Annotated in this window: 173 protein-coding genes, 1 tRNA gene and 4 pseudogenes (1 of these 178 cut by a window edge); 81 read left to right on the plus strand and 97 right to left on the minus strand. The window is 73.6% G+C overall.

The annotated features are described in order from the left end of the window. The 4 genes from JK359_RS10935 to JK359_RS10950 all read right to left on the minus strand — a co-directional run. On the minus strand, positions 1-4,041 hold the start of the coding sequence (locus JK359_RS10935; protein ID WP_201834398.1) for a type I polyketide synthase. 11,418 nt of this gene lie to the left of the window's left edge; 4,041 of the gene's 15,459 nt are visible here — the first part of the coding sequence; it begins with the start codon at positions 4,039-4,041; the stop codon falls past the left edge of the window. 67 nt (positions 4,042-4,108) lie between these two features. After that, positions 4,109-8,863 carry a type I polyketide synthase gene (locus JK359_RS10940; RefSeq protein ID WP_201834400.1) on the minus strand — a complete coding sequence of 1,585 codons (4,755 nt, stop codon included), beginning with the start codon at positions 8,861-8,863 and terminating at the stop codon, positions 4,109-4,111. After that, positions 8,863-14,379, minus strand: coding sequence for a type I polyketide synthase (locus tag JK359_RS40105; protein ID WP_201834402.1), 5,517 nt, complete (start codon positions 14,377-14,379; stop codon positions 8,863-8,865). The genes JK359_RS10940 and JK359_RS40105 overlap by 1 nt, the downstream gene beginning before the upstream one ends. A 582-nt stretch (positions 14,380-14,961) precedes the next feature. After that, on the minus strand, positions 14,962-15,900 hold the full coding sequence (locus JK359_RS10950) for a LysR family transcriptional regulator (protein WP_201834404.1): 939 nt from the start codon (positions 15,898-15,900) through the stop codon (positions 14,962-14,964). Between the two features lie 145 nt (positions 15,901-16,045). Here JK359_RS10950 and JK359_RS10955 point away from each other — a divergent pair, with 145 nt between their 5' ends. Together JK359_RS10955 and JK359_RS38935 are read left to right on the plus strand one after the other, a co-directional pair. After that, the gene (locus JK359_RS10955; RefSeq protein WP_201834406.1) at positions 16,046-16,990 is read left to right on the plus strand and encodes a DMT family transporter; all 945 of its coding nucleotides are present in this window, start codon (positions 16,046-16,048) and stop codon (positions 16,988-16,990) included. A 37-nt stretch (positions 16,991-17,027) separates the two neighbouring features. Then, positions 17,028-17,126 (plus strand): annotated as a pseudogene (locus JK359_RS38935) (maleylpyruvate isomerase N-terminal domain-containing protein); the annotation flags it as partial. Positions 17,127-17,210: 84 nt separating this feature from the next. On the opposite strand, the gene JK359_RS10960 reads toward JK359_RS38935, so the two are convergent. Further along, positions 17,211-17,558, minus strand: a complete 348-nt coding sequence (locus JK359_RS10960; protein ID WP_201834408.1) for an ArsR/SmtB family transcription factor — start codon at positions 17,556-17,558, stop codon at positions 17,211-17,213. 158 nt (positions 17,559-17,716) lie between these two features. Here JK359_RS10960 and JK359_RS10965 point away from each other — a divergent pair, with 158 nt between their 5' ends. Continuing rightward, positions 17,717-18,694 carry a quinone oxidoreductase family protein gene (locus JK359_RS10965; RefSeq protein ID WP_201834738.1) on the plus strand — a complete coding sequence of 326 codons (978 nt, stop codon included), beginning with the start codon at positions 17,717-17,719 and terminating at the stop codon, positions 18,692-18,694. A 187-nt stretch (positions 18,695-18,881) separates the two neighbouring features. Continuing rightward, positions 18,882-19,223, plus strand: coding sequence for a hypothetical protein (locus JK359_RS10970; RefSeq protein ID WP_236677616.1), 342 nt, complete (start codon positions 18,882-18,884; stop codon positions 19,221-19,223). 32 nt (positions 19,224-19,255) lie between these two features. Here JK359_RS10970 and JK359_RS10975 read toward each other — a convergent pair whose 3' ends face one another. Further along, positions 19,256-20,152, minus strand: a complete 897-nt coding sequence (locus JK359_RS10975) for an NAD(P)-dependent oxidoreductase (protein ID WP_201834412.1) — start codon at positions 20,150-20,152, stop codon at positions 19,256-19,258. A 331-nt stretch (positions 20,153-20,483) separates the two neighbouring features. Beyond that, complete coding sequence (locus tag JK359_RS10980; protein WP_201834414.1) at positions 20,484-21,722, minus strand: CPBP family glutamic-type intramembrane protease; 1,239 nt, start codon at positions 21,720-21,722, stop codon at positions 20,484-20,486. Positions 21,723-21,902: 180 nt separating this feature from the next. Here JK359_RS10980 and JK359_RS10985 point away from each other — a divergent pair, with 180 nt between their 5' ends. The 3 genes and pseudogenes from JK359_RS10985 to JK359_RS10995 all read left to right on the plus strand — a co-directional run bounded on the left by JK359_RS10985 (position 21,903) and on the right by JK359_RS10995 (position 25,743). Beyond that, positions 21,903-24,254, plus strand: a complete 2,352-nt coding sequence (locus JK359_RS10985; RefSeq protein WP_201834416.1) for a histidine kinase — start codon at positions 21,903-21,905, stop codon at positions 24,252-24,254. Positions 24,255-24,259: 5 nt separating this feature from the next. Next, positions 24,260-24,910: a response regulator gene (locus JK359_RS10990; RefSeq protein ID WP_504739952.1), complete on the plus strand. Its 651-nt coding sequence runs from the start codon at positions 24,260-24,262 to the stop codon at positions 24,908-24,910. Between the two features lie 82 nt (positions 24,911-24,992). Beyond that, positions 24,993-25,743 (plus strand): annotated as a pseudogene (locus JK359_RS10995) (SDR family NAD(P)-dependent oxidoreductase). A 21-nt stretch (positions 25,744-25,764) separates the two neighbouring features. Here the strand turns inward: JK359_RS10995 and JK359_RS11000 are convergent. The 4 genes from JK359_RS11000 to JK359_RS11015 all read right to left on the minus strand — a co-directional run bounded on the left by JK359_RS11000 (position 25,765) and on the right by JK359_RS11015 (position 29,525). Beyond that, the gene (locus JK359_RS11000) at positions 25,765-26,829 is read right to left on the minus strand and encodes a YihY/virulence factor BrkB family protein (RefSeq protein ID WP_201834420.1); all 1,065 of its coding nucleotides are present in this window, start codon (positions 26,827-26,829) and stop codon (positions 25,765-25,767) included. A gap of 103 nt (positions 26,830-26,932) precedes the next feature. Continuing rightward, positions 26,933-27,586, minus strand: a complete 654-nt coding sequence (locus JK359_RS11005; protein WP_307788055.1) for an Rv1733c family protein — start codon at positions 27,584-27,586, stop codon at positions 26,933-26,935. 146 nt (positions 27,587-27,732) lie between these two features. Next, a complete protein-coding gene (locus tag JK359_RS11010) occupies positions 27,733-28,491 on the minus strand; it encodes a TIGR03943 family putative permease subunit (RefSeq protein WP_201834422.1) in 759 nt (252 codons plus the stop codon). After that, positions 28,488-29,525: a permease gene (locus JK359_RS11015; protein WP_372445389.1), complete on the minus strand. Its 1,038-nt coding sequence runs from the start codon at positions 29,523-29,525 to the stop codon at positions 28,488-28,490. The genes JK359_RS11010 and JK359_RS11015 overlap by 4 nt, the downstream gene beginning before the upstream one ends. A 194-nt stretch (positions 29,526-29,719) precedes the next feature. On the opposite strand from JK359_RS11015, the gene JK359_RS11020 reads away from it, so the two are divergent. The 4 genes from JK359_RS11020 (at position 29,720) to JK359_RS11035 (ending at position 32,712) form a co-directional block, all read left to right on the plus strand. Next, positions 29,720-30,523 carry a serine hydrolase gene (locus JK359_RS11020; RefSeq protein WP_201834424.1) on the plus strand — a complete coding sequence of 268 codons (804 nt, stop codon included), beginning with the start codon at positions 29,720-29,722 and terminating at the stop codon, positions 30,521-30,523. A 250-nt stretch (positions 30,524-30,773) separates the two neighbouring features. Continuing rightward, positions 30,774-31,004 carry a response regulator transcription factor gene (locus JK359_RS11025; RefSeq protein WP_201834425.1) on the plus strand — a complete coding sequence of 77 codons (231 nt, stop codon included), beginning with the start codon at positions 30,774-30,776 and terminating at the stop codon, positions 31,002-31,004. Positions 31,005-31,103: 99 nt separating this feature from the next. Next, positions 31,104-32,174 (plus strand): hypothetical protein, encoded by a 1,071-nt coding sequence (locus tag JK359_RS11030; RefSeq protein ID WP_201834426.1) that lies wholly within the window; start codon positions 31,104-31,106, stop codon positions 32,172-32,174. 124 nt (positions 32,175-32,298) lie between these two features. Beyond that, a complete protein-coding gene (locus JK359_RS11035) occupies positions 32,299-32,712 on the plus strand; it encodes an SRPBCC family protein (protein WP_201834427.1) in 414 nt (137 codons plus the stop codon). Between the two features lie 44 nt (positions 32,713-32,756). Here the strand turns inward: JK359_RS11035 and JK359_RS11040 are convergent, their stop codons facing one another. Further along, the gene (locus JK359_RS11040; RefSeq protein ID WP_236677617.1) at positions 32,757-34,349 is read right to left on the minus strand and encodes a hypothetical protein; all 1,593 of its coding nucleotides are present in this window, start codon (positions 34,347-34,349) and stop codon (positions 32,757-32,759) included. Positions 34,350-34,557: 208 nt separating this feature from the next. Here JK359_RS11040 and JK359_RS11045 point away from each other — a divergent pair, with 208 nt between their 5' ends. The 11 genes and pseudogenes from JK359_RS11045 (at position 34,558) to hypA (ending at position 43,594) form a co-directional block, all read left to right on the plus strand. Further along, the gene (locus tag JK359_RS11045; protein ID WP_201834428.1) at positions 34,558-35,679 is read left to right on the plus strand and encodes an aromatic acid exporter family protein; all 1,122 of its coding nucleotides are present in this window, start codon (positions 34,558-34,560) and stop codon (positions 35,677-35,679) included. Positions 35,680-36,119: 440 nt separating this feature from the next. Beyond that, a pseudogene (locus JK359_RS40360) lies at positions 36,120-36,326 on the plus strand (serine/threonine-protein phosphatase); the annotation flags it as partial. 335 nt (positions 36,327-36,661) lie between these two features. After that, positions 36,662-37,030 (plus strand): PP2C family protein-serine/threonine phosphatase, encoded by a 369-nt coding sequence (locus JK359_RS40365; RefSeq protein ID WP_372445390.1) that lies wholly within the window; start codon positions 36,662-36,664, stop codon positions 37,028-37,030. An 84-nt stretch (positions 37,031-37,114) separates the two neighbouring features. Further along, positions 37,115-38,692 carry a hypothetical protein gene (locus JK359_RS11060; protein WP_236677618.1) on the plus strand — a complete coding sequence of 526 codons (1,578 nt, stop codon included), beginning with the start codon at positions 37,115-37,117 and terminating at the stop codon, positions 38,690-38,692. Next, positions 38,689-39,777: an NADH-quinone oxidoreductase subunit B family protein gene (locus JK359_RS11070; protein ID WP_201834432.1), complete on the plus strand. Its 1,089-nt coding sequence runs from the start codon at positions 38,689-38,691 to the stop codon at positions 39,775-39,777. Before JK359_RS11060 ends, JK359_RS11070 begins: the two co-directional genes overlap by 4 nt. 76 nt (positions 39,778-39,853) lie before the next feature. Continuing rightward, positions 39,854-41,650, plus strand: coding sequence for a nickel-dependent hydrogenase large subunit (locus tag JK359_RS11075; protein WP_201834433.1), 1,797 nt, complete (start codon positions 39,854-39,856; stop codon positions 41,648-41,650). Then, on the plus strand, positions 41,643-42,197 hold the full coding sequence (locus JK359_RS11080; RefSeq protein ID WP_201834435.1) for a NifU-related iron-sulfur-binding protein: 555 nt from the start codon (positions 41,643-41,645) through the stop codon (positions 42,195-42,197). Before JK359_RS11075 ends, JK359_RS11080 begins: the two co-directional genes overlap by 8 nt. Then, positions 42,194-42,790 carry a DUF5947 family protein gene (locus tag JK359_RS11085; RefSeq protein ID WP_201834437.1) on the plus strand — a complete coding sequence of 199 codons (597 nt, stop codon included), beginning with the start codon at positions 42,194-42,196 and terminating at the stop codon, positions 42,788-42,790. The genes JK359_RS11080 and JK359_RS11085 overlap by 4 nt, the downstream gene beginning before the upstream one ends. Before the next feature lie 21 nt (positions 42,791-42,811). Then, positions 42,812-43,018, plus strand: coding sequence for a hypothetical protein (locus tag JK359_RS11090; RefSeq protein WP_201834439.1), 207 nt, complete (start codon positions 42,812-42,814; stop codon positions 43,016-43,018). Positions 43,019-43,038: 20 nt separating this feature from the next. Then, entirely contained in the window at positions 43,039-43,230 is a 192-nt protein-coding gene (locus JK359_RS11095; RefSeq protein WP_236677684.1) for a hypothetical protein, read from the plus strand. 7 nt (positions 43,231-43,237) lie between these two features. Beyond that, on the plus strand, positions 43,238-43,594 hold the full coding sequence (gene hypA / locus JK359_RS11100; protein ID WP_201834441.1) for a hydrogenase maturation nickel metallochaperone HypA: 357 nt from the start codon (positions 43,238-43,240) through the stop codon (positions 43,592-43,594). A 72-nt stretch (positions 43,595-43,666) separates the two neighbouring features. Here the strand turns inward: hypA and hypE are convergent, their stop codons facing one another. The 12 genes from hypE to JK359_RS11160 form a co-directional block, all read right to left on the minus strand. Beyond that, positions 43,667-44,746 carry a hydrogenase expression/formation protein HypE gene (gene hypE / locus JK359_RS11105; protein ID WP_307788056.1) on the minus strand — a complete coding sequence of 360 codons (1,080 nt, stop codon included), beginning with the start codon at positions 44,744-44,746 and terminating at the stop codon, positions 43,667-43,669. Continuing rightward, positions 44,739-45,881 (minus strand): hydrogenase formation protein HypD, encoded by a 1,143-nt coding sequence (hypD, locus tag JK359_RS11110; RefSeq protein ID WP_201834443.1) that lies wholly within the window; start codon positions 45,879-45,881, stop codon positions 44,739-44,741. Before hypD ends, hypE begins: the two co-directional genes overlap by 8 nt. After that, positions 45,878-46,168, minus strand: coding sequence for a HypC/HybG/HupF family hydrogenase formation chaperone (locus JK359_RS11115; protein WP_201834444.1), 291 nt, complete (start codon positions 46,166-46,168; stop codon positions 45,878-45,880). The genes hypD and JK359_RS11115 overlap by 4 nt, the downstream gene beginning before the upstream one ends. 3 nt (positions 46,169-46,171) lie before the next feature. After that, positions 46,172-48,601, minus strand: coding sequence for a carbamoyltransferase HypF (gene hypF, locus JK359_RS11120; RefSeq protein ID WP_201834446.1), 2,430 nt, complete (start codon positions 48,599-48,601; stop codon positions 46,172-46,174). Continuing rightward, on the minus strand, positions 48,598-49,326 hold the full coding sequence (hypB, locus tag JK359_RS11125; protein WP_201834448.1) for a hydrogenase nickel incorporation protein HypB: 729 nt from the start codon (positions 49,324-49,326) through the stop codon (positions 48,598-48,600). Before hypB ends, hypF begins: the two co-directional genes overlap by 4 nt. A gap of 58 nt (positions 49,327-49,384) precedes the next feature. Continuing rightward, complete coding sequence (locus JK359_RS11130) at positions 49,385-49,966, minus strand: hydrogenase maturation protease (RefSeq protein WP_201834450.1); 582 nt, start codon at positions 49,964-49,966, stop codon at positions 49,385-49,387. After that, positions 49,963-51,672 carry a hydrogenase maturation protein gene (locus JK359_RS11135; RefSeq protein ID WP_201834452.1) on the minus strand — a complete coding sequence of 570 codons (1,710 nt, stop codon included), beginning with the start codon at positions 51,670-51,672 and terminating at the stop codon, positions 49,963-49,965. The genes JK359_RS11130 and JK359_RS11135 overlap by 4 nt, the downstream gene beginning before the upstream one ends. Before the next feature lie 66 nt (positions 51,673-51,738). After that, on the minus strand, positions 51,739-52,107 hold the full coding sequence (locus JK359_RS11140) for a hypothetical protein (protein WP_201834454.1): 369 nt from the start codon (positions 52,105-52,107) through the stop codon (positions 51,739-51,741). A 72-nt stretch (positions 52,108-52,179) separates the two neighbouring features. After that, a complete protein-coding gene (locus JK359_RS11145; protein ID WP_201834455.1) occupies positions 52,180-52,707 on the minus strand; it encodes a hypothetical protein in 528 nt (175 codons plus the stop codon). Between the two features lie 152 nt (positions 52,708-52,859). Beyond that, positions 52,860-53,291 (minus strand): nuclear transport factor 2 family protein, encoded by a 432-nt coding sequence (locus JK359_RS11150; RefSeq protein ID WP_201834457.1) that lies wholly within the window; start codon positions 53,289-53,291, stop codon positions 52,860-52,862. A gap of 139 nt (positions 53,292-53,430) precedes the next feature. Continuing rightward, a complete protein-coding gene (locus JK359_RS11155) occupies positions 53,431-54,666 on the minus strand; it encodes a PP2C family protein-serine/threonine phosphatase (RefSeq protein ID WP_201834459.1) in 1,236 nt (411 codons plus the stop codon). 329 nt (positions 54,667-54,995) lie between these two features. Continuing rightward, positions 54,996-56,297 (minus strand): FAD-dependent oxidoreductase, encoded by a 1,302-nt coding sequence (locus tag JK359_RS11160; protein ID WP_201834461.1) that lies wholly within the window; start codon positions 56,295-56,297, stop codon positions 54,996-54,998. Positions 56,298-56,583: 286 nt separating this feature from the next. Here JK359_RS11160 and JK359_RS11165 point away from each other — a divergent pair, with 286 nt between their 5' ends. The 5 genes from JK359_RS11165 to JK359_RS11185 all read left to right on the plus strand — a co-directional run bounded on the left by JK359_RS11165 (position 56,584) and on the right by JK359_RS11185 (position 61,360). Next, entirely contained in the window at positions 56,584-57,075 is a 492-nt protein-coding gene (locus JK359_RS11165; protein WP_201834463.1) for a DUF1360 domain-containing protein, read from the plus strand. A 173-nt stretch (positions 57,076-57,248) separates the two neighbouring features. Further along, positions 57,249-57,683, plus strand: coding sequence for a DUF2267 domain-containing protein (locus tag JK359_RS11170; protein ID WP_201834465.1), 435 nt, complete (start codon positions 57,249-57,251; stop codon positions 57,681-57,683). 312 nt (positions 57,684-57,995) lie between these two features. Further along, the gene (locus JK359_RS11175; RefSeq protein ID WP_201834467.1) at positions 57,996-58,457 is read left to right on the plus strand and encodes an ANTAR domain-containing protein; all 462 of its coding nucleotides are present in this window, start codon (positions 57,996-57,998) and stop codon (positions 58,455-58,457) included. A 304-nt stretch (positions 58,458-58,761) separates the two neighbouring features. Beyond that, a complete protein-coding gene (locus tag JK359_RS11180; RefSeq protein WP_372445395.1) occupies positions 58,762-59,931 on the plus strand; it encodes an AI-2E family transporter in 1,170 nt (389 codons plus the stop codon). A 325-nt stretch (positions 59,932-60,256) separates the two neighbouring features. Then, positions 60,257-61,360: an FUSC family protein gene (locus tag JK359_RS11185; RefSeq protein ID WP_236677691.1), complete on the plus strand. Its 1,104-nt coding sequence runs from the start codon at positions 60,257-60,259 to the stop codon at positions 61,358-61,360. A 12-nt stretch (positions 61,361-61,372) separates the two neighbouring features. Here the strand turns inward: JK359_RS11185 and JK359_RS11190 are convergent, their stop codons facing one another. From JK359_RS11190 to JK359_RS11220, 7 genes are all read right to left on the minus strand, one after another. Beyond that, entirely contained in the window at positions 61,373-62,035 is a 663-nt protein-coding gene (locus JK359_RS11190; RefSeq protein WP_201834473.1) for a hypothetical protein, read from the minus strand. A gap of 57 nt (positions 62,036-62,092) precedes the next feature. Next, on the minus strand, positions 62,093-62,602 hold the full coding sequence (locus JK359_RS11195) for a molybdenum cofactor biosysynthesis protein (protein ID WP_201834475.1): 510 nt from the start codon (positions 62,600-62,602) through the stop codon (positions 62,093-62,095). 10 nt (positions 62,603-62,612) lie between these two features. Beyond that, the gene (locus tag JK359_RS11200; protein WP_201834477.1) at positions 62,613-63,560 is read right to left on the minus strand and encodes a hypothetical protein; all 948 of its coding nucleotides are present in this window, start codon (positions 63,558-63,560) and stop codon (positions 62,613-62,615) included. A gap of 438 nt (positions 63,561-63,998) precedes the next feature. Next, positions 63,999-65,174 carry a DUF2306 domain-containing protein gene (locus JK359_RS11205; protein ID WP_307788058.1) on the minus strand — a complete coding sequence of 392 codons (1,176 nt, stop codon included), beginning with the start codon at positions 65,172-65,174 and terminating at the stop codon, positions 63,999-64,001. Positions 65,175-65,326: 152 nt separating this feature from the next. Next, complete coding sequence (locus JK359_RS11210) at positions 65,327-65,857, minus strand: PadR family transcriptional regulator (RefSeq protein WP_201834481.1); 531 nt, start codon at positions 65,855-65,857, stop codon at positions 65,327-65,329. Positions 65,858-65,900: 43 nt separating this feature from the next. Continuing rightward, positions 65,901-67,076: a PP2C family protein-serine/threonine phosphatase gene (locus tag JK359_RS11215; RefSeq protein ID WP_201834483.1), complete on the minus strand. Its 1,176-nt coding sequence runs from the start codon at positions 67,074-67,076 to the stop codon at positions 65,901-65,903. A gap of 153 nt (positions 67,077-67,229) precedes the next feature. After that, positions 67,230-68,057 carry an alpha/beta fold hydrolase gene (locus JK359_RS11220; protein WP_201834485.1) on the minus strand — a complete coding sequence of 276 codons (828 nt, stop codon included), beginning with the start codon at positions 68,055-68,057 and terminating at the stop codon, positions 67,230-67,232. Between the two features lie 57 nt (positions 68,058-68,114). On the opposite strand from JK359_RS11220, the gene JK359_RS11225 reads away from it, so the two are divergent. Continuing rightward, positions 68,115-68,609 (plus strand): MarR family winged helix-turn-helix transcriptional regulator, encoded by a 495-nt coding sequence (locus tag JK359_RS11225; RefSeq protein ID WP_201834487.1) that lies wholly within the window; start codon positions 68,115-68,117, stop codon positions 68,607-68,609. A gap of 17 nt (positions 68,610-68,626) precedes the next feature. Here the strand turns inward: JK359_RS11225 and JK359_RS11230 are convergent, their stop codons facing one another. The 12 genes from JK359_RS11230 to JK359_RS11285 all read right to left on the minus strand — a co-directional run bounded on the left by JK359_RS11230 (position 68,627) and on the right by JK359_RS11285 (position 83,906). Next, entirely contained in the window at positions 68,627-69,460 is an 834-nt protein-coding gene (locus JK359_RS11230; RefSeq protein WP_201834489.1) for a lysozyme, read from the minus strand. Positions 69,461-69,545: 85 nt separating this feature from the next. After that, on the minus strand, positions 69,546-71,408 hold the full coding sequence (locus tag JK359_RS11235) for a M1 family aminopeptidase (RefSeq protein ID WP_201834490.1): 1,863 nt from the start codon (positions 71,406-71,408) through the stop codon (positions 69,546-69,548). A 268-nt stretch (positions 71,409-71,676) separates the two neighbouring features. Further along, a complete protein-coding gene (locus JK359_RS11240; RefSeq protein WP_201834492.1) occupies positions 71,677-72,333 on the minus strand; it encodes a maltokinase N-terminal cap-like domain-containing protein in 657 nt (218 codons plus the stop codon). A 39-nt stretch (positions 72,334-72,372) separates the two neighbouring features. Further along, the gene (locus tag JK359_RS11245; RefSeq protein ID WP_201834494.1) at positions 72,373-73,044 is read right to left on the minus strand and encodes a spherulation-specific family 4 protein; all 672 of its coding nucleotides are present in this window, start codon (positions 73,042-73,044) and stop codon (positions 72,373-72,375) included. Then, positions 73,041-73,940, minus strand: coding sequence for an NAD-dependent epimerase/dehydratase family protein (locus tag JK359_RS11250; protein WP_201834496.1), 900 nt, complete (start codon positions 73,938-73,940; stop codon positions 73,041-73,043). The genes JK359_RS11245 and JK359_RS11250 overlap by 4 nt, the downstream gene beginning before the upstream one ends. Positions 73,941-73,947: 7 nt before the next feature. Then, entirely contained in the window at positions 73,948-74,661 is a 714-nt protein-coding gene (locus JK359_RS11255) for a nucleotidyltransferase family protein (protein ID WP_201834497.1), read from the minus strand. A gap of 39 nt (positions 74,662-74,700) precedes the next feature. After that, positions 74,701-75,702 carry a GDP-mannose 4,6-dehydratase gene (locus JK359_RS11260; protein WP_201834499.1) on the minus strand — a complete coding sequence of 334 codons (1,002 nt, stop codon included), beginning with the start codon at positions 75,700-75,702 and terminating at the stop codon, positions 74,701-74,703. 44 nt (positions 75,703-75,746) lie between these two features. Next, on the minus strand, positions 75,747-77,141 hold the full coding sequence (locus JK359_RS11265) for a hypothetical protein (RefSeq protein WP_201834501.1): 1,395 nt from the start codon (positions 77,139-77,141) through the stop codon (positions 75,747-75,749). After that, positions 77,138-78,649, minus strand: coding sequence for a GT4 family glycosyltransferase PelF (pelF, locus tag JK359_RS11270; RefSeq protein ID WP_201834503.1), 1,512 nt, complete (start codon positions 78,647-78,649; stop codon positions 77,138-77,140). The genes JK359_RS11265 and pelF overlap by 4 nt, the downstream gene beginning before the upstream one ends. Positions 78,650-78,792: 143 nt before the next feature. Beyond that, positions 78,793-80,922, minus strand: a complete 2,130-nt coding sequence (locus JK359_RS11275) for a hypothetical protein (RefSeq protein WP_201834505.1) — start codon at positions 80,920-80,922, stop codon at positions 78,793-78,795. Between the two features lie 397 nt (positions 80,923-81,319). Beyond that, the gene (locus tag JK359_RS11280) at positions 81,320-81,844 is read right to left on the minus strand and encodes a hypothetical protein (RefSeq protein WP_201834507.1); all 525 of its coding nucleotides are present in this window, start codon (positions 81,842-81,844) and stop codon (positions 81,320-81,322) included. Between the two features lie 445 nt (positions 81,845-82,289). Then, positions 82,290-83,906, minus strand: a complete 1,617-nt coding sequence (locus JK359_RS11285) for an adenosine deaminase family protein (protein ID WP_201834509.1) — start codon at positions 83,904-83,906, stop codon at positions 82,290-82,292. A 251-nt stretch (positions 83,907-84,157) separates the two neighbouring features. On the opposite strand from JK359_RS11285, the gene JK359_RS11290 reads away from it, so the two are divergent. Further along, positions 84,158-84,460: a DUF5133 domain-containing protein gene (locus JK359_RS11290; RefSeq protein ID WP_201834511.1), complete on the plus strand. Its 303-nt coding sequence runs from the start codon at positions 84,158-84,160 to the stop codon at positions 84,458-84,460. A gap of 166 nt (positions 84,461-84,626) precedes the next feature. Beyond that, a complete protein-coding gene (locus tag JK359_RS11295) occupies positions 84,627-85,550 on the plus strand; it encodes an SGNH/GDSL hydrolase family protein (RefSeq protein ID WP_201834513.1) in 924 nt (307 codons plus the stop codon). Positions 85,551-85,663: 113 nt separating this feature from the next. Here the strand turns inward: JK359_RS11295 and pgm are convergent, their stop codons facing one another. The 3 genes from pgm to JK359_RS11310 form a co-directional block, all read right to left on the minus strand. Further along, positions 85,664-87,304, minus strand: a complete 1,641-nt coding sequence (pgm, locus tag JK359_RS11300; RefSeq protein ID WP_201834515.1) for a phosphoglucomutase (alpha-D-glucose-1,6-bisphosphate-dependent) — start codon at positions 87,302-87,304, stop codon at positions 85,664-85,666. A 110-nt stretch (positions 87,305-87,414) separates the two neighbouring features. Further along, entirely contained in the window at positions 87,415-88,254 is an 840-nt protein-coding gene (locus JK359_RS11305; protein WP_201834516.1) for a chitosanase, read from the minus strand. Between the two features lie 149 nt (positions 88,255-88,403). Next, entirely contained in the window at positions 88,404-89,948 is a 1,545-nt protein-coding gene (locus JK359_RS11310) for an MFS transporter (protein WP_201834518.1), read from the minus strand. Between the two features lie 177 nt (positions 89,949-90,125). Between JK359_RS11310 and mgrA the strand changes: the two genes are divergently transcribed. The 3 genes from mgrA (at position 90,126) to sph (ending at position 92,595) form a co-directional block, all read left to right on the plus strand. After that, entirely contained in the window at positions 90,126-91,169 is a 1,044-nt protein-coding gene (gene mgrA, locus JK359_RS11315) for an L-glyceraldehyde 3-phosphate reductase (RefSeq protein WP_201834748.1), read from the plus strand. 124 nt (positions 91,170-91,293) lie between these two features. Beyond that, positions 91,294-91,473 (plus strand): hypothetical protein, encoded by a 180-nt coding sequence (locus JK359_RS11320; RefSeq protein ID WP_201834520.1) that lies wholly within the window; start codon positions 91,294-91,296, stop codon positions 91,471-91,473. Positions 91,474-91,569: 96 nt separating this feature from the next. Further along, complete coding sequence (sph, locus tag JK359_RS11325; protein WP_201834522.1) at positions 91,570-92,595, plus strand: sphingomyelin phosphodiesterase; 1,026 nt, start codon at positions 91,570-91,572, stop codon at positions 92,593-92,595. Between the two features lie 63 nt (positions 92,596-92,658). Here sph and JK359_RS11330 read toward each other — a convergent pair whose 3' ends face one another. After that, positions 92,659-92,829: a DUF5670 family protein gene (locus JK359_RS11330; protein WP_201834524.1), complete on the minus strand. Its 171-nt coding sequence runs from the start codon at positions 92,827-92,829 to the stop codon at positions 92,659-92,661. 157 nt (positions 92,830-92,986) lie between these two features. On the opposite strand from JK359_RS11330, the gene JK359_RS11335 reads away from it, so the two are divergent. Together JK359_RS11335 and JK359_RS11340 are read left to right on the plus strand one after the other, a co-directional pair. Further along, positions 92,987-93,160, plus strand: coding sequence for a CsbD family protein (locus JK359_RS11335; protein ID WP_201834526.1), 174 nt, complete (start codon positions 92,987-92,989; stop codon positions 93,158-93,160). Between the two features lie 316 nt (positions 93,161-93,476). Beyond that, the gene (locus tag JK359_RS11340) at positions 93,477-93,926 is read left to right on the plus strand and encodes an ATP-binding protein (protein WP_201834528.1); all 450 of its coding nucleotides are present in this window, start codon (positions 93,477-93,479) and stop codon (positions 93,924-93,926) included. Positions 93,927-93,931: 5 nt separating this feature from the next. On the opposite strand, the gene JK359_RS11345 is transcribed toward JK359_RS11340, so the two are convergent. From JK359_RS11345 to JK359_RS11355, 3 genes are all read right to left on the minus strand, one after another. After that, a complete protein-coding gene (locus tag JK359_RS11345; protein WP_236677700.1) occupies positions 93,932-96,277 on the minus strand; it encodes a SpoIIE family protein phosphatase in 2,346 nt (781 codons plus the stop codon). Between the two features lie 166 nt (positions 96,278-96,443). Then, a complete protein-coding gene (locus JK359_RS11350; protein WP_201834530.1) occupies positions 96,444-100,427 on the minus strand; it encodes a HAMP domain-containing protein in 3,984 nt (1,327 codons plus the stop codon). Between the two features lie 224 nt (positions 100,428-100,651). Next, on the minus strand, positions 100,652-102,478 hold the full coding sequence (locus tag JK359_RS11355; RefSeq protein WP_307788061.1) for a thiamine pyrophosphate-binding protein: 1,827 nt from the start codon (positions 102,476-102,478) through the stop codon (positions 100,652-100,654). A gap of 235 nt (positions 102,479-102,713) precedes the next feature. Here JK359_RS11355 and qcrB point away from each other — a divergent pair, with 235 nt between their 5' ends. From qcrB to nrfD, 3 genes are all read left to right on the plus strand, one after another. Next, a complete protein-coding gene (qcrB, locus tag JK359_RS11365) occupies positions 102,714-104,303 on the plus strand; it encodes a cytochrome bc1 complex cytochrome b subunit (RefSeq protein WP_201834532.1) in 1,590 nt (529 codons plus the stop codon). A 14-nt stretch (positions 104,304-104,317) separates the two neighbouring features. Continuing rightward, on the plus strand, positions 104,318-105,334 hold the full coding sequence (locus JK359_RS11370) for a 4Fe-4S dicluster domain-containing protein (RefSeq protein ID WP_201834534.1): 1,017 nt from the start codon (positions 104,318-104,320) through the stop codon (positions 105,332-105,334). Positions 105,335-105,426: 92 nt separating this feature from the next. Next, positions 105,427-106,461: an NrfD/PsrC family molybdoenzyme membrane anchor subunit gene (gene nrfD / locus JK359_RS11375; protein ID WP_201834536.1), complete on the plus strand. Its 1,035-nt coding sequence runs from the start codon at positions 105,427-105,429 to the stop codon at positions 106,459-106,461. A 253-nt stretch (positions 106,462-106,714) separates the two neighbouring features. Here nrfD and JK359_RS11380 read toward each other — a convergent pair whose 3' ends face one another. The 5 genes from JK359_RS11380 to JK359_RS11400 are packed head-to-tail and all read right to left on the minus strand — an operon-like array spanning position 106,715 to position 110,647. Continuing rightward, positions 106,715-107,491, minus strand: coding sequence for a haloacid dehalogenase type II (locus tag JK359_RS11380; RefSeq protein ID WP_307788063.1), 777 nt, complete (start codon positions 107,489-107,491; stop codon positions 106,715-106,717). After that, positions 107,472-107,993, minus strand: coding sequence for a hypothetical protein (locus JK359_RS38945; protein ID WP_236677619.1), 522 nt, complete (start codon positions 107,991-107,993; stop codon positions 107,472-107,474). Before JK359_RS38945 ends, JK359_RS11380 begins: the two co-directional genes overlap by 20 nt. A 7-nt stretch (positions 107,994-108,000) precedes the next feature. After that, a complete protein-coding gene (locus JK359_RS11390; protein ID WP_201834538.1) occupies positions 108,001-108,360 on the minus strand; it encodes a hypothetical protein in 360 nt (119 codons plus the stop codon). Beyond that, a complete protein-coding gene (locus JK359_RS11395) occupies positions 108,357-110,024 on the minus strand; it encodes a cytochrome c oxidase subunit I (protein ID WP_201834540.1) in 1,668 nt (555 codons plus the stop codon). Before JK359_RS11395 ends, JK359_RS11390 begins: the two co-directional genes overlap by 4 nt. Then, positions 110,021-110,647 carry a cytochrome c oxidase subunit II gene (locus tag JK359_RS11400; RefSeq protein ID WP_201834542.1) on the minus strand — a complete coding sequence of 209 codons (627 nt, stop codon included), beginning with the start codon at positions 110,645-110,647 and terminating at the stop codon, positions 110,021-110,023. The genes JK359_RS11395 and JK359_RS11400 overlap by 4 nt, the downstream gene beginning before the upstream one ends. Positions 110,648-111,079: 432 nt before the next feature. Between JK359_RS11400 and fdh the strand changes: the two genes are divergently transcribed. Beyond that, positions 111,080-114,340, plus strand: coding sequence for a formate dehydrogenase (fdh, locus tag JK359_RS11410; RefSeq protein WP_307788064.1), 3,261 nt, complete (start codon positions 111,080-111,082; stop codon positions 114,338-114,340). Positions 114,341-114,402: 62 nt separating this feature from the next. On the opposite strand, the gene selD is transcribed toward fdh, so the two are convergent. Beyond that, entirely contained in the window at positions 114,403-115,416 is a 1,014-nt protein-coding gene (gene selD / locus JK359_RS11415; protein ID WP_201834546.1) for a selenide, water dikinase SelD, read from the minus strand. A gap of 37 nt (positions 115,417-115,453) precedes the next feature. On the opposite strand from selD, the gene JK359_RS11420 reads away from it, so the two are divergent. Further along, positions 115,454-115,546: transfer RNA gene (locus tag JK359_RS11420), tRNA-Sec, on the plus strand. A gap of 83 nt (positions 115,547-115,629) precedes the next feature. On the opposite strand, the pseudogene JK359_RS11425 reads toward JK359_RS11420, so the two are convergent. Further along, positions 115,630-117,318 (minus strand): annotated as a pseudogene (locus tag JK359_RS11425) (GTP-binding protein); the annotation flags it as partial. Then, positions 117,318-119,000, minus strand: coding sequence for an L-seryl-tRNA(Sec) selenium transferase (gene selA, locus JK359_RS11430; RefSeq protein WP_372445391.1), 1,683 nt, complete (start codon positions 118,998-119,000; stop codon positions 117,318-117,320). The gene selA and the pseudogene JK359_RS11425, both read right to left, overlap by 1 nt. Before the next feature lie 136 nt (positions 119,001-119,136). Between selA and JK359_RS11435 the strand changes: the two genes are divergently transcribed. Beyond that, on the plus strand, positions 119,137-119,502 hold the full coding sequence (locus JK359_RS11435; protein ID WP_236677620.1) for a hypothetical protein: 366 nt from the start codon (positions 119,137-119,139) through the stop codon (positions 119,500-119,502). Between the two features lie 207 nt (positions 119,503-119,709). Here JK359_RS11435 and JK359_RS11440 read toward each other — a convergent pair whose 3' ends face one another. From JK359_RS11440 to JK359_RS11450, 3 genes are all read right to left on the minus strand, one after another. After that, on the minus strand, positions 119,710-120,726 hold the full coding sequence (locus JK359_RS11440; RefSeq protein WP_201834762.1) for an MASE1 domain-containing protein: 1,017 nt from the start codon (positions 120,724-120,726) through the stop codon (positions 119,710-119,712). Positions 120,727-120,831: 105 nt separating this feature from the next. Next, positions 120,832-121,662: a PP2C family protein-serine/threonine phosphatase gene (locus tag JK359_RS11445; RefSeq protein ID WP_201834548.1), complete on the minus strand. Its 831-nt coding sequence runs from the start codon at positions 121,660-121,662 to the stop codon at positions 120,832-120,834. 110 nt (positions 121,663-121,772) lie between these two features. After that, on the minus strand, positions 121,773-122,093 hold the full coding sequence (locus JK359_RS11450) for a hypothetical protein (protein WP_201834550.1): 321 nt from the start codon (positions 122,091-122,093) through the stop codon (positions 121,773-121,775). A gap of 205 nt (positions 122,094-122,298) precedes the next feature. On the opposite strand from JK359_RS11450, the gene JK359_RS11455 reads away from it, so the two are divergent. Then, a complete protein-coding gene (locus tag JK359_RS11455; RefSeq protein WP_201834552.1) occupies positions 122,299-122,613 on the plus strand; it encodes a hypothetical protein in 315 nt (104 codons plus the stop codon). Positions 122,614-122,783: 170 nt separating this feature from the next. On the opposite strand, the gene JK359_RS11460 is transcribed toward JK359_RS11455, so the two are convergent. Then, positions 122,784-123,476, minus strand: a complete 693-nt coding sequence (locus JK359_RS11460) for an alpha/beta fold hydrolase (RefSeq protein WP_201834554.1) — start codon at positions 123,474-123,476, stop codon at positions 122,784-122,786. Positions 123,477-123,627: 151 nt separating this feature from the next. Here JK359_RS11460 and JK359_RS11465 point away from each other — a divergent pair, with 151 nt between their 5' ends. After that, the gene (locus JK359_RS11465; RefSeq protein ID WP_201834556.1) at positions 123,628-125,073 is read left to right on the plus strand and encodes a glyceraldehyde-3-phosphate dehydrogenase; all 1,446 of its coding nucleotides are present in this window, start codon (positions 123,628-123,630) and stop codon (positions 125,071-125,073) included. Between the two features lie 73 nt (positions 125,074-125,146). On the opposite strand, the gene JK359_RS11470 is transcribed toward JK359_RS11465, so the two are convergent. The 5 genes from JK359_RS11470 to JK359_RS11490 form a co-directional block, all read right to left on the minus strand. Next, a complete protein-coding gene (locus tag JK359_RS11470; RefSeq protein ID WP_201834558.1) occupies positions 125,147-127,096 on the minus strand; it encodes a collagenase in 1,950 nt (649 codons plus the stop codon). Positions 127,097-127,274: 178 nt separating this feature from the next. After that, a complete protein-coding gene (locus JK359_RS11475; protein WP_201834560.1) occupies positions 127,275-128,228 on the minus strand; it encodes a LysR family transcriptional regulator in 954 nt (317 codons plus the stop codon). A 321-nt stretch (positions 128,229-128,549) separates the two neighbouring features. Beyond that, the gene (locus JK359_RS40110) at positions 128,550-129,302 is read right to left on the minus strand and encodes a hypothetical protein (protein WP_201834562.1); all 753 of its coding nucleotides are present in this window, start codon (positions 129,300-129,302) and stop codon (positions 128,550-128,552) included. Beyond that, positions 129,299-129,616, minus strand: a complete 318-nt coding sequence (locus JK359_RS11485) for a PadR family transcriptional regulator (RefSeq protein ID WP_201834564.1) — start codon at positions 129,614-129,616, stop codon at positions 129,299-129,301. The genes JK359_RS40110 and JK359_RS11485 overlap by 4 nt, the downstream gene beginning before the upstream one ends. An 82-nt stretch (positions 129,617-129,698) precedes the next feature. Then, positions 129,699-130,586 (minus strand): NAD(P)-dependent oxidoreductase, encoded by an 888-nt coding sequence (locus JK359_RS11490; protein ID WP_201834566.1) that lies wholly within the window; start codon positions 130,584-130,586, stop codon positions 129,699-129,701. Positions 130,587-130,668: 82 nt separating this feature from the next. On the opposite strand from JK359_RS11490, the gene JK359_RS11495 reads away from it, so the two are divergent. The 3 genes from JK359_RS11495 to JK359_RS11505 all read left to right on the plus strand — a co-directional run bounded on the left by JK359_RS11495 (position 130,669) and on the right by JK359_RS11505 (position 133,015). After that, the gene (locus tag JK359_RS11495; protein ID WP_201834568.1) at positions 130,669-131,019 is read left to right on the plus strand and encodes a winged helix-turn-helix transcriptional regulator; all 351 of its coding nucleotides are present in this window, start codon (positions 130,669-130,671) and stop codon (positions 131,017-131,019) included. A 213-nt stretch (positions 131,020-131,232) separates the two neighbouring features. After that, on the plus strand, positions 131,233-131,805 hold the full coding sequence (locus JK359_RS11500; protein ID WP_201834570.1) for a TetR/AcrR family transcriptional regulator: 573 nt from the start codon (positions 131,233-131,235) through the stop codon (positions 131,803-131,805). 43 nt (positions 131,806-131,848) lie between these two features. Next, entirely contained in the window at positions 131,849-133,015 is a 1,167-nt protein-coding gene (locus JK359_RS11505; protein WP_201834572.1) for a GDSL-type esterase/lipase family protein, read from the plus strand. A 14-nt stretch (positions 133,016-133,029) separates the two neighbouring features. On the opposite strand, the gene JK359_RS11510 is transcribed toward JK359_RS11505, so the two are convergent. Together JK359_RS11510 and JK359_RS11515 are read right to left on the minus strand one after the other, a co-directional pair. Beyond that, on the minus strand, positions 133,030-133,713 hold the full coding sequence (locus JK359_RS11510) for a class F sortase (RefSeq protein ID WP_201834574.1): 684 nt from the start codon (positions 133,711-133,713) through the stop codon (positions 133,030-133,032). A gap of 139 nt (positions 133,714-133,852) precedes the next feature. Then, on the minus strand, positions 133,853-134,473 hold the full coding sequence (locus JK359_RS11515) for a hypothetical protein (protein ID WP_201834764.1): 621 nt from the start codon (positions 134,471-134,473) through the stop codon (positions 133,853-133,855). A gap of 276 nt (positions 134,474-134,749) precedes the next feature. Between JK359_RS11515 and JK359_RS11520 the strand changes: the two genes are divergently transcribed. Next, a complete protein-coding gene (locus JK359_RS11520; protein ID WP_201834576.1) occupies positions 134,750-135,739 on the plus strand; it encodes a Vgb family protein in 990 nt (329 codons plus the stop codon). Positions 135,740-135,829: 90 nt separating this feature from the next. Then, positions 135,830-136,681, plus strand: coding sequence for an SCO6745 family protein (locus tag JK359_RS11525; protein WP_236677622.1), 852 nt, complete (start codon positions 135,830-135,832; stop codon positions 136,679-136,681). Between the two features lie 82 nt (positions 136,682-136,763). On the opposite strand, the gene JK359_RS11530 is transcribed toward JK359_RS11525, so the two are convergent. Both JK359_RS11530 and JK359_RS11535 read right to left on the minus strand, forming a co-directional pair. After that, complete coding sequence (locus tag JK359_RS11530; protein WP_201834580.1) at positions 136,764-137,975, minus strand: cytochrome P450; 1,212 nt, start codon at positions 137,973-137,975, stop codon at positions 136,764-136,766. Then, the gene (locus tag JK359_RS11535; RefSeq protein WP_307788066.1) at positions 137,972-138,679 is read right to left on the minus strand and encodes a cyclodityrosine synthase; all 708 of its coding nucleotides are present in this window, start codon (positions 138,677-138,679) and stop codon (positions 137,972-137,974) included. The genes JK359_RS11530 and JK359_RS11535 overlap by 4 nt, the downstream gene beginning before the upstream one ends. 217 nt (positions 138,680-138,896) lie before the next feature. Here JK359_RS11535 and JK359_RS11540 point away from each other — a divergent pair, with 217 nt between their 5' ends. From JK359_RS11540 to JK359_RS11555, 4 genes are all read left to right on the plus strand, one after another. Beyond that, on the plus strand, positions 138,897-139,733 hold the full coding sequence (locus tag JK359_RS11540; protein WP_201834768.1) for a fructosamine kinase family protein: 837 nt from the start codon (positions 138,897-138,899) through the stop codon (positions 139,731-139,733). A gap of 314 nt (positions 139,734-140,047) precedes the next feature. Beyond that, a complete protein-coding gene (gene tgmA, locus JK359_RS11545; protein ID WP_201834581.1) occupies positions 140,048-140,239 on the plus strand; it encodes a putative ATP-grasp-modified RiPP in 192 nt (63 codons plus the stop codon). An 18-nt stretch (positions 140,240-140,257) separates the two neighbouring features. After that, a complete protein-coding gene (gene tgmB, locus JK359_RS11550) occupies positions 140,258-141,241 on the plus strand; it encodes an ATP-grasp ribosomal peptide maturase (RefSeq protein WP_201834582.1) in 984 nt (327 codons plus the stop codon). A 35-nt stretch (positions 141,242-141,276) separates the two neighbouring features. Next, positions 141,277-142,173 (plus strand): Gfo/Idh/MocA family protein, encoded by an 897-nt coding sequence (locus JK359_RS11555; protein ID WP_201834583.1) that lies wholly within the window; start codon positions 141,277-141,279, stop codon positions 142,171-142,173. A gap of 146 nt (positions 142,174-142,319) precedes the next feature. Here JK359_RS11555 and JK359_RS11560 read toward each other — a convergent pair whose 3' ends face one another. Beyond that, positions 142,320-143,228, minus strand: a complete 909-nt coding sequence (locus JK359_RS11560; RefSeq protein ID WP_201834584.1) for a GNAT family N-acetyltransferase — start codon at positions 143,226-143,228, stop codon at positions 142,320-142,322. Between the two features lie 227 nt (positions 143,229-143,455). Between JK359_RS11560 and JK359_RS11565 the strand changes: the two genes are divergently transcribed. Then, positions 143,456-144,565, plus strand: a complete 1,110-nt coding sequence (locus JK359_RS11565; RefSeq protein WP_201834585.1) for a PP2C family protein-serine/threonine phosphatase — start codon at positions 143,456-143,458, stop codon at positions 144,563-144,565. A 30-nt stretch (positions 144,566-144,595) separates the two neighbouring features. On the opposite strand, the gene JK359_RS11570 is transcribed toward JK359_RS11565, so the two are convergent. Both JK359_RS11570 and JK359_RS11575 read right to left on the minus strand, forming a co-directional pair. Then, on the minus strand, positions 144,596-145,036 hold the full coding sequence (locus tag JK359_RS11570) for an Lrp/AsnC family transcriptional regulator (protein ID WP_201834586.1): 441 nt from the start codon (positions 145,034-145,036) through the stop codon (positions 144,596-144,598). A 13-nt stretch (positions 145,037-145,049) separates the two neighbouring features. Further along, positions 145,050-146,399, minus strand: coding sequence for a transaminase (locus JK359_RS11575; RefSeq protein WP_201834587.1), 1,350 nt, complete (start codon positions 146,397-146,399; stop codon positions 145,050-145,052). Positions 146,400-146,739: 340 nt separating this feature from the next. Between JK359_RS11575 and JK359_RS11580 the strand changes: the two genes are divergently transcribed. Further along, entirely contained in the window at positions 146,740-147,207 is a 468-nt protein-coding gene (locus JK359_RS11580; protein ID WP_201834588.1) for a hypothetical protein, read from the plus strand. Positions 147,208-147,211: 4 nt separating this feature from the next. Here JK359_RS11580 and JK359_RS11585 read toward each other — a convergent pair whose 3' ends face one another. Next, positions 147,212-147,469, minus strand: coding sequence for a hypothetical protein (locus tag JK359_RS11585; protein ID WP_201834782.1), 258 nt, complete (start codon positions 147,467-147,469; stop codon positions 147,212-147,214). Between the two features lie 353 nt (positions 147,470-147,822). Between JK359_RS11585 and JK359_RS11590 the strand changes: the two genes are divergently transcribed. Then, positions 147,823-149,064: a serine hydrolase domain-containing protein gene (locus JK359_RS11590; protein ID WP_201834590.1), complete on the plus strand. Its 1,242-nt coding sequence runs from the start codon at positions 147,823-147,825 to the stop codon at positions 149,062-149,064. A 100-nt stretch (positions 149,065-149,164) separates the two neighbouring features. Here the strand turns inward: JK359_RS11590 and JK359_RS11595 are convergent, their stop codons facing one another. Continuing rightward, a complete protein-coding gene (locus JK359_RS11595) occupies positions 149,165-150,349 on the minus strand; it encodes an RNA polymerase sigma factor (protein ID WP_201834770.1) in 1,185 nt (394 codons plus the stop codon). 8 nt (positions 150,350-150,357) lie between these two features. Then, positions 150,358-150,765, minus strand: coding sequence for a YciI family protein (locus JK359_RS11600; protein ID WP_201834592.1), 408 nt, complete (start codon positions 150,763-150,765; stop codon positions 150,358-150,360). Between the two features lie 288 nt (positions 150,766-151,053). On the opposite strand from JK359_RS11600, the gene JK359_RS11605 reads away from it, so the two are divergent. The 3 genes from JK359_RS11605 to JK359_RS11615 all read left to right on the plus strand — a co-directional run bounded on the left by JK359_RS11605 (position 151,054) and on the right by JK359_RS11615 (position 153,894). After that, positions 151,054-151,674: an L-threonylcarbamoyladenylate synthase gene (locus JK359_RS11605; protein ID WP_201834594.1), complete on the plus strand. Its 621-nt coding sequence runs from the start codon at positions 151,054-151,056 to the stop codon at positions 151,672-151,674. 114 nt (positions 151,675-151,788) lie between these two features. Further along, positions 151,789-152,544: a dienelactone hydrolase family protein gene (locus tag JK359_RS11610; protein ID WP_201834596.1), complete on the plus strand. Its 756-nt coding sequence runs from the start codon at positions 151,789-151,791 to the stop codon at positions 152,542-152,544. Between the two features lie 150 nt (positions 152,545-152,694). Next, positions 152,695-153,894: a glycoside hydrolase family 64 protein gene (locus JK359_RS11615; RefSeq protein WP_201834598.1), complete on the plus strand. Its 1,200-nt coding sequence runs from the start codon at positions 152,695-152,697 to the stop codon at positions 153,892-153,894. Between the two features lie 58 nt (positions 153,895-153,952). On the opposite strand, the gene JK359_RS11620 is transcribed toward JK359_RS11615, so the two are convergent. Then, positions 153,953-156,355: a M4 family metallopeptidase gene (locus tag JK359_RS11620; protein ID WP_201834600.1), complete on the minus strand. Its 2,403-nt coding sequence runs from the start codon at positions 156,353-156,355 to the stop codon at positions 153,953-153,955. A gap of 347 nt (positions 156,356-156,702) precedes the next feature. On the opposite strand from JK359_RS11620, the gene JK359_RS11625 reads away from it, so the two are divergent. The 3 genes from JK359_RS11625 to JK359_RS11635 all read left to right on the plus strand — a co-directional run bounded on the left by JK359_RS11625 (position 156,703) and on the right by JK359_RS11635 (position 160,346). Further along, positions 156,703-157,518, plus strand: coding sequence for an SAM-dependent methyltransferase (locus JK359_RS11625; RefSeq protein WP_201834602.1), 816 nt, complete (start codon positions 156,703-156,705; stop codon positions 157,516-157,518). A gap of 181 nt (positions 157,519-157,699) precedes the next feature. Continuing rightward, the gene (locus JK359_RS11630; protein ID WP_201834604.1) at positions 157,700-159,217 is read left to right on the plus strand and encodes a metallophosphoesterase family protein; all 1,518 of its coding nucleotides are present in this window, start codon (positions 157,700-157,702) and stop codon (positions 159,215-159,217) included. A gap of 91 nt (positions 159,218-159,308) precedes the next feature. Then, positions 159,309-160,346: an LLM class flavin-dependent oxidoreductase gene (locus JK359_RS11635; protein ID WP_201834606.1), complete on the plus strand. Its 1,038-nt coding sequence runs from the start codon at positions 159,309-159,311 to the stop codon at positions 160,344-160,346. Between the two features lie 93 nt (positions 160,347-160,439). Here JK359_RS11635 and JK359_RS11640 read toward each other — a convergent pair whose 3' ends face one another. Further along, complete coding sequence (locus tag JK359_RS11640; RefSeq protein ID WP_201834772.1) at positions 160,440-161,414, minus strand: TauD/TfdA dioxygenase family protein; 975 nt, start codon at positions 161,412-161,414, stop codon at positions 160,440-160,442. Between the two features lie 519 nt (positions 161,415-161,933). Between JK359_RS11640 and JK359_RS11645 the strand changes: the two genes are divergently transcribed. The 3 genes from JK359_RS11645 (at position 161,934) to JK359_RS11655 (ending at position 163,953) form a co-directional block, all read left to right on the plus strand. Further along, a complete protein-coding gene (locus JK359_RS11645) occupies positions 161,934-162,878 on the plus strand; it encodes a YoaK family protein (RefSeq protein ID WP_201834608.1) in 945 nt (314 codons plus the stop codon). Further along, on the plus strand, positions 162,875-163,006 hold the full coding sequence (locus JK359_RS39830; protein WP_269138985.1) for a hypothetical protein: 132 nt from the start codon (positions 162,875-162,877) through the stop codon (positions 163,004-163,006). Before JK359_RS11645 ends, JK359_RS39830 begins: the two co-directional genes overlap by 4 nt. A gap of 335 nt (positions 163,007-163,341) precedes the next feature. Then, a complete protein-coding gene (locus JK359_RS11655; protein WP_201834609.1) occupies positions 163,342-163,953 on the plus strand; it encodes a DNA polymerase ligase N-terminal domain-containing protein in 612 nt (203 codons plus the stop codon). 50 nt (positions 163,954-164,003) lie between these two features. Here JK359_RS11655 and JK359_RS11660 read toward each other — a convergent pair whose 3' ends face one another. From JK359_RS11660 to JK359_RS11675, 4 genes are all read right to left on the minus strand, one after another. Beyond that, positions 164,004-166,334 carry an ATP-binding SpoIIE family protein phosphatase gene (locus JK359_RS11660; RefSeq protein WP_201834611.1) on the minus strand — a complete coding sequence of 777 codons (2,331 nt, stop codon included), beginning with the start codon at positions 166,332-166,334 and terminating at the stop codon, positions 164,004-164,006. Positions 166,335-166,388: 54 nt separating this feature from the next. Beyond that, positions 166,389-166,856 (minus strand): peroxiredoxin, encoded by a 468-nt coding sequence (locus JK359_RS11665; RefSeq protein ID WP_201834613.1) that lies wholly within the window; start codon positions 166,854-166,856, stop codon positions 166,389-166,391. Between the two features lie 128 nt (positions 166,857-166,984). After that, entirely contained in the window at positions 166,985-167,365 is a 381-nt protein-coding gene (locus JK359_RS11670) for a DoxX family protein (RefSeq protein ID WP_201834615.1), read from the minus strand. Positions 167,366-167,530: 165 nt separating this feature from the next. Beyond that, entirely contained in the window at positions 167,531-168,388 is an 858-nt protein-coding gene (locus JK359_RS11675; protein ID WP_201834617.1) for a LysR family transcriptional regulator, read from the minus strand. A gap of 152 nt (positions 168,389-168,540) precedes the next feature. Between JK359_RS11675 and JK359_RS11680 the strand changes: the two genes are divergently transcribed. Next, entirely contained in the window at positions 168,541-169,353 is an 813-nt protein-coding gene (locus JK359_RS11680) for an EamA family transporter (protein ID WP_372445396.1), read from the plus strand. Positions 169,354-169,469: 116 nt separating this feature from the next. Here the strand turns inward: JK359_RS11680 and JK359_RS11685 are convergent, their stop codons facing one another. Continuing rightward, positions 169,470-170,501, minus strand: a complete 1,032-nt coding sequence (locus JK359_RS11685) for a magnesium transporter CorA family protein (protein ID WP_236677625.1) — start codon at positions 170,499-170,501, stop codon at positions 169,470-169,472. 236 nt (positions 170,502-170,737) lie between these two features. Between JK359_RS11685 and JK359_RS11690 the strand changes: the two genes are divergently transcribed. Beyond that, positions 170,738-171,187: a spore-associated protein gene (locus JK359_RS11690; RefSeq protein ID WP_201834618.1), complete on the plus strand. Its 450-nt coding sequence runs from the start codon at positions 170,738-170,740 to the stop codon at positions 171,185-171,187. Between the two features lie 196 nt (positions 171,188-171,383). On the opposite strand, the gene rox is transcribed toward JK359_RS11690, so the two are convergent. Continuing rightward, positions 171,384-172,823 carry a rifampin monooxygenase gene (rox, locus tag JK359_RS11695; protein ID WP_201834620.1) on the minus strand — a complete coding sequence of 480 codons (1,440 nt, stop codon included), beginning with the start codon at positions 172,821-172,823 and terminating at the stop codon, positions 171,384-171,386. A 549-nt stretch (positions 172,824-173,372) separates the two neighbouring features. On the opposite strand from rox, the gene lpdA reads away from it, so the two are divergent. The 3 genes from lpdA (at position 173,373) to JK359_RS11710 (ending at position 176,873) form a co-directional block, all read left to right on the plus strand. Further along, the gene (lpdA, locus tag JK359_RS11700) at positions 173,373-174,773 is read left to right on the plus strand and encodes a dihydrolipoyl dehydrogenase (RefSeq protein ID WP_201834622.1); all 1,401 of its coding nucleotides are present in this window, start codon (positions 173,373-173,375) and stop codon (positions 174,771-174,773) included. Between the two features lie 94 nt (positions 174,774-174,867). After that, complete coding sequence (locus tag JK359_RS11705; protein ID WP_201834778.1) at positions 174,868-175,848, plus strand: ATP-dependent DNA ligase; 981 nt, start codon at positions 174,868-174,870, stop codon at positions 175,846-175,848. 248 nt (positions 175,849-176,096) lie between these two features. Then, entirely contained in the window at positions 176,097-176,873 is a 777-nt protein-coding gene (locus tag JK359_RS11710; RefSeq protein WP_307788069.1) for an NPP1 family protein, read from the plus strand. Between the two features lie 43 nt (positions 176,874-176,916). Here JK359_RS11710 and JK359_RS11715 read toward each other — a convergent pair whose 3' ends face one another. From JK359_RS11715 to JK359_RS11750, 8 genes are read right to left on the minus strand one after another with little or no spacing between them, the layout of a single operon-like run. After that, entirely contained in the window at positions 176,917-177,531 is a 615-nt protein-coding gene (locus JK359_RS11715) for a TetR/AcrR family transcriptional regulator (protein WP_307788070.1), read from the minus strand. A gap of 47 nt (positions 177,532-177,578) precedes the next feature. Continuing rightward, entirely contained in the window at positions 177,579-178,481 is a 903-nt protein-coding gene (locus JK359_RS11720) for a 3-hydroxybutyryl-CoA dehydrogenase (RefSeq protein WP_201834626.1), read from the minus strand. Positions 178,482-178,515: 34 nt separating this feature from the next. Further along, on the minus strand, positions 178,516-179,688 hold the full coding sequence (locus JK359_RS11725; RefSeq protein ID WP_201834628.1) for an acyl-CoA dehydrogenase family protein: 1,173 nt from the start codon (positions 179,686-179,688) through the stop codon (positions 178,516-178,518). Positions 179,689-179,732: 44 nt separating this feature from the next. After that, positions 179,733-180,905: an acyl-CoA dehydrogenase family protein gene (locus JK359_RS11730; RefSeq protein ID WP_201834630.1), complete on the minus strand. Its 1,173-nt coding sequence runs from the start codon at positions 180,903-180,905 to the stop codon at positions 179,733-179,735. 40 nt (positions 180,906-180,945) lie between these two features. Beyond that, positions 180,946-183,000, minus strand: coding sequence for an acetate--CoA ligase family protein (locus tag JK359_RS11735; protein WP_201834632.1), 2,055 nt, complete (start codon positions 182,998-183,000; stop codon positions 180,946-180,948). Between the two features lies 1 nt (position 183,001). Continuing rightward, positions 183,002-183,193 (minus strand): ferredoxin, encoded by a 192-nt coding sequence (locus tag JK359_RS11740; protein ID WP_201834634.1) that lies wholly within the window; start codon positions 183,191-183,193, stop codon positions 183,002-183,004. A gap of 51 nt (positions 183,194-183,244) precedes the next feature. Then, positions 183,245-184,516, minus strand: a complete 1,272-nt coding sequence (locus tag JK359_RS11745) for an NADH-ubiquinone oxidoreductase-F iron-sulfur binding region domain-containing protein (protein ID WP_201834636.1) — start codon at positions 184,514-184,516, stop codon at positions 183,245-183,247. Further along, positions 184,513-184,950, minus strand: coding sequence for a hypothetical protein (locus JK359_RS11750; RefSeq protein ID WP_201834638.1), 438 nt, complete (start codon positions 184,948-184,950; stop codon positions 184,513-184,515). The genes JK359_RS11745 and JK359_RS11750 overlap by 4 nt, the downstream gene beginning before the upstream one ends. A gap of 345 nt (positions 184,951-185,295) precedes the next feature. Here JK359_RS11750 and JK359_RS11755 point away from each other — a divergent pair, with 345 nt between their 5' ends. The 8 genes from JK359_RS11755 (at position 185,296) to hemC (ending at position 194,484) form a co-directional block, all read left to right on the plus strand. Continuing rightward, positions 185,296-186,543, plus strand: a complete 1,248-nt coding sequence (locus JK359_RS11755; protein ID WP_236677626.1) for an aromatic ring-hydroxylating oxygenase subunit alpha — start codon at positions 185,296-185,298, stop codon at positions 186,541-186,543. A 198-nt stretch (positions 186,544-186,741) separates the two neighbouring features. Continuing rightward, positions 186,742-187,869 carry a polyamine ABC transporter substrate-binding protein gene (locus JK359_RS11760; protein WP_201834640.1) on the plus strand — a complete coding sequence of 376 codons (1,128 nt, stop codon included), beginning with the start codon at positions 186,742-186,744 and terminating at the stop codon, positions 187,867-187,869. Positions 187,870-187,872: 3 nt separating this feature from the next. Next, on the plus strand, positions 187,873-188,772 hold the full coding sequence (locus tag JK359_RS11765) for an ABC transporter permease (RefSeq protein ID WP_201834642.1): 900 nt from the start codon (positions 187,873-187,875) through the stop codon (positions 188,770-188,772). After that, entirely contained in the window at positions 188,769-189,650 is an 882-nt protein-coding gene (locus JK359_RS11770) for an ABC transporter permease (protein WP_201834644.1), read from the plus strand. The genes JK359_RS11765 and JK359_RS11770 overlap by 4 nt, the downstream gene beginning before the upstream one ends. 4 nt (positions 189,651-189,654) lie before the next feature. Continuing rightward, positions 189,655-190,734 carry an ABC transporter ATP-binding protein gene (locus tag JK359_RS11775; RefSeq protein ID WP_201834646.1) on the plus strand — a complete coding sequence of 360 codons (1,080 nt, stop codon included), beginning with the start codon at positions 189,655-189,657 and terminating at the stop codon, positions 190,732-190,734. Between the two features lie 28 nt (positions 190,735-190,762). Then, positions 190,763-192,082, plus strand: coding sequence for a flavin monoamine oxidase family protein (locus tag JK359_RS11780; protein ID WP_201834648.1), 1,320 nt, complete (start codon positions 190,763-190,765; stop codon positions 192,080-192,082). After that, positions 192,075-193,508, plus strand: a complete 1,434-nt coding sequence (locus JK359_RS11785) for an aminobutyraldehyde dehydrogenase (protein ID WP_201834650.1) — start codon at positions 192,075-192,077, stop codon at positions 193,506-193,508. The genes JK359_RS11780 and JK359_RS11785 overlap by 8 nt, the downstream gene beginning before the upstream one ends. Positions 193,509-193,548: 40 nt before the next feature. After that, positions 193,549-194,484, plus strand: coding sequence for a hydroxymethylbilane synthase (gene hemC / locus JK359_RS11790; protein ID WP_201834652.1), 936 nt, complete (start codon positions 193,549-193,551; stop codon positions 194,482-194,484). Between the two features lie 122 nt (positions 194,485-194,606). Here the strand turns inward: hemC and JK359_RS11795 are convergent, their stop codons facing one another. Continuing rightward, positions 194,607-195,131, minus strand: a complete 525-nt coding sequence (locus JK359_RS11795) for a hypothetical protein (protein WP_201834654.1) — start codon at positions 195,129-195,131, stop codon at positions 194,607-194,609. A 424-nt stretch (positions 195,132-195,555) separates the two neighbouring features. On the opposite strand from JK359_RS11795, the gene JK359_RS11800 reads away from it, so the two are divergent. Next, positions 195,556-196,347, plus strand: a complete 792-nt coding sequence (locus JK359_RS11800) for an RNA polymerase sigma factor SigF (protein WP_201834656.1) — start codon at positions 195,556-195,558, stop codon at positions 196,345-196,347. Between the two features lie 91 nt (positions 196,348-196,438). On the opposite strand, the gene JK359_RS11805 is transcribed toward JK359_RS11800, so the two are convergent. Then, positions 196,439-196,753, minus strand: coding sequence for an ANTAR domain-containing protein (locus JK359_RS11805; RefSeq protein ID WP_201834658.1), 315 nt, complete (start codon positions 196,751-196,753; stop codon positions 196,439-196,441). A 127-nt stretch (positions 196,754-196,880) separates the two neighbouring features. On the opposite strand from JK359_RS11805, the gene JK359_RS11810 reads away from it, so the two are divergent. Further along, on the plus strand, positions 196,881-197,690 hold the full coding sequence (locus tag JK359_RS11810) for a VOC family protein (protein WP_201834660.1): 810 nt from the start codon (positions 196,881-196,883) through the stop codon (positions 197,688-197,690). A gap of 321 nt (positions 197,691-198,011) precedes the next feature. Here the strand turns inward: JK359_RS11810 and glgX are convergent, their stop codons facing one another. Beyond that, entirely contained in the window at positions 198,012-200,156 is a 2,145-nt protein-coding gene (glgX, locus tag JK359_RS11815; protein ID WP_201834662.1) for a glycogen debranching protein GlgX, read from the minus strand. Continuing rightward, positions 200,153-200,665, minus strand: coding sequence for a pep a2 (locus JK359_RS11820; RefSeq protein ID WP_201834664.1), 513 nt, complete (start codon positions 200,663-200,665; stop codon positions 200,153-200,155). The genes glgX and JK359_RS11820 overlap by 4 nt, the downstream gene beginning before the upstream one ends. 304 nt (positions 200,666-200,969) lie before the next feature. On the opposite strand from JK359_RS11820, the gene JK359_RS11825 reads away from it, so the two are divergent. Continuing rightward, positions 200,970-201,269: a DUF5133 domain-containing protein gene (locus JK359_RS11825; RefSeq protein ID WP_201834666.1), complete on the plus strand. Its 300-nt coding sequence runs from the start codon at positions 200,970-200,972 to the stop codon at positions 201,267-201,269. A 109-nt stretch (positions 201,270-201,378) separates the two neighbouring features. Further along, positions 201,379-202,018: maltotransferase domain-containing protein (locus tag JK359_RS11830; protein ID WP_201834668.1), on the plus strand; the 640-nt coding region annotated here is incomplete at its 3' end.

Consider the following 202,018-nt stretch of genomic DNA (forward strand, 5'->3'; position numbering starts at 1 on the left):
GGTCAGCAGGACGGTGCCCTCGGGATCGAAGGCCGGCTCCGGTGCCTGTGCGGGGAGTTCGGCGCGCACCAGGCGGGCGGCGCGTGCGGCGCCGGAGCGCAGCGCGATCTGTGGTTCCCCGGTGGCGAGTACGGCCGGGAGTACGGCGGCGGCGTCCGCGCCGGGTTCGGCGTCGAGCAGCACGAACCGGTCCGGGTTCTCCGACTGCGCGGACCGCACCAGACCCCACACGGCGGCGCCCGCCAGATCGCGGACGTCCTCCCCCGCGGCACTCACCGCGCCCTGTGTGACGACGACCAGCGGGCGGGGGTCGTCGTCCTGGAGGGCGGCGAGCGCGCTGTGCAGGGCCTCCCGCACCGCGGTGGCGTCCGTGCCCGGTGCGCTGTGCAGCACCCGGTGGCCGGTGTCCGGGGCGTCGGCGTCCAGGGGCAGCGGCTGCCAGTCCAGCGTGAACAGGGCGTCGGCGCTGGTGTCCCGCGCGGCACGCAGGTTGGTGAGGGGCCGGGAGGCGAGCGAGGTGACCGTGGCGACGGGCGTGCCGGTGGCGTCGGCCAGGTCGACGGCGACGGCGTGCGGGCCCGCGGGCACCAGCCGGGCCCGCAGCACGGAGGCGCCGACCGCGTGCAGGGTGACGCCCTCGAAGGCGAAGGGCAGCCGGGCGGTGTCGTCGGCGGATCCGTCGCCGAGCAGGGCCAGGGAGTGCAGGGCCGCGTCGAAGGCGGCGGGGTGCAGGCCGAAGCGGGGCGCGTCGGCGGCGGGCCGCTCGGGCAGCCGTACCTCGGCGAACACCTCGTCGCCGCGCCGCCAGGCGGCCGTCAGGGCCTGGAAGACGGGTCCGTACTCCAGTCCGGCGGCGGCGTGCCGCTCGTACAGGCCGGTGGTGTCGAGGGGTTCGGCGTCCTCGGGGGGCCAGTCGTCCAGGCGGGTGCCCGGGGTGTCGGTGCCTGCGGCGAGGAGGCCGGAGGCGTGCAGGGTCCAGGGCTCGTCGGCGGGCAGGCTCTCGGCGCGGGCGTACACGTGCAGCGTGCGGGTGCCGGACGGGTCGGGGGCGCCGACGGCGACCTGGACGCGCGTGCCGTCGTCCGGTGGCAGCACCAGCGGTGCCTCCAGGGCGAGTTCCTCCAGGCGGGCGCAGCCGACCTGGTCGCCGGCGCGGACGGCCAGCTCGACCATGGCGGTGCCCGGGACGACGACTCGGCCGCCGACGACGTGGTCCGCGAGCCAGGCGTGGGTGCGCACCGAGAGCCGGCCGGTGAGCACGGCGCCGTCGGAGCCGGCCAGCACGGTGGCCGCGCCGAGCAGCGGGTGGTCGGCGGAGTCCAGGCCGGCGGAGCCGACGTCTCCGACCGGTGCGGCCGTCTCGGGCCAGAACCGGTCGCGCTGGAAGGCGGTGGTCGGCAGGTCGACGGTGCGGGCCCCGGTGAACAGCGCCGTCCAGTCCACGGCGGCCCCGCCCGCGTACAGCTGGGCCAGGGCGGTGAGCAGGGTCTCGGTCTCGTCGCGCTCGCGGCGGGTGGCGGCGGCCAGTACGGCGTCGGTGTCCGTGCCGTCGGCGGCCAGGCATTCGCGGGCCATGGCCGTCAGGACGGCGTCCGGGCCGAGTTCGAGGAAGCGGGTGACGCCCGCGGCGGCGAGGGAGCGTATCCCGTCGTGGAAACGGACGGCTTCGCGCACGTGCCGCACCCAGTAGTCGGGGGTGGCGATGTCGTGGGTGGCGAGGGCGCCGGTGACGTTGGAGACGACCGGGACGGTGGCCCGGTGGAAGGTCAGGGACTCCAGGACCGACCGGAACCCGGCCAGCATCGGTTCCATGAGCGGGGAGTGGAAGGCGTGGGAGACCGTCAGCCGGCGGCTCTTGCCGAAGCGGGCGGCCACCGCCTCGGCCTCGGCGGCGTCACCGGAGATGACCACGGAGCCGGGGCCGTTGACGGCGGCGATGCCGACCCGCTCGGTGAGCAGCGGGCGGACCTCGTCCTCGGTGGCGCGTACGGCGATCATCGCGCCGCCCTCGGGCAGGGCCTGCATGAGCCGGCCGCGCGCGGCCACCAGTGTGGTCGCGTCCTTCAGGTCGAGGACGCCCGCGACGTGGGCGGCGGCGATCTCGCCGACGGAGTGGCCGGCCAGGTAGTCCGGCCTGACGCCCCAGGACTCCACGAGCCGGTACAGGGCGACCTCGAAGGCGAACAGCGCGGTCTGGGTGCGGGCCGTCCGGTCCAGCGGCCCTGGGTCGTCACCGAGGACGAGGGCGCGCAGCTCGCCGTCGCCGGAGAGCGCGCAGATCTCGTCGAAGGTGCGGGCGAACACCGGGAAGTGCGCGTGGAGTTCCCGGCCCATGCCGGCGCGCTGGGAGCCCTGTCCGGTGAACAGGAACGCGGTCTGTCCCTTGCGGACGCGGCCCGAGGCGGCACCCGGTCCGCCTTCGGCGACCCCGGTCATGGCGGTGAGGAGCGCGGCGCGGTCGGTGCCGAGGACCACGGCCCGGTACTGGTGGGCGGTGCGGGTGGCCGCCAGCGAGTGCGCCACGTCCACCGGGTCCAGCTCGCCCGCGGCGGCGGCCAGGCGGGCGGCCTGCTCGCGCAGGGCGTGCCCGGTCCGGCCGGAGACCACCCATGGCACCAGCGGCGGCGCCGTACGGGGGCCGGGTTCGGCCGGTTCCCCGGCCGGGGCCTCCTCGAGGATGGTGTGTGCGTTGGTGCCGCTGGCGCCGAAGGAGGAGACCGCGGCCCGGCGGGGCCGGCCGGGGTCGGTCCAGGGCCGGTTGCCGGTCAGCAGGCGGACCTGGCCCTGGCCCCAGTCGACCTTGGAGGACGGCTCGTCGGCGAACAGCGTCTTGGGCAGGACCCGGTGCCGGATCGCCATGACCGCCTTGATGATGCCGGCGACACCGGCCGCGGCCTGGGTGTGCCCGATGTTGGACTTGACCGATCCGAGCCACAGCGGGGTGTCGGCGGGCCGGTCCTGTCCGTAGGTGGCGAGCAGCGCCTGGGCCTCGATCGGGTCGCCGAGGGTGGTGCCGGTGCCGTGTGCCTCCAGCAGGTCCACGTCGGCCGGGCCGAGGTGCGCGGCGGCCAGTGCGGCCCGGATGACGCGCTGCTGGGACGGCCCGTTCGGCGCGGTCAGGCCGTTGGAGGCGCCGTCCTGGTTGACGGCGGAGCCACGGACGACGGCCAGCACCTCGTGCCCGTTGCGGCGCGCGTCGGAGAGCCGCTCGAGCACGAGCATGCCGGCGCCCTCGCTCCAGCCGGTGCCGTCCGCCGCGTCCGCGAAGGATTTGCAGCGGCCGTCCAGGGCGAGGCCCCGTTGCCGGGAGAAGGCGATGAAGTTGCCCGGCGTGGACATCACGGTCGCGCCGCCCGCCAGGGCGAGGGTGCATTCCTTGTCGCGCAGCGCCTGTACGGCCAGGTGCACCGCGACGAGCGCCGAGGAGCAGGCGGTGTCGATGGTGACGGCGGGGCCCTCCAGGCCCAGGGTGTAGGAGATGCGGCCGGACAGCACGGCGGCCAGCACGCCGGTGCCGAGCGCCGTCTCGCTGTCCTGTGTCCGCGCCAGCAGGTCCTTGTAGTCCTGGCCGTTGGTACCGGCGAACACCCCGATCCGGGCGCCGTGCGCCGAGTCGGGGGCGATCCGGGCCCGTTCCAGGGCCTCCCACGACACCTCCAGCAGCAGTCGCTGCTGGGGGTCCATCGCGACCGCCTCGCGGGGGCTGATGCCGAAGAAGTCCGGTTCGAAGCCGGCCGCGTCGGCGAGGAACCCGCCCTTCTTGAGGTAGGTCCGGCCGGTGGCGTCCGGGTCCGGGTCGTACAGCCCCTCGACGTCCCAGCCTCGGTCGTCGGGGAAGTCACCGATGGCGTCGGTGCCGTCGTGGACGAGCCGCCAGAACTCCTCCGGGGTGCTGACGCCGCCGGGGAAGCGGCAGCTCATCCCGACGATGGCGATGGGTTCCCGGTCCTGGGTCTCCACCTCACGCAGCCGCTGGCGGGTCTGGGCCAGATCGGTGGAGACCCGCTTGAGGTAGGAGAGCAGCTTTTCGTCGTTGGTCATCGGGTGTCGCCACTCCTGTGCGAAGAGGTGGGCTGCGGTGCGGCCGGGGTGTCGTGGGAGGGTGGGGTCACGCCGAGCCGAGTTCGTTGTCGATGAAGGCGAAGACGTCGTCGGCGGAGGCGTCCTCCAGCCGTCCGGCGACGGTGCCGGCGTCCTGGCCGAGGGTCTTGTTCAGGTCGCCGAGCAGCGTCTGCAGGCGGGTGGTGATCCGGCCCTGCTCGAGATCCTCGGCGGTGAGGTCGCCGAGCCGGGCCGCGACCCGTTCGAGTTCGGCGACGACCGAGTCCACGGAGGTGTCGGCGCCCGCGAGTTCGGTGCCCAGGTGCTTGGCGAGGGCGGCGGGGGTGGCGTAGTCGAAGATGAGCGTGGCCGGCAGCGGTACCCCGGCGGCGCCGCTGATCCGGTTGCGCAGGTCGACGGAGGTGAGCGAGTCGAAGCCTAGGTCTCGGAAGGCGGTGGTGGGCTCGACCGCGTCGGCACCGCCGTAGCCGAGGACCGCCGCGGCCTGGCCGCACACCAACTCCTGGAGGGCACGGTCGCGTTCGCCGCCGGTGAGACCGGCGAGCTTCTCGGCGAACCCGTCGGCCGTGCCCTGCTCGGCGCCGCCGCCCGTGCCGCGCCGTGCCTCGGGCAGCGAGGACAGCAGGGCGCTGGGCCGGCTCGACGTGAACGCGGGCACGAACACCGACCAGTCGACGTCGGCGACGGTGACGGTGGTGTCGCCGCCGTCCAGGGCGCGGTGCAGTGCGGTGAGGGCGCGGCCGGGGTCGAGGAGGGACATGCCCATCGCGCGGGCGGCCGAGCGGACGGTGCCGTGCGCGGCCATGCCGTCGCCGCCCCACGGTCCCCAGGCCACCGAGGTGGCGGGCAGTCCGGCCGCGCGCCGGTGCTCGGCGAGGGCGTCGAGGTAGGCGTTGGCGGCGGCGTAGTTGGCCTGTCCGGCACCGCCGACGGTGGCGGTCAGGGAGGAGAACAGCACGAACGCCGACAGGTCGCGGTTCGCGGTCAGTTCGTGCAGGTGGCGGGCGGATTCGGCCTTGGCCGCGAGGACGCCGGCGAACCGGTCGGGGGTGAGGGCGTCCAGGACGCCGTCGTCGAGGACGCCGGCCAGGTGCAGCACGGCCGTGAGGGGGTGCTCGTCCGGTACGGAGTCCAGCAGCGCGGCCAGCGCCCGGCGGTCGGAGACGTCGCAGGCGGCGAGGGTCACCGCGGTGCCGTGGCCGGTGAGTTCGCGGACGAGGCCGGCGGCGCCGGGCGCGTCGGTGCCGCGGCGGGAGGCCAGCAGCAGGTGATCGGCACCTTCGGCGGCGAGCCACCGGGCGACGGCCGCGCCGACCGCGCCGGTGGCGCCGGTGACCAGTACGGTGCCGGACGGCTTCCAGGGGGTGCCGGGCCGGGCCGGGGCGTGCTCCAGGCGCCGGCCGTAGGCGCCCGACTCGCGGACGACGACCTGGTCCTCGCCGCCGGCGTCGCCGAGCAGCGCGGCCAGCCGGGCGACGGTCTGCGGGCCGATCTCGGCGGGCAGGTCGACCAGTCCGCCCCACCGGTCGGGGTGTTCCAGGGCGGCGACCCGGCCGAGGCCCCACACCCGGGCCTGGGCGAAACCGGTGACGGCGGCGGCGGGCCCGTGGGCGACGGCGTCGCGCGTGGCGCACCACAGGGGGGCGGTGATCCCGGCGTCCCCGAGGGCCTGCACGAGGGCGGCGGTGGCGGTCGGTTCGGTGACGGGCGCCAGCAGGGACAGCACACCGTCGACGCCGCCCCGGCCGGCGAGCAGCCCGGCCAGCTCCGCGCGGTCGGCGGTGTCCGCCACGGTGAGGGTGTCGACGGTGAGGCCGCGGTCGCCGAGCCCGGTCAGGACGGCGGCCGTCCAGGGGTCGTCGCCGGCGGGGACCACGGCCAGCCAGTGGCCGCCGAGTGCCGGGGTGGCGGCGGGGGCCAGCGGCTCCCAGGCGACGCGGTGACGCCAGCCGTCCACGGCGGCGTTGGCCTGCCGCTGCTCGTGCCAGGCGGCCAGGGCCGGTACGACGGCGGCGACGGACGTCTCGTCGGCGACCCCGAGGGTGGCGGCGACGGCGGGCACGTCCTGGTCGCGGACCAGTTCCCAGAACGGATCGGCCGCGTCACCGCCCGCACGGGCCGCCGCGGAGCGCTCGGCCTGCAGGATGGGGGCGTCCTCCCAGTGCCGGTCGCGGCGGAACGGGTAGGTGGGCAGGTCGACCTTGCGCCCTCCGGCGAACACGGCCGCCCAGTCGGGTCCGGAGCCGGTCAGGTGCAGCCGGCAGAGGGCGTCGACGAGGGCGGCGTCCTCGGCCCGGTCGCGGCGCTGGGCGCCGATGACGTCGGGTACGACGTCCTGCGCCATGTTGGTGAGCACCGAGTCGGGGCCGACCTCGAGGAAGCGGGTGGCGCCCTCGGCGGCCAGCGCGGTGACGCCGTCGTGGAAGCGGACGGCCCGGCGGACGTGCCGCACCCAGTAGTCGGGGGAGGTGAGTTCGCCGTCCGGGCGGCCGGTGACGTTGGAGACGACCGGCAGGGCGGGCTCGTGGAAGGTGAGGCCCGCCAGGACCTCGCGGAACGCGTCGAGCATGGGGTCCATGCGGTGGGAGTGGAAGGCGTGCGAGACCTTCAGCCGGGTGGACTTCTCCACCTGCGCGGCGACGGCGAGCACGGCCTCCTCGTCGCCGGAGACGACCACCGAGCGCGGGCCGTTGACGGCCGCGATGTCGACGCCGTCGGTGAGCAGCGGCGTGACCTCGGCCTCGGAGGCCAGCAGCGACACCATCGCGCCGTCGGCCGGCAGCTCCTGCATCAGCCGGCCGCGGGCGGCGACCAGAGCGACCGCGTCCTTCAGGTCCAGGACGCCGGCGACGTGCGCGGCGACGATCTCGCCGATGGAGTGCCCGGCGAGCAGGTCCGGGCGGATGCCCCAGTGCTCCAGCAGGCGGTACAGGGCGGTTTCGAAGGCGAACAGGGCCGCCTGTGTGTAGACGGTCCGGTGCAGCGGGGACGCGGCCGGGTCGGCGGGCTCCTCGAACATCACCTCGCGCAGCGGCCGGTCCAGGTGGGCGTCGAAGGCGGCGCAGATCTCGTCCAGGGCGGCGGCGAAGACCGGGAAGGCGGCGTGCAGGGTGCGGCCCATGCCGGGGCGCTGGGAGCCCTGGCCGGAGAACAGCATGGCGAGCCGGCCGGGTTCGGGGGCCGCCACGGCGGCCCGGCTGCCGTCGGCGACGGCCCGCAGACCGGCCAGCAGTTCGTCCCGGTCACGGCCGGTGACCGCGGCCCGGTGCGGGAAGACGGCACGCGTGGTGGCCAGCGAGTGGCCGACGTCGTACGGGTCGAGGCCGGCGGCGACGGCGAGCAGCCGTTCCGCCTGCCGCTGGACGGCGTCGGCGCCCTTGCCGGAGAGGACCCACGGGACGACGGGCAGCGCGGCGCGCTGCGGGGCGGGGCCCCCGGTCTCGGCGGGCGGTGCCTGCTCCAGGATGGTGTGCGCGTTGGTGCCGGAGATCCCGAAGGAGGACACGCCGGCCCGCCGGGGGCGTCCCCCGGGGGTGTCCCAGGTCTGCGGTTCGGTGAGCAGGCGGATGTCGCCCGCGTTCCAGTCGACGGCGGTGGAGGGCCGCTGGACGTGGAGGGTGCGGGGCAGGATGCCGTGGCGCATGGCCATGACCATCTTGATGACGGCGCCGACGCCGGCGGCGGCCTGCGGGTGGCCCATGTTGGACTTGATGGAGCCGAGCCAGACCGGCCGGTTCTCGGGCCGGTCCTGCCCGTAGGCGGCGATGACGGCCTGGGCCTCGATGGGGTCGCCGAGCGTGGTGCCGGTGCCGTGCGCCTCGACCGCGTCGATGTGGTGCGGGGCGAGCTGCGCGTCGGCGAGGGCCTGCTGGATCACGCGGATCTGGGCGGGACCGCTGGGCGCGGTGAGGCCGTTGGAGGCGCCGTCCTGGTTGACGGCGGAGCCGCGGACGACGGCGAGCACCTCGTGGCCGTTGCGCAGGGCGTCGGACAGGCGCTCCACCAGCAGCATGCCCGCGCCCTCGGCCCAGGCGGCGCCCGCGGCGTCGTCGGAGAAGGAGTGACAGCGGCCGTCGGGGGACAGCGCGCGCCGCTCGCTGAACTCGATGAACATCTCGGGGCTGGCCATGACGGCGGCGCCGCCCGCCAGCGCCAGGGAGCACTCGCCCTTGCGCAGCGACTGGATCGCCGAGTGCAGCGCCACCAGGGAGGAGGAGCAGGCGGTGTCCATGGTGACCGCCGGGCCCTCCAGGCCCAGGGTGTAGGCGATCCGGCCGGAGACGATGCTGCCGGAGATGGTGCCGCCGGTGTAGTCGTGGTGCATCAGACCGACGAAGACGCCGGTCGGGGTGCCCTTCATGGTGGTGGGGTCGATGCCGGCCCGTTCGAAGGCCTCCCAGGTGACCTCCAGCAGGAGCCGCTGCTGCGGGTCGGTGCCCGGCGCGTCCTTGGGGCTGATGCCGAAGAAGGCCGGGTCGCACTCGGCCGCGTCGTGCAGGAAGCCGCCGTGGCGGACGTAGGACTTGCCGGGGGCGCCGGGCTCGGGGTCGTAGATGGCCTCGACGTCCCAGCCGCGGTCGGTGGGGAACTCGGTGACGACGTCGATGCCCTCGTCGACGATCCGCCACAGGTCTTCCGGGGTGCGTACGCCGCCGGGGTAGCGGCAGCCCATGCCGATGACGGCGACGGGCTCGCGGTCCTGCTCCTCCAGCTCCCGTACGCGGCGGCGGCTGCGCTCCAGCTCGGTCGTGGCCCGCTTGAGGTAGTCGCGGAGCTTGCCGGCCGTGGCCGAGTCTTCCATCACTGGGCTCCCAGTTCGTTGTCGATCCTGGCGAAGAGTTCGTCGTCGCTGGCCTCGCCGAAGTCCTCCGGCGGCACGGCCGCGCCGTGGCGTCCGTGGGTGTCCTGCCAGGTGCGCAGCAGCGCTTCGAGACGCGCGGTGACGCGGGCGTGGCTGCCGTCCTGGTCGGGCAGGCCGTGCAGCGCGGTGTCCAGGCGGTCCAGCTCGGCCAGCGCGGACCGGGTGAGGTCGGCAGGGCCGGGCACGAGCGCGGTCTTGAGGTGGGTGGCGAGGGTGAGGGGGCTCGGCTGGTCGAAGACCAGCGTCGCGGGCAGCGTGAGACCGGTGGCGCCGGCGAGGAGGTTGCGCAGTTCGACGGCGGCGAGCGAGTCGAAGCCCATCTCCTGGAAGGCGCGTCCCGGGTCCACCGATTCGGGCGAGGGGTGGCCGAGCACACCGGCGACGTGCGTGCGGACCAGTTCGAGCAGGGCGCGGTCCCGTTCGGTGTCCGGCAGCGGCGCCAGCCGCTCGCGCCAGGATCCGGCGGAGGTGCCCGGGGCCTGGTCGGCGCTGCGCCGGCGGGCGGGCCGCACCAGGCCGCGCAGCAGCGCGGGTACGCCGTCCGGCCGGGCGCGCACCGCGGCGGCGTCCAGTCGCACGGGCACCAGTACGGCGTCCTCGGCGCCGAGTCCGGCGTCGAACGTGCGCAGCCCCTGGGCGGGGGTCAGCGGCGGCAGGCCGAGCCGGCGCAGTCGTTCCAGGTCGGCGGCGTCGATGCCGGCGCTCATGCCGCCGGAGCCGGACCACAGGCCGTAGGCGAGGGAGACGGCGGGCAGGCCGAGCGCGCGGCGGTGGGCGGCGAGGCCGTCCAGGAACGTGTTGGCGGCGGCGTAGTTGGCCTGGCCGCCGCCGACCAGCAGACCCGCGGTGGAGGACAGCAGGACGAACGCCGACAGGTCCTTGTCGCGGGTCAGTTCGTGCAGGTTCCAGGCGGCGTCCACCTTGGGCCGCAGGACGCGGTCGACCTTGTCCGCGTCGAGGGAGGCCAGCACGCCGTTGTCGACGACGCCGGCGGCGTGCACCACGGCCCGCACGTCGTGCCCGGCGAGCAGCGCGGCCAGGCCGGCGCGGTCGGCGGCGTCGCAGCGGGCGAGGATCGCCTCGGCGCCCGACGCGGCCAGTTCGTCGCGCAGGCCGGTGGCGCCGGGGGCGTCCGCGCCGCGCCGGCCGGCCAGCAGCAGGCGGCGTACGCCGTGCTCGGCGACCAGGTGCCGGGCGATCAGGGCGCCCAGACCGCCGGTGCCGCCGGTGATCAGGACGGTGCCGTCCGGGTCCCAGGCGGGCGGGCCGCCGGGCTTGGCGCGGGCGAGCCGCGGCACCCGTACCTCGCCGTCCCGGACCGCGACTTCCGGTTCGCCGGTGGCGAGGGCGGTCGCGAGGGCGGCGGCCGGGGTGGCGCTGCCGTCGCTGTCGATCAGCAGGAACCGGCCGGGGTGCTCGGCCTGGGCGGCACGGACGAGCCCGTGGAGGGCGGTGTGGGTGAGGTCGCCGCTGCGCAGGAGCACGGCGAGCCGGCGGCCGGCGCAGTGCTCGTCGGCCGGCCAGGCGCGCAGCGTGTCCAGGGTGGCGTTCACCCGCTCCCGTACCAGGGCGGGAAGGTCCGGCGCGGGATCCGGCGCGGCCGGTACGGCCAGGACGACCAGGTCGGGTACCGGGCCCGTGGCGGTGAGGGCGGCCGGATCCGTGTACCGGGGGGCGCCGAGCCCGGCGTCGTCGTCGCCGCACACGGCGAGCGCGGGCAGGTCGGAGGCCGCCGGGCCGGGCGCCGGGACGAGGTCGATCCGGTGGAGCGGGTCGTCACCGTCCCCGGCGAGCTGGTCGGCGGAGACCGGGCGGGCCACGAGGCTGCGCACGGTCGCGACGGGGGCGCCTGCGGCGTCGGCGAGGGTGAGGGTGACGGTCTCGGGGCCGGACGGGGCCAGGTGCAGGCGGAGGGTGTCGGTGCCGGCCGTGTGCAGGGTGACACCTCCCCAGGCGAACGGCAGCACGGCCTGACCGCCGGGCAGGTCCAGCAGGTTGACGTGCAAGGCGGCGTCGAGGAGCGCCGGGTGCACACCGAAGGCGGCGGCGGTCGCACGGGCGCTCTCGGGCAGGGCCGCCTCGGCGAACAGCTCGTCCCCGCGGCGCCACATGGCGCGCAGCCCCTGGAAGGCTCCGCCGTAGCCGTAGCCGGTGCGGGCCAGGCCGGGGTAGAGGCCGTCCAGGTCGACGGGTTCGGCGTCGGCGGGCGGCCAGTCGGTCAGGCCGGCGGGGTCCCCGGCGTTCGTACGGGTCACGACACCGGCGGCGTTGCGGGTCCACGGGGCGTCGGGGGTGTCGGCGCGGCGGGACCAGACGGTCAGCTCCCGTCGCCCGTCCCGCTCGCCGCCGACGGCGGCCTGGACGGCCAGGGCGCCTTGCTCGGGCAGGATCAGCGGGGCGTGCAGCGTGAGTTCCTCGATGGTGTCGCAGCCGGCACGCTCCGCCGCCTGCAGGGCCATCTCGACGAAGCCGGTGCCGGGCAGCAGGACGGTTCCGTGCACGGCGTGGTCGGCGAGCCACGGGTGGGAGGTCAGGGAGAGCCGTCCGGTGAGGACCGCTCCCCCGGTGTCGGGGAGGTCGGTCGCGGCGGTCAGCAGCGGGTGACCGGTGGCGCTCTGGCCGAGGCCGTCGGCGTCGCCGCTGCCGCCCGCGCCGGCCTCCAGCCAGAGGCGTTCACGCTGGAAGGCGTAGGTGGGCAGGGCGGTCGTCCGGGCGCCGTGCGGGGCGAAGAACGCGGCCCAGTCCACGGCGGCGCCGGCCGCGTGCAGCCGGGCCACGGCCGTGACCAGGTCGCGTTCCTCGTCGCCCTCGCGGCGCAGCCCGGCGACGGTCACGCTGTCCCCGGGCAGGGAGTCCCCGGCCAGCGCGGTGAGGGCCGCGTCCGGGCCGACTTCGAGGTACGCCCGGACGCCCAGGCCGTGCAGGACGTTCAGGGCTGGGGCGAAGCGGACGGGCCGTCGCACGTGCTCGACCCAGTAGCTCGCCGTGGCCAGTTGCCCGGGATCGGCGAGGGCGCCGGTGAGTGTGGAGACGACCGGGATGCGTGCGGACTCGAAGGAGCACGCGGCGGCGGCCTCGGCGAAGTCGGCCAGCATCGGCTCCATCAGCGGCGAGTGGAAGGCGTGCGAGACCTTCAGCCGCTTGCTCTTGCCGAAGCGGGCGGCGAGGGCGTCGACCGCGTCGGCGGCGCCCGAGACGACCACCGACCGGGGCCCGTTGACGGCGGCGAGGCCGACCCGCTCGTCCAGGTGGGGGGCGACCTCCTCCTCGGTGGCCCGGAGTGCGGCCATGGCGCCGCCAGGGGGCAGGGCGGCCATCAGGGTGCCACGCGCCACGACGAGGCGGACCGCGTCCGGCAGCGACAGCACGCCGGCGACATGGGCGGCGGCCAGTTCACCGACGGAGTGCCCGGCGAGGTAGTCGGGGGTCGTCCCCCAGGACTCCAGCAGGCGGTACAGGGCCACTTCGGTGGCGAAGAGCGCGGTCTGCGCGTAGTCGGTGCGGGTCAGCAGCTCGGCGTCCCTGTCGATCACCTCGGCGAGCGGACGCTCCAGGCTCCGGTCGGCGAGCGCGCACACCGCGTCGAACGCCTCGGCGTAGACCGGGAAGGCGCGGTGCAGGGCCCGGCCCATGCCGAGCCGTTGTGCTCCCTGCCCGGTGAACAGGAAGGCCGTCTTGCCCCCGGCCCGGGTGAGCGGGGTCGCGGCGGTGAGCCGGTCGAGCAGTTCGCCGGTGGTCCGGCCGACGGCCACGGCGCGGTGCTCGAAGAGGGCGCGGGTGGTGGCCAGTGACAGGCCGATGTCGGCCGGGCGGGCGCCGGGGTGCGCGTCGAGGTGGGCGCGCAGACGCGCGATCTGCCCGGCGAGGGCCCGCGGGCTACGACCGGACACCGTCCAGGGCACGTAACCCCTGTCCGTCACCGACGCGTCGTCCTCGTTCCCCCCGCTCTTCCCGTTCTCCCTGCTCTCCCTGCTCTCCCTGCTCTCCCCGCTCTTCTCGTCCTCCCTGCTCGCCCTGCTCGCCCCGTTGTTCTCGTTCTCCCCGTTCCCCTCGTCGTCCCCGTCCTCCGCCGCGGGCGCCTGTTCCAGGACGACGTGGGCGTTGGTGCCGCTGATGCCGAAAGAGGAGACGGCGGCGCGGCGGGGCCGTGCCGCGTCGGGCCACGGGCGCCGCTCCAGGGCCAGTTCGACGGCTCCCGCGCTCCAGTCGACCTGTTCGGTGGGGGCGTCGACGTGCAGGGTGGGCGGGACCTCGCCGTGCTGCATGGCCAGCACCATCTTGATGACGCCGGCGACGCCCGCGGCGGCCTGGGTGTGCCCGAGGTTGGACTTGACGGAGCCCAGCAGCAACGGCCGGTCGGCGGGGCGTTCCCTCCCGTACGTCCCGAGGAGCGCCTGGGCCTCGATGGGGTCGCCGAGCGCGGTGCCGGTGCCGTGCGCCTCGACCACGTCGACGTCGGCGGCGGTGAGCCCGGCGCCGGCCAGCGCCTGCCGGACGACCCGCTGCTGGGAGGGGCCGTTGGGCGCGGTGAGACGGCTGCTGGCACCGTCGGAGTTGACCGCGCTGCCCCGGATGACGGCGAGCACCGGACGGCCGGCTCGCCGGGCGTCGGCGAGCCGTTCGAGGAGCAGCATGCCGGCGCCCTCGCCCCAGCCGGTGCCGTCGGCCGCCGCCGCGAACGCCTTGCAGCGCCCGTCCGGTGCGAGCCCGCGCTGCCGGCTGAAGTCGACGAACGTCTCCGGTGTGGACATCACGGTGACACCGCCGGCCAGGGCGAGCGAGCACTCGCCCGACTGCAGGGCCCGCACCGCCCAGTGCAGGGCGACCAGCGAGGAGGAGCAGGCGGTGTCGACGGTGACGGCCGGGCCTTCGAGACCGAAGGTGTAGGCGACGCGTCCGGAGGCGATGCTGGCGGCGCTTCCGTTGGCGAGGTAGCCGTCGAGGCCGTCGGGTACGGAGGTGAGGCGGGTGGCGTAGTCGTTGTACATCACGCCGGCGAACACGCCGGTCCGGCTGCCGCGCAGGGAGGCCGGGACGATGCCGGCCCGCTCGAAGGCCTCGTGGGAGGTCTCCAGGAGCAGCCGCTGCTGCGGGTCCATGGCGAGGGCCTCGCGGCGGCCGATGCCGAAGAAGTCGGGGTCGAAGTCGGCGGCGTCGTGCAGGAATCCACCGGTGCGGGCGTAGGTCCTGCCGGGCCGCGCCGGGTCGGGGTCGTAGAGGGCGTCCACGTCCCAGCCGCGGTCGGCGGGGAACTCCGACACGGCGTCGGTGCCCGAGGCGACCAGCTCCCACAGTTCCTCGGGGGTGGTGACGCCGCCCGGGTAGCGGCACCCGATGCCGACGACGGCGACCGGGCCGTGGGCGCGTTGCTCGTTCTCGCGCAGCCGTCGCCGCGCCTCCCGCAGGTCCGCGGTCGTCCGCCTGAGATAGTCGAGCAGTTGCTCTTCGTTGGTCACCAGCGCGCCATCCGATCGAGATCGACGTGAGGGCCTCGGTCGTGCGGACAGCCACCGGACGGTTTCCGGTCCGCTTCCCCTCCGCTGTCGGAGGCTAGGCAGGGCGCGATGACGCAGGACACCCCTACAGCCCCCAGGGGCCCCCGGCAGGGGTTAAGGGGTCCTGGTGCGGGGGCCGCGTGTGGCACGGTGGAGCAAGGCGTGACGCCGCGCGCTCAGCGTGGGCCGCCGCCGCGAGGAGGCGCGGCCGGCCGGGAAGCGGACGCGGCTCCCGCGGTCAAGACGCCCCGTCCCGATCCCGTGGTGTGGGGCGACCCGGCGGACGGCCCGCTCGGCCACGGCGAGGTCACGGGTTTCGCCGACCGCGGCCATCACCATGGCCCGGATGGCCTGTTCGGCCCGTACGAGGCGGACGGCCTCCGGCAGGAGGCCGCGCGCCTGGCCGCGGACCCGGTGCTGCGCGCCGGCGAGCGCCCCGAAGCAGTAGTCGCCCGCCGTCGCGGCGCCGACGACAGGGGCAGGACCGACGGCCCTGCCCGGGGTCCCCGCGTTGATGGCAACCGGACACGGCGCCGCGCGGGGTCAGGGCGGGCCGGCGGTCCAGCCCTCCGCCGCGTCCCTCAGCAGCGAAGTGAGGTGGTGGATGTCGGGCCTGCGGGCGGTGCCGGAGCGGCTCACGGTGAAGACCGTCCTGCTGACCGGCACGACCAGCGGATGCAGACTGACGCCGTCCGAGCCTTCGGGGACGGCGAGCCGGGGAGCCAGCGCGACGCCGGCGCCTGCGGCCACGAGTGCCGTCAGGACGGCGAAGTCGCTGCTGCGCACCCGGATGTCGGGGACGAAGCCCGCCGCTCCGCAGGTGCGCTGGATCATCTCGTAGCAGGAGGTCTCCGGCCCGGGCGTCAGCCACGGGTCACGGGCGAGATCGGCGAGGTCGGCCGGCTTCCCGGGAGCCAGTCCCAGCCGCTCCGCACGACCGGGGTGCAGGACGGCCACGACGGGGTCCTCCATGAGGACCTCCTGTTCGCTGCCGGAGGGGAAGTTCCGTGGCAGCACCGTGTAGCCGTGCACGACGGCCGCGTCGGCCTCCCGCTTGCGCAGTGCTTCCAGCGCCTCCTCGGGCTCCAGCACGGCGAGGTGGATCGTGAGCGGGGGCGCCGGGTCCTCGCGTGCCGGGCCGAGCGCCCGGTACACGGCCGGCAGCAGCGTGCGAGCCGCCGAGGCGAACGCGGCCACCCGCACCTGTCCGCGCCGGCCCCCGCGCAGGGCGGCGAGGTCGGACTCCGCCGCGGCAAGGTCGCCGAGGACCACTTCCGCGTGCACCACCAGCAATTCCCCGGCCGCGGTCAGGCGCAGCGTGCGCCCGTGCCTCTCCACGACGGGCAGCCCGGCCTCCCGCTCCAGCACGGCGAGCTGCTGGGAGACGGCGGGGGCGGTCAGATGCAGCGCCTCGGCGGCAGCGGCCACGGTGCCGTAGGTGGCCAGGTACTGCAGGATCCGGAGCCTGCGCACATCAAGCATTACTCCAGCTTAGGTTTCCTCCGGTCACAATCAAGGTGGCCTTTTCCTTAGTACTGTCAGGACCCACGATTATTAAGATCCATTGTTGTAAGCGCCAATAAAAGCTAACTGGACCTTTCGCTTTTGCTCTGGGCATCGTGGAGGGGTGCAGACAAGGTTCGTTTCCCCCTACTTCCTGTCCCCCCGTTTCCTGGCTCTGGCCGGCACGGTCGTGCTGTGGGCGTCCGCGTTCCCGGCGATCCGGGTGGCCGTCGACGGGCTCGGTCTGGCGGCCCTCTCGCTCCTGCGGCTGGCCATCGCCGCCGTCGCCCTGGTCGCCGTGGCGCCGTTCGCCCGGGTGCGGATGCCGCGCCGAAGGGACCTGCCGCAGATCGCCCTGTGCGGCCTCACCGGCATGACGGCCTACCAGGTCCTGCTGAACTGGGGTGAGATCCATGTCGAGGCCGGCACCGCGAGCCTCCTGATCGCCGTCGCCCCCGTGTTCAGCATCCTCCTCGGCAGTGCCTTCCTGACCGAGCCCCTCACACGGAACGTCGTGGCGGGCAGCGTCATCGCCCTCGCGGGAACCGCCGTCGTCACCCTGGCCGGCGGAGTGTCCGGCTTCACGGCCGCCTCCCTGGTCGTCCTGGCCGCGGCTGTCGTGCAGGGCGTCTACCACACCGCGTCGAAGCCGCTGCTCCGGCGGTACACCGGCCTGGAGGTCGCCACCTACGCCATGGCAGCCGGGACCGTGTTCGCGCTGCCGCTCGCCCCGGCGACCTTCCGCACCGTGGGCGACGCCCCGGCGGGCGCACTGCTCGCGGTCGCCTTCCTGGGTCTGCTGCCTTCCGCCCTGGGCTTCGTGATCTGGGGCTACGCCGTCGCGCGACTGCCGCTGGCCGCGTCCACCGCCGCCCTGTACCTGGTGCCGCCCGTGGCGCTGCTGGTGGCGTTCGTCTGGCTCGGCGAGGTGCCGCACGCGGTCGAACTGCTCGGCGGTGCCGTCGTCGTGGCCGGCGTGGTCCTGATCAACCACCGCAGGCGCCGCCCGCCCGCGGGCACCGGCGCGCACGCCCACCGGGACGCGGACCTGACGTCCGTACATCCATAACCCGCCCTCCGACTTCCTGGGCTCGTGGCCGGACCAGGACGTCCTGCGGGTCGGCACGGGACGACGCGCCCCGACCGACGCCGAGCGGGCCGGACTGGGCCGACTCGCCGCAAGGCTCCCACTCGTCCCCGGTTGAGCCGTCCGGCGGTTGTGCGCGCCGCGCGGTGCGGTGGAGGGGCCGGCTCGGCGCCCGCGCCGCGACCGCACCGGCAGTCCGTGCTCAGCCGGTGTCGCCGTCGGCCCGCAGCAGGAGGTCGAGCAGCCCCGGGAAGCGGGCGTCGAACTCCTCGCGGCGCAGGCGGTTCACCCGCCGGGCACCCTCGTCACGCTGCTCGACCAGGCCCGCACCGCGCAGGACCGCGAAGTGGTGGCTGAGCGCCGCCTTGCCGACCGGTACGTCGAAACTGCCGCAGCTGCGCGTCCAGTCGGCGGAGCCGGCCAGCTCACGGATCAGCTGGAGGCGCACCGGGTCGGCGACGGCGGACAGCGCGGTCAGGACGGACACCTGCGCGGGGTCCGTGTGGACCGGCGCCGCGCGGTGACCGCCGTGCTCGGCCTGCTTCGGCATGACCCTCTCCTCGTCCTGCCCGGGCCCGGCGGGATCGCCCCGCAGCGCTCCGGTCGCTTGCCAAGTGTTCGATGGGCATCATACAGTTCATGGTGTTCGCTTTTCATTGAACACTCCGGCTCAGTCCCGGACACACTGCGGAAGGGCGCGTGCTGCTGATGCGTGCGGTCGAGTTCCACGAGTACGGCGGTCCCGAGGTGCTGAAGGTCGTGACGGCCGAGGTCCCCGAGCCCGGTCCTGGGCAGGTGACCATCGACGTGGCCTACACGGGCGTGAACTTCGCGGATCTCAAGGCGCGCGCCGAGGGGTACCGGGTGACGGCGCTGCCCTTCCGGCCGGGCCTGGAGGTCTCCGGACGGATCCGGGCCGTCGGCACGGGGGGCGAGGAGCTGCGACCGGGGCAGGAGGTGGTCGCGCTCGTCGACAGCGGCGCCTACGCGGAGGTGGTGCTCGCCGGTGCGGCCACCGTCTTCCCCGTTCCCGAAGGCCTGGACCTGCGCACGGCCGCCGCGCTGCCCACCGTCCTGCCCACGGCCCACGCCCTGCTCCACGAGGTGGGCCGGCTGCGCGCGGGCGAGACCGTCCTGGTGCACGGCGCGGCCGGCGGAGTCGGCACGGTCACCGGGCAGCTGGCCCGGGCTGCGGGCGCCGGTGCCGTGTACGGCGTGGTCTCCTCACCGGACAAGGCCGACTACGTCCGCCGGCACGGTTACGACGAGGTGTTCACCACGGACTCCTTCGCCGACGACGCCCGCCGCGCCACCGGCGGCCGGGGCGTCGACCTGGTGCTGGACCCGATCGGCGGCGAGACCCTCCGCCGCGGCCTCGACGCACTGGCCGTCTTCGGACGCCTGGTGTCCTTCGGCAACGCGAGCGCGGCCGAACCGTGGCACGTCGGACAGCCCGAGCTGTACCCGCAGGGCCGCTCCGTCGCGGGCTTCTCGATCCTGACCCTCGCCGGGACGGCACCCGAGGCGCTGCGCTCGCTCGCCGAGCGCGCCTTCCGCACCGCCGCCGACGGCACCGTACGTCTCCCGGTGACCGCGGAGTTCCCGCTGACGGAGGCGGCCGCGGCACACCGCCTGCTGGGCGGGCGCACCTCCACGGGCAAGCTGCTCCTGCGGACCGCCGGCTGACGGCCGTACGGCACGACAGCGGGTCCCTCCGGAGGCCGAGGGCACCCGCCGGCGGCCGGAGCGTCCTCCGAGCGCGGGCGTCGGGAACCGGGCGCAGGGCGTTGGTAGTCTCCGCCTCTGCGACGACGGGAGACGACCGATGGTGGAAGCGGGGCCGCCGAGCCCTCCGAGACCCTGGTCCAGAGGAATGCTGTCCGGGGTCCTCGCCGGGGGCCTGGCGTCGGTGGCCTCCACCGCCACCATCGGGAGGGTCTGGGCGGCGTGCGACATCGGCGCCGGCGCGGGGGCCGACAGCGCGACCCTGCTCTTCCTCGCCCCTGTCATATGGGTCGCCGCAGCCGTGCCGTGGGTCGTCCTGCACGGCACTCTGGGACGACGTCACCCCAGGGCGGCGCTCACCGCGGGGCTCGCCTTCACCGTGTGGTTCACGTGGTTCCTGGTGACATGGCTCGGCATGGCGGACTCCTACCCCGCCCCGGTGTGCCCGGGCAACGTCCCGCCCTGGTGGCCCGGTTTCATCCCCGTGTAGCGCCTCGTACCGCCCCGGAACTGCCCTCGTGCTCAGGCGGAGGGCGGGCCGGCGGGGCCGAAACTGGCGAAGTAGGCGGCTGCCATGTCCTCGTCGGCGTGGCCCTGCGCGGCGGCACGTTCCAGGCGCTCCGCACTGGCGGCGGCCACGTCCAGGCGCACCCCGTACCGCTCGGCCGCCCGGACGATGAGCCGGGCGTCCTTGGCGGCCGTGTCCACCGCGAACTGCGCCGGGGACAGCCGGTCCTCGAGGATCAGTCCCGACTTGGCGCGCAGGTACGCCATGTCCAGCGCGCCGCCGTCGATCACGTCGAAGAAGTTCTGCGGGTCGACGCCGAGCGCCCGGGCCAGGGCCAGGACCTCTCCGGTCGCCGCGGTGGCCGCGATGACCCAGCTGTTGGCGACGAGCTTCAGGCGGGTCGCGGTGCCGGCCGCGCCGTCCTCGCCGGTCCACACGGTCCGGTCACCGACCGCCTCGAACACCGGACGCACGGTGTCACGGTGCTCGCCCGGCCCCGCGGCCAGCACGACGAGCCGGCCGGCCTCGGCGGGCTGGCGGGTGCCCAGCACCGGCGCGTCGAAGAACACCAGGCCGTGCTCGCGGGCGAACGCGGCCAGGTCTTCGAGGCCTTCGAGGCCGGCCGTCGTGGACTGCACCCAGACGGCGCCGACGCGCAGCGCGGGGGCGGCCTCGCGCATCACGTCCAGGGCGGCCGGACCGTCGTAGAGCATGGTGAGCACGACGTCCGCGCCCTCGACGGCCTCGGCGGGCGTGCCCGCGACGTGCGCGCCGTCGGCGGCGAGCGGTTCGGCCTTGGCGCGGGTGCGGTTCCAGGCGCGTACGGAGTGTCCGGCCCGCAGGAGGTTGCGGGCCATCGCGGCGCCCATGATGCCGGTGCCCAGGACGCTCACGGTGAGTCTGTCGGTCATGACGTCAACTTCCTGACGGGTGCGGGGGCTCGGGGGCCGGGCGTGCCCCGCGGGACGCGGGGCACACCGCTGGTGGAACGGCACCGGCCGGCGGTCCGGTCGGAGCGGCGTCGGGCCCGGCCGGCCGGCACCGGCTGGTGGTGTTCGGATCTCGGGTTCGCCGGCGGGCCGCCCGGCCCGCGTCCCCCGAGGGAATGCGGACCGTCCACCGGGAAAGATCTTCCACCCGTCGGGCGTGCGAAACGTCGTGGCGCTCCTCCGCCGTGCCGTCGCACGAGCGCCCCGGACATCCTCGGAACCCGCTCGCACCGACGTCGTGGACGTCGACGGCTCACGTACGGCCCGCGCCGTCGTCCGCCTCGCCCGGCGACGTCGCCGGAAGGTCCGAACCGGACTCGGGCCGCTCGGGCCGGACCGGCGGAACGGAGGTGGCCGGGCCGGGCTGTCCCGCCGGGAAAACGGCGACGACCGCACCGTGCCCCGGCACCTCGCCCCCGGCTCCCTGCCCCAAGTGACCGGCCCACACCGGCCCGACGCCCGCACCCGGCCCCGGCCGGCCGGCCCACACGGGCGGTACGGGTGCGCCGGCTGCCGGGTGTCCCGGCCACGGCGGCGGCACGGGGTGGCCGTAGGCGTACGGATACGGCCAGGCGGTGGCCGTCGGCTTCGGTGCCGGGGCCGTCCGCTCCAGCCGGCGGCGGCGCAGCCACCACGTCACGGCCGCCGTGTACAGCAGGATGCTCAGCACGTCGAGCACGACCACCTGCCAGGGCGCGTCGGCCGCGGTCTCGTCGCTCGCCAGCCCGTCGACGACGGCGGCCGAGACGCCGAAGGCGAAGAGGTTGTTGACCGTGTGCAGTGCGATGGACGCCTCGAGTCCGCCCGTCCGCCAGGTGAGCCAGCCCGCGCACGCCCCGAACACCACCAGATCGGCGAAGCCCCAGGGCGTACCCCAGCCGTGGGCGGCGGCGAACAGAACGGCCTGGGGCAGGAGCGCGGCCCACGGCGAGCGCAGGAACGCCCCGGCGGTCTGGGTCAGCCAGCCACGGAAGACGTACTCCTCGGCGGCGGCCTGGAACGGCACCAGCACCAGCAGCATGGCGACGGCCCGCCCGAAGGCCGGCCAGCCCACCCACTGGCTCTGCGGCTCGCCGTCCCCGGGCAGCAGGAACATGCCGCCCATCGCCAGGGCCACGATCGGCAGTGCGGTCAGCACGCACAGCGTCAGCCAGCGCCATCGAAGCCGCCCGGTCACGGAGGAGACCGAGCCGGCCGGACGCCCGCCGGTCCACCGCACGACCAGCAGCACGACCGGTATCCCCAGCGCGAGGCTGAGCAGGTCCAGGGCGGTGTCCGGGGCGGGGCCGAACTCCGGCCAGCCGTCGGCGTCCTGCGAGTACCCCAGCGCGGCGCCCAGGGCCGCGCAGACGATCATGAAGAGGACCAGGGTCACCACGTACCCCACCGCCACGACCAGGGTGCCGAGCAGCGGGCGCCACCACCGGTACTGCGGTGCGAGGCGGGCCAGACGGTGGTACGGGAGCTGCTCGTCGAGCGGTGGCTGTGTCATGCCGTCAGCCTGCCCAACGACGCCCCCGCACGCCATCCGCCCCCGGCATGAGCGGTGTCTCTACCTCTGGTTGGGGCGTCTGCCTCGCCGGCCGGGCCGCCCTCTGTCTCCGGTGGGGGACGGATCTCGCCCCCGGGGCCGGTGCCTGCCGTCCGGGCCGGCTCTAGGCTCGTCGGCGACATGGAGACGATACGCAACTGGCTGCTGCCCCTGCTGCTGGTGGCCGCGCAGGGCATCCTGCTGTGGCCCGGGTTGGGCCCGGACGGCACACCCGGCGGGGCTGCCCTCGCCGGCGTACTGTGCGCGCTGGCCGTCGAGACGGTCGCGCTGGGGCGGCGCCGGACGGCCCCCGTGCGGGTGCTGGCCGCGACCCTGGCCGCCGTGGTCCTCGGCGGACTCGCCTGGCAGGACGGCTATGTCGGCCTGGGACCGCTGATCGCGCTGTACTCCGTCGCGGTCCGCTGCCCGCTGCCGGTGACGGTGCGGGCGCTCGCCGCCACCGTGGGCGTCGAGTGGCTGCTGGCCGCCGTGCAGGAGGGCCTGCGCGCCTCGCTGCTGTCCCTCATGCTGATCAGCCTCGGCACGTACCTGCTGTGCGCGGGGCTCGGTGAGGCGCGGCGGCAGTGGCTGGCGGGCCGGCTCTCGGCGACCCGGCGGCTGGCCGGCGCGGAGCACGCCCGGCGGCTGGCGGGCGACCAGGAGCGCCGCCGGCTGGCCCGGGAGCTGCACGACGTGAGTGCCCATCACCTCACGTCGGTCGTGGTGACCGTGGACGCCGCGCGCCGGCTCGGCGACTCCAGGCCCGCCCTGGCCGCCGAGGCCCTGTCGTTCGCGGAGCGCACGGGTACCGAGACCCTGACGGCGTTGCAACGGCTCGTCGGACTGCTGCGGGACGCCGACCGGCCCGACCACCGGCCGATGAGCGGCCGGATCGAGGAACTGGTGGCGGGCTTCGGCCGGTTGGGCCGGCCGGTGACCGCGCGGCTCCCGGACGACCTGGCCGGTCCGTCGGCCGAGGCGATCCAGGGGATCGTCCGTGAGGCCCTGACGAACGCGTTGCGGTACGCGCCCGGCGCCGCCGCCGAGGTGCTGGTGCGGCGGGTGAACGGGCTGCTCGAACTGACCGTGGAGAACGCGCCGCCGCGCAGCGCGCCGCAGGGTGCCGGTGGTCTCGGCGCGGGACGCGGGGTGACGGGGATGCGGGAACGGGCCGCGGCGGCCGGTGGCGAGCTGACCGCCGGGCCCACGCCGGAGGGCGGCTGGCGGGTCCGTGCGACGCTGCCGGACGGGGCCGAGCCGCAGCGGCAGCTGGAGGACGCCTGGCGGCGTGACGTCCTGCGGGAGCAGCGGTTCGCCGATCCCGCGCTGGCGTCGGCCGCGTGGGTCCTGCCGCTGTCGTGCGCGCTGGCCGTCGCCGAGGACTGGTCGCCCGGTGCCCGGCACGCCGCGCTGCCTGCGCTGCTCGCCGTGACCGCGCTGCTGGCGGTGCACGCGCTGCCGCTGGTGTGGCGCAGGCGTGCCCCGTGGTCCGTGTTCCTCGCGGTCATGGCGACGGCCTGGCTGGGGCCGTCGGCCGTCGTCGCGCTGCGGCTGCCGTCCCAGGTGGCGGAGTTCCTCCTGTGCGGGACGCTGGTGGAGGTCCTGGCGGTGTATGCGGTCGCCGCGTACGGGCAGGGGCCCGGGCGCACATGGCCCGCGCCGGCCGTGAGCGCGCTCGGGGCGGCCTGTGCCGTGACGGCGGTGGCGTGCGCCGACGGCTCGGTGGGGGGCGAGCCGGCGGGCCCGGCCGACTTCGTCCTGCTGCCCTTCTTCCTCTGCGCCCTGCTGGCCCCGCTGTTCGCCGCCGTCTGGGGTGCCGGTCTGCTCGTGCGGCGCCGCCGGCTGCGGGCCCTGGCCTACGACGAGTTCGCGTGGGCCAGCTCGATGTGGCAGGCGGGCCGGGCGGCCGAGGCCGAGCGGCAGCGGCTGGCCGCCTCGTTGCGCGATGCGGTGCTGGAGCGGACCCGGGCGCTCGTCGGCGCGGCCCGGCGAGGTGACCTGGACGAGGTGGCCGGCGCGGCCAGGGGGGCGCTGGGCGCGATGCGCGAGATGCTGCACGGCCTCGGTCACGGCGAGGACGAGGGCCCCGCCGGCCGGCTCAGTCCCTCGCCGACCGCCGCCGACCTCGAAACGCTGTGCCGGACGCTGTGTTCCGCCGGCCGGGACGTACGGCTGCGGGGGCTGGCCGAGGCGGCCCGGGATCTGCCGCCGTCCGTGCAGGTCTCGGTGTACCGGATCGTCGAGGCCGCGCTCGGTGCGGGCGACCTCGGGCCGGCGCGGGTGACCCTGCGGCGGCGCCGCGGCACCCTGCGGATCACGGTGACGGGGGTGCGGCTGGCCGTCGCGGGTCCGGTCGCCGAGCGCCTGCGGGTGCAGGTTGCCGCGGGTGAGGGCCGGATCCTGTGCGAGCCGGCCGGTACCCTACGGGTGTCGTTGCCGGCCGGAGCCGTTCCGGCTCCCGTCCAGGAGGTGTCCCCGTCGCCGTACGCGTGATCGTCGTGGACGACCAGGCCGTGGTCCGGGCCGGGTTCGCCGCCATCGTGGACGCCGAACCCGATCTGACCGTGGTGGCCGAGGCCGGTGACGGGGCGACGGCGGTGTCCCTCGCCGCCGCGGAGGGGGCCGACCTCGTCCTGATGGACATCCGGATGCCGGGGATGGACGGACTCACCGCGACCCGGCTGATCACCGCCGTCGAGGGCGGGCCACGGGTACTGGTGCTCACCACCTTCGACCTGGACGAGTACGTGTACGAGGCGCTGCGCGCCGGCGCCTCGGGGTTCCTGCTGAAGGACGCGCTGCCCGAGGAACTGCTGTCCGCGATCCGGGTCGTGGCAGCCGGCGAAGGCATCCTGGCGCCCGCCGTGACCCGCCGGCTCATCGACGCCTTCGCCCGCGGCGCCCCGCCCCCGCCCCCGGCGTCCGGAGTGCTCGAGCAGCTGACGCTGCGGGAGCGGGAAGTGCTGCTGAAGATCGCCTCGGGGCTGACCAATGCCGAGATCGGCGCCGAACTCGGCGTCACCACGGGCACGGTCAAGAGTCATGTGAACGCCCTGCTGTCCAAACTCGGCCTGCGTGACCGGGTCCAGGTGACGATCCTCGCCTACGAGAGCGGACTCGTCAGCCCGGGCGGGGCCGGCCGGCCCTGACCGCGCGCCGTCCGCCGCGGCCGCGCAGGACGGTGTCCGTTCACCGCCGGTGATACCCCCGGCGTTCGGGTGGGATGGAGTCATGACTTCACGAGCGGCCCTGCAGGGCAAGAAGGTACTGGTCACCGGCGGCAGCCGGGGCATCGGCGCGGCGACGGCACGGCGACTGGCCCGGGAAGGCGCCGACATCGCTCTGACCTATGTGAACGGCAAGGACGCGGCCGAGGAGGTGGTGCGGGACGTCGAGGTCCTCGGGGCGGCGGGCGGTGGCCCTGCGCGCGGACTGCGCGGACGCGGCGCAGGCGGCGGGCGCGGCGCACCGCGCGGCGGAGGCGCTGGGCGGACTGGACGTGCTGGTGAACAACGCGGCCGTCGGCGTGATGGAACCGCTGGAGAACCTGTCCCTCGACGACGTCGACCGGGTCCTGTCCGTGAACGTGCGCGGGGCGTTCCTGGCCGCGCAGTCGGCCGCCGCCCTCATGGGGGCCGGCGGGCGGATCGTCACCGTCGGCAGCTGCATCACCTCACGCGTGCCGGGCCCCGGGGCCACGTTGTACGCGATGAGCAAGTCGGCCGTGGTCGGGCTGACGACGGCGCTGGCCCGGGAGCTGGCCGGGCGTGGCATCACGGCGAACGTCGTGCATCCGGGCCCGACCGACACCGACATGAACCCGGCGGACGGCCCGTACGCGGCCCACCAGGCGGCCATGACCGCCCTGGGCCGCTACGGCACGGCCGAGGAAGTGGCGTCCATGGTGGCGTTCCTGGCCGGCCCGGACGCCGCGTACGTGACGGGCGCGGAGTTCTCGGTGGACGGCGGGTACGGGGCCTGACGGGAGCGGGGGCGTACGCCGTCAGGTCTCGTCCAGGCGGCGTACGTCCTCCTCGTCCCACTTCCTGGTGTCGCGGGGCCGGGTGTAGGGCTCGGCCCGCGGCGGGTGGCCGCCGGCGATGGCCCGCTGTCGTACGGTCTCCGCGTCGAACTCCAGGCCGAGCAGGATGGCCAGATTGGTGATCCACAGCCAGACCAGGAAGACGATGACGCCGGCCATGGTGCCGTACGTCTTGTTGTAGGAGGCGAAGTTGGCGACGTAGAAGGCGAATCCTGCGGAGGCGGCCATCCAGATGAGCAGGGCGAGGAAGCTGCCGGGGGTGAGCCAGGTGAAGCCCTTGACCTTGGCGTTGGGGGTCGCCCAGTACAGGATCGCGATCATCAGGGTGACGAGCAGGACCAGCACCGGCCATTTCGCGACCGACCAGACGGTGAGCGCCGTGTCGCCGATCCCGAGCGCCTGTCCGGCGCGGCGGGCGAGGCCGCCGGTGAAGACGACGATGAGCGCGCTGGCCACGGCGAGCACCATGAGGACGACCGTGACGCCGACGCGTACCGGGAGCAGCTTCCACACCGGGCGGCCCTCGGGCATGTCGTAGACGGCGTTGGCGGCGCGCATGAACGCGGCCACGTAGCCGGACGCCGACCACACGGCCAGCACGATGCCGACGAGTGCCACGACCGAGCCGGTGCCGGCGCCGTTCTGCAACTGTTCCACGGCCCGGGTGACGATGTCGCGGGCGGGACCGGGGGCGAGGTCCTTGAGGTTGGCGAGGACCCGGTCGGTGACGGACCTGCCCGCGACGGCCAGCAGGGAGACCAGCACCAGCAGGGCGGGGAAGAGGGACAGGACGGCGTAGTAGGTGAGTGCCGCGGCCCGGTCGGTCAGTTCGTCGTCCTGGAACTCGCGCAGGGAGCCCTTGAACGCCGCCGCCCAGGCGTGCCGGGGAAGTTTCGCGGGATTGTCCGGGGCCCGTCGCTCGACGTCCTGGTCGGGCCCAGCCTCGTCCGGCGCCGGGATCCGCGGCGCCGGGGTGTCGTCGCCGGTCTGCGGGCGGTGTCGCCTTGGTACGTGCAGCTTCGCCATATCCGGCGGGTATCCCGCCTGGGCCAGCTCAAGCCCCGTCGGAGCCCGGCCGCTTCTCCGGGACGACCGCCGGGGGGCCGGTCGTGGGCGGGGTGCGGTGTGCTCAGCCCCTGCCTCCGCTGAGGTTTCCCCAGCGGGGGCCGATCTGCTTCCACTCCTCGTCCCACTCGGCCATGCGCCGCCGGATGAGCCGGCCCCGGACCACCCAGCCCGCGGCCCAGATCATCGCGCCGGCCGACGGGGCGACCAGGACGCCGGTGAGGGCCGCCTGCAGGTCGGCCGCCGAACCGGTCACGGGCGCGGCCACCACCCGGTCCGCCTGGTTCGTCCACACCGTCACATGGCTGCCGGCCGGGGCGCCGGGGACGACCTTCGCCCGGTCGGTGTGCACCGAGCCGTCGGGGTCAGTCCAGCGCACTCCGGCCCACACGCGCCCGTCGTCGTAGCCGGTCCCGGCGGCCGGGGGGCCGGCCGCGTCGTCGGTGAGTACGGCGGACACGGCCTGTACCTCGGACTGCCGCGCGGCGAACGCCGACTGGGAGGTGTGGGCCGCGAGCAGGCCCGCGAAAGCCCCGCCGGCCAGGACGAGCACCCAGGTGAGGAGGACGACCCAGGCCTCCACGGCGTCACTGTGCCGCCGGAGCGGGTTGCGTCGCCACCGCCACAGCCGCACCCGGTTGACCGTCGCAGGAGGTGTCCGCGTCATGGTCACCGCCTCCTCTCGTGCGGTCTCGTGGACCCGGCCGCCGAGCGTCACGACACCATCCTGCACCTCAACCCGGAGCACGGCGTCTTCTGCGTCATGGAGACGGTCGCTGACACGGTCACGGAGATGGTTGCGGAGACGTCGCGGAGAGGTGCGGGGACCACCGCGCACCCGCTCGGCGGTGGCTCGGCCGCAGGTCAGGAGGGCCGCAGCGGCAGATCGTCGGTGAAGGCGTTCACCGGCCGGGCGACGGGCCGGGCCTCCTCGACGTCGAGCGCCGCCTCCGCGGTGGCCGTGCCGAGGGTGCCCCGCGCGTGCCAGGTCCCGGTCACCTCCAGCCAGGTGTCGGCGGGGGGCACCTCGGTGCCGTACATGCGCACCTTGACCGTCTGGGAGTCGGCCGCACAGCACGAGAAGATGATGCGGGTCAGGTACCAGCCGTCGTCGTCGCCGGCCGGGGTGACGAAGCCCGTCAGCCGGACGGTACGGCTCCGGACGGCCCGGCTGCGGTCCTGCTGGACGCGCTTGGTGAAGTCCGTGAGGGTCAGCGGCAGGGGTGAGGTGGCGGGGAGCGGGGCGAACCCGCTCTGTACGGCGACCGGCTTGCTGCCGGCGCGGGCCGCGGTGTACGCGCCGAGTGCGGGCGGGGCGTAGAAGACCAGGCTGACCGCCGGGAGGAACAGCAGCCAGGCGATGCGCGGGGTGCCGGTGTGGTCGTGGCCGTGATCGTGTCCGGCTCCGGGCGGTGGCTCGTGGTGGTCGTGCGGCGCGCGGTCCCGTCCGCCCCTGCCGGCCGCTCCCGCGAGGGCGAGCAGCAGCAGGACCGCGCCGGAGGCGATCAGCAGCGGACGCAGTCCGGCCTTGACGTAGCGCAGGTAGGTGTCGGTCAGCAGGGTCGCGTGCAGCAGGCCGGCCCCGGTCAGCGCCAGGAGCAGGGTCTGGACGGGGCGTTTCACAGCAGGGCGCCTCCGATCAGCACGCTCGCGACGACCGCCACGACGGTGGTCGCCGCGGAGAACCGCCAGGCGAAGGCCCGGCCGAAGGTCCCCGCCTGCAGGGCGATCAGTTTGAGGTCGACCATCGGGCCGACCACCAGGAACGCGAGCCGGGCGGTCGGCGAGAAACCGGTCAGGGACGCCGCGACGAAGGCGTCCGCCTCGGAGCAGACGGCGAGCAGGACGGCGAGGCCGGCGAGGAAGAGCACCGACAGCCAGGGCGAGCCGGAGAAGGTGTCGAGGACGGAGCGCGGCATGGTGACGTTGAAGGTGGCGGCGGCCATGGCGCCGAGCACGAGGAAGCCGCCGGCGTGCAGGAAGTCGTGCTGGAAGCCGAGCCGGAACTCGGTCCGGCGGCTGTGACCGTGCCGGTGGCCGGTGTGCCGGTGGCGCAGCAGGGGCCGCAGCCACTTGTCCTTGCCGAGCCAGAGCCACAGCCAGCCCATCACGGCCGCCGTGGCGAGGGAGGCCAGCAGCCGGGCGGCGACCATCGCCGGGCTGCCCGGGAAGGCCACCGCGGTGGCGGTGAGCACGACGGGGTTGATCGCCGGGGCGGAGAGCAGGAAGGCGAAGGCGGCGGACGGCGGGACGCCCCGGCGGATCAGGCTGCTCGCGACGGGGACGGAGGCGCATTCGCAGCCCGGCAGCACCGCTCCGGCGACGCCGGCGACGGGCACGGCGAGAGCGGGCCGCTTCGGCAGCACCCGGGTGAAGAGGTCGGCCGGCACGAAGGCGTTGATGGCGCCGGACAGGGCCGTACCGAGGAGCAGGAAGGGGAGCGCCTGGACGGTGATCGCCAGGCTCACCGTGCGCCAGGCCTGCACGGCCGGCTCGTTCAGCCACCGGGTGCCCGCCAGGAGGAGCACGGCCGTGGCTGCGGCGGCGAGCGCGAGGGCTGTGCCGAGCGGCCACGGCCGCATGCGGCGCACCGGCGGTCCGACGGGTACGACCGCCACGCCCTCCGGCACACCAACCAGTTCATCCGTTTTTTCCATCGTCACTCCGGATGTCGGTGTCCGGCCGACGATAAGCGAGGAGATCTCCCCCGCCGCGCGTACACGCCGCCGCGCACGCGACCGGGGCAACCGGATCCGCCCTTCGGTGGCTCTTCTCACAATCCGCGCCGGAGGGGGGTCCGAGTGACGGCCGCCACGTCGCCGGGCGCACATTTTGTCTACGTTCGTGACCCATGCCGTCCCACCTCTCCCCCACCGCACGCGCCGCCGCCGGCACCCTCCTGGCCTCGGCAGCCCTCCTGCTCTCCGCGGGCCTGGCGCATCCGGCGCCCGCGGCGGCCGCCCCCGTTCCCGCGCCGGGCGCGGCGCACGCCACGGCGGCCGTGCTGGACCTGGACGGCGGCGGCCGGACGCCCGTGATCCACGGCGAGGACAGGACGTACGACACCGCCAGCATCGTCAAGGTCGACATCCTCGCGGCGCTGCTGCTCCGGGCGCAGGACGCGGGCCGGCCGCTCACCGCCGAGGAGCGGAAGCGGGCCGAGCCGATGATCCGGCGCAGCGACAACGCGGCCGCCAACGCCCTGTGGCGGGAGATCGGCCGGGCCCCGGGGCTGGCCAAGGCCAACAAGCGCCTGGGCCTGACCTCGACGACGGGCGGCCCCGGCGCCAAGTGGGGGCTGACACGGACGACCGCCGGCGATCAGATACGGCTGCTGCGGGCCGTGTTCGACACGCGCGGCACGGAGCCGGCCGCGCTCGACGCCGAGTCCCGCGCGTACATCCGCGGCCTCATGAGCCATGTCGCCCCCGAGCAGACCTGGGGCGTCCCCGCGGCCGGCGCCAAGGGCTCCCCGCGCGTGCTGAAGAACGGCTGGCTGCAGCGCAACACCACGGGCCTGTGGGACGTCAACAGCATCGGCGAGGTCACCGTCAAGGGGCACCGGTGCCTGGTCGCGGTCCTGTCGAACGGCAGCGCGTCCATGAGCGACGGCGTGTCCCTCGTGGAACGCACAGCACGGGCAGCCGCCGAATAGCGCTGCCCGGCCCTGGCAGCCGGGGCCCGCGCAGGCCAGGGCGCCGCGCCCGGCCGGGATCCGGGCGGCCTCGCCGCTGCCGCCCTGGTCCAAACCACCGTATATGTGGTTCAAACCAATCCCCGCCCCCTGTGACACGCCTGTGACAGGGGGCGGACAGCGTCATGAAATCCGGCGCGGAGTCTGGAGGAACAAGGGCAAACCGCCCTAATCGGACAACTCCCCCAGCCGCTCCGCCGGAGGAACCACCATGAGCGCCACTCTCGCCCCGTCGCCCGTCGAAGCCCCCGCCCCCGCGCTGGCTCCGCGTGAGCGGGAGACGCTCCGGCACATCGCCGCGGGCCGCACGTACCTCCAGACGGCCCGGCACATGGGACTGTCCACCCACACCGTGGACGCCTACCTGCGCCGCATCCGCGCCAAGTTCAACATCACCAACACGGCCGAGCTGACCCGTATGGCCATCGCCCTGGGCCTGTGACCACCGGAACGCCGCCCGCACCGCCGGTCCCGGCACGCCGCGCCCTCGGCGCCCGGCCCGGACGGCCCGTGCACCCGGGGAAGGTGGCAGGATGCCCGGATGGATCTGATCCTGCGCGCTGCCGGAAGCCTGCTGGGAACCGAGCTGTCCGACCCGGCCGACCTGGGAGGAAGCCGCCGTAGCACGGTCCTGCGCTGCCGCACCGCGGACGGCGGCACCGTGATCGTGAAGGCGTACGGGAGGGAGCCGGAAGGACTGCGGTCCTTCACCGCCGAGGCCGCCGGACTCTCCCTCGGGACGGCCGGACCGGCCCTGCTCGGCGTGGATCTGCGGACGCCGCTGCTGGTGATGGAGGACCTGGGAGACGCACCGTCACTGGCGGACGTCCTGCTCGGCGACGACCCGAAGGCCGCCACGGACGGACTGCTGGCCTGGGCCCGCGGACTCGGGCGCCTGGCCGCCCGGTCGGTGTCGGGGCGGGCCGAGTTCACCCGGCTGTCGGCCCGGTTCCACCAGGGCGTGCCGTCCCGGGCGGACGACCCGTGGATCGAGCGGAGAGCCGCCGGCCTGCTCCGCCTGCTGGACGAAGCGGGCATCGCCGTTCCGCCGGGCCTGGCCGACGAGCTGGCTTCGATCGGCGCGGTGGGCGACGACCGGTACCCCGCCTTCACTCCCGGGGACACCTGCCCCGACAACAACCTGCTCACCGCTGACGGATTGCGCCTCATCGATTTCGAAGCGGCGAACTACCAGTCGGTCTTCCTGACGGCGGCCTACTGCCGGATGCCGTTCTCCACCTGCTGGTGCGTCTTCCGGCTGCCGGCGGCGCCGGCGCGGGACATCGAGCGGACCTACCGCACGGAGGTCACGGCCGTCTATCCGGAGCTGGCCGAGGACGCGGTGTGGGAGGCCGGGATCCGCCGGGCCATCGCGGTCTGGACGGTCCACATGACCGTCTCCCTGCTGCCCCTCGCCGGGACGGACCGGCCGCTGCACCGGACCCGGCGGCCGGTCCCGACGGTTCGGCAACTCCTGCGCCACCGCTGGGAGATGGCGAGCACGCTGACGCAGTTCCCGGCGTTCGCCCGGACCATGGAGCTGCTGCTGCACGGGCCGGCCCGCGACTGGCAGGCGCCCCCGCTGCCGCTGTACCCGGCCTTCCACGGCTGAGGCACCCCGGCGCACGGCGCGATCCGGCCCCGGCGGAATGGTGCGAGCGGGGCTTTTCGGTCGCCGCGTACGGGGCACGCGGCCGGGGTACGACTTCCGACCGGACCGGAGGGGCGGTACCGCCATGACCGAGTACGAACGTTCCCGCATGATGCCGGCTCAGCCCGAGCACGTCTTCGACCAGGCGGCCAACGTCGCCCAGCTCGACGCCTGGCTTCCGGACGCCCTGCACGTGGACGCGGAGGACCTGCCAGCCGTGACCGTGCACGAGGACCGCTCGGGCGAGGACATGCCCGCCCTGCTGCGGTCCCGGCCGGAGCAGATGCGCCTGGAATGGGGCACCCGGGAGCGGGGCGCCTACACCGGCTGGCTCCAGGTCGCCGGCATCGGCAGCGGCGCCAGCGAGGTGACCGTGCACCTGTCGTTCTTCGACGACGGCCACGACCCCGGCGAGCAGGCGGTGCAGGACGCCCTGGACGGCAGCCTGCGGCGGCTGGAGGAGCAGGTCCGGATGCGGATCGACAACCCGGCCGGCTGACGCGCCGGCCGCTGCGCCGATGCCGGCCGTCGCCCGGCCACGGGTCAGTACCCGGAGCCGAGTTGCCGGGTGGTGTAGGCGCACTCCGTGTAGATGTAGCCGGACCTGAGCTTGGCGGTGTCCGAGGCCGGCGTCGCGGTGCTGCCGTTCGGCTTGTGGACGAAGTACGTGGTGCCGACGGGCAGGCTGATGGTGCGCTGCGGATAGCGCCTGCCGCTGTCGTGGCAGGGCTTGAAGCCGGTGAACAGCGTGTCGGCGAGCGTGTACGCCTTGCAGCCGCCGCAGCCCTTGAGGGTGAAGCTGCCCGTGACCGGGCCGGTGTACAGGACCGTGATGTCGTCCGGGCTGTCGTTCTTGACGGTGACGGAGATACTGCCGCCGGATGCCGTGGTGGGCAGTTTCCTGCCGGCCGCGGGCAGGGTGCGGGCGACCTCGGCGGCTATGGCGATCTTCTGGGCACGGGCCCGGTTCCGGTCGTGCTCGTGGTCGGCCGCGAACTGCTGCATGGTCTTCTGCGCCGCGTCGAAGTCGCCGTCCTTGTACTGGTCCACGCCACAGGCGTAGGTGCCCGAGTCGCCGCTGCGCCCGGCCCGGGCCGCCGACCGCGCCAGCCCCTCGTCCGCGTCACCGGCCGACTCGGACAGGTCGCCGATCCGGGTGCCGAGGGTGTGCAACTGCTCGACGGCCGCGCAGGGTTCGTCGCCGTCGACGGCCTTCTCGGCCTTCTTCACCGCCCCGTCGACGGCGGGCACCACCTTGGCCGCCGCGTCCGACCGCGGGAAGGTGTCGAGCAGGTCGCCGAAGCGGGTCACCCAGCCGGCCCCGCCGGTCGCGAGGTCCTGTGCGCCGCACTCGTACAGGGCGGTCGCGAGCCGGTCGTCGGGCCAGTGGGCCAGGGCCCCGAGCTGCTCCCGCGGCATCGTGCGGGGCACGGTACGCAGATACTCGAGGGGCTGCACGGCACCGCAGTAGTCCCGGTGGCCGTAGGCGGCACCCACCGTCGTGTAGTAGGTCCGCAGGCTCGCGGGGACCCGGCCGGCGGCACGGGAGCCGGCGTGGTCTGCGGCGATGTCCCGGTAGACCTCCAGGGCCGTCCGGTAGTCGTCCTCCGCGGCACGGAACGACCGCCGACCGCTCGTTGCCACCAGGTCGTCGGCCTGCTCCAGGCGGTCCAGGAGCGCCTGCTCGACCGCTTCGTCGTGGGCGTCCTCGTACCAGAGGGCACCCCCGGCCGGCACGGCGAGCAGCAGCACGCCCAGCAGTAGCGCGAGGGGCGCCCTGCCGGGCCCGGCCAGGCGGGTGCGCAGGCCGGTGAGGGCGCCGTGGACGGCCGCCGCCAGCAGCAGGACGGCGTAGCCGGCGAGCGCGGCGCCGGGGACTCCGTCGGCGTCCGCGGGGAGCGCGAGGAGCAGCAGGACGCCGGTCGCCGCCCAGCAGACGGCCATCGGGAGCCATCTGCGCAGGAGGGCGTAGCCGAGGCCCAGACCGCTCAGGTTGAGCAGGGCGACCGCGGCGGCCCGCCAGGCGTCCGGCGGCGCCGGCGGCGGGGCCGACGGCATCGGCGGCGGAGTGGGCGGCAGGGGCGGGGCCGGCGGCCCGCCGAACCCCTGACCCGGACCGTACGGACCTCCGGACATGACGGCTCCCCCCGGTCAACAGCGCCTGCATGTCTGCGAGTTCGCAGTGTACGGGCGCGGGCACGGGCCCGACAGGGGTTCGAACACCCGTATCCCTACACATTCTTTATTTGCCTCATGCCCCATTTGTCCGATTATCCTGGGCCGCTGTGCCGGGGCCCGGCCGAGCGGGCCCGCGGAAACCGTTCAGGAGAGGAGGCGGAGACGCATGCGCGTCGTACGGTGGTCCGCCCTTCGGTCGCGGATCGGACCCACCGACTGCGCGGAGGCGGCGCGGGCGACCGTGGCCGCCGGGCTGACCTGGCAGACCTGCACGACCCTGCTGCACACCCCCGACCCGTACGCGGGCGCCGTCGCGGCCCTGCTCATCGTCGAGACGACGGTCGTGCGCACGGCGTCCGCAGCCCTGCGGTACGGCTCGGGATGCCTGTTCGGCCTCCTCGTCGCCGTGCCCGGCGCGCTGTACGTCCAGCCCGCCATGGCAGGCCTGGCGCTGGTCGTGCTCGCCTCCGTGCTGCTGGCGCGGCGCGAGTTCCTCGGGCACTACGGGCTGCACGTGCCGACCACGGCCCTGATCACCTTCGCCCTGGTGCGCGGCCGCCACCCCGGCGAGCTGGCCTCCCACCTCGCGGAGATCGTGCTGGGCATCGCCTTCGGCCTCGCGTGCAGCGCGCTGCTGTTCCCGGCCGTGCGCGTCCGGTCCGCCGAGCGTGCCCTGGAGGAGCTGCGGGGGCTGGTCGCCCGGTACCTGGACGGCCTCGCCGACGCGGTGGTCCGGCACGAACCGCCCCGGGAGGTGCTCGGCACCGACTGGGAGCAGGATCTCGACACGGCACTGGAGCGCGCCCGCACCGAGGTGGACGAGGCGCACGAGAGCATGCGGTGGAACGTACGGCCCACCGCCCGGCGCCGCCACTGGCACCTGGACCGCCGGGTGCTGCGGACCCTGTCCGACGTGGCGCGGCAGCTGACCGCCACCGGCCGGCTCCTCGACGCGCAGCCCGCGGCAGCCGGCGCCGGCCCCGCCTTCGCCCAGCCCTACGCGCGGCTGCTGCGCACGACCGCCCTGTGCGCCTACGCGTGCCGGGGCGGCCGGCCGCACCCCGCGCTGCCCGCCGCGCGGCAGGCCCTGACCCGCCTCGGCGCCACCGCCTGCGACCGGCAGGCCGCCACCGCCGAGGGCGGGCGCCTGATCCGCCCCCTGGAATCGGCCCTGAGCTGCCTGTCCGCACCGGCTCCCGCACCGCCCGTCCGCACCCGGCGGCTTACCGGGGCCCCCGCCCGTGCCCGGCGGCTCTCCCGGGCCCTACACCCCCGCCTGCGACGATGACCTTGCACCGCACAGAATCCCGGCACGCCGCCCGCCCGCCCGCCGCACCTCGCCGCGCGGCTCCGGACGTCCGTCGCCGCCTCGCCGGCTCCCGCCTGCTGCCGCGGGCGGCCCCGGTACTCCTCATGGCGGTCGTGGCCGTCACCGATCTGCTCACCCCCGACTGGCTCCATGTGTCACCCGTGATGGCCGCCGTGCCCGTCCTGGCCTCGGTACTGCTGACGCCGTGGGCCACCGTGGCCCTCGGGTGTGCCGCACTGGCCGTGACCGCCCTGCTGCAGGCCGACGCGGGGCAGTACGGGCATCCGGACTCGGACGTCGTCCTGTTCACCCTGTTCACGGTCGGGCTGACCTCGTTCGCCGCCTGCTCCCTGCGCCGGGGCAGGGAACGCCGGCTCCAGCGGATCCGTTCCGTCGCGGAGACGGCACAGCGGGCCCTGATGCATCCCCTGCCCGGCCGGATCGGTTCGCTGGCCCTGCACGGTGTGTATCTGCCGGCCGAGTCGGAGGCGAGGATCGGCGGTGACTTCTACGAGGCCCTCGCGACGCCGTACGGCATCCGGATCCTCGTCGGCGACGTACGCGGCAAGGGCCTGCCGGCCGTCGGGGCCTCCGCGGCCCTGCTCGGCGCGTTCCGCGAACTCGCCCATCAGGAAGCGTCGTTGACGAGGGTCGCCGAGCGCCTCGACGAACGTGCCCGGCGGCAGATCGCCGCCGTGGACGCCTCACCGGACGGCGACCGTCCGGACGCCCGGGAGCCGTCGGCCCTCTCCGGCGACCGTCCGGACGGCCGGGAGCCGCCGCTCCTGTCCGGTGACCACCCGAACGGCGGGAGATCGTCGCCCCTGTCCGATGACCACCCGGACGGCCGTGGGTCCCCGGCCCTGTTCACGGAGCGGTTCGCTACCGCCCTGCTGGTGGAGTTCCCGCCCGGCGAACCGGTGGCCCGCCTCGTGCACTGCGGCCACCCCGAGCCGTCCTCGTGCACGCCGGCCGGGTACGGTGCCTGCCGCCCGAGCCGCCGGGTGCGCCGCTCGGCCTCGGCGACCTGCTGGACGTCGCGCCGGCCGCCCAGACCGTACCGTTCGGCCCGGGCGACCGTCTGCTGCTGTACACGGACGGCTTCATCGAGGCCCGCGACCCGCGGGGCCGCTTCCTCGATCTGCCCGCCCACGTCGAGGCACACGCAGCCCGCCCCCTGGAGGCACTGGTGAGCGGCCTGCGCCGCGACCTCGTACGCCACGTGCACGGCGACCTCGGCGACGATGCGGCGCTGGTGGCGCTGGAACGACTGCCCGAGCACCCCGGAAAGGCCGAAGGACCGGGCGGCCTCCCCTGTCCGGCGCAATAACGGTGCGCCGGACGGGCGCGCGGCCGTGACGGGTGTGACCGTGGGGGAAAGGACCCACGGACGTCGACGGCGAGGAGAGCGGGCATGGCGAACGGAACCGGCGAGGGCTGTGCGCAGCTGAGTGCCGTGGCGGACGCCGTGCTCTACGAGGGGTACCTGCTGTATCCCTACCGCCGGTCCTCGGCGAAGAACCGGGTCCGCTGGCAGTTCGGGGTGCTGCTGCCCCGCAACTGGGTGGAGCGCGACGAGCCGGTGGTGCCCGGCATCTCCGGCTCCGCGGACTCCTGGTACCAGCAGACCGAGTGTCTGCTGCGGGTCCGCGACTCCGGCGCGGTCGTCCGGGTGCGGGTGCGGTACCTGCAGATGCAGCACAAGCAGGTGGAGGCGGCCGACGGGAGCGGCGGGCATCGCCCGGTCGAGTCCCTGCGGACCGGCGACGGGGCGACCCATCTGTCCTTCGAGGAGGCGGTGCCCCGCGAGACGGAGCTGGTGCTGCCCCTGGCGGACCTGCTGCGGGGCGGCCGGACCACCGCCGTCGGGGCGCCCGCCGGGACCGAGTACGAGCCGCTGCCGGCGGGAGCGGGCAGGACGGTTCGCCGGCGCCGGCAGGTACGGGCCGGGACGACCGTCGAGGCCGAGCCGCTGGCACCGGAGCTGTACCGGCTGCGGGTGCGCACCGAGAACACCGCCGAGGCCCCGGACCCGGCGGCTCCGCGCGGTGCGGTGCTGGGGCAGGCGCTGCTCGCCACGCACACCCTGCTCGCCGGCGACGGGGTCGAGTTCGTGTCGCTGATCGATCCGCCCGCCGCCCTCGCGCAGCACGCCCGCGGCTGCCGCAACGCCTTCACGTTCCCCGTGCTCGGCGGCGCACCCGCACAGGCCGCCGCCGGGGACGGGGCGACCGGCACGATGCTGCTCTCGGCGCCGATCATCCTGCCCGACCATCCGCAGGTGGCACCGGAGAGCCCGGGCGACCTGCACGACGCCGCGGAGATCGACGAGATCCTGACGCTGCGCACGATGCTGCTGACCGACGAGGAGAAGGCCGAGGCGCGGGCCACCGATCCACGGGCCGCGCAGATCCTCGACCGGGTGGACACCATGCCGCAGGAGGTCTTCGCCCGGCTGCACGGCACCATCCGGTCCCTGACCCCGGCGCTGACCACTGCCGACGCACGGCCCTCCTGGTGGCAGGAGGGCGGCGACGACGGGCTGTCACCGGCGACGGACACCGTGCTGGTGGACGGCGTGCCGGTGGGCGGCGGCAGCCGCGTGCGGCTGTGCCCGCGCGGCCGGGGTGCCGACGCCCAGGACATGTTCCTGGACGGGCGGACCGCTGAGGTCGCCGCGGTCTTCCACGACGTGGACGGCAGCGTCCACCTGGCCGTCACCGTGGACGACGACCCTGCCGCCGAACTGCACGGCTGGTACGGCCGGTTCCACTACTTCCGGCCCGACGAGGTGACACCGCTCGGCCCACCCGAGGTGACACCGCTCGACCGGGCCGACGACGCGGCTCCGCTCGGCCGGGCCGACGACGGTGTGCCGCCCCGTCCCCGGGCGGACGCCCCCGAAGACCCCCCAGCCCCGACCCTCGCGGCCCCCTCGGCCGCGGCCTACGACCGACTCCGAGACCGGCTGCAACGGAGGCCGCAGACATGACCACACAGAGCGGTACCACCGAGGTACGCGGCGAGCCCAGCAGGGCCGAGGCCCGCGACGGGTTCGACGAGATCACCATCCTCTGGATCTCCGAGGGCATGAGCTGTGACGGCGACACCGTCTCGCTCACCGCCGCCGGCCAGCCCTCCATCGAGGACGTCGTGCTCGGCCTCATCCCGGGCCTGCCGAAGGTGAACCTCGTCAACAAGGTGCTGTCACCGAGCCTGGGCGGCGAGGACTTCCTGGCCCCCTACCGGGCCGCGGCCCGGGGCGAGCTGGAGCCGTTCATCCTCGTCATCGAGGGCTCGATCCCGAACCAGAACATCATCGAGGGCGACGGCTACTGGACGTCCTTCGGCAACGACCCGGAGACCGGTCAGCCGCAGACCCTCAACGACTGGATCGACCAACTGGCGCCCAAGGCCTGGGCGGTGGTCGCCGCCGGCACCTGCGCGACGTTCGGCGGCATCCACGCCATGGCCGGCAACCCGACCGGCTGCATGGGCCTCGCGGACTACCTGGGCTGGGACTTCAAGGCCCGCTCGGGCCTGCCGGTGGTGAACGTGCCCGGCTGCCCGATCCAGCCGGAGAACTTCATGGAGACCCTGATCTGGGTGCTCCAGCACGCGGCCGGTGCCGCTCCCCCGCCTCCGCTGGACCACATGCTGCGTCCGCAGTGGCTGTTCGGCAAGACCGTCCACGAGGGCTGCGACCGCGCCGCCTACTACGAGCAGGGCGACTTCGGGAAGGACTACAACTCCCCCAAGTGCCAGGTGAAGGTGGGCTGCTGGGGCCCGGTCGTCAACTGCAACGTGCCCAAGCGCGGCTGGATGGCCGGCATCGGCGGCTGCCCGAACGTCGGCGGCATCTGCATCGGCTGCACGATGCCGAGCTTCCCCGACGCCTTCATGCCCTTCATGGACGAGCCTCCGGGCGGCACGCTGTCGGCGATGGTGATCAGGCCCTACGGCGCCGTCATCCGCCGGCTGCGCGGCCTGACCAACGACATGGTGAACCACGAGCCCAAGTGGCGCCACAACAAGCGCAAGCTGACCAGCGGTTACGACCCGCACTGGCGCGCATGACACCGCCGCCGGCCGCACCCGTCCCGCACTCCGCCACCGACCCGCAGAACCCGAACAGCGAGGGGCAGTACCGCAGATGACCACCACCGAGTCGTCCCGGCAGTCAGGACGCAAACCCGCCCAGATCGTGGACATGTCCTGGGATCCGATCACCCGGATCATCGGCAACCTGGGGATCTACACCAAGATCGACTTCGCCAACCGGGAAGTCGTGGAGTGCCACAGCACCTCGTCACTGTTCCGCGGCTATTCGGTGTTCATGAAGGGCAAGGACCCGCGTGACGCCGGGTTCATCACCTCGCGGATCTGCGGCATCTGCGGCGACAACCACACCACCTGCTCCAACTACGCCCAGCAGATGGCGTACGGCGTGAAGCCGCCGAAGCTGGCCGAGCACATCACCAACCTGGGCGAGGCGGCGGAGTACATCTTCGACCACACGATCTTCCAGGACAACCTGGTCTTCGTGGACTTCTGCGAGGCGATGGTCAAGGCCACCAACCCCGGTGTCCTGGCCCGCGCCGAGCGCACCGACGCGCCCCGCGGGGACGTGCACGGCTACCGGACCATCGCCGAGATCATGAAGGCGTTCAACCCGTTCGAGGGCGAGGTCTACAAGGAGGCGCTGAAGGTCAGCCGGATCACCCGGGAGATGTTCTGCCTGATGGAGGGGCGGCACGTGCACCCCTCCACGCTGTACCCGGGCGGGGTCGGCACGATGCCGCAGCCCAACACCTTCACCGACTACCTCAGCCGCCTGATGCGGGTCATCGACTTCATCAAGAAGGCGGTGGCGATGAACGACGACGTCTTCGACTTCTTCTACGAGGCGCTGCCGGGCTACGAGGAGGTCGGCAAGCGCCGCATCATGCTGGGCTGCTGGGGCGCATTCCAGAACCCGGACGTGGTCGACTACCGCTACGCGACGATGAACGAGTGGGGCCGGGCGATGTACGTCACCCCGGGCATCATCGTGGACGGCAAGCTCGTCACCAACAACCTCGTCGACATCAACCTCGGCCTGCGCATCATGCTGGGCAGCTCGTTCTACGAGGACTGGGTCAACGAGGAGCCGTTCGTCACCCACGACCCGCTGGGCAACCCCGTCGACATGCGCCACCCGTGGAACCAGACCACGGTGCCGGTGCCGCAGAAGCGGGACTTCGAGGGCAACTACAGCTGGGTGATGAGCCCGCGCTGGTACCACCCGGACACCGGGGAGCACCTGGCCCTGGACACCGGCGGCGGACCGCTGGCCCGGCTGTGGTCGACCGCGCTGAGCGGCCTCGTCGACACGCCGTACGTCAAGACGACGGGCGGCAGCATCCGCATCACCCTGCCCAAGGGGGAGAAGCTCCCGGAGACGACCCTGGAGTGGCGCATCCCGAAGTGGAGCAACACCCTCGAACGGGACCGCGCCCGGCCGTACTTCATCGCCTACGCCGCCGCCATGGCCCTGCAGTTCCTGGAGGAGGCCATGGGCATGCTCAGGAGCGGTGACACGAAGGTGTACGAGAACTTCGAGGTGCCGGACGAGTCGATCGGCTGCGGCTTCCACGAGGCGGTGCGCGGTGTCCTCTCGCACCACCTGGTGATCCGGGACAAGAAGATCGCCAACTACCACCCGTACCCGCCGACCCCGTGGAACGCCAGTCCCCGCGACATCTACGGCACCCCCGGACCGTACGAGGACGCCGTCCAGGGCCAGCCGATCTTCGAGGAGAACGGGCCCGACGACTTCAAGGGCGTCGACATCATGCGCACCGTCCGGAGCTTCGACCCCTGCCTGCCGTGCGGTGTCCACATGTACATGGGCAAGGGCAAGACGCTGACGACCGTGCACTCGCCGACCTACGGAGCCAACCATGGCTGACGCCGCCGTACGGCTCCCGGACCCGGCGGTGGAGGCGCGGCTCGCCCGTCTCGACGAGGTGCTGGCCGCGCTGGAGACCGCTCCCGGGCCCGCGCTGGAGGCGGTACGGCTGCTGACCGAGGTGTACGGCGAAGCCCTCGCCCGGGTCCTGGACCGTGCGGACGCGGCGCTGCGCGCGCAACTGGCCGGCGACGAACTGCTCGCGCACCTGCTGGTTTTGCACGACATCCACCCCGAGTCCGCGGAGGACCGGGCCGCCCGTGCGGTGGAGAAGCTGCGGCCGGCGGTGCGTGAGCGCGGCGGTGACCTGGAGTGGGCCGGCGTCGACGGCCGGGTGGCCCGGGTGCGGCTGAGCAGCGGCGGCGGGTGCGGTTCCGGGTGCGGCGGCGGCTCGGCCGACGTGGTCGAGGCCGTGCGGGCGGCCGTGCTCGCGGTCGCCCCGGAGCTGGAGTCCGTCGAGCCGGTCACCGAGGAGCGCAAGGCGGCCCCGGCGTTCGTACCCCTGAGCACCATCAAGCGCCGCGCCGTGCCCCAGGAGGCACGGTGACCGTGGACGGAGCACTCGCCCGGGTGATCCGCTCCGCCGCCGACCGGGCGGCGCGGGCCGGGACCGAGACCTGCGAGCTGTGCGCCGCCCGCGTGGCGGAGGACCATCCCCACCTGTACGACACCGGGCCCGCCGAGGTGCGGTGCGTGTGCGGCCCCTGCTCGGTGCTGTTCGCCGACGACGGGGCGGGCGAGGGCCGTTACCGGCTCGTGCCCCGGCGCCGGCTGCGCCTGCCGCCGGTGGACACCGGGGTGCTGGGTGTGCCGGTGGGGCTCGTGTTCTTCGTGCCGCGCTCCGACGGCACGGTCACCGCGCAGGGGCCGAGCCCGGCCGGGGCCATGCGGTGGGAGGTGGACGCGGCGGCCTGGCAGCGGCTGGCCGCCACGGTCCCGCAGCTCGCCGCCATGGCCCCGGATGTGGAGGCGCTGCTGGTGAACACCGTGCGGGGCCTCGACGAGCACTGGATCGTGCCGGTCGACGACTGCTACCGGATGATCGCCCTGGTCCGCCGCGAGTGGCGGGGCCTCTCCGGTGGCGGCCGGGTCTGGTCGGCCGTAGAACAGTTCTTCAGGGGGCTGACCGAGCGGTCGTGACGACCCGGAAGGAGATCCGACATGGGCAGCATCCGAGTGGGCCGGCCCCAGGCCAAGCCCGACACGCCCAGCCACGTGCGCGGACTGCACCAGGGCAACAGGGGCCCGTACAAGCACCAGACCGGACACCACAAGGACGGCAGCTCCGACGCGCGCCGCTCCACCGGTATCCACTGGAAACGGCATGACGCCCTGATCAAGGACATGCCGAACATCTCACCGGGATGAGAGGGCAGGAAGTGACCGCGATGCACATCGTCATGAGAAGGCGCAGGGCCAGGCGGGCCGGGATGTCCGGACGCCGGCTGCTCATGGCCCAGGCCGCCCTCGTCGGCAGCCTGGCCACGGCGCTGCTCGTCAAGGAGTTCCCGGGGATCGTGCGCGAGCTGCGGATCTACCGGATGACCGGTGGGCTGCGCGCCGGCCACCGGTATCCGTGAGGCCGGCGTGCACGAACTGTCGATCGCGACCGCGATCGTGGAACAGGCCGGTGAGATCGCCCGGGCCGACGGCGCCGACGGAGTCTCGTCGGTGACCGTCCGGGTCGGCGAGCTGGCGGGTGTGGTGCCGGACGCGCTGCACTTCGCCTTCGAGGTGGTCCGCGACGGCACGGCGCTCGCCGGGGCGCGGCTGGTCGTGGAGCAGGTGACCGCCCTGGCCTGGTGCACCGGGTGCGCCGAGGAGTTCGCGGTCGGCATGCCGCCGTTCTTCTGGTGCCCGCGCTGCGACCGGCCCTCGCAGGAGCTGCGCAGCGGGCGGGAGTTGGAGATCACAGGGGTCGAACCGGCCGCGGCCCCGGCTTGATGCCCCCCGCTCGATGCCCTGGGCCCCGTCTGACGGCGGGGGCCCAGGGCATCGGGCGGCTCGGGGGACGGCTCAGCAGATGCGGGGCAGTTGCTCGCCCAGCGGCAGGTCCAGCACCCGGGTGCCGCCGAGGCCGGTGGCGACGACGACCATGCCCGGGTGGTCCGCGACGCATTCCCCGATCAGCGTGGCACCCGCGCCCTGCGGATGTGCCCGCATGGCCGCGAGGACGGCCTCGGCGTGCTGCGGGGGCACGAAGGCGACGAGCCGGCCCTCGTTCGCGACGTAGAGGGGGTCGAGACCGAGGAAGCCACAGGCGTTCGCGACCTCCTCGGGAACGGGCAAGGCCCGCTCCCGCAGCAGTACCCCCGTGCCGGAGGCGCGGGCGATCTCGTTCAGGGACGCGCCGAGGCCGCCCCGGGTGGGGTCGCGCAGCACGTGGATGTCCCGGGTGACGGCCAGCATGGCCGCCACCAGGTCCGCCAGGGGCGCGGTGTCGGAGGTGATCCCGACGCCGAACTCCAGGCCCTCCCGCACGCTCAGGACGGCCACGCCGTGCAGGCCGATGGGGCCGCTGACGATGACCGCGTCGCCCGGCCGGGCACGCTGCGGGCGGATGTCGACTCCTTCGGGGACGAGACCGACGCCGGCCGTGGTGACGTAGACGCCGTCGCCGTGCCCGGACTCGACCACCTTGGTGTCGCCGGTGGCCACGGTGACGCCCGCCGCCTCGGCCGCGGCGCCGAGGGCGCGTGCCACGCGGTCCACGACGGCCAGTTCCACGCCCTCCTCCAGGATGAAGGCGGTGGACAGGAACGCGGGCCGGGCCCCGCTCATCGCCAGGTCGTTGACGGTGCCGTTGACGGCGAGGTCGCCGAGACTGCCGCCGGGGAAGAACAGCGGGCGTACGACGTAGGAGTCGGTGGAGAAGGCCAGCCGGGCGCCGCCGAGGTGGAGCACGGCGGAGTCGGTGAGGGCCGCCAGGGTGGCGTTGCCGTAGGCGGGCGCGAAGACCTGCTCGACCAGTTCCGCCGACAGGGCGCCGCCCCCGCCGTGGCCCAGGACCACGACGGGCTGGTCGCGCAGGGGGGCGGGGCAGGTCCAGTTCGCCGGGTCGACGGGGGCCGCGTCCGGAGTGAAGAGGTCAGCCAACGGGGTTCATCTCCTCCTGCGGGATCCGGGATCCCTGGGCTGCCGGGGCGTTCATCCGGCGGTACAGGTAGTAGGCGGCGCAGGCACCCTCGCTGGAGACCATCGTGGCCCCGAGCGGGGTGCGCGGGGTGCAGGACGTGCCGAACGCCCCGCACTCGGTGGGTTTGATCAGTCCCTGCAGGACCTCGCCGGCCCGGCACACGGCGGGTTCCTCGGTGCGGATCCCGGTGACGTCGAAGCGGTGTTCGGCGTCGTACGCGCGGAAGGCGTCGGTCAGCCGCCAGCCGCTGGCCGGGATGCGGCCGATGCCGCGCCAGTTGCGGTCGGTGACCTCGAAGACCTCCTCGATCATGCGCACGGCGGCCGGGTTGCCCTGGTCGCGTACGGCGCGGGTGTAGGCGTTCTCCACCCGGTGCTCGCCGCGCTCGAGCTGGTGGACGGCACGGCGGATGCCTTCGAGGATGTCGAGCGGTTCGAAGCCGGTGACGACGACCGGGACGCGGTGCTTCTCGGCGAGGTCCGGGTACTCGGCGGTGCCCATCACGCTGCACACGTGCCCCGCGGCGAGGAAACCCTGCACCCGGCAGGCGGGGGCCGTCATGATGGCCTCGATCGCCGGCGGGACCCGGACGTGGGAGACCAGCAGGCTGAAGTTGTCCACGCCGAGGCGCCGGGCCTGGTGGACGGCCATGGCGTTGGCCGGGGCGGTCGTCTCGAAGCCGATGGCGAAGAAGACCACCTGCCTGCCGGGGTGCTTGCGGGCCAGGTCCAGCGCGTCCAGCGGCGAGTAGACGACCCGTACGTCGCCGCCCTCGCCCTTGACCCGGAACAGGTCCCGGTCGGTGCCGGGCACGCGCAGCATGTCCCCGAAGGAACAGAAGATCACGTCGGGGCGGGCGGCGATCGCCAGGGCCTTGTCGATGACGTCGAGCGGCGTCACACACACCGGGCAGCCCGGTCCGTGGATCAACTCCACCTGTTCAGGCAGGAGCTGGTCGATGCCGTGGCGGATGATGGAGTGCGTCTGGCCGCCGCAGACCTCCATCAGGGCCCAGGGCCGGGTGGCCGTGGCCCGGATCTCGTCCAGCAGCCGGCGGGCCAGCTCGGGGTCGTTGAACTCGTCGATGTACTTCACCGGACCTCACTCCCGCTCTCCTGCCGCTCCGCCTGCTCCCAGGCGTCGCCGAACTCCTCCTCCAGCAACCCCAGCTGCCCGAACAGCTCCAGGGACGCCCGTGCCGACTGCTCGTCCAGGCGCTGCAGGGCGAAGCCGACGTGCACGATGACGTACTCCCCCACCCGGACGTCGGGCAGGTATTCCAGACAGGCCTGTTTGCGCACGCCGCCGAAGTCGATCAGCCCGGTGAGGGGGTCGGCACGATGGTCGATGGACACGACCTTGCCGGGCACTGCCAGACACATGGGTCACTCCGTCTCGTCGTTGACTGCTGTTCCCGCGACCATCAGCTGGCCGAGTGCCAGACCGCCGTCGTTCGGGGGTACTTCGCCGTGCCGCAGGACCGTGAAGCCGGCCGTGCCGAGCAGCGCGGCGGTCTCCTCCTCCAGCAGCGTGTTGGCGAAGACGCCGCCGGTGAGGGCGACGGTGGTCAGGCCGGTCTCCGCCCGGGCCCGGCGGCAGAGGTGCGCCACCGCGCGGGCCATGGCCCGGTGGAAGCGGGCGGCCACGACGGGGACGGGGGTGCGGCGGGCCCGGTCGTGCAGGAGTGCGCGGAGGGTGGGCGCCGGGTTCATCTCCCAGCCGCCCGCCGGCCCCCATCCGCCCGCCGGGCTGCGCCCGCCGGGCTGCCGGCGGCCCGGGAGCGGTCCCCGGCGGCCGGGGGACCTGGCGAGGGCGACCGGGTACGCCATCCTGTCCGCGTCCCTGGCCTCCAGTGCCGCCGCCTCCAGCTCCATCGCCGCCTGCGCCTCGTACCCGGTGCGCTGGCACAGCCCCGCGAGGGACGACACCGCGTCGAAGAGCCGGCCCATGCTGGAGGTCGGCACGCAGGCCACCTGGCGCGTCAGCTGCTGCCGCAGCACGGAGAGTTCGGTCGTCGTGCACGCCCTGACGCTCGGCAGGTCCGGTTCCCACGGCAGTCCCGCCGCCCACAGCCGGGCCAGGGCCAGCCGGCAGGGGTTGGCCACGCCCGCGTCGCCGCCGGGCAACGGGGCGGGGGCCAGGCGGGCGTAGCGCCGGTAGCCGGTGTAGTCGGCGAGCAGGACCTCGCCGCCCCACACCGTGCCGTCGTCGCCGTATCCGGTGCCGTCGAAGGCGACGCCGATCACCGGGGTGGTGCCGTCGAGGCCGTGTTCGGCCATGGCCGCGGCGATGTGCGCGTGGTGGTGCTGGACCAGCCGCGGGGGGTGCGGGCCGAGCCGGGCGGCGCGCCCGTGGGCCCAGCGCGTCGAGTGGTAGCCGGGGTGCCGGTCGGCGGCGACCAGGGCCGGGGTGACGTGGGTGAGGCGGGTGAGGTGCCGTTCGGCACGCTCGGCGGCCTCGACGGCGGCCAGGTCACCCATGTCGCCGATGTGCGGACCGAACCAGGCGTGGTCGTCCTCCCCCAGGCACGGGGCGTTCTTCAGGTCGCCGCCGACGGCGAGCGTGGGGCGGACCGGCAGCGGGAGGCGCAGGGGGCGCGGGACGTAGCCGCGGGAGCGCCGCAGGACCTGTTCGGTGCCGTCGGGGCGGACGCGCAGCAGGGAGTCGTCGCACGGGGAGGCGATGGGCCGGTCGTGGGCGAGCCAGGCGTCGGCGAGTCCGGCCAGCCGGATCAGCGCCTCGCCGTCATCGGTGACGATGGGCTCGCCCGAGCGGTTTCCGCTGGTCATCACCAGCATCCTGGGGCCGGGGGGATCGCCGGGCAGGCCGAACAGCAGGGTGTGCACGGGGGTGTAGGGCAGCAGTACGCCCAGGTGCGGGCTGCCCGGGCAGACCTCGTCGGCCGGGCCGGGGCCGGCCGCGGGGGTGCGCCGGCGCAGCAGGACGATGGGGCGGCGGGTGCTGGTGAGCGCGGCCCGTTCGGCGGCGGAGAGCACCGCGATGCGCTCCGCCGTGGCGAGGTCGGCGCACATCACCGCGAAGGCCTTGCCGCCGCGCTCCTTGCGGCGGCGCAGGGTGGCGACGGCGCGGGCGTCCGTGGCGTCGCAGGCCAGGTGGTAGCCGCCGACGCCCTTCACGGCGACGATCCGCCCGGCGGCGAGGAGCGCCCGGGCCGTGGCGAGCGCCTCCGCGTCCCGGGCCGGCCGGACGCCGAGGCCGTCGGCCGGGACCAGGGTGAGGCGCGGGCCGCAGTCGGGGCAGGCGACGGGCTGGGCGTGGAAGCGGCGGTCGGCCGGGTCGCCGTACTCGCGGGCGCAGGCGGGGCACATCGGGAAGCCGGCCATGGTGGTGGCCGGCCGGTCGTACGGCATGCCGGTGGCGATGGTGAAGCGGGGGCCGCAGTGGGTGCAGGTGACGAACGGGTGCCGGTGCCGGCGGTCGCCGGGGTCGGCGAGTTCGCGCAGGCAGTCGGTACAGGTGGCGGTGTCGGGGGGCAGCTGGGTGCGTCCGGGGGTGTGCTCGCTGGGCCGGATGGCGAAGGGGCCGGTGGCGCCGGTGGCGGCGATGTCCTCGCAGCCGACGCCGGTGACGGTGGCCAGCGGGGGCGGCTGCTCGGTCAGCCGGCCGGCGAACCGGTCCACCTCCTCGGCGGGCCCCTCCACCTCGATGAGGACGCCGTCCGCGGTGTTGCCGACGAACCCGGCCAGCGCCAGGCCGGCGGCCAGGCGGTGCACGTAGGGCCGGAAGCCGACCCCCTGCACCGTGCCGCGCACGGTGATCCGGCGGCGGACCGGGCCGGTGGCGGGCGCGGTCACGAGGCGGGGGCGGAGAGGGTGTCGTGGTGATGGCCGTGCGGGTGCGGGGCGAGCGGCGGACGGTGCAGGGTGAGTCCGTCGCGGGCGGCGAGGGCGCGGTCGAGCAGGGTGCCGACGCCGGCGCCGGTCCGGGCGCAGGACCGTACGATCTCCACGCCCGGGTTGACCCGGTGCACGTACTCGTGGAAGAGGCTCTCGTCGAAGCCGGCCGGACCGGCGAGGTCCGTCTTGGTGATCACGACCAGGTGGGCGGAGCCGAACGCGGTCGGGTACTTCAGCGGCTTGTCCTCGCCCTCGGTGACCGCCATCAGCACGATCCGCAGGGTTTCCCCGAGGTCGTACGCCGCCGGGCAGACCAGGTTGCCGACGTTCTCCACGAACAGCACGGAGGTGTCCGGGGGCAGCCAGTCGGTCAGCCGGGCGCGGACCTGGCGCGCCTCCAGATGGCACAGGCCGTCGGTGAGCAGCTGCTTCACGGGCAGGCCGGACCGGGCCAGCCGGACGGCGTCGTTCTCGGTCGCCAGGTCCGCGGTCAGCGCGGCGGCCGGCACGCCCCGCTCCCGTGCGCGGGCCAGCACCCGGCCGAGCAGTTCGGTCTTGCCGCTGCCGGGGCTGGACAGCAGGTTGACCATGCTCATGCCCTGCTGGGCGAGGTCGGCGCGCAGGGCGGCGGCCAGGCCGTCGTTCTTCGCCAGGACGGCCTGCTGGACGTCGGACCGGCACATGGGCGCAGCTCCTCTGGGTCGGCGGCGGAGCCCGGGCCGCGTCCCGCGGCCCGGGGTGTCACCGATCTTCGGCCGCGCCGGTCGTCAGGCCGGGCAGCGCAGCCGCACGTGGCTGTGCGGATTCCACCGGGCGGCCCAACGCCGGTGCCGGCGCGGCCGGATCCGCCAGCAGGACCGGGACGAGCGTGTGCAGCGCGTCCACGGCCCGCTCGACGGCCTCCTGCACCGGTGCGCTGAGACCGGGCAGCAGTTCGTCCTCGCGCTCCGGCAGCACTCCGGGCTCGCAGGCCAGGACGAGGACGCGGGGCAGGGGCTCGTCGCCCAGGTGTGCGGCCAGTGCCAGCACTTTCACCGGGTCCATGCCGTGCGCCTCGGGCGGGGCGGTGCCGTCGGGAGGCCCGGCTTCGAGCAGGGTGAGGGTGCCGGGGAGCCGGCCGCGCGGCGCGGCGTCGACGAGGACCGCGGTGGCGTAGCCGCCCAGCAGGTCGTAGGCGAGGTCGAAGCCCCGGATGCCGTAGTCGTGGACGCGCACCTCGGTCGGCAGCGGGCGGTCTTCCAGGGCGCGGATCACTTCGGGGCCGAAGGAGTCGTCGCCGAGGAAGATGTTGCCGATGCCCGCCACCAGCAGCCGCGGCGTCACCGGGCGTCACCGGCGGGTGCGGTGAGGGGCCGGGTGGAGCCGGCCGGGGTCTTGCGGACGAAGGCCGCGCGCAGGGCGTGGTAGGAGGCGTCGGGGTCGAAGAAGAGGGCGTGCATGCGGTCCAGTTCGGCCTGCCGGTACGCGCTGAGGGGGCGTCGCCGTTCGTCTGCCGCGCGGGCGGCCGCCTTGGCTTCGATCCGCCGGTCCAGGCCGGGCGCGGCGGCGAGTCCGGCCGCCAGCCGTTCCACCTCGGCCGCGAACTCCTGCGGGGGCGCCGGCACGAGCCGGTCCACGAGGCCGAGCCGTTCGGCGGAGGCGGCGCTGACCGGCAGCGCCTCGGTGGTCAGCCGGTGGGCGTGGTCCGGGCCGACGCGGCGGGGCAGGGTGTAGGTCCAGAACTCCGAGCCGTACAGGCCCATGCGCCGGTAGTGCGGGTTGAGGACGGCGCCGGTGCGGCACCAGACCTGGTCGGCGGCGAGGGCGAGCATGGCGCCGCCGGCCGCCGCGTTGCCGGCGAGGGCGGCCACCACGAGCCGGTCGGTGGTGCGCAGCACGGCCTCCACGAGGTCGTCGATGGCGTTGAGGTTGGTCCAGGACTCCTGGGCCGGGTCGGGAGCCGCTTCGATCACGTTGAGGTGGATGCCGTTGGAGAAGAAGTCGCGCATCCCGCCGAGGACGAGGACACGGGTGGGCCGGGTGAGGGCGTGCTCGTAGGCGGCGAGCAGCCGGCGGCACTGGCCGGTGCTCATCGCGCCTCCCGGGAAGGCGAAGGTGAGGAAGCCGACGTCGCCGTGCTGCCGGTAGCGGATGTCGGTCCAGGTGCGCCGGCCGGGCGGGAGTTCCAGCGGGGCGGGGTCGTCCGGGAGGGTGAGGCCGGGCTGGTGGGCGGCGAGCACCGAGGTGGCCGGCCGGCGGAAGGGCGCCGGGTCGCCGGAGTTCTTGCGGGGCCGCAGTTCCGGGATCCAGACCGCGCCGTCCCGGGTGGCCCGGCAGACGGCGCCCGCTCGTTGGGCCAGCAGAGCGCCGGGCCGGCCGTGCAGCCGGTCCTCGGGGTGACCGCCGTGCAGGAAGACCTCGAGTCCGAGGAGTTCGTCGAGGACGCCCGGCTGTGAGTCGGCGCCGCGCAGCTTGCGCAGGACCGTCTCGGTGTCGTCGTGGTCCCAGTCGATCCGCCGCCGTTCCTGGCGGAAGAAGTCGCGCCAGACGACGGTGACCGACTCGTCGGTCTGCGCGAGGGGCTTGTGAGAGCCTTCGGCGAAGCGGCGTACGGCCGTCAGGACGGCGGTGACGGCGGCGTCGGAGGCCTCGTTGCGGTAGAGGTCGCTCTTGCCGGCGGGTGGCACGGGGAACGGCTCGGCCGCCCAGATCGCGCCCGCGTCCATCGCCGCCTCGGCCTGGAGCACGGTCACGCCCCAGTGCGGGGCCTGTCCGGCGATGGCCCAGTCCAGTGAGGAGGGGCCGCGGTCACCGGGCGGCCCGGGGTGGACGATCAGGCAGGTGTGCTGCTGCCACACGTCGTCCGGCACGGCCGTTCTGAGCATCGGTGCGACGATCAGGTCCGGCCGCAGCTCGTGCACGGCCGCGCGGACCGGGTCGGGGCCGTGCGTGGCGAGTACGACGTCCACCTGGTGCCCGTGGTCGGACAGTTCCGCGTACAGGCGCTGGGAGAGGCTGTTGAACGCACTGGCGACGAGCAGAATGTTCATGACATGGCATCGTCGTCCTCGTACGGGGTGCCGTGAAGAACCTCCGCGGCGTTTCGCCCGCCTCGGTCAGGTCTCTTCCTCCATCCGGATCGCATTGCGCAGATCGTCGAAGGCCCGGGACCGCTCGTCCTTGTGCGCCTCCAGCAGGGCCGCGGCGATCGCGTCGAGCTTGCGCTGGATGGCGTGCTCGGCGCGCATCTCGGCGTTCTTCAGCAGGGCCAGCAGGAGCAGGGTGACCGCCGTCATGGACTCGCCCGCGAGCAGCAGCAGTTCCAGGTCCAGGTGGGCGACGTGGGCACCGAGGAAGAAGCCGACGAGCAGCAGGCAGAACAGGAAGAACAGCGGCGAGCTGGTGAAGTTGGAGGCGTACTCGGCGAACTGCTCGAACCGGCCGCGGTGGGCACCACCGCGGTGGACGGGGTTCTTGAAGGTCATGGCCCAGCCTTTCCCCGCGGCGGGCGGACGCCCCCGGCCGTACCCACGGCCAGGCGTACGGCGTCGGCGGTGTCAGGCCGCCAGGGGACGTTCGGGGGCGAGGCGGTCGAGGAGCTGGCCGTGGTGGAGTTCGGCCACCGGGGCCAGCAGGTCGGGGTGGCGGAGCAGGGCCGCGGCACGGCGGTCGCCGGCGTCCGGGGTGAGCAGGCGCCGGAACTCGGCCGCCGTCGCCGTGGTGTGCTCGCCCTCGGTGAGTGCGGCGACGGCCGTCCCGGCCAGCTCGGCGTCGGTGAGCAGTACGGCGGCCCAGCTGGCCACGACCTCGTCGACCCAGGTGCGCCAGGCCCATTCCTCGGCCGGGTGGCCGTCGGTCGTCTCGGCGCCGGTGATCCAGTCCAGGCGGGCCGCGCCGCCCGGGCCGGCCATGCTGACCAGGGCCGCGTCGATGTCGGTGGGGTACCGCAGCGCGGCGGCGACCGTGACGGCCTGCCGGGCCTGCGCCTCGCACAGCGCCAAGGCCAGCGCGCCGCCGCTCGGCGGGTAGGCGACGGTGAGCCAGCGTGCCGTCGCGGCTATCAGGGGGGACAGATCAGTGAGCACAGCCGGGCCGTCCGAGGTGCGCTGGGGAACAGGGGATGCACGCCACGGTAGCCCGGGGCGGGGCACGGCCGGGAGGGGGTGCGAAACAGGTCATATGTGACGTGACCCACCCACGGGGTCGGCGGTCACCGGATCAGCGCCGTCCGGCCGCGTCAGTTCCCCCACCGTGGCGCGAAGTAGTCGCGCAGCCGGGCGATCTTCCCGTCGCGGACGCGGAAGATCTGCACCAGCGAGATCGTCTCGTCCGTCCCGGTCCCGGTCCCGTCGCCGTCTCCGGCTGCGTCGAAGACCGCGTCGGTCTCGACGGTGAACACGTCGGGATCGGCGGTGGTGTGCAGGACGTAACCGGACTTCTGCGCATTGGGCGCCCTGGTGTCCCGTGCGTTGCGCTCGCAGTACGCGGCCATGGCCCTGCGGATCTCCTCGCGCCCCTCCATCCGCTGCGGCAGGGCGGCGCCCGCGGGCAGGAGCGGCGCCTCGAGGACGCCGCCCTCGGTGAAGTTCTCGGCGAGGGCGTCGGCGTCGCGGGTCAGGATTCCGGCGTGGACGTGGCTCTGGAAGATCTCCTGCGGTGATCTGGACACGACGGCCTCCCGAGGCACGGTCACAAGGCACGGTCACGCGGGAACACCACTTCACCACGGCGGCGCGGTACCGGTGGCGGTTTCGCCGAACGGCGGGGTGGCAGGCCTCCTCCGGGCGGGCGCGGGAGCGGGCCGGTGCTCAGTCCTGCGTGCGGCGGTCGCGGATCCGGGCGGCCAGTACGGCGACGTCGTCCTCCGCCTGCTGGACGTCCAGCCGGGCGACCACCGTGTCGAGGACCTGCTCCACGCCGGAAGCGGTCCCGAAGCCGACGCCGGTCAGCCTGTCCAGGGACTGGTCGATGTCCTCGCCACGGTGTTCGACGAGTCCGTCGGTGAACAGCATCAGCGTCTGGCCGGGGGCCAGCCGGTAGGTGGCCGGCTCGTAGCCGCCCAGTCCGGTGCCGAGGGGCGGGCCGACCGGCACGGGCAGCAGCGAGGCACGCCCCTCGCCGTCGATCACGACCGGCGGCAGGTGGCCGGCGCTCGCCAGCGTGACCTGGCCGCGGTTGGGGTCGAGCCGGGCCAGGAGACAGGTGGCGGGCCTGCGGTCCGGCTCCCCGGACGCCATCTCGTCGAGCTGGCGCAGCACCCGGTGCGGGGGCAGGTCGGCGGAGGCGATGTACCGCAGGGACGAGCGGTAGGCCGTCATGTCGACGGCGGCTTCCAGGCCGTGCCCCATGACGTCACCGACGACCAGCAGCGTACGGCCGAAGTGCAGCCGGACGGTCTCGCACCAGTCACCGCCGACCAGCGAACTCTGTCCGACGGGCAGATAGCGGATGGCCACGTCCAGGTTCGGGTGCGGCCGGCCCGGTTCGGCGAGCAGGGCCCGCTGCAGCTTGCCGACGATGCTGCTCACCGCGTCGTGCTCACGGGCGTGCCGGATGTGGGAGGCGGCTCGTTCGGCGAGGAACGCCATGTGGTCCGCCTCGGCGCGGGTGAACGGCGCCTCGGCGCGGGCGCACACCAGCGTGCCGTAGGAGTGGCTGCCGGTGACCAGCGGCACGGACAGCGCGGTCCGGCCGCCGCCGGGGCTCCAGGAGACGGCCCCGCCCTCGGCCGGCTCCCCGGACCCGCACACCACGACCCCGGCCTGCCCGGCTTCGGGGAGCAGACACGGGTTGCCGCTGACGGCCTCGTACCCCGAGCCCACCGCGCGACCGGCGGGCAGTACCGCCGCCGCGCCGCCCGCCTGTGCCACCGCCGCACGGGTCAGCTCCAGGCAGGTCGTGCCCTCGTCGAGCGTCGTACCGATCGCCGACGCCGCCGCGCGCAGCTCGGCCACGCCCACGGGCTTGCGGAGGTCCGGGGCGGATATGCCGCCGCCGGCGGTGTCCACCGCCGGCGGTCGAAAGGGCTGGTGCCAATTCGCCACGTCCCCACCATAAACGGTGACCGCCGACTACCTCACCATGCTCACGTCAAGCCCGTCCGCCTGGGGCAGGACGCCGGTGCGTGCGCACCCCGACCGCCTCCCGGCCGGCCGCCCGCACCCGCTCCGCGGTCTCCGCGGCCGTCAGACCGTCCCGCTGGGCCTGCGCGAACTCGTCCTCGGCCGTGCCGGCGCGTGGTGCCGGGCACAGGACCGCCGGCGCTCCGGTGCGGCCGGCCGTACCGGCCGCCTCCAAAGGACCGCCGCCGTGCCGGAGGCCCAGGAAGGACGGCCGTCCACCGGAGGCCCCGGACCCCCGCCGCACCAGGGGTTCAGGAGGGGCCGGCTGCCGTACCGGACGCCTTGCGAGGGCCGGCCCTGCCGGGCGTGTCCGGTGCCCGGCGCCGGACCGCCCCGGCCGGGGGTCGCTCCCGGAGCGCGCCGTACGCGACGAAGTACGCGGGAAGCCTGCGCAGCCAGGGTGAACCCGCGACCAGGCCCGCCGCCCGGCGGGCCCGCTCCGCGCTGCCGAGGGGCGGCCGGCCCCGCAGGACCGGGGCGATGAAGCGAGCGTGGGCGGCCCGCTGGAGCGCCTGCGTGGCGACCGTGGTGGGACGGCGGCGGCGCTGCACCCGGCGCACGTCGCGCAGCCGCACGGTCTCGCGGCCCAGCGGCCCGGCCAGGCACCGTGCGGTGGCCACGGCGTCCTGCACCGCGAGGTTGATCCCGATGCCGAAGACCGGGGACATGGCGTGCGCGGCGTCGCCGATGCACAGCAGACCGGGGCGGTGCCAGCGGCGCAGGCGGTCCAGGTGCACGTCGAGGAGCTTGACGTCGTCCCACGAGCGCAGCGCGGGCATGCGGCCGGCGATCCAGGGGACGGCGCAGGCGAAGGCCGTGCGGAAGGCGTCCAGGCCGGCGGCGCGGCGCTCGGCGTCGGTGCCCTTGGGGATGAGCGCGGCGCACTGCCAGTAGTCGCCCCGGTCGATCATCGCCGTCAGGAAGCCGTCGCCGGCGCCGCCGTAGAGCCCGGACGGGTCGCCTTCGTGCCGGGGCAGGCGGAACCACCAGGCGTCCATCGGGCAGGCGAAGCGGTGCAGGGCCAGTTCCGGCCGGGAGCGGGCCAGTGAGCCGCGTCCGTCGCAGGCGACGGTGAGGACGGCGCGCAGCTCGCCGGTGCGGCCGTCGGCGGTGCGGTAGCGCACCCCGGCGACCCGGCCCGACTCGACCAGGAAGGAGGTCGCTTCCGTGTTCATCCGGAGCCGGAAGCACGGCTCGCGGCGGGCCTCGTCGGCGAGCAGGTCCAGCAGGTCCCACTGGGGCACCATCGCCACGTAGTCGTAGGGGCCGCGCAGCACGGAGAGGTCCGCGACGGTGACCGGGGAGCGGCCGGCGCCCAGCGGCAGCTGGATGGTGCGGACCCTGCGCTGCGGCAGCCGGGCGAAGCGCTCGGCCAGCCCCAGGTCGTCCAGCAGGGCCAGGGTGGACGGGTGGACCGTGTCGCCGCGGAAGTCCCGCAGGAAGTCGGCGTGTTTCTCCAGGACCGTCACCGCGATCCCGGCCCGGGCCAGCAGCAGGGCGAGCACCATGCCCGCCGGGCCGCCCCCCACGACACAGCATGTGGTCTTTTCCATGGCGGTCCGCCTTCTCGGCGAGAGCGTAAATTCATCAGGCGATGAATAGTGTACTCCTTCGGGCTGCCCGCATCACGTGTCCGTTTCGGGCTGCCCCGGATCCCGTGTCCGAGCGGCGGTTTCAGGCGCGGGGTGCCCACGCGGCGGCGATGTGCGCGTCCGCGGCGCGTGCGGGCTCGGACGGTCGGTGCGACAGCCGGTGCGGCGTGTCGCCGCCGTCCAGGAGGGAACTCGTCGGGCGCCCGGCACAGGGCCGAGCACGCACCGGGGAGGTCTGGGAGGTCTCATGACGACGGATGCCGCACGCTACGACGACCGGGGCGACGTACCGCTCGGGGGCTACGCCGCGCTCGCCTCCGTCTTCGCGGCGGGCGCGGGCGGCTTCGCGCTGCTCGCCCGGCGGCGCGGCGTGAGGCTGCCCCGCGAAGTGCCGCCCTGGGACGTGGTGCTGCTGGGGGCGGCGACCTACAAGGCGTCGCGGCTGCTGGCCAAGGACAAGATCACCAGCTTCCTCCGGGCGCCGTTCACGCACCGCGCGGAGGACGGCGAGGCGAGCGAGGTCACGGACGAACCCCGGGGCACCGGGCTCCGGCTGGCGGTCGGCGATCTGGTCTCCTGCCCGTTCTGCATCGCCGCCTGGGCCGCCGGGGCCCTCATGTGCTCCTACGCGGCGGCACCCCGGTTCACCCGGCTGGTGTCCGGCGGGTTCGGCGCGCTCACCGTGGCGGACTGGCTGCAGTACGCCTGGACGCTGACCCAGCAGCAGGCCGAGAACTGAACCGCTCGGGTGCCTGGCCGCGCCTGGGCTGCACGGGTTACCGGCGGGGCTGCACGGGTCACTGGCGCGGGGCTGGCGCCGGTGACCGGGCGCGGGGGCGGGGTACTCGGTGGCAGCCCCCAGGTTCGCGGGGACGGGTGAACCGTCAGCACTTCGCGGAAGGGACCGGCCTCATGCGGCACGACGAGATGATCGGAAAGGTGCAGGCCCTGGCCCAGCTGCCGGACCGGGGCACCGCCGAGCGGGCCGCGCACGCGGTCGTGTGCACGCTGTCCGAACGGCTTCCGGCCGGGCTGGCCCGGCACGTGGCCGCACAGCTGCCGCCCGACATGGCCGCGGCCATGCGGGAGGCGGCCGACGCGTCCGGCTCGCCGGACTCCGGAACCGCGGGCGAACGGTTCGGGCTCACCGCCTTCGCCGGGCGCATCGCCGCCCGGGCCGGCACCAATGAGGACCGGGCGTTGCGGGACGCCGCCGCCGTACTGGAGGTGCTGGATGCCGCGCTCGCCCCGGAACTGACCGAACGGATGGCCCTGGCTCTGCCGTCGGACATCCGCGAGCTGCTGCCGGTGGGCCGCGCGACCGGGGAGAACGAGGGAGCCGGCTGATCTTGGGCCACACCGAGGGACCGGCCGAGCAGGGGCGAGGAGTTTCCCAGGCGCGCCGCGCCGGACTGCTTGCGACCGGGGCAGGCCAGGCGTGACCGGGGCGGCCCGACATGACCGACAGCGGCCCAGGCGCGAACCCGGGCGGGCAGGCGTAACCGGGGGCGGCCCAGGCCTGACTCAGGGCAGGGCGAGCACGCATGGCCCGGGACGGGGCGAGCGCGCATGGCTCAGGGCTAGTGGGTTCACTTCGTGTGCGTGCGCTCACCGTGGGCAGGCGTACTGCTGAAGCCCCCCACTCCGAAAAGGTGCTCCATGGCCTTCTTCGCCCTCTCCCGGCAGGAACCGCTGACCCTGCTCTCGGCCACCGACCTGGCGGCGCAGAGCGACCGGTTGCAGCAGGAGAACGATCAGTTGCAACGGGCCGTGTCCTCGCACGCCGTGATCGACCAGGCCATCGGTGCCGTCGTCGTCCTCGGGCGGCTGGCCCCGGAAGAGGCCTGGCGTGCGCTCCGGGACGTCTCGCAGCGGACGAACGTCAAACTGCGGACGGTCGCCGAGCACGTCCTGGCCTACGCCCAGGGCGGGCCGCTTCCCGAGCCCGTGCGGGCCGAGCTGGCCAAGGCGATCGCCCGCTACCGCCGGTACCGCGGGACGCCCGCCGCGCTCAGTGACGGCCTGCCCGCGCCCGACGGCGGTGACGGTGGCGACGGGTCGCCGGGGGCCGCAGCACCCAGCGGTCCTCGACCTGGTCGAGCCCGTACAGCACGGCGCTGAGCACCGGAAGCAGCAACAGCGCGATGATGATCACTGGAGGCTCCCCCCTCCTTGCCGAGGACGTCCGCCGAGTGCCCACGTCGTGGCGCGTCCACCCGCGCCGCCGGTGAAGGTTCTGTGACCCCTCGCAAACCCTTCGCAGACCCCTCGCAGAGCTCCGGCAGACACCTCGCACCGGCACGGCGGTCGGCGGTCGAGTCACATGCGGGTGACTTCGGCGCGCTCCTTCGCCGCCCTGCGCTTACGGTGCAGTGAAGGTGACCGGTCGTCAGCCGGTCCCGGTCGAGAGGAGACCGGATCGGTGGTGGGCGAGGCACGGCGGCGGGTGGCCGAGCGGGGCGGAGGACGCCGGGCCGGGGGCACGGTGCTGGGCAGCCGGCCCTCGTACTCCGTGCGGCCGGCTGCCCTGTCCCGCCCCGAACGGGTGCCGCCGGCCGAGTGGACGGTGCCCTGGCTGCGGACCGCCGCCGCCTACGCCTGGCGGCTGATCCTCGTCGGCGTCGCCGTCTACGGCGTCTTCAGCGTCCTCGGCAGCTTCCAGCTGATCGCCGTGGCCCTGTTCCTCGCCCTGGTCATGACGTCCGTACTGCGCCCCTGCACCGATCTGATCGCCCGGTTCCTGCCGCGTCCGCTGAGCGTGGCCGTGACGCTGTTGGGCAGTGTGCTGCTGGTGCTGGCCCTGCTGGCCCTGGTGGGCAGCGCGGTGGCGGGCGAGTGGGACCGGCTGGTGGGGGACTTCCGCGGCGGTGTCCACCGGATCCAGGACTGGCTGCAACGGCCGCCGTTCCGGATGAGCGCCGACCGGCTCTCCGCCCTCCAGGACCAGTTGACGCGCTATGTCACCTCCCACCGGTCGGCGCTGCTCAGCAGCGCGGTCAGCGAGTTCGGACGGGTGGTCGAGCTGGTCACGGGCGGTGCGCTCGCGCTGTTCGCCTCGGTGTTCTTCATCCACTCCGGCGAGCGGCTGTGGGGCTGGATGCGTGACCAGCTGCTGCCGAGCGGCGCCCGTCCGGCCTGGGACCGGGCGGGGCGGGCGGCCTGGCAGTCCTTCGCCGGGTACACGCGCGGCATCATCATCGTGGCCGCCACCAACGCCGTGCTGGTCGGCATCGCCCTGCTCGTGCTGCGGGTGCCGCTCGCGCTGCCGCTGGCCCTGCTGGAGTTCTTCGCGGCGTTCGTGCCGCTGGTGGGCTCGCCGGTGGCACTCGGCGTCGCCACGGTCGTCGCACTCGCCGGCCGCGGGCCGCTCACGGCGGTGGCGGTACTGGTGCTCATCGTCGTCATCGGCCAGTTGGAAGGGCATGTGCTGCATCCGCTGGTGATGAGCTGGGCGGTGCGGCTGCACCCGCTGGTGGTGGCCGTGTCCGTGATCGCGGGCAGCATCGTCGCGGGGGTGATCGGCGCCGTCGTGGCGGTTCCCCTGGTCTCGGTGGTCTGGGCGGTGCTGCGCGCCCTGCGCACGGTCCCGCCGTGACGGGATTCCCTCGCCGTCGCCGGGTGCGGGCCCGTGGGGGCCGTTCGCGCAGTTCCCCGCGCCCCTGGGCAGGCCGGCGCGAACCCACCCGGGGGCGCGGGGAACTGCGCGGCCGGCCACCATGCACCCGCAGGCGGAAACGCAGGGAGACGCGCACCCACCGAAGGGGCGCGGGGAACTGCGCGGCCGGCCACCATGCACCCGCACCCGGCAGCGGTGGGGTGCTCCCACGGCTCTCACTGCCGTTGGCATGACGTCGTGGCATGGTGGCACCCGGGGCGCCGTGCGTGGGATACGAGTGACCTGGCAGGACGTACGGCGTGATCTGACCGCCGCGGGGGACGCGGCGCGCCGCGCCTGGGCGGGGCCGGGCCGGGAACGGGACCTGGCCGTTCAGGCGGTGAAGGGCGCGCTGGCCGCGTGGGTGGCCTGGGCGGTGGCGGGCTGGTGGCTGCACGCCCCCGTCGCCTTCGTCGCCCCCTGGGTGGCGTTGGTGCTGGTCGAGTCGACCGTGTACCGGTCGGTCGCGCACGGCCTGCAACAGCTCGCGGCGATCGCGGCCGGCACGGTGACGGCCACCGCGGTCGGACTGCTGTTGCACGACACGGTGGCCGCGATGGCCGTCGTCCTCCCGTCGGCGATGCTGCTGGGTCAGTGGCGGCGGCTGGGCAGCCAGGGCATCTACGCGGCCACCGGCGCCCTGTTCGTCCTCACCGACGACTCCGTCACCGTCGCCACCTCCGCGGCCCGGCTCGGCGAGGCCCTGTTCGGCGCGGTGGTCGGCATCACGGTCAACGCGCTGGTCCGCCCCCCGCTGTATCTGCGCGACACCCGGGCCGTACTGCGGGACGCGGCGAGGGAGGCGCACGACATCCTGCGGGCCGTGGCAGACGGGCTGGCCGAGGACGGCTGGGACGCCGAGCAGGCCGGTGCCTGGCACGAGCGGGCCCTGCGGCTGCACCGGCTGGTGGAACAGGCGCGCTCGACCGTCGACTGGGGCCGGGAGAGCCTGCGCGGCAACCTGCGCGGCCGGACCGGCGCCCCGCCGCTGCCCGGCAAGGGGTACGACGACGCGCTCGTGGTCCTCGACTACGCGGCCGTGCACACCGCCGGGGTGACCCGCACGGTGCGGGAGGCCGCCGCCGGGGACCGCCCGGCTCGCCGCCCCGACCCCGGACTCGCCCGGCGGTACGCGGAGTTCCTGTCCCAGACCGCACGTGCGCTGCGGTACTACAGCCAGAGCCGGTTCGGCGACGAGTGCGACGACGACCTGCGGGAGGCCGTGGCCCAGCTCCGCGACACCCTCGCGGACCTGCGCCGGGATCTGGTCCGCTCGACGACGGACGATCCCGACGAGTTCGCCACGTACGGCGCGCTGCTGGCCCAGGCCCACCGGCTGGCCGACCAGCTGGCCGCCTCGGGCGCGTGAGCAAGCCGGCGGTCAGTCGACGGTGGCGCCGGCGAGGACGGCTTCCACGTCCTCGGTGACCGCCGGGTCCACCGCGCCGGTCGTGAGCCCGAGCAGGAAGGAGGTGCGCTCGCCGTCGACGGTCACCACGGTCAACTGCAGGCGGGCGGTGCCTTCGTCGCTCTTGATCCGTAGCACGGCCGTGTGCGCCGGCCGGCCGTCGACCACGGTGTCGTGCGAGTCCTCCAGGGCAGCGGGCCGGTCGGGGAAGAAGAACTCGGCGTTGGAGCGGGCGACGGCCTCCGTCGTCCGGCCGAGGTCGGCGCGGGGCACCACCTGTCCCGCGCGGCCGGCCAGGACGGTGGCGCCGGTGTCGGCGGTCGCGCCGGCCTGGACACTGCTGATCTGTGAGGAGAACGCGCCGATCAGGTCCTTGTCCTTGGCCGCGTCGTGCTTCCAGCCGTCCGGGATGCCGTAGGAGAGTCCGGCACGGGCGTCCGTGACCCGGGGCCGGCCCGCGAGCGGCCCGGAGTCCCCGTCGCGCGTCCACCGGACGGCCACGGCCGCGGCCACGACGACCAGCAGCGCCACGAGGCCGGCGATCAGCCACCGTCGCCGGCCCGGCGCGGGCCGCGGCGGCCCGGCAGGGAACAGAGGGGTCGGCTGTGTCGTCGGGGAGGGCGTCGGCGTCGTCATGCCCTCAGCTTTCCCGGTCCACGGGGGCGGCGCCTGAGTCGTCGTACTCTGGCGTACTCAGGCGCTCGGTGCGGTGTCGCCGGGCTCCCGTACGCCGAAGAGGGCCGGGCCCACGGTGAGGACGCCGTTGGTCAGCGGCCGGCAGCGCACTCCCCCGCCGCCGCGCAGCGCGCGCTGGGCACCGGGCCCGAGGGTGGTGTCCATCCATGCGCAGGGCCGGGCGGCCCGGCGGACCTCCAGTTCCACCGGACCGGAACCGCAGTCGAGGAAGACCGTCGAGCCGATGAAGGCGTCGATGTCGATCCCGCGCAGCAGGACGTTGCGCCGGGTGCGGAGCAGGTCGGCCGGGTACGGCGCCGGCAGCCGCTCCGCCGCCATGAGGGTGATCGACGCGTTGCGGTGGGCGGGCTGGTTGAAGTACCGGTCGCCGACGATGCCCAGGCCCGCCCGTATCTCGGCCGTCGTCACCAGTTCCCCGGGCGGCAGTTCGGGCAGACCGCCGCCTGGGCGGCCGGCGAGCCGGTGCACCGGGGAGACCAGCAGCTGGAGGATTTCGACGTGCGGCACGCGGTCGAGCCTAACCGGGGCTGCCCGTCGCCTCGCCGCCGGTGGTGCCCCGTACCAGGAGGTGGCCGCTCGCACCGGCCGCCAGCAGACCGGCCACCATGACGATCAGGCTGAGCCCGGGGCCGGAGGACCAGTCGACGTGGGAGGCCCGGGCTGCCAGGACGAGTGCCATGGCCAGGGCCGTGCCGGGCAGGGACAGCAGGGCCGGCCGGGTGCGGCCGAGGTCGTCCTCGGCGAGGGAACCCAGGACGCCCACGCCCAGGGCGAGCGCCCAGACCCCCAGGGCCTGGGCGTCGGCGCGGCTGGTGTGCCAGGGGACGAAGTCCGCCCAGAAGCCGGGCCGGACGAGCAGTCCGGTGCCGATGCCGAGCCAGGAGGAGCCGAGCACCGCGAGCGGCGGCTTGGTCCAGCCCGGCAGCGGAGTGGTGCGCGGCGCGGGCGGCCCCGGCCGGGTGAAGACCTGTCCGGCCAGGCAGACGGCCGCCGCCACGCACAGCAGGCCCAGGGTGACCAGCCAGCCGAGGCTGAACAGCACGGAGACGATCGGGCCTCCGTCGGCGATGTACAGCCGGTGCGCGTTGAGCAGGCTGACCGCGAACAGTCCGGCCAGCACCACGGCCAGCGGCAGCACCAGGGTGCGGGCCTCCTGCCAGGTGGCGGACCGGGCGAGCGCGAGCAGCGCCGGAGCGGTCCCGAGCATGGCGGCCCCGAGCAGCCCGGGGCTGAGCGGCTCCGGCGACGGCCATGCACCGAGGACGTGCCCGGTCAGCGCGACGACCGTGAGGACCCCGCCGACGAGCAGATTCACGACGGCGACCGCGACGGCCAGCAGAGCCACCCCGGCCGAGAGCGGACGGCCCGGCGGCAGCGCGGGGACACCGGACGGGGCCGCCGCGCCACGCCCTCGCCGGGCCACGGAGGTGTCGAGCCCGGCCACGGAGGCGTCGGACCGTGCCACGGAGGCATCGGACCGTGCCACGGAGGCATCGGTTCGAGCCACGCGGTCATCGGTCTCGGCGGCACGGGCGCCGGGCCGGGCCGCAGCGGAATCGGGCGGTGCCGCGGACATGGGATCCGGTGCGGCGGGGTCGGTCGGGTGGGCCATGACGGGTTCCGTTTCCGGGAGATCAGGGGGCGGGTCGGTGGGTCCGGCCATCAGACGGACGACCGGCGGACGGGCCGAAGGGCCCGACGATCCGCCGGGTGCCCGGCCGAGGCGCCGGGGACCGGCTGTGGAGCGCCACCGCATGCCGGTCACAGCACCGGGCGCGTCGGCAACGGGTGCCCGGCCGAAGTGCCGGGGACCGGCTGTGGGGGGCCACCGCATGCCGGTCACGACGCCGGGGGCGTCGGTCCGGGCGGCAGAGGCCGGCTGTGGGCGCCCGCCACACTCCCGTCACGGCACCGCAGTGGGCGCCGGTGTCGAGGGCGACGGGGCCGGCACGGTGCGCCGGAGGACTTCGCGGGCGTACATCAGGCGCAGGCTCACCACGAGCGTCGCGCCGAACGCCGTCATGCCGCAGCCGATGGCGACGCCGGCGGTCAGCGCCGTGAACCGGTCCAGCGCCAGGCTGTGCTGGAAGAGTGCCACCGCAGCGGCGGACAGCGCGGGCGCCAGGCAGAGGCCGGTGAGATGGATGCGCCACTCCTCTCGCGCCCAGAGCCGGCCCGTACGTCCGGCGCGCCGTGCGCCGAGCGCCATGACCACGTAGGACACGGCGTAGGGAAGCAGATAGCCGGCCAGCAGCCTGCGCCCGGCCGCGCCGTACCCGGAGAGGTCACGGACGATCCACACCAGCGCGGCCGCTCCGGCCAGGTGGGCCGCGGCGGTCACGGGCAGCGGGGCCCAGGAGCGGCCGAGTCCCTCGACGGTGTCCCGGGGGTCACGGGCGCGGGAGGCGAGCAGCGCCCCGAACACGACCAGCGAGCCCAGGTGCATGATCGCCACCCGGTTGACCTCCGTCATCGGCAGCCCGGGCAGCACCGTGGGCAGGGCGCCCCACTCCAGGCGCAGCAGCGGGGCGGTGAGGAGGTAGCCGTAGCACAGGAGCATCCAGCGCTGGTGCAGGTCGGGATGGCCGCCGATGGCGGCGAGGATGCCGAAGGTGACGCTCAGGACGGTGCCGGCGAGGATCGTGGCCAGGACGATCCAGAATGCGGCGCCGCTGAAGGCGTCCCGGGGCGCGGTGCGGGCCAGGTAGGCGCCCGCGCCGGCCATGGAGACGTAGACGGTGACGGCGAACAGGACGCCGAGGGCGCGGTGCAGGGGTGCGCGGCGGCGCGCGGCCGTCAGCAGCTGGGCCGGCCCGAGCAGCATGAGCAGTCCGCCGAGGACGGAGTGCACGAGCAGCGGGAGCAGGCTGTGCCGGTACGGGGCGACGCGGGTCGCCAGCGCGTCGGCGACGTACCGCGGTGAGACGAGGTGCGCCAGCAGCCACTTCCCCGGCGCCGGGGCGCCCGGACGGGCGTACGACCACAGTTCGGTCATCGCGAAGGGCGCGTACCAGAGGCACACGACCGTCACGGTCACCGCCGCTGCCCGGCGCCACCCGCTGCTCGTCGACGGACGCACGGCGACCCCCTGTCCACGGCGGTTCGGCCCGCCCTCGTCCCGGTACCCTCGTCTCGGCACCCTCGGCTCGGAATCCTCGTCCCCGAGCCCACGCATAGTCTCTTCTGGACCATCGAGGCGTTACCGACGGTAGGGCCGACCGGGCGGACAGGTCAACGGTCCTGTGCGCGTTGGTCCCTGCGGCGGACCCACTCCCAGAACTCGGTCATCATCCGCTCGTACCGGATGCCGAACTCCAGCGCCTCGCGCTGCCCGGGGGTCAGCAACTCGCCGATGTCCTCCGCCAGTTCCTCGTGCCGCCCCAAGGTCCGCCGGTGTTCGGCGAGTTGACCGGGGGCGAGCGTCTCGGGCCGGGCGCCGAACCAGAGTTTCAGGATGCCGCGCTCCCGGGCCTCGACGGGGACGAACCCGGGGTCGGCGAGCCAGTCGCGCAGAACGCGCCGGCCTCGGTCGGTCAGGGCCAGCACCCGGCGGCCCCGCCCGCTCTCCTGCCGCACCTGGGCCAGGAGTCCGGCCGCGAGCAGCCGGTCGCACTGGGCGTACACCTGCGCGTGCGGCACCGACCAGAACGGGGCGACGGTACGGCCGGCCTCGGTCTTCACGTCGTAGGGGCTGGCCTCGCCCAGTTCGCCGATGATGCCGAGGACCAGGAAGGAGGAGGTGGTCAGCCGAGCGTCTGCCATGGGCCGACCGTACCGCGCACGGGACGCGGACCGGGCAGGGTGCTCAACGCGCGGGTTTCCACTCGAACATGACGATCGTGGCGTCGTCGCGCAGGCGGCTGTCCTGGGAGTCCAGGAGCGAGTGGATCAGGCGCCTGAGCGTCTCCGGCGCGATCTCTCCGGTGGCGCTCGCGCGGATGACGTAGTCGGCGAAGCGTTCCAGGCCGAGCAGTCGCCCGTCGGCCATCCGCGCCTCGATGACACCGTCGGTGTAGAGCAGTACCCGGTCCCCCGGCCGGAGCCGGGTCTCGTGCACCCGGCGGTCACGCCCGGAGAGCAGGGACCGCAGTCCCATGGGCGGGTCCGCCTCGCGGGCCAGCGCGTCGGCGACCAGCCGCTGGTCGCGGATCAGCAGGGGGGCCGGATGGCCGCAGTTGCTCCACTGCAGGACGCCGGTGGCGAAGTCGAGCTGGGCGATGATGCCGGTGCAGAACTGGTCCGGCAGCCATCGGGTGAGCGCCTCGTCGACGCCGTCCACGAGCGTGCGCAGGCCGGCGTCGGTGCGCCGGGCGTTGCGACAGGCGGCCAGGGCCACCGCGCTGGTGAGCCCGGAGAGCAGGTTGTGCCCCATGGCGTCCAGGACGACGGTGTGCAGGGCGGTGGCGGTCAGGGAGTGGTCGAAGGCGTCGCCGCCGATGTCGTAGGCGGGTTCGAGGACGGCGGTGGAGACGACGTCGCTGTTGCCGATGGTGCGCGGCGGCAGGAAGGCCCGCAGCATCTCTGCGGGCAGGTGCATCTCCTCGGTGCGGGTCCGCCGCACGAAGGAGTCCATGTACGTGCGCTTGGAGGTGATCATCATCGCGAGGAGCGCGGCGAGGGCGCGGCCCTGGCGCAGCGACTCGGCGCTGATCACCTGCGCGTGCACGGCGAGCGCGCCGAGCCGCTCGGCGCCGTCCAGCAGCGGGAACCAGGCCGTCATCCCGTCCCGTTCGGACTCCTCCACGCGCAGGGACTGGGTGCGGTAGCACCAGCCGGCGAGCGAGGCGTCGATGAGGAGGGTGGGGGCCACGTCGGTCAGCGGCACGAGGTGACGCTGCTGCAGGTCGGCGAGGTAGACCACCGCGTGCCGCAGGCCCAGCAGCCGCACGCACCGGGCGACGGCGTCCGAGAGGTCGACGGTGCACAGACCGGGATCGGCGAGGAACTCCTGCAGCGGCGCACTGCTCGCTTCTGCCGTCACCTCTCCACCCCCACCCGGGTCCGGTCGTCCTGCCAGCAGTCTCACACCGCTGCCCGCGCCGCGCAGGACGGGTTCGGCCGCACGAGGAACCCGGGCCGAGGCACCATCGTCGAGCCACTCGGGTGAGCCGGCCGGGGCCGCGGCACGCGCCGGCTACGCCAGCTTCTCCAGGAAGGCGGCCAGTTCCGCGTTGAAGCGGGCCGGGTCCTCCATGTTCGGGTAGTGGGCGGTGTCCGGGACGCCGACGGTACGGCCGTCCTGGACCAGGCCGGCCAGGCGGGCGGCCATGGCGAGGTGGTCCGGGGAGTCCAGGTCGCCGTTGACGGCGAGGAAGGGCACCTCGATGCCCGGCACGCGCTCCCAGGTCCCGGTGACGGGCACGTGGTGGTCGGGCTCGCCGGGGCTGTGCTTGCGCAGGGTGCCCAGGCCCGTCTCCCGCAGCAGGGCCACCACTTCGGGGTCGACATCGGCCACGTCCCGGTGCGGACCGGCGGCCCAGCGTACGTACGCGTCGGCCCAGCCTGCCAGGTCGCCGGCGGCCAGCGCCTGTTGCTGGGCGCCCGCGACCTGAAGGACCCACGGGTTCTCGAAAACGGGTTCGCTGGTGCCGGAACCGCTGACGACGACCGCGCGGACCAGCTCGGGGTACTCCAGGGCGCAGTCGACGGCTATGCCGCCGCCCATGCACAGCCCGACCAGCACGGCGGGAGCGGCGTCGAGGCCCCGGAGCAGCGTGGCGAGGTCGTCGACCTGCCGGAAGGGGCGGGTCGCGTTGTCGGAGGCGCCGTGGCCGCGGGCGTCCCAGGCGATGACCCGGTGGCTCGGCGCGAAGGCCCGGATCTGCTCCGCCCACATGCGGTGGTCGGTGAAGCCGCCGTGCAGGAGGACGAGGGGCGCACCGGAGCCGGCCTCCCGGTAGGCGAGGCAGCCGTCGGCGGTCTGCAGCGAACGGACGGGAAGGGATGCCAAGTCGAAATTCATGACAACCAAGGTGTCATCATTCTGGAAAGTTGGCAACCAAGGTGTCATCCTTGTCCCATGAACGACGACCGCACCGCCCACGCGCCCGACTCCGCCGGACCGTCCCGGGACCAGCTGGCCGAACGCCTCACCGAGGTCTTCGACCTGGTCGGGCCGCTCTACCGGCGGGTGCAGCGCAAGGTGGAGGAGGCCGCGCCCATCGAGGGGCTGTCCGTCGGCGTGCGCGCGGTGCTCGATCTGCTGCGCGCCCGGGGGCCGATGACGGTTCCGCAGATGGGCCGGGCGCAGGCGCTCAGCCGGCAGTTCGTCCAGCGCATGGTGAACGACGCGGCACGGCAGGGACTGGTGGAGAGCATCGCGAACCCGGCACACCGCCGGTCCTCGCTCATCCGGCTCACCGACCCGGGCCGGGCCACGATCGCAGCCGTGCGGGCCCGCGAGCAGGAACTGCTGCGGCAGGTGGACGGCGATCTGAGCATCGCGGACGTGGAGACCTGCCTGCGCGTGCTCAGTGCGATGCACGCACTGTTCGCCGATGTCGACGTGGACTGAGCGCGCCGCGCGGACGGTCAGCCGGTGGCCAGACTCTTCAGCTGGTCCGCGGAGCCGTTGAAGCTGTCGTGGTCGCCGACCGTCTTGCCCGTCGAGGTGTACTGCCACATCGTGTGCACCGTCCAGCCCGCCGGCAAGGTGCCCACGGTCGAGGCGTAGCGTGCGATCCACAGCGGATTGGTCGTGCCGAACCCGGCGTAGTTGCCGGTGCATTCGGTCCACCAGCTGGTCGCGGTGTAGATGACCGCGTCACGGCCGGTACGGGACTTGTAACGGTTCAGGAAGTCACGGATCCAGCTCACCATGGCGCTCGTGGACTTGCCGTAGCAGGCGTCACCGTACGGGTTCCACTCGATGTCGAGGGCGCCGGGCAGGGTCTTGCCGTCCTTGGACCAGCCGCCGCCGTGATCCACGAAGTAGTCGGCCTGGGCGGCGCCGCCCGCCGTGTCCGGTGTGGCGAAGTGGTAGGCGCCACGGGTCATGCCGACGTCGTACGAACCGTCGTACTGCTGGGCGAAGTAGGGGTTGGTGTAGGACGTCCCCTCGGTGGCCTTGGTGTACGCCCATCTGGTGCCGCTGCCCCACAGCGTCTGCCAGTCGACGTCGAGCTGGTGGCTGGAGACGTCCACCCCCTCGAGCTGGGAGGCGCGGCCGGCCGGGGGCGGGGTCCCGGAGGATCCGTCGTGGGCGAGGACGCCGATACCCATGTAGGCGCTGCCCCGTACGGGGATGTCCCCGGCCGGCTCGGGCACGGCCGGGGAACTGGTCAGGAGGAGGCCGGTCAGGGCGCCCACGACGCACAGGAGGGACCGGCCGCGGAGAGAGCATATGAGGCTTCGCACGGGTTCCATCTGACCCGGTGTCGGGTCGTCCCGCACTCCGGGTGCCGCCCGAGGAGGCCATCCGCGGCCGGTCCGTGGGCCATGCGGGTGCTCGTCAGCCCTCGATGCGGTGCTGGGTCCAGAAGGAGGTGAGGTCGGTGGTCGTGGCGGCCTGGGCCGCCGCCTTGAACTCGGCCGTGGTGGACACGCCGTACCAGTGCGCGGTCGCGTAGTCCTTCAGCAGCTTGGCCATGGCGGTGTCCCCGAGGACGCGCCGCAGGTCGTGCAGGGCGCACTTGCCGTAGCCGTAGACGACGGTGGAGTACCGGGAGGAGTGCGCGTCCCAGTACGCCATCGGGTTGGTGAGCTTCTCGGCGCTGGAGGACCAGGAGACGCCGCTCCAGCAGTTGGTTCCGGTCTTGCCCTGGGCGAGGTCGGTGGCGTAGTCCGTGAACGACTCGTCCAGCCAGGGACTTGCGTACTCGTCGTCGCCGACGATGCCGTACCACCACTGGTGGGCGATCTCGTGGGTGAGCGCGGTGGTGCTGACCACGTCGAGGACGAAGCCCGGGTACTCCATTCCGCCGAACCAGTAGTTGTTGTCGATGACGGCGTCCAGCTCGCCGTACGGGTAGGCGCCGAACCGGCCGGCGTGGGCGTCGACCGCGGACTTGGCGGTGCTGAGCATCGACTGGGCGCTGGAGGAACTGATGCCGGAGACGGAGTAGACGTTCACCGGGACACCGGCGGCCGAGGTGCCGGAGATCTTGGTGAAGGGTCCGGCGGCCCAGGCGAAGTCGCGGACCTTGGCGGCGGTGGCGGTGGTGACGGTACGGCCGCTGGAGCCGGGCGTGTCGGTGGAGGTGCCGGTGGCCGGGACCAGCAGGCTGCTGGGGTGGTCGAGGGTGACCTTGAAGTCGGCGGCCAGGGAGTAGAAGGACTCGCCGTTGTTCGTGTACGGGTCCAGGTGCCAGCCGGCGCCGTCACGGACGGCGAGGACGGGCAGTGCGTTGCCGATGAAGCTGTAGGCGCCGTCGTGGCCGAAGCGGTCGGCGCCGCTGGGCACGGTGATGCCGAGGTCGAAGCCGATGGTGGCGCTCTGGCCCTGGGCCAGCGGACTCGGCAGGTCGATCTTCAGCGCGGTGCAGGCGACGGAGAGGGCGCCGGCGGTGCCGCCGGTGACGTTGCTGACCCTGATCGGCATCGCGTCGCAGGTGCCGTGGTAGTTGTCCCACAGTCTCAGGTACACCTCGCCGAGCGCGGTGGCGGAGGCGTTGGTGAAGGTCACGCTCTCGTGCCCGGTCCAGCCGGTGCCGCTGCCGTCACTGCTCAGGTCGACCGTGTACGAGGGTGCCGAGGGGGTGCGGACGGAGTCGGTGGGCGGCGGGGTGGTGCCGCCGGAGGTGTCGAGGGCTATGTCGTCCAGGACGAAGCTGGTCCGGAGGCTGGAGTCCTCGGTCCCGGTGAAGGAGAGGGTGACGGTCTGGCCGGCGAACGAGGACACGTCGAGGGACTTCTGGAGGTAGCCGGTGTTCTTGTCCAGGTTCGAGTAGGTGGCCAGGGTCGTGCTGCCGATCTTGGCCGTGAGCTTGTCGTAGGCGATGGACGAGGTCGTCTCGGTGGTGTCGATGTGCAGCCAGAAGGTGAGGGTGGCCGTGCTGCAGCCGGACGGGATCGTCACGCTCTGGGTGAGGGTGTCGGTGTGGGTGCTGCCGACGCCGTCCAGCCAGGCGTAGGAACTGCCGCCGTGGGCGGTCTGTCCGGACCGGCTGGTGATCACGGTGGACGAGGAGGCGGTCCAGGGTGATGTCCCGCTCTCGAAGCCGCCGTTGGTGACCACCTGGGCCGGAGTGCAGGCGGCGGCCACGGGTGCCGTGGCGGGCCGGGCGGCGGCGGGGGTGCCGGGCAGGACGAGGGCGGCCAGCGCGGCGACGGTGACCGCACCGGCGCCGAGGGCCTTGTGGGGAGTCGATCTCACACGCTACTCCTTTGGCGGCGGCCGGGGTCCCGGCCTGCTCGATGGCCGCGCCGGGCCGGCTGGGGTGTGCCGGCGGCGGCCGTGGACGGTGCTTGCGCGATCGCTGTGCTGGGGAGCGGGCCGCCCCGTGGGGCCGGGACGGCGACTGCCGAAAGGGTGACAGATTTGACCGGTTCATGCCAGACCGATTCCGGGGGTGCGTCCCGGGACGGTTCCTCGTCCCGGGGCATCGCGAACGCCGCCCGGCGTCGGCCGGGCGGCGCCGGCGTCAGGCGGAGCGCAGCGTCATGAAGACGGCCCGCAGCCGGGTGCCGTCGGGTCCCGCCCAGCCGCCCGCGACATGGCCGACCGCTCCCGGGGCGGGCAACGGCTGCCGGCCGGCGACCGGTTGCAGCACGCGGTGCACGTACAGGGTCGTGCCGTGGGGCGTGACGAGCCGGGTGCCGTCCCCGTCGTCGGCCGCCGCGGGGAGGGAACCACCGACGGCGAAGGGGGACCCGCCGTAGGAGCGGGTCACCTCATGGTCGGGGGTGTCGCTGATGCTCTGGGCCATGGCCTGGGCCCGGCCCTGGACCAGCGACAGCAGTTCGGCGACCAGGACCGGGTCCTGGCAGCCGTCGTACACCCAGCGCGTGCCGAGCACCCCGTGCTCCGTCGTGCCGACGAGGGCCTGCTCGGCCCCCTCCAGCGGCGTCCCGCGATAGGTGAGCGGCACCAGGTAGGCCGTCCGCTCGGGGCCCGAGGTGTCGGTGGCCACCATGAACTCGATGCCGACCTCGCCCTCGGGGTCGTCCAGCCGGAACCCGCCGGACTTCTCGAGGACGGGGGCGTCCGCGCCCCCGCGGTACCAGGGCCGGGCCGGCAGCCACTCGGTGAGCAGTTCGAGCTTGGTGGGCTTGAGGGTGGTGTGGTGGATGACGGCCATGCGGTCGTTGCCTCCTGTCGGTGCGGACGCTGACCCGGCTCAGCCTTCCACACCCTCCTCACCGGTCAGCGCCGGGCTCAACCCGGCCCACGGATTGGGCGGTTCGCCCGTCACCGGCCCGCACACGGCCGCGCCCCGCTCGTGTGCCGTGCGCACGGCGAGCGGGACGAGCACCTCCGGGACGCCGTAGACGAGGTGGCAGAACCGGTCCGCCGGGTGGCGGGCGGTCCAGGCCGGGCGGGTGAACGCCGAGACGTACGTCGACCAGTGCCCCTCGAACGTCACCGTCAGGTCGGCGAGCCGGGCGTACCCGGGGTCCGGGTGAACGCCGGGGTTGAGGACGACCGTTCCGGCGCCGAGCCGCCGCAGGTCCCGGACCAGGCGGCGGCAGGCGGGCAGGCCCTGCGCGGTGGCGGTGACCCGGTCCAGGAAGCAGCCGTCGGCCGCGTACCACTCCTGGTGCCGGCGCATCTCCTCGGCGATGCGGGCCCGGTCCCGGACGCCGTAGTCGGTGTCGACGTAGCCGAGCAGCCGGGCCCCGGCCGTGCGCAGGGCCCGGGCCGCCGCGGTGAACGCGGGATCGGGAGCGGTGCCGGGCCCGTTCGCCGGGTTCAGGACGACCCCGTAGGTGCGCTCCGTCGCCCCGATCAGCCGGTGCCAGGCACCCGGGTCCTCGGCCGGATGCACGTACAGCGGCACCAGCAGGCTCACGGCACCTGCTCCGTGGCGGCCGCCCAGAGCGCGGCGAGGGCCTCGTCCAGGCTGTGGGCCGGGCGCCACCCCAGTGCCCGGGCCGCCGCGGAGACGTCCGAGCACTGCCACGAGACCTGCGCGGAACGCGCCGAACCCGCGGTGCCCTCGTCGAGCCGGCCGCGGAACCCCGCCAGCCGGGCCAGTCCGTGCGCCAGCTCCCGGACCGGCAGGGCCGTTCCGCTGCTGATGTTGAGGACCGGGGGCAGCGGCGCGGGGACGGTGACGGCGTACTCGACCGCGCGGGCGACATCGCGTACGTCGACGAAGTCGCGGTGCGCGGAGAGGTCCCCGAGGCGCAGCACCGCCGCGGGGTCCTGGCCGGCCGTGGCGAGCAGCGCGGCCAGCCGGCCGGGCAGGCTCGCGACGGGTGCGCCGGGGCCGACCGGGTTGCCGACCCGGAGCACGACCGCGTCCAGGGCTGCCGAGGTGACCGCGACCGTGCCCGCCAGCTTGGTGGCGCCGTAAGGGGTGACCGGGCCCGCGGGCGCCGACTCGGGGACCGGCACGTCCCGGATGCCCGGCCCGTACTCGGCGGCCGAGCCGAGGTGCACCAGGCGGGCCGTGGGTGCCGCCTCGCGCAGCGCCGTGCACAGGACGGCGGGGCCGCGGGCGTTGACCTCGGCCAGGGTCACGGTGTCGCCGCCGGTGGCGCCCGCGCAGTTGACGACGGCGTCGGGGGCGGCCGCCGCCAGTGTGTTCGCGAGCCGGTCCGGCCGGTCGGCGGCCAGGTCGACGGCGAACTCGGCGGATGCGTCACGGCCGGCGGCGAGGACGTGCGCGCCCGGGAGGGCGCGCAGCCGCTCCGCCACATGGCGGCCCAGGTATCCGGTGCCGCCGAGGACGAGAATGCGCATGTGGTACTCAGGCTCCCTTGAGCAGCAGGGACTTGCGGGTGGTGAACTCGGCGTTGGCACGGTCGTAGTCGTCGGGGCGGCCGATGTCCAGCCAGTAGCCGTCGAACTCGTAGGCGTGCGGCGGGTTCTGGCTGCCCAGCAGGTCGAGGACCAGCTCGTCGAAGCCGAGCGGCAGACCCGGCGTGTATCCGTCCAGGGTCGAGCGGCTGAGGCCGTAGACGCCCATGGAGACGCGGTAGTCCATGCTGGGCTTCTCGGTGAACGCGACGACCTTGCTCTCGGCGGTGGTGAGGACGCCGAAGTCGATGTGCACCTTGCGGGCGTAGGTCGCGATGGTGAGCGGGGCGCCCGAGGCACGGTGCTGGTGCAGCACGTCGGCGTAGTCGAGGTCGGTGAGTATGTCTCCGTTCATCACCAGGAAGGTCTCGGGCAGCCGGTCTCTGAGGCCCAGCAGCGGGCCCATGGTGCCCAGTGGGCTCTCCTCGGTGGCGTAGTCGACGCTCATCCCCCACTGGGAGCCGTCGCCGACGTAGGCGCGGATGATCTCACCGAGGTGTCCGATGGCGATGGTGCAGCGGGTGAAGCCCGCGGCCGACAGCTGGCGCAGCACGATCTCCAGGATGGCGTGCTGGTCGCCGATCGGGACGAGCGGCTTGGGCAGTGCGGTGGTGTAGGGCCGCAGCCGGACGCCCTTGCCTCCCGCCAGGATCACTGCATGCATGGGGCTCCTCCTTCGTCGATGGGGGCCGGGTCGGACGGGTCAGATGTTGTAGATGCCGGTCTTGTAGCGGGCCAGGTTCGCCGGGTCGCGGAAGAACTCCACGGTGTGCTCGAGGCCTTGCTCCAGGCTGTGGGCCGGCTGCCAGCCGGTGGCCGCGGCGAGCCGGCCGGCGTCGGCGACGAGCCGCATGACCTCGGAGGCCGCGGGGCGGATCCGGGCGGAGTCCTCGCGGACGTCGAGGGCGGTGTCCATGACCTTGCCGATCAGCGCGACCAGGTCGCCGACCGAGATCTCGCCGCCGGTGCCGGCGTTGAAGGTGCGTCCGACGACCTGCTCGGCGGGCGCGGAGCCGACGGCGAGGAAGGCCTGCGCGGTGTCCTTGACGAAGGTGAAGTCACGGGTGGGCCGCAGATCGCCGAGCGTGATGGTCCGCTCCCCCGCCGCGACCTGGCCGATGACGGTGGGGATGACCGCGCGCATCGACTGGCGCGGCCCGAAGGTGTTGAACGGCCGGAGGGTGACCACCGGCGTGCCGAAGCTGGCGTGGTAGCTGTCCGCGAGCCGGTCGCCGCCGGCCTTGGAAGCGGCGTACGGGGACTGGGTGTTGATGGGGTGGTCCTCGGTGATGGGCACGGTCTGCGCCGTGCCGTAGGTCTCGCTGGTGGAGGTGTGCACCAGCCGGGGCGTGCCCAGCGCCCGCACGGCCTCCAGCACGTTGAGGGTGCCGGTGACGTTGGTCTCCACGTAGCTGTGCGGGGCCTGGTAGGAGTACGGGATCGCGATCAGGGCGGCCAGGTGGTAGGCGACGTCGGCGCCTTCGAGCAGGCCGCGCACCGAGCCGGGGTCGCGGACGTCGCCCAGCACGATCTCCACCTGGTCCAGGACGTCCGGGGCGAGGGTCTCCAGCCAGCCGTAGGAGGAGAAGGAGTTGTACTGGGCCATGGCTCTGACGCGGTGTCCGCGGGCGACGAGGGCTTCGGTGAGGTGGGAGCCGATGAAGCCCTCGGCTCCGGTGACGGCGGCGAGCGGTGCGGAGGTCAACTCGTGGTCCTTCCGGTCGGTTGCGCAGGTGTGAGCGGTGTGGGTCAGGCGTGCCGGGCGGGCCGGCCGAGCAGGTGCAGGACGCAGGCCACCAGGGCCGCCACGGCGGCGGCGCAGCTCAGCGGCAGGGCGGCGGGACCGGGGGGCAGGCGGAGCAGCACGGCCGCGCCGGACGCTCCGGCGGCGGCCAGGCAGATCAGGGCCGGTGGCCAGGCCGTTCCGAACGCCTGCAGGAGCAGCGCGGTCCACAGGGTGGCCGCGAGCAGCAGCAGGGGTGCCGGTGCGGCGCCGGTCAGCAGGGCGGCGGGCAGCAGCGGCAGGAGGTAGACGAGCAGGCAGCCGCCGAGGACTGCGGCGGAGCGCAGCAGGAATCCGAGCGGTGTGGCGGTGGCCCGCAGCGCGGCGACGGACAGGCCCCGGTAGCGGTACAGCAGCCACTCGGCGGGACCCATGCTGACGGTCAGCACGATCACCGCGTACGGCTCCCGCCGCCCTTCCAGCAGCACGAGCACGGCCGCGGCCAGCCCGAACAGCCCGTAGGGCAGGGACCACACGAGCCGGGGGCGGGCGCCGGCGGACGCGGCCGGCGTGGCCAGGGCCCCGCGCAGCACGTGGCCGGTCACGGCGAGGGTGGCCGACAGCGCCAGCAGCGCCGTCCCGGTGCGCAGCGCGGGACCGGGTTCCCACCAGGGCAGTACGCCGGCGCCCGCGACGAGCGGGGTGAGCGCGGCCAGCAGCAGCCGTTCCCTGGCCAGCACGAGCAGGACGCCGGCCGCCGCGAGGTACAGGGACTGGGCCGCCGTCGCCAGGAGCACCGGGCCGCGGCCGGCGAAGGGCGCGGCGACGGCGGTGGCGAGGGCCGCGCCCAGGGGTGCGCCGAGGAGCAGGGTCCGGGCGGCCTCCCGGCGGCCGGCCGTCATCCGCAGGTGGGCGCGGTGGCCGAGCGCCTGGCCCCAGGCCCAGGAGCAGATGCCCGCGGTGATCAGGGCGGCGGCGTGCCGGCCGGGGTGCCACAGGGGTGCGGTGAGCAGATAGGCGAGGCCCGGCAGGGCGAACAGCACGCCGCGCAGCAGGCAGCGGAGGGTGTCCGGGCGCCACGGGTCGGCCGCCGGCGCCGGCTCGGGAAAGGTCCGGGGGACCTGCTCGTAGAGGGCGGTGGCCAGCGAGAAGAGGCTGGGGTGGCCGTACCACTCCTTGATCTGGTCGGCCGTCAGGCCCTCGGCCTCCAGCAGGGCGGCCACTTCGTAGGGGTGGACGGCGGGTCCGATGCGGTCGGCGAGGTCGGCGGCGAGCCGGCTCACCGCCTCCGGGTCGGGGCGGTGGCCGGGCAGCCGCAGGGCCAGGGTGTGGTCGTCGCGGCGGGCGGGTGCGCCGGCGAGCCGCAGGGCGAGGGTGTCCTGTTCGCTGCCGCCCGGCTCGAGCGCCATGGGTCCGCTCATCCGGCCAGGCTCCCCGCGGCGACCCGCAGACCCTGCCCGTGCACGGCCGGCGTGACGAACGGCCGGGCGTGTGCGGGCAGTTCGAGGTAGATGGAGCGGAAGGTGTCGATGGTCTGGCGCAGGGTGAACTGCTCGATCACCCGCAGCCGGGCCGCCTCCCCCATGCGTCCGCGCCGTTCGGGGTCGCCGAGCAGTTCCAGTGCCGCGGCCGCCATCCGTCCGGGGTCGCGGGGCGGGACGACGAGCCCGGTGTCGCCGACGGCCTCGCGCACCCCGCCCACGTCGGTGGAGACGGTGGCCCGGCCGCAGGACATGGCCTCGATGAGGGTGAACGGGAAGCCCTCGCTGATGCTGGAGAGCATCACGACGTTCCCGGCCGCGTAGGCGTCCTTGATGTCGTCGACCCGGCCCTCGAAGGTGACGGCGTCGGCGTGGCCGAGTTCGGCGGCGAGGGCCTCGCAGCGTTCCCGGTACGCCTCTCCGCCGCGCGGTGTGCCGCCGAAGAGCCGCAGTCTGGCCTCGGGTATCTCCTTGCGGACCAGGGCGAAGGCGCGGATCAGCGTCTCCAGGTCCTTGATGGGGTCGACGCGTCCGGCCCAGCTGAGCGTGGGCGTGCCGGGCTCGGGTCCGGCGGGCGGGAAGGCGGCCGGGTCCACGCCGTTGTAGACGGTGCGGATGGCCTCCGGGTCGGCGCCGCCCTCCTCCTCCCAGAGCCGGTTGTAGCGGTTGCCGGGGGTGATCAGCGCGGCCCGGCGGTACGTCTCCTCGGCCAGCAGCCGGAAGAAACCGAGGACGACAGCCTTCACGGGCCAGCGGTAGGGGGCGGTGCGATAGCCGAGATACCGTTCGCGCAGGTAGACGCCGTGCTCGGTGAGGAGCAGCGGCACTTCGTAGCGGTCCAGTCCGGCGAGGCCGGGCAGCACGGCCACTCCGCCGCTGACGGCGTGGGCGACGCCGTGCCGGGGCGGGGGCGCGGCGAGCGGGCGCAGGGCGTGTTCCAGCAGGGCGGTGGCGGTGACCGCGTCGTGCAGGGTGGGCCGGGCCTCCCGGACGGGCAGTCCCGGGCGGTTCCACACGGCGGCGAGGATGGCGATGGCCCGGTCGCCGCGCAGGAACGGGCTCAGCGTGCCGTCGGCGGCGGCGCGCGCCATCGTGTACAGCGCCGGCGGGAACTGGTCCTCGGCGTGCGGGTCGAGCAGCGCGGTCAGGAAGCGTTCGTAGGCGGCGGCGAGCTGGTTGCGGGCCCGGCCCCGGGGCGGCCGGCCCTGCGGCGCGGTCCCCCACATGGGGACGGAGAGCACGTCGTGGACGTGGGGGGGCAGGTCCCAGACGACGGGTTCGCGTCCGGTGCCGGTGACGGCGATGACGTCGAAGTCGAGGTCGGGCATGCCCTGGACGAGTTGGTCGCACCAGACGCTGACGCCGCCATGGCTGTGCGGATAGGTGCCTTCGGTGAGCAGGGTGACGTGCGCCGCGCCGGAGCGGCGCGTGCCGTGCTGAACGTGCATCGATGGGGCTCCACGGCCGAGGTGTGGGGTGGTGGTGCGGGTGCCGGGCGTCGGTGGACGGCCGGGACCCGGGCCCGTCCGGCCGGCTCCCGTCGCGGCAGTGCGCGGGAGTCGCCGGACCGGCCCTCGGGTCGGTGCGCCGGTCAGCTGTCCGGGGTGTACGGCACCTGCTCGGTCACACCTGCGGGGACCTTGGTGCGCGGGGCCGGGCGGGTGGCGGCTGCGGTGGTGCCCGGGGTGGCGGCCGGTGCGGCGGCGGAGGACGGCAGGGTGAAGGTCAGCGCGCTGCCGTCGGAGGCGGTCCAGCCGGAGGCGGCGCCCGCGTAGGCGGTGCCGAAGGCGGCGGCGTCACGGGTGGTGCCGGTGGGCAGGGTCGCCGGTACGGCGGTGCCGTCCGGGCCCTGCACGGTGACGGTGCCGCCGATGCGGTAGGCGGTCACCTGGCCGGCCTGGACGGCGGTCTTCCAGGCGGCGCGGCGCTGGAGTTCGACGCCGATGTCCTTCATCCGCAGGTTCACCACGGGGGTGTTGTCCGCGAAGAGGGCGTCGTAGCCGTCCAGAACGCCGTCGAGGACGGGGTAGGCGATGCGCTCCTCGGCGAGGTTGGACTGGTGGATGAAGTGCGGCTTGGGGTCGTTGGCCAGCACGTGTCCGAGGGCGATACGGGTCTCCAGCGGCACGATGTAGTCGCCGTAGCCGCTGCCGGCGTTCAGCGGGGCGGGCAGGCAGGTGGTGGTCGCGGGGTTGTCCTCGCAGATGCCGCTGCCGCCCTGGGCGCGGCTGGTGTAGAGCCAGTTGTACTCGTCGACCTGCTCGGCGGCCCTGCCCGCGTTGTAGAAGACGTTCATCGGGTAGCGGGCGACGGTGGTGGCGGGGCCGACCTGGCGCTGCACGGGGTCGCGGGAGTTGTCCGAGGCGAGCCAGCCGATGGAGTTGTCGCCGAGGGCGAGCGCCAGGTTGGGGTTGTCGGCGGGCTGCTGCGGGAGGAGTTTGAGACCGGAGTGCTCGCCGGTGACCAGTTCGTCGTTCTGGAGGGGGAGTCCGGCGGCCTGGCCCCAGGCGCGGTTGGCGGCGATCTCCTGGTCGAGCGTGCTGCGGCTGACCCACTTGGTGCTGCCGTCGGCGTTGGCCGAGCAGGTCCACGGCACGACGGTGACGTTCTGCTCGCAGCCCAGGAAGGCGTGCGTGTAGGTGTGGTTGACCCAGCGGAACTGGTTCCGGTCGGCGATCAGTTTGTCGGCGAGCTGGTCGACGCCGTTGTTGTCCTCGCGCTGGTCGACGCTGCCGGCGCCGTTGTAGACCAGGTCGAGGGTGAAGTGGCGGCTGTTCTGCCAGGCGGTGGCGTGGTCGACGTCCGCGGCGGTCATGCGGATCGGGTGGGGCGTGCCGGCCCCGTTGGTGCAGTCGACGTCGCCGGGCGTGCAGTTGAGCTGGGTGTCCCAGCGGTCGTCGGCGGCGAAGACGTCGTCCACGTGGACGGCGAAGTAGTTGCGGGAGGCGCCGAGGTGCACTCCGCCGGTCATCCACTCGACGATGCCGCGGGCCAGCAGCCGGAACTGCTGCTGGTACTGGTTGTAGACGAAGGTGACGACCAGTTCGCGCCGTCCGTCGTGCCGGTACTCGCCGACGAGGGAGCCCTGCCTGCCGGTGCCCGGGGCGGGGGCCTGCACGTACGGGGTGAAGTCGGCGCCGGGGGCGGGGGTGGACAGGTAGGCGTAGCTCTCGCCGACGGTGGGCGAGTTGTCCTCGAACGGCACCGTGCCGTCCAGGTAGCCGAAGGGTCCGGCCTTGCCGGCGGCGGTGACCTGGGCCTGGACGCCGTCGATGCTGCCCGAGTAACCACCGGAGGTGGGGACCTGCAGGCCGGCCTGCGGGCGGGCGTAGGTGTAGGCGTCGACCTGCGGGACGGCGTACGTCTTCTCGTAGGCGACGAGCGCGGCCATCTCGGGGTTGCCGGCGGCGAACGGGTTGTCGTTGGGCAGGACGACGGCCTGGAACCTGGCGCGCGGCCGGCCGTCGACGGTGTCGGCGAGGAATCCGGCGTCGATGGCGGGCCGGTCGGAGCGTGTGAGGTCGACCTTCGTGTACGGCGTTCCGGCGGCGTCGAGTTCGGCGGCGATGGCGTCGGTGGCCGGACCACCGTCGCTCACCACCAGGACTCTGAGGTCGATGCGCGGTGCGGTGGTGTCGGCCTCGGCCGGGCCGGCCTGCAGGCCGAGCGCGGCGATCAGCGCGCCCACCGTGAGCGCGGTGGTGCGTATGGTCCGCTTCATGCGGTGAAGTCCCCTCCCCGGGCAGGGGTGAGCACGGCTCCATGGAGCGGACGCACCCCCTCGCGTGACGCCGGCGTCCCCCTCAGAAGCCGGTCGTCGACGCTTCCGTCGCGTCACATGGTGATGTCTCTGTGTAGCTTTTGTGGTCGTCTTACGAAACCTGACGGAAAAGTGCAGGTGTCCAACGGCGTCCCGAGGCAACCGGATAGGCCGTTTTACCGTCGCCGCCGCGCGGGGGCCGCGGTGGACAGGCGGCTCGGGTCGGCCGTTTCGCCCTGGTACGACGCACCGGCGGGCCGTGGTGGCCCGCCGGGCGACGTGTCGTGGTCCGTTCCGCGCGGGTTGTCCGGCCAGGCGGCCGAATCCAGTCACCCGATCGCCGGAACCGGGGAGTCCGTCAGGCGCAGAGCACGCGCGTCTCGGGCGTGTAGACAGGTCCGCCGCTGGTGTTGGTGCTGTCGCTGAACTCGGCGTAGTAGTACGAGTAGAAGCCGATGTTGCCGTTGCAGCCCGAGTCGGCCGCGACCTGGAGGGTCAGCGTGACGGTACGGCTCTGGCCGGGCGGGATGGTGGCGCCGTAGTTGCCGCCGAGGTTGCTCGGGCCGGTGCCGGAACAGGGGGTGCTGCCGCTCACGGTGGCCAGGCTGCAGCCGGTGAAGCTGTACTTCAGGTCCGGGCGCTGGGTGGTCAGCCAGGTCGGGTCGATGGTCTGGTACACGAACCAGATGTCGTAGGTCTTGTTGTTGGTGATCGTCATCGACAGCTTCACGGTGCCGCCGGGGGTGGTGGTTGCGGTGTCGGTGGCGAAGGTGAGGCCGGCCGGCGCGGGGTCGGCGCTGGCGCTGGGCGCGAGGCCGAAGACGGCGAGGAGGAAGGCGAGGACGGCGGTGAGCCCGAGGCGTCTCAGCAGAGTTGATCGCATGGCCCGGGAGGCTAGGCACGCCCGCACCGCGGCGTCTGCACCGCCGCATCGGGCACGGACCCGGAACGGCCGAAAGTGATCGTCACGTGAAGAAGATGCGGAGAGAGCGTGACGACCCGTCACTCACTGTGTTCACGCACGCCGGACGGTGGTGACGGGAGGGGCGAGGGGGCCGGTGCGGAAGGGTGGTGCCGTCGACGGCATTGGCGCGGAAGAGACGCCCGGCGACGGACGGAATCAGGGAGACCGGTTGTGGCGAGGGCTCCGTTCCGGCCAGATCGCGGTTTCCGGCCGGGGCGTGGGGGCGTGGCCGCGGGCCCGCCGGCGTACCCGGGGCACCTTCGTGGTCCCGGGCAGCCGCCCCGGGCGTTCCGGCTAACAGCATGCGTACGGCCGGCGCCCGGACGGGCCGTGGGGCGGCCGTCCCGGCACCGGTCGGGTGCGGTCAGCGCGACGCGCGGGCGTGCGCCTGCTCGAAGGCGGCGAAGGCGGCCTCCTGACGCCATTCGAGACGGGCCCTGGCGCTCTCCGCGAGGAGGTGCCGGCAGGCCGCGCCGCGCACGGGCAGGCCGGGGCGTTCGCCTCGGCAGGCGGCGACCGGGTGGTAGCCGGCGGCGGTGGGGTTGCCCTGCCACAGGCTCGGGCCGGTCAGGAAGCCGTACTCCAGGGAGGCGCGGGCCAGGTCCTTCAGCTCGGGGTACCTGAGGCCGTAGGTGTCGGCGGCGTACCGGTACTCGTGGCTGATGTCGATGCGGGACACCCCGGGGTCGTCCGTGGCCAGGACGACCGGGACACCGTAGCGGCGGTAGGTGCCGAAGGGGTGGTCGGCGCCCTTGACCCCGAGGATCTGGGCGTTGCTGGAGAAGGGCACCTCCACGGCCACCTCGCGGTCCGCCATGGTGCGTGCGGTGCGCTGCCAGTCGTCCTCGTGGACGAGGTCGACGCCGTGTCCCACGCGATCGGTGCGGGCGGCGTCCACGGCCTCGGCGATGTGGAACCTGAGGTCCTCGGGCTTGACCAGCCCGGGCCACAGCTCGCCGGCGTGCAGGGTGACACGGGCCCGCGGGTACTGGGTGCGCAGGTGGGCGACCATGCGCATCTGGAGGCTGTAGTTGCGCAGGGAGCTGTCCCAGTCTTCCGGTTGGACGAGGTTCACGCCCACGAACCGCGGGTCTGCCTCGGCCAGCCGCATGCCGAGGGCGAGCTGGGTGAAGACCCGCTCCGGCGAACTGCCCCGGGAGGCCTGGGAGATCCAGCGTACGGTGAGGTCACAGGCGGGCCGGGCGTGCGGGGTGCCGCAGTGCTCGGCGGCACGGAACTCGGCGTCGCCGTCGTCCGCCTCCTCACGGGCCTCGGCCACCAGCTTGTCCAGCTTGCCGTCCGCGACCAGCTTCCGGTGCAGGGCGGCGAGGTCGTCGTCCCAGCCGACCTGGGCGGCGAGCTTCTTCGCGCTGTCGGAGGCGGGGGTGACCATCGTCTCCAGGTAGAACTGGTTGTTGCGGACGACGGTGTCGGCGACCTCGGCGAGCAGCTTGCCCCGGTGGCGCCAGGTCACCTCGCCGAACTTGTCGAAGGTGTCGAAGAAGTGGTCGTGGCCGTTCCGGTCGGGCGGGAAGTCCTCCATGGACCAGGCGCGGATCACCGCGTCACGGAAGGCGCGGTCGGTGCGCGCGTCGGCGGCCGGGCGGGTGCCCGGGCCGCAGGGCGCCGGGACGGCGGCCAGCCTCGCGGTGTCGATGCACAGCCCGTCCTCGGCCGCCAGCTCGATCAGGTACTCCGTGGACACCGCGCCGGAGAGATGGTTGTGCAGGTCTCCGCCCTTGGGCAGCTGCCGGAAGAATTCACGCAGGGCCGCGGGCCGGTCGCGCAGCGAGCGGAGGTGGGCGTCCGTGCGCGCCTCCGCCGCCGTGACCTGCCGGGGCGGCGGCGCGGCGGGCCGGTCGTCGGGGTGGGCCGGCTGGGCGGCGGCGGGCAGGGCGGACAGCAGGGACAGGACACTGAGGGTGCCGAGCACGGCCGGAACGACCCGGCGGCTCACGGCACTTCGACGTTGCAGAGTCACAGGGGCATGATCACGGAAAGATCACGGCGACATGCCCCGATGGGGCGGATCCCCGCCGGAGAGCACCCGACCGGGTGACGGGCCGGCACACCGTCGCCGGCCCCGGCCGCCGGCGCCGTCCCGCCCGGCCCCGCCGCACGTCCTGCCCTGCGGGGTGCGCGGTCGAGGAAACGGCCGGGGCATGTGTGGCGTCCGCGCGGGTATTCGCGCTGCGACTTCGCACATCGGCGTCACATCAGGGAGGCGGACGCATGCTCATGGCTCACCCCGCGGTACTGGAAGACCTCATCGCGCAGTACGAGGCCCTCACTCTGCTCGGTGCCGAGGAGAGCACCCCGCAGGCCCGGCAGCGGCTCGCGGACATCTCGTACACGCTGTGCGTGGCCACCGGCACCCGGGACGTCGACATGGCTCTGATCGCCGCCCGCCACCGCCTCTCCGGTGCCCGGCCGGAGGACGACTCCCTGCTCCAGACGTCCGTGCTCCAGGCGCCCGCACCGCAGGCGTCCACGCTTCGGGCGCCGGCCCCGGCGGAGCGGACGTCAGCGGTCTGAAGCACCCCGGTCCGCGCGGCAGTTGGGCGCGGCCTCCCCCTGAACTCGTTGCTTCCCGCTTCTGGTCGGCGAGACCTACCGGACGGTATACAGGCCCAGTCCGACGCGCGAGGGCCGCTCTCCGGTGCCGTCACCGCGCGACGCAGCGGCCTCAGGGGGAGGACCCATGGCGAACGACAGGCGTCCGGCGGGCGGGGTGAGCGGCCGGCGGCCGAGTGCCGTGCTGGGGATGGTGCTGGGCGGGTGGGCCCTGGTCGCAGCCGGCACGGCACCGGCCACGGCACACCCGGACGGGCACGGGCACGGCCGTGAGACCTCCTACGTCGCCCTCGGCGACTCCTACACCTCGGGCCCCGGCATCCCGGCGCAGGTGGACGCCGGCTGTGCCCGCTCGGACCACAACTACCCCTCGCTCGTGGCCGCCCGGGGGCAGGTGACCGGGTTCACCGACGTCAGCTGCGGCGGGGCCACCACGGCCGAGATGTGGCAGCCGCAGGGCGGCAACGGACCCCAGCTCGACGCCCTCGGCCGGGACACGGACCTGGTCACGGTGCAGATCGGCGGAAACGACGTCGGTTTCGGCTCCGTCATCGGCACCTGCGCCCGCCTCGCTGCCCAGGACCCGTCGGGCAACCCCTGCGAACGCTCCTACAAGGCCTCCGGCTACGACCGGCTGGCCCTGGCCGTCGCACGGACGGCGCCGAAGGTCGACCGGGTGCTGCGGGCCGTGCACGCCCGCGCACCGCACGCCCGGGTGGTCGTCGTCGGCTATCCGGACCTGCTGCCGGACGACGGCAGCGGCTGCTTCCCGCAAGTCCCGTTCGCGGCCGGCGACTTCCCCTACCTCCGCGACACCGAGAAGCGGCTGAACCTGATGCTGCGCCTGGTGGCCGCCGTGAACCGCGCCGAGTACGTCGACACCTACGGCCCCACGGTCGGCCACGACATGTGCAAGGCGCCCGCGGACCGCTGGATCGAGCCGCTCCAGCCGGCCTCCCCCGCGGCCCCGGCACACCCCAACGCCAAGGGAGAAGCAGCGATGGCGCAGGCCGTGGCGGCCCGGCTGGACCGGGGCCACAGCCGCGACTGACCCACGGACGGACCCCGCTGAACCGCGTCCGCCGCTGAACCGCGTCCGTGGCTGAACCGTGGCAGTGGACGGATCACGGGTCGGCCCCCTCCCGGGGCCGACCCGTGATCCGGTCAGCCGCCGAGCGCTCCCAGTACCACCGCCTGGGCCTCCTCCTGCACCCGGGAGAGGTGGTCCCGGCCGAGGAAGGACTCGGCGTACACCTTGTAGACGTCCTCGGTGCCCGAAGGCCGGGCGGCGAACCAGGCATTCTCGGTGGTGACCTTGATCCCGCCGATCGCGGCGCCGTTGCCGGGCGCCTCGGTGAGGACGGCCGTGACCGCCTCGCCGGCCAGCGTGTCCGCGCTGACCTGCGCCGGTGACAACTTGGCGAGCAGCGCCTTCTGTTCGCGGGTGGCGGGCGCGTCGATGCGGGCGTAGGCGGGTGCGCCGAAGCGTGCGGTCAGGTCCGCGTAGTGCTCCGAGGGGGTCTTGTCGGTGACGGCCGTGATCTCGGAGGCGAGGAGGGCCAGGATGATGCCGTCCTTGTCGGTGGTCCACACCGAGCCGTCGCGGCGCAGGAAGGAGGCGCCGGCCGACTCCTCGCCGCCGAACCCGAGGTCGCCGCTGACGAGTCCGTCCACGAACCACTTGAACCCGACCGGTACCTCGACCAGCCGGCGGCCGAGATCGGCGGCGACCCGGTCGATCATCGTGGAGGAGACGAGGGTCTTGCCGATGCCGGCGGCGTCCGGCCACTGCTCGCGGTGCCGGTAGAGGTAGGAGATGGCGACCGCGAGGTAGTGGTTGGGGTTCATCAGGCCCGCGTCCGGGGTCACGATGCCGTGCCGGTCGGCGTCGGCGTCGTTGCCGGTGGCGATGCTGAACCGGTCGCGCTGCTCGATGAGGGAGGCCATGGCGTACGGCGAGGAGCAGTCCATGCGGATCTGGCCGTCCCAGTCCAGCGTCATGAAGCGCCAGGTGGGGTCGGTGTGCGGGTTGACCACCGTCAGGTCGATGCCGTGCTGTTCGGCGATCCGGCCCCAGTAGGCGACCGAGGCACCGCCGAGCGGGTCGGCACCGATCCGCACGCCGGCCGCGCGCACGGCCTCCAGGTCCAGCACGCTCGGCAGGTCGCCGACGTAGGCGCCGAGGAAGTCGTACCGCCGCGTGGTGTCGGCGGCGAGTGCGCGGACGTACGGCAGCCGGCGCACCTCCTTCAGGCCGCCCGTGATGATCTGGTTGGCGCGGTCCTGGATCCAGGAGGTCGCGTCGGAGGCCGCCGGGCCGCCGCTCGGCGGGTTGTACTTGAAGCCGCCGTCGGCGGGGGGATTGTGCGACGGGGTGACCACGACGCCGTCGGCGAGGCCGGAGGCGCGGTCCCGGTTGTGGGCGAGGATCGCGTGCGAGACGGCGGGGGTGGGCGTGTAGCCGTCCTCGCTGTCGATGAGCACGGTCACGTCGTTGGCGGCGAACACCTCCAGCGCGGTGACCCTGGCGGGCTCCGAGAGGGCGTGGGTGTCGGCCCCCAGGAAGAGCGGGCCGTCGGTGCCCTGGGCCGCGCGGTACTCGCAGATGGCCTGGCTGGTGGCGGCGATGTGGTCCTCGGTGAACGCGGTCGCCAGGGACGAACCCCGGTGGCCCGAGGTGCCGAACGCCACCCGCTGTGCGGGGTCGGAAGGGTCCGGGTGCAGCGCGTAGTACGCGGTGACCAGCCGGGCCACGTCGACAAGGTCCTCGGGACCGGCCGGCCGGCCGGCTCGCTCGTGCGGCATGAGTCCGTTCCTCCGCATCGGTGGGATCGTTCGCTCACCGCCCATTTTCCCTCGTCAGGGGCGCACCGTGCGAGTGCGCCCCACCAGCGGGGCGCACCGCGCGGTGCGATTCAGCCGATGTGGTAGCCGTCCCCGTACACCTTCCAGTCGAGCGGGGTGTTCAGGTCGAGGTTGCCCTTGCGCAGGAAGACCCGCTGCTCGGTGTCGACGCGGCTGGTGTCGCTGTGCGCCTCCTCCTGCTTCATGGCCCACACCCGGGCGTCCAGGAAGGCGTTGAGGTACGTCGTCTCGTCGCCGCCCTGGACCGGCGGCTTGGCGGTGCGCAGGGCGCGCCTGCGTATGTTGCGGAAGCTGGTCGGGTCGTCGCCGTCGCCGTGCATGACGAGGGCGTCGTAGTAGGCGAACTGACCGAGGGCGCGCAGGCCGTCGGTCTTGCCCCGGGCGACCGCGGGGTTGAAGTAGACGCGGTCGCGCTCGTCGTTCTGCGCCTGCTGGAACGCCGTGTCCTGGGCTGCCTTGCGCCAGTCCCTGGGGTAGTTCGGGTCGAGGCCCGCGTGCGAGTCCGTGCCGTTCACCTTGCGCAGGGCGGGCAGGTACGCGGCGAGGACGTTGCCGGGCCTGCGGTCGCTGTAGAGCTGGACGAGGTCGAGCATGTCGCCGGTGCCGGAGCAGAACCCGATGATGCCGGCGGTGTAGCCGCGCCCGTCGCCGATGTCCTCGATGTACTTGTACTGGGCCTTCCAGTCGAGCGAGGAGTTCTCCGCGCTCGACACCAGCTTCATGGCGATCTCCTTCTTCGCAGGGTCGTCCAGCCCCGGCGCGGCCGCGCGGGCCCCGTCGGCGGACGAGACGCCGAGCAGGGCGCCGGAGGCGACCGCGCCGAGCGCGGCCACGACGGTGCGCCGGGAGAGCCGGGCGACGGAAGGTGTTGCGCGGTCCGTGTGCACCACAGGGACTCCAAGGGGAAGTGGGGGGTGGGGAGTTGGTCCGTACCGATACTGGTAGGAAAGTTTCCTATCAAATGCCGGAGGGCCCGGTAACCCGGTATGCGAGAAGTTCGTACGATCGAACAACCCTGGGTTCCCCCCTCCCCCGTGGCTCAGCCGCGCCGGGCCCTGTCCCCCTCACGAGTGAAGGCGTACAGCTCCTTCGACGTGGAGATCAGCTCACGCAGTTCCTCCTGCGAACCGACCATCGGCTGCGAGCCCTTCAGCGGGACCTGGGCACTCTCGGGCAGGAACCTGACGGTGAGCAGGCCGATGGCCCCGGCCAGCATGAGGTAGTAGGCGGGCATCAGGTCGTCGCCGGTCAGGTCGACCAGTGCGGCGGTGACCAGCGGCGTGGTACCGCCGAACGCGGCGACCGCGACGTTGAAGCCGATGCCCATGGCCGCGTAGCGCACAGCCGTGGGGAACAGCGCGGGCAGGGTGGCCGCGCTGGGTGCCGCGAAGCAGGCCAGCAGGGTGGACAGGAGCAGCACCCCGAGGATCGGCGGCCACGTGCCGTGCGCCTTGATCAACAAGAAGGCCGGCACGGCGAGCACGATCATCGCCGCCGCGGCGACGGCGTACAGCGGCCGCCTGCCCACCCGGTCGCTGAGCCGGCCGAGGAAGGTGATCAGCACGACGATCCACAGCATGCCGACGAGCACCAGGACGTCCGCGGAGCCGCTGGAGCGGTGCAGGGTCTCGGTCTGATAGGTCGGCAGGTAGCCGGTCACCATGTAGTTGGTGACGTTGTAGAGCAGCACCAGGCCCATGCAGACCAGCAGCGGCCGCCAGTGATGGCGGACGATGTCCTTGAACTCGCTGCCCGCCGACTCCTGCGCCAGGGCCTTCTCGTGGTCGTCGAGTTGCTGCCGGAAGGCCGGGGACTCCTCCAGCTTCAGCCGCATGTAGAGGCCGATCACCCCGAGCGGTCCGGCGACCAGGAACGGGATGCGCCAGCCCCAGGAGAGCATCTGCCCGTCCGTCAGGGCCAGGTTCAGCGCGGTGACCAGGGCCGAGCCGAGGGCGTAGCCGGCGAAGGTGCCGAAGTCGAGCCAGCTGGAGAGGAAGCCGCGCCGGCGGTCCGGGGAGTACTCGGCGACGAAGGTGGTGGCCCCGCCGTACTCGCCGCCAGTGGAGAACCCCTGGACCATGCGGGCCAGCAGGAGCAGCACCGGCGCGGCGATGCCGAGGGTGGCGTAGCCGGGGATGACGCCGATGGCGAAGGTGCCCGCCGCCATCATGATCATGGTGGTGGCGAGCACCTTCTGCCGGCCGATCCGGTCGCCGAGCGGCCCGAAGACGAGCCCGCCGAGGGGCCGTACGACGAAGGCGGCGGCGAACGTCGCGAACGAGGAGATCACCTGGGCGGCCGGGGAGGCGCCCGGGAAGAAGACCTTGCCGATGGTCGCGGCGAGGTAGCTGTAGACGCCGAAGTCGAACCATTCCATGCAGTTGCCGAGCGCGGAGGCACCGACGGCCCGGCGGAGCAGCGGGGGTTCGACGACCTGGACGTCGTCCGCACGGAAGGCCCCTCGGTTGCGGACCAGTCTGCCGGCCAGTTCCTCGCGGACCTGGCGCGGCAGCCGCGCCACGGCCCCGGGGGCCCGAGGCCCGCCGGGCGCCCGCCGCTCTCCGCCGGTCGTCGCATCGCTCACGAGCGCCTCCCTCTCCCGCTCTCTTGATCACCGCCTGCCCCGTCGGCCGATTCAGAAACGGAACCGATCAATCCCATCGGGGACGCCGGTTGGACTTGGGCAGCGCCAGGACGCAGGGTGGACGAGCCCGTGCGCACGTGCAGGGGCACCTACTACGGCACCACCGGAGAACACCCGATGACGTACGTCGCGGACCCCGCTCGTTACGACGGCACCATGCGCTACCGGCGCACCGGCCGTTCCGGACTGGACCTGCCGGTCCTGTCCCTGGGCTACTGGCACAATTTCGGCGACGACCGCCCGTTCGAGACACAGCGCGAGATCGCACTGCGCGCCTTCGACCTCGGCATCACCCACCACGACCTGGCCAACAACTACGGTCCGCCGTACGGCGCCGCCGAGAGCAACTTCGGCCGGCTGCTGCGCCGGGACCTGGCGCCGTACCGGGACGAGCTGGTGATCTCCACCAAGGCCGGCTGGGACATGTGGCCGGGCCCCTACGGGCAGGGCGGCGGCTCCCGCAAGTACCTGCTGGCCTCGCTGGACCAGTCGCTCAGCCGGATGGGCGTCGACTACGTGGACATCTTCTACTCGCACCGGCTGGACGCGAGCACGCCGCTGGAGGAGACCATGGGCGCGCTCGACACCGCCGTCCGCCAGGGCAAGGCGCTGTACGTCGGCATCTCCTCCTACGATGCCGAGCGCACCCGGCAGGCCGCCGCGATCCTGCGCGGCCTCGGCACGCCGCTGCTGATCCACCAGCCGTCGTACAGCATGCTCAACCGCTGGATCGAGACCGACGGCCTGCTGGACGCGGCCGCCGAGGAGGGCTTCGGGGTCATCGGGTTCACGGCGCTCGCCCAGGGGCTGCTCACGGGCCGCTACCTGGAGGGCGTCCCGCAGGACTCGCGGGCCGCGCGGGGGACGTCCCTGGACGCCGCCTGGCTGACGGAGGACATGCGGGACCGGCTGCGGGCCCTGAACGGCATCGCGGCCCGGCGCGGCCAGACGCTGGCCCAGCTGGCCCTGGCCTGGGCCCTGCGAGACGAACGGGTCACGTCCCTGGTGATCGGCGCCTCGCGGGTGGAGCAGCTGGAGCAGAACGTGGCCGCGCTGGAGAACCTGGCCTTCAGCGACGAGGAGCTGGCCGAGATCGACGCGTTCGCGACCGACGGCGGTGTGGACCTGTGGCGGGAGGCCCGGCTCGGCAATCTCGGCTGACCCCTCCAAATGTGACCTGCGTCACAGACGTATGGAAAAAGTAGGACATAATGGAGTGCATCCGGACAGCGTTGTCATCCCTGCCCTCGCGACACGCCCGCGATTTCGAGGAGCCGCTCACCGTATGACCTACGGAGCCCACCGCACCCCTGTCCTGCCTCCCCACCCCGATCTCGGTCTCGCCCGCGACTGCGAGCTGTGCCTCGGCTGGGGAACCGTCGTCACGCGCGACGGCGACCACGAGCTGTGCCGCGCGTGCCAGCCCGACGGCCACGGCGACAGCACGGCCGCCGCAGGCGCATAACCCTCCCCCGGCGGCACAGCGGATCCCCCGGTTCCTCCGCTGTGCGCCATCTGATGCGCTCCTGGGTGTTACCTATGAGTAATCCCTGATGGTTTGATGTGCGGCGCCACTCAGCCCCTTCATCCACAGGGAGAACCAGTGACGTCCTTCGCACCGCGCCGCGCCCTCGCCGCGGCCGTGCTCGCCCTCGCCCTGCCCGCGGCGGCGCTCGCCGGTCCGGGACCGGCGGCAGCCGCCGAGCCGGCTCCGGCACTCCGGGTCCTGACGTACAACGTCTTCCTCATGAGCAAGAACCTGTACCCCAACTGGGGCCAGGACCGCCGGGCCGCGGAGATACCGGAGGCGTCCTTCTTCCAGGGCAACGACGTGGTGGTCCTCCAGGAGGCGTTCGACAACTCCTCGTCGGACGCGCTGAAGAGCAAGGCGGCGGCCCAGTACCCGTACCAGACCCCGGTGGTGGGCCGCAGCCGTGACGGCTGGGACGCGACCGGCGGCTCGTACTCGTCGGCCACGCCCGAGGACGGCGGCGTCACGGTGCTGAGCAAGTGGCCGATCCTGCGCAAGGAGCAGTACGTCTACAAGGACGCCTGCGGCGCCGACTGGTGGTCCGACAAGGGCTTCGCCTATGTGGTGCTGAACGTCAACGGCACCAGGGTGCACGTCGTCGGCACGCACGCGCAGTCCACCGACCCCGGGTGCGGCGCGGGTGAGGCGGCGCAGACGAGGGCCCGTCAGTTCCGGGCGATCGATGCCTTCCTGGACGCCAAGAACATCCCCGCGAACGAGGAGGTGCTCGTCGCGGGCGACCTGAACGTCGACTCGCGCAGCGCCGAGTACGCGGCCATGCTCGCCGACGCCGGCCTCGTCGGGGCCGACGCCCGCACCGGGCACCCCTACTCCTTCGACACGCAGGAGAACTCCATCGCCCGCTACCGCTACCCGGACGATCCGCGCGAGGACCTGGACTACGTCCTCGCCCGGTCCGGCAACGCCCGGCCGGCCGGGTGGCGCAACGAGGTCGTCAAGGAGCAGTCGGCGCCCTGGACGGTGACCAGCTGGGGGACGTCGTACACCTACACGAACCTCTCGGACCACTACCCGCTGCGGGCCTTCACGGGTTGAGCCGGCACACGGCGGCGGGCCCCGGCTCCGGCCGGGGCCCGCCGCCGTGCAGGGATCCGCCGCCTACCAGCGGTACCAGCGGCCCCGTCGGCCCCCGGTCCCGGCCGGGCGGACGACGAAGCCCAGCAGCCACAGCACGAGCACGATGACCGCGATCCACCACAGCGCCTTCAGCGCGAAGCCCGCGCCGAAAAGAATCAGTGCCAGGAGCAGAACCAGCAGCAAAGGGACCATGTTTATCCACCTCCGCTCCGGCGGGTTCCCGGAAATCCCTCGGTCAGGCCCCTTCTTTTTTCCCGGATCCCGGATTCGGACGACTGGTTTGGACGGCGGCGAAGCGGAAATCCGAATGTGGACCAGAGACCGCGTCGAGATTGGGATGTGACACGCGATGGCTGGCAGCAAGAAGGCGAAGGGCAAGGCCGAGCAGGCCAAGGGCAAGGCCAAGGAGGCCGTCGGCCGGGCGGTCGGGAACGAGCGCTTGGAGGCCGAGGGCCGGATGGAAGGCGCCCGCGGAGACGCCCGGCAGGCGAAGGAGAAGACCAAGGACGTCTTCAAGCACTGAGGCGTGCTCCGAATCGGATGCGGAACGGGTCCGGAAATCCAGCGGAAGCGGATTTCCGGACCCGTTCCGCTGTGTTCCGGGCCCGTTCGGCTGTGTTCCGGGCCCGTTCGGCCGTGTCCCCGGAGTTGCGGACCGGCCGGACCGGGCGGCCGGCTCCGGCCGCCGCGTCACCCCTCACCAGCCGTTCGTGTGCATCCGGAGGATTCCTTGCGGACGTCCCCTTGACGGGCCCCGGAGCGGGTAGCCGAGCAGGGACGGCAGGACCTCCCTGTGCACACGAAGGGACCCTCATCCCGGAGGAAAAGGGCAACGAGGTATGGACATCCCGCTCAGGACGCACGCGATCACGCAGGCCCGCCCCGCGCACCTGCGCTACAGCCGCACCTGGGACGCCGGCGTATCCAGCATCGCGGAGGCGAGGGACGCCGTCGGCGCCCTGCTCGCCCGCGCACGGCCCGCCCCCGGTCGGCGCTCGGTGCAGGATGCCCAGCTCGTGGTGAGTGAACTCGTGACCAACGCGGCCAAACACGCGCCCGGCCCCTGCGCCCTGCGCCTGGAGCTGCCGCCCGGCGCCGGCACGCTGCTCATCACCGTCACGGACACCTCCCGGCAGGCACCGCGGCGACGCACGCCCGATCCCGGGCGCATCGGCGGCCACGGGCTGCTCCTCGTGTCGATGCTGTCGCGCGAGCTGGAGGTGACCTGGCTGCCGCGCGGCAAGCGGGTCACCGCCACGGTGCCGCTCGCCCCCGCGGCAGCCTGCTGACCGGGTCAGGTGACCCTGATGCCGACGATGCAGGTGTCGTCGTCGGTGTCCGACCTGCTGTAGGTCAGCAGCCGGTCCAATTGCTGGTCCAGGGTGGTCGTCACCGCGCCCGCCGTCTCCACCAGGTGCGACACGGACTCCTCCACCGAGCGGTCCCGGCGCTCGATCAGGCCGTCGGTGTACATCAGCAGGGTGTCCCCCTCGGCCAGCTGCAGCTCCGTCTCCTCGTAGCGTGCCTCGGGTACGGCGCCGAGCAGCATCCCCGTGGCCGGCGGCAGCGCGGTGGCCTGCGTCTCGCGCACGAGGACCGGCGGCAGATGACCCGCCCGCGCCCAGCGCAGGGTGCGCCGCTCGCCGTCGTACAGGCCGCACACGGCGGTGGCCGTGATCCCTCCGGTCAGGTGGTGGGCGACGATGTTCAGCCAGGCCAGCAGCTGCGCCGGGCCCGCCCCGGTCACGGCGAGGCCGCGCAGCGCGTTGCGCAGGACGACCATGCTGGTCGCCGCCTCGATGCCGTGCCCGGCGACGTCACCGACGCACAGCAGGACCAGTCCGGAGGGCAGCACGACGGCGTCGTACCAGTCGCCGCCGACCAGGTGTTCGGTCTCGGCGGGCCGGTAGCGCACCGCCACCCGGAGACCGGGCACCTGCAGCGGGGCCTGCGCAGGCGGCATGATGGCGTGCTGGAGCTGGAGGGTCAGCCGGTTGCGCTCCAGGGCCTGCTGCTCGGTGTGCGCCAGCTGGTCCCGGGTGGCGGCGAGGGCGACCTCGGTCCAGTGCTGGGCGGAGATGTCCTGGTAGGCGCCGCGGACGCCGAGCAGCTGGCCGTCGGTGTCCAGGACCGGCTCGGCCACCACCCGCATGTGCCGGGTCACGCCGTCCGGGCGCAGCAGCCGGAACGCGGCGGAGGCGGGCCTGCGGTGGTGCAGCAGGGTGCGCAGGAAGCGGCCGAGCGTGACGGCGTCGTCGGGGTGGGCGTGGGCCGGCAGGTCCTGCAGGGCGGCCGGGGGGCTGGTGGGAGGGCGGCCGTACAGGCTGAACATCTGCCCGTTCCAGGTGATCTCGCCGGTGAGCAGGTTCTCCTCGAAGCCGCCGATCCGGCCGAGCCGCTGGGCGTGCTGGAGCAGGCTGGCCAGCCGGGCCGCCTCGTCCTCGATGCGCCAGATCAGCAGCACGCCGGCACCGTGCCGGGTGATGCTGATGTCGGCGACGGCGGCGAGCGGCACCTGGTCGACCAGCGCGGTGAGCCGCATACGGCGGGCGCGGAACGGCTCGCCGGTGGCGTGGACCCGCTCCACCCGCTGGAACAGCTCGCTGTTGCCGGCGGCCATGGGGTACGCCTCCAGCAGCAGGGCGCCGCCCACGACGGCCCGGGGCCGGCCCGCCGGGTCGAGGAAGCGGCTGTTGACGTGCTGGATGCGGAAGTCGACCAGCCGGCCGGCGTCGTCCAGGTGCGGCACCAGCACCAGGGCGGGGTCGTGCAGCCCGTCCGCCAGGTCCATCAGCTCCACCACGTCGGGCAGCAGCCGGGGTTCCGGCCCGGTGCCCGGCGGTGACGCGAAGGTCTCCAGGGTGTGCGCGCACAGCTCGGCGAGGGCCTCCACCTGCCGGACGACCGGGCGCGGCAACGGGTCCTCGGGCTTGGGCCAGGCGATCTCCAGGACGCCGTGGACACGGCCGCCCGCGCCCGCCGGTACGGCGATCCGCGCGCCGTCGGCGTACTGCCGCCGGCCGATGGTGGGCAGCCCGGACCCGGCGAGCGAGGACAGCCACTGCCCGTCGGCCCGGTTCAGACCGCTGCGGGCCACCGTGGCCACGTCGGGCGGGACGTACCGCCAGCGGGCCGCCTCACCGGGCGGGAAACCGGCGCTCCCGGCCAGGGTGAGCGATCCGTCCGAGCCGGCCGCCCAGATGGCCACGGCGACCGCGCCCAGCGGGCGCAGCGCATGGTCGAGCAGCGAGTCGGCCATCGCCTGGGTGTCGTGGGCGGCGAGGACCCCGCTCTCGGCGGCGCGCAGCCGCACGGCGGCGGACTCCCGGACGGGCGCCTCCCGGTCCGCGGTGACGGACAGGAAGGCTTCCGTGACCTCCGAGACCCGGTCCCGGGCGGCCTGGTTGATGACCTCCACCGCGAACTCCAGCGGGGTCACCTGCGCCTGCTCGGTCAGCTCGGCGAGCTGGCGGGCGGCCTGGGCGGGCCCGCAGCCGAGGCGTTCGACCAGGATGCCCTTGGCCAGTTCGACCAGGGCCCGGCCCTCGGCCTCGGCCTGCGCCGCCCGTACCTCCCGGCGCAGCCGCTCGACGGTGGCGGCGAGCCGGCCGACCGGCGAGCCCGCGGGGACGTCGGGCATCGCCACGTCCGCGTCCGGGAGCGGGACCGGAATGCCGTCGGCCGGGTCCGCGCCCGGAAGCCGGACGGGGACGCCGTCCGTCATGTCCGGGGCGGCGGGGGGTTCGTGCATGTTCACCTGGTCCGTGTTCCTCGTCCGGTGGGCGGGCGGGCGTCGTGCGCCGTCCTCATGCGGGGAGCCAGCGTCGGACGCAAGCGATGAGGTCATGGGTGTCCACCGGTTTCGTCACGTAGTCGCTGGCGCCGGAGGCGAGGCTCTTCTCCCGGTCGCCGTGCATGGCCTTGGCGGTCACGGCGATCACCGGCAGATCGGCGTACTGCGGCATCTTGCGGATCTCCGCGGTGGCCGCGTATCCGTCCATCTCGGGCATCATCACGTCCATCAGGACGAGTTCCACGCCCGGGTTGCGCACCAGGGTCTCGATGCCCTTGCGGCCGTTCTCCGCGTGCAGGACGCGGAAGCCGTGCAGTTCGAGGATGCCGCTGAGCGCGAACAGGTTGCGGGCGTCGTCGTCCACGACGAGGACGGTCCGGCCACGGGTGTGCTCGTCGGGTGACTGGGGTGCCGCGCGCAGGGGCTCCTCGTTGCGGACGAGGGTGAGCACCTCTCCGGGCTCCTCGGCGGACAGGTGCAGCGCGATCCGCTCGCGCAGTTCGTCCAGGCTGAACAGGTGCTCGAGCCGGCCGTCCGCACCGTCGACGAGCTGATCGGTGCGCTGGGAGCCGTGCACCAGGACCGGGACGCCGGCGAGGGCGGAGTCACCGCGCAGGGCGTCGAGGAAGCGGGCGGACTCGCCGTCCGGCATGCCCAGTTCGACGACGACGCAGTGGCACGGTTCCGCAGCGAGGGCGCCCGCCGCCTCCTGGGCGCCGACGGCGGTGATGATGTCGACGGGCATGTCGCTGTCGTCGGCGCGGCCGTGCGCGAGGTCTCCGACCACGCTCTCGGCGACGAGCGTGAGCAGGCCGCGCGGTCGCTCCTCCACCACGAGCAGGCGGCGCGCGCGCTGCCGCTTCGCGGTGACGAGCGGTGCCCCCGCCGGCTCGTGCCCGCCGGTGCCGTCCGCCGGCAGCTGCTCGGCCGGCTTGGGCGCGGAACGGCCGGTGCGCAGGACCTCCTCGAAGTCGGGCCGCGCCACGGGCAGGAAGAGGGTGAAGGTGCTGCCCTTGCCGGGGACGCTGTCGACGGTGACGGCGCCGCCGAGGAGGTGGGCGATCTCCCGGGTGATGGACAGGCCGAGCCCGGTACCGCCGTACTTGCGGCTGGTCGTGCCGTCCGCCTGCTGGAACGCCCCGAAGATGGACTCCAGTTGCTGCTCCGGGATGCCGATCCCGGTGTCCTGGACGCGGAACGCGACGATCGCGCCGCCGCGCAGCACGCTCTCGGGGACCTCGTCGTCGGCCGCGGGCTCGACCCGCAGCTCGACTCCGCCCTGCTCGGTGAACTTCACCGCGTTGGACAGCAGGTTGCGCAGGATCTGCCGGAGCCGGGAGTCGTCGGTGAGCAGGTCGGCCGGGGCCCCGGCCGCCGTGGTGACGGCGAAGTCCAGGCTCTTCTGCGAGGTCATCGGCCGGAAGGTGGCCTCCACGTACTCGATCAGCTGCCGCAGCGAAACCCGCTCAGGTGTGACGTCCATCTTGCCGGCCTCGACCTTGGACAGGTCCAGGATGTCGTTGATCAGCTGGAGCAGGTCGGAGCCGGCGGAGTGGATGATGCCCGCGTACTCGACCTGCTTCGGGGTCAGGTTGCGGGAGGGATTCTGGGCCAGCAGCTGGGCGAGGATGAGCAGGCTGTTCAGCGGGGTGCGCAGCTCGTGGCTCATGTTGGCGAGGAACTCGGACTTGTACTTGGAGGCGAGCGACAGCTGGCGGGCGCGGGCCTCCAGTTCCTGCCTGGCCTGCTCGATCTGCAGGTTCTTCGCCTCGATGTCCCGGTTCTGGTCGGCCAGCAGCGAGGCCTTCTCCTCCAGTTCGGCGTTGGAGCGCTGGAGTTCCTCCTGCCGGGCCTGCAACTCGGCGGACCGGGACTGCAGTTCACTGGTCAGCCGCTGCGACTCCTGGAGCAGTTCGTCGGTGCGGGCGTTGGCGACGATGGTGTTGACGTTGATGCCGATGGTGTCGACGAGCTGCTGGAGGAAGTCCCGCTGGACCGGCGTGAACCGGGTGACCGAGGCCAGTTCGATGACGCCGAGGACCTGCTCCTCGAAGACGATGGGCAGCAGCAGCAGCGCGGTGGGCTCCACCTGGCCCAGACCGGAGGAGATGGTGACGTACCCGGGCGGCAGCTCGTCCACGGCGATGGTGCGGCGGCTGCGCGCGGCCTGGCCGACCAGGGAGCGGCCGAACGGGATGCGGGCGGGCCGGGTGTCCTCCTCGGGCCGTCCGTAGGAACCGACGAGCCGCAGCTCGGGCCCGGACGCGTCGTCCTCGGCGAGGTAGAAGGCGCCGTACTGCGCCGAGACCTGCGGCACCAGCTCGTCCATGATGAGTTCGGCGACGACGGGCAGGTCGCGGTGGCCCTGCATCAGGCCGGAGATCCGGGCGAGGTTGGTCTTCAGCCAGTCCTGTTCCTGGTTGGCCCGGGTGGTCTCGCGCAGGGACCCCACCATGGAGTTGATGTTGTCCTTGAGGTCGGCGACCTCACCGGAGGCGTCGACGGTGATGGACCGGGTCAGGTCGCCCTCGGCGACCGCGCTGGCCACGTCGGCGATGGCGCGGACCTGCCGGGTGAGGTTGCCGGCGAGTTCGTTGACGTTCTCGGTGAGCCGCTTCCAGGTGCCCGAGACGCCCTCGACCTCGGCCTGGCCGCCGAGCCGGCCCTCGGTGCCGACCTCACGGGCGACGCGGGTGACCTCGTCGGCGAACGCGGACAGCTGGTCCACCATCGTGTTGATGGTGGTCTTCAGCTCGAGGATCTCGCCACGGGCGTCGACGTCGATCTTCTTCGACAGGTCGCCCTTGGCCACGGCCGTCGTCACCAGCGCGATGTTGCGCACCTGGCCGGTGAGGTTGTTGGCCATGGAGTTGACGTTGTCGGTGAGGTCCTTCCAGGTGCCGGCGACGTTGGGCACGTGTGCCTGACCGCCGAGCCGGCCCTCGGTGCCCACCTCGCGGGCCACCCGGGTCACCTCGTCCGCGAACGCCGACAGCGTGTCGACCATGGTGTTGATGACGTCGGCGAGCGCGGCGACCTCGCCCTTGGCCTCGACGGTGATCTTCTGCGAGAGGTCGCCCCTGGCCACGGCGGTGGCGACCTGGGCGATGGAGCGGACCTGGCCGGTGAGGTTGGACGCCATCACGTTGACGTTGTCGGTGAGGTCCTTCCAGGTGCCGGCGACCCCCCGCACCTGCGCCTGACCGCCGAGCCGGCCCTCGGTGCCCACCTCGCGGGCCACCCGGGTCACCTCGTCCGCGAACGCCGACAGCTGGTCCACCATCGTGTTCATGGTGTTCTTCAGCTCGAGGATCTCGCCGCGCGCGTCCACGGTGATCTTCTGGGAGAGGTCGCCCTGCGCCACCGCGGTGGCCACCTGGGCGACGTTGCGCACCTGCGCGGTCAGGTTCCCGGCCATGAAGTTCACCGAGTCGGTCAGGTCGCGCCAGGTGCCCTTGACGCCCTTGACGTCCGCCTGGCCGCCGAGCCGGCCCTCGGTGCCGACCTCACGGGCCACCCGGGTCACCTCGTCCGCGAACGCCGACAGCTGGTCCACCATCGTGTTGATGGTGCTCTTCAGCTCCAGGATCTCGCCGCGCGCGGGCACGTCGATCTTCTGGGACAGGTCGCCCCTGGCCACGGCCGTGGCGACCTGTGCGATGTCGCGGACCTGAGTGGTGAGGTTGCCGGCCATCGCGTTGACGGAGTCGGTCAGGTCGGCCCAGGTCCCGGAGACGCCCGGCACCTGCGCCTGACCGCCGAGGGTTCCCTCGGTGCCCACCTCGCGGGCCACCCGGGTGACTTCGGAGGTGAACACGGACAGCTGGTCGACCATGCCGTTGAAGACGGTCGCGATGTCGCCCATGAGTCCGGTGGAGTCGTCGGGCAACCGGGTCCCGAAGTCTCCGTCGCGCACCGCGGTCAGTCCCGCGAGCAGCATTCTGAGTTCGTGGTCACCCGGGACGGCCTCGGTCGTCCCGGTCGCCTTGCCGGCCATGCGCACCCTCGATCCACTCCCCAGAGCCCTGTGCCAAGGCTCGGAACCGTGGCCGGGAGCACGCTGCGGCCCGGCCGTTGGTGTGTGCATTTCCGCAGTTCACGGATTTGCATGATGAGAAAAATACGTCGCAGGCTAACCCACCGTCGGGGGCTCGGACAAAGGATCCGGCCAACCCGCGGAGATCACCTGCTTCCCCCTCCCGGAAGGGGTGTGAGGTGGCGTCAGCCGGGTACACGCAGCAGTTTGGCCAGGGTTGTGCGGTGAGGATTCCGGCCGGGACCGCGCGCCGCGCCCGCTCCGGCCGCCCAGTCCGGCGGGATCTCGCCGTCGACCACGAACTCGAGCACCACCGGTCCGCGCCCGGCGAGCACGTCGGCCCAGACGGAGGCGACGTGCCGCGGCCGGTCGCAGCGGACGGCGGGCAGCCCGGCCAGGCGGGCCAGCTCGGCGTACGGCAGGGCGGGGACCTCGGCGGAGAGCGGGATGAGCGGGTCGCCCGCGGCGGCGCGGCGCTGCCAGGTGAGCCGGTTCAGGTCGCCGTTGTTGAGGACGCAGAACACCAGCGGCGGCAGCTCGGCCAGCCGGTCCAGATGGCGACGGACGGTGACGAGTTCGTTCAGGCCGCCGCTCTGGAAGGCGCCGTCGCCGACGAGGGCGATCACCGGCCGGTCGGGGGCCGCGAACCGGGCGGCCACGGCGTAGGGGACGGCCGCGCCGGGCATGCCCAGACGGCCCGAGAGCAGGGAGCGCATGCCGCCCCGCAGCCGCAGGTGGCGGGTCCACCAGTCCAGGGCGGTGCCCGAGTCGGTGACGACGACGGCCCGGTCGGGCAGCCGTTCCGACAGCTCCGCGACGACCGACCGCGGGTTCACGGACGTGCCGAACCAGCGGTTCGCCTTGTTCTCCCCCTCCTCCCGCCACTCGCGCACCAGCCGTTCGACCCGGGTGCGCCAGGCGCGGTCCGTGGTCCGGTGCAGGAGCGGGAGCAGCGCTTCCAGGCAGGCCGGGACATCACCGTTCACCCGGACCGCCGGGACCTCGCCGCGCAGGGGGCAGTCGGCCGGCTCCCGGTCCACCGTGACGATCCGGCACCCGGACGGGTCGGGCAGCAGGGCGGGGTCCAGGTCCTCGGCGCCGGCCAGCAGGAGCGTGTCGCACTCGCGCAGCAGGGTCGCGGCGGCCTCGCTGCCGAGCGGGCCCACGACGCCGGTGAGACAGGGCAGGTCGTCGGGCAGCGCGTCCCGGGCGAGGGCGGTGGTGGCGAGACCGGCGCCCAGCAGCTGCGTGACGCCCAGCGCGGGTCCGGCGGCCGGCCGGCCCGCGTTGCCGAGGACGACCGCGGGCCGGCCGGCCCCGTCGAGCGCTCCGGCGGCACGGCGTACCTCGGCCGCGCCCGGCCGCCGGGGCGCGGGGGCCAGGTCCAGGGCCGCGGCACCGCCCGCCCCGAGGGGCTGTACGGGCGCGCCGGCGGCCGGGACCGGACGGAATCGCGATGCGACGGCGGCCGGGACCGGGCCGGAGCGGGACGCGACGGCGTCCGCGCCGGACAGCTGTGCGGGGGCGTCGGCCGCGAGGACCCGGCGGTGCACGACGAGGCTCGCCACGCCGCGGTCGGCCAGCGCGGCCCGCACGGCCCGGTCCAGGGCGTCGCCGATCAGTTCCGGCCCGGACACCTCCTCGCAGTACACGCAGACCTCGGCGAGGTGACGCATGGTCCGGCTGCCGTCGCCCCCGCGCGCCGGGTCGGCACCTACGAGGGCAAGGACCGGCGTCCGGTCGCCGGCCGCGTCGTACAGCCCGCCGAGCAGCCGCAGCAGGCCCGCACCGGGCGGGGCGAGACAACAGCCGGGGCGGCCGGTGAGCTTGGCCTCGGCGCAGGCCATGAGGGCGGCCGGCTCCTCGCCGCGGGCCTGCACGAACCCGGGGGCCGCCGGGCCGCCGCGCAGGGCGCGGACGAGCGGGTCGACCGCCAGTCCCGGTGTGCCGTACACCCGGTCGACGCCCAGGTTCCGCAGCCGGGCGGCGACCACTTCGGACACGTTCCCCACGGCGACCTCCTCGGGCGGCGCTCACCCGTCCGGAGCACCGGGTAGCCCCGCCCCGACCGCGCAAACGAGCGCAGGCATCCGCTCGTCCTCCGCGAGGAGCCGTTTCGGGCGCGCGCGGCGGGGGCACCCGTGCCACGCTCGGAGCGGAGCACCGAGAGTGAGGGATCCAGCACGCGGAAGGCGGGCACCAGTGGCGGTGTCGCAGGAACGGCCGTCGTCGGGGCGTGGTGAACGCGTGGTGACGGCCCTCGGCCAGCGGTTCCCGGTCGCCTCGACGGGCAGGGAGTTCCTGCGCAAGGCGTTCCCGGACCACTGGTCGTTCCTGCTGGGCGAGCTGGCGCTGTACAGCCTGCTGGTGCTGGTGCTGACGGGCGTCTGGCTGACGTTCTTCTTCCATCCGGACATGGCCGAACGGCCGTACACCGGCTCGTACCTTCCGCTGCGCGGCACCCTGACCACCGAGGCGTACGCGTCGGTGCTGCACATCAGCTTCGACGTGCGCGGCGGTCTGCTGGTCAGGCAGGTGCACCACTGGGCGTCCCTGGTGTTCGTCGCTGCGATCGGGGTGCACCTGCTGCGGATCTTCTTCACCGGCGCGTTCCGGCGGCCCAGGGAGGTCAACTGGACGGTGGGCGTGACGCTGTTCCTGCTGGCCCTGCTGGAGGGCTTCTGCGGCTACTCGCTCCCGGACGACCTGCTCTCCGGCACCGGTCTGCGCACCGCGCAGGGCATCGTGCTGTCGATCCCGGTGGTGGGCACGTATCTGTCGTTCTTCGTGTTCGGCGGCCAGTTCCCGGGGCACGACATCGTCTCCCGGCTGTACGTGACGCACATCCTGCTCGTCCCCGGGCTCCTGCTGGCCCTGGTCGCCGTGCACCTGACGTACATCGTGGTGCACAAGCACACCCAGTGGCCGCTGCCCGGGCACACCAACCGGAACGCGGTCGGCAAGCCCCTGGTGCCGCAGTACACGGCGAAGTCCGCGGGCCTGTTCTTCGTGCTGGCGGGCGTGCTGACGCTGATGGGCGCGCTGTTCCAGATCAACCCGGTGTGGGCGTTCGGGCCGTACCGCGCCGACCAGGTGTCCCTGGACTCGCAGCCCGACTGGTACGTGGGCTATCTGGAGGGCGCACAGCGGCTGATGCCGGCCGCGGAGACGGACGTCGCCGGGCACACGGTCGCCTGGGACGTGCTCCTGCCCGGTGTCATGCTGCCCGCGGTGCTGTTCATGGTCCTCTACGGCTATCCGTTCTTCGAGCGGTGGATCACCGGCCCGCGGCAGGAGCAGCACCTGTGCGACCGGCCGCGCAACCAGCCCACCCGGACGGCGCTCGGCGCGGCGGCCGTCTCGGCGTACGGGGTGCTGCTGACGGCGGGCGGACAGGACGTGCTGGCCTTCCGGTTCGACCTGCCGGTGGAGCTGTTCACCCGTGGCTTGCGCACCGCGCTGTTCGTGGTGCCCTTCCTGACGTACCACGCCACCAAGCGGGCGTGTCTCGGCCTGCAGGCGGCCGACCGGCGCCGGCTGCTGGACGGGGAGGCGACCGGGGAGGTACGGCGCACGGCGGGCGGCGGGTACGAGGAGGCGCACAGGCTGCTGAGCCGCGAGGAGGCCCACCGCATCCTGGTGCGCGACACGCCCCGGCCGCGGGCCGAGGGCACGGAGGCCTGGCGCTGGTTCCACCGGCACCGGCTGCGCAACGCCCTCAGCCGCTGGTACTTCGCCCGGAGCGTGGAGATGCCGGTCGGCGATTGGCAGCGGCGCCGGGTGGAGTCCGTGCGGGCCGCACCGGGTGAGCCGCCCGGGAGGGCCGAGGAGTCGTGAGCGAGGAGAGCGGTATGAGCAGCGACGACACGGACCGCCGCAACCAGTGGTACGGCCCGCAGCCGGACGTGGCCGGTGCGGCCGGCTACCCGGACGCCCCGCCCCGCGTGGGCTTCTTCACCGACACCTCGGTCTGCATCGGCTGCAAGGCCTGTGAGGTGGCCTGCAAGGAGTGGAACGCCATCCCGGAGGACGGCCTCGAACTGACCGGGATGTCCTACGACAACACGCAGGGGCTCGGCGCTGACACCTGGCGTCACGTGGCCTTCGTGGAACAGCGCAAGCCGTTCGGCGGGCAGGAGCCGGGGGTCGCGCACGACGACGTCGACGTGTTCGCGGCCGCGGCCCGGCTCGGCACCGACGCGGCGTCACCGGGCCCCGGCGCCACGGCTCCCCCGCCGGGCGGGGCACCCGCGGGCGCTCCGGCCGGGCAGATCTCCCCGCTCTCCCCCGACGGCCGCACCGAACTGCGCTGGCTGATGTCCTCGGACGTGTGCAAGCACTGCACGCACGCGGCCTGCCTCGACGTCTGCCCCACGGGCGCGCTGTTCCGGACCGAGTTCGGCACGGTCGTCGTCCAGGAGGACGTCTGCAACGGCTGCGGCTACTGCGTGCCGGCCTGCCCGTACGGCGTCATCGACCAGCGCAAGGACGACGGCCGGGTGTGGAAGTGCACCCTGTGCTACGACCGGCTCGGCACCGGCATGGAACCCGCCTGCGCCAAGGCCTGCCCGACGGACTCCATCCAGTTCGGGCCGCTGGATGAGCTGAGGGAGCGGGCGGGGGCGAGGGTGGCGCAGCTGCGTGCGGCCGGTGTGCCCGACGCCCGTCTCTACGGCGACAGCCCGGACGACGGGGTCGGCGGCGCCGGCGCGTTCTTCCTGCTGCTGGACGATCCGGAGGTGTACGGGCTGCCCCCGGACCCGGTGGTCACCACCCGGGACCTGCCCGGCATGTGGCGGCAGGCGGCGCTGGCCGCCGTCTCCCTGGCCGTGCTCGCGGCGGGCAGCTTCGCACGGAGGCCGCGGTGAGCACCGGACGTACAGCGACGGGGGACACGATGAGCACCGGACGTACAGCGACGGGGCGCGTTGAGCACCGGACGTGATCCGAGGAGGACGTGATGAGCGAGTCGGACGTCACCCGTGACGGGATCGAGGGCGCGCGGCCCGGCCGGGAGGCACGGACCGGCGAGCGTGCGGGCCGCCGGAGGCGCGGGCGGGGCCGCGGACGCGGCCGCGGGGAGCAGCCGATGGTGCCGGACGCCGAGTTCTCCTCGTACTACGGCAAGCCCGTGCTCAACAAGCCGACGTGGAAGCCGCTGGACATCGCCGGCTACCTGTACCTCGGCGGGCTGGCCGGGGCGTCCTCGCTGCTGGCGGCCGGGGGGCAGGTCACCGGGCGGCCGTGGCTCGCGGTGTCGGCGAAGCTCGGCGCGGCCGGGGCGGTCTCGCTGTCGCTGGTGGCGCTCGTCCACGACCTGGGCCGGCCGGCCCGGTTCCTGAACATGCTCCGGGTGTTCAAGCCCACCTCCCCCATGAGCGTGGGCTCGTGGCTGCTCGCCGGGTACGCGCCGCTGGCGCTGACCGCCGCGGCCACCGAGGTGGCGGGCCGGTACCGGCTGCTGGGCTCGGCCGCCACGGCGGGCTCCGCGGTCCTCGGGCCGGCGGTGGCCACGTACACCGCGGTGCTGCTCTCGGACACGGCGGTGCCGTCCTGGCACGAGGGCCACCGGCAGCTGCCGTTCGTCTTCGCGGGCTCCGCCGCGACCGCCGCGTCCGGGCTCGCCCTCGCCGCGGCCCCGGCCGCCGAGGCGGGGCCCGCCCGCCGGATGGCGGTGCTGGGCGCCGCGCTGGAACTGGGCGCGTTCCAGGCCATGAAGCGGCGCATGGGGCTGTCCGCGGAGCCCTTCGAGCAGGGCGGGCCGCGCGTGTTGCTGCGGGCAGCGGAGGCGCTCACCGCGGGTGGCGCGGCACTGTCCGTCTTCTCCGCCCGGCACCGTGGCGTGGCCCTGACGGCCGGCGCCGCGCTCCTCACCGGGTCGGCGGCCCTGCGCTTCGGCGTGTTCCACGCGGGCGTGGCCTCGGCCGAGGACCCCCGGTACACGGTGGTTCCCCAACGGGAAAGGCTCGCCACCCGCGGCCCCGAAACACCCTGAGCGGAACACGGGCGGCACCCGCCACCCGGCACCGGCACCGCCACCCGGCACCGGCACCGCCACCCGGCACCGCCACCCGGCACCGGCTCCCGGCTCCCGGCTCCCGGGCCGCGGACGGGTGGGCGCGGGTCCCGGTGTCGCCCCGCGAACCGGTGCCGGGGTCAGCCCGGAACGGGGCCGGTGTCGCCCCGCGAACCGGTGCCGGAGTCAGCCCGGAGCGGGCCCGGTGTCGCCCCGCGAACCGGTGCCGGGGTCAGCCCGGAGCGGGTCGCCAGATGCCCTGGCCCGAGTCGTCATGGTTCTCGCCGTCGTCGTTCTCGCCCTCGTCGACGAGGCGCTGCTGGGCGCCGAGGCGGGTGGCCAGGTCGCCCACGCCCGTGGCCTCGAGGGCGGCGGGGAGTTGCGTGGCCGGGTAGGGCCGGGGTGTGCGCCGTAGCCACGCGGTGGCGAGACCCGCGCGGGCGGCGCCGTCGATGTCCCAGGGGTGCACCGACACCAGCGCCGCCTCGTCGGGTGGCACGCCCACGGCGTCCAGGGCGTGCGCGTAGGCCTCCCGGGCGGGCTTCCAGCGGCCCGCGGCCTCCACATCGAGGTGGACCTCGAAGCAGTCGGTCAGACCGGCCCGGTCGAGGACCGCCCGGGTGGTGCCGGCGGAGCCGTTGGTCAGGGTGACCAGGCGGAAGCCGGCGGCGGTGAGGGCCCGTACACCGCCCGGTACGTCCGGGTGCAGGGGCAGCGTGGGCAGCGCGGCCAGGACGTGGTCCGCGGCCTGCTCGGGGTCGCCGACGCCCGGTGTGCCCGCCGCCAGGGTGCGCAGGCCGTCCCGGGCGACGGCGGCGAAGGCCGCCCGGCCGCCGGCCAGCGTGAGGGCGACCCCGTCCCGCAGCACCCCGGCGAACCAGGCGGGAAGGAGGTGGCCCGGCAGGCCGGCCTCCTCCAGGCGGCCGGCGAGCGGGGAAAGATCGGTCAGCGTCTCGTTGACGTCGAACACCAGGACGTGGACGCGGTGGTCACCGGGCAAGGGACTCACCGCCTTCCGCGGACAGGACGAGTCCGCGGGCCTCGCGCTCCTCGCGGTTCACCCAGGACCAGGTGGACGCCGCCGCGGCGATGCCGACGGGCAGCATGCCGACGATCATGGCGAGGCCCTCCGCCGAGCGGCCGGCGGCGACGACGCCGACCGCCGGCAGGTCCAGCAGGGGCGCCGCGAGGAACAGGTACAGGCAGCGGGCGGGGTCGTCGAGCCGGTGCCGGGTCGGGGCGAGCACCGGCAGCCAGAACAGGACGGCCGCCACCACCAGGAGGGGCTGGGTGACCAGCGCTCCGCCGGGCGGCCGCAGGTTCATGACGTCGCCCAGCACCGTCCAGGCGTGCGTCAGCACCAGCAGGGGCAGCGCGACGGCCGCCGGGACGCTGATCCGCTCCCACAGCGGCGAACGCCGCAGGCCGTGGACCGCGGCGGGGATCAGGGCGGCGACGAGGAGGGCGCAGGCACCCGCCGCCGGTACGGACATGTGCGCCGAGTGGTCCATCCGGACATCACCTCTCCCGTGCCGTGGTGCCGCGCAGCGCCATTCCCGCGGCCAGCACCAGCAGCGGTACCGCGACGAAGAGCAGCCAGCGGCCGTAGACGAAACAGAGCGCGACCAGCAGCAGGCCGATCGCGGTGGGCAGGACCGCGCCCGCTCCGCGGTCCGGGACCCGGTAGCGGACGTGCTGGTCGGGGGCCGACCGCGAGGACGACAGCACGACGAGGGCGGCCAGTTCGAGCAGGAGCACGACGGCGCCCCACAGCCAGTAGACCAGCGTGCTCTCGCCGTACACCGCGAGGACGGCGAGCAGCAGGCCGTTCAGCAGGCCCCAGCCGGCGACCACCCAGGCGGACAGGTGCCGTTTCACACGGCGCTCCCTTCCCGCTGCTCCCGGCGCCGCAGGTCGAGCAGCGGGGCGAAGCTGGTGACGGGCGGGAGCGGGCGGCCGGCGGGGAAGTTGAGGCGTGGCGGCGGGGAGGTGGTGGCCCACTCCAGGGTGTGGGCCTCCCAGGGGTCGTCACCAGCCGGTCGCGCGCGGCCGAGGTGCCGGCGGCGCAGGGTGTGCAGCACGTTGACGACGAACACCGTCATGCCGGCGGCGAGGAAGGCCGCGCCGGCACCGGCGAGCAGGTTCAGCAGGCCGAAGCCGTCGAACGCGGCGTAGGTGACGACGCGGCGCGGCATGCCGAGGTAGCCGAGGGCGAACATCGGCAGGAAGGTCAGGTTGGTGCCGATGACGAGCAGCCAGAAGTGCAGGCGGCCCATGCCTTCGTCGAGCAGGGTGCCGGTGACCTTCGGGAACCAGAAGTAGACCGCGGCGAACAGTCCGAAGGCGCTGCCCGCGAAGAGGACGTAGTGCAGGTGGGCCACGACGAAGTAGCTGTCGGTGACGTGGTAGTCGATCACCGGGGTGCCGACCATGATGCCGGTGAGGCCGCCGATCAGGAACTGCGGGACGAAGGCCAGGGCGAACAGCATCGGGGTGCGCAGCCGCAGCCGGCCGCCGAGGATCGTGCCGAGCATGCCGAAGTACTCCACGCCCGCGGGGACGAGCAGGGCGATGGAGGTCAGCGAGTAGTAGTCGTTGGCGGCCTGTCCGGTGGCGAACATGTGGTGTCCCCACACGCTCATGGACAGGGCGGCGAACACCAGCAGCGACAGTGCGGTGCCCCGGTAGCCGAAGAAGCGGCGGCCGGAGAACACGGCGAGCACTTCGGCGACGGCGGCGAGGTACGGGAAGAACATCACGTACACGACGGGGTGGCCGTAGAACCAGAAGATGTGCTGGTAGCCGATGTTCCACACGTTGGACGCGAAGACCGAGGCGTCGGCGCGGCCCACGGCGAGCAGGGTGAGCGCGGCGAGCAGCGCGGGGAAGGCACCGATCACCATCAGACAGGTGGCGATCATGGCCCAGCAGAACACGGGCAGCCGCAGCATGGTCATGCCGAGGGTGCGGCGGCGCAGGATCGTCCAGAGCACCGCCCAGCCCTGGAGGATGGACCCGGTGACGGCCAGGAGGACGCCGGCGATCCAGAGGTCGGTGCCGGCGCCCGGCGAGTGCTCGGAGTCGGCCATCGGCGGGTAGGAGAACCAGCCGTCGGCGTGCGCGCCCGTGGGGGTGAGGAAGCCCGCGAGGACGGTGAGCGAGCCGAGCGTGTAGAGCCAGTAGCCGAGGAGGGTCAGCCGGGGCAGGGCGATGCCGGGGGCGCCGATCTGCAGGGGGACCAGGTAGACGCCGAGGCCCAGCGCGAACGGCGTCATGACCAGGTAGATCATGCCGGAGCCGTGGATCGTGAAGAGCTGGTCGTACACCTGGGCGCCGAGGAAGGTCTCCTCGGGCTGGGCGAGCTGGCCGCGCATCAGGAGCGCGAGGACGCCCATGAACAGCATGAGCACCAGGGAGGTGCCGGCGGTGAGCAGGCCGATGCGCTTGTGGTCGGTGGTGGAGACCCAGCCGAGCCAGCTGCCCGGCGGCACGGGCCGGCCGGCGTCGTCGCGCTGTGTCTCGGTGGGCGGCACGACCGTCATGCCGCGGCCGTCCCGCCCTGAGCCCAGAGGTCGTACTCCCGCGCGGGGACCGCCTTGATCCAGAAGTCCATCGTCCAGTGGCGTTGACCGCAGAACTCCGCGCACCGGCCGCGCCAGCGGCCCGCCCGGTCCAGGGTGAGGGTGAGGGTGTTCACGTGGTGCGGGAAGGCGTCCGTCTTGTAGCGCAGGCCCGGGATCCAGAGGGAGTGGATGACGTCCCGCGAGGTCAGCCGGAGCTGGACGGTTCGGCCGGTCGGGACCACGAGGGTGGGCATGTCCTCGCCCTTGCAGGTGCCGGAGACGCGGCGGTGGTCCGGGGACTGCGGGTAGCGGAAGGTCCAGCACCACTGGAAACCGGTGACGTCGACGCGCAGGGGCTTCGGGCCGGCCGCGGGGTGTTCCACGTGGTTCTGCCAGGCGGTCCAGGCCACCAGGAAGACGGCGAAGGCGGCGAGGGCGCCGACGTAGCAGGCCTCCAGCCGCGGCCGTTCGCTCCGCTCTGCGTCTCCCGCCCGGCGCCGCACCAGGGCCCGGGCCAGCACCGCGAGCACGACGACGAAGACACAGCCGGCGACGAGGGCCTCCAGCGTGAACACGGTCCCGAAGACGTGGCGTTGCCTCACCGCGTCACCGCCGTCGCCCGGAGGCCCCTGATCCTCATGCGATCGCTCCCGTCACTCACTCGGGACCGTGACCACCCGGACATTACGGGCACCCCGCACGGTCCGGGCGCAGACACACCGCAGCGGCGGAGTCCCCCCGGACGGGGCGCCCACACCCCGGGACACCGCACTCCTCACCCCGGAGGCAGAACGTCCCCCGGATCCGGCGTTCGCCCCCACAGGCGACACTCGCCCGCCGGGGACGCGACACCCCCCTCGGGATGCCGCACTCGACCCCTCGGGACGCTGCACTCGACCCCTCGGGGCCGGGGCACGCACCCGAGCGGTCCGTTTGGCGGCGCCCGGCGGGGGTACCCCGCCGCCGGACCCGGCGGACGTGCGAAGAACGCGGGTCCGCGGGACGATCGAGGCACCGAGCGGGAGGAGGGAGTCGTGGGCGTACGCACCTGGATCGACTCCTGGCCGGTCTACCGCCAGCTCACCGGCACGGATCCGCTCGGCCGCGGGGCCGCCGCCAAGAGCGGGCGCAGCGCGCGTCTCGCGCCCCGGGTGGCCACGGCCGACCGGGTGGTGAAGTCGGTCTGCCCGTACTGCGCGGTGGGCTGCGGCCAGGACGTGTACGTCCAGGACGGCGCGGTCACCCAGATCGAGGGCGACCCGGACTCCCCCGTCTCACGCGGCCGGCTGTGCCCGAAGGGCTCGGCCAGCCTCCAGCTGACCACCGGCGACGCCCGCGAGCACCAGGTGCTCTACCGGCGCCCGCACGGCACCGACTGGGAGCGGCTGGACCTGGACACGGCGATGGACATGATCGCCGACCGGGTGATCGAGGCGCGCCGGGCCGGCTGGCAGTGGGAGGTCGACGAGACCCGCACCCGGCGCACCCTGGGCATCGCGAGCCTCGGCGGAGCCACGCTCGACAACGAAGAGAACTACCTGATCAAGAAGCTGTTCACCGCGCTCGGAGCGATCCAGATCGAGAACCAGGCGCGCGTTTGACACTCCTCCACGGTTCCCGGTCTGGGAACCTCGTTCGGCCGCGGCGGCGCGACCACCTTCCAGCAGGACCTGCAGAACGCGGACTGCATCGTCATCGAGGGCTCGAACATGGCCGAGTGCCATCCGGTCGGGTTCCAGTGGGTGATGGAGGCCAAGGCGCGGGGCGCGAAGGTGATCCACGTCGACCCGCGGTTCACCCGCACCAGCGCCCTGGCCGACGTGCACGTGCCGTTGCGCGCGGGCACGGACATCGCCTTCCTCGGCGGAATAATCAATTACGTGCTCCGGCACGAGAAGTACTTCCGCGAGTACCTCGTGGCCTACAGCAACGCCCCGGTGATCCTGCGCGAGGACTTCCGGGACACCGAGGACCTGGCCGGGGTCTTCTCCGGTCTCGACACCGACAACCGGAGCTACGACAACGCCAGTTGGCAGTACGAGGGCACCGAGGTGCAGGCGGCCTCCGGCGAGCGCGACCAGGAGTACGAGGTGCGCACCGGCGGCGGCAGTTCGGTGACGGAGGCCGCGCGGGGCGAGGCGCACGGTGCCGGCGGCGCGGCGATCGGCGAGGGCGAACCGGAACGGGACGAGACGCTGACGCACCCGCGCTGTGTGTTCCAGGTGCTCGGCCGGCACTACGCCCGCTACACGCCGGAGCTGGTCGAGCAGGTGTGCGGGGTGCCGCAGGACCTGTTCCGCCAGGTGTGCGAGCTGATCACGGAGAACTCCGGACGCGACCGGACGACGGCCTTCGCCTATGCGGTCGGCTGGACCCAGCACACGGTCGGTGTGCAGTACATCCGGGCGGCCTCCGTCCTGCAGACCCTGCTCGGCAACATCGGCCGGCCGGGCGGCGGCATCCTGGCTCTGCGCGGGCACGCCTCCATCCAGGGGTCCACGGACATCCCGACCTTGTTCAACCTGCTGCCCGGCTACATCCCGATGCCGCACGCCCACGAGAACGAGGACCTGGACGCCTTCGTCGAGGGCGAGGCCTCGCGCAAGGGCTACTGGGGCAACATGCGGGCGTACCTGGTGAGCCTGCTCAAGGCGTACTTCGGGGACGCGGCGAGCGCCGGGAACGACTACTGCTTCGACTACCTGCCGCGGCTGACCGGCTCCCACTCGACGTACGAGACGACGATGGCCCAGCTGGACGGCGTCTGCAAGGGATACTTCCTGATCGGCGAGAACCCCGCGGTGGGCAACGCCAACTCGAAGCTGATGCGGCTCGGCATGGCGAACCTGGACTGGCTGGTCGTCCGGGACTTCTCGCTCATCGAGTCGGCGACCTGGTGGAAGGACGGGCCCGAGATCGAGACCGGCGAGCTGCGCACGGAGGACATCGGCACCGAGGTGTTCTTCCTGCCGGCCGCCGCGCACACCGAGAAGGACGGCAGCTTCACCAACACCCAGCGGCTGCTGCAGTGGCACCACAAGGCGGTCGAACCGCCCGGCGAGGCGCGCAGCGACCTGTGGTTCACCTACCACCTGGGCCGGCTCGTGCGGGAGAGGCTGGCCGGGTCCGGCGACGAGATGGACCAGCCGGTGCTCGACCTGACCTGGGACTACCCGACCACGGGCCGGCACGCCGAACCGGACGCCGAGGCCGTCCTCGCCGAGATCAACGGGTACGACGCCGAGGGCACGGCACTGTCCTCCTACGAGGAGCTGAAGGACGACGGCTCGACCAGCTGCGGCTGCTGGATCTACTGCGGGGTCCGCGCCGGCGGCGTCAACCAGGCGGCGCGCCGCAAGCCCGGTGAGGAGCAGGACTGGGTGGCGGCCGAGTGGGGGTGGGCCTGGCCGGCGAACCGGCGCATCCTCTACAACCGCGCGTCGGCCGATCCGCAGGGCCGGCCCTGGAGCGAGCGCAAGGCCCTGGTGTGGTGGGACCCCGAGAAGGGCGAGTGGACCGGCCACGACGTGCCCGACTTCAAGAAGGACAAGTCGCCGGACCACGTACCGCCCGAGGACGCGACGGGACCCGAGGCGCTGGGCGGAACGGACGCGTTCGTCATGCAGGCCGACGGCAAGGCCTGGCTCTACGTACCGTCCGGCCTCACCGACGGGCCGTTGCCGGCGCACTACGAACCGCAGGACTCCCCGTTCCCCAACCTTCTCTACGACCAGCAGCGCAATCCCGTGCGCCAGTTGCTGCCCCCGCACCCCGACAACCGCTACCAGCCGAGCGGTGACGAGCCCGGCGCGCAGGTCTTCCCGTACGTGGCGACCACCTACCGGCTGACCGAGCACCACACGGCGGGCGGCATGTCCCGCTGGCAGCCGTACCTGGCGGAACTGCAACCCGAGTTCTTCTGCGAGGTGTCCCCGGAACTGGCCGCCGAACGGGGCCTCGAACACACCGGCTGGGCGACGATCGTCAGCGCCCGGGGTGTGATCGAGGCGCGGGTGCTGGTCACCGACCGGGTGGCACCGCTGACGGTGCAGGGGCGCCGGCTTCACCAGGTGGGGCTGCCCTACCACTGGGGCCCCAACGGCTACAGCACCGGGGACGCGGCCAACGAGCTGCTCCATATGTCCCTGGACCCGAACACGCACATCCAGGAGACGAAGGCGTTCGCCGTCGACATCCGCCCGGGCCGGCGTCCCCGGGGCCCGGCGGCCCTGGAGCTGGTGCGGGCGTACCGGACGCGGGCGGGCATCGACGAGCACACGGGAACGGAGCCGTGAGGGGCCCCGGGCGTGAGCGGCCCCGGTTCACGGCCGGGACCGTCGTCCGGTGAGCCGGCGGACTACCTGAGCACGACCGAGTGCGTGCCGCGGGGCACCAGTTCGCCCACGACCGGCGCTCCGGGCACTTCACCGGCGACGAGCAGCCCGCCGGAGGTCTGCGCGTCGGCGAGCAGCAGCCTGGTCTCCTCGTCCGTGTCCCCGAAGTCGGTGTGCGGCGCGACCCACTCCAGGTTGCGCCGCGTGCCGCCGCTGACGTAACCGTCCCGTACGGCGTCCCGGGCGCCGTCCAGGTACGGGACGGCAGCGGTGTCGACCACGGCGGTGACGCCGGAGGCCCGGGCCAGTTTGTGCAGATGGCCGAGGAAGCCGAAACCGGTGACGTCTGTGGCACAGCGGGCACCGGCGGCCAGTGCGGCCGCGGAGGCCTCCCGGTTGAGGGCCGTCATGGTGGCGACGGCCTGTTCGAACCGCTCCCCGGTGGCCTTGTGGCGGTTGTTCAGCACGCCGAGCCCGAGGGGCTTGGTCAGCGACAGCGGCAGCCCGGGCCGGCCGGCGTCGTTGCGCAGCAGCCGCTCCGGATCGGCGACACCGGTGACGGCCATGCCGTACTTGGGCTCGGGGTCGTCGACGCTGTGGCCGCCGCCGACATGGCAGCCGGCCTCCGTGGCGATGTCGAGGCCGCCGCGCAGCACCTCGCGGGCGAGGTCGAAGGGGAGCCGGTCGCGGGGCCAGGACAGCAGGTTGACGGCGAGCACCGGCCGGCCGCCCATCGCGTACACGTCGGAGAGGGCGTTGGCGGCGGCGATGCGGCCCCAGTCGTAGGGATCGTCCACGACCGGGGTGAAGAAGTCGGCGGTGCAGACGATCGCCGTCCCCGCGTGCCGGACCACGGCCGCGTCGTCGCCGGTGGCGAGCCCGACGAGCAGCGGGGCGTCACCGCCGGTGAGCGGTTGTGCGGTCAGCCCGGCCACCACCTCCTCCAGTTCGCCGGGCGGGATCTTGCAGGCGCAGCCTCCGCCGTGGGCGAACTGTGTGAGCCGTACGGCCGCCTGTCGTGCCGGTGTCGATGTCATACCTGCGGTCTCCCGGGGCAGTAGCCTGACGAACGGTGGAGGCGTGTGGGTGCCTGGTGGCCCTCCCGGTCTTCAAAACCGAGGGGCTCGAGGATCTCGGGCCGGCGGGTTCGATTCCCGTCCGCCTCCGTTCCCCGCTTCCGGACGACAGCGCCTGCGCCGGTCGTCGACGCGCTCGGTGTGCCCGCGGGCGTCCAGGAACTCCAGCAGCGGTACGGCCACCCGGCGGGTGGTGTCCAGTGCCCGGCGGGCCTCGCTGAGCGTGAACGGCTGGGGCAGTTCGCGCAGCACGGCGGCGGCAGCGGCGTCCGCGCCGGGCAGCAGCACGATCCCGTCGGCGATCCGCAGCAGGGCCCCGGCGCCCGCCGCGGCGGCCAACGCCCTGTGGTCCAGGCCGAGTTCGGCGAGCCGTCCGGCCTCGGGGGCACGGAACGGGCTGCGGGACAGATCCCGGCGTACGGCGTCCACGGCCGCACGGACGGGCGCGGGCAGATCGGGTCCGCGGCTGCCGGCGGGGTGCAACCGGCCCTGGCGGGCGAGGATCCTGGGCTGTGCCGCGGCCAGGGCGTCGACCAGGGCGCGGTCGGGCAGCCCGAGCAGTCTGCGGGCCGCCTCGGCGGGCAGGCCGGGCTCCATCGGGTGGGCGCGTGCGTGGCGGTGGACCTCGGCGGCCAGCCGGTCCCGCAGTTCGCCCCAGTGTGCCGCGTCGGCCAGCCAGTCCCCGGTGACGGGCTCGCCGGGCGCCGGGACGCCCATCGCCCGCAGCTCGGCACGCCGGACCAGCCGGCGGCGGCGCAGCTCGCCGGCGCCGTCGGGGCGCCCGGTCATGCCGGCCAGTTCGGCCGCGCGGGCCCGGCCGGCGCCGCGCCGGGTCAGCCGGGGCGGTCGTACGTCCAGGACGGTGACCGCGCAGGGCAGGCGGCCGCCGCCGGGTTCGCGCAGCACCGCGCGGTCGCCGACCCGCAGGGGCAGGCCCCGGCGCAGCGAGAGCCGGGCGGTGTCCTCGCCGAGCGGACGGACGGTCACCGGCACGGCGGCCGTACCGATGTGCAGGGTGACGCCCCGGGGCAGGCCGGCAGCGGGCTCCCCGCCGATCCGCACGTCGGCCACGTCGGTGCACAGCCAGCGGTCCGGGGTGAGCAGCACCTGCCCGCGGCCGAGGGTCTCGTCGCCGGGACCGTGCACGTTGACCGCGACACGAGCCACCGCGCCGACGGCCGTCCGCTCCTCGTTCAGACTCTGCAGGCCGCGTACCCGCAGCCGGGTGCCGCCGTCCCCGGTGATCAGCCGGTCGCCGACCCGCAGGGTGCCCGCGCCGAGGGTGCCGGTCACGACGGTGCCGTGTCCGCGGACGGTGAAGGCCCGGTCCAGCCACAGCCGTACGTCGGCTTCGGGGTCGGGCGCGGGCAGCGCGTCGGCCAGCCGGGCCAGTTCGGTGCGCAGCTCGTCCAGACCGGCGCCGGTGACCGAGCTGACGGCGACCGACCCGACTTTGCCGAGCGAGGTGGCGGCCAGGCGCTCGGCGGCGTCGGCGCGTACCGGTTCGGGGTCGGCGAGGTCGCTGCGGGTCACCGCGAGGACGGCGTGCCGGACACCGAGCGCGTCCAGGACGGCCAGGTGCTCGGTCGACTGGGGCTGCCAGCCCTGGTCGGCTGCGACCACGAACAGTACGGCGGGCACCGGCCCGACACCGGCGAGCATGGTGGCGACGAACCGCTCGTGCCCGGGTACGTCCACGAAGGCGAGCGGTTCCCCGGCGAGGCGGGTCCACACGAAGCCCAGGTCCAGGGTGAGCCCCCGGCGCCGCTCCTCCTCGTACCGGTCGGGCTCCATCCCGGTGAGCGCCCGGACCAGGGCGGACTTGCCGTGATCGACATGGCCGGCGGTGGCGAGAACCCGCATCACAACCGCCTCTCGACGGGGGCGCGGGGTGCCCGTCCGCGCTCCGTCGTGGGTCGGGCTGCCGTCGCGGGTCGCGCCTGGGTCGTCGGTGGGGCTTCGGTCGCCGGGCCGGCTTCCATCGCCGGCAGCGCTTCCGGCGCCGGGCGGGCGGTGTTCACCGGCCGGGCGGCCGTCGTCCTCGCCGCCGACCGGACGGCCTCGGCCAACCGGTCGTCGTCGATCTCCGGTACCGACCTCAGGTCCAGCAGACAGCGCCCCGCTTCCAGGCGGCCGACGACCGGGACCCGGCCGGTGCGCAGGGCTGCTGCGTACGGCTCGGGCAGGGAGAGGGCCGCGCTGGGCAGGGTGACGCCAGGAGCGCCACCGCCACCGACCGTTGCGGTGCTCTCGACGGCTCGGACGTCGATCCCGTCGGCGGCCAGCTGGGCGGCGAGCCGGTCGGCGCGGGCTCCGAGCCGGGCCGGGTCCGCGGTGAGGGCGAGCTGCGTCGGGGTGGGCGGCCCGGTGAGGGTTGCCTCCAGGGCGGCCAGGGTCAGCTTGTCGACGCGGAGGGCACGGGCGAGCGGGTGCCGGGCCAGGGCGCGGACCAGGTCCTCGCGGCCCAGCAGGAGCCCGCACTGGGGTCCGCCGAGCAGTTTGTCACCGCTCGCGGTCACGAGCGCGGCACCGGCGCGCAGCGAGGTCTGGGCGTCGGGTTCGTCGGGCAGGTCCGGATGCGGGGCGAGCAGCCCGGAACCGATGTCGACGACGACCGGTACGCCGAGACCCGCGAGGTCGGCGACCTCGACGGACCGGGTGAAGCCGGTGATGCGGAAGTTGGACGGGTGGACCTTGAGCACGAAACCCGTGTCGGGGCCGATCGCGTCGGCGTAGTCGTCCGGGGCGGTGCGGTTGGTCGTCCCCACCTCGCGGAGCCGGGCGCCGGTCGAGACGAGCAGGTCGGGCAGCCGGAATCCGTCGCCGATCTCCACCATCTCACCCCGGCTGACGACGATCTCCTTGCCGGCCGCGAGGGCGGTGGCGGCGAGGACCAGAGCGGCGGCGCCGTTGTTGACGACGTGCGCGGCACCGGCGGCCGGCACCCTCTCGTGCAGTGCGGCGAGGGCGGAGCGGCCCCTGCGAGCCCGTACCCCGGTCGTGAGGTCCAGTTCGACGTCCGTCGGCCCCGCGGCCTCCTGAACGGCCTGCCGGGCGGCGGTGGACAGCGGGGCCCGGCCGAGATTGGTGTGGAGCAGCACGCCGGTGGCGTTGATCACCGGATGCAGGCCGCTCGCCGTGCCGGGCAGGAGGGCCAGGGCGGTCCGCGGTACCTGGTCCGGCGGGATGCCGCCCGCACGGGCCCGCTCCTGCGCCTGCCGCACGGCGGCCTTCACGAGGGCCGGTCCCAGCCGGTCCACCGCCGCGGACAGCCGGGGGTCACGGAGCAGCACGTCGGTACGCGGAATGCGACGGCGCGGATCGGTCTCACCGTGCCGGTGCCGACCGCCAGGACCGCCTGCGCCAGTGTCACCGTGCCGGCGCGGACCATCGGGGCCGCCGCCTGTGCCGGCCTCACCGTGCCGGTGCGGACCACCGGAGCCGCCGCCTGTGCCGGCCTCACCGTGCCGGTGCGGACCACCGGGGCCGGGCTCGCTCCATGCCGGGTCCTCGTCGGTCCTTCCCGGTACCGGCCGCTGCTCCATCGCGCCCTGTCCCTCCAGGTCCGGCCTGCGCCCGTACGGGCTGCGCTCATCGTCTCCCAGTGCCCCCGGCCCGCCGTTCGACACGCCGGGACGCACGCACGTTGGCCGCGACCACCGCTCGGGTACCCGGCGCCGCATGATGGAGCAGCAGCACGAGCGCGAACTCGAGCGCGAGCGACAGGACGAGGACGGGACGGCGGCCGAGCGGGCGGCGCGCCGGCAGCGCGAGGCGGAACGCGAGCGCGTCGCCGTAGAGCCGTTCGACCACCCGTGCCCGGAACACCGGGCCGGGGGCCGGGCCCGGCGCCGCATCAGTGAGGCGGCAGCCGTCGCCGACACCCCTCCGGGGATCGCCTGGGGCTACGGCGCGACGGGCGGCGGACAACCAGGAGCCGGCGGCACCGCACACCCACCGGCCCGTTCCCACCGGAGCACCGGCGACGACGTACCGGCCGCGCAGCCGACCGACGACGAGGAGCGGGCGAACCACTCCGAGCGCTGACGCTCACCGGAGCCGGCCGACGCTCCACGCCGCCGCGCAGCCGACCGACGACGAAGAGCGGGCGAACCACTCCGAGCGCTGACGCTCACCGGGAGCCGGCCGACGCTCCACGCGGACCCGGGAACGGTCCACCGCGGGAGCCGGCCGACGCTCCAGCGAGGGGGCAGTCCTCGCCGGACCGTTCGGCTTCGGGCCGGGTCCGGTTCCTCACGGCCTCCCCGTCGGCCGCGGTGGCCGGTCGTCCCGGTCGTCGGCGTCCGGTGGCGGCCGTGGCGGCGGGGGCTCGCCCGCGGTGAGGTGTTCCAGCACCTCCATCAGTTCCTGGCAGGCCTTCTCCACCGAGCTGCGGGTGTTGCGCTGCTCGATGATCACGGCGGAGAGCAGCAGCGCGGTCAGGGCCATGGCGCCGTTGAACGCCTGGAGCTTCAGCAAGACCTCGGTCCGGTTCAGTCCCTCGAACGCCCCGACGCCGTCGGTAGCGGCGACGGTGGCCACCACCGACGTCAGCAGCGCACAGAGCACGCTGCCGAGCAGCTGGAACCGCAGGGCAGCCCAGATGATGAGCGGGTAGACGAGGAAGAGCGTGCTGATCGGGCTGTAGGTCGCGAACGGTACGAGGGCGCAGGTGACGACGGCCAGCGCGGTCGCCTCCTTCCAGCGGCCCAGTGGCAGCGGTGTGCGGGCGCCGTGCAGCAACAGCAGCAGCGGGGTGACGATCAGCACGCCCATCGCGTCGCCGACCCACCAGGCGAGCCAGACGGGCCAGAAGCCGTGCGGGGCCAGCCTGTCGGTGACGACGAGGGTGCCGACGCTGATGGTCGCGCTGATGAGCATGGCGGCCAGCGCGGCCAGGAACACCAGGGCGACACCGTCGCGCAACCGGCTGAGGTCGGTGCGGAACCGGGCCCGGCGCAGCAGCAGCGCCGCGCACACGGGTGCGGCGGTGTTGCCGAAGAGGATGCCGAGCACGTGGGCGTCGGGCGCGGTGAGGGTGAGGATGACGCAGAAGACACCGATCGTGATGCCGGGCCAGCAGCCCAGGCCGAGGATCAGCAGGGCGGCGACGGCGACGCCGGTCGGCGGCCAGATGGGGGTGACGACGGCGCCCTCGACGGTCAGGTCGCACAGCAGGCCGAGCCGCCCGGCCGCGTAGTAGCAGGCGGCGACGGCCAGCACCTGGACGACTCTGCCGCCCGGCCGGCGCAGCTCCTCGATACCCACCACAGTAGCCATCTCACACCGGGGGCACCGGGTCGGCGAGGCGGGAGACTCTCCCCTCCGGCCCTATGGCTGAATACGGCACCGCCCGGACAGCGCCCGCCGCACCGGTCACGGCTGGGCGGCCGGTCCGTCCAGGCCCACGACGAGGACGGCGGCGTCGTCCTCGTGTCCGACGCTCTCGGCGCCCTTGATGACGGCCGCGGCGAGGGAGTGGGCCGCGAGGCCGGCGACGGCGGCGATGCCCGCGAGCCGGACCACCTGGTCGAGGCCGTCCTCGACGGTCAGCGACGGCCCTTCGACGACACCGTCGGTGAGCAGGACGAACACTCCGCCGGTGGTGAGCCGGTGCCGGGACACCGGGTAGTCCATGCCCTGCTCGATGCCGAGCGGCGGCCCGCCCTCGTCGTCGACGACTCCGGACTTCCCGTCGGCCGTGGCCCAGACGAAGGGGATGTGCCCGGCCCGGGCGCTCTCCAGCACTCCGGTGGCCGGGTCGAGCCGCATGAAGGTGCAGGTGGCGAACAGGTCGCTGCCTAGGGAGATCAGCAGGTCGTTGGTGCGGGCCAGCAACTCCCCCGGCTCGCCGGTGACGGAGGCGAGCGCCCGCAGTCCGGCCCTGACCTGGCCCATGAAGGCGGCGGCCTCGATGTTGTGCCCCTGCACGTCACCGATCGACAGCCCGATCCGGCCGTCGGGCAGGGTGAACGCGTCGTACCAGTCGCCGCCGACGTTGAGGCCGAGGTTGGCCGGTGCGTAGCGCACCGCCAGGTGCAGACCCGGGGCGGCGGGCAGGTCCCGGGGCAGCATGCCGCGCTGGAGGGCGATGGCCAGCTCGACCTGGGTCCGCTGCTGCTCCGCGCGCTGACGTGCCTGGGCGGTGAGCGAGCCGAGTCTCGCCAGCAGCTCGTCGCCTTGGTCCGTGGGGCGCTTGCGGGGCATCGATCACTTCCGCCGGGACGGCGGCCCACGATGGGCCGGGCCGCCGGGAATTGGCAAACGCCTCGATTTTACCCAAAGAGGAAAATTGCGCCCTGCGGGCCCGATTCCGGTCAGCGGACCTCGGAGTCGATGCCGGTGATCACCGCAGGTCCGAGCGGTGCCTTCCGCTCGTCCAGTCCCGCGTCCCGCAGTGCGCCGTCCGCGAGGCGGCGCGCCTCCTCCTCGGCGTGCGGGCCGGTGTCCGCCTCGACGGTGAGGCGGAGGGTGAAGGTGTTGTCGTCGTTGACGCTGAGCACGTCCAGGTCCTCGGCGGTGCCCATCCGCGTACCGTGCGGATCCGCGGGGCGGAGCGCCTGGGCCAGCCGGGTCCGGGTGTCGGCCCCGATGCCACTGGTGAAGGTGCCGGGGACGCTGATCACGTAGGTCGTCATGAGACGGGTCCTTTCCTCGGGCGTCGCGTCCCCCCGCCTACCCCGAATCGGGCCCTTCGCACAGCGGGGCCCCGCACCGTTCCCCCGGATGGTGGATCTCCCCGTGTGGGCTACCCGGCCGGGCAAGGGCGGGATGGGAGATTGCCTGAGGCGGCCTCGGGCCGCCCCCGTCACCCCTGTTCGAACCTGTTCGAAGGACTCGCCCATGCGCCTGCGCCGTCCGCTCGCCGCCGTGTTCGGCGGACTCGCCCTCGTCCTGGCCACCACCGGCTCCGCGCTCGCCGCCGACGGCACGTTCACCTGGATCGGCCCCCAGGGCAAGGGGTACGCGATCTCCGACCCACCGGACAACAAGTGCTTCGACATGGCCCAGGAAGCGCGCGACGCGCACAACGCGACGAAGAAGCCGCTCGTCGTCTACACGAAGAAGAAGTGCAAGGGGACGGCGCTGCGGCTCGCCCCGGGCCGTTCGGCGCCCAGGGGCGCGCGGTTCGCCAGCGTCGTCTTCAACCCGCGCTGACCGCTCCGCCGGGTGTCCCGACGAGAATTCCGGGCCCGGGGGGGCGGTGAGCCCCCTCGGGCTTTCGTGCCCTGTGCCGGTCGGACCTCGTGCCGGTCGGACCTCGTGCCGGTCGGACCTCGTGCCGGTCGGACCTCGTGCCGGTCGGGCCAGGGGGCCGGTCAGCCCCCTCAGACCCAGCCGTCGAGCGCCCCCATGAATCCGTCGAAGTCGTCGCGGTAGAGGGTGTGTCCGGCGCCCTCTACGGTGCGCAGTTCGAAGCCCCGCTGGACCAGTTCACCGGCCAGACCGGGGCGCAGGAATTCGCTGGCGCCGCCCAGCACCACCAGTGAGGGCACGACCGCGCGCGCCGGCGCCCGTCCGACCGAGTAGATACCGGGGAGGACCCGGGCCGTGGTGGGGTCCCAGTCGGCGAGCGTGGCCAGTTCGATGTCCACTTCGGTGTCGTCCCAGCCCGGATTGAGGCTCTTGATCATGGCGCGGGTCGCGGTCTTGAAGATCGCGAAGTAGGCGGAGGCCTCGACCAGCTTTTGCGGCATGTCCCACGCGGGGTCGCAGTAGACGGCCCGCTTGGGTGCCAGCCGTTCGACGGCCCCGGCCAGGGCCATGGCGCCGAGCGAGTGGCCGAGCACCAGCTCCGCCCCCTCGGGCAGGGTTTCGACGAGGTCGTCCGCCCAGTGCTCGGGGCTGTACTCGCCCCGGCCGCTCCTGCCGTGCCCGCGCAGGTCCACTCCGATGACCCGGTACCCCTTGTCCGCCAGGACGGGCGCGAGCCGGTGCCAGGTGCGGTGGTCGGACATCATGCCGTGCACGAGGACCGCGATCCGTTCGCCGGTACCCCACTCGTGCGTGTGCAGCCTCATCGGCGCCTCCTCCCCCGTCGGGGGCTCCGTCGGATCATGTCATCGCGGAGGGGGCCGGATCCACTACCGAACCGCTCTCGGGGACCCCCTCCGAGACCCTCCTGAGCGTGTGGTTATCATATGAGCGCTGCCTAGCTCGAAAGATGGACCTGTGACTGTCAACGACGACTCGTTCACCAACTGGAAGATCCGCGAGGAGATCGCGGAGTCGATGATCCCGCTCATCGGGAAGCTGCACCGCGAGCGGGACGTGACCGTCCTGCTGCACAGCCGCTCCCTGGTGAACAAGTCGGTGGTCAGCATCCTCAAGACGCACCGCTTCGCCCGGCAGATCGCCGGCGCCGAGTTGTCGGTCACCGAGACCATGCCGTTCCTGGAGGCCCTGACCGCGCTCGACCTCGGGCCGTCCCAGATCGACCTCGGCATGCTGGCCACCCTGTACGCGGCCGACGAGCGCGGGCTGAGCGTGGCGGAGTTCACCGCCGAGGCGGTCGCCGGTGCCACCGGCGCCAACAAGATCGAGCGCCGCGAGTCGCGTGACGTCGTCCTGTACGGCTTCGGCCGTATCGGCCGCCTCGTCGCCCGCCTGCTGATCGAGAAGGCCGGCTCCGGTAACGGCCTGCGCCTGCGCGCCATCGTCGTGCGCGGTGGCGGCGCCCAGGACATCGTCAAGCGCGCCTCGCTGCTGCGCCGCGACTCCATCCACGGCCAGTTCCAGGGCACGATCACCGTGGACGAGGACACCAGCACGATCGTCGCCAACGGCAACGAGATCAAGGTGATCTACGCCGACGACCCGTCGCACGTGGACTACACCGAGTACGGCATCCGCGACGCCATCCTCATCGACAACACCGGCAAGTGGCGCGACCGCGAGGGCCTGTCGAAGCACCTGCGCCCCGGTATCGAGAAGGTCGTGCTGACCGCGCCGGGCAAGGGCGACGTCCCGAACATCGTGCACGGCGTGAACCACGACACGATCAAGCCGGACGAGCAGATCCTGTCCTGCGCCTCCTGCACCACCAACGCGATCGTCCCGCCGCTGAAGGCCATGGACGACGAGTACGGCGTGCTGCGCGGCCACGTGGAGACCGTCCACTCGTTCACCAACGACCAGAACCTGCTGGACAACTACCACAAGTCCGAGCGCCGCGGCCGGTCCGCGCCGCTCAACATGGTCATCACCGAGACCGGTGCCGCCTCGGCCGTCGCCAAGGCGCTGCCCGACCTGAAGGCGAAGATCAGCGGCAGCTCGATCCGGGTGCCCGTGCCGGACGTCTCGATCGCGATCCTCAACCTGCAGCTGGCCCGCGAGGCCACCCGCGAGGAGGTCCACGACTACCTGCGCGAGGTGTCGCTGACCTCGCCGCTCAAGCGTCAGATCGACTTCATCACGGCGCCCGACGCGGTCTCCAGCGACTTCATCGGCTCGCGCCACGCTTCGATCGTGGACGCCGGCGCGCTCAAGGTCGACGGCGACAACGCCATCCTGTACCTCTGGTACGACAACGAGTTCGGCTACTCCTGCCAGGTCGTGCGGGTCGTCCAGCACGTGTCGGGCGTGGAGTACCCGACGTACCCGGCGACGGCGGTCTGATCCGCCCGGCCTCGCCCGCGTACGGCCGCCGACCGGGGTTCCGGTCGGCGGCCGTTTCGCGAAGGCGGTGCGGTCAGGCCGAGGCCGGCCTGCCGCACGCGCCCGCGGCACACGCCGTGAGCCACTGGTCGAAGTCGGCGTCGTAGCGGGTGCCGATGCCGTCGTGGTAGACGGCGTATCCGCCGGTGTAGTCACCGACGCGGAAGCGGGCGAGCATGCGCTGGACGTCGTCGGGGTGCTTCTCGATCATGTAGCGCACGGCGAGGTAGCCCCAGGGGTAGGTGCGGACCACGTCGCTGTTGTCGTAGGTGTTCTCGAAGAGGGTGCTCAGCCGGTAGGTGTGCCTGCCGGCCTCCTGGACCGCCTGGTCGTCGACGAGGCCCCGGTAGCTGTAGGAGACGTACTCCGCGATGCCCTCGATCCACCACACGTCCGGCACCGAGATCTGCCGGCCGAAGTCACCCTTCATGTCGTCGCGGGCGTCCAGGAAGTGCGTGTACTCGTGGTTGAGGTTCCAGACCCGGGCCGGGAAGCCGTCGTCGTAGTTCTTCTGGTACATGATCGACATCGGGTGGTTGTCCGGGTTCGACGGGTCTCCGCCGAGCGTCATACCGCCGTTGTCGGTGCTGATGCCGTACATGGGACCGGCGTACGTCTGGTAGTCGGTGCGGCTGGCGAAGACCACCAGTTGCAGGGTGGAGGCGTACTGGCCCGGTATCGCGCCGCCGGCCCGTACGACCGAGCGGAAGTAGGCGTCCTGGCGGAGCACGCTGGCGCAGGCGGTGTCGAGTTCGGCGGCCGTCAGTGCCTGGGCGCGCAGTGTGACGTCGGCGTCGCAGTGGTGCGTGACGGGCAGGACGGCCTTGTCGAGCTTGTCCGGCAGGTTGCAGACGTCGTAGTAGGCGCAGTTGGCGCTGTCGTAGTAGGCGGCCTGGCTCGCGACGGCCACCCACAGCCCGGCCGTGGGGCCGGTGATCGCGGTCCGCTCCAGCACGTCCTTGGTCAACGGCCCGGCGTCGTCCCGGAGTTCGGTGTGCTCGACGTAACGGGCCAGGTTCATCCCGGCGTTGGAGTCCAGGAAGGCCAGGTCGGTGCCGAGCTGGTCGGTGTTGGCCAGCGCGAAGTCGTACAGGGTGTCGACGATGCGCGGGTCGGCCGCGACCGCCTGTACGTACTGCGGATTCCAGTTGCCGCGCCACAGCGGTGTGTAGACGTCGTTGACGGCCCTGGTCATGCTGTCGATCGAGTCGTAGGAGCTGTCGTAGGCGTTCAGCAGCCGCCGGTAGACGTACAGGTAGCGGCCCTGCTGGTCGGCGCTGTCGGTGAGGATGACGGTCTCGCCGAGGATGTCGCCGTTGGCCGCCGTGACGTCACGGGAGTGGGAGCGGGCGAAGAAGGAGTCCATGCCGCCGGTGACGGCGGTGGTGAGCCGTGAGGTGTACGGGCCCACGTCCCCGGGGTGGTTGAACTGCACGTAGTAGCCGGCGCGCAGGAAGAGGACCAGTTGGAGCAGGCTGCCGGAGTTGTCGCCGCGGTACTGCCCGGCGGTGCGGGTGAAGGCGTTCGCCACGGTCAGCATCTGGGGCTGGCGGAAGACGTCGCGCGCGTCCGTGCCGGTGACCGAGAAGAGCGTGTTGACGCAGGCCGGGGTCGCGGCCTTGACGAAGGAGACGAGTGCGGAGCCGGTACGGCTGCCGAAGTCGGCCGGTGTGCAGGAGGCCGCCTTCGCCGCGGCACCCCGGGCGGGTGTGGTGGACGCCGGTTTCCGCGGCGGCAATTGGGCCGGGATCAGGCGCTTCGCCTGGGCCGCGGGGCGCTCGGTGGCACCGGTGGTCGCGGCGGCGGGCGACGGCACGGGGAGGTGCGTGCGGGGTGCGGCGACCGTGCCGGTCCCCGGCCGGGGTGCCGCCAGTGCCGGGCCGGACAGCAGGCCGGCCACGGTGACACAGACGGCCGCGGTACCGGCGATACGCCCGACCGTGCCTCTGGGGACGCGTCCGGGCAGCGCGAAGCGATAGCGCATCTGGGTTCCTCCACGAAGAAATGCGCCTCTGTGGGGTGTTGAGGCGTGTGAGGCACTGTCCCAGTGAGGAACCCGTCCCAACAATGGCGTGTGACATAGCACATGGCACCGCTCGCTCATAACATCGCGGCACACCCGTGACGCACCTGCGCCACCAAGTCCTTACGCCTTCACGCCCTTACGCACCCGCGACGTTCCAGGTGCGCGAGGCCCAGGACCGCAGGTGCGGGGCCTGGGCGACGAGATCGCGGTACGCGGCCGTGGCGGACTGGAAGAGGGTTTCCACCACCTCGTCGGTGACGGCGTCCGGGCGCCAGGCCAGCACATAGCGGCACCACAGCGGTGAGCCGGCCAGGGGTTTCACCACGACGTGCGGATTAGGCCGGAACGTCGGCTGCACCAGGGACACCCCGAGCCCGTCGGCGATCATGCTCTGCAACTGGGCCTGGTCGCCGAGCCACTCGTGGACGGTGACCGGTGCGAAGCCGGCCGCCGCACAGGCGTCGTAGAACACCCCCGGCCAGCCGGCACCGTCGTCCGGGGTCACGAACCAGGCGTCCTCGGCCAGATCGGCGAGCTGTACCTGGGCGGCCGGCCGGAGCCGGTGCCGGGCGGGCAGCGCGACGAACGTCGGCTCGGTGACGATGCCGCGATGCCGTACGGCGCTCGAGTGCCGCAGCTCCATGCCCGGGTAGTCGGCGGCGATGGCGGCGTCGACCGTACCCTCCTCCAGCAGCTCCACGATCCGGGAGGACGCGTAGACGCTGGTGACCGCGAGGGACAGCTCCGGCAGCCGGGCACGGACCCGCGAGACCGTGCCGGAGAGCACGGGTGAGTTCGTCGCGGCCACGCGCAGGGTCCGCCGCGGGCGGGCTGAGGCCGGCCGGTGCCCGATGGCGGCGGCCCGGGCGAGGACGTCCCGGGCCTGCTCGACGACCTCGGCGCCGTACCGCGTGGGCCGCACCCCGCTCGGCCCGCGTTCGAAGAGCGGCTCGCCCAGGTGGCGTTCGATGCGGCGCAGCTGGGTGCTCACGGCGGGCTGGGAGTAGCCCAGCTGCGCGGCGGCGCGGCCCACGCTGCCCGAGTCCGCGATCGCGCACAGCACCCGCAGATGCCGCAGCTCCAGCTCCATCGGTCCACTCCCCGTTCGCTCCCGCACCCGGTCCGGCGCCCTGGCCCGCGTCCCCTGCGTGACGGGCCCGCCCTCCGTGCCGTACCCCTTGAGCGCGCCCGCCGGCCGCGTCGACCGCCGGCCGCGCCGCCCTGGTCGGGACCGGCGGACCGAAGCGTTCCACGGCCTCCTCCACGGCACAAGTCGCAGGTCCGCCAGGGTGCGGCCGGTCACATCGGACGCGGGCCGGTGTGCGGGCCGGAGCGTCTGCGCACCGGCCCGCACACCGCTCCGGGGCAGGTCGCTGCCGCGGGCGAGGTGGTCGACGTCACGCCAGAGCGGTCATCGGTCCGAGGAGCCGCCGTGCCGCGTCGCGAGTTCGATGCCGCGGACCCTGCGGAGCCAGCCGGCGAACAGCCGGAGCGCGACGCCGCAGCCGGCGCACCAGCCCCAGCCCTCGGTGACGAGGACGTGCACACCGTCCGCGTACTGGATGTACACGACCTGCGCGCCCACGCCCAGCGCGATGAAGCCGTGGGTGCGGGTCTCGGCCGACAGCAGCCAGTCGACGGGCGTCCACAGCGGAGCGGCGAGATCGCTCAGCCGCATCCGGAGCGCGGCCAGGAGGAAGCCGAGGGCGTAGCCCGTCCTGCGCCGCGGGGAGAGGACCACGCCGTTGCCGGGGTCGCCGGCCAGGACCGCGGCCCACTCCTCGCGCAGGTGCGCCCGGCGGCCGCCGGCGACGAAGGAGGCGAAGTCCACGGTCCGCAGCGCGACCCTGCCCACCGGGCGAGCCGGTCGCCCGGTGCCGGCCTCCGCACGATCGTCCTCGGCCGGCTCCGGGGGCCGGCGCAGGGCGACGACCAGCAGGACGACCGCGGCGGCCAGGATCACCAACGCCGTCGCACCGGCGAACACCCAGCCGGCGGTGAGGATGTCCCCGGCGATCGCAGGGGCGGGAGCGAGCGTCTTCAGCAGGTAACCGGCCAGCAGGAAGACCCCCGCCGCCGTGCCGAACAGCACCGGCGTCAACACGACGAGCACGCCGACGAGTTCCGGGCCGACGAGCCGGGGGCGCTGCTCCTCCGCGTTCACGCCGGGCGCCCTTCGACCGCTGTACGCCCCTCGAAGAACCGGGGCTTGCGCTCGCGGGCCCGGCGGGCCGCCAGCCGGCCGGCGGCGGTGAGTTCGTAGTAGTACCGCCGGGGCCGGCCCGGGTGGTCCCCCGTCTCCTCGTACCGGGTGACCCAGCCGGCGGTGACCAGGCGCTCCAGGATCGGGTACACGGTCCCGGAGCCGAGACCGGTCTCCTCGCAGATCTTCAGTCCCCACGCGGGCTCGTCGGCGGTGGACGTCAGGAGGACGCCGATGACCGCAAGTGTCGGTGCGGTCAGCCGAATTGATGCCATGTCACCAGTGAAGCACCGCCCCGGGCGTATGTCGAGAACGACATTCGGGTGGCCGGCGGCCGGTGGCCGCCGGCCGCTGGGCTCAGTGACGCCCCAGTACCTCGGCGACCCGGATGAACCCGTCCGCTCCGTGGCCGAGGCCGATCACCCGGCGAGCCATCCCCTCCACGGCGCGCATCACGCCCGCGTCGATGCCGTGGGACTCGGAGACCTCCACGACGTGGGCCATGGTGGAGGCCGCGGAGGTGACGGGGTTGATCTCACCGGAGTAGGTGCCGCTGTCGGCGTCCTGCGCGAACTGCTCGAAGAGCGGCGGCAGGATCGCACCGATGCCCTGGGCGAAGGGCGCCAGTTCGCCTGCCGTGACGCCCTCGGCCCGCGCGATCGCCACGGCGTGCGCGTAGCCCGCCATCGCCGTCCAGAAGAGGTCGAGGAGCGCGATGTCGAAGGTGGCGGCGCGCCCGGTGTCCTCCCCCAGGTGGGTGTGCGTCCCGCCCAGCACCTCCAGGACGGAGCGGTGCCGCTCGAAGAGATCGCGCGGGCCGCTGTGCAGGAAGACGGCCTCCGGTGTGCCGATGCTGGGAGCCGGGGTCATGATCGCGCCGTCCAGGTAGTCGATGCCGTGGGTTGCCGCCCAGTCCGCGGTGTCCCGCGCCCGGCCCGGGGTGTCGGCGGTCAGGTTGACGACGGTACGTCCCTTCAGTGCGCGGCTGACCTCGTCACGGCGCAGGATCGCGTCGGAGGCGTCGTAGTCCACCACGCAGACGACGATCAACTCCCCTGCGGCCACGGCCTGTTCGGGTGTCCCGGCAACCGTCGCGCCACGCTCGGCCAGTTCGCGGCCCTTGCCCGGCGTGCGGTTCCAGACCGTGGTGCGCAGGCCGGACCCGAGGAACGCGCCCGCCAGCTCGCGGCCCATCGGACCGAGACCGAGCACCGTGACGGCAGGAAGATCCGGAGATGTGAACATGTTGCAACTCCCGTAAACAGTAGGAAAGTCGGCCGGACGGCCGGTGAAGAACCGAAGAACCGAAGAAGCGGTGAGGACGACGATGACGCGCAGCCGCGCACAGGACCCGAACGTCTGCGGAGTGACCGCCGCGATCGCCGTGATCGAGGGCAAGTGGAAGACGTCCCTGCTGTGGCTGCTGGAGTCCGGCCCGCACCGGCCCGGCGAACTGCGCCGCCGGCTGCCGGGGCTGAGCGAGAAGGTGCTGACCCAGGCGCTGCGCGAGATGGAGGAGGACGGCCTGGTGCACCGGGAGGTGCACGATGTGCTGCCGCCGAAGACCGTGTACTCGCTGACCGGGTTCGGCCGTGACCTGGCCGAGGCACTGGACCCCCTGGCCGAGTGGGGCCACCGCCGTCTGGACCGGCTCCGCGAGCGCGGAGCGGCGTCCTGACGCGCCGCGGCTGTCACCTCCCGTTCGTTCTCCGGCAGCCCCTGACCTCGGGAAACAGCCTCTCCCGGCCGGAGGAGGCTGCCAAGTACCCACAAAAAAGTGGGTGTCCCGGTGCTGCCGGCCGTCCCTCTGCAGCCTGGGACGAGCAGACCCCCACTTGCCTAATACCTTTAGGAAGCTGCACAATCGATTACGGCAGGAGGGAGAAAGTTCATGGTGCGCGCAGGCCTCACCACCGAGCGGCTCGTCCGGGCGGGCGCGGAGCTGGCCGACGAGGTCGGCTTCGAGCAGGTCACCGTGTCCGCCGTGGCCCGGCGGTTCGACGTCAAGGTCGCGAGCCTGTACTCGCACCTGAAGAACTCCCAGGACCTGAAGACCCGGATCGCGCTGCTCGCCCTGGAGGAACTGGCCGACCGCGCCTCGGAGGCGCTCGCCGGCCGGTCCGGGAAGGACGCCCTCGGGGCCTTCGCGAACGTCTACCGCGACTACGCACTCGCCCACCCCGGCCGGTACACGGCGGCCCGGCACCCGCTGGACACCGAGACGGCGACCGCAGGCGCGGGCGTCCGCATCGCCCAGCTGACCCGGGCGATCCTGCGCGGCTACGACCTGGCCGAGCCGGACCAGACGCACGCCGTGCGCCTGCTCGGCAGCGTCTTCCACGGCTACGTCAGCCTGGAGGCCGCCGGCGGGTTCAGCCACAGCGCGCCCGACTCCCGGGAATCGTGGGCCCGGATCCTGGACGGCCTCGACTCCCTGCTGCGCAACTGGCCGGCCCACCCCTGAGAGCCACCGGCCCGCCCACCCCCAGACGGACAGAACAGGCACCATGCACACCACCCCCCTGACGGCCGGACTGCTCCGCGGCGCCCTGGACCTGGAGCGCACCGCGCACGGCCTGCTGCCGCACCGGCTGCCCGCCCGCGCCCGCGCCCAGTGCACCGACCCGCAGCTGGCCTTGGCCGAGTCCCAGCCGTCCGGAGTGCGGCTGGCCTTCCGCACCCGGGCGACCACCGTCGAACTGGACACCCTGCCGACCAAGCGGGTCTACGCCGGCGTGCCCCCGCGCCCGGACGGCGTCTACGACCTGCTCGTGGACGGGCGCCCGGCCGGCCGCGCCACGCTCACCGACGGCAGCACCCTCACCATCGACCTGGGCACCGGCACCGCCGAGCACCGGCCCGGGCCGGTCGGCACCGTGCGCTTCACCGGTCTGCCGGACCGCGTCAAGGACGTGGAGATCTGGCTGCCGCACAACGAGCGGACCGAACTGGTCGCGCTGCGCACCGACGCACCCGTCGAGCCCGTACCGGACCGGGGCCGCAGGGTATGGCTGCACCACGGCAGCTCGATCAGTCACGGCTCCGACGCCGCGAGCCCCACCACCACCTGGCCGGCGCTCGCCGCGTCCCTGGGCGGGGTGGAGCTGATCAATCTCGGGCTGGCCGGCAGCGCCCTGCTCGACCCGTTCACCGCCCGGGCGCTGCGCGACACGCCGGCCGACCTGATCAGCGTCAAGCTAGGCATCAACGTGGTCAACACCGATCTCATGCGGCTGCGTGCCTTCGGCCCCGCCGTGCACGGTTTCCTCGACACCGTCCGCGAAGGCCACCCCGGCACCCCGCTGCTCGTCGTCTCGCCGATCCTGTGCCCCCTGCACGAGGACACGCCCGGCCCGACCGCCATGGACCTCGCGGCGCTGGGCGAGGGGCTGGTGCGCTACCGGGCCACCGGGGATCCGGCGGAGCGGGCCGCCGGGAAGCTCACTCTCGGCGTCGTACGGGAGGAACTGGCGCGGATCGTGCGCGAGCGGGCGGACGGGGATCCGCACCTGCACCACCTCGACGGCCGGGAACTGTACGGCGAGGCCGACTTCGCTGAACTGCCGCTGCCCGACGGCCTGCACCCGGACGAAGCCGCACACCGCCGGATCGGCGAACGGTTCGCGGAGCTGGCGTTCGCCGGGGGCGGCCCCTTCACGGACCGCGCCCGCTGACCCGCACCGGCGGCTCACACCAGATGGGCGAAGACGACCAGGTTGTCGGTGTAGTCCCGCACCGAACGGTCGTAGTCCCCGGCGCAGGTGATGAGCCGGGCCTCGGGGCGCGCGGAGTCCGCGTACACCCGTGAGCTGGGGAAGTCGTCCTTGGCGAAGGTCTCGGCGCTGTCCACGACGAACTCCGCCGTACGTCCGTCGGCCCGCTCCACCGAGAACCGGTCCCCGGCCGCCAGTTCGTCGAGGTTGGCGAAGACCGCCGGGGAGGTCACCGTGTCGATGTGCCCGGCGATCACCGAGGTGCCGTCCTCACCGGGCGAGGCACCCTTGGCGTACCAGCCGACCAGGTTGGTGTCGGCGGCCGGCGGGGGCTGGAGCTGGCCCGAGGGGGCGAGGTCCAGTGCGGTGAAGGGCGCGTCCACGCCGATCTTCGGAATGCGCAGGCGGACCGGTGCGGAGCGGGGCAGTGCCTCGCTGAACCGCTGCGGCTCGGCCGGCGTCTCGGCCGGCGTGTCGGCGGGCGCGCCCGAGGTGCGGGGCGGTACCGGCGTGCCGTCCGGCTGCTGGTGACCGCCGAACATGCTGACGGCGAGGACGACGGCCGCCACGCCCCACAGCATCAGCCGCCCGCCGCGGCCGGAGGACCGCTCGTCCGCTCCCGGTTCGGCGGACGTCTTGGGGGACGGTTCTGCTGCCATCGGACATCACCTCACTCGGACACGGCAGCACGGGGATCAGGGCAGGTGCGGCGCCGGGACGGGCCCGGCCGCAGGGGGCGCGGGCCGCCGACACGGCGGGCACGTCGGCGGCGTCCGCAGCCCCTGGGCGGTCCGGCCGTCAGGACGCCGGCTCGGTGGCCTTCCTGCGGCGCAGCGCGTACGCGCCGGCGGCGCCTACGCCGAGCACGGCGAGGCCGCCCGCGGTGACACCGGGTGTGGCGAGACCGCCGCCGCCGGTGTGCATGCCGCCGCGCGGCTTCTCGTGCTCGTCGTCGTCACCCCACTCGCTGCTGCCGCGGCCGCCGCCCTCCTCCTTGTCGCCCTTGCCGCCCTTGCCGCCCCGCTCTTCCTTGTCCCCGCGGCCCTCCTTGTCCTCGTCGTCTCCCTTGTCCCGGTAGCTCTCGGGGTCGAAGCGGCTCTTGTCGCCGCCGTCGCCCCCGGAACCCCATTCGTCGCTGCGCACCGCGGCGAGCGCTCCGCCACCCGTGTGCATTCCGCCGCGCGGCCCGCCGTGTTCCCGGTCGCCGCCGCGCTTGTTGCCGTAGTCCTTGTCGGAGTCGCTGTCGGAACCCTTGCCGCCGTCACGTTCGGAGTCGCTGTCTTGCTCCCTGCTGTAGGAGGAGTCTTCGTTGTCGCCGCCGTGCCCGGCCGCTGGGGCGGCGAACGCGGTGCCGGGAGTGGCGAGGGCGAGGGCCGCGGTGGCGGCCGCCGTGGCCAGGAGCGTGCGGGCAGAGCGCATCATGATGTCCTTCCGCCGTGACCGGGCAGCGGATACCTCATCAGCTGGATGGACCCGGCCCCGACATGAACCACCGTCAGTGAGGGCCCTGACTCCCACCATCCGAGCCGCCCAGCCGTGTCACCACGCCACCCGTCTGCCCCAGCGCGCCTGCCTCGCGGCCCCTCGTCCGGGTCAATCGGCGCGAGCCGGCACGGCACGCCGGAAGGCGCCCGGATCCCGTCCGGCCGTCCGGCGCATCGCGGCGGCGGCGCCGCGCCGGGAAAGGTGCCCCCGGTGACCGCGGGCGCCGGACGGGCGGTCCGGCGCCGCCTGCTCACCGCGGCGGCCGGTGCCCTGCTCGCGGTGGCCGCCGTTGCCGCGCCGGCCCGCGCCGGGGCGGAGGAGGTGACGGAGTATCCCGTCACCACGGCGGCCGGGGCCGCCCCCGCCGGAGTCGTCACCGGGCCCGACCGTGCCCTGTGGTTCGCGGAGCACGGCGCCGGACGGATCGGCCGGATGGCGGCCGACGGCACCGTCACCGACTTCCCGACCTCCGGAGCCGACACCGGTCCGGCCGAGATCACGCCGGGCCGGGACCGCGCCCTGTGGTTCACGGAGACCTCCGCCGGGCGGATCGGGCGCATCACCGCCTCCGGCCGGCTCACCGAGTTCCCGCTGCCCGATCCCGGCGGCGGCCCGGCCGGGATCGCGCTCGGTCCGGACCGGGCCCTGTGGTTCACCGAGGCCGGCGGCAACCGGATCGGCCGCATCACGGCCACGGGACGGGTCACCGAGTACCCGGTCCCCACTCCCGACGCCTCTCCCCACTCCATCGCGGCGGGCGGGGACGGCGCCCTGTGGTTCACGGAGCTGAGCGGCGGCAAGGTCGGGCGGATCAGCACGGCCGGCCGGATCACCGAGTTCCCGGTGCCGGGCGGCGCCCCCTTCCCCGCCGGCATCGTGGCGGGGCCCGGCGGGATGTGGTTCACCGCGTCCGGCACGCACTCGGTCGACCGGATCGACTACACCGGGCACGTCACCCGGTTCCCGCTGCCGGGCACGGACAGCCTGCCGAGCGGCATCACCCGTGGGCCCGACGGCCGGGTCTGGTACGCCGACCAGGCCGGCCGGATCGGCAGCATCACCGCGACCGGCGTGGTCAGCACGGTCGCGGTGCCGGGCGGCGCCGACAAGGTGCCCTTCCGTCTGACGGCGGGTCCCGGACGTGCCGTGTCGTTCACGGAACTGCTGGGCAACGCCCTCGGCCGCGTCCGCATCGCGTGACGCCCGCCCCCTTGTTATGACCGCTGTCATAACGCAGGCTGGGTGCCGACAGGCGAGCCGATGCGGCGGGAGGAAGCAGTGGCGGACGGAATGGCACGGACCCTGTGGGAGCGGTACGAGCCGGTGCACGACCTGGTCTACTTCGCGCCGGAGGCGCACCGGGCGGCGGACGGACTGGGAATGCGCGGGTTCTGGATGGGCTACTTCGCCCTGCGCGCGGCACCGCTCGGCGCGGCGGACCCGTCCGTGGTGACGAGCTGCTTCTACGTCTTCCACCCCGCCCGGGTGGCCCGGGCGCTGCCGGACGCCTGGGGCTACGCGGCTCCGGCGGAGGTGCTGGCGGCCCGTCAGGAGGCGATGGACACGGCGATGACCCGGCTGTTCGGGTCCGGGGTCGTCGGCTCGGCCGCGTTCGGCGAGGCCGCGGACCTGGCCTGGGAGGCCGCGGAGGCCGCGGACACCACGGGCCGGGTGCTGGCCGCCGCCAACCAGGCGCTTGAGCGCCCGGACCGGCCCGCCGCACGTCTGTGGCAGGCCCTGACGACCCTGCGCGAGCACCGGGGCGACTCGCACGTCGCGGTGCTGGTGAGCCTGGGGCTGGGGCCGGTGGAGGCGATGGTGCTGAAGGCGGCGGCCGGTGAGTCCGACGGGGCGTTCCTGCGCGAGACGCGGAAGTGGCCGGAAGCGGACTGGGAGTCGGCCACGGCACGGCTGCGCGCGTCCGGCCGGCTCGCGGCGGACGGCTCGCTCACGCCGGCCGGGGCGGCCGTGCGCGCGGAGGCCGAGGCGCTCACCGACGCGGCGGCCGAGGGGCCGTGGACCGCACTGGGCGCCGAACGCGCCGGACGCCTGGCCGAGCACTTGGAGCCGCTGGCGGAGACCGTCTGGGAGTCGGGACTGCTGCCGCCCGGGAATCCGGTGGGGCTGACCAGGGGGGCGTAACCGGGGCGTAACGGGCGGGGCGGCGGGTCCCGGCCCGGGGTGCCGGGCCGGGGACGCCGTACGGGTGACGGAGTGCCGCGGGTTACCAGGTCACCGGCAGCCGCTCGGGGATCCGCTTCATGAACCCGGTGCGCCAGACCAGTTGGCCCGCCGGTACGGCCAGCGCGAGGTCCGGCAGCCGGTCGAGGAGGACCTCCAGCGCGATACGGGCGTGGGTACGGCCGAGCGCGGTCGCGGGGCAGTAGTGGGCGCCGCCACCGAAGGAGAGGTGGTCGGCGGTGTTGTCGCGGTGGACGTCGAAGCGGTGCGGGTCCGGGAACTTCTCCGGGTCCAGGTTGGCGCCCTCGACCAGGACGAGGACGAGTTCACCCGCCCGGACGTCGGTGTCGCCGAGCCGGACGTCCTCCAGGGCGAGGCGGGGCAGGGCGTCGCCGATGGAGAGGTTCACCCGCAGCAGTTCCTCCACGCCCGGACCGATCAGGTCGGGGCGGTCCCGGAGCAGGTCGCGGGCGATGGGGTGGGTGAGCAGGTAGACCAGGGCCATGGCGAGGAAGCCCGAGGTGGAGATGGTTCCGGCGCCGAACAGGGTGACGCCGACCGTGGCCAGCATCTCGTCGGTGAGGTGTGCGTAGTCGGGGTCGTCGCGCAGGGCGGCGAGTTCGCCCACCAGCCCGTGCGTCGCCGGGTCGTCGAGCAGGGCCGTCATCCGGGCGATGTCCCGGTCCCAGTTGATCCGCGCGCCGGTGACCGGGCACGGGGAGTTCATGAAGGCGATGTCCAGGCTGCGCAGGAAGGCCGGGGCCTCACCCTGCGGGATGCCGAGGATGTGGCAGTGCATCCCGGCCGAGTACGGCTCGCAGAAGGCCCCGCGCAGGTCGGCCGTCGGCCCTTCCGCGACGAGCGTGTCCACCAGCCGGTGGGCCTCCGTGCGCAGATACTCCATCAGACCCGGCGCCTTGGGATTGAGCGCCTTCATCACCGCGCGGCGCAGCCCCGCCCCGGTGATGTTGCCCATGTTGTTCACGACCTCGGGCGGGATCGTGAGCGCGTACTGCCGGGGCACCCCGGGGGCGGAGGTGTCCTTCAGCGAGAAGCGGTCGTCCTTGAGCACCTGGGCGCACAGCTCGTACGACGACACCAGCCAGGCCTCGTCACCGGCGATGGTCCGCACGCGCCGTACGGGGGAAGCGGCGCGCAGCTCGGCGACCTCGGCGGGCACACGGGTGCCGTCCCAGGAGAACGGGAAGTCGAGCAGGGGAGGGTGGTCGGTGCGGGTGTCCGGGGCGGTGGTCATGCCGCGGCTCCTTCCATGGCGGGGGTGACGACGGCGTGGCCCTGGTTGCGTGACGCGCGCAGGCCGGCGCCGCGCGAGTACAACAGCTCGGCCATCGGCAGGAGCTGGTGGTAGCAGTTGAGCGAGGAGGGCACCTTGAGGATGGCCGGGGTGTCCAGGAACAGCGGGGCCTCGGCGCAGACGTACTCCAGGCACACCGCGCGCTGCCGTTCGGTGGGCGACTCGCCCCGCGCGCTGAGGAAACGAGTCACGAGGGCGTCGCAGACGGCCCGGAAGGAGTTGTCGGAGGCGAGCCGCCCCCTGAGGTGCTGATGGATCTCCTGGTAGGCGGGGTTGGTGCGGAATTCCGACATCGGATGCCAGTCCAGCCGGGTGCCGTCCGGGTCGGCCGCCGACACGGCGTCACGGACCTTGGCGCGTACCCCTCGCAGGTTCTTCACGGCCTTGCGGCGGGCCTCGTCCGGCGGATAGCCGGAGGCCTCGTACATCTCGGCGACGTACAGGTCGGTGTAGACGAAATCGACCCGGTCGAAGTTGTCCAGCCCCCAGCGGGCCAGGTCATGCAGGCGTTGGGCGGAAAAGTAGCTGTTGCCCGGGGACACACCGATCACGGCGTGCGCGCCCTCGCCCAGGATGACCTCGCAGTGGGAGGTGTACGGCTGGACTTCGAAAACGTCGGCCATCAGCACGGATGCTGTGGTCACGGGGGAATCCTCCGCCGCGCGCTAGTCCCGGCGGGGCCCTGTGCCCCTGGTGTGGCTGCGCGGCGCCCTCACGCTAGCCGTACGAGATCAGCACGGGTAGTAACTGCCTGGGTTTGGCTGAAAACAGTCGTATCAATGGTTGAACTGCCCTCCCAGGGCCCACCGTTGCAGGTCGTACCCTGGGCCCGTGGTCAACCGAGACGAGGATCCGGGACAGGTGGCGGCCCGGCTCACCGGCCGCCCGGTCAGCGGGACGCGGAGCACCTCCGGGTCCCCCGCGGAGGTGCTGCTGGACGGCGGGACTCCGGTGATGGTGAAGCGCGGCGGCGCCCCAGGGGCGGTGCGCGCCGAGGTGGCGGGGCTGCGCTGGCTGGCTGCCGCGGAGGCGGTCCGGGTGCCCGAGGTGCTCGCGTGCGACGAGCGCTGGATGGTGACCGAGCGCGTACCGACCGGCAGTCCGGGCCCGCTGGCAGCGCTGCATTTCGGCCATGCCTTGGCCGCCCTGCATGCGGCTGGGGCACCCCACTTCGGCTCCGCGCCCCCCGACGGCCCCGAGGGCGCGTTCATCGGCCTGGCTCCCATGCGCAACACGCCCGGCGCCGACTGGCCCTGCTGGTACGCCGGGCACCGCGTGCTGCCGTACGTGCGGGCCGCGGTCGACGGGGGCACTCTCCGCCCCGGCGAGGCCGCCGTGTTCGAACGCGTCTGTGAGCGACTGCCGGACCTGGCCGGGCCCGCCGAGCCGCCCGCCCGGCTGCACGGCGACCTGTGGAACGGCAATGTGCTGTGGGGCTCCGACGGGGAGGTCCGGGTCATCGATCCGGCCGCGCACGGCGGCCACCGGGAGACCGACCTGGCGATGCTCCGGCTGTTCGGCTGTCCGCACCTGGACCGGATCCTGGCCGGCTACCAGGAGGCGGCACCCTTGGCCGACGGCTGGGCCGAGCGCGTGAGCCTGCACCAGCTCTTCCCGCTGCTGGTGCACGTGGTGCTGTTCGGGCGGGGATACGCGGAACAGGCACTGGGCGCGGCCCGGGACGCGCTGGCGCGATGACCGCGGCCGGGACGGGTTCTCACGGTGACCGTGGCCCGGGACACGCTGGCGCGGTGACCGACGCGGCGACCGTGACGAGCGGGAGACCACACGTGCCACACACGCCACACCTGTCATCCACTGTGACATCCAGCACTTCGGCACCATCCGGCCGACGGCGGCCACCAGCCGCCCGCAGCCCTCCGACGAGCGGCGCGTCCGGCACGACACCGTGTTCCGGCGGTTTCGTTTCCGGCCTGCGGTTACACAGCGTAAGGAAACCAATCACCCGTTCGAATCGTATAAGGACGTGAAAGCCTAATCAGGGAGAGACCATGCAACCGTTCACGCTCAACTACGCGCGGCCCGCTGTGCAGTTGGACGTCGCCACTCCGTACGCGTACGACTCCGGGCTGCAGTTGAACATCCTCCCGGACGGGCGGATCGCCGCCACCGACCACGCGACCCTGAGAGCTCTCGGAACCACGACCTCGACCGCAGGTTCCAAGACGCACTTCGACGACTGAACCGCGGGCCCCAAGACGATGACCGTGCTCATCCTGACCAGTGAAGAGGACGTGACGGCGGACATGGTGGTCCTCCGGCTGGGCGAGGCCGGCGTGCCCGTCGTCCGGCTCGACCCCGCCGACCTGACCAACGGGGTGGCGCTGTCGGGCGAGTACGTGCACGGCGCCCGCCATGGACATCTGTCCGTCGGCGGGCGCCTGGTGAGCATGAACGGCCTGCGCGCCATCTGGGTCCGCAGGCCCGGAACCCCGGCCGCCCGCGCCGCGCACCCGTCCGCCTGGCTGGCGGAGGAGTCGTCGCAGGCGCTGTACGGCATGCTGCGGTGCAGCGACGCCCGCTGGATGAACCATCCGGACGCCGCCCGCCGCGCCCGGCACAAACCCTGGCAGCTGCACCTCGCCCAGCGCTGCGGCCTCCCCGTGCCGGCCACTTTGATCACCACGTTCCCGCAGGCCGCGCGGGAGTTCGCGGAACGCTTCCCGGACCTGGTGGTGAAGCCCGTCTCCGGTGCGCATCCGCAGGAACCCCCGCGGGCGGTGCCGACCAGCAGGGTGGCTCCGGACACCGATTTCACGGCGGTGGCCTTCGGTCCGACGCTGCTGCAGCGGCGGATCGCCAAGCGGGCCGACATCCGGCTCACCGCCGTCGGCCGCACCCTGCTGGCCGCCCGCAAGCCCGCCGACCCGGACGCCCGTCCCGAGGACGTGGACGTCCGCTTCGCCCCGTCGGTCTCCCCCTGGCTGCCCGTGGACGTGCCGCCGCGCGTCGCCGAGAGCGTGCTGCGCTACCTGGCGGACGCGGAACTGGCGTACGGCGCCTTCGACTTCGCGGAGGACGCGGACGGGATCTGGTGGTTCCTGGAGTGCAACCAGTCCGGCCAGTTCGGCTTCGTCGAGATGGACACCGGCCAGCCGATCGCCGCGACGATCGCCGACTGGCTGGCGGGGAACGGCGATTCCGGCCGCAGGTGTGCGGAGGGCGACCGGAGCGCGGCGTCTTGAGCGTGCGGGGTACGGCTCGGAGAAGGGAACGCGACATGCGCATCGGACTGCTGGGAACGGGCCCGTGGGCACGGGCCTCGTACGCCCCCGCCCTCGCCGGGCACACCGGCCTGGAGTTCGCCGGGGTGTGGGGGCGCCGGCCGGAGGCGGCCACGGCGCTGGCGGAGCGGCACGACGTCGCCGCGTACGCCGACGTGGACGCGCTGCTGGCCGACGTGGACGCGGTGGCGGTGGCCCTGCCGCCGTCCGTGCAGGCCGGGCTGGCGGTGCGGGCGGCCCGTGCGGGCCGTCATCTGCTGCTGGACAAGCCGCTCGCGCTGTCGGTCGGCGAGGCGCGGGCCGTGACCGAGGCGGTGGAGCGGGCCGGCGTGGCGTCGGTGGTCTTCTTCACGGCGCGTTTCCAGAAGGAGCCGGAGGCGTGGATCGGGGAACAGGCCGCGACGGCGGGCTGGTTCACGGCGCGGGCGCACTGGCTGGGGGCGGTGTTCACGACGGACAGCCCGTTCGCGGGCTCACCGTGGCGGCGGGAGAAGGGTGCGCTGTGGGACGTGGGCCCGCACGCCCTGTCGGTCCTGCTGCCGGTCCTCGGCGACGTCCGGCAGGTCGTGGCGGCGGCGCACGGACCGGCGGACACCGTCCATCTGGTCCTCGACCACGCCACCGGCGCGTCGAGCACGCTCACGCTGAGCCTGTCGGCCCCGCCCGCGGCGGCCGGGGCCGATGCGGAGCTGCGGGGTGAGGCGGGCGTGGCGGTCATGCCCGGGAGTGCGGACGGAGCGGTCCCCGCGCTCTCCCGGGCCGCCGACGCCCTGGTGCGGGCGGCCCGCACGGGCCGCCCGCACGCCTGCGACGCCGGGTTCGGCCTCCGGATCACGGAGATCCTGGCCGCCGCCGAGTCCCGGCTGACGGACGGCACCCGTCGCACCGAGTAGGCGACCCAGGGGCGCCGGCCGGGGGACGTGGTGGCGCGCGCACGAGCCGGGAGAGCCTCCCCGGCCGGCGCCCGGACCGCCGCGTTCCCGGCGGGCTCCGGTCGCCGGCCGCCCGCCGGTCGCCCGCGCGCCCGCGCGCCCGCGGGTCAGTCGGCCTCGGTGGCGTGGGTGAGCCAGTAGTTGACGCGTTCCCGGGTGACCGGGTAGCCCGCCCTCGTGAAGTGCGCGGCCATCGGGAAGTTGCCCTGGTCGGTCGCGGCGGCGATGTGCTCGGCGCCTCGTTCGACCAGGTGGTGGGTGCATTCGACGAGCAGGTCGTAGGCGTACCCGTGACCGCGTTGTTCGGGCACCACTCCGATGAAGCCGATGCACGGTCCGGAGGGGTTGCGGGCGGGGATGTGGATGCCGACCGGCTCGCCCTCCGGCGTGCGGGCGATCTGCCACCAGCTGCGCGGCGACGGCATCCAGTGGAAGACGTCGAGTTCCTCCTGGGCGGCCTGGTCCACACCGCCCTGCGTGATGGCCCGGCGGGCGTGGGCGTCCAAGGTGACGGAGTGGATGCGGCGCAGCAGACCGAAGAAGACGGCGTCGTCCGGTTCCTCCTCGAACACGAGGCGTCCGGGCCGTTCGGGCAGACCGCAGTCCGGCGTCCAGCGGTACAGGAAGCGCTCCACCAGCGGTTCGTAGCCGGCCTTTCGCGCGACGGCCTCGCGGGTCGCGACGGCCGCCCGCAGCCGGGGGTCGTCCCGCCAGCCGGCGGGCAGGTCCAGGTCGATCTCGTCCGGGCGCCAGGGCGCGGTCCGCACGAGTTCGGCTCCGGCCTCCTCCTCGCCCTCGGCGACGTCGAGCCAGTTGAGCAGCAGCGGCTCGGTGTCCTCGGGCCTGCCCCACCAGGCGGCGCGGGCCACGGTGCGGCCGTCGCGCACGGCGATGCGCTGCCAGTCGGGCCGGAACAGGGTCCGCAGGTGCTTCTCACGGAAGCCCAGCGGGTCGGGCATGGTGTCGAAAAGATGGGCACTGCTCTCGTCGAGCGTGCGGATGACCACGTCGGTCAAGGGTTCCTCCGGGATGCGTACGGTGTGCGGCGCTCCCGGTCGGATTCAGACGTGACACGCCCGCGGCACGGGGAGGGGGGAGCGCTGGGTGATGGGGTGCTGCATGACGCTCGCCTCCTTCTTCCGTCCGGCTCGGGCGTGGTGATCGCAGACTAGTCGGACGGCCTGCCCGGCGTCCAAGGGTTTTCGCCGGGTGCGGTCGGCGGGCGGCGGCGTAGCTTGGGGATGTGGAATCGGTACGTGGCCGGTCGTCCCGCGGGGACCGGGAGGGCCGCGGCTGGCTGCGGGGCGCGCCGCCGCCGTGGTGGGTACGCGTGCTGCCCGTCGCACTGCTCGTGGCGGTCGGCTCGGCCACCATGGTCACGCCGGAGGCCCATGATCTCGGCTTCCTGCTGGGCGCGATCCCGCCGCTCGCGGTGCTGTCGTACGGTCCGCTGGCGACCGGTGTGCTCGGCCTCGGGGTGATCGCGTTGCTGAACGCGCCGGCCACGCACCTGAACCGTCCCGGTGACACCGATCTGCTCACGGTCGTGTTCGTGGCGGCACTGAGCGTGTTCGTCTCCTACGTGCGCAGTCACCGGGACGCCCAGCTGAGCATGGAGCGGGCGATCGGCGAGGCGGTGCAGCGGGCGGTGCTGCCGCCGGTGCCACAGCGGGTCGGGCAGGTCGGGTGCGCGTCGTTCTACCGGGCCGCGCAGGACGGGACGCTGGTGGGCGGGGACTTCTTCGACGTGCGCGAGGGGCCGTACGGGGTGCGGGCGGTGATGGGCGACGTGCAGGGCCACGGGCTGCAGGCGGTCGCCACGGTGGTGTCGCTGCTGGGAGCGTTCCGGGAGGCGGTCCTGGACCAGCCGGACCTGGAGTCGGTCGCGGCCCGGATGGACCGCCGGCTGGCGGTGGACTCGGCGGACGTACGGCACGCGGAGCTGTTCGCGACGGCGCTGCTGCTGGAGTTCGCCGCCGGCACGGCCGCGGTGCGGGTGCTGGCCTGTGGTCATCCGGCGCCCGTCCTGCTGTGCGAGGGACAGGCGCAGGAAGTGGCCGTCGCGCCCGGCCCGCCGCTGGGGATCGGGCTCCTGGACGCCGATCCGCCGAAGGAGGCGACCGTGGCGCTCGGTGCCGGTGACCGGCTGTTCCTGGCCTCCGACGGCGTGTGGGAGGCGCGGGACGCCGCCGGCGCCTTCTATCCGCTGCCGGAGCGGCTGAAAGCCCTGGCCGGGACCGCGTCCGCCGATCTGCCCGCCGCGGTGTGGGCCGAGCTGCTGGGGCTGCGCTACGTCGTCCGCGACGACGTGACCATGCTGGTGCTGATGCCCGAGTCCCCGGCCACCGCATGACCCGGCGGCCGGGTTCTGCCTGCGCCGCGGTCAGCCCACGTCCCACAGGAAGCGGTGGGTGTGGATGCCGAAGTACGGGAAGGACCGGATCTCGCGGACGCCCTCGACGGGGCGCACCACGTCGTTGACGAAGTCCAGCAGCGCCTTCGGGCCGGGAGCGACCACTTCGGCGAAGAGGTCGAAGCCGCCCGAGGTGAGCACCGAGTAGACGACCTCGGGGCGGTCGGCGAGGGCGTCGGCGACGGTCCGGGGGTCGCCGTCGACGCCGATGCCGAGCAGCGCCATGGCCTGCCCGCCCATGGCCATGGGGTCGGTGACCCCGACGACCTGGGCCGCCTTGGAGTCCAGGAGGCGCTGCAGCCGCTGCCGGGCCGCCGAGGCGGACAGGCCGACCTTCGGGCCGAGGTCGGCGTAGGCGATGCGGCCGTCGGTCTGCAGTTCCCGCAGGATGGCCCGGTCGATGTCGTCCATGCTCCGGCTCCTTTCAGCCCGCCAGTTCGGCCAGCGCGGCGGCGAAGACCTCGGTGTGGGTGTCGACGTCGGCGGCGGTGGTGTCGGGGCACATGAGCGCCATGTTGTGGAACGGGGTGAGCAGGATGCCCCGGTTGGCGAGGTAGAGGTGGAGGAAGTCCTCCAGCTCCGGGTCGGCGGCCTGCGCGGACTCGGTTCCGTTGCGCGGGGCCGGGGAGGTGAAGCGGTACTCGGTGCGGGCGCCGAGCCGGCTGACCGACCACGGCAGCCGGTGGGCGCCGATGCCGGCCAGGACGCCCGCCTCGAAACGCTCGGCGAGTACTCCCATCCGCGCGAACGCCTCGTCGGTGAGGACGTGTTCCAGGGTGGCGCGGGTGGCGGCGACGGACAGCGCGTTGCCGGCGAGGGTGCCGCCGACGCCGCCCATGTCGACGAGGTCCAGGTCGGTGCGGGTCAGCAGCCGGTCGGCGAGTTCGGCGGACAGCCCGTAGGCGCCGGCCGGGATGCCACCGCCGATGGCCTTGCCGATGGTGAGCAGGTCGGGCTCGAGGTCCCAGGCAGCCGTGCAGCCGCCGGGGCCGGCGGAGAAGGTGTGCGTCTCGTCGTTGATGAGCAGGGTGCCGTACCGCCGGGTCAGTTCACGGACGCCCTCGAGGTAACCGGGTTCGGGCAGCACGATGCCGATGTTGGTGAGGGCGGGCTCCATGAGGACGGCGGCGACGTCACCGTGAGCCAACTCGCGTTCCAGCCCGGCGAGGTCGTTGAACTCGGCGACCCTGCTGGTCAGGGTCACGTCGCAGGGCGCGCCGACGTTGCCGGGGCGGGCGGTGCCGGTGCCGTCGGGGCCGGTGACGATCAGCGACTCGTCGACGCTGCCGTGGTAGCAGTAGCTGTTCACCAGGATCTTCGGCCGGCCGGTGACGGCCCGGGCGAGGCGGATCGCCCAGCGGTTGGCGTCGGTGGCGGTGAGCGAGAAGCTCCAGCGGGCCAGGCCGAAGCGGCGGGTCAGTTCGGCGCCGACCCACTCGGCGTCCTCCGTGGGCAGCATGGCGGTGGCTCCGCCCAGCCGGGCGTACCGCAGGTGCACCGCCTCGGTGACGGCGGCGGGCGAGTGGCCGGCCATCGCGCCCGTGTCTCCGAGGCAGAAGTCGAGGTACTCGTGCCCGTCGGCGTCGGTGACGCGGGCGCCGCGCGCCCCGGCCAGATAGCGCGGGAAGCCGCCGGCGGTCTTGTTCATCCAGGTCATCGGCACCCTGCCGAAGAGGTGGTCGGCGCGCGCATAGGCCGCCCGGGAGCGCGGGTTGCGGCGCTCGGCCTCCGCGCTCTCGCGGTTCAGGAGTGCGTGCAGACGCGTGCGGTCCATGGAGTACCTCGGCAGGAACGGCAGTGGAATGGCGAGAGCGTACGACTGTTTCCGCGGTGATCTCAAGACTCGACGCATGATTCCGTGGTACCGACGATCGGATCGATCGTGAGCACAGCGGTGGATCACCGAACGAGTGACGCGCCCCCGGCGCCCAACTGACGAATCGGCAAGCGGAGTTCGAACGTCCTGCCTCAAACGCCAGGTCGCGCCACCCCTTCCGCCACGTAGAAATATCTACAACGATGCATATGCCGGGTTGGCGTGCGAAGGCGCGGAGTGCCCGGTCACAGCCGTTCCCTGCGCTCGGGCAGGTGAGCGAGGACACGCGGAGCAGTGCATGACGAACACGATGTGGGTGCGGGGCGTGGAATGGCTGGCCGCGGCGGCGGCCGACCCGCGCGCCTGTAAACGGGAGTGGGACCACGGGGAGGGCGTCGCACTGCTGGAGGCGGGACGCTTCTGGGACGTGCTGAGCGTCCCCGAGCGGCTGGGGCTGCTCACACTGGACCTGCTGTGGCGGCCCGGTCTGCCCGTGCCGGGGCCGACGCTGGTGGACACCGCGGCGGGCCGGGTCGGGTTTCTTCTGCCGCCGGACCCGTCCGGGGGCTGGGTGGGTTCCGGCCTGCGCTGTGCGAGCAGGGGATCCTGGGTCGCCGTGCCGCCGCCGTACCGGCCGGCCCGTTATCTGGAGTGGCTCGTGCCGCCCGACGGCAGCGGCACACTCCACGGGCCCGGCGCCCTGGAGGACGCCCTCCAGCAGGCCAACGGCACGCTGGCGGTGCTCGCGCCGCTGTGCGGACGGTGACCGGTCAGCGGTGCTCGGGGTCGGGCCGGGCGCCCCGGGTGAGACCGGAGAGGGTGCGGTGCCCGGGATCGGTCCGCCCACCCGGCGCGAGGCCGGAGAGGGCGGCCCACAGCGGGTCGGGCTCGGCGGGGACGGTCCGGCCCTCCGCCCGCCACTCCGCGACCAGCAGGGCGAAGATCGGCTCCCGGGTGCGGTCCACGCGGTGCAGCAGGCGCACCCGCTCCAGGCGCTCCATCCGGTCCATCCAGTCCAAGCGGTCCATGCCGGGGCAACGCCCGTGGGCCGCCCCTGGTACGCCCTGGCCCGCCCGCTCACCGGGTCGGGTGAGGCCATCGCCCGAACGGCGTCTTCCGCCCGTCGGACAAGCATCCCGCGCGCCCGGTCCCGCACGCCGGCGCGCCGGGCAGCGCCTTCGGGCCGCCGGGCCGAACGGGCCGGCCGCCCTTCGGCCCGGCCGGCAGTGCGGGCCGGTCGCCGTTCGGCTCAGCCGGCGGTGCGCCGGCCGGCGCCTCGGGCCGAGGGGCGACGCCGGCCGGCCGCTCCTATGCTGGTAGGTCACCGGGCCCGACGTCCCGCCCCGTGCACGGTCACGTCCCACGTGCTTGGAGTCAGCCCATGCCGCCTTCGTCCGAACGCCTGTACCGGGGGGCCATGGTGGCCGTGCTGGCGGGCACCCTGTGCGCGCCGCTCACGGCAGCGGCCCCGCCGGCCGCCCTACCGGGCGCGGTCGCCGCAGGCTCCCCGAGTCCGTCGGTCCCGGGCCCGGACGTCCGCCCCCTCTCCCCCGCCGTGGCACGCCAGCTCGACACGGCCGTACAGCGGGTGATGCACGAGGCGCACGTGCCCGGTGTGACCGTCGGCATCTGGACCCCGGGACAGGGCAGTTACGTCCGCTCGTTCGGTGTCGCCGACAAGGCCGACGGCCGGCCGATGGCGCCGGACCTGTTCATGCGCATCGGCAGCGAGACCAAGACGTTCACCGTGACCGCGCTGCTGCAACTGGTGGCGCAGGGCAAGGCCGGCCTGGACGATCCGATCGGCAGGTACGTCGAAGGCGTACCGAACGGGGACGAGATCACCCTGCGGCAGCTGGCCGGCATGCGCAGCGGCCTGTTCAACTACTCCGACGACGACGCCTTCTTCAAGGCGCTCACCTCCGACCCCCGGCGTCCCTTCACGCCCCGGGAGCTGCTCGACTACGCCTTCAAACACCCGGTGCAGTTCCCGCCGGGCGAGAGGTTCTCCTACTCCAACACCAACCTGATCCTGCTCGGCCTGGTCGTGGAGAAGCAGAGCGGTCAGCACCTCGGGGACTACATCGAGCAGCACGTCCTCGACCCGGCCGGCATGAAGGACACGCTCTTGCCGCAGGGCAGCGCATTCCCCGTGCCGCACGCGCAGGGGTACACCGATCAGACGGCCGACGGGAAGACCGCCGCCACGGCCGGCTGGAACCCGTCCTGGGGCTGGGCGGCCGGAGCGATGATCTCCACCCTGGACGACCTGCACACCTGGGCGCCCACGGTGGCCACCGGGCGGTTCCCGGACGGCAGCCGGATGGTCAGCCCCGCCCTGCAGAAGGAGCGCCTGATCACCCCGGCGACACCGATCCCGGGGGCCGGTTACGGGCTGGGCATCTTCGACGTGCAGGGCTGGATCGGCCACAACGGCTCGCTGCCCGGCTACGAATCGCTGACGATCTACCTCCCGGAGACGAAGACGTCCCTCGTGGTGCTGCTCAACACCGACATCGACCACGACCGGGAGGAACCCAGCACCCTGTTCGGCCGGGCGATCACGCAGATCGTCTCACCACGGCACGTGTTCGACCTGCCGGCGCAGCCGGCCGCCAGGTGACGCCTCGTCACCGTCTTCACGGACCCTCCGGTCCGGGCGCCGGGTCGGCGGCGTCCGGGCACGCGCGGAGGGCCGGCACCGGCCGCGGTGGTGCGGCCGGTCAGTGACGGCGCCGGGTGTTGAGCCGGGCGGCCCGACGCGTCAGATGGTCGCGCTCGGCGAGGTCGGGGGCCTTGTGGGCCGCCTCGGCGTACAGTCGCGCCGCCGTCTCCAGGTCGCCGTCGCGCTCGTGGAGGTACGCCGCCACCGCGGTGTGGCGGGGCAGTGAGTCATCCAGTTCCGCGAGCGCCGCCAGGCCGGCCCGCGGCCCGTCGGCCTCGCCCACGGCGACGGCGCGGTTGAGCCGGACGACCGGGCTGCCGGTCAGGCCCACGAGTTCGTCGTACCACTCGACGATCTGCACCCAGTCGGTCTCCTCGGCGGTGGGCGCGTCGGCGTGCAGGGCCGCCACGGCGGCCTGGGCCTGGAACTCGCCCAGCCGGTCCCGGGCGAGGGCCCCCTGCAGGATCGCGACGCCCTCGGCGATCGCCTCGGTGTCCCACCGGCCGCGGTCCTGCTCGCCGAGCGGTACGAGGCTGCCGTCGGGCGCGGTCCGGGCGGCGCGGCGGGCGTGGTGGAGCAGCATGAGCGCGAGCAGTCCCGCCACCTCGGGGTGGTCGACCCGGGCCGAGAGCTGCCGGGTGAGCCGGATGGCCTCGGCGGCGAGGTCGACGTCCCCGGAGTAGCCCTCGTTGAAGACGAGGTAGAGGACGCGCAGCACGGTCGCGACGTCGCCGGGCCGGTCGAACCGCACGCCGGAGACCGTGCGCTTGGCCCGGCTGATCCGCTGCGCCATGGTGGCCTCGGGCACCAGGTAGGCCTGTGCGATCTGGCGGGTGGTCAGGCCGCCGACGGCGCGCAGGGTGAGCGCGACCGCGGACGCCGGTGTCAGCGAGGGGTGGGCGCACAGGAAGTAGAGCTGGAGCGTGTCGTCCGCCTCGGGTGCGCGGCCGGGCTCCGGCTCGGCGTCGACGAGGTCCTCGCGCCGGCGGCGGGCGACGTCCGCCCGGGTCGCGTCGAGGAACTTGCGCCAGGCCACGGTGACCAGCCAGCCCTTGGCGTCGCGAACGGGGTCTCCCCCGGCCGAACGGAGCAGAGGGCCCGCGGACGGGCCGGACGGCCGGCCGCGGACCGCCTCGACCAGCGCGTCCTGTACGGCGTCCTCGGCCGCCGCGAAGTCGGCTCCGCGGCGGACGAGCACGGCGATCACGCCGGGCGTGAGGCTCCTGAGGAGGGCCTCGTCCATGGCCGAGGTCACTCCGTGATGGTGGGCGGCGCCGACAGGAACGGGCGCAGCTCGAGCCACTCGTGGATGGGCTCGCCGCCCGCGCCGGGGGCGGCCGACAGCTCCCCGGCCAGTTCGACGGCGCGCTCGTGGCTGTCGACGTCGATCACCATCCAGCCGGCGATGAGGTCCTTGGTCTCGGCGAACGGGCCATCGGTGACCGGCGGCCGCCCCTCGCCGTCGTACCGGACCCAGGTCCCCTCGGGGGCGAGCGCCTGCGCGTCGACGAACTCGCCGGTCTTCTCGAGCCGGGCGGCGAAGTCCTGCATGTACTGCACGTGGGCCGAGATCTCCTTTGGTGTCCACCGGTCCATGGGCACGCAGTTGGCCGGGGCCGGCGCGCCGCGGTAGTGCTTGAGCAGCAGGTACTTGGCCATCAGGGTTCTCCTCGGTGCTGGTGTGGCCCATTGTGGCCGCACTCACCCCGGGGACGGAGCCGGTCGCGGGTTCTCGACATCGCCGGCCAGGATTTTCCCGGGGATTTTCCGGGAGGCCCGTCGCAAGGCTCCGCCGGCGGCCCGGGGGGACAGGCCGCCGGCGGAGATGCCACGCCCGGGACGGGGGGACGGCCCCGGGCGGCTCAGTCCTCGGATGCCCCGCTTTCCGGCAAGTACGCACCGCAGTTCGAGCCGGTCGTCGGCCCCGGGACGGCATAAGCTCGGCAGATGGCGAAGTACTTCGACGTGCACCCCGACAACCCGCAGCCGCGCAGCATCGCCCAGATCGCCGACGCGGTCCGCTCGGACGCACTCATCGCATACCCGACCGACTCCTGCTACGCGCTCGGCTGCCGGCTCGGCAGCCGGGACGGCATGGACCGGATCCGCTCCATCCGCCGGCTGGACGACCGGCACCACTTCACGCTGATGTGCCGGGACTTCGCACAGCTCGGCCAGTTCGTCCGGGTGGACAACGACGTGTTCCGGGCCGTGAAGGCGTCGACGCCCGGCAGCTACACGTTCATCCTGCCCGCCACCCGTGAGGTGCCGCGCATGCTGCAGCACCCGAAGAAGAAGACCGTGGGCGTGCGCATCCCCGACCATGTGGTCACCCAGGCGCTGCTGGCCGAGCTGGGCGAGCCGCTGCTGTCCAGCACACTGCTGCTGCCGGACGAGGACGAGCCGATGACCCAGGGCTGGGAGATCAAGGACCGGCTCGACCACACGGTGGACGCCGTGGTCGACTCGGGCGACTGCGGCACCGAGCCGACGACCGTGGTCGACTTCTCCAGCGGGGAGGCGGAGATCGTCCGCAGGGGGGCCGGGGACACCGACCGCTTCGAGTGAGCGGGCGGCACCCGGACGGCGGCTTCCTGATCATGCGTGACAGCATGGCCGCGACCGTGGCGCCGGCACCCGTCCGCCGGCCGCCACCCATCCCCGAGGAAAGGCCTTCTCCCCATGGCCGATGTCCAGGCGACCGCCGTCGACATCCCGACCGAGGACGGCGTCGCCGACGCCTACCTCGTCCATCCGGCCGACGGACGGCCCCGCCCGGCCGTACTGCTCTACCAGGACGCCTACGGGCTGCGCCCGCACCTGCGGTCGATGGCCGACCGGCTGGCCGGGGCCGGCTACACGGTGCTGGTGCCGAACGTGTTCTACCGCCTCGGCCGGGCGCCGGTCCTGGACCTGCCCGAGTTCATCGACCCGGGCGCCGACCCCACGATCTGGGAGCGGCTCGGTCCGGTGCTGGCCGCGCTGACGCCGGAGATGGTCAAGCGGGACGCGGGCGCCTTCCTGCGGCTGCTGGCCGACTGCCCGCAGGCGGCGGACGGCCCGGTCGCGCTGACCGGCTACTGCATGGGCGCCCGGCTCGCCCTGTGGACCGCGGGCGCCCACCCGGACCGGGTGGCCGCGGCGGCCGGGTTCCACGGCGGCAGCCTCGCCACAGACGCCCCGGGCAGCCCGCACCTGGAGGCCCCGCGCATCACCGCGGAGCTGTATTTCGGCCACGCCGACGAGGACCCCTCGCTGCCTCCGGAACAGGCGGCGCGGTTCGAGGAGGCGCTGTCGACGGCCGGGGTGCGGCACACCTGCGAGGTGTACGCCGGGGCGCACCACGGCTACACCCAGGCGGACACCCCCGCCTACGACCGGGCCGCCGACGAGCGGCACTGGGCCGCCCTCCTGGACCTGCTCAAGCGGACGTTCTGACACCCGGGCCCGGCGCCCCGCGGGACGCGGGCGCCGGGCCGATCCGGTTCGACTCATTGACATGTACTCGGCTCGGCACGACGCTGAGAGCGCTCTCAAACAGGTACGGACCAAGTCCGTACGGCCCCGACCCCCACACGGAGGTGGAGAGTGCCTCACACGCTCGCACGCCCCGCAGTGTCCCTGGCCGCCGCCGCGGCGCTGGCCGGCGGACTGCTCGCGCTCGGTGCACCCGGCCGCGCCCAAGCGGCCGTCCCCGACACCGTCCCGCTGAAGATCACCAACAGTTCGGGCCGCTCCGAACCCGTCTACGTCTACGACCTCGGCACCCAGTTGTCCTCGGGACGGCAGGGCTGGGCGGACGCGAACGGCGCCTTCCACGCCTGGCCGGCGGGCGGGAACCCGCCGACCCCCGCTCCGGACGCGGCGATTCCGGGTCCGGCGGCCGGACAGTCGAAGACGATCCGCATCCCGAAGTTCTCCGGCCGGATCTACTTCTCCTACGGCCGCAAGCTCGACTTCCGGCTCACCACCGGCGGACTCGTGCAGCCGGCGGTGCAGAACCCCTCCGACCCCAACCGGGACATCCTCTTCAACTGGTCGGAGTACACGCTCAACGACTCCGGCCTGTGGCTCAACAGCACCCAGGTGGACATGTTCTCGGCGCCGTACGCGGTCGGCGTGCAGCGGGCCGACGGCAGCGTGAGCAGCACCGGGCATCTGAAGCCCGGGGGCTGGACCGGCTTCTTCGACGCGCTGCGCGGTCGGCCGGGCGGCTGGGCGGGCCTGATCCAGACGCGTCCCGACGGCACCGTGCTGCGTGCGCTCTCCCCGCTGTACGGCGTGGAGACCGGCGCGCTGCCCGCGAACGTGATGGACGACTACGTCAACCGCGTCTGGCGGAAGTACACGACGTCGGCCCTGACGGTCACGCCGTTCGCGGACCGGCCGGGCACGAAGTACTACGGCCGGGTCTCGGGTGACGTCATGAACTTCACCGACTCCTCGGGCGCGGTCGTCACCAGCTTCCGCAAGCCGGACGCGGCCAGCATCTTCGGCTGTCACAAGCTGCTGGACGCCCCCAACGACCAGGTCCGCGGCCCCATCTCCCGTACGCTGTGCGCCGGTTTCAACCGCTCGACCCTGCTGGTCCACCCCAGCCAGCCGGACACCACCACGGCGGACTTCTACAAGGACCCGGTGACCAACCACTACGCGCGCGAGGTCCACGCGCGGACGGCCGACGGCAAGGCGTACGCGTTCGCCTTCGACGACGTCGGCAACCAGGAGTCACTGGTGCACGACGGCAGCCCGCGGCAGGCATATCTGACGCTGGATCCGCTGAGCTGACACGGCACGGTCCCGCACCCGGTGAACGGGTGCGGGACCGCGGTCGTCAGCGCCGGGCTCAGCCGGTCGTCAGGGCGGTGTCGTCCACGACGAAGCTGGTCTGCAGCGAGGAGTCCTCCACGCCGTTGAACTTCAGCGTGACCGTCGAGCCCGCCAGCGAGGACAGGTCGAAGGTCTTCTGGCTGTAGCCGGAGGCCTTGTTGAGGTTCGAGTAGGTCGCCAGGGTCTTCGAACCGGCGGTCACCGTCAGCTTGTCGTACTGGGTGCCGGTGGTGGTCTCGTCGCTGTCGATGTGCAGGTAGAAGGTCAGGGTCGCCTTGCAGCCCGCGGGGATCGTCACCGACTGGGACAGCGTGTCGGTGTGCGTGCTGCCGTAGCCGTCCAGCCAGGCCTTGTAGGAGCCGCTGTGGGACGCCTCACCGCTGTCGGTGGTGATGACGCCGCTGGTCGCGCTCCAGCCGGTGCTGCCGGACTCGAAGCCCGGGTTGCTCAGCAGCTGGGTGGAGTTGCAGCCGCCGCCGGTCGTGCTGACCGTCCAGCCGAAGGTGGCGGTGCCGGTCGCGCCGGTGGAGTCGGTCACCGTGACGGTGGTGCTGGACGAGCCCGCCGTGGTGGGCGTGCCGGAGATCAGGCCGGTCGAGCTGTTGATCGACAGACCGGCCGGCAGACCGGAGGCGCTGTAGCTCAGTGCGCCGCTGTTGGTGCTGCTCGCCTGGATCTGCAGGCTCACGGCGGTGCCGACGGTGGCGGACTGGCTGCCCGGGTTGGTGACCGTCACCCCGTTGGCGGGCGGGTTGATGTGGCTGCCGACGTTGATGCCGGCGAACGCGTTGCCCACTCCGGCGTACTGGGTGGAGTTGGTGCCGTACAGCGCGGCGGCGGCGTTCAGCGCGGCGGTGCGGGCGCCCGCGTAGTTGGTGCTGGACGTCATGTACGACGTCAGCGCCTTGTACCAGATCTGCAGCGCGGCGGCCCGGCCGATGCCGGTGACGGCGACGCCGTCAGAGGTCGGGCTGTTGTAGGTCACGCCGTTGATGACCTTGGTGCCGCTGCCCTCGGACAGCAGGTAGAACATGTGGTTCGCCGGGCCCGAGGAGTAGTGCACGTCGAGGTTGCCGACGCCGGAGTACCAGCTGTCCGCCGAGCCGCCGTCCTTGCTCGGCTTGTCCATGTACCGCAGCGGCGAGCCGTCGCCGTTGATGTCGATCTTCTCGCCGATGAGGTAGTCACCGACGTCCTTGGAGTTGTTCGCGTAGAACTCCACACCGGTGCCGAAGATGTCGGAGGTGGCCTCGTTCAGGCCGCCCGACTCGCCGCTGTACTCCAGGCCGGCGGTGTTGGAGGTGACACCGTGGCTCATCTCGTGGCCGGCCACGTCCAGCGAGGTCAGGGCGTGCGTGTTGCCCGAGCCGTCGCCGTAGGTCATGCAGAAGCAGTCGTCGTCCCAGAAGGCGTTGACGTAGCCGCTGCTGTAGTGGACACGGCTGTAGGCGGCGACGCCGTCGTTCTTGATGCCGCTGCGGCCGAAGGTGTTCTTGTAGAAGTCCCAGGTCTCCTGGGCACCGTAGGCGGCGTCGGCGCCCGCGGTCTGGGTGTTGGAGCCGGTCCCGTCGCCCCAGACGTCGTCCGCGTCGGTGAACAGGGTGCCGGTGCCGGAGGTCCCCCGGTTGAGGTTGTACGTCTTGTGCCCGCCGCGCGTGGTGTCGTACAGCTGGTACGTCGAACCCGACAGCGTCGTGTTCAGCGAGACGGTGCCGCTGTACTGGGTGTTGCCGGTGCCGGTCTTGACGGCCTGGAACCGGTACAGCTCCTTGCCGGTGGTGGCGTCGGTGACGACGTGCAGCTGGCTGGGCGTACCGTCGTCCTGGAAGCCGCCGATCACCGTCTCCCAGGCGAGCTTCGGGGCGCCGCTGCCGGCCCAGATCACCTTGCGGGCGCTGTCCGTGGTGGGCTTCACGGCGTCCAGGGACTTCGCGGTCTTCAGCGCCTTGGCCCCGGCGGCGGCCTTGGTGAAGGTCGCGGTGGTCGAACGCACCTGGATCTTGCGCTTGTTGTTGAACGTCGTGCTCACGGTCCCCTTGGCCACCGAGGCGGGCGGGGTGTGCACGACGAGGTCGCCGCCGAGCACGGGCAGGCCGGCGTACGTGCGCTCGTACCGCGTGTGCAGGGTGCCGTCGTTGTCCTTGACGACGTCCCTGACGACCAGCTTCTCCTGGGCGCCGAGCCCGAGGGTGCGGGCGGTGGCGGCGGTCTTCTGCCGGGCGCTCTTGATCAGCGCGCTGTGCTGCGCCGGGCTGAGCTTGGCCTCCACGCCGCCGGTGCGCAGCGGGCTGGGGTGGGGAGCGGCCGGTGCGGCGGTCGCCGGGACCGCCTGGAGGCCTACGGCCAGGAAGGCCGCAGTGGAGACCAGGGCGGCTCCGACCGTGGCCCGCTTGTGGGGAAGGGGTCTGTGGGGTCTCACTCGTACTCCTCCTGCTGCGGCCGCCGGGTCGCGGCCGGTGACAGACCGGGCGGACGGGTCTGCCGCCCGGGCGAGCTGAGCTGTGCGGGAGCGTGATCCGTGAACTGGTGGGGTGGATCACCATGCGGTGGGAGAATGACACCTTTGACCGAGTCATGTCACCCAAGGGCGGGTCAATCGAGGGTTTTCCCTATCGGCCGGTTTCCGTCCCCTCGGCGGTCACCGGACGGTCCCCCACGGCGCCGTCCGTCCCGCTCGTTGCCCGAACCGGGAGGCCGGAAGCGGACGTTCGGACGTAGGTTGTGCCCTGGACGATCCATGACCCGGTGGAAAGAAGGACACGACCCATGACCGATCCGGCGACGACGCCCGAGCCGGCGATGCAGCAGAAGATCGACACCTCGGTGCCGCACTCCGCACGCATCTGGAACTACTGGCTCGGCGGCAAGGACAACTACCCCGTCGACGAGGCGGCCGGCGACGCGTACACAGCCGTCTTCCCCGGGATCGTCACCATCGCCCGCAGCAGCCGTGCCTTCCTGCGCCGCAACATCGCGTACCTCGTCTCCGAGGCGGGCATCCGGCAGTTCCTGGACATCGGCACCGGCCTGCCGACGGCCGAGAACACCCATGAGGTGGCCCAGCGGCTCGCCCCCGAGGCCCGGATCGTCTACGTCGACAACGACCCGATGGTCCTGGCCCACGCCCGCGCCCTGCTGTACTCCTCCAAGGAGGGCGCGACCGCCTACATCGACGCCGATGTGACGGACCCGGACCGGATCCTCGCGGCCGCGGCCCGGACGCTGGACCTCAGCCGGCCCACCGCGCTCGTCCTGAGCAACATCCTGGGCCACGTCGCCGACTACGGCCGGGCCCGCTCGATCGTGGACCGGCTCATGGACGCCCTGCCGTCGGGCAGCTACCTGTCCGTCAACGACGGCTCTCGCGGCATCGACCCGGTCTTCGAGCAGGCCCAGGACGCCTACAACGACAGCGGCGCCATCCCGTACAACCTGCGCACGGTCGACGCGATCACCGGGTTCTTCGACGGCCTGCAACTCGTCGAACCCGGCGTCGTCTCCGTGACCCAGTGGCGTCCCGAGCCCGGTTCACCCGCCCAGGAGATCGTGGCCGAGCACGGGGGACTCGCCCGTAAGCCCTGATGCCCCGTTCCGCGCGCCGGGGGCATCGGGAGCGCCGCCGCCAGGGCGCGGCACGACGGCGGCGACGCCCGGCCCCGGGCGCGTTCCGGGCCGGCCCGGAACGCGTCGCGCCCGTGGCGGCGGCGGGCGCGCGCGACCCCGGACTCCCGTCCCTGACCGGCGCGTTGTTACCGTGCACCCCGTGTCTGACTCCTCACGCGATACCGCACAGGGCGCCGGCTGGGGCGCGGCCGAACCCGGCACCTACAGGCGGCTGATGCCGGACCACGTCGAAAAGCTGTCCTGGCTGAACCCCCGGACGCTGTGGGCCGCCCGCAACGGCGTGCTGGCGTCCTGGTTCGGTGATCCGACCGGCCGTACCCGCAGCCGCTGGGTGGCCCGTCGGGCGGAGGAGGGAGCGCCCGCCGACAAGGTGATCCGACGGGACGTACCCGACCGGTTCTCCTTCATGGTCATCGGGGACACCGGCGAGGGGGGCGCCTCCCAGTACGCCGTCGTCCCGGGGTTCCTGAGGGCCGGTCAGGGCACCGACTTCGCGGTCATCGCCAGCGACGTCATCTATCCCGTGGGCAGCGCCGACGACTACGGCGACAAGTTCTTCCGGCCCTACCAGGACTATCCGGCGCCGATCTACGCGATACCGGGCAACCACGACTGGTACGAGGATCTCGGCGCCTTCATGCGTGTCTTCTGCGGTGACACCCCGCCGCTCGGCCCTGAGCCGCGGCCCCGCCCGCTCACCGGTGCCTGGTGGCGCTCCCTGCTCTGGCACCGGGCCCGCCCCGCCGACGAGCAACGGCTGGCCTCGGCACGGCAGTTGCGTCCGGCGCCGGGACAACAGGCCGTACAGCCGGGACCGTACTGGGCGATCGACGCGGGACCGGTGCGGATCGTCGGCATCGACACCGGCCTGCTGGGCACGGTCGACGCCGAGCAGGGCGCCTGGCTGCGGGAGATATCGAAGGGACCCAGGCCGAAGATCCTCGTCAGCGGGTCCCCGCTGTACGTCGACGGCAAGCACCACCCGTGCCCCGTCGAGGGCGGCGGCACGGTCGACGACATCGTCCGGGACCCGGAGCACCACTACGTGGCCGCGATCGGCGGCGACATCCACAACTACCAGCGGTACCCGGTCCAGGTGGAGGGCCGCACCGTCCAGTACGTCGTCGCGGGCGGCGGCGGGGCCTTCATGCACGCCACGCACACCATCCCCCGGGTGGCCGTCGGAGGCGTCACCGAGCGCGAGTTCCGCTGCTATCCGCTGCGCGGCGACTCGCTCGCGTTCTACAGCCGCCTGTACGGCCGCCGGCTCCGGCTGCGCCGCTTCTTCAGCCTGACCGAGGCGGAGGCGACCGCCGTGATCTCCGAACGGCTCGGCATCGAGCCGGGCCGCGCCCCTGGACCCGGCGCCCGGGTCACCCGCCGTACCCGCCTGGTCGCGAGCCTCCTCGGGGCCGGCCGCCGGCCCGACCGCCGCGCCCGGTTCCGGCTGCCCGTGCGGAAGATCTACACCCAGCTGTTCTCGCCGTCCTCGGCCACCTACAGCCCGCCGTTCTTCAAGTGCTTCCTGCGGCTGGACGTCGCCCCGGACTCGGTCCGGCTGCGGTGCTTCGCCGCGACCGGCAACCGGGCACAGGAAGTCGACCCGCCGGTAGAGGACGAGGTCGTGATCCCGCTGCCTGCGGCCCGCCCGAACTGATCAACACGGTTGTCACACTCGCCTGCCAGAATCGGGGCGGAGCAGCTGCACGGCTGCCGGCAGAGCCTACGCACGACCGCTGGAGGTGTCCGTGCCGTCCACCCCTCGCCCCCTGCGCAGGCTGGGCTTCCTGACCATCGGTCTGTTCGACCCGGCCGACCCGGGCCGGGGCCACGAGTCCACCCTGGAGATCATCGAGCTGGGCGAGCGGCTCGGCTTCGACAGCGCCTGGGTCCGCCACCGGCATCTGCAGTACGGCATCTCCTCCCCCGTCGCCGTCCTGGCCGCCGCCTCGCAGCGCACCCGGCGCATCGAACTGGGTACGGCGGTGATCCCGCTGGGCTGGGAGAACCCGCTGCGGCTCGCCGAGGACCTGGCGACGGTCGACGTGCTGTCCGGCGGGCGGCTGAACCCGGGCGTCAGCGTGGGCCCGCCGATGCACTACGCGCGGATCAAGGACGCCCTGTACCCGGACACCGGCGACGCCGAGGACTTCAGCCATGAGAGGGTGCGGCGCCTGCTGGACCTGGTGCGCGGCGAGCCCGCCACCGACTTCAGCGGGGTGGAGGGTTTCGAGGTGTTCGCCGACGTGGTGCAGCCGCACTCCCCGGGGCTCGGCCGGCGGCTGTGGTACGGCGGTGGCAGCCTGGGCTCGGCGCGCTGGGCGGGGCAGCACGGCATGAACCTGCTGACCAGCAGCGTCGTGAAGGCGGAGGGCGGCGCGAGGGGGGAGGGGCCGCCGGATTTCGCCGGGATCCAGCTCTCCCACATCCGCGAGTTCCGCGCCCACCACCCCGACGGTGACGCGGCCCGGGTCTCCCAGGGGCTTGTGGTGATCCCCACCGACTCCGCGAGCCCGGAGCAGCGCGCCCGGTACGCGAAGTACGCGGCCGAGCGGCTGCCCCGTACGGCCTCCCCGCAGGGCCCCGCGCGGCTGCTGTTCGCGCCGGACCTGGTCGGCACCTCGGCCGAACTCGCCGAACGGCTGCACGCGCACGCCGCGTTCCGCGAGGTCGAGGAGGTGGCGTTCGCGCTGCCGTTCAGCTTCGCGCACGAGGACTACGTGCAGATCCTCACGGACATGGCGACGAAGCTGGGGCCGGCCCTGGGGTGGCGCCCCGCCGGCTGACGCACCCGGTGCCGGCCGCCGTGCCCGGCACCGGGCGGCAGCCCGCCCGCCGGGTCGCCGCACGGCCGCCACCGGTCGGCCCCCGCCTCCGCGTCACCACGCGCCCACCGCCGTGCCCGTGAGCGGTTCGGACGGCTTGCCGTCCACGCCGGCCGGGACGTCCCCGGCGAGCATCACCCGGTGCATCACCCGGGGAAGGCCAAGGTGCGCGTTGTCGCTCGGGGCGAGGTGGATGGTGGCCCGGTTGTCCCAGAAGGCGACGCTGCCGGGCTCCCAGCGGAAGCGGACCGTGTATTCCGGCCGGACCGCCTGCTCGAGCAGCATCTCGAGCAGCGCGGCGCTCTCCGGCCGGGAGACGCCGGCGATCTGCTCGAGGTAGTAGCCGTTGACGAACAGCACCCGCTCGCCCGTCTCCGGGTGCACCCGGACGAGGGGGTGCACGGAGGCGACCTGGTGGTCCAGGAGGTGGCGGAGGTAGGCGTCGTCGCCGGGCCGGGGCTGGTAGCCGACGCCGAGCCGGTGCTCGGCGCGCAGGCCGTCCACGAAGGCACGGACCGGGGCGGACAGCCCCGCGTAGGCGGCGGCCAGGTTGGCCCAGGTGGTGTCGCCGCCGTACGGCGGTACGGTCTCGGCGCGCAGGACGGTGGCCGCCGGCGGGTCGATCCGCGCGCCGTGGTCGCAGTGCCAGCCGCGCAGCAGGGTGTGCCGGCGCCGCCGCAGCCATTCCTCGTGCTCCATGCCGAACCGGCCGCCCAGCTCCAGCCGGTCCGCCGTGGTCTCCACCTCCGGGTGGTCCGCGGGTGAGGCACTGCCCCGCCGCCGGAGCACGACCGGGTCGCCGAAGCGGCGGGCGAAGGCGACATGGCCGGCGTGGTCGAGAGCCTGCCCCCGGAAGAACACCACCTTCCAGCGGAGCACGGCCCGCCGGATCAGGTCCACCACCGTGTCCTCCAGCGGCCCGGAGAGGTCGACGCCGGTGATCTCGGCGCCGATGTGCCCGGCGACCGGGTGCACCTCCGCGCCCGCGGCCCGCTCCGTTCCGTCCACGGTCGCCCTGTCCGCCGTCATGCGTCCTCCGGTGCTCGTGCGAATCGGTTGCCGCAGCGATCGTGACACCCCCGGCCCCCGGACGGCGACCTGCCGGACCACCGGTGGCCGCGCCCGGCCACCCCGCCCGTGCCGGCCGCGCTCCGGAAAGCGCCCACCACGCCGACGCGCTCCGGGAAGCCCTTGCCACGCCGACCGCGCACCGGTGACTGCCCGTGCCTGGCCTGCCGCTGCTTCCGGTGACCGCCCCTGCCACGCCGGCCGCGCTCCGGTGACTGCCCGTGCCTGGCCTGCCGCTGCTCCGGTGACTGCCCGTGCCTGGCCTGCCGCTGCTCCGGTGACCGCCCGTGCCTCGTCGGCCGCCGACGCGGCAGGGGCGGGGACGGTCCGGGGCAGGCAGCCGGTCGGATCAGCACCGGATGCGGGCGCCCGCGGACCGCCGGAGGATGGGAGCGGCTTGCGTCCCGCGTTCCCCAGCGTCCCGAAGGGCCGTCGCGGGCGCCGGCCGGCCCCTTGCCGTGCGGTCGATCGGTGGTCAGCGTGAGCGATGAACCGACGCGGACGCAGGTCCGTATCGCGGTCGTCCTGTTCGCGCTGACCGTGACCGCCGGCGCCGTCGACGCCATCACCTTCCTCGGTCTCGGGCACGCGTTCGCCGCGCTGACGACCGGCAACGTCCTGTTCCTCGGCTTCGGTGTGGCGCGGACGGGAACGCCGGTCGCCCGGCCGGCCGAGGCGCTGGCCGCCTTCGTGCTGGGGGTGGCCGCCGCCGATGTCGTGGTCACGCGGCTGCATCGCCGGGGACGGCACTGGTTCGCGCGCGCCCTCGCCGTGGAGACGGCGCTGATCGTGCTCGCCGGGCTGGTGGTCATCGGCACGAGCGGGCGGCGCACGCCCGCCGAGCACGTCATGGCCGTCGCCGCCGTGCTGCTCGCGGCCGCGATGGGCTGGCGCAATCGCGTGATGTACCAGGTGCGCATCCCGGACATGCCCACGACCGTGATCCAGATGACCCTGGTCAAGCTGCTCGTTGACGTGCTCTCCCGCAAGCCGGCCCCACCGCGCGATACGCGGAGGTCCCCCGGGCCCGCCCCGCCGGGCGATACGGGAACGTCCCCGGGGCCGGCCCCGCCCGACGATGCCCGGATTCCCCCGGGGCCCGCGCCGCCCGACGATGCCCGGATTGCTCCGGGGCCCGCCGGGCCGGGCGATGCTGGGATGTCCCTGGGGCCGGCCCCGCCGGGCGGTCCGCGGTCTCCACGGCGACCGGTCCCGCCGGACGACGCGGAGCTGTCCCGGGTGCGGCGTCTCGCCACCGTGCTCGGTGTCTTCGTCGGCGGCGTCATCGGCGCGCTGCTCCTGCGCCTCGGCGCCGGGTACGCCCTGCTGTGCGTCGCCGGTCTGGTGGTGTGCGCCGCGGCGTTCTACTCCCGCTCCCCCCGGCTTCGTCCCCCGCCCGCCGACAGGTCCGGGCAGGAGCGGTGAGCTACGGCTCACGGCTCCTCGACGCGTCGTTCCGCCACGGCGGCCGCAGGCACGGCCAGGCCGTCGAGGATGTCCGGCAGTTCGGCGCTGTGGCTGCCGGGTTCGGCGTGGAGGACGACCAGGGGTGATGGCCTCGAGCGCCTGAACCGACGGGTTGCGGTCGCGGCCCTGCTCCAGCCGCAGGTAGGAGTCGGAGCTGATGCCGGCGAGCACCGCCGCCTCCGCGCGGCGCAGGAACATCGGCGCCGCGGGTCCGGTGCTGCCGGACGGCGCGCGAGGGCCGAGCTTAACGGCGCCGCGGGTCTGGTGCTGCCGGACGGCGCGTGAGGGCCGAGCTTAACGGCGCCGCGGGTCTGGTGCTGCCGGACGACGCGAGGGCCGAGCTGAACGGCGTCGCGGGCTGAATCCGTCCGGGCCTGGGTACCCGGGAGCCCCTGAGGCGGACGCACGGAAGGAGCCGGACGTGTCGGCGGAGGACCGGCTGCGGACGTACCGCGGCAAGCGCGACTTCGAGCGGACCCGCGAGCCGTCGGGCAGGACGGCGCGGGCCGGGGACGGCGAACCGCATTTCGTGGTGCAGATCCATGACGCGCGGCGGATGCACTTCGACTTCCGGCTCCAGGTCGGTGACGTCCTGAAGTCCTGGTCGGTGCCCAGGGGACCGTCCGGCGACCCCGCGGACAAGCGGCTGGCGGTGCCGACCGAGGACCATCCGCTGGAGTACGAGGACTTCGAGGGCGTCATCCCCCAGGGCGAGTACGGCGGCGGCACGGTGATCGTGTGGGACCAGGGGACGTACGCCCCGCTCAGCCACGACCGCAGGGGCCGCCCGGTGGACTTCGCGGAGTCCCTGGAGCACGGCCACGCCACCTTCCGGCTGCACGGCACCAAGCTGCACGGCGAGTACGCCCTGACGCGGTTCCGCAGCGGCACGGACGAGGAGGAGGCCTGGCTGCTGGTCCGCAAGGGACCGGCGCGGTCGGACGGCCACGGCACGCCCGACCCCCGCCGGGCCCGTTCGGTACGGACCGGGCGCACCCTGGCGCAGGTCGAGGCGGCCGAGGGCACGGGCTGAGGGACGGGTCCGGACGGCACGCTCAGTCGTGGGCCCGTCCGGCGGAGCGCTCAGGTGTCCGGCAGCGGCTGTTCGGCCCAGATGGTCTTGCCGGCGGCGGTGTGCCTGCTCCCCCAGCGCTGGGTGAGCTGGGCGACCAGCAGCAGGCCCCGGCCGCCCTCGTCGTAGGCGTGCGCCCGGCGCAGGTGGGGGCTGGTGGAACTGGCGTCGGAGACCTCGCAGATGAGGGCGCGGTCGCGGATGAGGCGGAGCTGGATGGGCGGTTCGCCGTAGCGGATCGCGTTGGTGACGAGTTCGCTGACGACGAGTTCGGTGACGAACGCGGTCTCCTCCAGTCCCCAGAGGGCCAGTTGCTCGGTGGCCGCCTGGCGGAAGACCGCGACCTGGGCGGGGTCGGGTGGCACGTCCCAGGTGGCGACCCGGTCGGCGCCGAGGGCGCGGGTGCAGGCGAGCAGCAGGGCGACGTCGTCGCCGGGCTGTTCCGGGAGCACCGCCTTCAGGACGTTGTCGCACAGCTCCTCGAGGGAACCGGCGGACGCGGCGAGGACCCGGCAGAGTTCGTCGGTGGTGCCCTCCGGGTCCCGGTCACGGTCCTCGACGAGGCCGTCCGTGTAGAGGGCGACGACGGATCCCTCGGGCAGTTCCTGTTCCGTCGCCTCGAAGGGCAGCCCCCCGACGCCGAGCGGTGGCCCGGCGGCCATGGGGACGGACTGGGCGACGCCGCCGGGCAGGACGACGACCGGGGCCGGGTGGCCGGCGGCGGCGAGGGACAGACGGCGCGAGACGGGGTCGTAGACGGCGTACAGGCAGGTCGCCCCGAGTTCGGCGACCTCCTCCCCGTTGTTGTCGGACGACAGGTGGGTGACCAGGTCGTCGAGGTGGGTGAGGAGTTCGTCGGGGGGCAGGTCGACGTCGGCGAGGGTGCGGACGGCGGTGCGCAGCCGGCCCATGGTGGCGGAGGACCGGATGCCGTGGCCGACCACGTCGCCGACGACGAGCCCGACCCGGCCGCCGGAGAGGGGGATGACGTCGAACCAGTCGCCGCCGATCCCGGCCAGGGATCCGCTCGGCAGATAGCGGTGGGCGACCTCCACGGCGGCCTGGCCGGGCAGGCCCTGCGGGAGCAGGCTGTGCTGGAGGGCGAGGGCGGTGTCGCGTTCGCGGGCGAAGCGACGGGCGTTGTCGATGCAGACGGCGGCGCGGCTGGCGAGTTCCTCCGCGAAGACGGCGTCGTCGGGGGCGTACTCGTCGGGGTTGGTCTTGCGGATGCAGACCGCGACGCCCAGCGTGGTACCGCGGGCCCGCAGCGGAACCGCGATCACGGAGTGGGCGCCGTCCCGGTGGCGGCTGCCCCCGGGCGAGCGGGCGTTGCGTTCCGCGAGCCACTGCACGAACGACGGCTCGCCGGCCTGGCTGCGCACGACGCGGCCTTCGCGGATGGCCTGGGCGGGTGGTGAGGGCGGCTGGTAGGCCTCGGTCCGGCCTAGGGCGACGGCCGTGGCCGGGTTGTCCGGACTGGTGGAACGGTGGGCGACCCGGCGCATCTCGACCGCGCCCTCCGGGACGGCCGGCGGCTCGTCCGCGCCGAGCACCCAGTCGAGCAGGTCGACGCTGGCGAAGTCGGCGTACCGCGGTACGAGGAGTTCGACGAGTTCCTCGGCGGTGCGTACGACGTCCAGGGTGGTGCCGATGTTCGTGGCGGCCTCGTTGAGCAGGGCGAGCCGGCGCCGGGCCCAGTACTGCTCGGTGTTGTCGAAGGCGGCCATGGCGACCGCGGTCTGCTCGCCGGACTCGGCGCGCAGGGGCCACATCTCGATGCTCCAGTGGTGTTCCCGGTTCAGGGTGGGGGAGCCGGCGAAGCTCTCGTAGCGGACCGGCCGGCCGGTCTCGGCGACCTCGCGGAGGTGGTGCTGAAAGCCCCGGTTGTACTCGACGTCCGCCACGGTCTCCGGGAAGAACCGGCCCGTCAAAGCCTCCTCGGCGACGCCCATCACCGCGCAGGCCGCGTCGTTGAGGCGCAGGTAGCGCTGCTGGAGGTCGAAGACCGACATGGACATGGAGGCCTGCTGGAAGGCCTGGGCGGCCAGAGCGGTGCCGGACGGGTCCGCGGTGAGGACATGGCCGGCGGGGGTGCCGTCGGCGCCGGTGACCGGGCAGGCGGTGACGCTCAGCTCGATCCGGTGGCCGTCGCGGTGGCGCAGTGCGACGGTTCCGGAACCCATGGTGAGCAGCTCGCCGAGAGTCTGCTGCGCCAGCAGGTCCGCCGCCGGCCTGCCCACGACCTCACCGGCCGGGTGGCCGGTGAGCTGCCGTGCGCCCTCGCTCCACCCGGCCACCCTGCCCAGCGCGTCGATGATCACCACGGCGGCGACATGCCTCATATGCCCCAGGATGTTCCGATTGCCCCGAGGCATCAAGCGGCGGGTCCGCCGGGCTCAGTCCTTCCGCGCGCGCAGGGCCTCGAGGGCCCGGTCGGCGTGGGTGTTCATGCGCAGCTCGCTGCGGACGATCTCCAGGACGGTGCGGTCCTGGGCGATCACGAAGGTGACGCGCTTGGTAGGGGCGAGGGAGAAGCCGCGCTTGACGCCGAACCGCTCGCGGACCGTCCCGTCGGCGTCGGACAGCAGCGGCATGCCGAGACCGTGCAGGCCGGCGAATTCCTGCTGCTTGTCGACGCCGTCCCCGCTGATGCCGACGGGGCGGGCGCCGACGGCCGCGAACTCGGCGGCGAGGTCGCGGAAGTGGCAGGCCTCGGCGGTGCAGCCGGGGGTGAGGGCGGCGGGGTAGAAGAACAGGACGACCGGGCCGTCGGCCAGCAGCTCGGTGAGCCGCCTGGTCGTCCCGGTCTCGTCGGGCAGGGCGAAGTCCTCCACCTTGCTCCCGACGGTGATGCGCTCGCTCACGGCTGTCCCTTCCCTGCGTCGGTCGTCTCGGTGCGCTCGGTCACGACTGCCCCTCCGGTACGTCGGCCGTCTCGAAGCCCTCGGTCACGACTGCCCCTCCGGTACGTCGGCCGTCTCGCAGCCCTCGGTCATGACCGCCGCTCCCCGTTGCGGGCCACTCCGCGGGCCCACAGCACGAGCGGCACCTGGAGCGGCAGCCGGGCGAGGGCGGCCGTCCTGAGCGGCGCCGGCCGGTCGCGCCAGTCGACGGCCATCTGCACGTTGGCGGGGAACACCCCGACGAAGAAGGCGGCCGCCGCCTTCGCGGCCGCCGTGCGCGTGCGGGGCGCCACGAGACCCGCGGCGAGGGCCAGTTCCACGGCTCCGCTGGCGTACGTCCAGGCCCTGGGCGAGCCGGGCAGCCGGCGCGGGACGGTCGCGTCGAAGGGACGTGGGGCGGCGAAGTGGGCGACCCCGGCGGCGGCCAGGAGGCCGGCGAGCAGCAGGGGTGAACGTTCGGACCGGGGCACGGTTCCTCCTCTGGTGACCTGCCGCCGGATATTACTCGACGGTACGGGCCGTGACGCCCGTGCACCGGGGGGGGCCGGCCGACGACGGCCCCGGGGAGCGGGCGGACGCTGTCGCGCGGCCTCCAGGGCGACGGCGACGGGGACCGCGACCCCCTTGCCGGCGTCTCAGCCTGCCCGGTACAGGTCGGTGAGCAGTTCGAGCACCGCCTGGAGCGCCGGGTGCGGATCGTCGCGCCACCAGGCGAGCCGTACGGCGACGGGTTCGGCGTCGCGCACCGGCCGGTACACGATGCCGGGTCTCCGGTACTGGTGGGCGGTCGACTCGGCCGTGACCCCGATGCCGCGCCCGGCCGCGATGACGGTCAGCCAGTCGTCGACGTCGTGCGTCTCCTCGGTGACGGGGCGGGTGTCCGGCGGCCACAGCTCCGGATTGGCCGTGCCGGTACGGCGGTCCACCAGCAGGACCCGGTCGGCTAGGTCGGCGAGCCGCACGGAGCGGCGCCGGGCGAGCGGGTCGTCGGCGGCGAGCGCGCACAGCCGCCGTTCCAGTCCGACGATGGCGGTGGCGAAGCGCCGGTCGTCCGGTGGTCTGCGGACGACCGCGAGATCGCAGGCGCCTTCGGCGAGCCCGGCGGAGGGTGCGTTGACGCGCACCAGCTGGAGGTCGGTGTCCCCCTGGAGGGTGCTCCAGCGCCGCTGGAAGGCGACCGTGTGCCGGCCCAGCGCGGACCAGGCGTAGCCGACGCGCAGCCGGGTGTGCCCCGAGGTGGCCTCCCGCACCAGGTCGGACACGTCGGCGAGCACCCGCCGGGCCTGTGCCACCACCCGCAGCCCGGTCGCGGTGGGTGTCACCTCCCGGGAGGTGCGCCGCAGGAGCCGCACGCCTAGGGCACGTTCGAGGGAGGCGAGGGCGCGCGAGACGGCGGCCTGGGAGACGCCCAGGGCGATCGCCGCGTCGGTGAACGTGCCCTCGTCGACGATGGCGACGAGACAGCGCAGCTGCCGGAGGTCGATGTCCTGCATACGCATAGCGTATAGATCGAACGGCTCATGCATTTTGCGCAAGCAGCGAGGGCCCGCACGATCCCGGCATGCGCGAAACGCTCGAACGTCCGGCCCGGGCCGGGACCTTGGCGGCTCCCCTCCCCCTGCGCCGGCCGGGCCGGCCGGCCGGGGTGGCCGCCATGGCCCTCAGCGGGCTGTCCAACCAGACCGGCGCCGCCGTCGCCGCCCTGGCCTTCCCCGTCCTCGGCCCGCTGGGAGTGGTGGCCGTGCGGCAGTACGTGGCCGCCCTCGCCCTGTTCGCCGTCGTCCGGCCCCGGCTGCGCGCCTTCACCTGGCGGCAGTGGTGGCCGGTGCTGCTGCTCGGCGGGGTGTTCGGCACGATGAACCTCAGCCTGTACAGCGCCGTCGACCGGATCGGCCTGGGCCTCGCCGTGACCCTGGAGTTCCTGGGGCCGCTGGCGATCGCACTGGCCGCGTCCCGGCGGCGGCTGGACGCCGGGTGCGCGGTACTGGCCGGCGCCGGGGTCGTCGTCCTGATGCGCCCGCGCCCCTCGGCCGACTACACCGGGATGGGCCTCGCCCTGATCGCCGCCGGCTGCTGGGCCTCGTACATCCTGCTCAACCGGCTCGTCGGGCGGCGCGTGCCCGGCGCCCAGGGCGCGGCGGCGGCCTCGGCAGTGTCCGCGGTGGCCTTCCTTCCCGTCGGCATCGCCGTCGCGCTCCGCCACCCGCCCACGCCCGGAGCCCTTCTGGGCGCCATGGCCGCGGGGGTCCTCTCCTCCGCCGTCCCGTATCTCACCGATCTGCTGACACTGCGTCATGTTCCGCCGCGGGCTTTCGGGTTGTTCATGAGTGTCAACCCGGTCCTGGCGGCCGTCGTCGGCTGGGTGATCCTGGGGCAGGGCCTCGGCGGCGTGGAGTGGGCGGGCATCGGGGCGGTGGTGACGGCCAACGCGGTGAGCATCGCGACGACGCCCCGCTGAAGGCGCGGGCCCAGGAGAGCCGTCCGCCCGAGCCGCCTCGCCGTCCGCCCGAGCCGCCTCGCCGTCCGCCCGAGCCGCCCTGCCGTCCGGCTGCGCACGTGTCCGGCCGGACGGCTCTAGTCGTCGTCGCGCAGCCTGCGCCAGATGCGGGTGCGGTGCAGCAGATAGAGGGAGACGAGCACGGCGAGCACCTGCAAGCCCACGGCGAGCAGCCAGAATTCGTCCCTGGTCTCCAGTTCGTCCGTCAGGAACGCGAAGTTCATACCGAAGAACCCGGTCAGGAACGACAGGGGCAGGAAGATCACCGACACGATGGCGAGCCGGTTGATCACGCCGTTCTGTTCGCCGGCGATGAGCGAGGAGTAGCTGGCGAACGCCCGGCGGGTGGCCTCCTGGAGCGACTCGATGTCCGCGAGCACCAGTCGTCCGCTGGTCTGGAACTCCCGGGCGAGCCGACGCCGCTCCTGCGGAAAGGCGGGACTCAGCATCCGCCGGGTGAGGACGTCGTCGGTCACCTCGAGGAAGGGCCGCAGGAAGTGGTGCAGGAGGGCGGCGCGGCGCCGCAGGTTCGACAGGCGGAACACCTGCTCGGGGCGCCGTGCCGCGAACATGTCGTCCTCGAGTTCCTCGGCCTCCAGCAGGGCCTGTACGGCCGCCCGGCGAAAGGAGCTGAGCGCCTGCCCGAGCAGGAGGAAGAGCACCGCCACGGGGTCGGAGGGCTGCTCGTGCGACAGCCTCTCGCTGAAGGACCTCACGAATTCCGGCTGGCCCCGGTGCACGCTGGTCACGAACCGCTCGGTCACCACCACGTGCACGTGGACGATCCGCTCCTCGTGGACCACGGGGACGACGAGACCGGCTCTGTCGCCGAGAAACTCGGCCCGCGGGGGCTCGTCCGGCCTGCCGAACCAGTCCAGTCCCTCGGTGTCCAGGCCCAGCTGGTCGGCGACGGACGGCACGTCCGGCTGCGCCACCGCCGGCTCTGACTCCCGCGCCCGCACCGGCTCACCCGGCCGTCCCTCCCGCGCCTCGCCCGGCAGCACGACGTCGACGAGCACGAAACGGTCCGTTGCCAGCCGGCGACGCGCCTCCGCCACATCCGTGCGGGTGACGGCCACCTCCGGCATCGACACCACCGATACGATCATCGCCCCTCGCCGTTCGTCCTGACGCCCGCCGGTTCCAGCGTCCGCGCGTTGCACCGTCCCCGCACGCGCAGGCACTCGAGCGCGGCCCCGGGCGGTCCGAACGGATGACGGGCCACGGGTTCCGGCGGATTCCGGCCCCTCCCGCCGTTTCCCAGTGACAGCGGCACAACCATCCGGCCTCCCGGCAGGTCACACAAGACAGGAGCAAACAGCTTCAAAACAACAAGGGGGAAATAATGGGATTCAGCCGTTCCGCCCTGGCCGTCACCGCGGTGGCGGCCCTGTCGCTGGGGGCCGCGACCGCCCTGGCGGCACCTGCCTCCGCCGCACCGAACACCACACCGCAGAAGGTCTGCGGCAGCGGCTACAAGACGGTGAACTCGGCGCCCGTGGGCTCGCTGGGCACCGTGTACCTGACCTACAACTCCGCGAACGGCAAGAACTGCGTCGCGACCATCCGCACCAACCCGGGCACCGCCCGGGCCGTGTCCGCGTGGGTCTACGTCCCCGACACCGACCAGGGTGACCAGGACTACGGGACGTACACGTCGTACGCCGGCCCGGCCCGCGTCTACGGCAAGGGCCACTGCGTCGACTGGGGCGGCAACATCAGCAACGTGTACGTGCAGGTGTCCGGCTCCAACTGCGCCTCGCTGGCGGAACACCGGATGACCTTCACGCGCTGACCCGGACCGTGTCGCCCCGGCCGGACCCGCCGAGGTCATCGGCCGGCCGGCCGGGGGGCGTCGACGCGTTGCGGGCGCGGTCACGGCAGGTCAGGGAGCGCCTCGAGCCGGCGGTGCGGCAGTCGCACGACGAGCCGGCCGGGCACCGCGGCCCCTGGTCGAGAGCGCAGCCGGAGCAGCTCAGGAGGAGCGGCGGCTAGCAGCCGGCGGCGGTGACGGGCGCGCCGAACCACTTCCGCAGCGGGCCGGCCAGTTCCGCCGGGTCCTCACCGGCCCAGGCCACATGACCGTCCGGCCGCAGGAGCACAGCGGGTACGTCCAGGTCCTCGCCGGTGTCCACAACGTGGTCGACGCGGTCCTCCCAGCCCGCCGCGGAGAGCCGGCCGGTCCGGTCGAGCAGCAGCCCGCGGCCGGTGTGCAGCAGCTCGTAGAGGCGCCCCTGCTTCAGTTCCACGTCCCGCATGCGCCGGCCGAGCAGCTCGTGGCCCTCGCCGAAGTCGTAGCGGACCCCGATGGCGATGATCTTCTCGATCAGGTACCGGTTCACCTCCTCGAAGTCCATCAGCTCCGTCATCAGCCGGCGCACCGCCCGCGGCCCCGGTGCCAGGGACACCAGCTCCATCTGCGCACGGGTGTTGTCCAGCACGTCGGCGGCCACCGGGTGCCGTTCGGCGTGGTAGCTGTCCAGCAGCCCCTCCGGTGCCCGGCCGGAGACCTCGGCGGCCAGCTTCCAGCCGAGGTTGAACGCGTCCTGCACACCGAGGTTGAGCCCCTGCCCGCCCATCGGCGGGTGGACGTGCGCCGCGTCGCCGGCCAGCAGCACCCGGCCGACCCGGTAGCGCTCGGCCTGCCGGGTGGCGTCACCGAAGCGGGAGAGCCAGCGCGGCGAGTGCACGCCGAAGTCCGTGCCGGCGATCGCCCGCAGCTGCCGCTTGACCTCGTCGAGCGTCGGCGGGACCGAGCGGTCGTCGGCCACCTTCTCGGCGGGCACGACGACGCGGTACAGCCCGTCCCCGAGGGGCATGGCGCCGAACCGCACCTGCGTCTTGCGGACTTCGGTCACCACGGTGGTCAGCGTCTGCGGTGACGCGGTCAGCTCGACCTCGCCCAGCAGCGTGTCGACGCTGCTGGGTTCCCCGGGGAAGCCGACGCCGAGCAGCTTGCGCACGGCACTGCGGCCGCCGTCGCATCCGACGAGGTAGCGCGAGCGCAGCCGCGTGCCGTCGGCCAGTTCGGCGGTCACCCCGTCCTCGTCCTGGCTCAGCCCGGCCAGTTCGCAGCCGCGGCGGATCTCGGCGCCGAGCCGGGTGGCGTGCTCGGCCAGCAGCCGGTCGGTGACGGTCTGCGGGATGCCGAGGGCGTAAGGGTGCGAGGTGTCCAGCCGCTCGGGCGAGCGCCGGTAGATGCCCGCGAAGAAGCCGTCCAGCGGATGCTTCCGGCCGAGCGCGAGGAATCGGTCCACCAGACCGCGCTGGTCCAGCACCTCGAGGCTGCGCGCGTGCAGGCCGAGCGCGCGGACGACCTTGGTCGGCTCGGTCGCCTTCTCCAGCACCACGGTGCGCACGCCGCGCAGCCGCAGTTCCCCGGCCAGCATCAGGCCGGTCGGTCCCCCGCCGACGACGATCACGTCGATCATGAATGTCCCCCCATGAGAGCACGATGTATGTGCACAGATCCCCCGAATGCCTGCATTCTGCAAGTTCCGGGCTTCGGCCCGACATTCTGCGGTACGACCGGGGCCTTGCCGCAAGGCCCCGGGTGAGCTATACGTTGAGAGAGGCAAGGAGCAGGAACTCCTTGCCTTTCGTCGTCCGGGCCTGCGTTTCGCCGCGACTGCGTTTGTTGCGCGTCACCGCGACTGCGTGTCACCGCGACTGCGTGTCACCGCCTGAAGACCGCACCGCCTCGCCTGAGGCCCGCTCCTCGTCGCCCGACGACCGCGCGGAAACTCGGCGTCCGCTCCCGCCGCAAGGCCGGCGGATTCGTGCTTGCCGGGGTGGACGGTCGGCGAGGCGCCGTGATCAGGTCCGCACGTGATGCGGTGCCGTTGGGGATGCGAGACGGTGGACTGAGTCCCCGGTTCTCCGGAGGGAGCGCGGCGGGCGGCTCGGCGACCTCGACGTGTCGAAGGTGCCGGCCGGCGCCGCGAACGGCGGCCCCCGACCACATGGGAGAGGTGGCGGCGATGGACACCGACTTCGATGTCGTCGTCCTCGGTGCGGGCCCCGGCGGCTATGTGGCCGCCGTCCGCGCCGCGCAGCTGGGGCTCCGTACGGCCGTCGTGGAGGGGCGTTTCTGGGGCGGCGTCTGCCTGAACATCGGCTGCATCCCGGCGAAGGCGCTGCTGCGCAACGCCGAGGTCGCCCAGTTGATCCTGCACGACGCGCAGAAGTTCGGCGTCAGGATCGGCGGGGACGTCGGCCTGGACTACCGCAGTGCCTACGAGCGGAGCCGGATGGTGGCCGAGGGCCGGGTGAAGGGCGTCGGCTACCTCATGCGCAAGAACGGCATCGCCCAGTTCGACGGCCAGGGCGCCTTCATCGATCCGCACACCATGCAGGTGCGCATGCGCGACGGCGAGGTGAGGCTGTCCTTCCGCTCCTGCGTCATCGCCACCGGCGCCACCGTGAAACTGCTGCCCGGCACCACCTTGGGCAAGCGTGTCGTGACGTACGAGGAGCAGATCCTCGCGGACAGCCTTCCGTCGAGCATCGTCATCGCCGGAGCGGGCGCCATCGGCGTCGAGTTCGCCTACCTGCTGCGCTCCTACGGCGTCGAGGTCACACTGGTCGAGTTCCTCGGCCGGATCGCGCCGCTGGAGGACGAGGAGGTGTCGGCCGAACTCGCCAGGCGGTTCAAGCGGCAGGGCGTCACCGTGCTGGCCTCCACCCGTGTCGTGTCCGTCGAAGAGGCCGCCGACCGGGTCCGCGTGACGGTCCAGCAGGACGGTGCCGGACCGCGGGTCCTGGAGGCGGAGCGGTTGCTGCAGGCCACGGGTTTCCAGCCGCGTACGGCCGGCTACGGGCTGGCCTCCGCGGGCGTACGGCTCACCGACCGGGGCGCCATCGACGTGGACGGCCGCTGCCGTACCAGTCAGCCGCACATCTACGCCATCGGCGACGTCACGGCCAAGCTGATGCTGGCGCACGCCGCCGAGGCGATGGGTGTGGTCGCCGCCGAGACCATCGCCGGTGCGGAGACGATGGAGCTGGACTACCGCATGATCCCCCGCGCGACGTTCTGCCGGCCCCAGATCGCCAGCTTCGGCTGGACCGAGAGCGAGGCGCGGGCGGCGGGCTTCGACGTCCGGGTGGCGAAGTTCCCGTTCACCGCCAACGCCAAGGCCCACGGGTTCGGCGACACCGTCGGTTTCGTGAAGCTGCTGAGCGACGCACCCCACGGCGAACTGCTCGGCGCCCATCTGATCGGCCCGGACGTGACGGAGCTGGTACCGGAACTGACCCTCGCCCAGAAATGGGACCTCACGGTGACCGAGCTGGTCAGGAACGTCCACGCGCATCCCACACTGAGCGAGGCGGTCCAGGACGCCCTGCACGGCCTCGCCGGCCACATGATCAACCTCTGACCCGGCCGCCGCCCGCAAGGCCCGTTCAGGGGAACCGGGACGCGAAGGCGCGTGAGGGCGCCGCGGCCGGTCGAGACCTTCTGCCGTGACCGCCGTGACCCTGCCGTTCATCCCGCCGATGCTCGCCACCCCCGGCCGGCTGCCACCCGCCGCCCAGGACGCGCGCTGGGCGTACGAGACCAAGCAGGACGGCCAGCGGGTGATGGTCTATCTGCCCGGCGACGGCACTGTGCTGCTCCGCGCCCGCTCGGGCGAGGACATCACCGGCGCCTACCCGGAGCTGCGGCCGCTCGGCACCTCCCTGGGTGCCACGCCCGCCGTGCTGGACGGTGAGGTGCTGGCCCTGGACGTGGAGGGCCGGGCGAGCTTCCAGTTGCTGCAGAGCCGGATGGGCCTCGCCCACGCCCCCGCGCGTGCGGCACGCCGGGCCGCCCAGGTGCCGGTGCATCTGGTGCTGTTCGACGCGCCGTACCTGGACGGGTCCCTGGTGCGCCTGCCCTATGTGCAGCGGCGGGCGCGGCTGGAGGACCGGGAGCTGGCCGGACCGTACTGGTCGACCCCGCGCGCCGTCATCGGCCATGGCGCCGAGGCGCTGGCGGCGACCCGGGAGCACGGGCTGGAGGGCCTGGTGTGCAAGCGGCTGGACTCCGTGTACGAGCCGGGGGTCCGCTCCCGCGCCTGGATCAAGATCCGGAACATGCGGGCCGAGGACGTGATCATCGGTGGCTGGCTGCCCGGCAAGGGGCGGCTGACCGGGCTGCCCGGCGCGGTGCTGGCCGGCCAGCGCGACGCGGGGGGCCGCTTGCGGTACGTCGGCGGGGTCGGCACCGGCTGGAGCGAGGCGGAACGCGCCCAGCTGGCGCAACTGCTCCGGGACGTGGCGAGCGACCGGTGCCCCTTCGAGCCGGCGCCCCGGATCGCGGACGCGCGCTGGGTGCTGCCCCGGCTGGTGGGCGAGGTCAGCTACAGCACCCGCACCCGGAACGGCATGCTGCGTCAGCCGTCCTGGCTGCGGCTGCGCCCGGACCTCACGCCGGAAGAGTCGGCGGCGGACCTGCCGCCGGGCTCCGACTGACAAGTTCCCTGCCGGAAGGGCCCGTTCACCCTGGGCCTGGCCCCTCCGCCCGGCACCTGCCCCCCCCCCGACGGCAAGGACAAGAACCGTACGGAAAGCTGTGGTTCATGGTGGAACGGCCCACAAGCCGGGCCGGCGGCAGCTGTTCGGCCGTGCTTCACTCCTGCGACGCGTGTGACCTCTTGGCAGCGCGGTGCACGGCGGGGATGCTGAACTCCCCAGCCCCCCACCGCTGTTGGAGGAACTCCGTGCCTTCGTCCGCCTTCCGTGCCCGGAGCGGCAGATGGTCCGCCGTCGTGGCCGGCGCCGCCGCCCTCGTCGTCGCCTTCCCGGCCGCCGCGTTCGCCGCCCCGCCGCCGGCGCTGCCGAAGAACGCCGAAGCCGGCGAGCTGGCGTACCAGCCGGCCTTCGACTACGACACGGACGGCTGCTACCCGACGCCCGCGATCGGGCCCGACGGCACGGTCAACGGCGGGCTGAAGCCGACCGGCGCCCTCAACGGCAGCTGTCACGACGCCTCCGACCTGGACAACACCAACAGCTACTCGCGCTCCAAGTGCAACAACGGCTGGTGCGCCTACCTCTACGGCCTGTACTTCGAGAAGGACCAGGCGCTGCCGGGCAGCAGCATCGGCGGGCACCGGCACGACTGGGAGCACGTGGCCGTCTGGGTGCAGGACGGGCAGATCCGCTACGTGTCGACGTCGAACCACGGCTCCTTCACCGTGCACCCCGTCTCCGAGGTCCGCTTCGAGGGCTCCCACCCGAAGGTCGTCTACCACAAGGACGGCATCAGCACGCACTGCTTCCGGCTCGCCAACACGAACGACGAACCGCCGGAGAACCACAAGCACACCTGGCAGTACCCGGCCCTGGTCGGCTGGAACGGCTACCCGGCCGGCATCCGCGAGAAGCTGAGCGCGTACGACTTCGGCAGCGCCCACTTCGGCCTGAAGGACGGCAGTTTCGCCTCGCACCTGGCGTCGGCGAAGCCGTCCGGGATCCCGTTCGACCCGAACGCCTGAGCCCGCCGGCCACCCTGCCCGCCGGCCACCCTGCCGGCCGGGATCACCCGGCCGGCAGGGTCTCCGGCAGGCCCAGCGCCGCGGCCACGTGCCGCCAGATCGCGGTGAGGGCCGTGTCCAGGGTGACGGTGGGGTCCCGCAGCATCAGCCGGATGCCGTAGCCGTCGCTGAGGGACAGCACGAGCGTGCTCAGGTCGTCCACGTCGGCCGGGGTGAACTCGCCCGAGTCGATGCCGCGGCGCACCGCGCCGGCCACCCAGGCGTGCAGCTGGGCGTACAGGTCGACGGCGAAGGCCCGGGTCGTCTCGTCGCGCAGGGCCCGGGCCCACAGCTCCTGCCAGAGCCGCCAGTCCTGCTGCAGCTCGGGGTCGGTCGGCAGCAGGTTGCGCAGGATACGGGCCAGGACGACCGCCGCCGGTGCGGTGTCCGCGTCCTGCTCGACGTCGACGGCGGTGTTGGCGAAGGAGTGGGTCATCGCCTCGGTGAACAGCTTCTCGCGCGTGTCGAAGTGGTAGTGCAGCAGCGCGGTCGACACCCCGGCCCGCTCGGCCACCATGCGCATCCGGATCTTCTCGAACCCGGTCTCGGCGATCACCTCGCACGCCGCGGCCAGGATGCGCTCGCGTGTGTCCGCCGTGCTGCGCACCTTGGTCGACACCCTGCGGCTCCCCTCGTTCGGTGGTCGTACGCCGAGACCATTTTCCCTCACGGCCGCTCCGCCGGTACGGCCGTCCCGTGCCCGGGCCGCGCCGGGTACGTGTGGAAGCCGCGCCCGGACTTCCGGCCCAGCAGGCCGGCCTCCACCATGCGGGACAGCAGGGGCGGCGGCGAGTAGAGCGGCTCGCGGAACTCGGCGTACAGCGACTCGGCGATGGCCCGGGTGGTGTCCAGGCCGATCAGGTCCGCCAGGGCCAGCGGGCCGAGCGGGTGGGCGCAGCCGAGGACCATGCCCCGGTCGATGTCCTCGACGCTCGCGCCGCCCGCCTCCACCATGCGGACGGCGGCCAGCAGGTACGGCACGAGCAGGGCGTTGACGACGAAGCCGGCCCGGTCCCGGGTGCGTACCACCTCCTTGCCGAGCCGGCCGGTCACGAAGGACTCGGCCCGGGTCAGGGTGTCGGCCGTGGTGAGCAGCGACGGGACGAGTTCGACCAGCCGCAGGACCGGTACCGGGTTGAAGAAGTGCACGCCGACGACGTGTTCCGGGCGGCCGGTGGCGGCGGCGAGCCGGATCACCGGGATGGAGGAGGTGTTGGTCGCCAGGAGGGCGCGTTCGTCGGTGAGGACGGCGTCGAGCCGGGCGAAGACGTCGGTCTTCACCCGCTCGTCCTCCGCCACGGCCTCGATCACCAGGTCACGGTCGTGCAGCGCGTCCATCTGGTCGGTCACGGTGACCAGGCCGGCGGCGGCCTCGCGGCCCGCCGCCGTGAGCCTGCCGTGCGCGGTGGCCCGGTCGAGTGAGCGGACGATGCGCAGGCGGCCCTCCCGGGCCGCGCCCGCGTCGCGTTCGACCACGGTCACCGGCAGGCCGGCCCGCGCACAGACCTCCGCGATGCCCGCCCCCATCTGGCCGCAGCCGACGACTCCGACGCGTTCGATGTCGGTCATCCGAGCTTCCCTTCGGTCTGTGCCGGTCCTCGGGTCAGGCGGTGGGCAGGTCGAGGACCCCGGTACCGCGGCGGACGAGTTCGCCCGCGATGATCAGCCGCTGGATCTCGGAGGTGCCCTCCCAGATCCGGTCCACGCGCAGCTCGCGGTAGAGGCGCTCGACGGCGTAGGAACGGTCGTAGCCGCGCCCGCCGTGGATCTGCAGGCACCGGTCGATCACGCGGCCGGACGCCTCGCTCGCCGACAGTTTGGCGATGGCCGCCTTGGCGTGCAGCCGCTTGCGGTCCGCGGCCGTGCCCCCGTCGATCTCCCAGGCGACCTGGTGGGTGTAGGCACGGTTGACCGCGATGTCCACCGCGCAGTCGGCGAGCATGCCCTGGACCAGCTGGTACGAGGCGATCGGCGCGCCGAACTGCTCCCGCTCCACCGCCCAGTCCCGGGCCAGCTCCAGCGCCCGCTCGGCCGCGCCGGTGGTGCGGGCCGCGATCATCAGGCGTTCCTCGGTGAACCAGGAACGGGTGATGTCGTAGCCTTCGCCGATGCCGCCGAGCACGGCGTCCTCGTCCACCTGGACGTCGGTGAAGGTGAACTCGGGGTGCTCGTAGACGAAGGTGTGCATGAAGCGCGGGACGCGCGTCATCTCGATACCGGGGGTGTCCTTGTCGACGAGGAAGAGGGTCGGGGCGCGCTCCGGGCCGGCCGCGGCGAGGACGATCATGAAGTCGGCGTGGTCCCCGACGGTGACGAACCACTTCTCGCCGTCGAGCACCCAGCCGCGGTCGTTCTTGGTGGCGGTGGTCGCGAGGTTCTGCGGGTCCGAACCGGCGCCGGGCTCGGTGACCGCGTAGCAGTCCCGCCGCTCGCCCTTGATCACCGGGACGAGGAAGCGTTCGCGCTGCTCGGGCGTGCAGAAGCGGAGGGCGTTGGCGGGCCGCCACACCATGTCCCACAGGGCGCCCGTGAGGCGGCCCAGCTCCTCCTGCACGGTGACCTGTTCGGCGATGGTGAGGCCGGCGCCGCCCCATTCGGCCGGCATGTTGACCGCCTGGAGGCCGGCGTCGAGCACCGCGTCGCGTATCTCGGCGTGCGCGTCGGCGGGCAGGCCGTTGTTCTCCTCGCACTCCAGCTCGTAGGCGGTGATGAAGTCGGTGAGGGCACGCGCGTCGGCCTTGAGCTGTGCCTGGCGGGGGGTGAGGCGGAAGTCCATGGATGTCCTCGCTGTTCGGGGCGGGTGGGTCGCGGGGCCGGATCTCAGTGCGTGGGCAGGGCGAGGGCGCGCGTGCCGCGCTTGATCAGCTCGTTGGCGATGATGAGCCGCTGGATCTCGGAGGTGCCCTCCCAGATCCGGTCCACGCGCAGCTCGCGGTACATGCGCTCGACGGGGTAGGTGCGGTCGTAACCACGGCCGCCGAAGATCTGCAGGCAGCGGTCGGCGACCCGGCCGGCGGCCTCGCTGGCGGCGAGTTTGGCGGTGGAGGCCTTGGCGTGCAGCGTCTTGCGGTCGGTGCCGGGCTGGTCGGCCTCCCAGGCGACCTGGTGGGTGTAGGCACGGTTGACCGCGATGTCGACGGCGCAGTCGGCGAGCATGCCCTGGACCAGCTGGTACGAGGCGATCGGCGCGCCGAACTGCTCCCGTTCCACGGCCCAGTCCCGGGCCAGTCGCAGGGCGCGCTCGGCCGCGCCGACCGTACGCGCCGCGATCATCAGGCGCTCGTCGGTGAACCATTCCTTGGTCAGCTCGTAGCCGTTGCCGACGCCGCCGAGCACGTCCTCGTCGGCCACGAAGACGTCGGTGAAGGTGAATTCGGGGTGCCCGTTGACCGCGGAGTGCATGAAGCGGGGCAGGCGGGTCATCTCGACGCCGGGCGCGGCCTTGTCGACGAAGAACAGGGTGGGCAGCCGCTCGGGGCCGGCGTCCGCCTGCACCAGCAGGAAGTCTGCGACGTCCCCGCAGGTGACGAACCACTTCTCGCCGTTCAGCAGCCAGCCGCCGTCGGTCCGGGTGGCGGTCGAGGTGCCGGAGGAGGGGTCGGATCCGGCGCCGGGTTCGGTGACGGCGAACGCGTCGAACTTCTCCCCGCGCAGCACGGGCAGCAGGTACTTCTCGCGCTGCCGCTCGTCGCCGTACGCCAGCACGTTGGCGGGCCGCCAGGGGATGTCCCACAGGCAGTTGGTGACCTTGCCGAACTCCTCCTCGACGATGACCTGGTCGAGCAGGCTCAGGCCGGCACCGCCCCACTCGGCGGGCATGTTGATGGCGTAGACGCCGGCGTCCATGGCGGCCCGGGTCAGTTCGGCGACGAGCTGGGCGGGCAGGGGCCCTCCGGCCTGCTCGGACTGGTCCTCGTACCGCATGAGGAGCTGGGCGTATGCGGCGGCGCGGCGCTTGAGGTCGGCCTGTTCGGGGGTGTAGCGCATGTCCATGGGGGCCTCTTCGGTCGGGGTACGGCGGGTGCGGGGCCGGTCAGGCGGGTACGGCGCGGGAGTCCAGGGCGAGGACCCCGCGGGGGCGTACGAGGAGGGGGTTGACCTCGATCTCGGCGATCTCGGGGTGGGCGGCGGCGAACGCGGTGATCGTCTCCACGGCGGACGCGGCGGCGGCGATGTCGACGGCCGGTCTGCCGCGTACGCCGTCCAGCAGGGTGGCGGCGCGCAGTCCGCGCAGCAGGCGCTCGGCGCGGCCGGCGGGCACCGGGGCGAGGCCGAAGGCGACGTCGTGCAGCGCCTCCGCCAGGACCCCGCCGAAGCCCACCATGGCCACCGGCCCGAACCGGGGGTCGCGGTTGACGCCGACGATCAGCTCGATGCCGTCGGACAGGTCCGCCATGGCCTCCACGGAGTAGGCGGGCGCGCCGAGCCGGGCGTGCATCTCCCGGAAGGCCGCGCGGAGTTCGGCGGGTCCGGCGAGGTTCAGGGCCACGCCGCCGGCGTCGGACTTGTGCAGCAGGTGCAGGGCCTTGAGGACGTAGGGCCCAGTGAACTCCTCGGTGGCGGCGAGGAGTCCGCTCTCGTCGTGGATCTCGCGGGCGGCGGGGAACGGGAGTCCGGCCGCTTCGAGGGCGCGGCGGGTGTCCAGGTAGCCGGTCGCGGTCAGGGGAGGGGCCGGCCGGGGCAGGGGGGTGAGGCCGGTGCCGGTGGTGGCGGACGCGGTGGCGGCCACGGCGCGGGCGGCGTCCTCGGTGGCGTCGAACACCGGGATGCCGGCGGCCCTGAGGGTGTGGCAGCTGGGTGAGTCCGGGTACATCGACTGCACCACGAGCGGTCTGGCGGTGGCCCGGTGCCGGGCGGCGATCAGGCGCGCGGCCTCCTGCTCCCCGGCGGCCAGTGCCGTGCCGCCGCCGCCCAGGCCGCCGTCGGCCGCCGCGTAGCCGCCGAAGTAGCCGGTCAGCAGGACGGCGTCGGTGTCCTCGGCGGCCAGCAGCGCGGCGACGGTCGCGGCGTACGATCCGGGGTCCTGCTCGCCCATGCCGGCCAGGTCCACCGGGTTGGCGACGGCCGACTGCTCCCACAGGACCTCGCGCAGCCGCTCCCGGGTCTCTGCCGGCAGTTCGGGGACGGTCAGCCCGGCGGCCTCGACGGCGTCGGCGGCCACGACCCCGTGCCCGCCGCCGTCGGTGAGCACGGCCACCCGCCGGCCGGACGAGCGCCGTCCGCCGTTCAGGGCGGCGAGTACGACGGTGAGTTCGCGGGGACTGGCGACCAGCTCCACGCCGGCGTCCCGGCAGGCCGCGCCGACCACGTCGGCGGAGGTGGTGAGCGCGCCGGTGTGCGACTGGGCGCTGCGCGCGGAGGCGTCACCGCGTCCCGCGGTCAGCAGCACCACCGGCTTGCCCGCGCTCGCGGCGGCCTCGGCGAAGGCGCGTCCGTCTCCGAAGTCCTCGGCGTAGACGGCGATCGCGCGGGTGCCCTGGTGCCGGGCACAGTCCGCGAGGAGGTCCACGAGGGTGACGTCGGCCTGGTTGCCCAGTGACACGAACCGGGAGAAGCCGAGGCCGTGCGGGGCGAAGCGGAGCTGGAGTTCGAGGGCGAGGTTGCCGCTCTGGCTGAGCAGGGCGACTCCGCCGGGGGTGAAGGAGTCGGAGGCGAGGAAGAGGTCGGTGGTGTTGTCGGCGATGCCCAGGCAGTTGGGGCCCACCATGACGGCACCGGCGGCCCGGACCCGTTCGGCGACCGCCTGCTGGCGGACGCGGCCGGCGTCACCGGTCTCGGCGAACCCGGCGGTGATCGCGACGATCGCGCGGGCCCCGCAGCGCAGGGCCTCGTCGACGGCGTCCTCGAAGCCGGCGGCGGGCACGGAGATCACCGCCAGGTCGACGGGCTCGCCGATCGCGGACAGGCTGGGGGCTGTGGTGCGGCCGAGCACCGTGCCGCCGCGGCGGTTGACCAGGTGCAGCGGGCGGCGGCCGTTCGCGCGGACGGCCTGCGCGGCGATGGCATGGCCGTACTTGGCCGGGTCGTCGCTGGCGCCGACGACGGCGACGGAGACGGGGTCGAAGAGCGCCGACAGTTCGCGTCCCATGTCACTTCACCAGCCGCAGCGCGGAGTTGGGGCAGGCACTGACGGCGGCAGCGGCGGCTTCCTCGCCGCCGGGCGGGACTTCGGTCGCGCGCGTCTGCGCGTAGCCCCACTCGTCGAGGTCGATCAACTCGGGCGCGGGTTCCTGGCACAGGCCGTAGCCCTGGCAGCGGGTGGCGTCCAGCAGGAGTTTCACGGGCGGTCCTTTCGGTGCGGCGGGAGTCGGGGAGGGGGGCCGGGACGCGGTTCAGGGCACCGGGACCGTGAACCGGCGTCCGTCCTCGGGTGCCGGGCCCGCGCAGGCGGGGCAGGCGGCGGCGCGGTGACCGTCGACGCGCTCGGGGAAGTGGGCGAGCAGGGTGCCGGCGATGCGGGCGGCGGCGTCGAGCAGTCCGCAGGCCCCGCGTCCGGGCAGCCGCTGCGACCAGCGGTGCAGCCGGTCGGGTGTGTCGGCGTCCGCCCGGCCTCCGGCGACGGCGCCGAGGGCGCCGGCCAGGGCGCCGGTGCCGGAGACGCACACCCCGCACTGCCGGGCGCTCTGCGCGGCCAGGTAGGCGGCGGCCTCGGCGGCCACGGCGACCGGGCAGTCCTCCGGGTGCAGGAAGTGCAGCGCGCCGCAGCCGAGGGCGCCGCCGGCCTCGCGCAGCCGGTCGTGGTCGAGGGGCAGGTCCGGCCAGCCTCGGCCGTGCAGGCCGCCGAACAGACCGCCCAGCAGCACCGACTCCGCCCCGCCGTGCCCGGTGAGGTCGGCGAGGACCTTCAGACGGGTGCCGACGGGCACCTCGGCCAGCGCGGACGAGCCTGCGGCGGTGCCGGCACGGGCCGTGCCCGAGAGGGTCACCAGATGTGCTCCGGCGGCGGCGTCCGCGGCCTCGGGGCGCGTGTGCACCAGCGCGATGCGGGCCAGCGTCTCGACGTTGGCGACGAGGGTGGGGGCGCCGCCGACGCCGCTCTCGAAGGGGCGCGGGGGCTTCGCGCCGGGCAGCGCCGGGCCTCCGTCGATGCGCCGTACGACGGCGGTCTCCTCCCCCGCGACGTATGTGTGCCGCACCCGTACGACGTCGACGGGCAGCTCGGCGGGCCGCTCGGCGAGGGCCCGGCGCACGGCCCGCTCGGCGGGGGCGTCGGAGAGGTAGACGCAGCCCCGGTCGGCGCGGGTGATGGCCGCGGCCAGCCGCATGCCGTCCAGGACGAGGTGCGGGCGGTGACGCAGCAGCCAGCGGTCCTTCACGGAGCCGGGCTCGCCCTCCTCCCCGTTGGCGACGACGACGGCCCGGCCGGGGGCGTCGCGGACGGCTCGCAGCTTGACCGCGGCGGGGAAGCCGGCCCCGCCACGGCCGCGCAGGCCCGCGGCGGCGATCCGCTCGAGCAGCCGGTCCGGGGCCGGGAGCGCGGCGTAGCCGCCCGCGGCCAGGTAGCGGGGGACGTCCTCGCTTCCGCCGGACAGCCAGGCGCCGGACAGCAGCGGGTCGAGAAGGCCGGGCCGTCCTTCGGGGAGGAGGGAGAAGACGCCGGTCATGCGGTGCTCCTGGGGTCGGGGTGTCCGGAGAGGCCGAGGGGGCGGGCGCCGGTGCGGGACCGCAGGCGGGACAGGGCTCGTTCCAGGTCCCTGCGCTGCGGGGCGGTGCGGGCGTAGCCGGTCCCGGGGAGGCCGATCAGCATGCGGTGGTGTTCCAGGACGACCTCGCCGGCGATCAGGGCCGGCCGCGGGTCGGCGGGCGCGGGGCCCGCCGCGGCGGCCACGATCAGGGCGGTGACCTCGCCGAGGTAGCTCAGCCAGCCGCGCTGTGTGCCGCGCAGCACCAGCCGCTCGACGCGGCGTCGCTCGGCGGCGAGGAGGTACGGCAGCGGGTGGTCGCCCGCGGAGGCCCGCAGGGCGGCCACCGCTGCGGGCAGCTCCTGTTCGGGCTCGGGGGTGAGACCGAGCCAGAGCAGACTTCGGCGAACGCTCATGCGTGCCTCCGGGAGCGCACCGTTCCCGTGCTTGCGGGGAACGGTGCGGCGCGGCGATGGCGGGAAAGGGAGGTGCTCCGGTGCCGGTGGGGCCGAGGGGAGCGGGGCGGCGGACGGGGCCGCGATCACGGGAAGCGCCCGGACAGCCCTCTGCTGGAGCCGGCGCGTCCGACCTGTCACCGAGACTAACTAACTAATTAGTCAGCCCACAAGTCTTGACTTGGCCCTGCACCGGCCGCACTCTGACTAACCAATTAGTCAGCCGGTCGGCGGTCCCTGTGGCGCTGCCGTCCCGCCCGCAGCCTCACCGCCCATCGCCGCCGCCGCGGCGCGGAGGAGGACTTCATGCACCCCACGACCACCGGGGCCGGCGCCCCGCCCGCAGCCCCGCCGCAGCCGCCCCCCGAGCACCCCGGGGAAGCGCTGCCCGCGCGCTACTACACCGATCCGGCCGTCGCGGAGGCCGAGACCGCGCACATCTTCACCAGGTCCTGGCAGCTCGTCTGCCACGAGTCCGACCTGCCCGGGCCGGGCGCACGCCTGGCCGCCAGGGTCGCCGACCGGGAGGTCCTGGTCGTCCGGACCGAGGACGGCGGATTGGCCGCCCACCTGAACGTCTGCCGCCACCGCGGCACCCGCCTGGTCACCGGCCCGGAACCGGCCGGCAAGGCGATCCGCTGCCCGTACCACGGCTGGACCTACAAGCTGGACGGCCGGCTGGTCGGCGCACCCGAGGCGCGCCGGATCCCCTGCCTCGACAAGCCGCGGCTCGGACTGCACCCGGTGAACGTCGAGTCCTTCCTGGGCTTCGTCTTCGTCAACCTCGACCTGGAGGCGACGCCCCTCGCCGAGTCCTGCAAGGGCCTCGCCGAGGCCGTCGGCCGCTACGCCGGGCCCGGACTCGTGCCCGTCGGCAAGTACCGCATCCACGACCTGGCCGGCGGCGAGGAGCAGAACGCCAACTGGAAGGTGATCGTCGACAACTACCTGGAGGGCTACCACGTCCCCGTGGCCCACCCGGCGCTGATGCGACTGCTGGACTACCAGGCGTACACCGTCGACGTGCAGGAGAACTACGTCCTGTTCGAATCGCCGCTGCGCGACAAACCGTCCTCGAACTGGACCGAGCGGCTCTACCAGCGCCTGGCCACCCCGATGCCGGGGCTGACCGAGGCGGACCGGCGGGTATGGCGGTACGCCGTGATCTATCCGAACACGCTCATCGACTTCTACCCTGACCACGTGCTCGCGTGGACCGCCCTGCCCACCGCCCAGGACCGGGCGGCGATCCCCGGCGCGTTCTACACGAAGCACGGGGAGAGCGTCCGTACCCGGCTGGCCCGCCGGCTGAACATCCACATCGGCTGGGTCACCAACGACGAGGACGCCGAGCTGGTGGAACGCGTCCAGGCCGGCCTGTCCACGCCCGGCTTCGAGCCCGGACCGCTGTCGAACCGCGAGGCCGCCGTCGGCTGGTTCGCCCGCCGGGTCCGGGACGACCTGGAAGGGCGGGCCGGTGACGGCTCGAGGGGGAGCGCCGGGCAAGACCCGGGGGCATCCGCCCGGGACGGCCTGACGGGGACCGCCCGGTGACGGCCGCCGGGCCACACCGCCGTCCCGTGCCGCGCCCCTCGCGCCGCCCGGCGCCCGTTCCGCCGGGCTTATCCCTCCCCCGCTGACCGCGTTCGCATCCTCCCCAGACCGGCCATCACTGCGGAGTCAGGGCCCGCAGCGAGCCGACCAGCCGGTCCGCCCTGGACTTGTGCCGTTCCTCGACGGAGAGGACGCTCCATGTCCCCCGCTCCACCCACCCCGCCGTCCCGCCGTGCCCTCCTCCGGGCCGGCGCCGGCGGCCTGCTGGGCGCCACCGCCGCCGGCTGCGGCTTCATGCCCGCCGCCAGACCCGACGCCAAGGCCCTCGCCCCCGTCCGGGCCCGCGTCGACGGAGACCTCGTCTACTTCAACTGGGCCGACTACGTCGACCCCTCCGTCTTCCGCGGATTCGAGAAGGAGTACGGCGTCAAGGTCATCCAGTCGAACTTCGACTCGATGGAGGGCATGGTCGCCAAGCTCAACGCCGGCAACCGCTACGACATCGTCTTCCCCACCGCCAAATGGGCCCAGCGCCTGGTCCGCGGCGGCCGGCTGCGCCGCATCGACCACTCCCAGCTCACCAACTCGCCCGCGGTCTTCGGGACGTACAGCTACTTCGCCGACCCCTGGTACGACCCCGGGTCCGCGCACACCGTCCCCTTCACCGCGTACAAGACCGGCATCGGCTGGCGCCGCGACAGGATCGGTGAGCTGACCGGCTCCTGGAAGGACCTGTGGAGCGACAAGGCCCGCGGCAAGGTGTTCCTGCTGGACGACCGCGACGAGGTCCTCGGCATGGGCGCCCTGGAGCTCGGCCTGCCCGTCAGCACCGGCGACACCGGTGAACTCGGCCGCATCACCGCCTTGCTGAGCACCCTGCGGCCCCGGCTGCGCGGCTTCTCCAGCGACAGCTACAACAACCTGCTCAACGGCAACGCCCTCATCACCCAGGCCTGGAGCGGTGACATGGCCGCCATGCTCAACCAGGCCGACGACCCCTCCGTGTTCGGCTTCCAGGCACCGAAGGAGGGCACGCCGATCAACTCCGACTGCTACGCCATCCCCTGGAACGCCCCGCACCCCGGCACCGCGATGCTCTTCATCGACTACATGCTCCGGCCGGAGAACGTGAAGAAGAACATCGAGTACATCGGCTACCCGATGCCGGTGGCCGGCTCCGAGAAGGTCTACGCCGATCTCGTCGAGCCCTTCCCCGAGTGCCTGGTCACCGCGGACGACCTGAAGGCCGACCTGTTCTTCCGCAACGGCGGCCGCGCGGCGGAGGACGCCCGCGACTCCGCCTGGACCCATGTGAAGGCGGGCTGAGACATGGCACTGCTCCGCCCCTCCTCCCGAACCCGGCGGCACGGAGCCGGCGCCGACGGCAGCCGCATGTGGGCCTGGTTCATGCTGCCCGGCACACTGTGGATGACCGGGTTCCTGATCGCCTCGCTGGTCCTCGTCGCCGTCCTCGCCGTCGGCACCACCGACGAACTCGGCAACCCCCGCTTCGGCTTCGACCTCGCCGGCGTCCGCGCCCTCACCGACCCCGCCTACACCGAGGTCCTGGCCCGCTCCCTCGGCTACGCCCTGCTCACCTGCCTCATCTGCCTGCTGATCGCCTACCCGGTGGCGTACACCATCGCCCTGTACGGCGGCCGGTACAAGAACGCGCTGATCGCCGCGATCGTGGTGCCGTTCTTCGCCAACTACCTGGTTCGCATGTACGGCTGGTCGGTGGTCCTGTCCGACGACGGGCCCGTGCTCCGCGCCCTGCGCGCGATCGGCCTCGCCGACGGCGACACCAAGATCCTCAACACCGGGCCCGGCGTGGTCGCCGGACTCGTCTACGGCTTCGTCGTCTTCATGATCATCCCCTTGTACGCGGCCCTGGAACGGCTGGACGTCTCCCTCATCGAGGCCGGCCGTGATCTGTACGGCGGCCCGGTGCGCACGTTCCTGTTCGTCACACTGCCCGCCACCCGGCAGGGCGCGGCGGCCGGTCTCGTCCTGGTCTTCCTGCCCGCGATGGGCGACTTCGTCAGTGCGCAGCTCATGGGAGGACCGGACCAGATCATGATCGGCAACCTCATCCAGGACAAGTTCTTCCAGGGCCAGAACTGGCCGCTGGGCTCCGCGCTCACGATGCTGCTCATGCTCGTGCTGCTGATCGGGATGTTCGGCTACCTGCGGCGCACCCGCAAGGACGAGGCGGAGGCCCGACGATGACCCTGCTGCGTCCTCCCTCGGCCACCGCTCCCGCCCGGCCCGCCGTGCGGCCCCGCAGGCGGCGCGGCCGCGCCGACCGCAGGCCCCGCGTCCTGATGGCCGTCACGGCGGTCTTCTTCGCACTGCTCTACCTGCCCATCGGCGTCGTGGCGCTGTTCTCCTTCAACTCCAGGAAGTCCCTGACCGTGTTCGGCGGGTTCAGCCTGCGCTGGTACCACGCCTTCGCCCACGACGACGTGCTCCTGTCCTCCCTCGGCACCAGTCTGCGCATCTCCCTGGTGGCGACGGCCGGTTCCGTCGTCCTCGGCGGGGCCCTCGCGCTGGGCCTGGTGCGCTGCCGCACCCGGCTCGGCTCGCTCGCCGGCCTGGTGATGCTCGTGCCGCTGATCACCCCGGAGATCGTCACCGGCGTCGCCTCGATGCTGCTGTTCAAGGGCCTGGGCGTGGCCCTGTCCACCGGCACCGTCATGCTCTCGGAGATCACCTTCTCCATCTCCTACGTCACGGTGATCCTCCGCTCCCGGGTCGCCGCGCTGAACCCCGAGGTGGAGGAGGCCGCGATGGACCTCGGTGCCACCCGCTGGCAGGCCCTGCGCCTGGTCACCCTGCCGGCGCTGCTGCCCGCCGTGCTCGCCGCCGCCGTGCTGGTCTTCGCGCTCGTCTTCGACGACTTCGTCCTCGCCTACTTCACCACCGGCGTCGACCCCCAGCCGCTGTCGGTGCGGATCTACTCGGCGATCCGCTTCGGTGTGCAGCCCACCATCAACGCCGTCGGCACCCTGATGCTCGCCGGCTCCATCTGCCTGATCGCCCTGGCGCTGTTCATCCCGCGCCTCTTCGGCCGCCGCGGTGGCCTCGACATCCTCTCCGGAGAGTGACCCCATGGACGCGACCGACGCGATCCCGGCCGTCCGGCTCGACGGCGTCTGCAAGCAGTTCGCCGGCTCCTACGCCGTCCACGACCTGGACCTCGACATCGAGGCCGGCCACTTCTTCTCGCTGCTGGGTCCCTCCGGCTGCGGCAAGACCACCTCGCTGCGCATGATCGGCGGGTTCACCGACCCCACCGAGGGCTCGGTGCTGCTCGCCGGCGAGGACGTGACCGGGCTGCCGCCCGACAAGCGCAACGTCAACACCGTCTTCCAGAGCTACGCCCTGTTCGACCACCTGAGCATCGCCGACAACATCGCCTTCGGCCTCAAGCGCAAGGGCGTGGAGCGGACCGAGATCCGCCGGCGCGTCGGCGAGATGCTGGAACTGGTCCAGCTCGGCGGCCTCGCCGACCGTAAGCCCCGCACCCTCTCCGGCGGCCAGCGCCAGCGCGTCGCCCTGGCCCGCGCCCTCGTCAACCGCCCGGCCGTGCTCCTGCTCGACGAACCGCTGGCCGCCCTCGACCTGAAACTGCGCCGGCAGATGCAGGTGGAGCTGAAGCAGATCCAGCGCGAGGTCGGCATCACCTTCGTCTTCGTCACCCACGACCAGGACGAGGCACTCACCATGTCCGACCGGATCGCCGTGATGAACGCGGGCCGGGTCGAGCAGTGCGGCACGCCCGAGGACATCTACGAGCACCCGGCCAGCAACTTCGTCGCCTCCTTCATGGGCACCTCCAACCTGATGACGGGCACCTACCGCGACGGTGAGGTCGCCCTCGACCAGGGCCCCGCCCTGCCGGTCGGCCGGCGGACCGGCATCACGGACGGCACCGCCGTCAGCGTCTCGGTACGCCCCGAGAAGATCTGGCTGTCCGACTTCGAACCGGGGATGCCGGTGCTCAGCGGCGTGATCCGCGAGACCGTCTACAGCGGCCCGACCACCACCTACCTGATCGAGATCGCCCCCGGCGTGACGCTGTCGGTGCTGGAGCAGAACACGGCCCGCGCGCGCATGGAGGACCGCTGGAGCGGCGGCGAGACCGTCGAGTTCGGCTGGCGGCCCGAGCACTGCCTGGTCCTGGCCTGACCGCGCCCGATCGAGGAGAGCGAAGCTGATGCATCACGACGTGATCGTGCTCGGCGCCGGACTGGCCGGGCTCGCCGCCGCCCGGGACCTGGCCGCCGCCGGCACCGACGTACTCGTCCTGGAGGCCCGGGACCGCGTCGGCGGCCGGGTCGAACAGACCCGCACACCGGACGGCCGTACCGTCCAGCTCGGCGGCGAGGTGGTGGGCCGCGGCCACACCGCCTACCTGCAACTCGCCGAGGAGCTGGGCCTGAAACTGGTCCCGAGCTACGTGGAGGAGCCGGGCCGCATCTCCCGCGCCACCCCGGAAGGGTGCTCGGCCGGCGACCCCCCGCACTGGTTCGGCCCCGGCGACGCGGCCGAACACCAGCGCCTCGGGGCCGAGTTCACCGCCCTGGCCGCCAGCGTCGACCCGGACGACCCCTGGTCGCACCCGGAGGCCGCCGCCCTGGACCGGCTGTCCGTCGCCGGCTGGCTGCGCTCCCGGCACGCCTCCCCCGCCGTCGTACGCCTGTGGGACATCGGCCAACTGGCCCTGGCCGGCGGCTCGTACGAGCGGATCTCGCTGCTGGCCGCGCTGCGCAAGAGCGCGGCGGTACCGGGTGCCGGCTCGGGCGACTACGACTACGAGGACTGGGAGGGCCTGCGGCTCGCCGAGGGCTCGGCGACCCTCGCCGAGGTGATGGGCCGTGCGCTGGAGCCGCGCATCCGCCTGGGTTCGCCCGTCGCCGCCGTCGACGTACGGCCCGGCCGCTGCTCGGTGCGCCTGGCCACCGGTGAGGTCGTCACGGCGGCCGCCGTGGTCAGTGCGCTGCCCGTCGGGCCGCTGCGGTCGGTGTCCGTCACCGGCGTCAGCGAGGCCCGGATCGCCTCCCTGCACCGCCAGCGCCAGGCCCTCGCCGCCAAGTTCGCCGCCGTCTACGACCGTCCCTTCTGGCGTGCGGCCGGCCTGAACGGCCTGTCCGAGGCCGAGGGGGTGCTGGGCAGCACCTGGCCGCAGAGCGAGGGCGTCCTGTCCGCGCTGGTACCGCCCGAGCGCTACGGCGTGCTCCTGGGCACCCCGGCCCACCTGCGCACGCCCGAGCTGCTCGCCGAGATGGCGGCCGTGTTCGGCGACGAGGCCCACCGGCCGCTCGCCTGCCATCTGCGTCTGTGGGGCACCGACCCGTGGACCCAGGGCTACGTCACCCAGTGGCCGCCGGGCGAGGTGACGGCGGTCGGCCCGCTGCACGGCACCCACGAGCCCCCGTTCTACGTCTGCGGCTCCGACCAGTGGGTCGCCGGCTACATGGAAGGCGCCGTCCGCACCGGCCGCGCCGCCGCCGAGGAGGCCCTGCGCCGTGGCTGACACCGCTCTCACGACGACCGTCCTGAACCACATCGGCGGCAAGGACGTACCGGCCGCCTCCGGCGCCACCCTGCCCCTGGTCGATCCGGCCACCGGCCGCGTCCACGGCACCGCACCGCTCTCCGGCGCCGAGGACGTGGACGCGGCCCAGCGGGCCGCCGAGGACGCCTTCGCCCCCTGGTCGGCGACCACCCCGCAGCAACGCCAGTGCGCGCTGCTGCGGATCGCCGACGCGCTGGAGCGGAACGCCGGCGACCTGGCGGCCGCGGAGGTCACCGACACCGGCAAGCCACGCGCCCTGTTCCTGGCGGACGAACTGCCCGCGATCGCCGACGTCCTGCGGTACTTCGCCGGGGCCGCCCGCAGTCTGCCGGGCGCTGCCGCGGCCGAGTACACCCCGGGCCGCACCTCCCTGCTGCGCCGTGAACCGGTCGGTGTCTGCGCGCAGATCACGCCGTGGAACTATCCGCTGATGATGGCGGTGTGGAAGGTCGCCCCCGCGCTGGCCGCCGGCAACACCGTCGTGCTGAAGCCGTCCGACACCACACCCGCCTCCGCCGCGCTCCTGGCCCGGCTGGCCGCCGAGCACCTGCCGCCGGGCGTGCTGAACGTCGTGTGCGGCGACCGCGGCACCGGCCGCCTGCTGGTGGCCCACCCCGGGATCCGGCTGGTGGCCGTCACCGGAAGCGTCCGCGCCGGGCAGGAGATCGCCGCGGCGGCGGCAGCCGACCTCAAACGGCTCCACCTCGAACTCGGCGGGAACGCGCCGGTGCTGGTCCACGAGGACGCGGACCTGGACGACGCGGTGGCGCAGTTGTCGTCCCTGGCCTTCTACAACGCCGGCCAGGACTGCACCGCGGCCACCAGGATCCTGGTGCACCGGCGGATCCACGACACCTTCGTCGCCGCGTTCGCCGACCGGGCCGGGCGGCTGCGGCCGGGCTCCCCCGACGACCCGGACACCGACTTCGGCCCCCTGGCCCACGCCGCCCAACTGGCAGCCGTGCGCGGGATGCTGGACCGTCTGCCGGACCGCGCCGAGATCGTCACGGGTGGGGCCGCCGCGGACGGCCCCGGTTTCTTCCACCGGGCCACCGTCGTCGCCGGGGTGCGACAGGAGGACGAGATCGTGCGCAGCGAGGTGTTCGGGCCGGTCGTCACCGTCCAGCCCTTCGCCGACGAGGCCGAGGCGCTGCGCCTGGCGAACGGCGTTCCCCAGGGGCTCGCCGCGAGCGTCTGGACCCGGGACCACGACCGGGCGATGCGCGCCAGCCGGGCGCTGCACACCGGCATCGTCTGGGTCAACACCCACGGCACCACGGTGTCGGAGATGCCGCACGGGGGCGTACGGCACTCCGGTTACGGCAGCGACCTCTCGCTCACCGGCCTGCTCGACTACACCCAGGTCAAGCACGTCATGCTGTGACCGGTCCGGAGCGCTGTGTTCCAGGGTCTATCGTGTCCCCATGTCTGTGCCGGAACTGATCCGAATCGTCTCCCGCGACTCGCCCATGGCGTTGGCCCAGGTCGAGCGGGTCCGCACCGAGTTGGCCGTACTGCACCCGGGTGTGCGCACCGAGGTCGTGCCGGTGAAGACGACCGGTGACAAGTGGATGGGTGATCTGTCCGCGGTCGAGGGCAAGGGGGCGTTCACCAAGGAGGTGGACGCGGCCCTGCTGGCCGGCGAGGCGGACCTCGCGGTGCACTGCGTCAAGGACGTGCCCGCCGACCGTCCGCTGCCCGCCGGGACGGTGTTCGCCGCGTTCCTGAAGCGGGACGACATCCGGGACGCACTGGTGCACCCGGGCGGGCTGACCCTGGACGAGCTGCCGGCCGGCACCCGGATCGGCACCTCGTCGGTACGCCGGGTCGCCCAGCTGGCGGCCACGCATCCACAGCTGGAGTGCGTGCCGTTCCGCGGCAACGCCAACCGCAGGCTGGAGAAGCTGGCCGCCGGGGAGGCGGACGCGCTGCTGCTGGCGGTGTCGGGTCTGGAGCGGATCGGCCGGACGGACGTGATCAGCGAGGTGCTGTCGGCCGAGACGATGATGCCGCCGATCGGCGCGGGCATCCTGGCCCTGCAGTGCCGGGAGGGCGACACCGGGCTGATCGACGCCGTGAGCGGGCTCGGTGACACGGCCACCCACCGGGAGGCGACGGCCGAGCGGATGTTCCTGCACGTGCTGCAGGGGCACTGCAACAGCCCCATCGCCGGGTACGCGCGCGTGGACCGCAGCGGGGAACTGTCCCTGCGGGCCTGTGTGTTCACCCCGGACGGCAAGACCCGGCTGAACGCCCACGAGTGGGCGGGCCCGCTCGACCCGGCCACGCTCGGGACCTCGGTCGCGGTGGCCCTGCTCCGGCAGGGCGCGCGGGAGATCATCGACGGCATCCCGCACTGAGCGGGCACGGCACCCCGCGCTGTGTCCCGTACGGCACCCCGCCGGCCCCGTACGGCGTCGGCCACTGAGCGCGGTTCGGCGTCCGGCCCCGGCCCACGCGCGGTGGGCCTGCGCTGTCCGGCTCAGGCGGTGCCCGGCTCCGTCTGGTCCCGCAGGAAGGCGCTGACCTGGTGGGCCACGCCGCCCTGCCCGGTGCCCGCGGGCGCCGCCGTGGCGGTCGACTCCAGGACGCCGATGCCGCCCGCCCACAGCCGGCGGTCGGCCCACTCCTCGTCCACCCGCAGCTGCACCTGCACGTCCACGTGCGTCAGGGCGGCCTCGGGTGCGGCGGCGTAGAGCACGGCGGTGGCCCGGCGCAGCGGGTAGACGTCGAAGCCCTCGATGAACTGCGAGTTGCGCCAGTCGATGAAGGCGCCCTCGCCGTCCGGGCCGACCCGGACGTCGAGCTGGCCGTCCTCCAGGTGGATGCCGTAGTGCCGCGCGCCGCGGTTCTCGACGGTCACCCGGACACTGAAGTACGTCAGACCGGCGGCGGCGTCGTCCCGGCCGCGCGGCGGCTCGGCCGCCTCCAGGCGGTGGACGCGGACCCGCAGACCGGCATGCTCTTCGTACTCCTGCCAGTCACCGACCACGTTCGGCTCGTACACAGTGCCCCTCTCGACCTTCGAGAGCTGCTGTCTATCTGTGTGCCGAGTGCACTGTCAAATGAGCAGAATGCGCTGTGGCCAGGGGATTCGCCCGCTTTGATCGGCGATCAAAGCGCTGCCCAGGAAGAATCCGTTCACGGCGCGTTCCGGACCGGTACGCGCGCGTGCCGCACATCACGTCCCGGCACAAGATCAGCGGGCCGTGTCACCGATGGGGGTCACCGGCTCCGGGAAAGATCAGGAAGGCGACCTGTTTGTACTGATTTGTTTTGAGATGTCCATCAGAGGGAAAGAGCAGAGATGTGCTTCGGACAGGAGGCACGTCCGTGGGACCGGCACTGCCGGAAGCCCCGGTGTCCATTCATGGTCCGAGCGCACCTCCCACGGTGTCTGTCCATCCAGCACCTGCTGAGAGAGGTGCGCCATGCCTGTCAGCGGCAGCACCAAGCCCCACCCTCACGACGACGCCCCGGACACGGGTGAGTCATTCGAGCGGCTGGCGAAGCTGCCCGACGGTCCCGAGCGCCAGGCGCTCAGGGACGATCTGGTCCGGCTCTGGCTGCCCATGGCCGAGCGGATCGCCGTACGCTTCCGCGGCCGTGGCGAAGCCCTGGAGGACCTGTACCAGGTCGCGGCGCTGGGCCTGGTCAAGGCCGTCGACCACTACGACCCGTCCCGGGGCCGCGCGTTCGAGGCGTACGCGGTCCCCACCATCACCGGCGAGATCAAGCGCCACTTCCGCGACCACATGTGGACCCTGCACGTCCCCCGCCGGGTGCAGGACCTGCGCAACCGGGTCCGCTCCGCCACGAAGGAACTGGCACAGACCACCTCGGGCCGGGCACCCACCGTGGCCGAGATCGCCGCGTACACCCGGCTCTCCGAGGACGAGGTGCGCACCGGCATGGAGGCACTGGAGTGCTTCTCCGCCCTCTCACTGGACGCCGAGGTGGCCGGCACGGACGGCTACGCCCTCGGTGACTCCCTCGGCAGCCCGGACCCGGGTTACGACCTGGTGGTCGACCGGGTCGCGGTCACGCCCTGCCTCGCGGCGCTGCCCGAGCGCGAACGCACCATCCTCTATCTGCGGTTCTTCCGGGGCATGACACAGAGCAGGATCGCCGAGCAGCTCGGCATCTCGCAGATGCACGTGTCGCGGCTGCTCAGCGGCTGCTTCGACCGGCTGCGCGAGGAACTGCTGGCGGAGGCCCGCTGACCGCGCCTCCCCGGGACCGGTACGGACCGGCAGACCCCTACGGCCACGTCTCCCCCGGCGCCGCCGTCGCGGCCCCTCGCGGCCCGCCGGTCTACGGTTCCTCGGCCCCCGGCACCTGGGCCGGCCCGTAGCGGTCCAGGGTGGCCTCCAGCTCGGCGCGCAGGTCCGCCGGGATGTCACCGCGCCGGCCCCAGATCAGGATCAGCTCCGCGACGTTGCGCACCTTGATGTTGGTGTGCTGCGAGACCTCCCGCAGGACCTGCCAGCCCTCGTCCGGGGTGACCCGGCCCAGGGCGACGATCATGCCGATCGCCTGATCGACCACCGCGTGCGAGGTCACGGCCTCTTTCAACTGGTCGACCTGCGCCTCGAGCTCGGCGACGCGGTCCGGCTCACTGTCTCCCATCCCTCCATGGTGGCAGGGGGCTGGACCCCTGCCACCCGGGGTACTCGACAGGCACCCCACCCCCTTCCGGTTGGACACTGGTGCCAGACCGGTGGCCGCCCGGCCCCGAGAGCAGGACGCGACCGCAATGAGCAACGACACCCCCGCCGGCGGCGGACCTCGCAGGAAGCCCGTCATGTCCACCCACTCCGTCTTCGGCGCGCCGTGCTGGGTGAGTCTCACCAGCCGCGATCTCCAGGCCACCCAGGACTTCTACGCGGCCGTCCTCGGCTGGCGCTGGCGCGGCGCCAAGCTGGGCGAGCACTTCCGCATCGCCCTGGCGAACGGGGTGCCGGTGGCCGGGATCGCCGCGGTGGCGTCCATGTGGCAGATGGCGGTGGCCTGGACGCCGTACTTCGCCGTGCCGGACGCGGACGTGGCCGTGGCCCGGGCCCGGGAGCGCGGCGGTACGGCGGCGGTCGGCCCGCTGTCCTTCCCGCCCGGCCGGGCGGCGCTGCTCGCGGACCGGGACGGGGCGACGTTCGGGATCTGGCAGGGCGAGCTGGTGTCCAACTGGGAGGCGTGGCGGCAGGCGGCGCCGACGTTCGTCCGGCTGCACACCCGGGACGCCTTCGACGCCGCGATCTTCTACGGCGAGATCCTGGGCTGGGCGTCCGGGCAGCCGGGGTGCTGCGAGGTCGAGTACGAGGGTGGCGAGGTGGTGCTGCGCAGTCGCGGTGACGTGGTGGCGCGGATCGACTCGGGCGCGGTGGAGGCGGCTCCCGACCCCTCGGTACGGCCGCACTGGCAGATCCACTTCGCGGTGGCCGACGTGACGGACTGTGCGCGGGCGGCGGAGAAGCACGGGGGCAGCGTGCTGAGCGAGGGGGAGACCGAGGCGATCTTGCGGGATGCGGACGGGGCGCAGTTCACCGTGACGTCGCGCTCCGCTCGGTGAGCCGACGGGGGTGTGCCGACCGGCGGGGGTGTGCTAGCCGACGGGGGTGTGCCCGCCGTGCATGGCCGCGGGTCCGTTGTGGCCTGTCGCGCAGTTCCCCGCGCCCCCTGAGGGGTGGGACCGCCGTGCACGGCCGCGGGTCCGTGGTGGCTTGTCGCGCAGTTCCCCGCGCCCCTGAGGGGTGGGACCGCCGTGCACGGCCGCGGGTCCGATGTGGCCTGTCGCGCAGTTCCCCGCGCCCCTGGGGGTGTGCCCGCCGTGCAGGGCCCGCCGGGCCGTCGTGGCTTGTCGCGCGGGTCCCCGCGCTGCCTGGGGGTGGGGTCAGGGGGTGGTTTGTGAGGGGCGGGAGAGGAGGATGAGGCTGCGGGAGTCCACGCGGAGCTTCGTGGCGGCCTTGCGTTCGCGTTCGTCCGGGACACCGTCGGGGTCGGCGGTGTCGATGAGGGTGGTCCAGCGCTCGCCGAAGGAGTCGCCGGGGAGCCGGAAGGCGACGGGCTCCCAGTAGCCGTTGACGAGGAGCAGGAAGGAGTCGTCGGTCATGCGGCGGCCGTACGGGTCGCGCTCGGCGATGGCGTCGCCGTTGAGGAAGACGCCGACCGAGTGCGCGTCGTCGCGCTGCCAGTCCCGGTCGGCCATCTCGCGGCCGTCGGGACGCAGCCACATCAGGTCGGGCAACGGCTGGCGGGCGCGGGTGGCGGTCTCACCGCGGAAGAAGCGGCGCCGGCGCAGCACCGGGTGCGCGGCGCGCAGGGCGATCAGGCGCCGGGTGAAGTCGGCGAGGCCGCGCTGCTCGTCGGTCAGGTCCCAGTCGATCCAGGAGATCTCGTTGTCCTGGCAGTAGGCGTTGTTGTTGCCGCGCTGGGTGCGGCCGAGTTCGTCACCGTGGCAGAGCATCGGGATGCCCTGCGAGAGCAGCAGCGTGGCCAGCAGGTTGCGCTGCTGCCGGGCGCGCAGTTCGAGGACGGCCGGGTCGTCGGTGTCCCCCTCGACGCCGCAGTTCCAGGACCGGTTGTGGCTCTCGCCGTCCCGGTTGTCCTCGCCGTTGTCCTCGTTGTGCTTGTCGTTGTACGACACCAGGTCCCGCAGCGTGAACCCGTCGTGCGCGGTCACGAAGTTGACGCTCGCGCGCGGCCGGCGCCGGCTGTGCTGGTACAGGTCGGAGGAGCCGGTGAGCCGGGAGGCGAACTCGCCGAGCGAACCGGGCTCGGCCCGCCAGAAGTCCCGTACGGCGTCCCGGTACTTGCCGTTCCACTCCGACCACAGCGGCGGGAAGTTGCCCACCTGGTAGCCGCCCTCGCCCACGTCCCACGGTTCGGCGATGAGCTTGACGCGGCTGATCACGGGGTCCTGCTGGATCAGGTCGAAGAACGCCGAGAGCCGGTCCACCTCGTGGAACTGCCGGGCCAGGGTGGCCGCGAGGTCGAAGCGGAAGCCGTCGACGTGCATCTCGGTCACCCAGTACCGCAGCGAGTCCATGATCAGCTGGAGCACGTAGGGGTGCCGCATCAGCAGGCTGTTGCCGGTGCCGGTGGTGTCGTAGTAGTGCCCCCAGTCGCCGTCGACCAGGCGGTAGTACGAGGCGTTGTCGATACCCCGGAAGGACAGCGTCGGGCCCATCTCGTTGCCCTCGGCGGTGTGGTTGTAGACCACGTCGAGGATGACTTCGAGCCCGGCCGCGTGCAGCGCCTTGACCATCGCCTTGAACTCGTTGACCTGCTGGCCGCGGGAGCCGAAGGCGGCGTAGGCGTTGTGCGGGGCGAAGAAACCGATGGTGTTGTAGCCCCAGTAGTTGGACAGGCCGCGGTCCTGCAGCACGCCGTCCTGGACGAACTGGTGCACCGGCATCAGCTCCACCGCGGTCACGCCGAGGGAGGTGAGGTGCTCGGTCACGGCCGGGTGCGCCAGGGCGGCGTAGGTGCCGCGCAGCCCTTCGGGGACGTCCGGGTGGGTGCGGGTGAGGCCGCGGACATGGGCCTCGTAGATCACCGAGGCCGCGTACGGCGTCCGGGGCGGACGGTCGTCGCCCCAGTCGAAGTAGGGGTCGGTGACCACGCCCAGCATGGAGTGGCCCGCGCTGTCGGCCGGGGCGGGCCCGTCGGGGGCACGCTCGTAGAGGGACGGGTGGTTGTCCATCTGGCCGTCGACGGCGCGGGCGTACGGGTCGAGCAGCAGCTTCGCCGCGTTGCACCGGTGGCCGAAGGACGGCTGCCAGGGGCCGTGCACCCGGTAGCCGTAGCGCTGCCCGGGGCCGACGCCGGGCAGGTAGGCGTGCCACACGAAGCCGTCGACCTCGTGCAGCCGGACGGGGGTCTCGGTGCCGGAGTCGTCGACCAGGATCAGGTCGACGCGCTCGGCGACCTCGCTGAAGAGGGCGAAGTTGGTGCCCTGCCCGTCGAAGGCGGCACCCAACGGGTAGGGGTGCCCGCTCCACACGGGCACCCCTTTGCGCGACTTGCGGGCGGTCACCGGCTGCCCTCCAGGGCTTCGTCCCCGGCGGGCACCGGCGCCGTCAGCACAGCGACCCGTTCCTCCCGTGGCACCCTCAGGCCCGTGCTCAGCGTGGGCTCGGGAGCGGTGGGCACCAGCGGGACGCGCTCGCCGGCGCGGGCGCGCTGCGAGAACCAGATGATCTTGCTGCCGGTGTCGGAGGCGCAGCAGCCCCAGCCGTCGCTCATGGCCGCGATGTCCGCCAGGCAGGACCGCAGGTCCTGGTCCGGGCGCAGATCCGGGTCGTCGTCGCCGAAGGCGGTGATGAGGTGCTGGCCGTTCCACCACATCTCGATCGAGGTGTGCTTGTCCGTCGCGTGCTCGTCGATCGCCCGCAACAGCAGCTCCGCGCCGCGGCAGACGGGGTCCGCGAGGTTCTCGAGGTCCCAGTAGCGGAGATGGGCGGCCAGGATGCGGCTGACCTGTCCCACCCGTTCCGGGCTGACTTCCACGTCCAGGTGGTAGTAGCAGGGCACTGCGGTCTTCATCGTCGCTTGCTCCTCACCGGCGAAGCTCTCGCTCCCCTCGCCCCTTCCGGGAGGGATCCCGGACACATAGCGTGAGCGCAGATCGCTTCAGAGTCACCTCCACGGTGACGGCACTAGGCCATTCGTGCAACACGAGCACCCGGCTCCCCGCAATGGTTGAAGATCCAACAAGACGCTGTGTCGTCGCGCGTGCACCATAAGTGAAAGCCTCGATCGCCGTAACGGTGCCGCGCCCTCCCCTGCGCGGACACCACCCGACCGTCGGGAACGCGCCCAGTCGAGAGCGTGGAAGGTGAAGAGGGCCATGCTGCTACCCGCCAAGGCCGAAGTGGCCCGGCAGTTGCGGCGTTACCGGGCGTGGGAGCGAGTGATGCTCGCCTCGCCGTACGACCGCACGGTCCGGGCCACCTTCGAGGACTCGGGGTACACGCTGTGCGTGCTGATGGGCAAACGCTGCGCCCGCGAGGCCGCGGAAGCCGCGGAACGCTATCTGCGCACCAGTCTGGTCACGTACCTGCGCGAGCAGGACGGACGACCGCAGCCGCGCCGCGCGGCCAGAAGAGCGCCGCCGTCGGAGCGGCGTTCCACGGCGCCAAGCCCCTGAGCTGGCACCGTACAAGGCGTTCCCCCACGGGTCCGACGAGCAGTCGGTCCGTCTCGGATCGCGGAGCCGGGCCGGGTGCCCGGCTCCGCGCACGGCGGAGGTGAGTTACATGCGCAGGACCCCGGCCATCGGCCGTGTACCGGTACGCGACGTCCGGCCGGCCGTGGAGTGCGGCAGGCGCCCGGCGAAGGCAGTGACCGGGGAGACCTTCCAGGTCACGGCCACCGTGTTCCGTGAAGGGCACGACGCCGTGGGCGCGAACGTGGTCCTGCGCGATCCGAAGGGCCGCCGCGGCCCCTGGACCCCGATGCGGGAACTCGCCCCGGGTACCGACCGCTGGGGCGCGGACGTCACTCCCGGCCTGACGGGCCGCTGGACCTTCCGGGTGGAGGCCTGGAGCCATCCGCTGGCGACCTGGCGGCACACCGCGTCCGTGAAGGTGCCGGCCGGCATCGACACCGGCCTGGTGCTGGAGGAGGGCGCCGAGTTGTACGGGCGGGCGGCCGCCGGAGTGCCCAAGGGCCCCGAGCGGAACCTGGTCCTGACGGCGGCGCACACGCTCGGCGACGACTCGCTGTCCGTGCACGACCGGCTGAAGGTCGCTCTGTCGCCGGAGGTGGAGGCGGTCCTGGCCCGCCACCCGCTGCGGGAGCTGGTCACCGCCTCCGATCCGATGCCGTTGCTGGTGGAGCGCGAACGGGCCCTGTACGGCTCGTGGTACGAGTTCTTCCCCCGCTCGGAGGGCACCA

The organism is Streptomyces actinomycinicus (assembly GCF_016741775.1).
Taxonomy (GTDB): domain Bacteria; phylum Actinomycetota; class Actinomycetes; order Streptomycetales; family Streptomycetaceae; genus Streptomyces; species Streptomyces actinomycinicus.

Bases quoted from the DNA above. Each gene is read 5' to 3' on its own strand.
- JK359_RS10940 (WP_201834400.1), bottom strand. From the start codon at position 8,863: ATGGAAGACTCGGCCACGGCCGGCAAGCTCCGCGACTACCTCAAGCGG.
- JK359_RS10950 (WP_201834404.1), bottom strand. From the start codon at position 15,900: ATGCTTGATGTGCGCAGGCTCCGGATCCTGCAGTACCTGGCCACCTAC.
- JK359_RS10960 (WP_201834408.1), bottom strand. From the start codon at position 17,558: ATGCCGAAGCAGGCCGAGCACGGCGGTCACCGCGCGGCGCCGGTCCAC.
- JK359_RS10965 (WP_201834738.1), top strand. From the start codon at position 17,717: ATGCGTGCGGTCGAGTTCCACGAGTACGGCGGTCCCGAGGTGCTGAAG.
- JK359_RS10970 (WP_236677616.1), top strand. From the start codon at position 18,882: ATGCTGTCCGGGGTCCTCGCCGGGGGCCTGGCGTCGGTGGCCTCCACC.
- JK359_RS10975 (WP_201834412.1), bottom strand. From the start codon at position 20,152: ATGACCGACAGACTCACCGTGAGCGTCCTGGGCACCGGCATCATGGGC.
- JK359_RS10980 (WP_201834414.1), bottom strand. From the start codon at position 21,722: ATGACACAGCCACCGCTCGACGAGCAGCTCCCGTACCACCGTCTGGCC.
- JK359_RS10985 (WP_201834416.1), top strand. From the start codon at position 21,903: ATGGAGACGATACGCAACTGGCTGCTGCCCCTGCTGCTGGTGGCCGCG.
- JK359_RS11000 (WP_201834420.1), bottom strand. From the start codon at position 26,829: ATGGCGAAGCTGCACGTACCAAGGCGACACCGCCCGCAGACCGGCGAC.
- JK359_RS11015 (WP_372445389.1), bottom strand. From the start codon at position 29,525: ATGGAAAAAACGGATGAACTGGTTGGTGTGCCGGAGGGCGTGGCGGTC.
- JK359_RS11020 (WP_201834424.1), top strand. From the start codon at position 29,720: ATGCCGTCCCACCTCTCCCCCACCGCACGCGCCGCCGCCGGCACCCTC.
- JK359_RS11025 (WP_201834425.1), top strand. From the start codon at position 30,774: ATGAGCGCCACTCTCGCCCCGTCGCCCGTCGAAGCCCCCGCCCCCGCG.
- JK359_RS11030 (WP_201834426.1), top strand. From the start codon at position 31,104: ATGGATCTGATCCTGCGCGCTGCCGGAAGCCTGCTGGGAACCGAGCTG.
- JK359_RS11035 (WP_201834427.1), top strand. From the start codon at position 32,299: ATGACCGAGTACGAACGTTCCCGCATGATGCCGGCTCAGCCCGAGCAC.
- JK359_RS11040 (WP_236677617.1), bottom strand. From the start codon at position 34,349: ATGTCCGGAGGTCCGTACGGTCCGGGTCAGGGGTTCGGCGGGCCGCCG.
- JK359_RS11045 (WP_201834428.1), top strand. From the start codon at position 34,558: ATGCGCGTCGTACGGTGGTCCGCCCTTCGGTCGCGGATCGGACCCACC.
- JK359_RS11060 (WP_236677618.1), top strand. From the start codon at position 37,115: ATGGCGAACGGAACCGGCGAGGGCTGTGCGCAGCTGAGTGCCGTGGCG.
- JK359_RS11070 (WP_201834432.1), top strand. From the start codon at position 38,689: ATGACCACACAGAGCGGTACCACCGAGGTACGCGGCGAGCCCAGCAGG.
- JK359_RS11075 (WP_201834433.1), top strand. From the start codon at position 39,854: ATGACCACCACCGAGTCGTCCCGGCAGTCAGGACGCAAACCCGCCCAG.
- JK359_RS11080 (WP_201834435.1), top strand. From the start codon at position 41,643: ATGGCTGACGCCGCCGTACGGCTCCCGGACCCGGCGGTGGAGGCGCGG.
- JK359_RS11090 (WP_201834439.1), top strand. From the start codon at position 42,812: ATGGGCAGCATCCGAGTGGGCCGGCCCCAGGCCAAGCCCGACACGCCC.
- JK359_RS11095 (WP_236677684.1), top strand. From the start codon at position 43,039: ATGCACATCGTCATGAGAAGGCGCAGGGCCAGGCGGGCCGGGATGTCC.
- JK359_RS11115 (WP_201834444.1), bottom strand. From the start codon at position 46,168: ATGTGTCTGGCAGTGCCCGGCAAGGTCGTGTCCATCGACCATCGTGCC.
- hypB (WP_201834448.1), bottom strand. From the start codon at position 49,326: ATGTGCCGGTCCGACGTCCAGCAGGCCGTCCTGGCGAAGAACGACGGC.
- JK359_RS11135 (WP_201834452.1), bottom strand. From the start codon at position 51,672: ATGAACATTCTGCTCGTCGCCAGTGCGTTCAACAGCCTCTCCCAGCGC.
- JK359_RS11140 (WP_201834454.1), bottom strand. From the start codon at position 52,107: ATGACCTTCAAGAACCCCGTCCACCGCGGTGGTGCCCACCGCGGCCGG.
- JK359_RS11160 (WP_201834461.1), bottom strand. From the start codon at position 56,297: ATGGAAAAGACCACATGCTGTGTCGTGGGGGGCGGCCCGGCGGGCATG.
- JK359_RS11165 (WP_201834463.1), top strand. From the start codon at position 56,584: ATGACGACGGATGCCGCACGCTACGACGACCGGGGCGACGTACCGCTC.
- JK359_RS11170 (WP_201834465.1), top strand. From the start codon at position 57,249: ATGCGGCACGACGAGATGATCGGAAAGGTGCAGGCCCTGGCCCAGCTG.
- JK359_RS11175 (WP_201834467.1), top strand. From the start codon at position 57,996: ATGGCCTTCTTCGCCCTCTCCCGGCAGGAACCGCTGACCCTGCTCTCG.
- JK359_RS11190 (WP_201834473.1), bottom strand. From the start codon at position 62,035: ATGACGACGCCGACGCCCTCCCCGACGACACAGCCGACCCCTCTGTTC.
- JK359_RS11210 (WP_201834481.1), bottom strand. From the start codon at position 65,857: ATGGCAGACGCTCGGCTGACCACCTCCTCCTTCCTGGTCCTCGGCATC.
- JK359_RS11220 (WP_201834485.1), bottom strand. From the start codon at position 68,057: ATGAATTTCGACTTGGCATCCCTTCCCGTCCGTTCGCTGCAGACCGCC.
- JK359_RS11225 (WP_201834487.1), top strand. From the start codon at position 68,115: ATGAACGACGACCGCACCGCCCACGCGCCCGACTCCGCCGGACCGTCC.
- JK359_RS11230 (WP_201834489.1), bottom strand. From the start codon at position 69,460: ATGGAACCCGTGCGAAGCCTCATATGCTCTCTCCGCGGCCGGTCCCTC.
- JK359_RS11240 (WP_201834492.1), bottom strand. From the start codon at position 72,333: ATGGCCGTCATCCACCACACCACCCTCAAGCCCACCAAGCTCGAACTG.
- JK359_RS11250 (WP_201834496.1), bottom strand. From the start codon at position 73,940: ATGCGCATTCTCGTCCTCGGCGGCACCGGATACCTGGGCCGCCATGTG.
- JK359_RS11255 (WP_201834497.1), bottom strand. From the start codon at position 74,661: ATGCATGCAGTGATCCTGGCGGGAGGCAAGGGCGTCCGGCTGCGGCCC.
- JK359_RS11265 (WP_201834501.1), bottom strand. From the start codon at position 77,141: ATGAGCGGACCCATGGCGCTCGAGCCGGGCGGCAGCGAACAGGACACC.
- pelF (WP_201834503.1), bottom strand. From the start codon at position 78,649: ATGCACGTTCAGCACGGCACGCGCCGCTCCGGCGCGGCGCACGTCACC.
- JK359_RS11275 (WP_201834505.1), bottom strand. From the start codon at position 80,922: ATGAAGCGGACCATACGCACCACCGCGCTCACGGTGGGCGCGCTGATC.
- JK359_RS11280 (WP_201834507.1), bottom strand. From the start codon at position 81,844: ATGCGATCAACTCTGCTGAGACGCCTCGGGCTCACCGCCGTCCTCGCC.
- JK359_RS11290 (WP_201834511.1), top strand. From the start codon at position 84,158: ATGCTCATGGCTCACCCCGCGGTACTGGAAGACCTCATCGCGCAGTAC.
- JK359_RS11295 (WP_201834513.1), top strand. From the start codon at position 84,627: ATGGCGAACGACAGGCGTCCGGCGGGCGGGGTGAGCGGCCGGCGGCCG.
- pgm (WP_201834515.1), bottom strand. From the start codon at position 87,304: ATGCCGCACGAGCGAGCCGGCCGGCCGGCCGGTCCCGAGGACCTTGTC.
- mgrA (WP_201834748.1), top strand. From the start codon at position 90,126: ATGACGTACGTCGCGGACCCCGCTCGTTACGACGGCACCATGCGCTAC.
- JK359_RS11320 (WP_201834520.1), top strand. From the start codon at position 91,294: ATGACCTACGGAGCCCACCGCACCCCTGTCCTGCCTCCCCACCCCGAT.
- sph (WP_201834522.1), top strand. From the start codon at position 91,570: ATGTGCGGCGCCACTCAGCCCCTTCATCCACAGGGAGAACCAGTGACG.
- JK359_RS11330 (WP_201834524.1), bottom strand. From the start codon at position 92,829: ATGGTCCCTTTGCTGCTGGTTCTGCTCCTGGCACTGATTCTTTTCGGC.
- JK359_RS11335 (WP_201834526.1), top strand. From the start codon at position 92,987: ATGGCTGGCAGCAAGAAGGCGAAGGGCAAGGCCGAGCAGGCCAAGGGC.
- JK359_RS11340 (WP_201834528.1), top strand. From the start codon at position 93,477: ATGGACATCCCGCTCAGGACGCACGCGATCACGCAGGCCCGCCCCGCG.
- JK359_RS11345 (WP_236677700.1), bottom strand. From the start codon at position 96,277: ATGCCCGACGTCCCCGCGGGCTCGCCGGTCGGCCGGCTCGCCGCCACC.
- JK359_RS11350 (WP_201834530.1), bottom strand. From the start codon at position 100,427: ATGGCCGGCAAGGCGACCGGGACGACCGAGGCCGTCCCGGGTGACCAC.
- JK359_RS11370 (WP_201834534.1), top strand. From the start codon at position 104,318: ATGAGCAGCGACGACACGGACCGCCGCAACCAGTGGTACGGCCCGCAG.
- nrfD (WP_201834536.1), top strand. From the start codon at position 105,427: ATGAGCGAGTCGGACGTCACCCGTGACGGGATCGAGGGCGCGCGGCCC.
- JK359_RS38945 (WP_236677619.1), bottom strand. From the start codon at position 107,993: ATGGACCACTCGGCGCACATGTCCGTACCGGCGGCGGGTGCCTGCGCC.
- JK359_RS11395 (WP_201834540.1), bottom strand. From the start codon at position 110,024: ATGACGGTCGTGCCGCCCACCGAGACACAGCGCGACGACGCCGGCCGG.
- selD (WP_201834546.1), bottom strand. From the start codon at position 115,416: ATGACATCGACACCGGCACGACAGGCGGCCGTACGGCTCACACAGTTC.
- selA (WP_372445391.1), bottom strand. From the start codon at position 119,000: ATGGAGCAGCGGCCGGTACCGGGAAGGACCGACGAGGACCCGGCATGG.
- JK359_RS11435 (WP_236677620.1), top strand. From the start codon at position 119,137: ATGATGGAGCAGCAGCACGAGCGCGAACTCGAGCGCGAGCGACAGGAC.
- JK359_RS11445 (WP_201834548.1), bottom strand. From the start codon at position 121,662: ATGCCCCGCAAGCGCCCCACGGACCAAGGCGACGAGCTGCTGGCGAGA.
- JK359_RS11450 (WP_201834550.1), bottom strand. From the start codon at position 122,093: ATGACGACCTACGTGATCAGCGTCCCCGGCACCTTCACCAGTGGCATC.
- JK359_RS11455 (WP_201834552.1), top strand. From the start codon at position 122,299: ATGCGCCTGCGCCGTCCGCTCGCCGCCGTGTTCGGCGGACTCGCCCTC.
- JK359_RS11460 (WP_201834554.1), bottom strand. From the start codon at position 123,476: ATGAGGCTGCACACGCACGAGTGGGGTACCGGCGAACGGATCGCGGTC.
- JK359_RS11470 (WP_201834558.1), bottom strand. From the start codon at position 127,096: ATGCGCTATCGCTTCGCGCTGCCCGGACGCGTCCCCAGAGGCACGGTC.
- JK359_RS11475 (WP_201834560.1), bottom strand. From the start codon at position 128,228: ATGGAGCTGGAGCTGCGGCATCTGCGGGTGCTGTGCGCGATCGCGGAC.
- JK359_RS11485 (WP_201834564.1), bottom strand. From the start codon at position 129,616: ATGGCATCAATTCGGCTGACCGCACCGACACTTGCGGTCATCGGCGTC.
- JK359_RS11490 (WP_201834566.1), bottom strand. From the start codon at position 130,586: ATGTTCACATCTCCGGATCTTCCTGCCGTCACGGTGCTCGGTCTCGGT.
- JK359_RS11495 (WP_201834568.1), top strand. From the start codon at position 130,669: ATGACGCGCAGCCGCGCACAGGACCCGAACGTCTGCGGAGTGACCGCC.
- JK359_RS11500 (WP_201834570.1), top strand. From the start codon at position 131,233: ATGGTGCGCGCAGGCCTCACCACCGAGCGGCTCGTCCGGGCGGGCGCG.
- JK359_RS11505 (WP_201834572.1), top strand. From the start codon at position 131,849: ATGCACACCACCCCCCTGACGGCCGGACTGCTCCGCGGCGCCCTGGAC.
- JK359_RS11510 (WP_201834574.1), bottom strand. From the start codon at position 133,713: ATGGCAGCAGAACCGTCCCCCAAGACGTCCGCCGAACCGGGAGCGGAC.
- JK359_RS11515 (WP_201834764.1), bottom strand. From the start codon at position 134,473: ATGCGCTCTGCCCGCACGCTCCTGGCCACGGCGGCCGCCACCGCGGCC.
- JK359_RS11525 (WP_236677622.1), top strand. From the start codon at position 135,830: ATGGCACGGACCCTGTGGGAGCGGTACGAGCCGGTGCACGACCTGGTC.
- JK359_RS11530 (WP_201834580.1), bottom strand. From the start codon at position 137,975: ATGACCACCGCCCCGGACACCCGCACCGACCACCCTCCCCTGCTCGAC.
- tgmA (WP_201834581.1), top strand. From the start codon at position 140,048: ATGCAACCGTTCACGCTCAACTACGCGCGGCCCGCTGTGCAGTTGGAC.
- tgmB (WP_201834582.1), top strand. From the start codon at position 140,258: ATGACCGTGCTCATCCTGACCAGTGAAGAGGACGTGACGGCGGACATG.
- JK359_RS11555 (WP_201834583.1), top strand. From the start codon at position 141,277: ATGCGCATCGGACTGCTGGGAACGGGCCCGTGGGCACGGGCCTCGTAC.
- JK359_RS11570 (WP_201834586.1), bottom strand. From the start codon at position 145,036: ATGGACGACATCGACCGGGCCATCCTGCGGGAACTGCAGACCGACGGC.
- JK359_RS11575 (WP_201834587.1), bottom strand. From the start codon at position 146,399: ATGGACCGCACGCGTCTGCACGCACTCCTGAACCGCGAGAGCGCGGAG.
- JK359_RS11580 (WP_201834588.1), top strand. From the start codon at position 146,740: ATGACGAACACGATGTGGGTGCGGGGCGTGGAATGGCTGGCCGCGGCG.
- JK359_RS11585 (WP_201834782.1), bottom strand. From the start codon at position 147,469: ATGGACCGCTTGGACTGGATGGACCGGATGGAGCGCCTGGAGCGGGTG.
- JK359_RS11590 (WP_201834590.1), top strand. From the start codon at position 147,823: ATGCCGCCTTCGTCCGAACGCCTGTACCGGGGGGCCATGGTGGCCGTG.
- JK359_RS11595 (WP_201834770.1), bottom strand. From the start codon at position 150,349: ATGGACGAGGCCCTCCTCAGGAGCCTCACGCCCGGCGTGATCGCCGTG.
- JK359_RS11600 (WP_201834592.1), bottom strand. From the start codon at position 150,765: ATGGCCAAGTACCTGCTGCTCAAGCACTACCGCGGCGCGCCGGCCCCG.
- JK359_RS11605 (WP_201834594.1), top strand. From the start codon at position 151,054: ATGGCGAAGTACTTCGACGTGCACCCCGACAACCCGCAGCCGCGCAGC.
- JK359_RS11610 (WP_201834596.1), top strand. From the start codon at position 151,789: ATGGCCGATGTCCAGGCGACCGCCGTCGACATCCCGACCGAGGACGGC.
- JK359_RS11625 (WP_201834602.1), top strand. From the start codon at position 156,703: ATGACCGATCCGGCGACGACGCCCGAGCCGGCGATGCAGCAGAAGATC.
- JK359_RS11640 (WP_201834772.1), bottom strand. From the start codon at position 161,414: ATGACGGCGGACAGGGCGACCGTGGACGGAACGGAGCGGGCCGCGGGC.
- JK359_RS11660 (WP_201834611.1), bottom strand. From the start codon at position 166,334: ATGAGGCATGTCGCCGCCGTGGTGATCATCGACGCGCTGGGCAGGGTG.
- JK359_RS11675 (WP_201834617.1), bottom strand. From the start codon at position 168,388: ATGCAGGACATCGACCTCCGGCAGCTGCGCTGTCTCGTCGCCATCGTC.
- JK359_RS11685 (WP_236677625.1), bottom strand. From the start codon at position 170,501: ATGATCGTATCGGTGGTGTCGATGCCGGAGGTGGCCGTCACCCGCACG.
- JK359_RS11690 (WP_201834618.1), top strand. From the start codon at position 170,738: ATGGGATTCAGCCGTTCCGCCCTGGCCGTCACCGCGGTGGCGGCCCTG.
- rox (WP_201834620.1), bottom strand. From the start codon at position 172,823: ATGATCGACGTGATCGTCGTCGGCGGGGGACCGACCGGCCTGATGCTG.
- lpdA (WP_201834622.1), top strand. From the start codon at position 173,373: ATGGACACCGACTTCGATGTCGTCGTCCTCGGTGCGGGCCCCGGCGGC.
- JK359_RS11720 (WP_201834626.1), bottom strand. From the start codon at position 178,481: ATGACCGACATCGAACGCGTCGGAGTCGTCGGCTGCGGCCAGATGGGG.
- JK359_RS11725 (WP_201834628.1), bottom strand. From the start codon at position 179,688: ATGGACTTCCGCCTCACCCCCCGCCAGGCACAGCTCAAGGCCGACGCG.
- JK359_RS11730 (WP_201834630.1), bottom strand. From the start codon at position 180,905: ATGGACATGCGCTACACCCCCGAACAGGCCGACCTCAAGCGCCGCGCC.
- JK359_RS11735 (WP_201834632.1), bottom strand. From the start codon at position 183,000: ATGGGACGCGAACTGTCGGCGCTCTTCGACCCCGTCTCCGTCGCCGTC.
- JK359_RS11745 (WP_201834636.1), bottom strand. From the start codon at position 184,516: ATGACCGGCGTCTTCTCCCTCCTCCCCGAAGGACGGCCCGGCCTTCTC.
- JK359_RS11750 (WP_201834638.1), bottom strand. From the start codon at position 184,950: ATGAGCGTTCGCCGAAGTCTGCTCTGGCTCGGTCTCACCCCCGAGCCC.
- JK359_RS11755 (WP_236677626.1), top strand. From the start codon at position 185,296: ATGCACCCCACGACCACCGGGGCCGGCGCCCCGCCCGCAGCCCCGCCG.
- JK359_RS11760 (WP_201834640.1), top strand. From the start codon at position 186,742: ATGTCCCCCGCTCCACCCACCCCGCCGTCCCGCCGTGCCCTCCTCCGG.
- JK359_RS11765 (WP_201834642.1), top strand. From the start codon at position 187,873: ATGGCACTGCTCCGCCCCTCCTCCCGAACCCGGCGGCACGGAGCCGGC.
- JK359_RS11770 (WP_201834644.1), top strand. From the start codon at position 188,769: ATGACCCTGCTGCGTCCTCCCTCGGCCACCGCTCCCGCCCGGCCCGCC.
- JK359_RS11775 (WP_201834646.1), top strand. From the start codon at position 189,655: ATGGACGCGACCGACGCGATCCCGGCCGTCCGGCTCGACGGCGTCTGC.
- JK359_RS11780 (WP_201834648.1), top strand. From the start codon at position 190,763: ATGCATCACGACGTGATCGTGCTCGGCGCCGGACTGGCCGGGCTCGCC.
- hemC (WP_201834652.1), top strand. From the start codon at position 193,549: ATGTCTGTGCCGGAACTGATCCGAATCGTCTCCCGCGACTCGCCCATG.
- JK359_RS11800 (WP_201834656.1), top strand. From the start codon at position 195,556: ATGCCTGTCAGCGGCAGCACCAAGCCCCACCCTCACGACGACGCCCCG.
- JK359_RS11805 (WP_201834658.1), bottom strand. From the start codon at position 196,753: ATGGGAGACAGTGAGCCGGACCGCGTCGCCGAGCTCGAGGCGCAGGTC.
- JK359_RS11810 (WP_201834660.1), top strand. From the start codon at position 196,881: ATGAGCAACGACACCCCCGCCGGCGGCGGACCTCGCAGGAAGCCCGTC.
- JK359_RS11820 (WP_201834664.1), bottom strand. From the start codon at position 200,665: ATGAAGACCGCAGTGCCCTGCTACTACCACCTGGACGTGGAAGTCAGC.
- JK359_RS11825 (WP_201834666.1), top strand. From the start codon at position 200,970: ATGCTGCTACCCGCCAAGGCCGAAGTGGCCCGGCAGTTGCGGCGTTAC.